Raw genomic sequence first — 230,686 nt, 5'->3', positions numbered from 1 at the left:
ACGGGGCATTCGACACGGCCGATGACTATCGCGTGCCGGTCGACGTCTACTACCAGCGTGACTATGACCGGTCGATCGAGCAGGGGGACTACACCGTGTTCACTCGCGGCTACTTGCATCCGGGGTGGTACAAGATCCGCGCGACGCTGCTGGATGAATCCGGCCAGACGACGGTTTTGGATGAAACCTTCCAGATCGCCCCGATGTCACTGCGTCACGGCGTGTCCGTCGTCGACATGAATTTCCAGCCCGGGCAGGTCCAGCCCGCCGCGGACCGCGAGGACATTCGATGGACGTTCAGCAACCCGGTCGATCCGACCACGCTGACGGTGGACACGGTGCGGGTGCGATACTCGCAAGACGCGCACTTTTTCGATTCCCAGGATCTCATTCTGCAGGATGCCGACGGCAGCATCGAATGGGATGCGGCGACGCTGACCGCCATCTTTCAGCCCGCCACACCTCTGGACGAGGGCTTTTATCTGGTCGAACTGGACGGGCAGGCTGAGGGGATTCGCGATTCACGAGGCAACCTTCTGGACGGTGAGTATTTGGATTCCAATATCAACGGCACGACGGTCTGGTCGGTCTATGCGGACCGGGCTTCCGGGGATGGCCGTCGCGGTGGGGACTATCGCGCGGCGTTCGGCATCGATCGCAGCCAGCCGAGCCCGCTGACGCTATCGTTCGATCGAGAATCGATTTCCGAGTCCGGCGGAACGGCGACCCTGCGGATCACGCGCGAGGACGCCGATGGCGAACTGCGGATCTCGTTGAGCAACAGCGATCCGAGTTCATTGAACGTGCAAACCTCGGTCATCATTCCGGACGGCAAAATGTCTTCCGATCCGATCACGATCTCCGCAATCGACGACCCATTTGTCGATGGAACCCAAACAGTCACCCTGGTCGCAGCCGCCCAGCTGTACTCCATGACGCGGGGATTTGTCCGCTACGAGGGAGTTCGATCGCTTGACGTCACCGATGCGGAGCAACTGAGCGTCACGTTTGCCGATCCCGCAATTTCGGAATCGGGCGGGACCAGCACGTTGACGGTGACGCGCACCGATCCGCGCGGGAATCTGGTCGTCGCGTTGAATAGCGATCAGCCAGAACAGTTCCAGTTGCCAATCATCGTCACCCTTTTCGACGGACAGCTGAGCTCGGTTCCGGTGGCGTTCCAAGCGATCGATGACGATCAACTCGAGGGGCCCGTGACGGTGCAGGTCACCGCAAGCGGGTCGGGGTACCAGCCCGGAACGTCCACGATCGAGATCCTCGATCATGAACCGTTGGAACTGCTGCTGGCTGATGCGACGATTTCGGAGTTCGGTGGCGAGACATCGCTGGTCGTCCGACGAACCGATCCGCGGGGTGATTTGGTCGTGGACTTGGCCGTCGCAGGCGCCGATCGGATCGGCGTGCCGACCTCGTTGACGATTGTGGATGGTGCGCTCGAGTCGGCGCCAGTGCCGATTGCAGCGATCGACGATCTATCGGTCAACGCCGCCGAGACGATTGAAGTGACGGCGTCCGCCGCCGGCTACCTGACGGCAACCGATTCGCTGGTTGTCGCGGATGTCTTGGTTTTGCATCCCGAGGATGCCGGATGGGATCTTGATGCGACCTGGCAATTCACCGGCGTGATCGTTCGGTTGGACACGCTGGTGTGGCAGTACACCCGTCAGGGCCAAGATCGACAGGCGGCACATCCCAACGGTTACTCCAACCCGATCAATCGATACGACGTCAACGCCAGCGGGCAGGTGTCCGCAATTGACGCGCTGGTGGTGATCAATGAGCTGGCGCGGCGTGCTTTCAGCGATGATGATCCTGAGTCGCAGGGCACGATCCGGCCCTTGGATCAGGTGGTCCTGGAGTCATTCCAGTTCTTTGATGTGACCGGCGATGACCGGATCACGGCGTTGGACGCATTGCAGGTCATCAATGAAATCGCGCGTCGCATCGAGTCATCGCGTGGGTCGGCGGAATCCGTCATCGACTCGAACACGCTGTTTCTTTCGGACTTCCTGGCAAAGCCGACCTCATCTTCGTCACAGAATGATCCGCCACCGATCGTGTTCCCACGAGTCGTGCACGACGAGAACGAAGCAACGTGGCGGCCGCCGATGCCAGCGGCGCGTTCGGAATCAGATCGCACGTCCGCGATATTAAATTCGGAGGTTGCACTGACCGATTCGGATGCCGGGCAGGCAGATTTGGACGATGCGTCGGCGGACCGGGTCCAGGCCATCGATGAAATCCTGACGGACGGATTGGTAGGGACGGCCTGGTAACGAGCTGAACACGGCGGGAGATCAACCGTGCTCATCTTGCCGCGTTTGTCGCCTGATCAAAGACAGGGTTGTGGCGCGGGTTGGTTTTGGCGTGAGCTGGGGACCGGCTTACAATGCGACGCAAGCAGCGTGAGCGAACGTTCGGCGTCGCCTGCTTTGATCCGACTTTTCTTCTCGTCCCACCGCGGGGATTCCATGTCCGATGCAACCGTTCCCGAATCTCGCGCCTATCGTCACGTCCAATGCGACAATGAAACGGTGGTCAGCGGTCAGCCCTTTGAACTTGTCTCCAATCCCATGTCAAGCATCACCCAGACCTGGTGCTCGGACTGCAACGGGTACTTCCCCATCTCGGACTACCAATGGTCCGATACCGGCGAAAACCTCTCCGACTACTTCGCCCGACACACCCAGAGTGCGACGGACATGCAGCGGTTCCTGTGTTCAAAAAAGTTCATGGTGATTCTGTGGATCATCGGGTTCTTGCTCTCAGCGCTGGGGGCAACCGTTCTGTTTGCCGACCAGGCGCTGTGGGTCAAGATCGTCTTCATCCCGCTGACCGGCTTGATCGGAGTCCTGATTGCGTCGGCGGTCTTCATTTCCGGGTTTGCCAACCCGATCACGCGCAAGGTCTGCGGCGTCGAAGACACGAGAACGCTGACGTGACTTCACGGGCGCCGATGACAACGGATGTCATCGCACGGGCGGCCTCGTGGAGGCATTGTTGAGACGGCGTCCGGGGACCGCTATAGTGATCGCGACCGACGTTGCGAGAGTTTCGCAAACTGGTCACGCGATCGGGACATCGGTCTTTCTTGCACAACGCACGATCACTGGGGGCATGGGGCAATGAATGGCAGTGGGCACGGCATGCTGGCGCGCAGCATGATGGGACAACGGGTGGGGCAACCGGCGATGGGACACGTCATTGGACGTTGGCTCATCCTCTTGGGTGCGATTGGCGCATTCGCATTCACGCCGCAGGCCAACGGTGGCGTGATCTACTTTGAAGACTTTTCGTTGCAGGATGGCAAAGGCGCCATCGGTCCATTTCCGACGCTGGATGTGTCCGGCGTGGATTGGACCATCGACATTTCCGCCGCCACCCTGGGCGCGGCAACCGATTGGTTTCAAGTCGTCGATGGACGCTTCGATGTCCGTGACGTTGACGGGCGCTCCAGTTGGCTGAGTCCGCTGATCGATCTGAGCGGCGTCGCCGGACCGGTGGAACTGTCGTTGTGGGCGGGAGAAGACGGGGATCTGGAAACGTCCGACTTTCTGGACGTGCTGTATTCGATCGACGGCGGTCCGTTCGTGCTGATCGAGAACTGGCAAGGTGCTGGGGCGGCCGGGGCGTTACTGCAGGGCCACACGTTGATCGGCGATCGCGCGATCGGCGGCGCCACCGATGATGCGGACTGGGGCGCGACCTTGGTCACCCAGTCGGTCTTTGCCGCCAACTCGCTTCGCATCCGTGTCGATGTGGATACCAATGCCAACACCGAACGCATTCGATTCGACGACGTGACCGTCCGCGCACCGACAGTTCCCGAGCCGGTGACAGTTCCAGAACCGGCGACACTGGCCAGTTTCCTCGCCATCGCGGTGGTGGCAGGCGGTTTGCGGCGGACGCGTCGCCGCGGCGAGCGTTGACAGCAAGAGCTTTCCGCCGCGGGTCGCTGCGTCGGTAGCCGTCCCGGGGTCGCCGATCTTCGAACCCGTAGTCGAGAAGGACCTGGCCCAGGAGAGACCTGGGCTGGGGAGAAACTGGCCCGAAAAGCCGTTCAGCGCAGCGCTGGGCAGTGCTCGGCAGCGAGGGCCCTGTCGGGACACGCGGCCTGGCCGGCTACAGCACGCGTTCGGCCACCAGCCGTTTCCGGTAGGGTCCGGAGTTATCGATGTGCCATTCGTGGGTGCCGCGATCCTTGTGTCGCATCAGCTCCAGCGTGATCCGGATCCGATAGGGATCCTTCGAGCGGTCAGCCGCCAGAACCACATCGGCTAATTGGCGACCGTAGTGGTAATAAACGTGGACGGGGCGATCCAAAATCCACTCGTGATCGGGACTGTAACCATTGACCAGCTCCATCACCGATTCGAGGTGCGACGGTTCCCCACCCAGTCCATTTCTCTCGTTCTCCTCCATCATCCGATCACGTGCCGCAAGGTCCTCCGCAAAGCGCTCTTCCAAGTTCATCGTGCGGTCGTAGCGGTTGATGTAATTCTTCAGCAGTTCGGAGGTGTAGGCTTGGTTTCCGGCGCTGGCAACCTTCACGAACTCACGGGCGAATTGTTCGGCCTGGGTGCCCAGGGTGTATTGCTTGAAGGCCGACCGGGCGAATCCCCAGGATCCAAACAAGACCGCCAGAAAGATGCCGATTCTGGCAGCCGTCGTCCCCACCGGAACCAACCGAGACTCGGTGCGCCGCAACGCGAACACGCCGAACAGCACCGCGGCGATCGCGCAGCCGATCATTGGCAGGGCGACAATCGAGAATCCGCTGATCAGGCCCAGGAGAAGTGAAATGAATCCGGAGACGCGTAGGGGGGCGTCGTCGGTCTCGGGTTCGAAGCCCGCTTCGGCACTCATCACGGCCCCGAGAGAGCGGGGGAGGTTCGTCTCAGTCGTCATCAGATTCGAAAGGGGATAATCATCAACAAGGGGAAGAAGATATCGTGGCAGCACGGCCGCCCGCCCGATGGGGCGCAGATCCAGCACACAGTCGCTACGACGCGCGGTCGACTCCGGTTTGCCTTTGGCCGTCAGATTGCCCGAAAATCTACGCAATTCCGGACGGACAGCAGCACCTTGAGGTCGCCGCGCTCGCCAGAGCGTGGAATACGCCGCAGTGCACGAGCCGCGTTGGCCTCAGGCTATTCCTAAAAATGAGTAGCGACGCTCGCCAGAGCGTGGCTTTCCGCCGCGATCGGGTTTTATGTGTTTTCAGACAGGGCCGAGCCGCGGGTTTCTCGCATCACCCGGTGGTTGGCGTCTTGCCGCTCATTGCGCCCTGCAAATCACGGTGTTTTTGATTCGAAGAGCCGCTGTCCGGCTAGGCCGCCTGGCGGGCCGCGCCGATTTTTTGCGATGGGTCGGCCGATTCCAGCAGTTCCAGCACCCTCTGGGCGGCTCGGCGGCTGGCGCCCGGACGGGCATAACGCTGACACAATTGCTCCAGACGCTGCTGTTTTTCCGCCAGCACCTCACCGTCACCGATCATTTGGTCGACGACACGGACCAGAAAATCGACGGCCGGGTTGGGGCTCCCGACCGAAACCATCTCCGGGAACGCCCGCTGGTCGCGAGGACGCTCCAGATCGGACGGGTCCATCAGGTTCGGCAGCGTCATGCTGTCGACTTTGACCACGCAATTGCCGAACGCGTACAAGAACCGGCCGACGCGGTAGAGCACGGCCGCGGGAGTGTTTCGGGCCATCAATTCCAAACTGACCGAACCGCTGACCATCATGGCGCACGCAGCCGATTCGATGATTTCGCTGGTCGCTCCGACGTAGAAATCGACAGGCAGGTCTGGTCCCGAGTTCAGCAGCGATTCACGGCACTCCTGGAGGTGTTTCTCGCGGTAGGCTGCCACGGCGAAGCGGACGTCGGGATGACGCTCGGCCAGTCGCCGGATGGCTTGCAGCATGATGGGCCAGTTTCGATGGACTTCGTGCGTTCTGGATCCAGGCAATACTGCAACGGTCCTGCCGCCGGTTCCGGCCGACGCATTCAACGCGTCCAACGTGGGTCGGTCGAGCTCGGTTTCGGCGACCGCGTCAAAAAACGGATGCCCGACGTACGTGCACCGCAGCCCATGGTCGGAGAAAAACGTTTGCTCGATCGGCAGAACGGTCAGCACGTGGTCCACGGTCGCTTTCATCTTTTTGATCCGCCATCCACCCCAGGCCCAAAGTTGCGGGGGACAGTAGTAATACACGGGGATGCCGAATTTTTTTGCCCGTTTGGCGATGTGCCAGTTGAACCCCGGGAAGTCGACCAGCACGACGGCTTCGATTTGACCGGAGGCGAAAACGGCTTCGGCCTGGTCGGCAAAGCGAAAGAACTGGCGCAGTTTGGGCAGAACTTCCAGCAGCCCCACGACGGCGTGACTGGTCAGATCCAAGTCCACGTCGCATCCGGACGCCGCCATCCGGGGACCGCCGAAACCGCGGAGACGCAATGACGGGTCCGCAAGCCTGAGGGCGTCGATCAATCGGGCGGCGTGCTGGTCGCCGCTGGGTTCGCCGACCGAGAAGAAAATGGTTTTGCTCATAGCCCGTGATTAGGCAGATCCCCTCGCGGCGTCAAGGGAAACGCACCGCCGGCGGCTTCGCGTGGTTGTCGGGCGGAGCCCGGAAGACAGTGGGTTCCAAGGCGGGAGCCTTGGAACCAGAAGGGACGGAGGATTATGCGCAAGCGCGGTGAGGATGGTCCCTCGTTCCCGGGCTCCTGCCCTGGAACGCCCTGGGTGCTGGCTCCGCCGGCGGCTTCGCGTGGTTGTCGGGCGGAGCCCGGAAGACAGTGGGTTCCAAGGCGGGAGCCTTGGAACCAGAAGGGACGGTGGAACCTTGGCACCAGGAGGCGTGCGGGCCGATTTGTTTTACAATAGCCCAAATTATCCATTTTCTCTGAGACCGTTCGATGGCCCGATCATTCTCGCTGTTGCTGTTTCTGGTGCTTGTCACGATCGGCCCTGGTCCGTTGTCGGCGGGCGACGACCCGCCGGACATCATTCTGATCATGGCGGACGACGTGGGCATCGAGGGGTTGGGATGCTACGGCGGCCAGTCCTACCGCACGCCCAACCTGGACCAGATGGCTGCCGATGGGGTGCGATTCACCCATGCCTACTCGCAACCGTTGTGCACGCCCACCCGCATCGAATTGATGACCGGGAAAGACAACCATCGCAATTGGCAGTCGTTTGGCATACTGGATCCCGGCCAGCGGACGTTCGCCCACGCGATGTCCGACGCCGGTTACGTGACCGGCATCTTCGGCAAATGGCAGCTGCATTCCTACGACCCACCGGAATTCGCCGGCGGATCGGCGCGACGGGGGACCGGCATGCATCCGAAAGATGCCGGTTTCGATCAATACGCGTTGTTCCACGCGTTGCACACCGAAGACAAGGGGTCTCGTTACGCCAACCCGACCATGTTGGAAGGCACGGCCGGTGCGCCGGGGACGTTGCAGATTTATCACGACCGCTACGGAGAAGACGTGTGGGTCGAAAAGATCTTGCAGTTCTTGGACACCCACAGCGACCGGCCGCGTTTCGTCTACTATCCGATGGCGCTTCCGCACTGGCCGTTTCAGCCGACGCCCAAGACAACGGGCTGGGACCCAAGCGTTCCCCAAGAAACGGATCTGAAGTTTGCCGGCGACATGATCGAGTACATGGACGTGGCGGTGGGGAACTTGATGCAAGGGTTGCGGGATCGTGACCTTGCCGCGGGAACCGTCGTGATCTTTTACAGCGATAACGGCACGCACTTGGAAGTCCACTCAATGCTTCGTGACGGCCGCGTCATCCAGGGCGGCAAAGCGATGCCGACTCAAACCGGGATCCATGTTCCGCTGATCGTGCATTGCCCCGACCGATTTCAGCCCGCCGTGGTGGACCGCATCGTCGATCCATCGGACTTCTATCCGACGCTGTTGGATCTGGCCGGTCGTCCCGATCTGGCAAAGCAAGCTTCCCTGGACGGGATCAGCTTTCTGCCACAGCTGCGGGGTGAATCCGGGCCGACGCGTGAGACGGCATTCTTCTGGTACGACCCGCGACCGGGCTGGGACAAAGAACGTTTCGGTCGCCACGTGTTCGCGCTCAATCGGACGCACAAGCTGTTCCGGGACGGTCGGCTGTTTCGATTGACCGACAAACCGTTGGAGGAAATTGCCGTCAGCGCGGCGGACGAGACCGAGGCTGACCGGGCGGCGAGCAAACAACTGCGCGCGGTGATTGACGATGCGATGGAGGGTGTCGAAGAGCCACCCCTGGTCGATGCGTTCGGCAATCCGATCGATCCCTGATCCGTCCAGGCGAAACGTTGGCCGCCCGATCGGGTTAGACTGTTGGGGAAGTTCATGGGTGGCAGCAATTCGAAAGGGGACAGCGATGCGATTGTTTTTCGGCGGATGCGGACTCAAGACCGGGGCCGCGGCGATTGTCCCATTGAGCTTCGTCTTCTGTTTGGCTTGCCTCAGCGGTGCGGCGATCGCGCAGGAACCCGCGGCCGACGATCCAGCGGATGTCTCCGCCGATGCGGACGGCGAGGATTCTCAAATGTCCGACACCGAGGCCCGGTTCCGCAATCTGGTGTGCACGCGGGCCGCCGACTTTGAAGATCCCAGTCAGGCCACCGCGATCGCAATGGTTGCCCGCGGCGGTTATCGCGATCAGCGGTTTGACGAACCGATTCGCGCAGCCATGGGAAACCTCTCCAATGAAAAAGACTGGGACATCGTCAAAGTCCAACTGGCCAATCAATTGCTGCCGTTTTCCACGCTCTCCAATCAGGAGCAGGTGGACCTGGCACTGAGTTGTTACGTTTGCTGTGACGAGCGCTTGCAGGCGTTGAATCAGATCAAACGGGATCGGCAACAGGTGATCCAACGCGATCAATTGCAGTTGCTACGCGAAATGCTGCGGAAGCGATTGCAAGGGATGCCCGATGCCACGACCGAAACGCTCTCCGAGCAACTGGAAGAAAATCCGCAGTCGCTGGCTTTGTTGTCGTTGGTGGAGTTGCAAGGCCTTTCCGGCGAGCAGCTGTTGCCGCACGTCATCGAGGCCGCCGCGTCGAAGGACGCCGAGGTCGCCTCCCAGGCAATGGTTGCGGCGGGCAACCTGATCGATCAGATCAAGGTTCAGCAGCAGTCCCAGCTCGCCCTGGCACAGGAGTCCGCTGCCGGGATCGATGAAAAGATGCTCAAGTACAGCAAACGGATCATTGCGCGGTATGACAAAAACAATGACGGCTCTCTGGTCCGTTCGGAGTGGCAGTCGATGTTGTTGAGTCCAGAAATGGCGGATCAGAACGGCGACGGCTTGCTCACCGCGGTGGAGTATGCCGTCTGGATGCAGGCTCGAAACAAAAGATGAGGCGTGTATTGGGGCGATGACCGCCGCGGCGGAAAGCGACGCTCTGGCGAGCGTCGCGACGCTCTTTCAGACAGAGCCTTTCAGACAGAGCCTCGCTGGACAACGCATTTTGCGTGAGCCGCGTGGCGCTAGCCGCGGATTCTCTCGCATCCACCGGCGGCTAGCGTCTTGCCGCTGATTGCACTGCAAATCACGGTGTTTTTGATGGGAAGTGGTGCTGTCCGGCTGAGCGGTTTGCGATTGCTAGCAACCGTTCGAAAACGTATGACGGCGAGCCGAAAAAACTGGCTTGGTGATTTTTTCGTCTTTTCGCTAAACTCGCAGGGCCGCGCTGCCGAGAGCTGCGATTTCTTGCAGGATTGATCTTCGGCGGCCGGGCAGAAGCTGCGGACGTCGGCGCGTGGGTCGACGTCCGACACGCGTGGTGACCGCCGCGAATCGGGCTATGAGAGCTCAGAGCGGATCGCCGCCTGGAGATGACGACGGAGCGAACACGGAGGGAACCGATGCCGGGCGAATCTTTTCGATTCATCCATGCCAGCGATTTTCATTTGGAAAGACCGCTGGGCGATCTGGATGAGCTGCCGCCGCCGCTTCGTGACAAGCTGGCGTCGGCGCCCCATGATGCCGTGCGAGCCGTCTTCGACGCGGCCCTGTCCAACAACATCGATTTTGTCGTGCTGTCCGGCGATCTGCTTCATCCGCAGGCGGCCGGGCCCTACGGCATGAACTTTCTGCTGGAGCAATTCCAGCGGTTGCACGATGCGGAGACACCGGTGTACTGGGCCGCCGGCGGCGCGGACGATCCGCAGAAGTGGCCGGAAGCCTGCGCGATGCCGCCCAACGTGACGTTGTTCTCCAAAGACCATCCCAGCACGATCGAAGTGTCGCGTGGGGGACGCACGATTTGTCGTGTGGTCGGTCGCAGCACCGACGGACGGGCGTCGCTGCACGTGCCGGGATATCAGAGCGAGGCCAGTGACGAGTTCACCATCGGCATCGGACACGGCGATGCGAATCTGGAAACCCTCTCGGAAGCCCGCTTCGACTTCTGGTGCTTGGGCGGCAAACACAACCGCGAAGAGCTGGAATCGGAAGGTGAAGTTGCAGCGCTCTACAGCGGCACCCCGCAGGGACGTTCGCTTGGGGAGACCGGCCCACACGGCTTCTCGATCGTCGATGTCGACGCGGAATTGAACCTGCGGGTTCATGAAATGCCGACCGACGTGTTCCGCTATTGCCAGGTCCGGCTGGATGCGGCCGACATCGCTGCGGTCGGAACGATTCACAACTTGATGGGCGAGCGGTTGGTGCGTCTGGAGCACGAAGCCGGCGGCCGGAACCTGATCATCGGCTGGGAGATCGTCGCCAGCAACGGCGAATCGCTTTCGGCAATCGGCGATCCGGAAGAGTTGTTGCAGTGGGTTCGACGCGAATACGGACACGGCGCCCCGGCGGCCTGGTCGACCCGGCTGCGGGTTCGTCCGCCGCAGAAGTACCCCAAGTCGTGGCACGAGGAAGACACGATTCTGGGCGATTACTTGCGCGTCGCCGCAGAGCATCGCAAGAAAGATTCCGCCGGCATCAACCTGTTGCCGATGACCGAGGAGCATCCGTCGCTGGCGACCACCGCGACCAGCCTGTTGGCCGAAGTTCCCGAAACACGCCGTCAAGAAACCTTGGACCAGGCGACGCTGATCGGCGTCGAACTGCTACGCGGCGGCAAGCCGCAGTGGGTGCAAACATCATGAAAGTCAAAGACCTGCAAATCGACGGGTTCGGCGTCTGGACCGGGCTGAGCATCGATTCGTTGCCCGATGGGATGACGTTGTTCTACGGACCCAACGAGGCCGGAAAGACGACGGTCATGCAATTCTTGCGTTCGATGCTGTACGGGTTCACGCCGGAGCGTCGCGAAAAGTACCTGCCACCCTTGTACGGCGGCACACCCGGCGGTGCGATTCGCGTGACCGGCCCCGGTGGCGGCTACCAGATCCGTCGCCACGCCCAGATGACCGATTCCAGCGTCACCGGCCAACTGACCGTGACCGGCCAGGACGGACTGGTTCAAGGCCAGCACCGGTTGAGCATGCTGTTGGGTCAGATCGACGAACCAATCTTTACCAACGTGTTCGCCATCGGCATGCGCGAACTTCAAGAACTCAACACGCTCGATGACACCGCCGCGGCGGACGAGTTGTACAAGCTTTCCAGCGGGCTGGATCGGGTGTCCCTGGTGGACGTGATTCGTTCGCTCCGCGAGGGCCGCAAGTCGCTGGTGGGCGGCTCCGCCAAACAGGCTCGCGAGGACGCCGACAAACTGGATTCGCTGCTGCGCCGCCGCGAACAGCTGCGGGATGAAGTTCAAAAGTTGACCGGCCAGAGTCGTCGCTGGAGCGAACTGGCCAGCTTGCGGCAAACCCAACAACAAGAGATCAACGACCTGGGCCAGCGGATTGCCGCGTGGGAGAAAGAGGCGCGGCACGTCGAAGCCGCCGTCAACGTGTTCGACCCCTGGCAGAAACGCCGCAAGTTGCGCGAAGAGATCAAAGCGATCGAGGCGGAGACCCATTTGCCCGATGAAGCGCCGGGGCAACTGGTGCAGATCGAAGCTTTGATCGACGAGCGTCGCAAGAAACTGGACGAGGTCAAGCAGAAGCGCAGAGAGCTGCGCGACAAGGCGGCGCAGCTTCCGGTCAGCCAACGGATGCTGGAGCTGCAGGGCCGGATCGAAGCGGCGACCGAGCAGGCCACGTGGGTCGAAGCGCTCGAAGAGCAGATAGCCAAGGTCGACACGCAAATCGGGAAAGCCCGCGGCCAGCTGGCGACCGACGCTGAACGGCTGGGGCTGAGCGACGAAGATCGTGAGTCCTTGCTGGATGGTGACCTGTCCCAAATGCCCGACCTGTCGCGGCAAACCCTGTCAGCGCTCGCCGGGCCCGCCAAACGCGTCAAGGAGCAGTTGTTCCTGCTCAAACAGGCTCGTGCCGAGGGCTTGGATTACAAGAAGCGGATCGACCAATACGAAGAAGAACTCGGTGAAGTCTTGCAGCGGACGCGTTCGGCGGACTTGCAGCAGGCGATCCGCGAAGAGAACGAACATCTGGCCTCGCTGCGCCGGCGGATGCAGTTGGGTGAGCACATCGAAAAGATCAAGCGGCACTACCGATCGTTGGAAAACGAATCGGTCGACCTGTCGACCGCCGAAGTTTTGCCGCTGGATCGATTGTTGCTGATGGGGCTGCCGTTCGTGGTCGGCGGCTGCTGTCTGATCGTGGCTTTCTCGCACCTGCTGGGATTGACCTGGTTCCTGGCCGGTGAACCGACACCGACCGCGGGCATGTTGTGGCTGTTCTTTGGCGCGATGTCGCTTGCCGTGTACTTCTTGAGCAAGCAGAACGGCCAGCGATCCACGGCCCAGGACCGGGAGGATTGTGATCGCCAGATCGACACGTTGCGGAGACAAATCCGAGAGCTGGAAGCCGAACGCGATGAAGTGGATTCGGACCTTCCAGGCAGCAGCCAGCCGATCGAGTTTCGCGTGCGGCAGGCCGAACTGCTGTTGGCGGATCTGGAGGCGACCATGCCATCCTACCACGCCCACGCGGCGGCCAAGCAGTCTTATGAAGCGGCCCGGGCCAAAGCGGTCAAGGCCGCTGAGCAGCTCAAGGCGGCCCGGCGGGAATGGACCTCGACGTTGAAGAAACTTGGGCTGGCCGATTCGATGTCGCCGCGAAGCGTGCGCAAGCTGAGCGAAGGCTACGAAACGGTGCAAAGCAGCCTGCGTCGTCTGGAAGAATTGCAAGCCGAGAAAGATCAGCGGGTCCGCGAACGACAAGGGCTGGCCAAGCGAATCGAATCGCTGTACCTGGAATCTTTGGAAGTCAACGAAGACGATCGCAAAGCCCAGCGACAAGCCGAGACAGCGACATCCGAAAAACGCTCCGACCGCGATCCGAGTCGGCCGCCTGCTTCCGCTCAAAACGAAGCTTCCGAGGCGCCGTCGCCGCGACGCGTCAGCCGTGTCGGACCGTTGGAGCAACTCAATCACTTGCAGGAAGAGTTGGCACGCCAGCAACACTGGATCAAACGTCGCCGCGATCTGAAAGAGCAGGATGCGCAGCTCAAGCGTCAGCACGCCGCTCACGCCCGTGCCATCGAACGCGGCGAACAACAGCGTCGCACGCTGTGGGCCAAGTGTGGCGTCGCCACCGCCGAGCAGTTCTACGAGATGGTCGACAGCAAGGCGAGTTTGGTGGAGTTGCGTGAGCAGTGGGAGGCGGTCGACAAACAGATCCGATCGATGATCTCCGGCAACCTGTCCTACGACGACGTTGCTGAACCGATCGAAGGCAGCAGCCAATCCGCTTTGGAAAAGCGGTGGGATCTGCTGACCACGCGCGTCGCCGAAACGCAGGAACGCATCGCAACGCTGCGAACCCAGCAGGGAGAATTGGCCGCCGACATGAAGCACCTGGCGGAAGACAACCGGTTGATGGTCGCCCAGCTGGAACTCGGTTGTGTCAATCGCAAGATCGACGGCGTTGCCCAACGCTGGCAGATTCTGGCGACCGCCAGTTGCCTGGTCGAAGAGGTGTGCGGCAAATTCGAACGCGAACGACAGCCGGAAACACTCCGCGAAGCGTCGTCCTTCCTGGGCCGTCTGACCGATGGCAAGTACACGCGGATCTGGACGCCGCTGGGAACCAACCAGCTGAAGATCGATAGCGCCGATGGAAAGGACCTGCCTTTGGAAGTGCTTAGCCGGGGAACGCGGGAGGCGGTGTTCATCGCGCTGCGGCTGTCTCTGGCCGCCGCGTATGCCCGCCGAGGCGTGATGCTGCCGCTGGTGCTGGACGACGTCCTGGTGAACTTCGACGGCGACCGTGCCCTGCACGCCGCCGACACCCTCCGGATGTTTGCAGAACTCGGTCACCAGGTTTTGATGTTCACCTGCCATGACCACATCGTGGAGATCTTCCATTCGATCGGCGTCGAGGTCCGTCAGCTTCCGGCCCAGGGCAAACCGGGGCGGGCAACGGTCCTGCTGCCCGAAGAGGTCGAGGACATTGTGTACGAGGAACCCGAGCCGATCGTCGAGGAACCCGAATACGAGGAAGAGCTGGTCGTGGAAGAACCGCTGCCGGAGGAACCTGGACCGGAACCGGAGCCCGAGTTGGAACTCGAGCCGGAACCCGAACCGGAGCCGGTTCAGCCGCCACCGCCCAAGGTCGTCGTCGTCGAAAAGACGCGTCCCGCTCCGCCGCCACGCACCGTGGTGAAAACGGTGTACGTGCCCCGAGAGCCGGAGCCCCCGCGCGAGCCACCGGAACCGGAACCGTCGCAGGGACGTCCTCAACCGGCGATCGGTTGGGCCTGGTTCGAAAGGGAGCCGGCTGACGGGAAAATCAGCACCGAGGAGCGCGCGGCCAAAACTTTGAACGCCGCTCATCGAGCCATCAACGACGAATGGTTTGATGACCAGGCGGATCCCGAGGACATCCCCGAGGAGATCTGGAACCGCAACAACGCCTGGTGGGACGGTAGCCGGGTCACCACCTGATGCCGCGATTCGCCCCCTCGTTCCCGGGGTCCCGCCCGGGAACGCGCTGAACGCTGGCTCCGTCAGCTCTGCTGATCGTTCGCCGGCGGAGCCGGCAAGACAGTCGGTTCCAAGGCGGGAGCCTTGGAACCAGGGCAAACTATCGCACCGGATCCAATCCCAGCGCGCGGCGCAGCAAACCGATCTGGCCCGCGTGGATGTGTTCGTGCAGCGGACAGAACAGGATCGCGCCCAACTTGATCGGGTAGGCCGCGTACGGCATGTCGACCGGTTCCAGCAAGACGTCGGGCGCGAGTGATTCCAGCTCCGAGAGTCCCGTCTCCAGCACCTGGGTCAGCCGATCCCGCAATTCCGCCGGCGTTGGTTGTCCGGCGGGATCAGCCTTCGGCTCGGATGACCGCCCGTAAGCTTTGCGGAACCGCCCCGGAATCAGGTCCAGGTCTTCCGGGCGACGGCCACGGATGCGAAACATCAGCAGCCCATATTGGGCGACAGCTAGGTGGCCGACCTGCCAGGCGATATGCGTCGGCAGGCCCTCCGGAATCGTGAACCACGATGCTTCGGGAGTGGCGTCGAGCAGCTGCAACGTGTACTGGCGGGCGAATCGGATTTGCTCGATGGCAGCCGACAAGATTTCGGTGGCGGCCGCCGGTGTCGGCAGGGTCGGTGTCGGAGAGGAATCATTCATGACGCCGATGATACCAGAGCCCGGGAAGAGGAAAACGCGTCCAACGCGGATCCAACTCGCAGCCGGCCAAGTCGCTACCGTCGACAGACGGTGGCGGTGACGCAAACTCCACGCCCGGGCTTGTCCCGTATCCCTGGCAAGGATCGCGATCGCGAAGTGATGCGGGCCAATAAATCAGTTAGCCGGCCGCCCGCTTTTCGGCGGAGCGTCGCGGCTTGCGGGCCGGCTTGGCCACCACGTGGATCTCCGGGATCACCGTTCGCCCGCCGTGAAAGGTGCGCCGGCCGTCGATGGTGTGGTCAAACACGAACACGCCATCGGTCGCCCCGGCCCGGGGTGAGACGCGGAGGATTGCCGGGTGGCCGCACTGGCAGCAACGGACCCGCAGCCCGTGGCTGTCCAGCATCTCGTGGATCGACTGGGCCAGGGCGCGATTGGCTTCCAGCGATCCCAGCGAACGGCCGGTCATCTGGCCCAGCTGGGCCTGGATCGCCAGCCGGATTTCACGCTGCAAACGGCTCATCTGCCGTTGCAAATCGCCGAGCAGATCGGCGGCGAGGGCGGCGTCGGTTTCGCCGGGGGACGTTTCGCTGGAGGACTCAGTCATTTCTGTAGACAATCATATACAAACTGTATAAACTGTCGAGCCGAATCGGGGAAAACCCTCGGAGTCGCCTCCGCGGCAGTCCCGCAGCGGCAGGCGGCGTCGGCCCGATCGGCGCCTGCTTGGTGGCCGGCCCAGCGGACTGCTCGGTGGCCCATTGAAACGCTCGGTAGCCCAGTGGCCGATTCCGGTTTGTCCCTCCGGTGCTGCTTGCAGGTCAACGTGGAAACGTAATTCGCTTTTCAGTACTGTCGCGTTTGCCGTTGTTTGTTCCCCCTCTTTTCCGTGCTCGCCACAGCTGATCCATGTCGGTCAACCAACAAACCGTCGAAGAAACCAAGGCGCAGATCCGCGGCCTGGTCAATGAGATTGCCTCGTTGGCAAAAAGCGGAGCCACCGCGGAGGAGTTTTATCCCGAGCTGCTTTCCCGGATCATCACCGCGTTGGCCGCCGCCGGCGGAGCGATCTGGCTGCTCGACGACGACAAGCACCTCAAGCTGCAGTACCAGATCAATGCCGAGCCGTCGATTCTGGCCGATGACACCGACGACTCGGTGCGTCACTCCCGCTTGATCAGCCGCGCGGCCAATGCCGGCCAATCACTGTTGGTGCCTCCCTACAGCGGAACCAGCGACGGCGAATCGGGTGGCAACCCGACGCGTTACCTGTTGGTGCTCGGGGCCCTGGCCCACGACGGGCACAAGGACGGGTTGATCGAAATCTTTCAACGCCCGGACACGGCGCCGGAGACGCAGCGTGGTTACCTGCGGTTTCTGGAGCAGATGTGTTCGCTGGCCGCCGAGTGGCTGCGGAGCCAAAAGCTTCGATCGTTGGGCGATCGACAAACACTTTGGCAGCAGGCGGACTCGTTCGCCCGAGCGGCGCATGAGTCATTGGACTTGAAGGAGACCGCCTACGTGGTGGCCAACGAGGGACGCCGCCTGATCGGTTGCGACCGCGTCAGCGTGGCGATCAAGAAGGGACGCAAGTGCAAGGTCGAAGCGATCAGTGGCCAGGACACGATCGAAAATCGTTCCAACATCGTCACCGCGCTCAACCGGTTGGCCACCCGCGTGGTCGCGGCGGGGGAACCGTTGTGGCACGACGGGGCGACCGAAGATTTGCCGCCGCAGATCGAAGAAGCGCTGGAAGATTACGTCGACCAATCCTACGGCCGGAACATCGCCGTCCTGCCGTTGCGCGAGCCGCAACGGAAACTGGGGGGCGAGGAAGAGGGCGCCGCCGGCGAAATCGATCGCGATGACGCCCACCGCGGCGAGGTCATTGGGGCGTTGATCGTCGAGCAGATCGAGACCGACATCCCCCAGGAGATCTTTCGGCAGCGCTGCGACCTGGTCTATGAGCACGGCACGCGGGCCATCGCCAACTCCCAATCGCACAGCAACCTGTTCCTGATGCCGCTGTGGCGTCTGCTGGGCCGGGCCACCTGGATCCTCAGAGCCCGAACGTTGCCCAAGACGTTGGCCGTGGTGGGGCTGATCGCCGCCGTCATCGCGGGCCTGACGTTCATCAAAAAGGACTTCAATCTGTCGGCCGAAGGAACCTTGGAGCCGACGGTCCGGCGCCAAATCTTCGCAGCCATTGACGGTGAAGTGATCGACGTCCTGGTGCAACGAAACAGCAAGGTCACGGCCGGTCAGGAGCTGGTCCGGCTGCGGAATCCCGACATCGCCATCCAGTTGGAAGAGTTGGAAGGGCAATTGCGCAGCGCACTGGCCGAATTGCGGAAGGTCAAAGCGCAGCAGTACGGGCAACTGGAACCGGCCGACCGGACCGCGTTGCAGGGCCAGGAATTCGAGTTGGAAACCAAAATCGAATCGCTTCGTAAGAAATTGGCACTGCAGCGGGAACGCGAGTCGCAATTGATCATTCGTTCGCCGATCGACGGCGTGGTCACGACCTGGGACGTGGAGGACACCCTTCGCAGTCGGCCGATCATGACCGGCCAGGTGTTGCTGGAAGTCGCGGACTTGAGCAAGCCCTACTCGCTGAAGCTGGAGCTGCCCGAAAAACGCGAGGGGCACCTGGACCATTACGTCAAGGAGCGCGGCGGCGACGACGACCTTCGCGTGACCTACATCCTGGCGACCGATCCGACGATGGATGCCTTGGAAGCGGCATTGCCGGTCACCAGCATTTCGAATCGGGCGGAGTCCCACGAGGAGCACGGGGCGGTGATCGAAATGGAAGCTTTGCCGAGCCAGACGCCGCTGCGGGACCTGTCGCCCAGCCCCGGTGCCTCGGTGATCGCCAACATCCACTGCGGCCGCGCGGCCAGCGGTTTCGTGTTCTTCCACGAAATCTATGAATGGCTTTGCAAGTTCTTCTTCTGACCGCGGCGTCGTCTTGGCGCCGGCTTCCACGGCACGACTGCTTTCCACGCACAACCGTTTTTCTCCCATCCGGACTGATCGATCTGATGTTTCAACGAAACGCCTTTCTCTACGGCGCCTGCTGCGGAACGCTGTGCGCCCTGTTGACCATGGTGGCGCCCGCGATCGCCCAGACGCGTTTGCCGCAATCGGACGACGGGATCCTGGTCGAGAACTGCATGGTTCGATACATCAACAAGACCAAGGTCCCGGCCGAATCGCAGGGCAAGTTGACTGAGCTGATGGTCGAAGAAGGGATGGCGATCAAGGCCGGTGACGTGATCGCCGTGGTCGACGACAAACCCGCGCGGCTGGCCCTGGACGTCAAGAAGGCCGAGGAACTGGAGGCCAAGCTGAATGCCCAGAATGACGTCAACAAGCGGGACGCGGTCAACAGCGAACGGATCGCCGCGGCCGAGGCGCAAACCTACAAGGAGCTGCACGAGAAAGGCGCCACGCCCTACCTGGAAATGAAAAAGAAGCAGTTGGAAGCCGAGCGGGCGCAGTTGCGAATCGAGTTGGCCGACCTGAACGAAGACACGGCGTTGGCCGTGTACATGGGCAAGCAGGCGGCGTCAAAGATGGCCGAATACGACATCGAGATGCGAACCATCCGGGCCGAATTTGATGCGTTTGTCGAAAAACGCATCGCGCAGCTGGGCGAGTGGGTCCAACCGGGCAGCCCGATCGTCGAACTGGTTCAAATGGACCGCATCCGCGTGGAAGGGTTCATTGACGCGATCAATTATGCCGGTCAGGTCCGCAAGGGGTCGCCGGTGGTCGTCACCGTGATCGTCGGCGGGACGCGCGACAATCCGGTCACCAAACGCTTTGAAACCACCATCGACTATGTCAGCACCGAGCTGGATTTGAAACATCGTCATCGGATCTGGGTCAGCATCCCCAACGAACCCGTGGGCGACGGCTGGTTGATCAAGCCGGGGATGGAAGCTTCGATGCGGATCTTGCCCGGTGACGCCCGGCCGGACGGGTTGTTCTAGCCGCAGCCCGGTTCGCAACGCCGGCCGCCTCAACCGGCCGACCGCTTCGTAAGTCGCCAACTGTGACTCAATCATGCCGACTGCGTCGGTAACGCTGACCGCTCCTCTTCCGCCCTTCGATCCCGCGATCCATGACCACACTCGCCGAATCCCTCGTTAGCAGCTCTTCCAGGCCGCTGACGGTGCGCACGCGACCGGACCTGGTTGCCAGCCGGCACCGCTATCAGGGAACCGGTTACTGGGTGGTCAAGGAGCCGGTGGGGTTGCAGTACTTTCGTTTTCACGACGAAGAGTACTTCATCTTGAACATGCTGGACGGACACGTCAGCTTGCAGCAGATCAAGGACGGTTTTGAACAGCGATTCGCGCCGCAGAAAATCACCTTCGGCGACCTGCAGCAGTTCATCGGGATGTTGCACCGCAGCGGGCTGGTGATCAGCAATTCACCGGGGCAGGGAAAGGCCTTGCGCTACCGGGGTCGAAAGAAGAAGACCAAGGAGACGATGGGCAAGCTGGCCAACGTGTTCGCGTTGCGTTTCCGTGGTTTCGATCCCGAACGGATTCTCAACGCGATCCTGCCCTGGTTCGGCTGGGTGTTCACCGTCCCGGCGTTGATCTTCTTTCTGGCCCTGATGGGTGCCGCCTCGCTGTTGTTGGCGACCCAGTACGAGACCGTTTACTCACGGCTGCCGACGTTCCAACAGTTTTTCGCCGCCGACCGCTGGCTGATTCTGGCGGCGACGATGGCGATCGTGAAGGTGTTGCACGAGTTCGGCCATGGGCTCAGCTGCAAGAAGTTCGGCGGGGAATGTCACGAGATCGGCTTCATGCTGCTGGTCTTCACGCCGTGTTTGTACTGCAACGTGTCCGATTCCTGGATGTTGCCCAACAAATGGAAACGTGTCTGGATTGGTGCCGGCGGGATTTACGTCGAAATGATTCTGGCGTCGATCGCGGCGTTCGTGTGGTTCTTTACCGAGAACGGTTCGACGTTGAACGATCTGTGTTTGAACATGATGTTTTTGAACGTCGTCAGCACCGTGCTGGTCAACGGCAACCCGCTGCTGCGGTTCGACGGTTACTACATCCTGATGGACATCCTGGAGATTCCGAACCTTCGCCAGAAGAGCACCGAAGTGCTGAAGCGCTGGTTCCAAAAGACCTGCCTGGGTCTGGAATTGCAGGACGACCCGTTTTTGCCGACGCGTGGGCGGTTGTGGTTCGCGTTGTTCACGGTGGCCAGCGTGATCTATCGCTGGGTCGTCGTGTTTTCAATTTGCTGGTTCGTGATCAAGGTGCTTGAGCCCTACGGGTTGGAAGTCATCGGTCGGATGGTCGCGATCATCGGTTTCGCCGGGTTGGTGGCTCAACCGGTGATCCAAACGTGGAAGTTCTGTCGAACTCCTGGGAGACTTTCAAAAGTGAAACGATTCAATGTGGCGGTCAGCTTGTCGATCGTGGCCGCGGTGCTCGCGGCGGTCTGCTACATCCCGCTGCCGCACCACGTCGACTGCGCCTTTGAGATCAGGCCGTCCGAGTCGGGTCGGGTGTACGCCGGTTCCGCCGGCCAGATCGTTCGAACCGTCCGCCCGGGCCAAGTGGTCCAGGCCGGAGATGTCCTGGCGGAGTTGAAGAACCCCGATCTGGAATTGCGAATGGCCGATCTGGAAATCGAAGAAACGGTTGCCCAGACGCAGTACGAGAATCTGCAGAATCGCGTGTTCGGTGACCGGGCGTTGGCCGGCCAGCTGGAAACGCAGCTCGAGATCCTGGAGTCGGTCCGCGAGTTGAAGAGGAAGACGCAGGCCGAGATCGATCGGCTGACGATCCGCGCCCCGATCGCCGGAGTGGTGATCCCGCCGCCGCGTCGCGCTGAAGAAGAGACGCCTCAGGGGCAACTTCCGTCCTGGAGCGGATCCCCTCTGGACCCGCAAAATCGTGGGGCGATGTTGACGTCGGATGACTTGATTTGCGAAATCGGAAACGCCGAGGACTACGAAGCGGTCTTGGCAATCGATCAGGGCGACGTCCAACTGGTCCGCGAAGGCCAGTCCGTCGACATGAAATTGGACTCCCGCCGGCTGGAAACTTTTTCCGGAATGATCAGCGAGAAATCACGCGAGCCTTTGCGGATGACGTCCACCTCCATGGCCAGTCAGACGGGCAGCGATTTGCAAACCGAGATTGACCCCGCGACCGGACAGGTCAAACCTCGCAGCGTTACCTACCAGGCCCGCGTCCCACTCGAGATCCAGTCGGCCGACCTGCCGATGCGTCCCGGTTACCGCGGAAGCGCCAAGGTGCATGTCGATAAGAAATCGCTGGGGCAACGGCTGTGGCGCGTGATCGCGCAAACGTTCAATTTTGAGTTCTGAAACGACCCGCCCTTCAAGCGGACCCCGACTGCGGACCGCGACGCCCTTGTCGTCCCCCTTCCCCAAAAACCACCGACCTAGTCCTGGACAACAACAACCTGACAACTCACCGCGACGCCTGAATTTACCCTGGGGATCGGTTTTCGCCCCGACGGGTGGCCGTTAGATTGAACGGCGCCCCGGCGGAGAATTCGGTCCCCCCACCCAAGTCCCTTTTGTTTTTGCGCGGTCCTGCAAACTACGCAGCTTCGATCGCACCCCCAACCCCTTGTGGAGATATCTCTTCGATGGCTGATGAATCCAAGAAACCTGAAGCAGCAGCGCCGCCGGCCGAACAAGCCCAAACGCAGTCGCAGCCGGTCCAAGTCCAAGTCAATGACGACAACACGCTGGCGACCTATGCAAACTTTTGCCGCGTGACGGGATCTCCCGAAGAGCTGATCGTCGATTTCGGTCTGAACCCGCAGCCGATCGGCGTCCCGAAGGATCCGATCGAAGTCAAGCAGCGCATCATCGTCAACTTTTACACCGCCAAGCGTTTGCTGGCCGCGTTGCAGATGTCGATCGCGCGTCACGAAGCCGTTTTCGGTGTGTTGGAAACGGACATCAACAAACGCGTCCGGCCCGGTCTGGGGCAACAGCAGCAGGCCGCCAAGCCGGCCGCCGCCGAAAAGAAATAGCGTTTCGGCAGCTGTCCGGCGCCGCTGTGGGAAGTTGCTGGGGGAATCGTCCCCGGGCAGCACGGCCACGGCACTGACGACCCGTCCCCGGCACCCCATGCCGGCGGCCAATCACTCAGAACCGCGTGTCGATTTGCAGGCACGCGGTTTTTTGTTTTCAGCCGTGGAGGACCTCCGCGGGGATGCCATGGTTGGCGTCACGTTTTCAGTTCATTGAATCTTACGGAAGACCCCAGGCAATGCAGTATCCCTTGCAACTTCGCTTCAAACTGCTGACCTTGGGCCAGCGGATCACCGTGAACGATGCCGGTGACAACCTGGTCATGTTCATCAGCCAGAAGTTGTTCAAATTGCGTGAAAAGGTCGAGATCTTTGGCGACCATTCGCGGAGTGAATTGTTGTTTCGCATCGAAGCCGATCGGGTGATCGATTTCTCGGCGAACTATCACTTTTCCGACGCGGAAGGAAATGTCTGGGGCGCGGTTCGTCGCAAAGGAATGAAATCCCTGTGGGCGGCCCACTACGAGGTGATGCAGGATGGCCAGGTCGACATGACCATCCGTGAAGAGAGTCCGGTCAAAAAGCTGATCGAGAGCGTCCTGGGGGAGATCCCGCTGGTCGGACTGGCCGCGATCTACTTGCTCAATCCCAGCTACATCGTCAGCCGGCCCGACGGCACGCCGCTGCTGCGACTGACCAAGCACCCGGCGGTTTTTGAGGGGAAATTCAGCCTGCAAAAACTGGCCGAGATGCCCGAGGACGATGAACTGCGGTCGCTGCTGGCTCTGCTAATGCTTGTATTGCTGGAACGTGGACGCGGCTGACGGATCCTTGCGGGGGGGCTGTTTTACCTCTTTCACGACCTTGCTGATCCGGGATAATGGGAAAACTTTGGCGGGCCTGTCATCCCGATGGCGATTGCCTGCCCGGAAGGACTTCGGATTCGGCCGCAAGCCAGCCGGCTCCGCTTCCACCATTCTTCCTGCCCCCCACTAAGATTCCTGGAGTATCTGATTTATGTCTCGACTCATGATGCCACTGACCGTGTTCGGTCTCCTGCTCGGTTTTGCCGTTTCGGCTTCGGCTGCAACGACCGAAGGCCTGGAACAGGGCGATCCGATCGGTGCGTTTTACGTCACCAAGGTTGCTGGCGCCGAAGACGACGGCGTGGAACAGGGTGAACAGCTTTGTTATCGCTGCAAGTACGGATCGCGACCGATGGTGATGGTCTTCGCCAGAGACACCGGCGACAACGTCCAGAAATTGGTAAAGGAAATCGACTCGGCCGTCACGGCCAATCAGGAAGCCGAATTGAAGGGCTTGCTGACCCTGCTGGGCGATGACGCTGCCAAGCTGAAGGAATCCGCGGCCAAGGTTGCCAAGACCAGCAACGCCAAGAACGTTCCGGTCGTGGTCGCCAAAGACAACGTCACCGGTCCGGCCAGCTACAAGATCAACGAGAAGGCGGCCGTCACCGTTGTGGTTGCCAACGACAGCCAAGTGGTTGCCACGCACAAGTTTGACACCGCCGACAGCGTCGACGTCGCCGCAATCATGGGCGAAGTCAAAAAGATGCTCAAATAGTTGCGAGTCGCCGATTGCGTGCAGCTGTTAGCAAGCGCGATCGGTGTTGCTTGACAACGAACACCGCATTCGACCACGGCCGTCCTCGCCGGACGGCCGTGGCTTGAATGCCTTCTTCCGAAGAAGCTGGCCGGATCTGTTCGGTCGCATCTTTCTTCCTGGCGTTTCCCTTGCGGGGCGATGCCTTCACGCCGGCTTGCCATGGATTTTCATCGCAAGGCCGAAATCTTTGTTGCTGTCGGATCTCTTCTTTCGACGCGTCAATCGATTCGAGTGGTGGCGGTGTTTGACGGCCAGCATCACAGCCGTCCAGCGGTCAACTTGGCGAAATGGCTTGGGTCGACTGTGGCGTTGATCCGCGCCCAGAGCACGTCCGACCGGAACCGATTTCATCCGCCCGACGATCGTGGCTGGGACTCACCGGTTTGCGGTTTCCAGGGTTCGCGGCGTTCGTCATGCTTGGATCATGAACTGGATCCTTCTGAGCGTCATTTCCGCAGTGTTGCTAGGTGTTTATGACGCGTCGAAGAAGTGGTCCGTTCGCGACAACGCGGTTCCGGTGGTGTTGCTGATCAGCGTGGTGATCGGTGCGGCGCTGTATCTTCCGCTGATCGTCTGGTCGCACCTCGCACCCCACAGCGTGCCGCTGCGGTCATTTGCTGTCGCGCCGTTGTCTTGGGATCGACACGCGTTGATCATGGCAAAAAGTGTTTTGGTGGGGGCATCGTGGACGTTCGCTTTTTCAGCGCTGAAGCACTTGCCGCTTTCAATTGCGGCGCCCATTCGCGCGACCAGTCCGTTCTGGACGATTCTGATTGCGATCGTTTTCTTTCAGGAACGACCGTCCCCGCTGCAATGGTTCGGGATGGCGATCGTACTGTTCGGGTTCTGGCAGTTCACCCTGGTGGGCCGTCGCGAGGGCATCCGTTTTGCCAGTGACCGCGCGGTGTTCCTGATGGTTGCGGCGACGCTGTTGGGTGCTTGCAGTTCGATCTACGACAAGTGGTTGCTGCAATACGCGGGCTTCGCGCCGGTGACGATGCAGGCTTGGTTCACCGTGTACCTGGTCCCGGTGATGATGCCGTTGGCCTTCCGCTGGTATCGCCAGGAGAGGGAACACATTCCGTTCCGGTGGCGGTGGAGCATCGCGGTGATCAGCCCCTTGTTGATCACCGCGGACTGGTTCTATTTCGTGGCCCTTTCGGATCCCCAGGCGATGATTTCCATTGTTTCGGTGCTCCGCCGTTGCAGCGTGGTGATTGCCTTGGTCTTCGGGGCTCGGGCCCTCAGCGAGGCCAATTTCCGGGCCAAGGCGGTTTGCGTCGCCGTGATTCTCGTGGGCGTGCTACTGTTGACTTGGCACGGGTGACGCACGCCGGAGGCCGTTTGGAGCGGCGTTTGGTATGGTTTTCAGGGTTGTGCGGCCGACGTATGCTGGAGCGATTGTCCGGTAACGACTTTTCGCCGCGAATCCTCTTCAACCGGTTTTGAGCAAGGCGGGTGGCAGGACGCCGCCACCATCGTCCCATGAGCGAGTTTCTGCTTTATTACAAGCGGCCGGACCCCACCACATGGGTCTATCTGTCATCGTTCCTGACGATCGGTTTGTTCTTTGTGTTTCACCGGTTTTGGAGCGTCCGCAATCTGGACATCGTCCTGTTGATCCTGCTGGCACCCGGACTGTTGATGGTGCACGAGGGTCGGCGACGCCACCTCCGCGAGGTGGAGTTTGGCGAGATCGCCATCCGCGAAAAGGCGCGGCAAGAAAACGACTCCGGGTCCGAGCTGCCGCCACTTTCTGAAACCTCTTCGCAGCGGAAATCCTCCCGGCGGACGTTGCCTCGCCCGGAGTTCGACACCACGGCGATGTTGGTCCGCACCTATCCGGTTCAAGAGCAGGATGCCGCGACGGTTGACACGGTCGAGTCCGAGTCGCCCGCGGACCAGCCCGGGGACAAGCCCGCAGACCAGCCCGAGGACGCTGCCAAGCAAACGGAATCCCCACCGACGGAAACCCCGACAGCGGACTCGCCGGCGGAAACGACCGAAGCGTTGTCGATCCAGGAAGAAACCAATGTGCCATTGGTCACGACGCCCGATGCGCTGGACGAACGGTTGGAAGCGACCGCGGAAGATCCGGACCCAGATGCCACCGACGCCGAACTGTCCGCAAAGCAGTTGCAACGTAGCGGCTTCATCCTGCTGTTTGCGGTCGAATTCGCGATCCTGATCCGGTTGTTGATCGATCCGCTGATGGTCCGCCGACCACTGTTGGATCCGAATCTGACGGTGGGCGGTTTGTATTTCATCAGCATTTCGCTGTTCATCTTCATGATGGCCAACGTGGCCACCAGCACGCCCCGGATGAAGGTCTGGCAAGGGCCACAACTTGGTCCCGGGTACGCGTTGATGCACCGCTTGCCGACGATCACGACGCGCCCGGTCAGTACAGCGTTGGCCGGCGAGGAGCCGGCCACTGAAGATGAGTTGGACTTGAGCAGTCGGAGCTGGACCATGCTGGCTCGGATTCTGGCGATCACCGCCCACCTGGCGATCGTGGTGGGCGTGGTGCTGATCGGCAACCGCCACTTTGGAAATGTCCGTGCCGGCGTCGGCTGCGCCACGCTGTATTTGATGCTTCCCTACACGGCCCAGATGACCGGCCGCGTCGACCATGCGCTGCCCGCTGCGCTGCTGCTGTGGGCGGTGTTGAACTACCGGCGTCCGTTGATCGCCGGGATTTTTCTGGGGCTGGCGGCCGGCCTGGTGTACTACCCGCTGTTCCTGTTGCCGCTGTGGTGCAGTTTCTATTGGCAGCGTGGCGTGCGGAGGTTCGCCGTCGGCGTCTTGGCGACGTTATCGATCTTGATGATTTTGTTGACCGTCGGCGGTACCGATTCGTTCGTCGATCATCTCCGCCGCATGTTCGGCCTGTTCGTTCCCACGATGGAACCGCGTGGCATTTGGGGGTTGGGATGGGACCCGCGGTGGCGGCTTCCGGTGATCGTCGCATTCGGGATCCTCAGTTCCCTGTTCGCCGCATGGCCCTCGCCGAAGAATCTGGGCACCCTGATCGGGTGCTCGGCCGCGGTGATGGTCGCGGCCCAGTTCTGGCACGGCTATGGCGGCGGCTTGTACATCGCCTGGTTTTTGCCCCTGCTGTTGTTGACGATCTTTCGTCCAAACCTGCAGGACCGCGTGGCGCTGAAGGTCGTTGACCGCGGAGCGGCCGGCCCGGCGCTGGCGTCGGACTCGGTCAGCGATCTGCAAGCGATTTGACGATTGTCCGAAAACCGTCCGGGCGTGTTCGCCGGTCGGCTTCATCTGACTTCTCAAAACCGTTAAAAGACCCTTGGGAACGCCGACTTTGGCAAAGGCCGGTCGCCGCTGTTTAAATGGGGCACGGCTTCGTCGGCTCCGACGCCGTGGAGTGTCGCGGTCGGGACGTTGCGTTGAGTAACCAGAAGAGATGTGACCTGGCATGGACGATGACCAATCAAGCAAGACCCGTGGGAACGCCGCCGAAAGCCGGTATCGGGATTTGTTGCAGGCCTCCGAGCAGCGTTTGCTGCGGCTTCGTCAGACCGACGGCCGTTACGCGATGGTCCGCTTGGTCTTGTTTGCAGCCGCCTTGGTGCTGCTGTCCTTCGCGTTTTTCGCTTCGCCAGGAGTGTGGGTTTGGGTGATCGGCTGGTCATTCCTGGCGGGTTTCATTCTGGCGGCGATCCTGAACGAACCCGTCCGCGACTCGATGGAGCGTGAGGCCCGCGACAACCAGGTCACCGAGCGCTTGCTGGCTCGGATGAATCGTGATTGGGAGGCATTGGATTGGAAGGTCGCGAGAAAACAATTGGCAACGGTCCGCTTCAGTGAGCATCAGAAGGACGTCGCCGATGACTTGGATCTACTGGGCAAGACGTCGCTGTACCAGTTTGTTTCGATGGCCGGGACGACGATCGGCGCGCGGACCCTGGCGGACTGGTTGGCGGGTGCGGCCGAGGCATCGGTTGCCCGGGAACGCGCCGCGGCGATTCGCAAGTTGGCCCCCCGGCACGAGCAGCGTCACCGTTTTTACTCGCTTGCCGATCACGTCGGCCGGGGAACCGGCGACCCCGACCAGTTCGTTCGTTGGGCCGGCGAGGATTCCTGGTTACAACAACACCGGTGGATGTTGACCTGGGCAAAGATCTCGGCGGTTCTGGCTGCAATCCTGATCGCTCTGCTGGTCGGATCGCGGATCGGACTGACGCCCACATCGGTCGCCCGGCTGGCGCTGTTGGCCGGTGCCGTGCTGGTCGCAGTCAACGTGGTGATCACCACGGTCATGCTGGGTCCGGTCCATCAGATTTTTTCCATTGCGATGGCCAGTCGTGATTCGGTCCGCGAATACCGGGAGCTGTTTTCAGCCGCCCAGTGGCTGTCTGACGATATCGAGGAGCGTGATCTTCACGGATCGCCGGGTGCCTCGGAATCGACGGCCCGCCTGGACCATCTTCAACAAGTGTTGCTGCACGATCCGGAGCGATCGGCGCGAACCGGCATGAACGCGCTGCAACGCGTCGCCGCGATGGGATCGATGCGGAGTTCCGCCGCCACGTTCTTGCTGTACGTCCCGCTGCAGATCTTCGGACTTTGGGACGTTCGCGTCTTGGAAAAACTGGAAGCCTGGCAGCGAACGTACGGAAGCGCGGTGCCGGGCTGGTTCGACGCGTTCGGCGAATTGGAGGCCCTGATGTCGCTGGCGGCGCTGCGGGATGAAAACCCTGATTGGGTCTTTCCGGATTGGGTGCCGCAGGGAGAACCGGCCGTGTTCCAATCCGTTGGGCTGGGTCACCCATTGATCCGCGATACGTCTCGCGTGTGCAATGACGTTCAGATCGGACCGCCCGGAACGGTGTTACTGGTCACCGGTAGCAACATGTCGGGGAAGAGTACGATGCTGCGCAGTGTGGGGCTGAACGTCGCGCTCGCCGGTGCCGGGGCTCCGGTGTGCGCGCGGCGGCTGTCGATGCCGTCAACCGAACTGGCAACCAGCATCCGGGTGCGCGACAACCTGGCCGAAGGCGTCTCGTTCTACATGGCGGAGCTGCATCGGTTGAAAGGTGTCGTGGACCACGCCCGCGAGCTGTCGGCCAGGCCCGATCGCGTGTCCCTGTTTCTGCTGGATGAAATCCTGCAAGGAACCAACTCGCGTGAGCGGCAAATCGCGGTGACCCAGGTGCTGCAGCACTTAATTGAATGCGAAGCCATCGGTGCGATCAGCACGCACGACTTGGAACTTGCCGACGAGCCGGCGTTGATGAAGTTGGCGCACACGGTGCATTTTCGAGAAACGATCGAGCCGGATCCGGACGGAAATGATCAGATGACGTTCGACTACCAGATGCGTTCGGGAGTGTCACCGACAACCAACGCGTTGCGGTTGTTGGAGATCGTGGGTTTGGGCCGTGCAACGGAGAAAGAATCATCGTGACCGCGGACGCATTGTTACTGGTCGATCTGCAGCAGGACTTCATGCCCGGCGGTGCCTTGGCGGTCCCCGGAGGCGACCAAGTCGTGCCGGTCGCCAACGCCAAGATGAAGGCGGCCAAGCACGTCGTGGCGACGCGGGACTGGCATCCGCCCGGTCACGGCAGCTTTGCCAGTGCTCATCCGGGATTGAGCATCGGCGACACATTCCAGCTGTCGGGTCTCGACCAGGTCGCCTGGCCGGATCATTGCGTGCAGGGAACGGCGGGGGCTGAGTTCTGTGCGGGCCTGGACCGATCCAGGATCGACAAAATCGTCGACAAGGGAACCGATCCGAAGGTCGACAGCTACAGCGCGTTTTTCGACAACGGGGGGCAGAATCCGACGGGGTTGGACGCCCACCTGAAAGCCATCGGCGCACGGTCGCTGGAGGTGATCGGACTGGCAACCGACTATTGCGTGCTGTTCACCGTTTTGGATGCGCGGCGGCTGGGCTACGCCGTCAGAGTTGATTTGGCGGGTTGTCGCGGTGTGGAATTGAATCCGGGCGATGCCGAACGGGCCGTCGAACAAATGCGACGAGCGGCGGCGACGGTGGTTCAATAGCCGCGGTACGCTCACACCAGGCCCAGAGACAGCTTCTTTCCGCCCAGCAGGTGGAAGTGCAGATGCGGAACCTCTTGGCCACCGTCTTCACCGCAGTTGACGACCAACTTGTAGCCGTTGACCAGACCTTCTTGGGCGGCCAGTTGGGACGCCACCCAAACACAGCGTCCGACGATCGACTGGTCGTCTTCGGAAAGCTCCTGCAGGGAAGGGATCTCTTTCTTCGGGATGACCAGGATGTGCACCGGGGCTTTGGGTTGGATGTCGCGGAATGCCAGGCACAAGTCGTCTTCGTAAACGATGTCGGCGGGAACTTCGCGGTCGATGATTTTCTTGAAGATGCTGGTCATCGTGGCAGGTCGGTCGAAGGTGCTTTGGAATCTGCCAACCAGTGATTGACGTCGGCGGCGTCGGGTCGGCTGGGCTCGCGAAACTTGCTGATTCGGCCCGAGGGTTCATCGTAAAGCAGCATCGTCGCCGCGGACAGATCGGTAGCGGCCGGCGAGTCAATCAGCATCGAGGAGTCGGAGGCGTTCAAGCGTCCGAGCACGCGAAGTTCCATGTCGTGTTGCGATTGCCGGGGAAGCCAGCGGTTGAAGATTTCGGCGCTGCTGCACACCAGCAGGGCAAACACGTTGGCGGGAGGACCGTCTTTGAGCACTTCGCGAATCGCTTGGCCTCCCGACATGCTGCCCGGAGTCGCATCGAGTGAAAAGTTGAACGCGTCTTCGTGGCGGAAGTCGCGAAAGCGGTCCAGCGGATCGATCACGATCACGATCGGGGCCACGTTTTCCGCCTCGTCACCGCGTTCCTTCACCAGTTCGGCCAGCCGCGACATCTCCGGTTCGCTCTCACGCGGTTTGATCGGTCGGACGTTCAGCCCCGCTGCGCGCATCCAGGGCAGCATCGACTGAGATTCACTGGGGCGATTGCCGTCAAAGTAAATGAATTCGGTTTCGGGATTGGATTTCGCGAACCCCGACAGGATCGAAGACAGCACGCCCGCGCGGGCTTCGACCGGCGGAATCAACAACACGTTGCGTCCGGCGGTTCGGGAAAGCCGGAGGGAAACGGGTGGTCCGATCTCCACGGATTCTCCCAGCAGCCCTCGCAGTTCCTCGGTGGAACCGGCTTCGTCGTTGACGACCGCGCCCGCCAATGCGGGGGTCCAGCGGCAGGGGCGATTGCCTTCAAAAATCACCGGAGGCGGCAACGTGTCGGTGAATGATCGGTCCCGCTGGCTGATCGTTTCCAGCAAGGATTGGTGCGGTTCCGATCCCAGCCAGGCGACCTGGAACGGCTGGTTGCCTTCGACCAGTCCGCCGGCATCGTTGTAGATCGCTTCGCCGGGACGCGAGATCAGTCGCGCCGCGGTGTTGTCGTCCGACAGGATCAAAGCCGCATCGGATTCGCTGCACTGCATCGCAATCCGAACGGCCATCTGCCCCAACGTCGCCCGCGGAAGCGAGTACGCCCCGGCCAAGGATTGACTGCTGAGGATGGCGTGAATCCCAAAGGAACGTCCCTGACGGACCAGACGATCCAACAGCATCGAACAATCCGCGGCCACGCGGTCGTCCCGGACGAACAATTCCTGGAACTCGTCGATGACCAGCACGATGCGGGGCATTGCTTCTCCGCTCAACCGCCGGTACTCGTCCAGCTCCTGGGCGGAAACCGACCGAAACCGTTCGCCGCGCTGTTGCAGTTCCTCGTCCAGCCGTTGCAACACGCTGCGGCCGAATTCGCGTTCGCTCTCGATCCCCACCACCCGCGCATGTGGCAGGCCGCCGTCGGCGTACGCCTTGAACTCAACGCCTTTCTTGAAGTCCAACAAGTAGAACTGCAAGTGATCCGGGCGGTAGCGATAAGCGCCCGACGTGATGATTGAATGCAGCAGCGTGCTTTTGCCGGACCCCGTCTTGCCGGCGATCAGCACGTGCTGGCGGACGCCTTCGCCCAGTTGCAGCGACAGGGTCCGGTTGCCGCCCTGGCTGCCGATCGGGATCTTGATCTCCTGGTCGGTCGTTCCGCGACCGCCCTCGGGATCCAGAATCGATTGCAGCGGAATCTCCACCCGCGCCGCTTCGGTGGCGGCGACGCCGATCTTGCGGACCAGGTCGGTTCGGAGGTCGATCGGGACGTTCGGGGCCGGCCGGAACGCGTACTCCCGCAGCCCCTCCGATTCCAAGGTCCACTGCCCCTGGGCATCGATTGACAGCTGCAACAGCCGGGGATCGTTGGGAACCGGCAGGTCGCTCGGCCAGTTCTGGTCGCGACGACAGACCATCAAAACAAACACGCCGCAACGGATCCCGCTTTCGATCAGGGCTTTGAGGTGTTTGTAACCGTCCCGGGTCAGGCCTTCGGGCAGACCGACCAATGCGACTGCGCGATAGGGTTCCGCCATCGACCCGGCCAAACGGTTGTAATCCTCAACCCGCTGGAACTGGTCGCGAAGACTTGCCTGCAGAACGTCTTCGGCGTGTTGGGCGATTTCACCAAGTCGCGTTTCGATCTGGTCTTCGGTGGTCCAGACCCGATGGCTGACCAGCGACGGATCGTGGTCGGCCAGTGACATGAACGGGGTGAAGTTTTGCCCGCGGCCAACCGGATCGATCAGCGTCAATTTGGCTCGACCCCCCGCGGTCCCGGTCAACATCCGCCACAGGACCTGATGCACCAATTCGGTGGCCTGGTCCATCTGTTCCAGCGGGGCGTGAATGATCAATCCGCTGTGCAAGCGACGGTGCAACGCGATCGGAAGCTCTCCGGGGACCTCCTCGGCCGCGAACAACGGTGCGACTTCCACCGCATGATCATCCTTCAGCTTCGTCACGACGCTGTCGCTGGTCGAAACGCTTTGCTTGGTAGCCAACGCACCTTCCAGATGGGTTTGGACGCACAAGGTTCCCAGCGGAAGGAAGTCCAGGTTGGTTTGATCGCACTGCGGCTGAACCGCCACGGTCTGCCAGTCGGGAAACCTTTGGTGCGTGGTCTGGCAGGCCGACGCGATCCGCCTCAGCCCGCGGGAGACGCCGTCGCGCATCCGCCCGGTCACGTGCTGCAATTCTTCGTGGCGGCGGTGGGCGTTACTTTCGCGTTGTCGGTGCAGCGACTGATCGGTGTCCGACAATTCGCTGGTGATTGCCGCGGCGACCTGTTCGGCCCGCTCGTGCATTTCGGCGTGAAGTTGACCCTGCTTGGCCCGAAAGTCCACTGCCAGCTGATTCAAGCGTTGATCCAATTCGTTGCGGGCTGCTTCCTCTTCGGCCGCCAGCTTGTTTTCCAGTTCACGCAACTGTTCTTCCCGCCATCGATCGGCGGCTTGCAAATGAGTGTCACGGCGGTCGGCCAATTCGGCCGCGGATGCGGCGGCGTGGTCCCCCGCGATTTTTCGGCCGATCGCAGCGGTCTCTTCAGCCGCTTGCCCGATCCGTTCGATCAACGGATACAGCCGGCGCGTCTGGCGGCGGAGCGGAATCAGGAGCGAAGCGTAGATGGCGAATCCGATCACGCCGGCGACGACCACCCCGGCGATCATGTACACCCAAAAAGCCTCCGGGCGAACGATGAAGACGCCGACGCACCACAGCGTCACCAGCGCGGCGACGCCACCGGGAAGGTAAAACGAGTCGACGAATTTCGCGGCCGCACCGGTCTGCAGTTCGCGGATGTGCGATCGGCACCTGTGGGACAAGCGTCCGATCGTCTCCACGGTCTCACGAACCGATTGTGGCGGCGGTTCGGTCATGTCCTCTTCGGGAGACTCTGGCGGAGGGACGTTGGGCAATCCGTCCAAGCGACGCACGGTCAGATCGCGGGTCCAGGCCAGGTCTTCCGACAGCGGAACCAACGCCGCAGCGATTCCTTCGAGCTCTCGCTTCTTCTGCTTTCCCGGTTCGTCCTTGTGAGATTCGTATTGATGAATCACCGCTTGGCGACGTGCTTCCACTTTCCGTTCCACGGCCACCTTTCCTTCAGCCAGCCGCTTTCGAAACTGCGCCGCCAAACGATTCAGGTCCATTCGAGTCCGAACGGTCTGCTCTTCGTACTGCGCGATCAGTTTCTCTTCCGCGGCATCCCATTGGCTGAGCATGTCGCGGCGGCGTCGTCGGCAGTCGTCGGTGACGCTGCTGCGGTTGTTCAGCAGCGAAAGTTCCTCCTGTTCACGCTCCGCGGCGTGCCGATTGATCAGCGCCTGGCGTTCCTGTTCGCAACTTTGATAGCGAGCAATCACAGCATCGATCAGTCGGCGTTCTCGCGGCGGCGAAAACAATCCGACGGGAGCAACCGCAGAATCTTTCATGGTGCAGGTCGGTGGTGGGAAGAGGAGCAAAGTTGCGACGGCCCGATGCCGGGCTCCAGCCGCTCCGCCACCTGCGGTTTGCCTGGTCCCGGGCCAAGGACCGACTAGGCATTGCGAGACCCATCCGACCCTCGCGAAGGTTGCCCCAGCCGATTGGCTTCGCTGGATCCGCGGGCAATCGCAGGAACCCACCCGATCACTGGCGGTCGGCCGCTGAGGAGGCCGATGCCCATCCGGGCGATCGTGCGGGTTCGATTGCGCGTGTCGCCGGTACGACCGTCGCATTTTCCGGGGGGCGAGACGCCTCCCTGCGGTGCCATGGGAACTCGGAAAGACTTCGTCAGTCCACCCTAGTATAGCTCGCGGTCGTCTCGCCCGGTGTCCGCGACGGCGATCTGAGATTGGCGAAGCGTTTCGGTCAGTTCGGCCAGAGCGCTGGCGAACCGGCTCAAGCTGGGACCGAGCGAAGCGAGATGCCGTTGTTCGAACCGCCGGGCACGGTCGTCGCGCCAGTCTTCTTTGGTCTCTTGCCAGACCCGCGCAAAATCGGTGAACTCACGTCGAAAGCGATTCTGCGCGTCGGTCAACGGCGCCAGGTTCAGCGGTTCCAACGCCATCAGCTGGTGGCCCTGGCATGGCGGGCCAGAGTTTCCTGGTACTTCCGCTTTCCCTCTTCAACCGTTTTGCGAATCGCTTTGGTGCTCTCCTCGCTTTCCTTGCGCAGCTCGGCAATCATTTCCAAGGATTCGATCTGGAAACTGCTGATGGCATCGACCAGCTTCTGTACCGATTCCGGATTGATGGTGCTTCCGTAACCGGCACGGAGGGCGGCACGCTCCAGTTCGCGTCCGAGGTCCGCGACGTCTTCCAAGCCCTTGTTGACGCCGTCCTTCATCGCTTCGGTCGCCTGCGTGACTTCGTGCAGGCCGTGCTGGCTCTGGTAGACGGTGCCCAGAATCGTGAACACGTGCTCGTTGGTCGTGAAGAAGGTCACCGCCCGGCGGTACACACGCTCCTTGACGTCGTGCGTTTGCTTCAACTTGGTGATCAACGTCTCCCCGACGTCGTACCCGATTTCCAGGTTCTCGGCGATGTCCTTGAGCAATTGGTACGTTTCGTCTTCTTTTTCAAAGGCATGCCGCGCCTCGTCGCGGGCTAGCTCCAATTGACTCTTGCCGCCTTCATCGGTCCCGGTGTAGTTGTCCAACGCAGTTTGCGAATCGGCAAGATTCTTCTTGGCGGCCTCCAAAGTCGGAGCGTGCTCGTCCAACAGTTCCCGCGACAAGACTTCCGCCTCCTTGAGGGCAAACCGAAAGTCGATGTAGGCGTCCATGATGGTTTCTTCGCTTCGGAGCGCCTGCTTGGTGTCCTTGGCGACGTCCCCGTAGATCTCCACGATCTTTTCGAAGCGATCGTTGGGAGTGCCGCGGCGCATTTTCATCCACCAGTTGGACAGTTTCTCGGTGCCGCTGATCTTGCCGTCGTCCAGCTGGGCGATCAGCCGCTTGCTGTCCTCGCGCACGGAGTCAAACTGCTGGGCGATGTCCAGGTAACGGTTGCCGACTTCGATGCTTTCGACGTTCTCCCGGACCAGGGCGTTGAACGCACCCATATGCTGGATGACATCGGCGATCGCCAAGACCTTCGCTTCATCGATGTGCTTGACGCTTTCCAACAACGAGATCAGTTCCTGGGGCGCGGCGTCCTTGCTATCGACTCCGAACTTTTTCAGGACGTCGACGGCGCTATCAAGGTACTTGCGCATCTTGCTCGTATCGCGTTCCTGAACTCGGGTGGACGGCGGTGCAGTCGCTTGAGCTTGCTCGGACATGGTTTTCCAAGTCTCCGACGGAGTGGTTCGGCAAATAGATAGTAGAGGCACGCTACGAGCGCGGCGGCCAGGGCTCGTTTCTGTGTACCAAGGTAGCGCACCCGGCAGGCCGACGCAATCAATCCCAAGTACAGGCCAGATCTGCGCCCCAATCGTAGGACGGTTGGGCCATTGAATCATCGGATCCTGGCCAGGGAAAGGGGCCCGTTCCCCTGTCGATCGGGGCGCGAACGGTCACACGAATCCCCGGTCGACGTGGTTCAAGGCTTTCGGCCCGGGATGCCTTGGGGCGGACGCGTCGGTCGCCCGGAGATCTTGGCCGTTCGGCACGGGCTTATTCAGCCGTTCGGCACTGGGTTATTCGTCCGGAACCGGTATCCTAATGTCGGTGAATGCCGTCGGCCCGAGCACGCGCGGGCAAACCGTCCAGCCGCCCGAACCCGTTTTGGTACGTCGCGAGATTGCAGATGAGTCAAGCACAAGCCCGAGCGCCCCGTCCCGATCTCCGCTCGGAACTCACGCTGGAAGAGACCCTGCGGGTCATGGACGTTGCCCGCGAAATGCGCGAGCAGCGACAGGCAGCCGAAGAGATGTTTCACCGCGACGATATGCGCAAAGCGCTGCGTGACAAGCTGATGCGGACCGCGCGGTTGTCCGGTGACAGTGTCACCGAGCAGGAAATCGATGCGGCAATCGATCAGTACATGGAGACGCGATACACGTACGAGGATCCCAAGGCGGGCTTCAAAAACTTTATGGCCCACTGTTGGGTGTGGCGCGATCGGATCCTGTTTTCCCTGGCAGGTCTGGCCGCCACCGCCGGCGGGCTGTGGTATTTCTTTGGCTGACCGGTGTCAACCGAACGAGCGTCCGAAAGAGCGCACGGACGTGGATGCCCGTCGACGCACCGGCGGATCCCGACGTCGTCGATTCCCAACTTCTCGATCACTGAGTAACTGCAGATGACCATTTCCGGACCGATGATGCACCGTCAATTGATGGACGGATACAAGGGCGTTCAGGAACGGTTGGAGCACCAACGCGTGAGCATGCAGTCGATCGACTCGCAACGCGGTGAACTGGATGACGACCGGAGCGATGCGCTGGTTGATTTGGCGGAACACTACCTGCCGGAACTGACGCGGGAGGCGATCCAGAACTCCTGGATCGAAGTTCGCAGCGAGGTCTCGCGGATCTTGATGCGCAAAGCCGATCACCAGCGTCGCGTCGGTCAGAACCTGGCCGATGCCAGCGATCAACGGAGCTTGCAGGAGGACCGGCTGTTTGAGCTGAACGAATCCCTGGACAAGGCGGACCGGCATCAACAGGAGTTGGCCAAGCAGGTCGAGTCCCGGTTGGCTGCCGACGACGCGTTCTCCACGTTGTCCACGCAAGCCGCCGCGGCCGAAGTGGCGCTGGAGCGAGCCGAGGCGAATTTGAGCGAGATCGAGCAGGACGCCGCAAGGAAGCTGCCGTCCTACAAGGACAGTGCGTTGTTCCAGTATCTGAAGGACCGCCAGTTCGGCACCTCGGAATACGAAAAACGCGGGTTCACGCGGCGAATGGATCGCTGGTTGGCCAAGTTCATCGACTACCGCAAGGCCAAGCAGGGGTATGACTTTCTGATCAAAACTCCCGAGCAGATGCGGAAGATCATCGCGGAGGATCGGTCCGCGCTGGATACCGTGATGACCGAATTGGAGCAACGCCGCGACGAGGTGGCCGACGAAGTCGGCTTGACGAAGGCCATCGCCGAAGTCGAGAAACTCAACCAACGGCATGGCGAGCAGATGGTCCAGCTGGAGAGTCTCCGGCAGCAATGTGAAACGCTGCAGGGAGAGTTGAACGATCTGCAGGACACGCGCGGATCCTACTACCGAGAGGCGGTCAATGCCTTTCGAAACATGTTGTCGCAATTCGATTCGCGCGACTTGGCGTCACGGGCCCGGCGGACGCCAACCTTGACGGACGATCAAATCGTCGCCCGCATTGTCGGCGTCCAGGAGCAGCTGGCCCACTTGGACCAGGACACGCGGCGGCAACATCAGGAGCTGCAGCAATTGCAAGGCTGCCTGGACGCGGTGGGTCGCTTGATCCAGCGGTTCCGCGCGGCGCGATTTGACGGAAGCCGTTCAACGTTTCTTCCCACCGTTGACGTGGTCACGGAGCTGCAGCGTGCCGAAACCGAACGCGACGTGGAGATGCTTTGGGATCGTTTGCGACAGGCGCAACGTTGGGGACCCACCCTCGGCGAACAAATGACGCAGGTGGCGACCCATCCGGTGACGCAGGTGTTGATCAGCGCGATGGCGCAGGCCGCGGGCGCCGCGATGAGCGAACAGGCGCGGCGGGCCGGACGGCGCCGCTACCCCGGCAGCCGTCGCTATCGCAACGCGCCCTGGTTCACCGACAGCAGCGGAAGCAATTCGGGCCGGATGCGGTGGTGAGCGGAGGAAAAGGGGACGGGGGTCAATAGCCGGAACGGCCCTCCGGGTGCTTTGCACTATTGACCCCCGTCCCCTTTTCCGGTCCGGATTGAAAGTGACGCTGTCCCGCTAGCCGATCGCTTGTTGCAAATCGTTGCGGAGGTCTTCAAAGGATTCCAGCCCGACCGACAATCGGATCAAGCCGTCGGTGATCCCGAACCGGGCCCGATCTTCCGCATCGTAGCTGGCGTGCGACATCGTCGCCGGTTGTTCGATCAACGATTCGACCGCGCCCAGGCTGACAGCCAAGTGGAACAGCTTGGTCGATTCGCACACCCGAGCCGTCTCTTCGATCGACGCATCCAACTCGAAGGTCACCATCGCGCCAAAACCGCCCTGCAGCGTTTGTTTGGCAAGCTCGTGTTGCGGGTGCGAAGGCAGTCCGGGGTACAGCACCGTGCGGACCCGGGGATGTTGCTGCAGCCAGCGGGCAATCTCCAACGCGGTGGCCGATTGTTCGCGCACCCGTAACTGCAACGTCTTCAGGCCGCGACTGACCAGGAAGCAGCTCATGGGATCCAGCACGGCGCCGGTTGCGTTCTGGATGTAGTACAGCGAATCAAACAACGATTCATCGGCGACGGCCAGGGTCCCACCCAGGCAATCACTGTGGCCGCCAAGGTATTTGGTGGCCGAGTGCATCACGATGTCGATGCCGTGTTCCAGCGGGCGGATCAGCGCCGGTGTGCCGAACGTGTTGTCGACTCCGGTCCAGATGCCGTGTCGACGGGCGATCGCCGAAATGGCACGCAGGTCGGGGATCGACAGCCGCGGGTTGCCGATGGTTTCCGCCCAGATCAGTCGCGTCGCCGGGGTGATGGCGGCTTCCACCGCCGCCGGATCGGCCATGTCGACCAGCGTCACCTCGATCCCGCTGCGGTTGCAAATCTTGTGCAGCAAACGGTAAGCGCCGCCATACAGGTCGCAACCGGCGATGATGTGATCGCCTTTTCCAAGCAGCATGGTGACGCAATGGATGGCGGCCATCCCGCTGGCGAATGCCAGGGCCCCGGTTCCCGATTCCAGTGAGGCGAGCGTCTGCTGCAGACGGGTCCGCGTGGGATTGCCGCTGCGCGAGTAATCGAATTCGCCCCACTCGCCCGCACCCGGTTGGCGGTAGGTGCTGGCCAGGTGGATCGGTGGAACGACCGCGCCGGTCAACGGATCGATCTCATTGCCGACGTGGATGGCACGCGTACGAAAAGAATACGGCGGGGGCGCCGCGTCGCCCTGAGGGACGTCCGTTTCGTCGCTCATACCGACAGAGCCTGATCCAAATCCGCGATCAGGTCGTCGCCGTTTTCGATGCCGCAGGACATCCGAATCATGTTGTCTTCGATTCCGAATCGTTGACGGTCTTCGGGGCTGCAATGGTAGTAACTCATCACCAGCGGTTGCTCGATCAGCGATTCGACACCGCCCAGGCTGGGCGCGATCCGCGGGATGCGTGCGGCGTCGACGACGCGTGCCGTCTGCTTCCAGTCGGCGTCGCGAAGCGTGAACGTGATCAAGCCGCCAAAGCCGCGCATCTGCGCCGCGGCGATCTCGTGCGTGGGATGGCTTTCCAGACCGGGGTAGTACACGCGTTGGACGCGGGGATGGGCTTCCAGGAATCGGGCAACGCGAAGTCCATTTTCATTTTGGCGTTGCATCCGCAATTCGAACGTCTTCAGGCCCCGTTCCAACAAGTACAGGTTGTGCGGCGTGCTGATGTTGCCCAGGATGCCCCGCATCTTGCGGATCGGTTCCAACTGTTCGGCCGATCCGCACAGGACACCCGCCAGCAGGTCGTTGTGCCCGCCAAGGTACTTGGTGGCCGAGTGCAGGACGTAGTCGATCCCGTAGTCGGTCGGGTTCATGTTGATGGGCGTTGCCAACGTGGCATCAATCAGTGTTTCGACTTCATTGGCTTTGCCGATCGCGGCAAACTTTTCCAGGTCGATGACCGACAGGTGTGGATTGGTGGGCGATTCACTGACCAACAGCTTGGTACGCTCGTTGATCGCAGATTCCATCGCGTCGTAATCGCCGGTGGTGACCTGCCGGGTCACCACGCCAAATCGCGACAAGTGCTTGGCACAGAATTCACGGCTGCGGTGGTAACACTGGTCAAAGAAGACGATTTCGTCACCGGACGACAACTTGGTCATCAACAGCCCGACGATTGCCGCCATCCCACTGCCGTACAGGATTGCCTGCTCGCAGTTCTCCAGCGCAGCGATCTTGGCCTCGACACTCTTTTCGTTCGGGTTGCCGTAACGACCGTATTCTTCACGCAGGTCCTGGCCTTCGACAAACCGCAACACGTCGTCGGTCGATTCGAAGGTGAAGGTGGCCGCCGTGTAGATCGGCGTCGTGATGCTGCCGGAATCCTTCTGACGTGCCTCGCCGGCGTGGACACATTGGGTCGAACGGCCGGTCGGTCGGCGGTCCCCCGCAGCGGGCGGTTGGGCCGAGGACGCGGACTGCGGATCCGCGGGAGGGAACGAATCTGGCAAAGAAACCGAATCTGAATCTGCGGAAAACGAAGACGACTGCGAGGTCGATGGTCGCGAAGATGCGGGGGCCGACGACGTGTCGTCGCCCGAATGGTGCTTTGTTTGCATGGCTCTTTAGCAGAAAGGCTGCAAGTGGCCGTAAATCCCATGAATGCATTTCTGGTCGCCGTGATCGGCGGCAAAAATGCCACTGCCCACAGGGTAGCCGGCCGTTGTAGAATCGACAAGCGAAAACACGGTCGCAGCGTCCTGTGTCGTCTCCGCCCGACCCACCCAACGGCATGATCGATCCATCTCCCCAAGTGAAACACGGTGTCCGCCGTCGCGATCGGACGCCGACGTTGATTTTCTGCCTGTTGGGGATTTTCGCCTTCGGCAACGCGAACGCCGCAGCTCAGCCGCCAGCCCAGCCAGACGACCAAGCAGCTGCGGGTGCCCCTCAAACCGCACCCGCGGCCGCCGAATCGAATCCGTCCGCATCCGGGCCCGCGGAGGCTGCAACGCAGGCGGAACAAGCGTCTGCCGCTCAGCTGCAATCTCGTGCGCAGCGGTTGATCGAATCGCTCGGCGGGAAGCGGTTCGCCGAACGCGAGCGGGCATCTGAGCAACTGTACCAGTTGGGCTTCCGCACCTTGCCGATGCTGCGCGAGGCGCTCCAGCGAACGGACGATCAGGAACAATCGGCGCGTCTGTCACGGTTGATCACGACGCTCCGCGAAGTTGACTTGGAAGCCCGAATCGAGTCATTTCTGCGCGGCGAAGATGCGGAGCTTGAGAATTGGCCGGCCCTCCGCAAATGGTTCGGAGATTCGCCGCGGGTCCGCGAAATCTTTGTCGAGCTGTACCGTGAGCATCCGCAGTTGGTCGAGTCGTTGGGCGGCACGCCGCAGGAACTGATGCTGGCGATGGCGGAGGTGAAGTCCAACCTGGTCGACAAAGGCGTCGGTCGGCAGATTCCTCCCGGGAAGGTGGATCTGATTGCGTTGTTGCTTCCGATGACCGACCCCAACTTTCCCGCCTACGGTGAGTACGACCGGATCGTGGTGTCGCTGATGCAGCTGTACACCGCGAAGGAGTTTCTTCGCGACCGCGTCCTGGGCGACTCGTTTCGCAAGCTGGTTTCCGCTTGGATGTTGAAAAGCCACCTCAGCAGCCGGGAGGGTGTCCTGCGTTTGGCGTTGGAATGGGAATTGGACATCGCGATGCGTCTGGCGCGGGAAACCCTGGCAGCCAATCCTGATCCAGAATTACTTGCCCGCTGCCTGCAAACGATTGCCCGGCTGGGGGCTCCCGCGGACGCCGCACTCGTTGCCCGATACCTGGACGATGGTCGCGTCGTGGTCCAGAAACGGTTCCTGGGGCAGGCCGGCGGGGACATTGAGGTCGGCGACGTCGCGGCCGCGACGATCGCCCGTTTGATGTCCGTCCCCGTGACCGAAATTGGATTCGCGGTGCCGGCCGAACACGACATCTTCGGGATCATCTACGAGGAACTGATGATTCCGATGCCCGACGGCGACACGCCCGCCGGTGAAAAGCAGCTCCAGCAGGCTCGCCGAGACATTCACGAGGCCGCTCGCAAGCTGGTTCCGGATGCGGCCAAAGTCGAACCGCAGAAGAGCTAGGGCGGGCAATCGGCGACCCGGGGCTTGAACGTCCAGGCGTTTGAATGCCCTGCTGAATGTCCTGCGAATCCCCTGCGTCGGATACTTCCGACGACGAAGGCGGTGCGTCGGCGCCGTGCAGGGTCGACAAGACTTTCACGGTGCTCGAAACTGGCGGCGTCGCATCGGTCGGCCGCGTTTTCCCGCGGCTGGCTCGCAATTCGGCCCGCACCACTGGGCCCGCACCACTGGCCGATTGCAGGCTTCTGTGTTCCCACCCCGATTCCGGTTGCCATCTCGTGTCCATCCAACAATCTCTCGCCCCGTTGTTGGGGAAACAGGCCGATCCGGTCGCGGCCGGGTATCACTTGCGCGAACTGGCCGCGGGCGATGCCCCCGCCGCGGTCGCGATCCTGGCCCAGCTGGCCGACGATCCGGCGACATTGCAGGAATCCGATCCGGCGATCATCGGCGCGCTGCTGCGCGTCGTTCACGACTTGCTCATCAAGGACCGGGCCGAGCAGACCGATTCGATGCTCGGTAGCCTGGAACCCGACGTGATCGACCAGATCGACCGTTCGCTGCCGGCGGAGGTTTCCAACCGGCACCTGCTGTTGCACTTGCTGTCGCTGCAACGGACGGACAAGGCGCTGCGCGTGTTGGTGCAGATCTTGAACGATCGGCCCCCGACCGATTGGATGGACGCCGGACTGGTGCTCAGCCCGCTGATGCAACACGACGACTGGTCGGTCGATGCGGTCTTTCCAGAAGTCCTGAAAAGTCTTTCCGAGCCGGCGCTGGCCGCATCGTTGTTGGATTTGGCCAACTACCTGGTGCGCAGCGGGCGCGTCCAGTCACATCCTGCCGCCGGAATGTTGGACGGTCTGAACGAACTGCTGGGCGAGGTGTCGCGGCGGCTGGCTTTCTTTGAAGAGAACCCGCGCGCGTTCGGTGATGACGTGCCAACGGTCCAGAAACGGCTGGGCGAAGCGGTTGCCCTGGCGGTCTCGCTGTGTGATGCCGTGGCCTTGATCGGTGACGAGTCCTCGATCGCAAAATTGAATCAAACCGTCGCGCTGCGGCACCGTCGCGTGCAATGTGAAGCGGCCGGCGCGCTGGCGAAGCTGGGTGACGAAGAAGGCCGAAAACGGCTGGTCGAGTTGTCCGAGGATCCGGCGGCGCGGTTGCGTGCGATCGCCTATGCCGACGAATTGGGGTTTGGTGATGAGATCGATCCGCAGCAGCGAACCGACCAGGCGACGGCCGAAGCCGAAATGGCCCTGTGGCTCAGCCAGCCGCATCAAATGGGCGTCCCGCCGACCAGCGTCGAAGTGGTCGAGTCGCGGCGGATGTTGTGGCCCAGCTTCGACAGCCCGGTCGACGTGACGTTGGTCCGGTTCGAATACAACCTCGGGGACCGCTGTTACAGCAACATTGGTATGACTGGACCGGCGACGTACACCATGAGCTGTGACCTGGCCGACATGCCGGTCGAGGACATCTTTGCCATCTATGCCGGCTGGCACGCCGATCACCCCGACATCTTCACGGTGGCCGCGGACAGTTTCAACGAAGCCCAGATCCGAGTGATGGAAGGTTTTCAGCAACACCTGCAGCATCTCGGCTACGAGGATATCCGGCCCGCGATGTTGGGGCTGTTCCTGGACGAGCGGGCCGGGATGTTCACGGCCAGCCGCGAGGGCACCGAATGCGTCGTGGCGACGGACGGTTTGGAAACGATCGACCACGCGATTGCCGGTCGAAACCGACCCCTGGGCCCGGCCGATCTGTTCAATCTGTACAAGGGCCGAAAGATGTTGCGGACGTTCAATTCGTGACGGTGGCGCGGGATCTGGCGGTTTTTCGGATGGGATTGATAGCAACGGCCGAGCGCGGTGATTAGTCTGCGGCGGCACGGGGGTGCTCGTTGTCGGCCCCCTTTCGATCGACGTCGAAGGGATGGAAGAAATGATCCGCTGCTTGCTGGTTTGCTTGGCGATCCTGGGGGCTACCACGGGCGCGTCCGCCGGCGTCTTGACGTTCGATGCGGTCACGCCGAACAACTTCAATCCGACGCCGCTGGGCGACGGGTTTTCCAACTTCAATGCAAACGTGTCCGGCGTGTCCGGTGTTTTTCCCGGAACGTTCGACCAGGGTTCGGTTTTTGGGACTGCCTTCTCGCCGGAGCACGTGCTGATGAACAACGTCGGTGGTGCCGGCGTGATCACGCGTTCGACGCCGTTCCATTTTTACGGTGCCTACTTTCACGCCGACAACCGGCCGCCGACCGCAGACACCCCGGTTCTTTTTGCCGGCTACGATGCCAGCAACACGCAGGTATTCACGAAGTCGATCACGTTGGCCGCCGGCGGCGGCTGGCAATTCGTGAGTTTTGTTGGCAGGGGATCCGGACGTTTACCTGGGACCCGCAGGGCACTAAGGACAGGTCGGCGGTGGGCGTTGACAACTTCACCTACAACGTTCCCGAACCGTCGTCGCTGGCCGTTTTTCTGCCGCTGGTCGTGGCCGCTGCCGTACGCCGTGCCTCGCGGCGCAGGCAGGTGTCGCCCCGCCGCTGGAGCTGACTCCTGCGTAAGGCGCCGCGAAGGCGGGCGGGCCCCGGCTCCTGGCGTCCGGCTCCTCGTTTCCCGCCGTCTACCCCGGCCCGGGTGTCCGCTGCCAACAGCTGAATCGAGCCTGCTTTCTGGGCACCGCGAGACATCGCACTTGACCGTCTCGCGCTGGCCGCCTATCGTCTATCGTAGATTTACGATAAAAGGTCCGTTGGAAGCGTCGCGTGTCAAAGCGGTTGTCGAAACAGAATTGCGATGGGGCACCGGCGAAGCTCAAGCCGGACGCGGCCGCGGACGAACTGGCCAAGCTGGCTTGGGCGATTGCTCATCCAGCGCGGGTGCAAATCGTCCGCTTGCTGATTGGGCGTGACGCGTGCATGTGTGGCGAGATCGTCAGCTGTTTGCCGCTGGCGCAGTCGACGGTGTCTCAGCACCTGAAGATTCTGAAAGAGTCGGGATTGATCCAGGGTGAAGTGGACGGACCGAAGGTGTGCTACTGCATCAACGCCCCCAAATTGGCCAGGCTGAAGCAGTTGGTCGAGCAGTTGTGAAGTTTTTTTTGGTTTAGTTAATCGTTTATCGGCGATAGACGTTTTTAGCCACGGGAGACGCAGATGAGTCACGTTGAAGTTTTTGATCGCGCGATGTGTTGCAGCACGGGCGTTTGTGGACCGCAAGTCGATCCGACGCTCCCCAGGTTCGCCGCCGATTTGGAGTGGTTGAAAGCACAAGGCCACTCGGTGGATCGATTCAATCTGGCCCAGGACCCGGCCCGGTTCGCGGCCAATCCGGTGGTTCAGAAGATGCTCAGTGAAGACGGTGTGGATTGCCTGCCGTTGATTCTTGTTGACGGTCGGATTGTCAGTCGCTCCGATTATCCCGCCCGCGCCAACCTCGCCCTGTGGACCACGACTCCCGTGTCGCCCAAGTCCGCATTGCCGATGGCCGAGGGTGGGTGTTGCGGCGGTTCGGGCTGCTGCTGATCGTTTCGCGGGGAAATTGACATGAAATTGATCGCGACACCAACTCGCTATCTGTTGTTCACCGGCAAGGGTGGAGTTGGAAAGACCTCGATGGCCTGTGCCGCTGCGGTCTCGCTGGCTGACCGCGGCAGGCGTGTGTTATTGGTTTCCACCGATCCCGCTTCCAACTTGGACGAAGTGCTCGCCACACCGTTGTCCAACCGGCCGACGGCGATCACTTCGGTTGAGAACCTGTGGGCGATGAACATCGATCCGGAACAGGCGGCGCGTGACTATCGCGAACGGATGGTGGCGCCGTACCGGCACGTGCTACCGGAAGCGGCGGTGCAGAGCATGGAGGAGCAGTTCTCCGGCTCTTGCACGCTGGAGATTGCCGCCTTTGATGAATTCGCGAAGCTGCTTGGCGATTCGTCCGCGACGGGTGAATTTGATCACATCGTGTTCGATACTGCACCGACGGGGCACACCTTGCGGCTGCTGACCTTGCCTTCGGCGTGGTCGGGCTTCATGGAGAACAATACGTCGGGAACTTCGTGTCTGGGGCCGCTCGCGGCGCTGGAAACGCAGCAAGCGGTCTATCGGTCGGCGGTGCAGGCGCTCGCTGACCCCAAACAAACCACCATGGTCTTGGTCACTCGCCCCGAATCCACCGCGCTAAGAGAAGCCGACCGGACGGGCGGCGAGTTGCGAGCGTTGGGAATCGAGAATCAACACTTGTTGATCAATGGCGTCTTCGCCCCCCGCGGGGCATCCGATCCGATCGCGGTTGCGATGCAGGAACGTTGCGATTGCTCGCTCGCCCAACTGCCCGAAAGCTTGTCGCGGTTGCCCAAGAGCACGGTTTCCTTGGTTGCAAACGGACTGGTCGGGGTCGATTCGCTCCGGCAAATTGCAAGCGACGAAGCGTGTTCTCGATCTGCAGAGTTTCGCAACGTCGATGATTCCGGACCCGTCGCCGGATCCCTTCCCATGACCGATTTGGTCGCTGAGTTGGGTGAACAAAGCCACGGTGTCATCCTGACGATGGGCAAGGGAGGCGTGGGGAAAACTTCCGTGGCGGCTGCAGTCGCGGTGGCCCTGGCCGAGCAAGGAAGAAAAGTGAATCTGTCGACGACGGATCCAGCCGCTCACCTGCAGGCGGCCATGGCGTCCGATCAACTGCCAGGGCTGACGGTCGGCCGCATCGATCCCGCCGAAGTCACCGCCGTCTACCGTGACGAGGTGATGCGTACGGCGGGGGCAGGCCTGGATGCCCAGGGAAAGGCGTTGCTGGAAGAAGACCTGCGTTCGCCGTGCACCGAAGAAATTGCGGTGTTTCGTGCATTCGCGGACGCCGTTGCGAAGGGTGAGGACGGTTTTGTGGTGCTGGACACTGCACCGACTGGCCACACGATTCTGTTGCTCGATGCGGCGTTGGCTTACCACCGCGAAGTGGCTCGGCAGAGCAGTCAGGTTTCCGAATGCGTGAAAGAACTTTTGCCTCGCCTGCGCGATTCGAAATTCACCAAGGTGCTCGTGGTAACGCTCGCCGAATCCACGCCGGTGCATGAGGCAGCGAAGTTGCAGGAAGATCTGCGCCGCGCCGGGATCGAGCCCTATGCTTGGATCATCAACCAATCACTCACTCCGTTGGAAATTCATGATCCGGTCCTCGTTGGACGAAGATCCGGGGAACGGGGCTTTATCGACGAAGTCATCACGACGCATTCCAAGCGAACCGTTGTCCTTCCCTGGCAGGTACATCCGCCGTCAGGTCTGGACGGGTTACGCGAACTGATCGCAGGACCGTTGCATGCATCCAAAACGGAAAGCACCGATGAACGAATCACAATCGACTGAGTTGTTCCAAGGGATCGCTCGGTTTCTCGATGAACGGAAGCTGGAGTTTGATCAGATCACGGCGGCTCGCCAAGAAGCATTGTCGCAGTTGGCGCGTTACGTCGGCGATAGCTTGGCGACGATCGGAACCGCGAAGTTGACCTTCATCTGCACGCACAACTCACGCCGCAGCCATCTGGCGCAGGTGTGGGCCAAGGTCGCTGCCGATGCTTGCGGCCTGACCGGCGTCCAAACTTTTTCCGGAGGGACGGAAGCGACCGCGATGAATCCTCGCGTGGTGGATTCGCTTTGTCGTAGCGGGTTTCAGATCCAGGCGGACAATCCTCGGTCGGACAACCCGACGTACCTGGTTCGGTATTCGGACGCAGCCCCACCGCTGCGTTGTTTCTCCAAAGTCCATGACCAGCCGCCCAATCCGACGTCGGGTTACGCAGCCGTCATGACGTGTTCGGACGCGGACCAGGCCTGTCCGGTTGTGGCTGGCTGCGACCTGCGATCACCGATCCGCTACGAAGACCCCAAAGTGGCCGACGGCTCCCCGGCGGAAGCCGACACCTACGACGCACGGTCACGCCAAATCGCCCGCGAGATGTTCTTTCTGATGCATGAAGTCGAATGCTTGGACTGATTGTCACTGTTGTCGTTGGTTTGATTGACCCGGGGTTGCATGACTGTCGCGACGGCGACATCCACGCATAGCCCTCGCGATCGATCTTGATCCCGCGGGGGCGTCTCAATCAAACGCCGAAGGCGAACATCCCGGCCTGTGATTGATTCGATGGCCCGTCCCCTGGTCTGCAGCAAACTCTGGTCTGCAGCAAACTCTGGTCTGCAGCGAACTCTGGTCTGCAGCGAACTCCCGGTCGGATCGGGTAGAATTCATTGCGTTCCCGTCGCGAAAAGGTCGCTGCCGATGCTTCTGTTGCTGTTGTTGATCATCGCGTTTCTGGCGCTCTCGGGACTGATGGCAGCTGTCGACGCGGCCGTTCTGAGTGTCACCCGTCCCGAAATCGACGTGCTTGTTCGTGATGGGAGGTGGGGCGCACGGCGCCTCAGTCGCGTCAAGCGTGAAATCGTCAAATCGGTCGTGGTGATCGTCATCCTGACGAACACGATCAACGTCCTTGGTCCGATTCTCGTCAGTCAGGAAGCGTACAGTCTCTACGGGGCAAAAAGCGTGGCCGCAATCACGGTCGTCTTGACGTTTGGAACCATTGTTTTTTCCGAGATCATCCCCAAGGCCCTCGGTGCGCACTACGCGCCACGGATCGCCCGCCTCGCGGCTCCGGGGATACTGGCCGGGCGATACCTGATGTATCCACTGGTGATCGTCTTCGCGTGGTTGTCCGAACAGTTCACCCGTGGGACACGGCCGATTGGCACCGAGGGACAAATTCGGTCGCTCGTCCGAATCGGTCATCGTGCGGGCTACATCGAAAGCGACGAGGGCAACCTGATTCATCGCGCATTCATTTTGAATGACAAGACGGCGGGCGAAATCATGACCCCACTCCGCCTCGTCAAAGCCCTCGGCGCCGACTACACCATCAAGCAGGCCGCCGCCGAAATCGGCCGCAGTGAGTATTCGAGGTACCCGGTTTTTGGCCAATCGACCGACGATATTCAAGGAATTGCACTGAGTCGCGATGTGTTCAAGGCGATGATCGATCAATCAACCGATCGGCTTTCAGCGATCGCCAGAGAGGCTGTGATCGTTGATGCTCAAACCAAATCCGATGAACTTTTAAGCGAGTTTCGAGACAAGCGTTTCCACCTGGCCGTCGTTCGCGATCTCGACCGAACGGTCGGCGTGGTCACACTGGAAGACGTGTTAGAAGAACTGGTCGGCGAGATCGAAGATGAAAAAGATCTGGGCGGCCGAGGCCGTGTCGACCGGTAGCCAAGACGCCGGCCAGGAAGATTTTCGCCATGAACGGCAATAGGCCAGGCAGGACTTGAACCCGCGACAAAACGATTATGAGTCGTCTGCTCTAACCAACTGAGCTACTGGCCCTCGTGTTGGCCACATTGTACCGATGGCTGCTTGAATTCCCACTCCCTGCCCGCACGTGATCGGGTGACACGGCCGGCACCGGTCGCTTCCGGCGACTTGCGGCCCGACGTCGATCCAATTTCGACACGTTCACGAAGCCGTGGGCCGATCGAACGTGGTCCACCGGATCGGCTGTCGAATGCAGGATCGGCCCACACAGCAGTCAACGTAATCGCCTCGGTACACGGTTCGCTTTCACATGGCTCAGTGAGTCCGCCGAACGACCAAACTTGGAGAGATGCGTCAGAAGGATTCGGGCCGTTGGCGGCGTCGGACGGGCATCCAACATAGGTCATCAGTTTCATATCGATGACGTCGTCGATGCCACACAGCAGAACACTCATCACCCCCACGCCGTAGGTTCTCATCGCGATCGGCTCCGTCTTGTTGCAGAGTCTTGCAATGAGACGTTTTGCGATGAAACGGCAGTGTGTTCAGCCGGCAGCGTCGTTGCAGATTGAAAGAGAAGCCGGCGTAGCGGATCGCACGAGGGGCAGACGCAACAACCCGCCGCACCGGCTTCGAACCATCCTAGGACCGCACGGGAAAGAAAAAAGCGGGGCAGGTGTTCACGCCCTTGCTCGGGTCGGTGACGGCCGCCCACAACGAGCGGGTCGGGCTCGTCTGAGATTGTGTCGCGCTTTGGCAGGGCGGAGCCGCGTTGAGGTAGCGACGCTCGCCAGAGCGTGGAAGAAGCTAGATGGCCACCGCTTGGCGACGGTAGCGACATCGGCTTTGTGATTGCCAAGCATTCCGGGACAAGGTGGCGGCGTTCAGCGAGTCGGCGTGACGGCGATCCGGCGTCAGGGGTCTCGGCGCACGATCAGGTAGATGATTCCGACCATCGCGACCAGCGGTGCTATGACCACCGTTTGTGTCGGAGCCAGGGAGAGCATCACGAACAGGGTTCCCATCCAGCAACCCACGAACGTCCAGGTCACGTCCGTCGTCTTTTGCGGCGACCCGCGATCCTCCCTGGCGTCTTGGGGTGGCTGGTAGGGGTTGGGTGACGTCATCAACGTTTGAGTGAGTTTGCGTTGCCGGCACGTCCGTGAAACCGTGGCCGCTCACAGGTGGCCAGTCATCATCAATGCCAACACGACCACGTGTCCCAATGCGATTGCAACGCAAAACACCAAGGGAATGGCCAGGACCAGACGTCCGGCGTTCGTGCCCGCGGGCAAGGGACGCAAATTCGAATCGCGATGCGGCTCGCGCGGCGGCTGGAACGGATTGGGACGGATCATCCGAACCAGTAGAGCAGAACGCCGCCCCCTGCGTGGCTGCAAAAAAGCTATGACGCGTGGTGCTTTGCTAGCGACCGACCGGCATCAAATCGCCCGTGCGGGCGATTCGGGCGTTGGTTTGCTGCTCGGGGAACGTTAGATTGCGGACATGTCTGTTACCGCGAAAGAATTACCGACCATTCGGCAGTTGCCGCCCAACCTGATCAACCAGATTGCCGCCGGCGAAGTCATCGAACGGCCCGCTTCGGTGGTCAAGGAGTTGCTGGAAAACAGCGTCGACGCCGGGGCCAGGCGGATCGAGGTGTCGATCGGTGGCGGCGGCACGGAGTTGATTCGGATCAGCGACGACGGCTGTGGCATGACCGCCGAGCAGTTGCCGTTGGCGCTGGCCAGTCACGCGACCAGCAAGTTGCCGACCGACGAGTCGTTGTTCCATGTCCAGACGCTGGGATTCCGCGGCGAGGCGTTGGCTTCGATCGGAAGCGTTTCGCAAATGACGATTCGCAGCCGCACCGAAGCCGACGAGTCGGGAAGCGAATTGGTGGTTCGCGGCGGCGTGATCGATCCGCCCTCGCCCTGCGGTTGTCCGGTCGGCACGGTGATGGAGGTTCGGAACCTGTTTTTCAACACACCGGTGCGTCAGCGGTTTTTAAAGACCGCACAAACCGAAAAGGGGCACATCGTCGAAGCATTCACGCGGATCGCGCTGGCCAATTCACACATCCACTTCGTGCTCAACAACAACGGCAAGCCGCTGTACGATCTGCCGGTCACGCAGCGGTGGAGCGACCGGATCGCGGCATTCTTTGGGGATGAGATCGCGGAGTCGCTGATTCGGATTGACAGCGATGACTCGCAAATCGGCGTCCAAGGCTACGTGTGTGACCCCGCGGTCAGCCGCGGCAACGCCCGGATGCAGTACCTGTTTCTCAACGGACGTCACATCCGAGACCGGTCGTTGCAGCACGCCCTGGGCGAGGCCTACCGCGGGCTGTTGATGGTCGGGCGCCACCCGGTGTGTTTTCTGCGGATGTCGATGCCGCCGGAAATGATCGACGTGAACGTGCACCCGACCAAACTGGAAGTGCGGTTCACCGACGGCGGCCGCGTCTACAGTCGGTTGTTGCAAACGTTGCGACACCATTTCCTGACGACCGACATGACGCATCGCGTCGGGCCGCCGGCGGCCAACGAAGAAAACGCCGCAGTCGATCACCCCGCCGCGTCCCCCGCCCAGCAGTCTCACCGACAATCGGTGATCCAGTGGGCACGCAGCGGCCAAGACGCCTCGGACGTGTTCCTTTCACCCCATGCTGGATCAACGGATTTGGCCGGTACGGCCGGCCCGCCGCAGCCGCAGGCAAATTCGGGTCAGCCGAATCCGGCACAGGGGCTCCGCCCGGACGGATCGGTTCCCGAATTTCGTCCGTATCCGTCCGCGGCGTTCCCACCGGCGGCGGACCGTTCCCTTTCCGCCGGCACCGCGCCGGCCGATGCAGCGGCCGGCGAGCCAGACGCCGACGTCGCACCCTGGGATGCTTCTCCCCAAACAGCGGACAGCGGGCCGAGCGTCTGCTATTTGGGGTTCCAAGTTCACAACCGCTACCTGGTCACGCAGGACGAACAGGGCATGGTCGTGATCGACCAGCACGCCCTGCACGAACGCGTCCTTTACGAGCGGGTGAAGAACAAAGTCCTGGAGAGCGGCCAAGCGCTGGAATCACAACGTTTGCTGGTTCCCGAGCCGGTGTCGATGACGCCGTCGGAGCGGACCGCGGTGCTGGACCATCGCGAGACCCTGGCCAAGATCGGCATGGAGGTGGAAGACTTTGGCGGCGAGACCGTGGTGATTCAGTCCTACCCCGCGATGCTTCGCAACACCCCGCCGGCGGAGATGCTGCGAACGCTGATGGAATCGGTGCTCGGAGGCGGGAAGCAGCCTGAGCCGATCGAGCTGTTGAATCATTTGCTCTCGACGATCGCTTGCAAGGCGGCCGTCAAGGCCGGCGATCCGTTGCGCCCGGCGGAGATCCAGGCATTGTTGGAACAGCGTGAGTTGTACAACGACACGCACCATTGTCCGCACGGCCGGCCGACCGCGTTATTCTTCAGCCGTGACGAATTGGACCGGATGTTCGGCCGCTTGGGCCCGCGCGCCCGATCGGGAAAGTAGCCGCATCGGCAGGGCAGCTTGATCGCCCAAGCCGCAGGGCCCGCGGGGGCCGAGTAAACTGTCGGGCACCGTTTCTGATCTCGAGTCGCCGATCGGGCCGCCGACGGATTGACGTGAATCGTGCGGTGGGCGATCGTTTCGCCGGTACGACGTTCGCCAGGCCATCGTTTTTCTCCGCCCATGCATTCGCCTTTCAACAAGATCCGTCGCGGCGCCACGGCGTTGGCCTCGATCGTGGTGTTGGCAACGCTGGGCTACCATTTCATCGGCCAGTACGAATGGGTCGAAGCGCTGTGGATGGTCGTGATCACCGTGTCGACCGTCGGCTACGGGGAACACAGCGCCCAGAACTGGTCGACCCAACTGCTGTCGATTGCTGTCATCCTGCTGGGAGGCACCGCGGCGGCGTACACATTCACCGGCATGATCCAGATCATGCTGCAGGGCGAGCTCGATCGCGCTTTCGGACGACGACGGATGGAAAAAGAACTTTCAAAACTGACCAATCACACGATCGTGTGCGGGTTTGGCAAGACCGGACCGATCCTGGCGAAGGACCTGGCCGAACAGCGATGCAAGTTCGTCATCATCGAACTGGATCCGGCCAACTACCAGCAAGCGCTGGATCTGGGCTACCTGGCGGTCAACGCCGACGCGACCGACGAAGACACGTTGAAGCAGGCGGGGATCTGCGACGCCAATTGCATCGTCGTCGCGTTGCCGACCGACGCCGAAAACGTCTTCATCACCCTGTCGGCGCGCAACCTCTGTCCGGCGATCCGGATCGTGGCCCAGGCCGAACAGGAAAGCAGTTCCAGGAAACTGCGTCAGGCCGGAGCGAATGAAGTCGTGATGGCGCACCAGATGGTTGCCGAATACATGTCGCGTCTGGTCACCCGTCCCACCGCGGCGCAATTTTTCTATTCGCTGACCCAGCCGGAGTTCAAAGACCTGATGTTGGATGAGTTGTACATCCCGCCGGGCAGCGATTTGCTGGACCAATCGATCGCCCAGTTGCGGATCCGGGACCAACACCAATTGCTGGTCGTGGCGGTCAAAGGCGGCGACGACACGTTGGATTTCAATCCGGCCGGCGATCGCGTGTTTCAGGGCGGCGAGACGATGTTGGTGATGGGAAAGCAACGTGACGTCGTCGCCTTTCAAAAACGCTATCAACTGATCGAAAGCGGGTACGCGGCGACTCGCTGAGCCGCCAAAAGTTTCGGAGTGGATTAGACGGCGCGAACGATGACCCGTGCGCCTTGCTTGGCGATCACTTTAACTTGCGTGCCGCCGGGAACGAAATCGCCTTCGGTCACGACGTCGACCAGATAATCATCGACGGTCATCTTTCCGCTCGGTCGGAGCGGCCCGGAAGTGGTTCCCTGATCACCAACCGACACGCGTTGCCATCCGGGAAGCATGGCCTCCGCCTCGGGGGACATCGAGTCGGCCATCGCCGAGTGGGCGTCACCGGCCGTGGCCAATTGGGGCTTCAACGTCAGGCGGCTCAGTCCCGGGATGTCGCCGATGTAATTCGCCAATATCAAGAGGGCGACCAGGAAGGCGGTGAACGCGCCAAGAACGGTCAGGATGTCCCAACCCAGGCTGGCCATCTCTTCGGCATTGCCCGGAATCATGAACCGCCGCGACGCCATCACCAGCGAACCGAGCATCAACACCAGACCGCCAACACCCGCCACTCCGGTGCCGGGAATCACGAACACTTCCAGGGCCATGAACAGGACTCCCAGAATGAACAGAGTCACCTCCAACCAGCCCGACGTGCCTCCCAAAAACCGGCTCCAGAAGAACAGCCCAAAGCAGAGGATCGAGGTCAGTCCGCCAATCCCCATCCCCGGGGCGCTCAATTCGATCACCAGCGCGACCAATCCGATGACCAGCAACAGAAAGGTCACGATGCCGGAATTGAGAATCACGATGGCGGTGTCGACACCGGTCCGGTGCATCACTCGAATGGGTTCTTTGACGTTCAGCGCGTCCGCCAGGTCCGACTCGTTCTGGACGGTTTGATCGGCCATTCCCAGCTCCACCGCCCGAGCGCCGTTGACGGTAAAAAACATCTCCTTTCCCGCTTCCCGTATCGGCTTCCCTCGTTCCCAGTCGTCGGTGTTATCCATCGAGGCCCATTCTTTGTCGCTGATGTACCGGACCGCGCCGTCTGATTTGTGGACGGCACGAAAGACCACCATGTCCTTGTCGGTCATCTTTTCGGCCAGCGCGATCGGGCGTCCGGTGGCTCGGGCGGTGTCGCGTACCTTCTGCGCCAACACACTTCGGCTTTTGGCTTCGGTGTACCGAAACGCACCGTCGGCACCCATCACGATTTCACCGGCGTCCCCCATCCGCGCCCCCGGCAGCATCACGATTTTGTCGCACGCCAGCGCAATCAAAGCGGCGCCGCTGATGGCATCCTTTTGAATGAACGCCACCGTCTCGACGTCGCGGGCGTCCAGGATCATGTCCATCAGCTCCAGCGTCACGTAGACCAATCCACCGGGGCTGTGGATGTCCAGGATGATCACGTCCGCATCGGAATCGACGGCATCGGCGAATTTCCGCTTGAGCAGTTCGCCGCTGAGCGGATTGATGTCTTCGTGCAGCGGGATCATGACCGCCGTCCGTTTGGCAGCGGCCGGCCGTGGTGGCACCGGGTCCGTCGGAGGATCCGATTCGATCCCGGCAGCCGGTTCTTCCGGTGGCGGCTGCGCCGGGAGCGACGGGGCGAGGAAGCCGAAGATCGCCAACAGCAGCACGGCCCACCGGGCGGTCAGGGAATATCGTTGCGGCGCGGACAGCGGACCGGACATGGCCGTTTCAACCAGTCTTGGGGACGAACGGAAGGACACCTCCCATTGTAGGCTCCAATCCGCGGCAAAGGAGTCGCATCAAATGGTGCCGGGTGGGGATCGACCGCGGACAAACGGCCGGGCCGTTGGCCCTCGGTGGGATTGGGATTTTGGTTTCCCAGCCCTCCCTGCGGTCGGGCTGGGCTGGGTAAACGGCTGGGCCTTCGGCCCGGATGGTGCTCTGTCCCCGGCGGTTCGTCCCCGGCGGTTATTGCCCGGCGCCCGCCGGTTCGGATTCCAACGGTTCCAAATTCAACTCGGGAACGGAGTCGGCCTCGGCCGGCTCGGATTCGCCCGTCGGTTGGGGCTGTGATTCCATTTCCTCCAGCTCTTCCAGTTCCGCCGAAACCCCGCCGAACTGCTCGGGTACTTCCAGGTCGTATTCGGTTCCGTCGTCCAATTGCAGCACCGCCGAGGTTTTGTTCGTCTTCTGATCGGTGCGTAGCACAATCTTTCCGCTGCCCTTCTCGCCGGTCACGTCAAAGACCATCGTGGTGACGCCCTGGTTGTCCGAGGACTGTTGGATGGCGTCGCCGAAATTGGTGTCGCTGCTGGTGATTTGGCCGATGTGCTCCTGGATCACCGGGTCGTCCTGGAATTCTCCCACGGCGGCGTTGGCGATGAATCCTGAGAATTCGCTGGACATGTAGTAGACGACGCCGCAGCAGATGACCGAGCTGAGCAGGAACAGTCCGCCCAGGATTCCCAGCACCCACAGCCAGGTGTTGCTGCTCTTCTTGGGTTGCTCGCCGTAACGCTGCGGTTCGTCAAAAGGATTGTTGGGTGCTTGTGACATCGCGATCAGGGAGCTCTTGAGGACAAGGTGGTGGAATGGAAACCACGTTCACGGCCGCGGCGTGTGAAGCGGGTGTCCGACTGCTACATTAGACCGCCTCGGCATGCCGCGCGAAAGTGCGGGCGGGTCGCCGTTCTCCCCCGATCGCTGGACATTTGATGATGATCGCTCGAGGCATTTCCGTTCGTTCTGCCGCGACTGGGTTCGCCGGTTCGCGGTTTACCGTTCAGCGATTGACCGGGCCCCTTTTCCATGGCGTCCTTCGTACCGTCGTTGGTCTGGCGCTGCTGCTGCCGTCCTTGGTGGTTTTCGCTGAAGCGCCGGAAGGGCAACCGCAGGCCACGGCGACAGAGCCGGCCAACTTTCTGGATCCGGGAGACGCGTCGCCGCCGACGATCGCCGGGCGGACGTTGGAAGATTGGGGCAATCTGCTGGAGAGTGACAACCGCACCGCGCGGTTGCGCGCGATCCGATCGGTCGGCTACTTCGGAGCTCCGGCGGCGGAGACGCTCCATCAGGCGCTGGAGCATTCCGACCCCGCGGTACGCTACCTGGCGGCAACGCATTTGGGACGCATCGGTGGAGATCCGTTGGCGGACGCGACCGAATCGCTGACCCGATTGGCCAAGCCTGACAAGCCCGACGATCAACCGCTTTCCGTTCGGATGGCGGCCGCGTATGCCCTGTGTGCCCAGGGCCAGACCGAGGACAACCTGCCAATCCTGATCGACGCCTTGTCGTATCCCGAACGGGGAACCGCGTGCACCGCGGCGGACTTGATGGGCCGTCTTGGCGCCCGTGCCTCCGCGGCCATCGAAACGTTGGAGAAGGTACGGGCGGAAAACAAACCGGGGGTCAAAGGCGGCGATTATCACCTGGGCGGAGCCGCACTGAACGCTTTGCGGAAAATCCGCGGCGAGGGCTGAGTCGACGCCGGCGTTTGCAATCGGTTTTTGGATTGATTCGTTTTACTTTGGTGGGCTGGTGGTTTCATGATGTTGCTCATTCGTTGGCCGTTGACGTTGTTCGCAGGCCCTTCGCTGGCGGCGCTGTGGTTGGTCTGTCTGTGTCACACCGTAGCGGTCGCCGGTGATCGCCCCAACATCGTGTGGATCAGTTGCGAAGACATCTCGCCCAACCTCGGTTGCTATGGAGACCCGCACGCGATCACACCCAATCTGGATCGCTTGGCCAGCCAGGGAGTGCGATTCGACAACGCGTTTACCCCGGCCGGCGTGTGCGCCGTCGTGCGGAGCAGCGTGATCACCGGCATGTACGCTCCGGCGATCGGATCGCAACACATGCGCAGCCACATCATCCCGCCGCCGGAGGTGAGGGCATTTCCAGAGTACCTGCGCGCGGCCGGCTACTTTTGCACCAACCGCAGCAAGACCGACTACCAGTTCGATCCGGTTCCGAGCATCTGGGATCGCCAGGGAAATGATCACAACGATTGGCGGGACCGGCGCGAACCGGATCAACCATTCTTTTCAGTCATCAATTTCACGATCTCCCACGAGAGCCAGATTCGGCACTCGCAGCAAAAACACGACGCCGTCATCGAATCGATCGGCCAGGCCAACGCGCGCGATCCCGATCAAGTGGCCGACACGCTGCCGGCCTACCTGCCCGACACACCGGCGGCGCGAAAGAATTGGGCCTGGTACCACGACAACATCACGCGGATGGACCAGATGGCGGGCGAGGTTCTGGAACGTCTTGAGCAAGACGGTCTGGCCGACAACACGCTGGTCGTTTTCTGGAGTGACCACGGGATGGGAATGCCGCGGGGCAAACGTTGGATCTACGACAGCGGAACGCACATTCCGATGATCATGCGTTGGCCGGACCACTTGAAGTCCGGGAGCGTGCGTCGTGACCTGACGTCGACCGTCGATCTGGCGGCCACGATGTTGGCGGTTGCCGGTGTCAGCGTTCCCAAATACCTGCAGGGCCGAGTGTTGATCGGCGAGAAGAAGCAACCCGAGCCTTCGTACCTGTACTTTCACCGTGACCGGATGGATGAAGTCTACGAACTGCAACGCGGCTGCCGCGATCGCCGTTGGAAGTACATTCGCAATTACATGCCCGAACGGACCTACGCCCAACGCATTGATTACATGGATGAAATGCCGGCGATGAAGGACTGGCGTCGGTTGGCGGCCGAGGGCGGTTTGGTCGGCGGTCAAGCGAACTGGTTTGCCGAAACCAAGCCGGCCGAAGAACTGTACGACACGGAAAACGATCCCTGGGAGCTGAAGAATTTGGCCGCGCGGCCGCAGTACCGTGACCGTCTGGCCCGGATGCGCCAGGCGCTGGAGTCCTGGCAGGATGAAATCGGAGACACCGGGATGATCCCCGAGCCGGTGTTGATGGGAGAGATGAAACCCGGTGGGGAGATCCCTCAAACCAAGCCACCGACCCAGACGACCGTCGGCGGCAACGTGTTCCTGGAAAGCATGACCGAAGGGTCGGCGGTGGTTTACCGAACGCGTGGCGAGGATGGCAAATGGGGCGACTGGATGTTGTTCTCCGAAACCCTGGAACTGCCGGGCGGGTTGCAATTGGAAGCCAAGGCCTGCCGGATCGGCTATCGCACCAGCCCGGTCGTGACGTTGACCGTTGACGAGGACCGTTGATCTTCCCCGGCCGGCAGTCACCGTCACCGTCCCGGGGGCGTTCCTTCGTTCGGGGCGATGCCCCTTGGCCGTGATTCGTAAAAAGTTGTCGCCCGCCCGCCGGTCGCGGCCGGCCGGCGCTCAAGTCGTCACGGCGACTTCCCAACGTCCGCCGCCAGCGTGCCAGGACAAGGTTTTGGGAAACGAGTAATTGGTCAACGTGACGCGTCGTCACGTTGACAGCTCGCAACGGGAAATCAAGGACCGCTACCAGCGGACGGGCCAGGCGGACGCGTGGTGCCAGCGGTGTAGCCCGTTTGCCGATGGAGCGGCCTACTGCCCGCGTTGCCGCAAATCCTTCAGGGGGCAGGGGTGACGAGTTGTCACTTTCGTGGTAGAAAATTTTAAGTATTGTATCCGTTGCAGATCGATCCGATCTGACAGCGGGGCAGTCGGAGAGCACATGGAGCAAGGCTCTCGCGGTACTCCGCCGCATGGTCGGAGTCGGTAGTTGCTCAGAGGCGGTTGGTTCTACACTTGCAACTGGGCTGAAAGGGTGACGATTCGGTTTGACGATTCGCTACGGCGTTCCGCACAAGCCGGCAACTCACTTCGGACGCGTTAGGTAGACGTTGTTGTTACACGGAGGCACGCCGCACTTGAAACGACGCGTGTCTTCAAGGGTCCACTCTTATGATTCACCTAGGGGGAATCTGATTTATGACCAAGTGCAAGTTGGAATACATCTGGTTGGATGGTTATCAACCCACGCAAAGCTTGCGAAGTAAGACCAAGGTCGTCAAAGACTTCAGCGGGAACGTCGAAGATGCGCCGATGTGGTCGTTTGACGGTTCGTCTACCGAACAGGCTCCCGGTGGAGCTTCGGACTGCCTGCTCAAGCCCGTCTTCGTTTGCCCCGATCCGGGTCGCAGCGGCACCAGCTTCCTGGTGATGTGCGAAGTGCTGAACGCCGACGGAACCCCGCACCGCACCAACGGCCGGGCCACCATCGATGATGACGATGATGATTTCTGGTTCGGCTTCGAGCAGGAGTACACCCTCTGGGATCTGGTCACCGACAAGCCGCTCGGCTTCCCGGAAAAGGGATACCCGGGTCCGCAAGGTCCGTACTACTGCAGCGTCGGTACCGGCAAAGCGGTCGGTCGCGAGATCGTCGAAGAGCACCTGGAACTGTGCCTGGAGGCTGGCTTGAACGTCGAAGGCATCAACGCCGAAGTGATGATGGGTCAGTGGGAGTATCAGATCTTCGCCAAGGGCGCCCAACAAGCCGGCGACCAGATCTGGGTTGCCCGTTACCTGTTGGAGCGCATCGCGGAAGCTCATGGTGTCGGCGTCAACCTGCACTGCAAGCCGGTCAAAGGTGACTGGAACGGCAGCGGCATGCACGCGAACTTCTCCAACGAGTTGCTTCGTACGTGCGGCAGCCAGGAAGTGTACGAAACCATCTGCCAGGCGTTCGAGCCGCGGATCAAGGAACACATCGACGTTTACGGTGCCGACAACGACCAGCGTCTGACCGGTCTGCACGAAACCCAGTCGATCGACAAGTTCAGCTACGGCGTGTCGGACCGTGGTGCTTCGATCCGGATTCCGATCGGAACGGTCGAGAACGGATGGAAAGGTTGGTTGGAAGACCGTCGGCCGGCTTCCAACGCCGACCCCTACATGGTGGCCAGCGCCATCATCGCAACGGTCAAGAGCGCCGCGGTTCCCGTCTAAGACGAACCGCCAGCACGGACGCCGCGCACCCGTCGCGGCGTCCGAGTCGCCTTCAGCGATCGACATTCGAAACAGCCCGGCAGCGAGCATTCGCTGCCGGGTTTTTTGTTTGCCATCAGCCGCCCTCGCCGGTTCCGATCGCCATTGAGTTCGATCCCGACGGATACAAATTCTCCGGATACAATGGTTCGCTGCTGCTGCAACATTTCCCGCCTGACCGAGACTCCCTCCCTCCTGTTCGGATTGACCTTCATGCATCCGTTATCCCGACGCTTTTCGGGCGATCGCCGTGCCACGATGTGGACTTCCCTCCGCCACACCACCGTGCGGATCGTCTTCTCGCTGATCGTCCTTTGGACGGTGCCCCTTCCGTCGGTCGTCGCCGCGCCGGCCGTGTCGCTGGGCGATGGCGATCGCGTGGTCCTGATCGGCGACGGGCTGATCGAGCAGGAGCAGTACTTCGGTTGGGTCGAAGTGATGATGACCACCGCCTTTCCCTCGGCCGACGTGACATTTCGGAACTTGGGTTGGAATGCGGACACGCCGGCGGGGCAGTCCCGATTCGGGCTCAGTCTGGTGCAGGCTGGTCGCGAAGAGCCCGACGAAGGATGGCGCCAACTGCAGCGTCAAATCGAGCTGACCCGGCCGACCGTGGCGGTGTTCGGCTACGGGATGGCCAACGCCTTGGAGATCGCGGCCCAGGCGCCCGAGCAGCGTGCCGCAGGGCTCCAAACGTTTGAGGCGAACTTCCAACGATTGATCGACGCCACCCGCGGCATCTCCCCCGACTGTCGCTTTGTGTTCCTTTCACCGATCCGTCCGGTCGGGGACGCCTTGGTTTCCCAGAACGTCATCGATCAGGTCACCGGCATCGTGTCCGGGCTGAGTGAACGGGCCGGCGGGGTTTTCGTCGACCTGAGACAAGTGGCAACCGAGCCTGAACTGCGAAAGGATCCGATCCATTTGAACGCGGCAGGCTATCGAGCGCTTGCGACGGCGATCGAAGAGCAAGCGGGATTGAAGGATGGCCGTTGGCAAGACGATGACCAAACCGAGCCGCTGCGACAGGCGATTTTGGAAAAGAACCGGTTGTGGTTCCACCGTTCGCGGCCGGCCAACATGGCCTACGTGTTCGGCTTTCGAAAGCATGAACAGGGCCAGAACGCTGCTGAGATTCCACAGTTCGATGCGTTGATCGTCAAGCAGGAGCAACGCATCGCGTCGCTTCGTGGATTGGATCCCAGCGAAGTCCCTTCGCCCCAACCACGTCTGGAATCCAAGTTCGCCGAATTCACGCCGCAAACGACACCAGAGTTCGTCGTCGGTGACGGGCTGGAGGTGACGCTGTGGGCGGAGAATCCGCTGTTGAACAAGCCCATCCACATGAACTTTGATGCCCAGGGACGGTTGTGGGTTGCCAGCAGTGAAGCCTACCCGATGATCGAAGTCGGCCAGGGATTGCCCGATAAGGTGCTGGTGTTGGAAGACAGCGACGGCGACGGCACCGCCGATCAATCCACGGTGTTTGCCGATTCGCTGCTGATTCCAACGGGGATCGCCCCCGGGGACGGCGGTGTGTATGTCGCTCAAAGCACGGACCTGCTGTTTCTGCAAGACACCGACGGGGACGGACAAGCCGACCGCCGCGAGCGGGTTCTTAGCGGGTTTGGCACCGAGGACACGCACCACAACTTGCACACGCTGGTGTTCGGGCCCGACGGGCGGCTGTACATGAACCAGTCGGTTTACACCCGCACCGATACCGAAACGCCGCACGGGGTGGTTCGATTGAAAGCCGGTGGCGGTTTTCGTTTCGATACCCAAAGCAAACACATGGAGGTGTTTTTCCGAGGATTGTGGAACCCGTGGGGACATCAGTTCGATGCGCTGGGGAACTCTTTCATGACCGACGGTGCGGGATTCGAAGGCATTGCATACGTGTTTCCAGGTGCGACGTTCAATCCCACCCCGGGGGCGCGTCGGACACTCGATTTGATCAGCCCGGGAAGCTATCCGAAGTTTTGCGGAGCCGAGATCATTCGCTCCGAGAGCTTTCCCGAAGCCTGGCAAGGGTCGTTCGTCACCTGTGATTTTCGCGCCAATCGCGTGACTCGGTTCTCATTGCAAGAATCCGGGTCGGGCTTCGTTGCCTCGCAAGAAGATGATCTGCTGCGAACGAGCGAGAGCACGTTTCGGCCGATCGATGTCAAACTCGGTCCCGACGGCGCGTTGTACATCGCCGACTGGTCCAACCCGATCATCAATCACGGCGAAGTCGATTTTCGGGACCCCCGTCGAGACCGCTGGCACGGTCGGATCTGGCGCGTGACCACAAAGGGGCGTCCCTCGCAACGGCCGCTTGATCTGACCAAGCAGTCGACCGATGAACTGTTCGCGCATCTGATTTCCGATGACCGCTATCGGATCGCCCACGCCCGCCGCCTTCTGATCGAACGGAGCGAACAGACCGCGGCCCGTCTGTCGGACCTTTGGAGCCTGTGCGAAACACCTCAGCAACACATCCAGGCTTTGCGGTTATCCGCCGCAGTGGGTGCGTCCCAGAACGACTGGCTGGACCAGTTGCTCTCCGGCGATGACGGTAACGCGCGGGCCGCGGCCACGCGCGTTTTGGCGCACTGGAGCAACCCCGGTGATCCGAGCGCGACCATTGATCGCGCCGCAGCGATGATGCGTCTGGAAAAGCTGGTCGTTGATGACAATCCTCGCACGCGTTTAGAAGCGGTTCGGGCGTTTGCCACGCTGGGAGGTCTGGATGCCGCCAGGCAATCACTTCAGGCCCTGAATCGACCGCTGGATCGTTTCATCGAGCACGCCCTGTTCCTAATGGTCGATCAAAACGCGGATGCGTTGATCGCCAACCTTCAGGATCCCGTCTGGGGTGAAGCCAATCAGCGCAAGCCACTGGAATTTGTTTTGTTGTCCGTCCAGCCGGAGAAGGCCAAGCAGTTTCTGGGGCAGTATCTTGCCGAACATGAGATCTCCCGCGACGGAAGTGGGCCGTGGATTGAGTTGATCGCCAAGGCCGGTGGCCCCGAGGAGTTGGCGGTGCTGTACCGACAAACCTTTGCAGGAAACTTCGACCCGCAGACAACCGTTCGCGCCCTGCAAGCGATGGCCGAAGCGGCCACGGCACGCCGGGTGCGCCCCGACGTTGCGGGGAAACCGGGTGAAGACCTCAAACCGTTGCTCTCCAGCGACGATCCACGGCAACGGGCCGCCGCGGTTCAACTGTGCGGCGCCTGGAAAGTCCGCTGGTTGGTTCCGCAGTTGGCGGAAATCGCCGGCACCGCCTCCAACGACACGGACATTCGAACCAAGGCGATTGCGTCGCTGCGTGCTTGCGGCGGAGACGCGGCGATTGAACATCTGACGCGTCTGGCAACCACGGCCGACAGCCGCGACATTCAGGTGGCTGCGGTCGAAGCTCTGGCGGCGGCCGATCCCGGCCGTGCGGTGCAACCCTTCTATCACGTTCTCGCGGATGTCGAATCCGAACAACAGGCGTTGACGTTGTGGCGTGCCATGTTGTCCGCCAAGAACGGTGAATCATTGTTGATCGACGGCTTGCCCGGCGACGCAGTCACCCAGGTTGCCGCCCGGGCCGGGGTTCGCGCCGCACGAGAAGGTGGACGCGACGCACCTGCGCTTGTGGAAGCGTTGATGCCGAAGACCGGATTGACCATGACCGCCGCGGAATGGACACCCGAGCGAGCTCTGGAGCTCCGCCAGTTGGTGACCGCCAAAGGCGACGCCGAACGCGGCGAGCTGGTGTATCGCAGGACCCAACTGCAATGCGTGACCTGTCACGCGATCGGAGGTGTTGGCGGAAAGGTTGGCCCGGACATGACCAGTTTGGGTGCCAGCGCGCCGATCGATTACATCATCGAATCCCTGTTCGATCCGAATGCGAAGATCAAAGAGAATTATCACTCCGTGGTGGTTTTGACCGAATCGGGACAGGTGTTCTCGGGAATCGAATCCGGCAGCACGGACACGGAAATCGTGCTTCGTGATGCCTCCAACCAATTGGTTCGGATTCCCGAGGCCGATGTGTTGGAGGTCAAGCAGGGCCAGTCACTGATGCCAGCCGCCTTGCTGGATCGCATTTCCCAACAAGACCAACTGGACCTGATTCGTTTCCTGACGCAATTGGGTAAACCCGGACCGTATGATGCCAGTCGCCAGAACGTGGCCCGCGTGTTGGAGGTCCTGGCCGGGACGCACCGGATCGAACAGCAGGGCAACCAGGCGATCATTTCCGGCGAGCGGACCGAAGGCTGGAAACCGCTGCAGGCACGCGTTAGCGGTAAGATCGACCGCGAAACACTCCGTCAGTTGACTGCTCAGCCGCGCAACATCGCCTTGGTCAATCTTTACCTCCGGACCAAGATCCAGGCCGGTTCCGAGACGCAGGCCACGTTCGACGTGGACAACCTGCAGCGAGGAACGCTGTGGATCGATGGCAAGGAAGTCGGTTCGATCGGAGAACCGGTTCCGGTGCCCGCGGGAGAACACACGCTGTTGCTGCAGATCGACGCCCGCGACCTGCCAGAGTCAATCGCCATTCGAAGTGACGACGTGACGTTCACCAGCAAGTGAGCGAGAAGGGGGAAAAGGGGACGGGGGTCAATAGCCGGAACGGCCCTCCGGGTGCTTTGCACTATTGACCCCCGTCCCCTTTTCCCCCCGTGGGAACCGGCGGCTCATGGCGCTAGCCGTTCAACCAGCCATCGGTTGTCTTCGCCGCGCCGGTAACGCAGGCGGTCGTGCAAGCGTTTTTCGCGCCCTTGCCAGAACTCAACCTGCAGCGGCGTCACGCCGTAGCCGCCCCACTGTTCGGGACAGGGGATGTCCCCATCGGCGTACTTCTTTGTGAGCTCTTGCAGCCGGGTTTCCAACACCTTTCGGGATTCGATCACGGTTGATTGGTCGCTGACCAATGCCCCCAGCTGGCTTTCGCGTGGACGCGTGCGAAAGTATCGCACCGACTGCTCTCGCGGAGCCGGTTCGGCGATGCCTTCCACGCGCACTTGACGTTGATTGTGTTGCCACAGAAAGCACAACGCGACGTGCGCGTTGTCTGCGATTTGGCGGCCCTTGTCCGAGGCGTAGTTGGTGTAAAACCAGAATTTGCCTTTGTCCAAACCCTTCAGCAGCACGATTCGGCTGGACACCCGGCCGTCCGGTTCGGTGGTGGAGAGCGTCATCGCGTTGACCTCGACCCAATCCGGCAAATCTCCTTCCATCGCCTGCTGCAGCCACGTTTGAAACTGAACCATTGGGTCCGGATCGATGTCTGTTTCATTCAGGCTGCCCAGCTTGTAGCTGCGGCGCATTTCATAAAGGCTCATCGCGGATCGGCTGGTTTGACGTGATAGGGGACAGGATCCATGGTCGCCGCGTGGCAGGGCGGCGAGGGGGGGGTGGAAACGAGTTGCCGGCCGAGCTCGCTTAGTCACCGGATCAATGATCCCGGTTTCCCCACAGCGCGTCCAGTCCGTGGCGTGGCGCCGCCGATTGCGCCCCCGGATCGGCCTTCCTCCAAGGAGGATAAGCTCTTGTCTTCGCTTCGTTTACGTCGATCACGAGCCGTGGAATCTGGCGGGCCGCTCCCAGGGACCTGCTCCCAGGGATTGGCACACCGGTTGCATTTCTACCCTGCCATTGTGAACGAGTTTCGTCGACTGCCAAGTTGGCATCGTTAGGAGTGTACGCAGGCAAATGATGCAGGATCTTCATCCGACCGGACCGAACGACTCGATGGCGGGCAAGCTGCTCGTCGCCTCCACGCTAGTGGATGACCCCGTCCTCCACCGAGCGGTGTGTTTGATTGTTCATCACGACGCCGACCAAGTCTTCGGGGTTCTCCTGAACCGTCCCATGGTCCCACATCCGGCCCTGGCCAAAATGATCTCCCAGCAGGACGCCGACACCAATCCGCAGGGCAGGTCGGGTTCACGGCTTTCGCCGTCCGAGACGACGCAGCCGGGCGAGGTTCCCGGAACGGACATCCAGCCGCCGGTTTCGGCGGGCACCGATGGGGCGATCGACAACCCGGTTGCGTCGGCCTCACAGACACTCGGAACGATTCACTTCGGCGGCCCTCTCTCAGGCCCAGTCGTGGCGATTCACAACGCCAGCGAATTCGCTGAAGCCGAAGCCGGGCAGGGGGTCTACGTCGCGGCACAGCGTGACCTGTTGGAGAATCTGGTCAAGCGGAAACCCAGCTCCTTCCGCCTGATCGTGGGGCACCTCGGCTGGTCCACCGAGCAATTGAAGGCGGAATGCGATGCCGGTTTGTGGCATGTGCTGGACGCCACTGGCGACGACATCTTGATCGGAGACCAACAATTGTGGCCCTCGGTCATTCGACGCGCGACCGACCGTTCGGTGGCCGCCTGGCTGGGGCTGAAGCAAACCCCAGTGTCAGCGGAATGGAACTGACGTCCAGTCCGTGAATTCGAAGTCCGTCAAATCGAATCTGCCGTAGGTCAGGCTGTGCCTGACGCCGGGGCTGGTCCACCCAAGGCATGGCCGGAATTTCGGCTATCGGAATCAGCGTTTGATGGTAACTTGCGGTATCCAACCCACTCGCCGCATTTTCCTTTCACGATCAAGCACGCTTCGGTGACTGAATCACAGAGTCCACCCCCGGGCCCACCCCCGGAAGACGAACGTCCGAAGAAGTTTCGGATCACGCGCAAACGATTGGGGGTGATCCGGTTCGTCGATCCCAACGGGGAGTACGGATTCATCGACGCCGAGGATTTTCGGGACGACGTTTTCTTTCACCGATCGGTCTGGCAGACCGGCGGGGCCGGTCCCGGTGGCCCGCTTTCTTCTCAAACGGGGCCCGGCGGAGCACCAGGTCCCAATCGGGGCCATCGAGGTGGACCGCCTCCGGGGGCAAACAAGTTGGTGCCGGAAGAGCTGGTCAAACGCGTGGTCGAATTCGAGATCGACGACGAGTTGTTCGAAGGGGAACAGAAGCTTCGGGCGACCATCGTCCGTCCCACCCGTCGACCGATGGGGCGAAAGCTGTCCGGGCGCGACGCCACGTTCCAGATCATCACGCACCATCCCAAGGCGCGGCGCAAGCGACCGGACTGGCGAAAGTAACGGGCGAAACCGGCCGAGCGGGGTGGCTCAGCCTTGCGAGGCGTCTTGCGTTTCCGGCTGATCCTCTTCCTCCGCAGGCAGTTTGCCTCCGTTATCCCGTGCCGCGTTGACATCGGCTTCCAGGTCGCGGATCACCGCCGGGTTGATCTGCTTGCCCAGCATTTCTCGGGTGACCTTGAACATGTCATCGACTTTCCGTCGCTGGTTGACGTTGCGGTTGCCAATCGCTTTCAAAAAGTCACCCTGCTTCTTCCCCATGTCGTTGGCCAACTGTTCGTTGGTCGGTTGCTCGCGCAAAGCGTTCAGCAAGTCTTCGGCTTCTTTCATTTTGCCTTCGCGGAGACGCAGTCGGATTCGGGCGGCCAGCAGTTTGCGGATGGCGACCAGGTCGACGATCGCGTTCTGGACGCCGCGGATGTACGCCTCGGCCTGCAATCGCATATCGTCACCGCTCAGGTCGGCGACTTCCATCTCGGTCAGGCCGGGAACCATGGGGAGCCGGGCCAGGACGGCGCCCCCGTTCTTCACGTACAGCAGGCGGAGCGGGTTGTCGGTCTTTTGGATTGCCAGCCGCCCGTTCCAGTCGGTCCGGCCGACGAAGGTCATCGACTTGCTATTGAGCTCCCGTTCGTACAATTCGTATCCGATCAGCGGTTCGTCCTCCCGCCCCTTGGCGTGCAGACGAAGCAGGGTGGAGTCGTCTTGCGGGTGCAGCAGCATCGCCATCTTGAACGTGCGTTTATTCTTGCGACCTTGCAGACCACCCGGACGGCCCGAGTAATAATCCATCTTGATGTCGCGCCCGTCCTTTTCGGTTGCGATCAGGTAGGCCCACTCGATCGGCCCGATGGAAATCGGGTTTCCCTCGCGATTGTTCTTTCGAATCATCGGCATCAGCGCGCTGCCGACGGGGACCGCGGCCGGTGATTCCGGATCCAAGATCAAGTTGGCGGCACGGACCATTCCGGTGGCCGTGTCCTGACCCGCATCGTCGATCCGCACCATCGGCGCGAACGCCTCGGTGACGGTGTAGCCGATCACCGACGCCAGATCGTGCGGTCCCGAATACGGCGTGGTTACCGGAGCGCCGAAGTATCGCATCAACGTCTCCAACTCGGCGACGGTGACGGACGGTCTGCGGGTCGGGCTGGTGCTCGGACCATCCACGCGAACCACAAAGATCTTGTCGTACTCTTCAACCGCCGTCTCAACCAATTCGGTAATCGGCAGGGTCAGAATTTTGGCCCCGGGCTTTTCGAAGGTGGATGCCTTGCCGCGGGTCACGAGCATTGCTTCGGTGGAAGGGTCGTTCCAGGTTTTGGCCAACGCCAGCGCGTCGCCGTCAAACGTCTTCAAGACCGAGGCGGCACCGCCAAGCGACGGGTCGCCAAATGCTTCCGCCCGTCGCAACACGTCGTTGCGCGTGCCGCTGGTGACGGGCACGGCTTGTACATAACGGGGCAGCGATTTGACGGTTTGGATTCGGATGGCATCCTCGTGATCGCGTTTGACGGCAATCACCGGATCGGAAGCCGCGATCTGGTCGTAGGTCAGATCGTCCATGGATCGGAAGGCGGCCGTCTGGACCGATGCCGGCGCATCGGTGATGGTCGTTCGCCAGATCGAGTTGAAATCCCGATCCAGGTATTCGGCCAGGGAGTGATGAACGGTTTGCGCGTTGATGCGGGCATCGCGGGAAGCGATCCAGATCAAGACGCGATAGGGCGAGTAATCCCAAGGCTGTCCCGTCTGCAGTTCTTCTTCGTCCTCCTCGGACTCTTCGGGAGCATCGGTCGGATCGGAAGCGGTCGAATCGGACGCAGCGGATGCGACATCCGCTGCCGAAAGACTTGGCAGCGAAAACAGCGATGCCAGCGCGAGCACTACCGCGACAACGCATAGCCAGCGGCTCGGTCGTAGGTCAGTCAAAATCCAATCTCCAGTTTCCCGCGTTCTGGTAGAGCGACACGATTCGGCTGCCCAGCCCGGTCAGGTTGCGGCGGTAAGCATAAGAGTCCACCATTTGCCACAGCGGCAACACCGGCAATTCGTGGTGCGAGATCGCGTGCAGGTCCAACAATCGGTCGCGGACTTCGCGCCAATTGCGTGCTTCTTCCAGCCGTCGCAAGCCCAATCCGATCAGCTGATCCTCGCTTTTGGCCAGCCCGCGGGGGCCCAGCAGGCGTCGTGCATCGATGATGGGTTCCCAGATGGCTGCCGAGACGTAGACGATGTCCGCCGTGTCCGGTTCGGGGAACGAGCGTCCCACGGGCAGTTGAACCAATTCGACCTCCAAACCGATCAGCTGCCACTGGCTGCGAATGGCCTCGCAGGCGACGCGTGACAGGTTGTCGGCGGGAAAGGCCAGTCGGATCGGACGCAGTTTCGGCGCCGGTTCCTTTTTCTTCTCGGCGGCGGTCGTTTTCAGCGTCTTGCTCAATTCGACCAACAACTGCGCCAGGCTGGGTTCAAACCGTCGCGGCAGGATGCTGGGGTCATAGGCATAGCCGAGCGGATCGTTCAGATCCATTCCGGCGGGGAAGGGCCCCGACAGGACTTTGCAGCCGGGCGATTCCAGGTTCTCCAGCAATTCACCCTTCAGGATGTCTTCGCGGTCGATTCCATACAGCAGCGCCCGACGAAAATTCTTGTCCGCCAGAAACTCGTGGTCCGAACAGGGCACAAGCATGTGAATCGTCGGCAACGGATACTCGACGACTTTCACGTCACGTCGCGACTTCAACCGCAACGCGTCGGCGGGGAACAGTTGATCGAGCACGTCGATTTCGCCCTGCAGCAGTTTGGAGACCGCTTCGGACCCGGAGTCGCATCGGATTTCAACGATTTCTCTTGGCTTGCCGCTGTCGGAATTCGCCTGCCGGGCCTGGTCGGTCAGCACAAACCTGGATTCGGCATCTTCGACCGATCCGATCCGATAGTCGCCGGTCGGGCCGTCTTCCTCGCCGCCGAACCAACTGGCGTCGACCTTCAGTTGCAACAAGCAGGTTGGCAGCACGTGCGGCCGACGCAGCACGCACTCGACGCGTCGCGGTCCGTCGATGCCGATGCCGATGACCGCTGCGGCCCAAGGGGAAAAGTAGGTTTCCGATTCCGGGTCGGCACGCATCGCCAGTTGATCGGCCAGGTAGTCGACTTGGATCTCGCTCAGCGGCGTTTGCAGCTTTTCCAGTTCCAAGTTCAATTCCAACACTTGGCGGTCGGGAGTCGTCTGGGTGGATCCGAACAGGAACTCGTATTCACCCCCTTCCGGAGCCGCTCCCTGAATTTCAAACAGTGTCCGATACAACAGTCGGCCGGCACGCCGTGCGGCCCAGTTGTCCATCCGCACCGGGTCGTAAACCCGGGCACTTTGCAGCACGCCGACGTTGACCAGGGGATAGACCTGGTCAATCTTTTGGATCAGTTCCTTGCCGCCGCTGATGTCCGGTTTCAGGTACAGGCTTTCGCGGGCCAGCTTGCGGGCGACCCTATAGTCCTTCTGCCTGGCGGCTTCGATCGCTTCCTGGCGTTTCTCCTGGGCCATCTTCAGGAACTCGCCGTCCCACTTGCCGATGGCGTCCAGGTTGAAGTTGCCGTAATCCTGTTTGAGCCGCGCCAGCAACTGTTGCGCGGTATCCAGCTGGCCTTCATCGACCAGCGACTGCATCACGGCGCCGGTGGTCAGGCTGATGGCCTTGAGCACCTGGGACTGTTTGAAGTCGGGAGCGAAACGGTGCAGTTCTTCCAGCATCGCCAGCGACTCGGCGCGTTCGCGGTTGTTGGCCCGTTGGATTGCGTTCCGCCACAAGAAATTGGCCCGCAGTTCGTCCAGCCCTTTGCGCCGCGGGTAGTCCCGGATCAGGATCGACAGGAACGGATAGGCGCCGGTGAAGTCGTCGGCCGCGATGCGTTCGGCGGTTTCCCGCTCCAGCCGTTTCTCCCAGAAATCGATCCGATCGATGTCGCCCCACTTGGCGACAAACTCGTCGGTCTCGAACCCCAGGATGGAAAATCGAAGCGTGCCTTTTCGATCGCTGGGGATCTCGCGGATCGGCAACAGCCGCACTTTGGCCCAGCCGCCGCCGGAGGCTTCGGTGAAATAGATGATGTCGTGCGGTTCCTCCTGCAGCAGTCCCAGTCCCGGGTCTTCCGGTTCTCCGGATTCGGCGTAGGTCAACAACTGCGCGTGCGCCACGGCGGCCAGCGGCCCGAAGACGCCGGCGACCAGTCCGACGGCGAACACGGCACAAGCGACAATCCGGCCAAACGCGCGGCATCGCGTTGCTGGGGGGGCCGGCGGCGCGGAGGTGGGCGTCGTCGTTTGTTCGCGATTCTGTCGGTGAATCATTCGCCTTCGACCTCGCTGGGAATCGGGATCACGTACACCACGCCTTCGGCCCCGGGGACCAGCAGGCGATCCTTCAACACCATCGGTGTAGCCGACAGCGGCTGGCCCAGTTCGGTCTTGCCCTTGAGTTCTCCCGTCGAGGCGTCGACGACGATGACCCAACCGGAATCCGATGCCAGGATCAGAGACCCGTCGTGAATCAACGGGTCGCCGACGGGCAGGCCTTTGGGAACGGGAATGGAGTACGTCAGCTTGCCGTCGCCGGGAGCAATTCCACGCAAAACGTGGTCGTCGGTCAGGACCAATCCCTGCTGCCCGGCTGCCGCCGGCCCCCAGATCACTCGGCCATCCATCTGGGTTTGGAACTTCTGCTTCAAATCGATCAGGTCGTGACCGACGATCGAATCGGCGGCAGGTCCGCTGACCGCGGCCATCAACACGTTGCCGACGCCGGCGATGGTGCCCAGGGTGGGTTGCGGCAATTCCGCTTCGGCAAGCTCTTTCATCTGGTCGCCAACCCGCAACCGGTACAGCCATTTGCGGCTGTCGGTCAGGACCACCTGTCCCGGGTCATCCGGCACACGCACCACGTTGGACCACCAGACCTCGCCGACCGGGTCGCTGACCGGTTGGAAAGGGCTGCCCAATTGGGACCCGGTGAGGTAATTCATCACGACGGCCCGACCGGTGTTGAGCGGGAGAAACAAGCCGCCGCCGGCAACCAGTCCTGGCCCGGACGGTTTGCCCGACAGCAGGTTCAAACTGACCAGCCGCAGTTTTTCGGTGTTGCGTGTCGGGTCATAGATCGCGACCTGCTGTCCACCTTCGCCGCTGGCTTTATTGATCAGCACGCTCCGCTGTTCATCAATCGCCAGCGGGTTCTCGAACCGCATGATCACTCCGGAGCCGCCGCGATTTTCCAACGGGGCCCGGGTGGCACCGGTTTGCAACGCCTGGGCGTCCAATTCGTACAGGGCCGCCTGACTGGTCAGGGCGTGCACGCCGGCGTCGGTCTGTTTGACCATCACGACGGGGGCGCCGATGTCGTTGCGCCACAGTTCTTCGCCGGTCTTCGGATCGACGGCGGAGACGCGCAAACCACTGGTGCCGCGAAGCTGGCGGGCGTGCACCAATGCCTCACCGATGGCCAAGGGTTGGCCGATGAACGTGTCCCCTTCGTGTTGGAACCAATCCGGGACGACACGGCCGCGGTTGACCTGCAACTCGTATCGTCCGATTCGCGAACCGGTGGTCCACATCTGGCTGCGTCCCACCGCCATCTGGGTCAGGGTCGGAGCCGAGTAAGACGCCAACTGTTTAGCCACCACGGAAACCTTTTCCGTTTCCGACGTGACTTCGACATCGAAGACCGCGATCTCTCCCAGGTCGGTTAACACGATCAGCCGCCGTTGCTGGGCGACGATCGGCGAAACGACGACGTTGCCCGACATGCGGATCGGGTCTTGGGCTTTGCGGACGTTCCGGCCGTCCGGATCGACCCCCAGGATGTGGACCAGGCAGTAATCGGGGCCTTTGTTTTCAACGACAAACAGGTGCTCCAGCATCGGGATCGGAGGCACCACGATCGTGCCGGCGGCGTGGCCGGTGTAAAAGCTTTCGATGCTGCTGCCGTCACGGCTGTTGAGCACGTACAGGTTGCTGTGATCCCCGGGGATGTAGGCGATGCTGTTGCGGCGATCCACGCCCGGTCCGACTTCCAACGACTGCGGGATCTGTTTGGCCCAGCGGGCGTCGCCGGTCGTCGCGTCCAGGCTGACCAACCGGCCCGATTCGGTCGCCACGTAAATCTCGTCATCCTCCACGACCGGTTGATTGAACGGTTCGCCGATCTTCACCCGCCAGTCGACGTCGCCGGAGCGGCCGTCGCAACGCTCCACCGACAACGCGGAGGATTCGCTCAGCAGGACGGCGGTCCCGTCATCCAGGCGGACCGGGCTGTGGTCTTGGGTGTAACCGACATAGCGACGCCACAGCAGGGTTCCGTCTTCGCCGTTGAGGGCCAGCACCGATCCTTTGGAACGGATGAAAATGACTTCGTCACGCAAGTCCGGAACGCGTTCGCCTTCCCGTGCGTTGAGCACGATCAGTTTCAGTTCCGATTCCTTCCCCGCCGGAATCTGCTCCGGCAGTTCGGCCGACGACTCGACCAGTTCCTGTTGAATTTCGCTGGCCCGCTTGATCAACTTTGCCAGCCGTTCGTTATCGGCCAGTTCGGGGAAATCTCGCAACAATTCGAAGCGGACGTCGTAAGCCTGTTTGGTGCTTTTGGCGTCCAGCAATTTGGTCATCTGATCGACCGCGGCGTCCAGACGCTCGTTGCGGTTGATGTCGCGTTGGACGCGGCCCCGCGCCTCCTCGATTTCCTTCATTCGTCCCGACAGGGTCGTGCGCATCGCGCCGGTCATGTACATCGGATTTTCGGTCAACTGGATTTGCTCCTCCAGCTTCTCAAGCAGTTCGCGTTTGGCGGCGGTTTCCGATTTCTCCGACGCTTCGTTGGCGATGTTTTCGGCGATGTCGACCAGCAACGCCGCCAGGTTGCCACGCTCCTCGTTGAGCCCCTCCTCGTTCTCGATCTCCGGCAGTTTTTCCTTCGCCAGTTGCAACGCGTAAGTCGGATCCGACATGCCTTCGGCCCGATACAGTTCGGTCATTGTCACGCGAGTTCGCGCCAGGGAACTGTGTTCGTTGCTGTCTCCGAACGCGTCCAGGAATTCCAAGTAGCGTTCCTGCGCACCGGTGTAGTTCTGCTGGTCGTAGAGCTCGTTGGCCATCTTGATGCGGTCGTCGGCGTTGCCTCTGGAGAGCAAGAAATACAGCCCGGCGCCCGACAGGACCAAGAAACCGATGATCCCCAGAAAGCCGTAAACCTTGAACGAATCCCACTGGCTTTTGGTCGGCTCGGGTTTGGTACGTCGGGCCCGCGGCCGGTCGCTTCCCAGTCCAGCGTCCTCGCCCAAGGCCATGCCCGCGGCTTGGGAACCGTTGTCGGCGGTGCCGACCGGTTCGGCCATCGGGGCGGAATCGAAAGGGCCCCCGAACGGATCGGATTCCGCGTCGACCGGAACGGCTTCCACCTCCAGTGGTTCGGCCGAAGAATCGTCCAACAGCCCCAGGTCATCTTCGACGATCTCCGCCGCCGCGATCGTCGATTCGTCGGCGTACTCGCTGCTGCGCAACTCCCCGATCAATTTGGTGGCTTGAAACCGGGTCAGCTGACCGTTGTCGACAAGCAATTTCGCAACGGCTTCCGGCGTGACGCGGGCGCCACCCTGTTGGAGTTGTTCTCGGAGGGCCTCGATGATTTCCTGGTCCAACAACCCACGTCGTTCCAGGCGATCGATTAATTCGTTAGCAAGCATCGTTGATATGAAAAGGGTTGGCTGTCAGTAGATCGTTGGGTTCGCGTGCCGTCGGCCGAATGGTTTCGAAAACCGGCCGGGACGCAATCGGTTGCAGCGGGAGGAACCGGAATCGGATCGGACGCGGCGCTACTGCCCGTCGTCGATATTCCGGTGATTCCCGCGGTGGTTTTTCACTTGTCCCTAGTCGAATTCCTCAACCTGGGTCACCTGGGTTTCGGCGTATCCGGCGATGGTGCCCGCATCCATTGCGTCGACCAGGTATTGCAGTTTGCATTGTTCGTGGACCTTGATCACCAGCCGCATCCCGCTGCTACCTTCGATGGCGCGTTTGAGGGCGGTGATCAAGTTCTGTTTTCCGGGGGTTTCCTGTTCCCAATCCGGCGCCAGCACCAGAAAGGAGCCGAATTCGTCGACTTGGACTTCGACCATTTCCAGGTCTTCCTCTTCTTCCTCGACGACGGTCGTGCTGGGGGCGTCGGTCTGTTGCCTTGGCATCTCGATCGACTTTTGCAGGCTGAACGCGGCGGTGACCATGAAGAAGATCAACAGCAGGAAGGTGACGTCGACCATCGGCGTCATGTCCAATTCCTCTTCATCCCGCTTGCTGCGTTGCAGCACTGGTTCGTCGTCTTCCCAGTCGTCCCCGCCGGGAACGATTGAGGCCGCGTCAGGTTGCGGCCCCGGCTCGGCTGCGGTGGAGGGCGGCAGTCCGCCGGGGGCGGGCACCGCGGGCGATTCGGCAATCGATTCGCCGATCTCCGGTGCGGAAGTGGTGTGGTCGGCGGCGGATGTTTCGCGTTGGATCCGTTTGGCCTTCGACCGCGATTTTTCGGGCAACGGGGGCGGCGATTGTTCGATCTCACGCTCCGGCACGTGCACCGCGGTATCGCATTCAGGGCAACGAAAGCGTCGGCCGGCCAACGATTCGTTGACCTTGTTGATCGCGCCGCATTGCGGACAGGTGACGGGGATGGACATGCGCTGGATGAAAAGGGGTGGCTCGGGAACGGTCAGATCAATTCAGGGGTCAAGGTCGACAGCTCGGTTCGTTCGAAGCCGGCCAGGGCGGCGGCATCGACGGCGTCGACCAGCCGCTGCAAACGGGCCCGGGGATCAACGGCGATCTGCAATTCAATTTGTTCGCGGTATTCGGATTTCAAGTGCTTCAAATGCTTGATCAGGTCCTGCTTTCCGCTCAGCGCTCGTTGCCAGTCGACAGCGGCCAAAAAGAACGTGCCGTCCGGATCGACCGTCAATCTGGCCACCCGGGAAGCATCGTTCTGTACGGCGCGACCGGTCGAATCGTTTTCCCGGGCAGGGAACTCCAGCCCTTTGCCGGGGGCAAAGGACGCGGTGATCATGAAAAAAATCAGGATCAACAACGTGACATCGACCAGGGGCGTCATCTCCGACGGCGACGTTTCTAAACGCTTCACTGTTCTTTGACGGCGATGTAGGTCGAATCGATGTCTTCAAACGCGTCCCCGATGATTTTCTGCACTCGGGTCACCTCGGCCACCCGGACGTCCGCATCTCCCATGATCATCACGTGGTTTTTTTCCTGCCCCAACGTGCTTTTAAGTTCTTCGGCGATGTATTCGATCAGCTCGGAAGTCTGTGTTTCTTCATCGCTGCTGAATTCGGTGCCGTCGATGCGTTTGAGCGTGACTTTGTCACCGCCGGCTGGCTCGATGAACACGACGGCGGATTCCTTGGCGCTGATGGCGATGCCGTTGGTGGCCTCGGGGATTTCACCCATTTGCGTCGGATCCATCTTCGAACAGACGACGAAAAAGATCAGCAACAGAAACGTGATGTCGATCATCGGCGTGATGTCCATCTCGTCATCATCGCGCTTCTTCCGCGGCAACTCAAAGTCGTCCTCGGCTTCGTCGACGTCGTCTAAAATCACATCGCTCATGGCGTTTACCGGCCTCCGGCACGGCTCAGACCGGCTTTGAACGCGTCAAAGAAACGGGCCAGGCCGGACCCGACCAAATCTTCCATCTTGGCGATCCGAATGTTGACGTTCGCGACCAGGATCATCAGCGGGATGGCGATGGCCAGCCCGCTGGCGGTCGTGACCAGGGCGACGCGGATGTCACCGGCCAACTTGCTCGGTTCGACCGACTCCGCGGTGGCCAGCGTTTGGAAGGCCCCCATCATCCCGAAAACCGTTCCGAACAGTCCGATCATCGGCGCGCTCTTGATCACCGTGCTGACCCAGCTGAGCCGGTATTCCAGGTCGCTGAGCACGTCGCGCTGGAACCGGTCCATCATCATCTTTCGGGCCCGCTGGTAACCCAGTTGGCGATTGCTGACGGCCAATTCGATCATTTGGGGCACCGCGCGCGGGTCGCCTTCACAGTAGTCCAGCGTGCCCTCGAAATCGCCGGCGGCGAGCATCTGTTCCACGTCGTCCATGAACTGGTCCTGCTCTTCTTCCGTTTTGAACCGCTTTTGGCCCACGCGGTTCCAAACCACGACGATGCAATACAACCCCCACAGCGCGACCGCGGCCAGGGCCAGGTAGGTCGCATCGGCGATCATGTTGAAAAGCGAGTACGCAAGAATCATTGACATTCGTGTCCTTCCAGAAGGGGTTGCTGTGTGAGGAGGGCGGGGGGCATCCGCGGGGATCAGCGTCCCTTGCGGTAACGCTGGCTGACGATCGAAAACTCATAGCCGCTGCCGCCTGATTTACTTTCGAAGACGGTTTTGGCGATGTCATGAGGAAACTTCTTTCCGTTGGCTTCGGCGTATTCCTTTTCCATCGCCGCCAACCGGTTTTCCAGGTCCGGGGGAATGAACCGGATCACGTTGCGGCCCGAATACTCGATTCCCGCCGCCGCCAGCAGCTGGCGATCGAACTGCAGCAGCGGGTTGGAGAGTTTCCAGGAAAAGTACAGACGCTTTTCGGTTTCGGGTGTGTTGTTGACGTTTTTGGTCGGGCTGGTGGCCAAGTTCGACGCCGTTTCGATCACGTTCTTGCCACCGCCGAAGGCGGCCAGTTCGATGTTGTAAAAGTCCAGCTGTTGGGCGTAATCCTTCTTGCCCTTGGCGTTGAACGTCAGCTCCCACCGTTCCCAGCGACCGATGATGTCGTCGCCCTCGCCTTCGGGGCCCGGCGGTCGGCTGTCGCCCTTGCCGGTCCCGGAGGTGGACGCGGTGGCGTTGCTGTCGGTGGCCGTCAGAGACGCCGCGACGGTGCTGACCGCATCGGTGACCGCCTCGATGGTGTCGGCCAACGTCGGTTCCATCAACTCCTCGACTTCCTCCGCACCCGGCGGTTCAAAGTCGCGTTCGAAGCCTTCGGGGTTTTCGCCGCGGCCGGCGGGATTCTCAATGATCGGTTTGAGCGGTTGCGGTTTCGGTTCGCCGCTGAGCAGCCAGACGACGAACATCATGAACACGAACGCGCCCAGGAACAGGATCAACGCCAAGAACAGCGACGTGACCGCATCGAACCGGCTGACGCGCAGCTTCTCGCGCACCTGATCACGCTCCTGCTGAACGCTGTCGCGCTGTTCGGCCCGAGTCTCTTGTTCAATTTCGGTCGCCATCGATCAGGAATCTCCGTCCAGGAACACGTAGCCGGGCCGCATCGTCTTGTACCACTGTCGCCATTCGCGTTGCGCCTTGCGCAGTTCGGTGTTGTCCGGTTCGTCGGGCATCCCGAAGCCCTCAAACTTGCGGCTGATGAAACGCAGTCCGTCGCGGGCGTACTGACGAACGCTGTCGTCGGGGTCACTGAGGGCGAAGATCAAGGCGGGCACCACGCGGAGGTCATCGCTCATGCCGAGCAGTTTTGCCGACACCCGTCGGGCCTGCCAGGACTTGCTGCCGCGAACCAGTCGTTCCAGGCGATCCAGCTGCGCCGAACGGGCGACCGGATCGGTTGGCAGCGTCGCGTTCTCGGCCAACGCTTTGCCGTCCAGCTTGTCCGCGTCGTCGCTTTCGAGCAACGCCAACATGTCGGTGACGGCCTTGGCCGGCGCCTGGGTGGTCGCTTTGCCGCCGACGAGCTGACTTTTTGAAACGTCAGCGCCGAAACCCTGACCGCCGATCGTCGTGGCACTGGCGCCGGTTCCCAGAGCCTTCTGCGTGCTTCGGATCAAGAACAGGACGGCAAAGGCGGTGCTTACCGCGGGTGAGGTGTAGGAGTTGGCCGACCAGCCGCCGTCGTTGTCCTGCAACTTCTTCAACTCGCTGACCGTGTCGTTGTACCAGGCCGGACTGGCGTTGACCGCGCTTCCCTCGGCGATCTCCAAAAAGCTTTCGTAACGCTCCAGGGTGTAAATCAGATAGAACCAAAACTCTAGGCTGCCGCCATACTTCAGTGGCGTATTGGCTCGCCACTGGTCCATGTACTTGACCGCCTTGAGCATGCGGTCCTTGGGCACCTTGACCTGCTTCCGTTGGCTGGCGTTGGGGTCTTCCTTGTAAAGTTTGACCGCTTTGGGCAACCCGACGATGCCGGGGTCCACGTCCAGGGTGGTGTTGCCCCAGGCTCCCAACGCATCGCCGGCAATCAGCACGCTGCTGCCCCCGGCCAGAGCCATCGAATGATCGGTTCGCTGTTGGTCGATTAGCGCACCGCGAGTCGGGATTTCACCCTTGTACGGCCAGGGGCCGTCCTTGTCCTGAACCATTAACAACCATTCGATTGTTCGGACAATGTTGTTGTACTGCAGCTTGAAGCCGGCCCGGTCCAGCGTCCAGGTGGCCAAGATCGCGTACTGGGTTTGCGAAACATCGCCCTCCTGTTCCCCATGGTAGCCCCAGCCACCGTGGGGCATTTGGTGACCCTCGAAGTAGCGCTGGAAAGTTGCCAATTCGGAACGAAATCGATCCGGGCTGATCTCGCACAGCAGCAAGACCGAAACGGCCGCCTCGTAATTCACCTTGTGGGTGGGGTTGGATTCGACCGTCGCGGCGAACATTTTGGCCTCGGCGATCCCCCGTTTGACGACCTCGTTGGATTCGTCGTGCTCGACTTTGAAGTGGGCGTAGGCGCACAGCACCGTTTCGCCGGGGTTTTGGATTTTCTGCTGTTCCAAGAATCGCAATCCGCGATCGACCATTTGGATCACCACCGGGTCGTCCGGGGTGTAGGCGTCCAGCCGGCCGGCGGTCAACAAACAGGCCGCCACGACCATCCAGCACGACAAACCACGCGAACGCGGTTGCCGGCGACCCACCGCCACGCCGGACGGACGTCCGCTTGCGGTGCCGGGCCAGCACGGAGTGCTTCGGCGCGGGGTTCTCGGACGCTGCGTTTCTTGGCCCGGGACGAATTGAAAAGGCGTGTTTTGTTTCATCGTGGATCTGGTGCCGGAGGCTGCGATGGCGAACCGATTGACGAGGAGCGGCATCATACCCTAGGATCCCAAAAGTTCGAATGAACCTTCCATCAACGGAAGTGGGTGATCACAATATCGCCCCAGAATGACGCGGCACGTCGAGACTGATTCTCACGTGCGATCGTCTATCTACCACCTGGTCAGGTAGCTCAGTTGGTAGAGCACGGCCCTGAAAAGGCCGGTGTCGCCGGTTCGAGCCCGGCCCTGACCACTCTTCTCTTTCGTTCGGTGTTCTCGATTCGTTCGGGAGTCTGAATGTGTTTTCGGAGCGGCGTTTGCCAGCGGTGCCACGGTTCGCACCCGGTCGCCGGCAGGTTCGCCATCGCCTGCGGGCTGTTTTCTCCGATTTCGAGCGATTTGCCCACCGGCCGATCCGCGTGCGCCGACAAGGCACTCGTACTTATACGTCGTTTCCCTGGCGATCGACCGAACAGAAACTGGCGATTTTTTCGCCACATCGGGCGAATTCTTGTCACGCCAGGCCGATTCCACCGCTTGGCACGATCGGTCCCCGGACGGTCCCCGATCGATCGCCCGGGGGCAGATTTGGAAGCGGCCCGTGGCGGCGGTGGGTGCGATCGGCCGGGTATCGGCCTGGCGGAAGTCTGCCTGGTCGAGGTTCCCCGGCCGGGGGCAGAAGTTGCCCGGCGAGCATCGGTTGGTGTCCTGAACCGGCTGTTCGTCTGTTTCTGCCAAGCGGAACACACTAGGCTATCGGCCGCGAGTCCGATTTTGTCTGCAGGTTCTTGCCGGTCGTGGTGCCTGGTGCTGCCCCGCGGAGGGGCACGGGTTGACCACGATGGGGTTGACCCGATGGGGTCGACCGACAGGGTGCCGGCCGACGCGGTGCGGACGGATGCAACGTCGTTCGGAGCCGGGTGCGAACCGGTTGCGGACGCCGATCCGGGGCACCGTGTTCGCGGAATCGCTCGCAACTTCAGGCGGATTTGAACGGAGCCATCGGATCAGTCGCAACGGCGTCGCCGACCGGCGGCCGATCGACTGACCGATCCCCTGTCCCAGTCCTCGATCCAGAGTCCGGAAGACGTGGAAAATTCATCTGACGACCGCCCGGTTGGCGACGCTGCCGGCGAGCCTTATCGACCCCCCGAATCGCCATCGGCACCCCAGTCGACATCTCAGCCGGCGTCCGATCCGGCATCGTCCGGCGGTGAGCAGTGGGGGACGCGAATCGGGGTGATCCTGGCGGTGGCGGGATCCGCCGTGGGGCTGGGCAACTTCCTGCGGTTTCCCGGACAAGCGGCGCAGAACGGCGGGGGGGCGTTCTTGTTGCCCTACTTCATCTCGCTATTGGTTCTGGGGATTCCGCTTTGTTGGGCGGAATGGACGATGGGACGGTTCGGCGGCATGCGCGGGTTCAATTCAGCGCCCGGGATCTTCAGCGTGGTCTGCCGAACGCCCAAGGCCCGCTACCTGGCGGTCCCGGCACTTTTGATCCCGCTGGTCATCTACATGTATTACGTGGTGATCGAAGCCTGGTGTCTGGCCTACGCGTGCTCCTACGCGACCGGGGCCCTGATGCAGGGAAGTGACCCCGATGCGTACACGTCGTTCTTCGGCAATTTCGTCGGCATCGATCAAGATGGGGCGGCATTTAGCGGCGGCACGTCGCTGATGTACTTCGTCCTGTTCACCTTCGCCGTCAACTTCGTACTGATCTATCGCGGGGTGGCCCGAGGGATCGAGGTGTTTTGTAAGTTCGCCATTCCGCTGATGGTGGTCTGTGCCCTGTGCGTGCTGGTGCGGGTGTTGACGCTGCCCTGGGAGAAGGTCGAGGCCGGATTGGGGTTCATGTGGAATCCAGACTTTGCCGCCCTGGCGAACGCGGAAACCTGGCTGGCCGCCTCGGGGCAGATCTTCTTTTCGCTCTCAGTTGGCTTCGGCGTGATCATCAATTACTCCAGTTACTTAAAGAAGAAGGACGATGTCGTGCTCAGCGGGCTGACCGCTTGCAGCATGAACGAATTCTTCGAAGTCTGTCTGGGCGGGCTGATCACGCTGCCCGCCGCCTTCATCTTTTTGGGGACGGCCGTCGGTTCGCAGGGAACGTTCGGCTTGGGCTTCAACGCTTTGCCCAACGTGTTCGCCCAAATGCCGGCGGGGCAATTCTTCGGCTTCCTGTGGTTCTTCATGTTGTTTCTGGCGGCGATCACCAGCAGCCTTTCCATGTTGCAGCCGGTGATCGCGTTCTTCGAAGAAGGATTCGGGTTGCAACGCAGCGCATCGGTCTCGGTGTTGGGAATCATCGCGTTGGCCGGCAGCGGATTCGTGATGTATTTTTCCGCCGAATTGAAAGCGCTCGACACGTTTGACTTCTGGGTCGGGACCTTTCTGATCTTCGTGTTGGCCATGATCCAGGCCGTGATGTACGGCTGGGTGTTCGGGATTGAACGCGGGGCGAAGTACTCGGCCGACGGTTCGCACCTGGGCATTCCTACGTTCGTCCAGTACATGCTGAAGTTCCTGGTGCCGCTGTACCTGGGGGTCATCTTTATCTTCTTTGTCATGGACAACGTGCTGGACCAAACCGATCCGGAGACCGGTGAGGTGACGCCCGGTTACCTGTCCAAGATTGCCAACGATCCGGTCACCTACATGTCGCTGCTGTTCATCGGCGGAACGATCGTGTTCCTGACCGTCCTCGTTCACGTCGCGGGAACCCGCTGGATCCGACAGGGCCGGTTCGATGAACCCGGCGATGTGGGACCGGAAGTTTCCTAGTTTCACTTCTTCGTCATCACTTTTCGGGAACCCCGTCATGGAACCTGCTGGATGGATCGTCATGATCGCGTCGGTCGGCTCGGTCATCTCGCTGCTGAGCTTCTGCTTGTACCGCGTGTTGACGTTGCCTCCGGTCCCGGATGAAGACGAGCCGCAATGAAACGGGTTTGCATCATCAACGTCGTGGGCCTGACCCCGCGGCTGTTGGCACATGCCCCGGCCATTCGGTCATTGGCCGGCAACCCGTCGCCGGAATCGGCTGAAAGCGGCAATGATACGTTTCAGCCTTGGACCAGCCCGTTGCCCGCGGTCACGTGCACCTCCCAGGCAACGATGTTGACGGGTTTGGCGCCGCGCGACCACGGCATTGTTGGCAACGGCTGGTACTACCGCGAAACCCAGGAAATCCGTTTCTGGCAACAGGCCCGCTCGCTGATCAACGGCAAGACGTTCTACGATGATTACGAGACCGCCAAGATGTTCTGGTGGTTCAACCAGTCGTCATCGGCACGCTACAGTTGCACCCCAAAGCCGCATTACGGCTGTGACGGCAGCAAGGTCTTTGACGTGCTGGACCACACCGGCTGCGACCTGACGAAGCGTCTGGGGCCGTTTCCCTTTTTCACGTTCTGGGGACCGCGCGCCGGGCTGGATTGCAGCCAATGGATCTCCGAAGCGACCGCCGTCGTGCTGCGCGAGAAACGGCCCCAGGTCACCCTCGCCTACCTGCCGCACCTGGACTATGACTTTCAACGTTTTCCCAGTCATGATCCGGCCCGCGTCGCGGAAGTCGACCAGTGCGTGCAAACCATTCTGAACGCGGCTGACCAGATTGATGCGCAGACGGTGATCGTGTCTGAGTACGGCCTGGTTCCGGTCAACCGTCACGTCCATCCCAATCGCGTTCTGCGAGACAACGGTTTGCTTTCCGTTCGCAAAGGTCCGTTCGGCGAAATCCTGATGCCAGGCGAATGTCGCGCGTTCGCGGTGTCCGATCACCAGTTGGCGCACCTCCATCTTTCCGATCCCAATTTGAAAGGATCGGTGCGCAGCATCCTGGAATCCACGCCGGGTGTCGGGGGCGTTTTCGAGCCGGAGGATTTGGAACTGGATCATCCCCGGGCCGGTGATCTGATCGCGCTGGCCGACCCGGATTGCTGGTTCACGTACTACTACTGGAACGATCCCGCCGACGCACCCGATTTTGCCCGCACCGTCGACATCCATCGCAAGCCGGGATACGACCCCTGCGAGTTGTTTCTGACCAGCCGCGGACGGGCAATGTTCCGCTTGGCGCAAAAGAAGCTGGGCTTCCGCTACAAGATGGACGTGGTTCCGTTGGATCCCGCGCTGGTTCGTGGAAGCCACGGTCTGCATCCCGATCCGATCGACGGTCCGTTGGTCATCGGACCCGCCACGACCGGCGGGGTGCCCACCGACATGCGCGACTTCCCCGAGTACATCCGATCGTTGTTGCGCTGACCTGAGGTTGGGGATCGCCGATGCGCTGCGAGGCGAAGATCGGGCCGTTGCAGCGCGACGTGGATCATTCCGGCCGGCTCGATTCCGGTTTTGCTGCCGGTTCGTCGCGATCCGACGAAGCCCCGCGGCGGTCATCCAGGCGGCGCGCCTTGCCTTCAAATCGTGGCAGCGTTCCCTGAGCGACCGGTTGCACGTTGACCCGCAACGCCAAGCGTTGTTGGAATCGGTCACGCAACGTTTCACAGCCCGCCGGCGACAGTTCCGCTTCGATGGCCAACGCGTCCATCGCACCCCGCTTGGTGACAATCATGCGAAACTCGGCGGTGGGGTCGACGCTGCGGACGATCGATTCGACGCTGCTGGGAAACACGTTCACGCCGCGGACGACCATCATGTCGTCGCTGCGTCCGAGAACGCCGCCATCGAGATAGAGGAATCGACACGCATGCCGGTGTTCGCGGAAACCCCGGACGATGTCGCCGGTGCGGTAGCGGATCGCCGGGCCTCCGAATCGGCCCAGACCGGTCAAAACCAATTCGGCTTCCTCGCCGTCGGCGGCCGGAACCCCGTTCGGTGTGTCGTCGTCAAACCGCAACCGTTCGGCGATGAATTCGGTTTCAATCACGTGCAAGCCCCGACGATCCGCGCTGCCGAATCCCCAGGCCCCCAGTTCGCTAGCGCCGCTGTGGTCGATCACCCGGGCGTCCCAACCGTCTTCGATCCGCTGACGAATTTCGGGCACGCTGCCGCCGGGCTCACCCGCCACGATCAACCGGGTGACGGCGGTCGCGCGTAAATCCAGCCCGAGTTCGCTTGCCACCGCGATCAGGTGCAGGGCGTAGGTGGGCGTGCAACACAGGGCGGTGCAATGCTGGTCGGCGATCATCTGCAACCGGGCCTCGCTGGACAGGCCTCCGCCAGGAATCACCATCGCCCCGCGACGCACCGCCGCGTCGTTGGCAGTCCAAAAGCCGATGAACGGTCCAAACGAGAACGCCATCATGACCACGTCCTCGGGTGTCACTTCGGCCGCGTGCAGGACGTGCTCCCAACAATCCAGCCACCACTGCCAATCGTCGGGAGTGTCATAGACCGGCATCGGATGCCCACTGGTCCCGCTGGTCTGGTGATAGCGCACATAGGACGAACGCGGCAGCGCGAACACCCGTCCCGGCAAGCCGGGCTGGTCCGGAACCAGATCGGATTTGCGGAGCAACGGGATTTCCGAAAGTTGGTCCAGGGATTCCAGGGGCAACCGCACGTTTGCCAGTCGCGGTTGATAGAAGGCATTCTCCCCGGCCACGGCCAACAATTGATTGAGCCGATCCAGCTGAATGCGCCGCACCGCTTCGTGATCGAGTTGCCACTGGTGTTGAATCAATTCGGAAGTCGGTCCATTCATGTTCAGAGGGGGCAGAACCGCGGGATCGGAGGGAGTCGGGATGGCGGGGGTGAGCAGATCGGTGTGGCCACACAGTCTAGCAGTCTGCTGAATCTTCCGTCGCCGCCGTGTCGCCCAAATCGGGTTGGCCAGGCGGCGCCACAAAGGCGGCAATTCCCGCTTGGAATGCGGATGGTGCGCGAACCCATTTTTGATTGTGAAGGAGCAATTAAGAAGGTGTGAGAAACCCGCTTTGCCATTGTCGATCAGCAGTCCAACAACGACCGTTTCCGATATAAGACACCGGTCATTCGCTTTCTAAATTCGGTTTCCAGGTTGGATCCATGAAATCCGCATCGTTGCGACCTTCCCCGTCGCGAGTTGGCTTCACGCTGATCGAACTGTTGGTCGTGGTTGCGATCATCGGATTGCTCGCGTCGATGCTGTTGCCCGCGATGGGCAAGGCCCGCGAGGCAGCCCGTTCGGCCGCCTGCCAAGCCAATTTACGCAACTTCGGAACGATGTTGATCGCCCGCAGCACGCAGGTGCCCGACACGTCGTTGTGCAGCGGCAGCTTCGATTTCAAACGCGACGGAGTGCCGACCGAAGTGGGCTGGGTGGCCGACCTGGTCCGTCAGGGCGCCGTGATGAGTGAAATGCGTTGTCCAAGCAACAGCGCCATGACCAGCAAGGCGATCGAAGAGCTGGTCAGTGCACCGCTGACCGATTTCACCACGACCGCTTGCGTCGATCGCTTGGGAACCGCGCCGTATACCGATGAAACCGGCACCCAGGTGATGAACGTCGCGCGGAAAATCGTTGCTTCCGGAGCGACCGCCAAGTCCGCCGCCCGGGCCGAACTGGTCGCGAAAAAGGTCTTGGGCAATGGCTACAACACCAACTACGCGGCTTCGTGGTTTCTGCTGCGGACGGAATTCAATCTGAATGACAACGGTAATCCGGCGGCGGTGACCGGCGCCTGCACCAGCACGGATCGGCGGGGCACGAATCTGACCATCGGGCCGTTGAAAATGCAATTCCTGGACGGCGCGAAGACGCCCGCCAGTACCGTGCCGATGCTGTGCGATGCGACTCCCAGCGGCTACCTGAGTGCGAGTGTCGGGCCGTTTCCCGCGGGCACCCTGTACGCGACCCCGATCGTTGGCGGTCCGATCGGAAACGTGATCAACATCGACACGACCGGTGACGGCAATCCGGACTCACCGAGCCCTTACTACCTGCAAACACCGGACTTCCCCGCGGGCACGCCGCGAACGGGCGTCACGGGCTGGCTGAAGCAGTGGAATTTTTATACCCGCCAGGATTACCGCGGGATCATGCCCTTGCACGCCGGTGTGGCCAACTGCTTGATGGCCGACGGGTCGGTACAACAGCTGTACGACTCCAACGGGGACCAGTACATCAACAACGGGTTCGACGTGCCCACCGGACCCGGGCGGTTGTTGTGGACCAGCAACAAGCAGGAAATCGATTCGCTGAAGCTGGCCAGTTTCCACTCGTTGAAGTCCAAAGGACCGCAACTGTAGAGACCACGCCCCAGCGAACATTGGGCGGCTCCGTCTCAGTCAACCAATTTCAAGCAGCCCTTTTCAGGCAGCCAGCGATTCCGATTCGCCCTCGCGGATCGCGACGATCGTGATCCCGTGCTGCCGCGCCAAACGAAGCGTCTCGTCACGTTCCACCAGGATCGTCATCTCCGCTTCGACGACGATTGCGGTGCCACCGTTTTCTGCCACCCGAGAAATTGTCTGGGGGCCGATCGTGGGAACGTCGAATCGCATGTCCTGGTTGGGCTTGGCGACCTTGACCAACGTCCAGCCGCCGCGCGGGCACAGCCGGCCGGTCCGGGCGATGCATTGATCGGTCCCTTCGACCGCTTCGACGGCCAACACGGTGCCGTCTTTGATCGTGATCGACTGACCGATATCCATTCCGCCCATTTGTTTGGCAACTTGCCAGCCGACTTGGGCATCCCGCGTCTGTTTGGCACTGAGCGGTTTGCCGGTCAAACATCCCTGGTTCACGAGCAACTCCGGGGCAAAATCGGTAGCGGGGCAAATGGTCAAGGAGCGATTGGCGTACGTGCGGGTGACGGCCAGCAGCAATTGGTCGTCGCGTGAATCGGGATTCCGGCCCAACAGGCAGGGACCGAACGTTCGAATCGCCGTCAGGTCGGGGCAGTGTTTGATCCACACGCTGCCTTGAAACAACAGGTCGGCTTTGAACAGCTTGCCGGCCATGGTGACCTGACGCACGCCGCGGCTGCGAAAGTACCGCAGGTGGGCACCGATCTTTCCAACACCCGACCATTTGACGTGATCACAGATCGACTCCAGATCCCGACTGGCGTGGTCGGTGATTGCGATGCAGCAAACGTGGCGTCCGCTGGCAACGATGTGTTCCGCCACTTCGACCGGGAAACTGCCCCAACCGGCGATCAAGCCGATCGGCCGACTGTCGTGATTGCCGTGCCGGCCGGTCACTCCGGCCAACCAGTCCCGGATCAACTGTCGCCCGTAACCACCCCGTCGCATCAAGCCGCCCGTTGCTTGGAGGTGTCGGTGTCAGCGTCCGGTTGACCGTTTGCTCCGTCGACGGTTTCCGCCGGATCGCTGTTCAGGCGTTGCTCGAGAACGGCCAATTGCTTGCGAAGCGTCTTGAGTTCACGTCGCATCTCGGGGAGTTTGCGTTGCAGGGCAAAGATTTGCATTTGGTCCCGTTGCGGCATCGCGGGCGATCCCAAATACACCTGGTCGCCGTCGCAATCATCCATCACGCCCGCTTGAGCACCGACGATTGCGTGGTCGCCCAACGTGATGTGATCTTTCAGTCCGACCTGGCCGGCCAGCACGACGTAGTCGCCCGTGCGGCAGGATCCTGCAATTCCCACTTGGCTGCAAATCAGGTTGTGGCGTCCGATTTGGCAGTTGTGTGCGATCATCACCTGGTTGTCGATCTTGGTCCCTTCACCGATTTGGGTCGGTCCGTAGGAGCCGCGATCGATCGTGACGCAGGCACCGATCTCCACGTCCGATTCGATCCGCACGTAGCCCAATTGGGCCTTGGGAACGTGGCGACCCTGCTCCTGTCGGTAGCCAAAGCCGTTCGCTCCGATGACGGTGCCCGCATGCACCACCACGCGGTCGGCAAGTTGGGTGTATTCGTAAAGTGTCACGCCGGCATGCAACACGCAGTCGTCGCCGATGACGCAACCGGGCATGATCACAACGCCAGGCATGATCAGGCTGCGGTGCCCAATCTTGACTCCTTTGCCGATGGTCGCCGACGGATGAATCCGGGCCGAGGCAGCGACGTCGGCCCCCGGCGCGATGCCTGTCGGCGGCAGCGTCAGTTCGATGGGAGGGCGGAAATGCTTCACGGCGGTGGCCAGGGCCTGATGCGGATCTTCGACCAGAATCTGCGCCCGATCCAGGGATTCGATTTCCCCGGTCACGATCACCGCCAGGGCTTCGGTGCCCTCCATCTCCTCGCGTCGCTGAGGCTCCAGGATCATCGTCACCTCGTCCGCAGCCGCCTGTCCGGGCGGATTGGCTCCGCGGCAGATCAACGTCGGATCGCCCTTGAGCGTCCCGCCGAGCAGACGGGCTAATTCATCGAGTCGGATTTCCACGGCGATTCCTTTCGCTGGATGGATGCCGCGTCCGGGCCCTCCGGACACTTCCAACCCCCGATATAGTCGCCCGGGTCGGCTTCTGGCAAGAGAGTTCGCGGGCGATCCTGGTTTGACCTCAAAGCGGTGACGCAATGTGAAATTGGGAAGCCTTGAAGTGTCGTCAATCTGTCGGGCTCGAACCCCCCGCGGGCGCCAGGAAATCAACGTAACCACTTTTTGGGGAATGGTTTAGGAAATCATTCAGCGGGCGATGGCACGACAGATGCAACCACCGGCTACGGTCGCAGCTTGCGGGATGGGCCGCGCCCCCGACAGCGGCGCCCGCGACGAAACCCTCGCCTTCGATCCGCCAACTGGAGCCCCCGAAATGAATCGTCCTTGGAATCTGATGCTGCTGTCACTCGGCGTCATCCTTTCAGCCGCTGTCTTGGCCGAGCCCGCCGCGGCGCGGCACGAATCGCCGCTGGAACGTGCCGCCGACTGCTATCGCGAGACCGTACGCGACTTCGAGCGACACGTGTTGCGGGCGCGGTACATCGAACGCACGGACGAGCGTCTGGTCGACGACTTGGAAGACAGCACCAGCCGCCTGCGAAGTGCGACCCGAAATCTGCGCCGTCTGGACCGATTGTTCGAAAGTTACGTGATCACCCAGCGGTTGCACTATCGCGTCCAGTCGACGCTGTTCGAACAGGGGCTGTATCCGCCGGATCGCGACTTGGTCGAGTGCTGGTCGCGAGTGGCCCGCACCTTCGGACACCTGGAAACGGAGATGCGTTGTTTTCAAGACTTGTTGCACGGACATGAGTCTCCCGTGCATGGGGGCGGAGGTTACCAGCCGGTTCCGGTGCCCGTTCCGACTTACGTGCCGGTGGTTCCGCACTACGGCGCCGATTCGATCGGTCCCCGCGGCGCCACACCGACCTTTCTGCCGGAATCGTTTGGACCACGACCTGCTTTGCAGCCCCGTTCGGCCCGGCCGGCGTTGCAACAACGGGCTCCGCGCCCGGCACTGGTTGGCGCCCTGTTGCAGCGTCGCCTGGATTGAGTCGTCTTGTTGAATCAGCCGGCGGAAACGGTTGGCCGGGGCCGGGCGATGACGCGGTGGAAGTGCAGTTGAACTTCGCGATCGACAACGCGGCGGACCCCTTCGACCAGGCATCCCGGTTCGTTGTCGCGTTCGCCCCGGGCGATGATCTGCTTTAGCGGGGTTCCGGGGTCGACGCAAAAGGTTTGTTGGTTGATCGTTTGATTGCCGGCGTCCAGTTCCGGGATGATGAAATGGCAGGTGGCACCGTAGGTCAGCATCCGGGCGGCAAAGGCGTCGTGGTACGGGCGGAACCCGGGAAAACCCGGTAGCAGCCCGTGGTGCAGGTTGATGATCCTGCCGCCGGCGAACTGCCAGCAGGTGCTGGCCGGCAGCACGCGCATGTAGCGTGCCAGGACCACATAGTCGACGTCGTAGTGATCCAGCAGTCGCACCATTTCTGCATCATCGACGGCGCCCGTTTCGTCCCCGATGCAGTGAAACGGCACGTCAAATTGGTCGGCCAGGGGGGCCAGCTTGCGACGGTTGGACAGGACAACCGCCGCGTCGGCCGCCAGAAACCCTTCGTGGGCCGCTTTCAGGACCGCCCGTGGGGTGTGTTCGACGAACGTGCAGCAAACGGCCAACTTGGGCACCTGCCGCCGATCACCGCTCCAAACCCGGATCGCCAGTCCCGTGTGATCGCCGATCTGCTGCATCGCCGACTGCAGGCGTTCAAAATGGCCCGTGTCGATCGAAATCCGACACAGCATGGCGAACAACTGTTCTTCGTCGTGGTCGTACATCTGGATTTCAGCGATCCGGGCGCCCTGGCCGGTGACGTAGTGAATGATCGGATCGGCTAATCCGACATTGTCCGGCCCGAGGGCGGTGATGACGACTTCCATTAAACTGCTCCAGGTGATATCCACTTCGACCGCCCCGCATTCTTTCCGCAGTCCATCGGCGATGTTCCCGTGAATGCTCCAACGCTACCGATTCGTTTAAAACGCGATCAAGTGCCAAAAGGCGAAAATTTGTGCGATCATTGCACCGCGAAGTGCTGTCACTACTTCGCGTTGCCGATCGATGCGCCCGGGTCCCGCAAGGACTTTGACTACATCCGCTGGTACCTGTTGCACGATGCCGCCACCGTGTTCGTGGAGGATCAAAGCTGGTACCTGCTGGTCCACACCACCTGCAAGCATCTCCGCGAGGACCATCGGTGCGGGATTTATCACAGCCGGCCACAGATCTGTCGGGATTACACGACCGACGAATGTGAGTTCGACGACGACTGGTGCTACGAGCAGTATTTCGAGACTCCCGAACAGATCGACGAGTACGCCGACGCGTTGTACGGGCCCCAGTTTCCTGCGGCAGACGTGTCGGCCCGGGACGCGTTGCGAGGCCCGCGTCCCGGCGGGCTTCCCGTGCTGTAGCGGCGCGACGACTTTCGATCCACCGAACCACCAATTTTATGAGCTTGATCAAACCACGGACGCTAAGCGGATTTCGCGATTACCTGCCCTCGGTGATGATTCCCCGGGAGCGTTTGATGGAAACGGCGCGCGGGGTCTTTCGGTCCTTCGGGTTCGCGCCCATCGACACGCCGACGCTGGAGTACCTCGAGATCCTGACGGGAAAGGGAAGCGACGAGACCGACCGGCAGATCTATCGTTTTGAAGACAACGGCGGTCGATCGGTTGGAATGCGATTTGATTTGACGGTGCCGCTGGCTCGTTTTGCCGCTCAGCACATCAGCGAATTGGGGACGCCGTTCAAGCGGTACCACATCGCACCGGTGTGGCGCGGCGAGCGGCCGCAGGCGGGGCGCTATCGTGAGTTCGTTCAGTGCGACTTCGATACGATCGGCACCGAAAGCGTGATGGCCGACATCGAGGTGGTGGCGGTCATCAACCGGCTGTTGGAGTCGATCGGATTCGATGCGTTTCAGATCAGCATCAACAACCGTGCGGTTCTGACGGAGCTGCTACGGCACTTGGACTTGGCCGACAAGTCGGTCGCCGTGCTCCGATCATTGGACAAGCTGGCCAAGATCGGACGCGAACGCGTCGCGTCCGAAATGTGCGAAACGGCGGACATCACGCCAGGCCAAGCCGACAACGTGTTGCGTTTGGCGGAGCTGAGCGGTGATGCCGAATCGGTCCTGGACGCGCTGCCCGGGATCACCGGTGGTGGCGAGGAGGCGATCGGGGCGATCAACCGCTTGAGCGACGTGTACCGCGGTGCGCTGGCCGCCGAAGTTCCGCCGCATCGGATCAAGGTGGATGTGTCGATCGCCCGTGGGCTCGACTACTACACCGGGATGATCTTTGAAACCACGCTGAACGATTTGCCGTCGATCGGCAGCGTTTGCAGCGGGGGCCGCTACGACAATCTGGCCGGCTTGTACACCAAGCAGCATCTTCCCGGCATTGGCGCCTCGCTGGGATTGGATCGCTTGCTGGCGGCGATGGAACAGTTGGAATTGTTGCCCGACGCGGCCACGCCCGCGCCCGTGTTCATCGCTTACTTTGATCCGCAGCACCGCGACGACTACTTGCGGCTTTCGGCCCGATTGCGGGCGTCGGGAATCGCCAACGAGGTCTACACCGATGCCAAAAAACTGGGTGTCCAACTGAAATACGCCGACGCGCACGGGTTTCGAATCGCCGTCATCGCCGGCGGAAACGAATGGGCCGCCGGGAACGTGCAAGTCAAGACGCTGGCGACGAAGGAATCGGCCGAAATCCCGTATTCCCACGACCAATCGGGGGAGTTGGTTTCCTGTTTGGAAAGGATTCTGGCAAGCGACCTATAATGGGCACGGCAGGCCGGTCGCTGCGGGCGGGCGATCCTTCGCGGTGGTCGCTGCCGATCGGAATGGAGAATGCTGTTCGCAGGCAGATGATTCGACACTCCGCCTGTCCGACTGACTGATCGTCCCCACCGATTCCGGGAATCCATGTCCAATTCCGTCGCCACCCGACCGATCGCCCCCTCGGCACCGCCCACGCGGTCGGCTTCCGCGGCGACAGCCGACCAGCTGATTGAGCAGCGGATCGAGGAGGCTCGCCGCGCGCTGTGGTGGGCCGAGCTGATTCGCACCGGATTGAAGATCGTGATCGCCAGCATGCTGGCCCTGCTGGCCTGGTTGGTCATCGATCAGTGGATCTATTCCCCGGGATCGGCGGTGCGCGCGTTGTGCTTTGCCGCCTTTGCGGCGGGGCTGGTGTGGGCTTTGGTGACCAAGATGGTGCCCGTGTTTCGCTCGAATGTCACCCGCGAGTACGCCGCTTGGGCGTTGGAACAGGATCACGCGGATTTTCATGAGCAACTGACCAGCTACGTGACGCTCAAAGGTGACGCCAGCACGCGCGGCTTGCGTGCCAGGATCGTGCACGTGATCGGATCTCACACCGCCCGGTTGCTGAAAACCCATGACGCGTTACCCGCAGAAGCGACCGGGACCTTCAAGTGGTGGATCGCTTCCGCTTGTGTGTTGGCGTTGTTGGCGGCCTATGCGGTGGCAAGCCCGAAAAGTTCTTGGACCTCGGCGCGGCGACTGATGGCCCCGCTGGCGTCAATCGAACCGGTGCGACGCGTCGAGATCCGGGACGTGTCACCTGGCAATGCCGACGCGCTGGCCGGTCGCGCCGTGGAGATCGCCGCGACGGTCGCCGGTTTGCGCGAGGACGAGGCGGTGTGGTGCCGCTGGGCTGCCGACGGAGCAGCGCGAGAAACCGAGTTGACCGTGGATGCCGATTCGGCCGTCTCCGGAAAGCTCCGCTTTCAAGGTGAAATCGCGATTGATCATACGGTGTCCGGCAGGGTGCGATACACGATTGAAGCGGGTGACGCGGTTGCCGGGCCATTTGAATTGGCGGTCGAGGATGTTCCGGTGGTTGCGATCGAGCAATTGCGATACGAGCCGCCCGCCTACACCGGTCAAAATCCACGAACCACCAGCAGTCCGGCCATCACGGCGATCGATGGTACCAAGGTCCGGATCACGGCCAAGACCAACCGCCCGGTCGAACGTGCCGAGCTGCAGTTCAATCCGAAATTGCTGGGCCAGTCGGTGCGGGCCACCGGCGGAAAGACGCCCTTTCAGATCGCCGATGACGGTGTGACATTGACCGCCGACGTCGTCCTGCGTTCGGCCCGGGGCAATGCGGCGACGGTACAGCCGGAAAGCTATCGAGTTCGTGTTTGGAACGACAAACAGCAATCCAACCCGGATCCCATCGTTTATCCCATCAAGGTGATTTCCGATCTGCCGCCCGAGATTGCGATCGTCGTGCCCAAACAGTCGCCGGTCGAAGTCCCCGTCAACGCGCAGCAGATCATCGAAGTTCACGCCATGGACGCGGACTTCGAATTGCAGCGGGTTACTCTGCGGATCGAACGCGGCCTGGACACGCTGGATTCCCCCGTCATCTGGTCGCGGGATCAAGAACAAGACGGCCGAGGCAACCAGGTTTCTGAATACCGCTTTCGGCCCGAACAATATGGGTTGCGGCCAGGCGACGTCGTTCGCGTTGCGGCGTCCGCGGTCGATAACCGGGCGATTCCCGACGACGCCCGCGTCGAACCCAACGTGACGGAGACCGATCCGGTGGAGATTCGGATCATCGATTCTGATTCCAACCTGCCGCAGGATCCGGCCGGCAACGACGGGTTGTCGCGCCCCGACGATTCTCCCGCCAGCGATGTGACGTCGGATCAACCGCAGCAGTCCGGCGGAGAGGGCCAGTCCGGCGGAGAGGGCCAGTCCGGCGGAGAGGGCCAATCGGGAGGTGAAGGCCAGTCCGGAGGTGAAGGCCAGTCCGGAGGTGAAGGCCAGTCCGGAGGTGAAGGCCAGTCCGAAGGTGAAGGCCAGTCCGGTGGCGAAGGTTCAACTGGCAGCGAAGGTTCCGCTGGCGGCGATGAGGGCCAATCGGGCGGCGAGGGCTCGGCTGGAGGCGAAGGGCAATCCGGCGGTGAAGGTTCGACCGCGGGAGATTCATCCGGTGGAGGCTCCGGGTCGGAGCCCTCCGAAAGTCCGGCTGCCGGCTCCACCGAGGGTTCCGATTCCGGAAGCGACGGGTCTGGCGAGAAATCGGGGAGTTCGGCGACGGATCCCAGCGAGAGTGCCGGATCCGGCGGCGGGGCCGGGCAAGACAATTCCTCCGGTGATCGGATGTCCGACCGGACGACGGCGGAGAACCGCTCGGACGATTCCGCCGCAACGGAAACGCAGCAGGGGCGATCCGAAGGAGGACCCGCGGGTCAACCCGATGACGGTGCACGCGGCGACGGCACCGGTCAGAACAACACCGGTCAGAACAACACCGGGCAGAACAACACCGGGCAGAACAACACCGGTCAGCAAGAGGGCGGGCAGCAAGACGGTTCGTCGCCGAAACACGATGGCGAAGCCTTTGAACGGATCAAGGAATACTTGGAAGAGAAGCAACGTCAAAGTGAGCCCGGCGGAGAAAGCGGTTCGAACGATCCGTCGATGCCACAGGATGGGGGCAACCGGTCGACCAATGATTCCGGAAACCCGGCCGATGCATCCGAGGATGGTGCGACCAACCCGCAACCGGAAACCGGTGGGGATTCGGGCCGGCAGGAAGGACCCGAACGTCAACGCGGTGACCGTTCCGACTCCGGGAGTTCGCCGACCGAAACTTCCCGCACCGATTCTGCCACCGATGAAGGGACGGAGTCGACGGGAAACCCCGAGCAATCGTCTGCGGATCGGGAGCAGACCGGCACGTCGGCGGATGCCGATTCGGGCAAGGGCGGGGATCCTCAAGCGTCGGAAACCGCTTCGCCCAACGACTCCGGAACGGGCCAGGATCCAACGCAAGGTCAGGATCCAACGCAGGGTCAGGACGCCGGCGACGCCCAGGATCCTTCCAACGATGGTAGCCAGCGGCCAAATGATTCGGACCGTTCCGCTTCCGGCGCGGAATCCGCAAGCGACAACCAACCCAGCGGCGCAGGCGAGGATCAATCTGACTCCGGGGCAGGCGATTCTCAGCCCTCGGATTCCCAGTCCTCGGGTTCGCAGTCCTCGGGCGACCGCCCTTCCGGCGATCCGTCGTCCGCCGAGCCGGGGACCGAACAGGGATCCGAGCAGCCCGGTGACGGTTCCTCGTCAACGTCGCAGCCTGCCAGCACGGGACAGGACGGTGGCTCTCGCAATCCGTCGAGCAATCCCGACGGGTCTCCCGGCGCTTCGGCTGCCGGTGACGGAAGCGGCAGCGGTGACTCGTTGCCCGGCAGCGACGATGCTCCGCCACCTCCGCCGCCGGACTTGGAGTACACCAAGCAGGCAACGGACATGGTCTTGGATTACCTGGACGAGACACGCGACCAGGTCGATCAGGATTTGCTGGAAGATTTGAATTGGACCGAACAAGACCTGCAGCGTTTTCGCGAACGCTGGGAACGGGTTCGCCAGTTGGAGCAGGCGCCGGCGGAGGCGGATTCCAATGACGACTTGCGCGAAGCGTTGCAGAGCTTGGGGTTGCAGCCCAAGGAGGCGCCGATGGGCAGCCAGCGGGACGCGGCCGATTCGCTTCGCGAGCTTCGCGATTCCGGCAACCGGCGAAAAGCGCCTCCGGCCTACCGGGACGCTTTCGACGCCTTTCGTCGCCGCAAGTGACCAGCAACGAACTGGCCAGAGCCACTTTGGGTGAGCCGCGCGGCGCTAGCCGCGGGTTTTCTCGCCTCAATCGGCGGCTAGCGCCTTGCCGCTCATCACACTGCAAATCGCGGTGTTTTGACTGAAAGTGACGCTGTCAGCGAGTCATCCAGGTCGTGGCGGTGAGATGCTGGTCGCCTTACAGGAACCCGCCTTCGGTGGCGGTGAACTCCGCGAACACGGGCAGATGGCTGCTGATCGTTTCGGCTTGACCGATGCTCAAGTTGTAATGCCGAAGAAAGTCGACCGGGCCGCCGCGACCAAGGTACTCCGAGGTCCGCTGTCGATCGACCAGGATGTTGCACGTTTGGTGCCTGCCGAAAATGTCGGTCGGAGCGCTGCGAACCGCCGCCGTGACGGAGGACCCCAGGATACGCGGAATCATGTAGGAGTCGTCCGCCTGAAACAGGCCCGTCATCACCACGTCATCTTCGCCCCGACCATCCAGCCGTACCGAGGAGAAGATGCCGGGAAGGAGCGCTACTTCCGCCGCCGCTCGAGCAAGGTTGACTCGGACGTTGACCACCGAGAAGGTCCAGGCGCTGTCGACGGGGATTCCGGCCACGCGGAACCAGGCGACCATCGGATCGAACGTCATCTTTTGATGGGGATCCGCGATGGTGTAGGTCTGCGAGCGATCCACGTGCAAACGTTGAACATCGAACAGGATCGCCAACTGTTCGGTTTGGGCTTCGGGACCGGTCGGAGCACCCATCACGAAATCGTAACTGCGTCCTCCTTCGTTGACCGCATCGACCAAACGCGGAATGAGGTCTCGTTCGGCGGCCGTGATCTGTTGCAGCGAGATCAAATCGAACTGTCGGATCAACCTCACCAGGTTGCTGCGGCAGGCATCGTTTGCCAGTTTGCTGGGACCGAATCCGCTGAGCGCCCAGGACGCCACGCGGAGATTCCCCGCGCGACCGCGGCCGGCAGCGACGGTGGATGTCGAGGTGTCGTCCGGGTCGCTTTGGCCGGCGGTGCGAAAGACTGCGGGTCGGCTGCCGGCTTCGGTTGACGAAAAACCGGTCCCTGAGAACGGGCTCTGATGGAATCCCGTTCCGAAGTCCGAGCCTCGGTCGGCAAACAGCCGGTCCTCCGCCACGCTCTCGCCGCTCGGCGGATCGCCGGGGGCCGGCGCTCGGCGTTGAATCACCAGTTGATCCAAGCCGTCAACCTGATAATGGCTGGCGAAGTAGATTCCACCGCCGATCAGGATGACCACGGTGAGCAAGGTGAACAGCGGGCGAGAGCGTCCAGGTTCGTCCATCGTCTCGTTGGAGAAGTGTGCTGACGTTTCCCGGCGACGAGCGGGGCGGACATCGTTGCGAGAACGGTGATGGGTAGCGCATCACGGGAACCCACCGCCACTTCTCTGTCATCGGTCGGCGGTCAGGATCGGTCGACCGAAACCGGTCCCGTGGCAAGCGCGCTGGCATCGACCCGTCGCACCGCCGCCACGACCGGAGTGATGCGCAGGTCCGTTTCAACCGGAACCGTTCACGTTGCCGGCGTGATTGTCGGTGTTTGCCCAACGCTGAACGTCGCGGCAGGGAAGATCGCGACGTCGGGTCAGGCGAGCCGCTTCAGGATGGGGAATTCCAGCGTGAACTTTGTGCCTCGGCCGACCTCACTCTGGACACTGATCCGACCTCCGTGGGCTTCGATGATTTTGCGGGCGGTGGGCAGACCCAACCCGCTGCCGCCATCCTTGGTGGTGTAGAAGGGTTCAAACATGTGCAGGATGGTGTTGTTGTCCACACCGCGGCCGGTGTCGATCAAATCGAGTGCCACGCTGGTCTGGGTGGTGTAGGTCCGCGCCAGGATCTGGCCACCCGGTTCGGTCGCTTCGAGTGCGTTCTTGACCAGATTCATCAAGGCCGCCTGCAAAGAGTCACTGTGCAGCGCGATCGACGGCAGGTTGTTGTCCAGATAGCGTTTGATTTCGATGTTGCGCTTGTTGGCTTCGGCGGTGTAGGCGCGCAGCACCGTATCGATCTGGTCGTTCAGCGACCCGGAGACGAGGTCGATGTCGCGCAACCTGGCGTACCGCAGGAAGTCGCGCAACAGACCTTGCATCCGTTCACATTGTTGGCGAACGATGTCGACCCGGTCGAGTGAACGCCGGCTTTCTTCGGAGTCCATCTCCGACAGATCCTCGCTCAGCAGGTCGATGTTCATGTGAATCACCGACAACGGGTTTTTGATCTCGTGTGCGAGGGAGCCGGCCAATTCGGCCAGTTCTTCGTAGCGTTCACGCAAGGTGTCCAGCTGGGTGGCGTCGTCGTGGGCGGTCATGGGCGAAGCGGACGTCGGATTCGTGCTTTGGCACGGCAATCGAGATGCGGATCGAAAGGAAGCGACGGGTTTGACCGATTGTAGCCGGCCGGGTGCGGGTTTCGCAGGGACAAGCGATTCGGGGGCAGAAAAGGGCTACAATCAGCCCCATGGCCGACAGCAATGAAAATCCCCTTCCACTGAATCCCTACGCGCCGACGGAGTTGTCCGAGGAGGCTGTCGATTTTGAACGTGCGGGACGATCCGTCGTGTCCGTCACGGAGGTCTACTGGGCGACGGTCCGCGCCGTGGCGCTCGCCGGCGGAACATTCGGTCTGGTTTTGGTGGGCCTGATGGTGGGAGTGTCATTGGTCAGCTTGGCGTCCTCGCGAGGCGGTTCGGGACCCGTTGGAATGACGATGCTGTTTCTGGTTTTGGGCCCGGTGATCGGTTTCATCTGGGCCGGGCTGTTCGCCCTGTTCGTCGTCGGATTGTTGATTGCCGTTTTTCGCTACCGAGCCCAAGGTTACGGGTGGACGCCCGAGTCGGTGAGGTGGTTGGGCGTCTGTTCCGGCCTGGTGACAGGATGGGTGTCCGCGTTCGCGATGGGGGCGTTCAGCATCACCGGCGCGATGTTCGGATTGGTCCCCGCCCTTTTCGGCCTGGTCGCGACGCCGCTCTGGATGCGATCGTTCCTGGGCAGGGTGCGGAGCCGAATCGCGAAAAGCGTTTAGCGGCTCAGCGACGCACGGCTTTGCATCTCGCTGGAAAGGCACGAGATTGCTGCGTCGCTGGTACCCCCAACGTTCGGCGAACCGCTGACCGACTCGTTGTCTCGTGACACCCGTCAGAACCGATACGATCCGTTTGAGCAACACGATGCCGCCGTTCGTTGGCACTGCTGACCAGATCGGATGATCCGGTGAGCGTGATTCGGGGGCCGATTGCGGGCGTTTGGCCCGTCCCGGCTGTCATCGGTCCAGCCTTGGCGTAGGCTTATCCGACACATCGGCGGACCGGTCGCGAATTCCTAAAAAGTGCGACGGAAAGGGGCATGATGCCGATGAAAGAAAAGTTGGATTCGGTGGCGGGAAGGACTCACCGGGTCACCGTGTGGGTTGTTCATTCCCCGTGATTCTCGTTTTGGAAAGTCTTCGTCACCCATGCCGTTGATGCCCTGGGAAGCCTGGTTAACGCTTGCCGCCGCGGTCGGATTGCTGGTCAGTCTGGCGTTCCGCGTTGCGGCGACGGATCTGCTTGCGGTCGCCTTTCTGGCGATGCTGGTGGTTGTCGGTGATTTGACCAGTCACGCGCTGCTGCCCACGCCCGCCGAAGCGGTTTCGGGTTTTGGGAACACGGGGCTGTTGACGATCGGGTTTCTGTTCGCCGTGGTCGCCGGTTTGGAAATGACGGGAGGGACCCGACTGGCGACCGGTTGGTTTTTGGACCGCGCGCGTTCGTTTCGCGACGCTCAGGTGCGGATCCTGCTTCCCGTGGCGATGATCAGCGGCTTTTTAAACAACACGCCCGTCGTGGTTGCCCTGATTCCGATCGTCGACGACGTTTGCAAACGCATTGGAGCCAGCGCCAGTCGGCTGCTGTTGCCGCTTTCCTACGCCGCGATTCTGGGCGGAATGTGCACGGTGATGGGGACCAGCACCAACCTGATCGTTCGCGACGAGTACCTTGCCAAGCACGACGGAACATTGGGCTTTTTCGCACCCGCGATCGTGGGCGTTCCGGCGACGGTGTTGGGTGTGGCGTACATGGTGTTGTTTTCGTCAAAGCTGATTCCGGCCCGGCGGCCCGCGGTCAGCGCCAGTGACGATCCGAAAAAGTACACCGTGGAAATGCAGGTCGATCCGGCCGGTCCGTTGGTGGGAAAGTCGATTGAGGATGCGGGGCTGCGGGCGTTGCCCGGTTTGTACATCGCGGAGATTCAGCGAGGCCAGCAGGTGATTGCCGCCAAGCCCGCCGAACGTTTGCGGGGGGATGACGCGCTGATCCTGGTCGGTGCGCTGGACACGGTCGTCGACCTGCGAAAGATCCGCGGCTTGCTGACGCCAGACGATCAGGGGCGCAAGCTGGAGATACCGGCCTGGCGGAGGACGCTGGTTGAGGCCGTGGTCAGTCCACGATGTTCGCTGTTGGGTAAGACCATTCGCGAGGGACGCTTTCGAAGCAATTACAACGCGGCGGTGGTCGCGGTGGCGCGGGGGGACCGCCGGCTGGAGGGCAAGATCGGCGATGTCGAACTGGAATCGGGCGACGTCCTGCTGTTGGAGGCGTCTCCGTCGTTTCTGCACCGCGCCCGCGAGCTACGGGACTTTTACCTGGTCAGCCGGGTGGGAACGGATTCGGTGCGGCGTCACGATCGCGCCTGGGTAGCCATCGCCGTGATGTTGTGGATGGTGGTGGTCGCGGCGGCGGGAGTGATGTCGATCCTGTCGGCTTCGATGGCGGCGGCCATGGCGATGATTTTGTTTCGCTGCTGCACGACCAATGAAGCCCGCCGGGCGGTGGATTGGCGGGTCTTGATCGTGATCGGTGCGGCGATCGGCATTGGGAACGCGATGGAGAAAAGCGGTGCCGCGGCGGCTCTGGCGAGCGCCTTGGTCGGTCTGGCCAACAATGATCCGATTGTCACGCTGGCCCTGATCTTTCTGGCAACCATGTTGTGCACCGAACTGATCACCAACAACGCCGCCGCGCTGCTGATGCTGACCGTTGCGATGGAAGCGGCAGGCAAGTTGGGCATCGACGAAAAGTCATTCGTGATTGCGGTGATGGTGGCAGCGTCCGCCAGTTTTCTCACGCCGTTCGGATACCAGACCAACTTGATGGTCTACACGGTCGGTGGGTATCGCGTCGGGGATTACCTGCGGTTCGGGTTGCCGCTCTCGTTGATCGTGTTTGCCACCGCCATGGTGATCATCCCTTGGGCACTGATGTAGTTCTGCACCCCCGAAAGCCATGTCGTTGATTCAGATTCAATCGTCATCGTCGTCGCGATTGCCCATTCGGCGGTCACCGTCGGCCGCGATGGACGTCAGGCTTTGGCTGAGATCGATTCCCAACTCGTCGGCCAGTTGGACGCACAGCGCGACGGGGCTGCGTCCGTCCGTGTCATCGGCCTCCTGCAGTCGGTTGCGGACATGGATCTTGTCCAGTGATTCCGGCAGCACTTCGAGTGCCTTTTCGTACCACAGGACGGCCCGGTCCTGAGCACCCTGACCGTAGGCTCCCGCGGCACGTTCACTGAGTTCCCACCAGGCATCTCCGATGGCAACCTGATCCGAAGCACGGCGGGCACCACGCAGGTCCATGCGGGCCACTTCCGCGAGGTCGCCTCCATCGGCTGCCGCGATCAGCGGCAGCCCGGTTTGCCAGTCGCCCTTGATGAAACACAAGAAGCGGCCGAATGCCGCACCGGCGGCGACGTTGTCCGGGTTGACCCGGTAAGCCTCCAAATCATCCACGGATTGTTCGTACTCACGGTTGGCGGCGCCGAGTTGGCTGCGCAGCCGCAGCAGCAACCGGGGAACCTTTTCGTCGCGGGACATTCCGGTGTAGCGGTGGGCAATCCTGGCGATGGCACTGGCCCGCATGAATTCATTTTCGCGGATCCCGGCGTAGATCACGGGAATCGACCGCTGCAACAGTTTGTCGGCTTTGACCGACGTGCTGTCCCGACTGGCGGTGGCTTCACCGTATTCCTGGATCCATTTCAGGTTTTCGCGAAACGAGTTGACTTCGAAGCGGGCGACACGTTGATCGATCGCCTGGATCAGCACGCGGGCATCACCGGCGTCCACGGCCAACCGCAGCGCGGCACGCTGCAGGGCGAAGGCACCGGCCGGGTCGGAATCCATGTCGGCGGACTTTTTCAGAAACTCGGCCGCCAGTTTCGCTTTGTCTTCCTCGCTGTCGGCATCCTGCAGGTCCTGCAAGAAGATGCCGCGCAGTTTGTCTTGGGCCGCGGTCAAGGCGATCGGTGACGGCATCGGCTCGCGTTCAATTTGTTGCTCTTCGATGCCAGGTGGCACCTCCACGCCGGCCAACAGCGCCGATTCGGGATCTTGCTCGTCGCCCAATTGATCCGGCAGCGAAGCTTGGATGACCGGGTCAGCTTCCGCTTCTTGGACCGCGATCGGCCGGTGAATGTCGCTCGCCTGCATGGCATCACTGAGGTTGTAACTCATCGCCCGGAACAACTGCTGGTCCGAAAGCCCCGACTCCAACAGAACCGGGAAACCACTTGCCCACAGGGCAAAGGTGCCGTCCGAACGGAGCCCGCCCAGGTAGGGGCTCATCTGCATCGGGTTCTGCGGATCAAAATCTTTCGGTTCGGTCCAATTGACCGCGAACTGATCGTTGACCTCCACCAGCATGATCGTGTTGGCCGCCCCGTCGTCGATCATCGAAGGTCGAATGGCGCGGTTCTCGCCGAAAATGAATGCCGAGTCGATCGGGAGCAGGTAATTGGTCTTGGTGTCGAAACGCTCCGGCGAGACATATTCGTCGGGAATGAATTGCAACAGGTCCTTGTTGGGCGGCATGTTCCAGGCCCGCGTTTTGTCGAATCGCTTGTACAGCGATTCGTACCCCAGGTAGGGAAGCAATTCCACGCGCCAGGAAAGCGTCGGCACGTTGCCGGCGGTGGTCTGGTAGGCACGCGGGTAGTGACCGTTTTGCTGCAGGTACGTGAGGATCGCCTCGTTGATTTTCAACAGATTGTCATAGGACCGCTTTCGGCGTTCCGGATCACTGAGCGGCTCTTCGGGCTGCCGCTCGTCAATCGGGGGGATGCCGATCTCTTCCACGACCTCAGGGGCGGCCGGTTCCGGGACCACGGGCGCTTCGGCCGGTGTTGACTTTGCGGCCGTTTGGGTGACCTGCTGCGAGGACGCGACCTGCTCCGGCGGGGCCGCCGCCGTTTCCGCCGGCGCCGCCGCGGCGGGTTCTTCGGCGGAGGATTCGTCCGGTTCGGACGTGTCACCGCGATCACGCATGGCGTGCTTCATGAACAGGTCTTGGCGGCTTTCACCGCAACCGGTCGCCAGCGACAGCAACCCGAACAAGGACAAACAGGCGGCCAGCCGTGCGACGCGATACCGGAGAGATTTCATACAACGGAACATCAAGCGAAGGGTGGTTGGTTTGATGGTGCTATTGATTTGCAATGACATGTTTCATCCACCCGTGCGTGCGGGCGCCACCGCCGCAACACCAGGTATGATCGATTCTCAATGAGTCGTTCTCGCGTTTGAAATCGGCGACGATCTTGCTCAAACGCCCCCGCAGTTCCTCCATCCGTTTGACCACGGGGGCATAGTCGGATGCGGGATCGGACAGCAGCGCCGGATTTCGTTTCAACTGATCCGCTTCGCCATGCGTCTTCTTGGTTGCGCGACTGAGCAAACGCGTGAAATCATCGCCGCCGGATTCAAAGGACCAGAACCAGCACGATTCGGCCGAGACGATCAGAGTGGTCGTCGTTTCCGCGCCGCAATCGATGACGGCAACGGCGGGAAGTTCGTTGGGAGCCTCGCGGTCCTGTTCTTGATCGACATCGGGCCGAAATTCGTCTTCGAATTCGACCGTGGAAAAGTTCAGCAAGGCGATGGGAGTCGCCTGCAACCCGTCGACCTTCAGGCCCGCCTGTTCCAAATTGTCCAAGTACCGACTGACGAAGGTCTTCTTGGCGGCGGAGACAAATGCGGGCCGACCCAGGATGGTCGTGTCTTCATCGGGCATTTCGGCGATCCACCGCACGTCAGCCACCTCGTCCAGCGGCAGCGGGATTCTGGATTCGACTTCCTTTTGAAACAGCAGCTTCGCCTGTTTGTCGACGACCGGCGGCAACTGCACAAATCGAGAAACCAATTCGCGTGCCGGAAAGCTGACCCACACGGGGGCGTCTTCAACGTCTTTCTCCTCCAAAAACGCTTCGACGGCCGAACGAATCGTTTGGTCCGCGGTCGCTTCATCAACGACTCGCGTGATCGGTCGCTCAAACACTTCCAGGTGCGAGTCCGCCACGAAGGGTTTGCCGTCGGCACCGGTCTGCAATCGCACCGCACGCAGCCCCTGAGAGCCGATGTCGACACCCCAGGCGACGGTCGATTTCTTGCGTCCCAAACGGGTGAGCAGTCCTTTCTTGGGTTTGAAGTCATCGCCGATGCGACCCCGACCCAATCCTTGCAACGCGAGTCCGATCGCAACGTTCAATTGGCCGGGCGCGGATCGAAACGCCGCATCATCCTTTCGGTCCACGCAGGACGGAAACGCGAGGAAGCCCAGCGGTCCGCCCAACCAGCTTCGGCGAGCCGCCTGCCAGGGGACGTAAATGTCACGCGTCGAGGCGCGCGGTTGCTTGATCAGTTTGCCGATGCGTTGCATCGTCGACGCGGCTTCGCTGTCGGCGGGTGCCTCTTCGGACCACTTCTTGGCGATTCGTCCCAGCGTGGGAGTGACAAACGGCTCCCCGGAGAACTGGGTGCTGAGCCAAGCCAGCCGGTCCACCGTTTTGCGAAGTTGTTCGAAGTCTTCTCCGCGAGCCCCCGTCGGAACGGCGTCCAGCATTCGTCGGGCGGCACTGTAGCGGTGGCCGTCTCGAAGCTTGGCGGTCTTACTCAGCAGCTTCTGGCCCACCTTGGCCGCCAAACGGTTGTAAGTCGCGTTGTCCGGTTGCAATTCCACCAAGTGGTCGAGTAGTCCTCCGGCGGATTCCCAATCGCGTTTCTCGATCGCCGATTGCAGTTGCTTTTCACCGGAGACAACTTGTTCGACCAACGTTTGCGATTGTTCCAGAATCTCGCACGCCCGCTCGGTCAGCAGCTTTCGCGGAAGCGGCGATAACAACTCAATGACGCGGCCGGGGTTGCCTTCTCGGTGCGCCTGTTCGGCTTGCTCGATCGTCGTGCCGGCATTGGAAACTTCCTGCGACGCAATCGATTTGATTTTCTCTCGCGCCAGCTTGGCGTTGGAAATCAGGTCGCTGTATCGATAGTCTTTCTGGCCGATGACCAAGGCCAGTAGGGACTCCGCGCGGTCGAAGTCTCGCTCCTTCGCCGCGGCAATGGCGTCGGCCAGATTGGCTTCGAAACGTTGACGCGTCTTCTTCAATTCTACGGCGAGGTCGCGTCCACAGTTGCCGCAGAATGCCTGCGACAGCAGCACCGGTTTGGTGCATCCGCCGCAGGGCTCGTACAGCGTGTGGCCACACTTGGCACAGAACTGGCCAGCCGGCGGATTCGATTGTCCGCAGGCGCCGCAGGAGATCGCCGCAGCGGATGGAGAAGTCGGAAGGGCGTCGACTTGGGAAGGATTGGTCATGGAGACTTGTCGAATGAATTGCAAATCAGATTCGGGATGGCCGGCAGCGATGTGAATTCACTGTGGCCGGTTTGACTGCTTGGCGGCCCCCGCGACGACGCCGTACAGCGGCAGCCAGTTGGAGTACGAGGGGAAATCCGGGTCGCCGACCTGCACGAAGCCTCGCTTCTGATCCAAATTGAATTGGGTGTCCGGGCAATCGGGCGGAACGGTGACCCGCAAGCGATAGACGCCTTCGGTCTGCAGCGGCTCCAATGCGGCCTGCAGGACGCCGGGCTCCACGTCCAGCACCGCGAGCTTGCGCTGGTGATCGGCGCGAGATCGCACGGTGACGAAGAAGTCGTGTTGCTTTCCACTCTCCAGCGTGCCGATGTCCAGACCATAGCGGCTATCGATGTTCGGCCCGTAAAAGCCGACCGGCGGACGGACGCGACCCGAAAAATCGACCAGGTGTCGCGCCGGTGGTTGCCCCGCGGATTTCGCCGCGATTTCGAACGTCAACTGCCCCGTGAAGGCGCCGTAGTCTTTCGCTTCGGCCGAGAGCGTGACGCGCTGAGCGGATGTTGCCTGTTTGCCGTTCAATTCGTCCAGCGTCAGGTCGACGGGATCTGCTGACCATTGGATCCGGAGCTGGTCGCTGCGAATGTCCAGCAATTCGAAGCTCTCCCACTGCTGGCTGTAAACCAAGAACTGAACTTCCGCCGGCTTGCCCAGGTCGGTGCTCCCGAAATCAAACCCGTCGGGCAAAACCAGCGAGCTTGTCAGCTGCCCCCGAGTTTGCAGGTTGAGCCTTGGTCGCTGCGGATCGTTGCTCAGGACGGTGACGGTCGCGGTTTGCGGTTCGTACAGGCCTTCACGGCGTTCGGCATCGTCCGGCCGCGCCGTGTAGCGGACCAGGCAGCGCGTTTCTTGACCGGGCGATAATGTCGTGGACTCCAGTTCCGCGTCCAGGCATTCGCAACTGGTTTCGCCAAGCTGAAGCGTCAGTTCGGCGTCGCCGTCGTTACGGATCTCAAACGCATGGGAGTAAGTCTGTCCGGTGTCGACCCAGCCGAAATCACGAAAGGGGTTTGCGACCGACGCGATCGCTTTGGGCTGGCCTGCGATCGCCTCCCGCACGGCGGCCGCGCGGTCGAGTTCCGCAACCTTTTGTTCGTATTCTTCTCGCCGGTTGTCGGGCACACCCCAGGGCTTGTAATTGACCGTTTGAGAGAGAGCCAGGGCGATCGACGCGAAGCCCAGAATGAAAAGACCGAAAACCAGGAGACGCCTTGTGAAGGGATTCATATCAACGAATGGACGACGGCAAAAAGTGACCAAAATTCAACGCGAGAAACCCCCGCGGCCGCAAACGAGCCGCAGGGGTCCTCGATATCGATGTCGAAACAACGTTCGCGTGATCAGTTCTCTTCGAACTGACCCTTGAACGAAGATTCGTCCAGGAAGATTCCGCTGAACATTTCAGCCGGTTGCATCTCGACGGTGCTGTCGGAGTAACCAACGCCCGAGTAGTCAGCCAAATTGTCCGGAAGCGGGAAGCCGGGGTTGAAGTACCCGTCGCCGTTTTCGTCGTAGAACAATTGCACCGATCCGTCACCCATCAGGATGTTGGCGGCGCCGGAGTGGATGGCGAACCAGTCACGGGTGTCTTGCAGGTACGTTCCACCCGGATCACCGGCAGCAAGAACCGAAGAAGCGACGGGCGCTGCACAGTTGATCGTCGACGGTTGGCCGCGTTCGCAGTTGATTTCGGCAACCATCGAAACGCCGGCGTCCAACAGGACCAAGCGGTTGTTCGACGTGTTCAGGTAGGCCGGTCCGTCGTTGAACGCTTCGGCCAGCAGCATCCCGCGGGGGAGCTCTTCCTTGGTGTTCGGGACGTCAGCACCCAGGATGGCTTCGTCCACATCGCCGGGGCCCGCGTCGCCGAGCAACGGGATGTTGCTCGATGCGATGCGGCTGCGGTCGACCAGCGAGCCCAGCAGCGGGCCGGTCGTGTCTTGACGCTCTTTGAACTTTCCGCCAGCCGACGAGGTGATGTTGCCGTTGGTGGCGTCAAAGTCGACGATCGGAGCCACGCGGACCAGGAAGTATCCGGCTGCGTAGTTGGTCATGTAACCTTGGTCGACGTAGAACGCACCGACGTATTCCGGTCGGGTGTTGTAAACGACGTTGCTCTGGTTGTTGGTCCAGGGGAACGTGCCCGCAGCACCAGCGCTGTCGATCAGGACGGCACCCGCGCCTTCACGCATCCGAGCCAGCGTGTTGCCGGCTGACGGACCGATCGTTGCGGCGTTGCCCGAAGTCGAGATTCCGAGCAAGTCGTTCAGCTTCTCGAGTGCCTTCGAGGGGTTGCTCGGGCACAGCATGTCGCCGGGAACGGCGGCTCCGCTGTTGACAAGGTCGGCGACCCAACCGTAGCTGTCCATGTCACCATCACGCTCGAAGTCGGACGCTCCGGTGCACAGGCGGCCCAGCGGGTCACGCTCTTCCAGCGTGTACATGCCGATGCCGAACTGACGCAAGTTGCTCGAGCACTGCGTCCGTCGTGCGGCTTCGCGAGCCTTCGTCAGAGCCGGCAACGCCAAAGCGGCCAGCAGAGAAATGATGGCGATAACCACCAGGAGTTCAATCAGGGTGAAACCTGACTTTCGCATACGCGACATTTCAAATTCCTTGTTGGGATTGAGTCGGAGGAAAAACTCGATCCTGCCGACATCGGGAAAACGTTCGAGATGTGTGGTCAGTGGGTTCGCGACGGCGAGCGATGGTTTGCTCGTTGCGAAACTCATTTGCCTGCGCCTGCTGGCCACCTTCTCCCTCAACAACTCCAAAAAATTCACATGGTGCACGTCGGCACCGATGCTCTTTCGGTGGAATCCGGCACCGCGCCGGAGACCACTCCGTTTCAGGAGCTCACGCGTGACGGAAGGCCGCGATCATTCGCGGCGACACCCGTCGCAACGCTCGCATTGAATCGAATGGTCACGAAGCCTTGATGCAGCGAAGATGTGGTGTCTGTGAATTTGGATTCGTTCGACAGACCGCTCGGAATGACACCGAAAACGTCTTGCTGAGCATTCGCCTCGTGGACTCGATTGCTTCAACAGGCGTCATTCAATCGGCCGTTCGCTGATCCGCAATCGCAAACGAGCGTGTTCTGTTCAGTCTTCATGCTTCCTTCGCAAACGCGCCCGGCTCGGCTTCATGTTGCCCGGTGAAACGTCGTCGCTGACGCGTCGGCCGTGGCGATCTGCACGGAACGTGAACCTGGGCTTCATGAAATCTTTGCAAACCAGAATCGTTGCAAACCAAGCCCTGCGGTTCGCGCCGGTCAGCGGCGGGGCGGGAAGAGTCGGCCCGGAAAAGAAGTGGGCGGATTCCGTCGATCGCGGAACCCGCCCAGGCGGTTTGAAATGTTGCGTGAACCGGACGCCGGCGGGCCCGCCGAAAGCGGCGCCCCAAACGCGGCGTTGTGCCAGGTCGGCAGGCTTCGCGGTTACAGGCTTCGCACGCGGATGTTCTTGAATTCGGTCCACATCGGTTTGCCGGCATGCAATTGCAAGCCGATCACGCCGTCGGTCAGCGCCTTGGTGGGGTGCTTGTCGGTGAAGTCCAAGACCAGTCGGCCGTTGAGGTAATGTCGGATGTGGTTGCCTTTGGCAACGATCACGATGTCGTTCCAATCGTCGACTTTCATCAAGTCCTTGAACTCTTCTTGATTGATCAAGGGCTCGCCAATCACCTGCTTACCGTCTTCGGTCCACACGGCTTTCTCGCCCACCATGCAGATACGACCTCGCGTTCCTTTCTCGTCGTAAATGAAACACGGGACGTTCGGAAAGTTTTCTTCGTTGCGAATCTCGTGCTGGTAGCCACGCAAGACCCAATCGTTGGTGGCCCGCTTGCCCTCGGTGACACGTTGCGACCGGTATTGAACTCCGGAGTTGTTGGTGGCGTTGCAGCGGAACGACAGTCGAAGTTCGAAATCATCGACGGGGTCCTTCCAGATCAGGAAGGTGTTGCCTTTGGCGGCTTGATCGGGCGTCGTTTCGCCGTGGATGACCCCGTCGCGTACCGACCACAGACGCGGGTCTCCATCCCAGCCGTCCAAATTCTCGCCGTTGAACAGCACCTCCATCCCGTCCTGTTCTGGCGGCGCGGTTTGGACGGGTTCTTCGGCAACGGCGGGAAAGGCCAGCAGTGAAAACAGGGCCAAGGTCAAATATCGACGCATCGGGGGGCTCCGGGGGGAGGGGATGGAGGGTGGCAAGCCAAGAGATTTCTGGGCGGCAGTATGACTGCGCGGGCCGGCCGATTCCAGAGTCCGTGCCGGTTGAGGGGGATGGCTGACCCGCATCCAACCTCCGGCAATCCAAACGCAGCCTCTCACGATTGGGGCGGAACCGCTACAATCGACGCTTCTGCATCCACCCACCGGCCCGTGGCAGGCAATCCCGCCCGCGCCCGGTGTTCCGAATTGTCTGAGAGAGTCTGAGAGTCTGCGATGAGCGATCCGTCCGTCACCGGCGTTGTCCATTTGATCGAAGAAACAAAAACGTATGGCAGCAAAGGGTTTCGAAAACGCCTGGTGGTGTTGGAGCAGGACAAAGGCAGCTTCACCAATTTCGTGCCGGTGGAATTCACGCGTGACATGTGCGACACCGTGGATGAACTCAATGAGGGCGACGAGGTTGAGGTCACCTACCGCCTGAACGGCCGCCGATGGCAGAAAGACGCCAACAGCGAAGTGCGGTTCTTTGTGAACGTCGAGGCGATGTCGTTCAAGATCACCGGCAACGCCAACCCGGCCGACGCGATGAGCGAGCGGGTGACCGACGCCAACGAAGCCTTCAGCGAAGCGGGAGAGGAAGACGCGCCGTTCTGACGCTTCGCAGGAGCTGCCGTCGCCAGACGGCCGAAAGCCCCGGTGCGCGTGACCACGGTTCGAGTCCGACGTGCGAGAGTGGGGCGACGGATGACATTCACCGCCCGATCTTGCTGTGCGTGACGACGCGAACGGCCCACCAACCGATTCGCCGCCTCAAATCGCTTCGCTGCCGCGCTCGCCGGTGCGGATCCGGATGCAATCGTCCATCGGCAGCACGAAAATCTTTCCGTCGCCGATTTCTCCGGCGTCGCCGCTGCGACCTCCCGCCAAAATCGCTTCGATGGTCGGCCGCACGAACTCTTCGTTGACGGCGATCTGCAGCTGGACCTTGCGGAGCAGATTGACGCTGAATTCGGTGCCGCGGTAGGTCCCCGTCTGGCCTTTTTGACGGCCGAAACCCTGGCAGTCCAGGACGGTCAATCGATGGACATCCACTTCGGTCAGTGCTTCCTTGACCGCTTCGAGTTTGGAGGGCTGGATGATGGCGATGATCAGTTTCACGTTGGCAAAATCCGAAAACGACTGCGGCTTCTTCTGGTCCGCATAGACTACCCCAGACGCCAGAAGCAAACAAAGCCGGTACCCGGGACGGGCACCGACTTTGATGTCTTTCAGAAAACCGACCGCGGTGAGGGAACCGATCCGAACCGTGTCACCCGTTCGACGGGCCGCAGCGATCATGTGAGAAAGCCCTAACTCGGACGAGCGAGGCGGACACTCATCCGAGCAGGGCACCTTCTGGCCCAGGCAAGAGCCGAGAAGTTCTCACATGGATCATTCGACGACTCCGTCCGTCGAAGCTTGGTTTCGCGGCCGGCACACACCATGCCGGGCCGCGAAGGTTGGTTCGGTTGTCCTGCCGCCAACCGGGACGAGCCCGATTGGCGACAGGACAGCGGTAGGTAGATCAAGTCGATCGCTGGATGACGAGCCCCGCCGAGCTCGTCGCGATCCGCAGTTAGTTGACAGCACCCCCGGCCAACGCGTCGGACGGGTAGGCTTGCATGCCGTGCTCGGAAACATCCAATCCGGCTTGCTCTTCTTCGGGTGACACCCGCAGCATGCCCATGGCCTTCAGAGCGAAGAACACGACTGCCATGGTGATGAACGCCCAGGCACAGATGATCACGGTCGCGATCGCTTGGACGCCGATGAAGGCACCCACGCTTTCGACGCCGTCCGGCAGATCGCCGAAGATGCCCGTGGCCAGACCACCCCACACGCCGCACAGGCCGTGCACCGGCCAGGCACCGACGGGGTCATCGATTTTCAACTTGTCCAACATGACGATGCCGAGCACCACCAGGGCACCACCGACGCCGCCGATCACGATCGATTCCCATTCCGCGACGCGGTCGCAGTTGGCTGTGATCGCAACCAGACCGCCCAGGACGCCGTTGAGCGCCATGGTCAAGTCGGGCTTGCTGAACAGGGCCCAGCCGACGATCAGAGCGATGATGGCTCCCGACGCAGCTGCAATCGTGGTCGTCAGGGCGATGTAGGTCGTCGCTTCCGCATTGGCGGCACCGGCGTAGGTCAGTTGGCTGCCGGGGTTAAACCCGTACCATCCCACCCACAGGATGAAGACTCCAAGGGCCGCGAAAGCAATGTTGTGTCCGGGAAGCGGCACGCTCTTTCCGTCGGCGGTGTACCTGCCGATCCGCGGCCCCAAGGCGATCGCACCGGCCAGGCCCGCAAAGCCGCCCACCGCGTGAACCACCACGGAACCGGCAAAGTCCTGGAATCCCATGGCGTCCAGGAATCCGCCGCCCCACTTCCAAGCACCGCTGATCGGATAGATCAAGCCGGTCAGGATGGCGCTGTAGACCAGGTAGGCACCGAATTTCATTCGGCCGGCAACCGCACCCGAGACGATCGTGGCGGCGGTGGCGGCGAAAGCGACCTGGAACAGGAAGTCAGCCGAGGCACTGTAATCGCCCAGCTCGCCGTCGGTCGCGTCCCGCGTCACGAATGCTTTGGGCGTTCCCAGGTAACCGTCGATCAGCCAACCGTCGCCCGGATACATCAGGGCAAAACCGATCAGCAGGAACAGCAGCACGCCGACCGAGATGTCCATAACATTCTTGGCGAGAATGTTGACGGTGTTCTTGGCCGAGTTCAGGCCGACTTCGACCATCGCAAATCCGGCCTGCATGAAGATCACGAGGACCGCGCAGATGAACATGAACAGGGTGTTGATCGTGTAGGCATTCTCCGATGCGCTGTACACATCCCCTTCTTGGGCGAAGGCTTCAGGGCAGCCTGCCCCAAGGCCGATGCCCGCAATGGCGAGCAGTGCGAGTGGCACACGCCACTTACGAAGTTGAGACATACTTTCTTCTCTCGTGTGGTAGAACGGAATGACGTCCCGCCGACCCCTCAACAATCGGGGCGGCGATAATCCAACGCCCGAATCATCCGATCCGGACGCGGTCGGGTAGCCATGCATCAATCCATCCGGCCTCGCATGGCACCTCTCCAAGCAAACAGTTCCTATCCGCTTCCTACCTACTCCTGCCCGGGCCATCCATCGTTAGGTTGAGTGGGTATTCGAGGAATCAGATCGTCCGCTCGATCGGGAGTGCGGAGAGGCACACCGCGGACCAATGACCCGGTTGCAGCGGTTTGCCGGCGTGTAACTGCAAGCGAGATCGAGGTTTAGAAAAAAGAAAAAAGATTGGTTGCGGATCCGGCGTTGAGTTCGCCCGCCGGAATCTCGGATTTTTGCCTAAATGGTTTGCATCGGTGTGCGCGCTGTTTAGGCAACGCGGTCGTGCTTGCGAGATGCCGAGGGTCCATCGGCTCCCACGAGGGGTTTTCCGGATTTAAGGTTGCCCGGCTAGGACGCGAACCTGCCTGCGATCCGGGCACTCGTCAGGGCGAAACGGGGCTCAAGGGAGCGATGGAGGACCCAAGCGGGGCCTATTGGGGGCATTCGCTGCATCGACCGCCCAAACCGGCCGCGGAAACGAAAAAAGCCGCGTCCACCGATGGGGTGAACGCGGCCTTCGCGGGAATCGCTATCGCGACGTTTGTCGTCTGCCCGCCCCGATCCGCCCCGGCCTGATCCGGTCGCGGGCGGCGGGCTTGAACTGGGGGGAAACCGTCTAGAACAGGAAGATGGTGTCGATGCCGAAGGTGGTTTGGTCGTCACCTTTCTCCAGTCCGGCCGAGCCGTCGTCGTCCCAATCCCAACGGATTTCGGGGCGGACGAGCACGTTGGCGTGCGGCTTGACGTTCACACCCAAGGTCAGGGCGTAGATGTCGGTTTCATCGCCGTAGTTGGTGTAGACGCCTTCCTGGTTGTACCACTCGAAGCGACCTCCCATCGCCAGGCAATCGTTCAGCGAGTAGATCAGGTATTGGTTGATGTCGAACGTGTTGCGAACGCCATCGTTGAACTGGTCCTGGGTGTCCAGGTAGTCCGTTTGGAAGATGTACTGAAGCTTCTCGGTGACCGAGACGTCGGCCACGATCGAGTGCATGTAGCCTCGCTCGTGCGTCCCGCCGGTGACGTCGGAGAATCGGCCGGCGACCGTGGCGTAGATCAGGTTGACGTCTTCGCAGACCGACAGCGAGATTCCGCCCAGGAAGGCGTCGCCGTTGTCTTCAAAGCCGCTGTCCCAGCCCAAGACGTATCCGCCGTAGACCTCAATGTCTTCCGAAACGGCCAGCGTTGCCAGGGCACCGGTGTGGGTGAAGGGCTCGCTGTTGTACATCGTGTAGGCGTGGCTGTAGAAGAAGTTGTCGGGGGCGCTCACGACTTCCCATCCGATGATGGTGTAAAAGTGACCGACCTTGACCGACAGGTCTCCGTAACCGGCTTCCATGTACACCTGTGGCAGGGCGTTGCCGTAGTCGGGCCCGTTGTCCCAGTCTTCGTCCCAGTGACCGTTCGGGATGCCGAACGCCTGGGTGTCCTGGCTGTCGGTACCGTAGATGTAGTCGATCCGACCGCCGACATCGAAGCCGTTGGACGTGTCGATGGATTTCTCCGCCCACAGCCAAGCCTGCTGCAGTTGGAGGTCGTCGGCGCGGCTGTTGAACAGCGGCAGCGCGTTGTTGAAGTAACCCATTTGGATCCAGCCGCCGGCCGAGTAGCCGCAGTTTTCGCCGAACAGGGCGAAGGGCTCGCCCAAGTCGCAATCGCCCAGACAGCATCCGCCCAGCAGGTCCTTGCCGAGCAGGCTGCCGCCCAGCAGCCCGCATCCGCTGCCACAGCCACCGTCGCAACCGCCGTCACACGTCGGGTCGCTGCACTCATAGGGCATTTCGGCGCCGCAGGTGATCTCTCCATAGTCGGCCGTGTCGCAGCCGGTCACTTCACAGTCGCAGGGCGTTTCGCACCCGCAGCCGACCTCACCGAAGTGGCCGACCTGGGCAACTTGCGGCGCGGCGTCGCTGGAGGCTTGGTAGATCGCGTGGGCGTTCTCCTGGGCCACTGCGGTGGTGCCGAAACACAGCAACGCCAAGGTGCTGAATAAAAGTTTTCGTTTCATGGGTCTCCCTAAGCGTCCCGGCGGGACGTTCCTTCTCGGTTGTGCTGAGCATGATCGGTCGACGGCTCGCCAAGCCAAAGGGCTTCGGCGATGCGGCGTCGTGCGATTCGGACTGGGTGATCGCCCGCCTGGCGAGGCACCGATCGTGAACCGCTACACCAACGTTCAACCCATGTATCGGGAGGGCATCTGAACGAAATTGAGCTTTACGGATTTTCGCGTTTTGCCTGTTTTTCCTGTCTTAACACCGGGTGTTAAGCGGTGCCGGTCGCGGGGAGTCTGCTGCACGAAAAAAGCCGGCCACCACTCCGCAAGCAGAGTGATGGCCGGCCATTCGGTCGAACTTCGTTTTCGAACGATTCGTTCCTAGAACAGGAAGATCGTGTCGACGGCGAACGTCGTTTGATCTTCGCCGTCTTCCAATCCCGCGACTTGGTCGTCATCCCAGTCCCAGCGGACTTCCGGACGCACGATCACGTTGGCGTGGGGCTTGTAGTTGACACCCAGCGTCAGGGCGTAGATGTCGGTTTCGTTGGCGCTGTAAACGCCTTCCTGGTTGTACCACTCGAAGCGTCCGCCGGCTGCCCAGCAATCGTTGAACGAGTAGATCAGGTACTGGTTGATGTCGAAGGTGTTCCGCACGGTGTCACCCACTGCATCTTCCGTGTCCAGGAAGTCGGTTTGGAAGATGTACTGCAGGTTGTCGCTGACAGCCAGGTCAGCAACGATCGACTGCATGTAACCCTTCTCGACACCGTTGAAGCGGGCTTCCCCGAAGCGGCCGGCAACGGTTGCGTAGGTCACGGTCAACGCGTCGCTCAGGCCGACCGACAGACCACCGATGAAGTTGTCACCGTTGTCGTCAAAACCGCTGTCCCAACCTTCGGTCCAACCACCGTAGACCGTCACGTTGTCGCTGACGTTGTACGTTGCCAGGATACCCGTGTGGGTAAACGGCTCGCTGTTGTACATCGTGTAGGCGTGGCTGTAGAAGAAGTTGTCGGGGGCGGTCACGACTTCCCATCCGATGATGGTGTAGAAGTGTCCGGCTTTGACCGACAGGTCTCCGTATCCAGCTTCCAGGTACAACTGCGGCATGGCACGGCCGTAGTTTCCGCCGTTGTCCCAACCGTTGTCCCAACCGCGGGGGTCGGTGCCGAACGCTTGGGTGTCCTGCGAGTCGGTACCATACATGTAGTCAACGCGACCACCGATGTCGAAGCCGCAAGAGGTATCGATCGCCCGTTCGGCGTAGATCCACGCTTGGTTCAGTTGGCCGTGGTCGTAGCTGTTGAACAGGCTGTTCGCTTTGCTGACATAGCCGTATTGCAACCAACCTCCGACGCTGATGCCGCAGTCGTCCAGGCAGCAACCGTCGAACAACGACCATTGCTCGCCCAGGCAGCAGTCGCCGCACAGGCCGTCCAGGCATCCACCCAGGCCGCATCCGCAGCCCGAGTCACATCCGCCGTCGCATCCGCCGCCCAGGCAATCGCCCAGGCCGCATCCGCCGGCGTCGCAGTTGTCGGCGCATGCGTCTGCACAGGCGTCGACGGGCTCGCATCCGCAGACCGGCTCGCCGCAATCGCAAGCGGCCGCGCAGTGCGAAACCAATTCAATCGTATCGTTAGCGCTGGCGGTCATGCTGCTCGTGTAGGACGCGCAGGCAATCGCAGCCAGCATGGCAATCTTGCTAAGCTTCATCGCTTCAAATTCTCCCGAATTCCATTTTCTGGGTTCAAAAAGGCAGGGCAACAACGAATCACGCCCGCGACCAAAACGCGCGGGCCGTTGAGACCCCGATTGGTCGGGCCAGCACAGAACCGAAAAGCCCGTCCGGTCCGTTACCCGCTGCAGTCGCAGGCGGGAGGAACAAACCGGAAAGCGCTCGGCTCGGCAGTTGGCCTTCTGACGCGTCGCCTCTGTCGTCAGGGTGGGTTATCGGGATGCGTTGCCGGCAATCGCGGCTCAATTCGAGTGATTTCACCAGGCTCCACCCGCCAACAGTCCACGTGGACCAGATGTTCCGTGACACCGGATGGGGCTGACTTTGCCGGTTGTTGCGTGGTGCGGACATGCAGCGATGATTCACGCCGCGGCAACCGTTAAAACTGGACCGCCCCGCAGGGCGGTACCTAAATTGGCGTCTTTGCGGCAAACTTGCTAATTGTTTTGAATCTTGAACGTTTGAGCGAGAAATCAACGATGGCCTTCTGGCGATCCAAAAAGCAATCCGCTGCCCCGAAAGAAGCCCAGGATGCGGCTCAGCGGCAGCCCGATTCCCCCCCACCGCCCGCGGCGGAAACCCAGCCGCAGGCTGCTCCAGAAACCCAGCCGGAGGCTGCTCCAGAAACCCAGCCGCAGGCTGCGCCGAGAACTCAGCCGGCGGCCGATTCCGCATCCGCTCAGCCGGCCGCAGCCCCCAAGGGTGGGTTGCTCAACCGGTTTCGTGGCGGACTGGAGAAGACCCGCCGGACCCTGAACACCGATATCCGCGACCTGTTCAAGGGCGAAGGTCGGCTGGTCGACGAAGCGTTCCTGGACGAGTTGTTTTCCAAGCTGATCCGGACCGACATGGGCGCCGGACCTGCCGAGGAGCTTCGCGATGACGTGGCCAAGCGGTTCCGGGGACGCAAGGTTCAATTGGACGAAGTGATCGATTCGATCACCGAGCAGACGCGTGCGATGCTCAAGCAGGACGCCGCACCGTTGGCCCTGTCCGGATCGCCCAGCGTGATCCTGGTCGTCGGAGTCAACGGCAGCGGGAAAACGACGTCCATCGGCAAGCTGGCCCATTTCCTGACCGCCGCCGGCAACCAGGTCGTGCTGGGTGCCGGGGACACGTTCCGCGCCGCGGCGGTGGAGCAGCTGACGATCTGGTCCCAGCGGATCGGTTGCGACATCGTCACCGGCAAGCAGGGGGCCGACCCCGCCAGCGTCGCGTTCCAGACGGTCGATCGCGCCATTCAAACCGGCGCCGATGTGGCCATCATCGACACCGCCGGGCGATTGCAGACGCAAGGAAAGTTGATGCAGGAGCTGGACAAGATCCGCCGCGTGGTCGGCAAGAAGATCGACGGGGCGCCCCACGAAGTCTTGCTGGTGCTCGACGCGACGGCTGGGCAGAACGCGCTCAGCCAGGCGAAAGGCTTCAGCGAGGTGGCCGGGTGCACCGGCATCATCTTGGCCAAATTGGACGGTTCGGCCCGGGGCGGTGTGATTCTGCCGATCCGTCGGCAGTTCAAGTTGCCGGTCAAGTTCGTCGGGCTGGGCGAAGGCATCGAAGACATCGCCCAGTTTGATGCCGACAGCTTTGCCAAGGCGTTGTTTTCTGATTGACGCGGGCCGGACCGGCATCGGTCCACCGCAAGCCCGCCTCCATCCCGCGCGTCCGGTGTTGACGCAACGGTTCACCTGTTTGTCTGCCTCACGTTTCGCCGCCGCCGATGTTGCACCTGCAATCCGAATCGACCGATCGATGGCTCGCCCAAGTCGACCAGAATCTGGCCGACGTCTTGATCGACCACGCCCATTGCGAGCGGAAGGCCGCGTCCACCGCGATGAACTTGATGAATTCCTACACGGACAATCGAGCGCTGTGCGTCGAAATGACTCGGATCATCCAGGAGGAACTGGAGCACTACCATCTGGTGTTGGACGTGCTCGATCAACGCGGCATCCCCTTTCGCCGGTTGGCCAGCGGCCACTACGGAAGAGAACTCAATGCCCTGGTGCGTCCCTCGGAGCCGGAGCGGGCGATCGACCGACTGCTGGTCGCGTCGTTGATCGAAGCGCGGAGCTGCGAACGCTTTCGCCGGCTCGCCGAACACGTGCGGGATCGGGATCCCGGGCTGGCAGATTTTTACGCCGGTCTGTTTGAATCCGAAGCCCGACACCACACCACCTACGTCAAGCTGGCGGAGCAGTATGCCGAGCGGGACGTTGTCGTCGCGCGGCTGGACCAACTGTCGCGCGACGAGGCGGACATCATTGCCAAGGGAAGCGAGCTGGCTCGGATGCACAGCTAGCCGGAATTGTTTCACGCACCGGAACGATCGGATCCGCCGACATCACCGTCGATGGGATCAGCGGATGTCGCTTTGCCCGTGTTTCACGCTTCGGTCACGCGGTCGATCGCTGCTGGTTGCCGGACGCCGTTCCGCGATGGGCCTTGCCGAGTGACCATGGTCGTCGCTGCCCGGCCCGCCTAATCTTGACCGTGCAGCGGATGGCTGCACGTGCCCGAGACCCGGCCAGGCGGATGCCACCGGGCGGATGGGCTTGGGACCGGTGGGACCGGTTCTCGCTGCATTGGAATGACTCCGACGACGTTGGCAACGATCCTTGGAGTGTGTTCATCATGGCAATTCTGAATCTACATTGGCGGTCGACGACGTTTGCGTTTTTGATGATCACGGCCTGCGGTTGGAGCGGGCCGTCCGCCATGGCGGAAACGCCCCGCATCCAATTCGATTTACCGTCGGTTGCCCCGGCGTTCGAATCGACCTGCGGAAACGGCGGCCGCGAAGTGTCGTTTGATTTGGTGCTCTCTTCGTTGGTCGTCGATTTGCGAGAGGGGTCTCCGAGAGAGCGACCACCGATCGATCACCTGCTGGTGCGGTGTCGTCTTCGCGATCGACTTCCGATCGTCGACTTTGCGCCCAGGACTGAGCTGCAATCGGATTTCGCCAGCCCGATCGCCATCAGCAACAAGCAAGAAAAGAACAAAGCGTTTCAGATGGGGATCGACGCGGTTTATCCGCCGCTGGGCGGCGGCCACCTGGGGGCCGATGAAAAGAAAACCCACTCCGACTCCACCCAGTTCGAACGCCAGCCTCCGATGCAAGCGGTGGTGGCCTCCGGAACGACCGATCGTGGCCGCGGGGTGTACTTCAAACTTCGCTGGACCTCCCAGCAAGTGCTCGAAGGCCAAAAGCATTTCCGCCTGACGGTTGCCGTGCCGCCCTCGTGGCGGGGCGGGCTGGTTGACGTCAGCGTGGTCGCGCACGGACGCGAACAGCCGCTGTTTGGCGCGGCCAAGCTGAAGCCGATTGCCGGCGCGGATTTTGTCGTCGCCTTGCACCAGGAACACGATGCCGAGGCGGCCGCAATCGCGGTGAAGCTGGCGCAACTTGACCGCACGCTGGCCGAATACGCGCGGGGCCGTGCGGGATCGAACTCGAACGCGTTTGCCCAATTCTTCCAACGTGTCCTGATGCCAGAGGACCAAGCCGGCTTGGGCAAGAATTGGTACCGACGTATCACGCACGACCAGGCCGATCCCTACCTGGACGAACAGATCCGCTCGTTGCCGATGCCCGTCCGGGTGGCCGTTCTGGACTACGACCAGGCCAGTCGAGAGCTGCAGCAACTGAACCAGGCCGAATCGTCCTGAGCCCTAAGTCCACCCGAGTTTCTGAGTCCCGATGGAGACCAGGCGCGATGCAGACACGCTGGGCAGCGCCAATTTGCGTGAGCCGCTTGGGCCTGGCCACGGTTTTTTGCACTTCAACGGGCGGCCAGCGCCTTGCCGCTCATTGCACCGCAAATCACGGTGATTTTGATTGAAAGTGGCGCTGTCCAAGCTTGTCACGAACCGCTTGTCGCGAACAGAGGATTCGTTGCGAGCAAAGACAGGTTGATGCATCCAGCGGAGGCGACCTCCTGCGGGCAGGACCCATCGACGTTAGAATCGGGAGGACCGAGCCGACCTGTCCTCCGTGCCGTTGCCAGGTGGCTTCGCTCTCTGTCCGCTTTCCCTCGCGATTAGTCCCCTTTGTCATGTCTGAAGCGGAGTCCCACGAACTCGACCGCGAAGTCGACGCATCGATGCGGATGTTTGAAAAATCCCAGGTCGGTCCCTCGGCGGCCCTCACGCCGATTCAGCCCTCTCGGGTGCTGTTGGTGCTGGACGGTTCCGACCAGGATGAAACCGGGATTCAGACCGCCGCCACCCTTCGGGAACGATTCAACGTGGAAACGCTGTTGTTGGACGCTCGCGAAGCCCATCGGGTTGGCGAGGACGGTTTGCAACACGACCCGGCAATCCTGGATGACTTGACCACACCGGTCGTCAACCGCGTTTCCGGATCCCGCCCAATCGAACGTGCCGACGGCGACGCCTACGAAGCCATCCTGATCGCGTTGGCAACGCACGCCGTGGATTTGTTGGTCGTGCCGTGTCCGTTCGGCCGCGATTTCGAGAAGGTCGGCACGGGCAGTGCCGGGACCGTGATCGACGTGCTGCTATCTCGCTGTCCCTGTCCGATGTTGGTGGTCCGACGTAGCGACCAGCCGTTGGGTGCGTGCACCCACTTGGTATCGGTCGTCGTGGGTGCGGAATGCGATGTCGAAAACAAGGCCGCGGCCTGGGCCTTTGGACTTTCGGATGAATCCGCGACGGTCACCCTGAATCTGGTCGTCGAAAAGGAGCAGTACGAGAACATCCGATCGATTGTCGAAGCGCTTTCACCGGACGCAAAACTGGATTCGGCATCCTTCGCCGAAGCGATGACCAAGACACACCAAACGTTGCACGGGACGATGGCGAAGACCGCTTCGGAATTGGGCAAGACATATCACCTGCGGCCGCAGGCTGGCGAGGTCGCACCGCCGAACCCGTTGCAGAATCGCGACAAGATGCTGGTGGTTTTGCCGTTGGAGGTGGATGACCGGTACGGTCAAGGGTTCGTTCAGGATAGAATTCGCCGCAGCCCGCACCCGGTGCTGGTGGTGCCCAGCCACGTGCCGGAATGAGCCCGCATCGATTGGAATCACGGAAGCACGTGTCCCGACGGTCGCATCGACGGCCCCACCGCGATCCATCCGCCCTCCCCAGCTGACCGAGTCCCACCATGACGCCCGCGAACGTGAGCCTGCTGAACGCCCTCGTCTTGATCGTGGTCGGACTGGCAGGCTATGTGACCTCCGAGACGCCTTCCAAAACCGCGTTCATTCCGGTGGTGTTCGGTGGCATTCTGTTGATCTTGAATCCCGGGGTCCGCAAGAAGAACAAGACCGTCGCGCACGTGGCGGTCCTGGCCACGCTCTTGATTTTGCTTGGCCTGATCATGCCGCTCAAAGGTGCGATCGGCCGCGGCGATGGAGCCGCGATCGCCCGTGTCAGCTTGATGCTGCTGACGACCCTGGTGGCGATGGTCGTGTTCGTGCGAAGCTTCATCCAAGCTCGCCGGGAGAAAACGTCCGCCGATCCGCCGCCGAACGCCGATTGAGCCAAACGGCGATTGAGCCCGAACACCGATTCAGCCCGCGGGACGCCGGGCCCGTGCACGCCGACGCCTTTGCGAATCCGATGCCGCTCCGCCAGGATTCGGCGGGCGGCACTGCGTGGCTGATCCGCGCGTCTGAGATCCGCGCGGCTGATCCGCGTGAGAGCTTGCCGTCGAAGCCTACCGCCACGTCGAAGTGGGCGGGGCGGTGGCGATGCCCACGCCGCTGACACCAGGCGTCAGCGGAGATCCGAGGTGTCCCGCCGGAATCAACACATTGGTCGCCATCCCGCTTTGGTTCGAATTTCGCATCGGCGGTTCGCTCGCGGTGTGTCCCTGAGTTTGATTCAGGGAGGCGATCGGAGTGCCCGATTCCAGCGGTTGCAGGCGGGCGGCCACGGACGAATCGATGGACGATCCGGTGCTGGGGTGCGGCATCACGCGTGCGATCGGTTCATAGTCGACGTGTTGCTGGCTTTCGTAGCGAACCACGTTGTGCGGCACTTCGACCGTCCGCTTTTCGGGCACCCAACGCGTTTGCGTCGTGGTGCGATTGACGACTTCGCTACGTGCTTCCCAGTGGGTTTCCGGGATTTGCTGGTACGACACGGTGGGCTGGCGAAACAGGTTCCAGCGCCCTTCCACTTGGGGGCGCCATTTCATCGAGGTGACAGGGATGTAGGATGTGCGGAATTCCGGTTTGGTTTCGACCACGGTCTCCGGTCGGTACACCGTTTGTTCCTGACGCTCGATCCGTTGATCGACGACGGGACGTTGCACGTTGCGGAGGATCTTGCGATAGACGATCCCCGTGGCGGGGTCGGTGTGCAGATCCGCGGAGGCGTTTTGGGCATGGGCCGAGCCCGTGGCGGCCGAACCGGCTGCAAGCAAAAAGCACAGTGCCGATGCCCGAACCGTTTGCAGTTTGTAGACGTTCATAATCATGCTCCCCGCCGACGACAGTCCTTTACGGCGTGATGGTTCCGTCTGAAAAGAAGATGAGAGTCCCGACGCGTCCTGATCGGCACCCGTCTCTGTTCCAGCATCGGTCATCCAACCGGACGACTCGAACAATACATCGCAGCTGCCGAAAAATATGATTGACCCCACCATCCTCCGTCTGATTCAGTGCCCCCTCGATGGGCAGGCCCTGCAGCTGGCGTCTCCCGTGGTGATCACGACTCTCAACCAGTTGATTGCCACGAAAAGCTTGCGCGATCGGACCGATCAGCTGGTCACCGACTCCTTGGACGCCGGATTGATCACCCAAGACGGTGCTCGTTTGTATCCCATTCGAGGCGGGATTCCGACGCTGGTGGTCGACGGTGCCATCGAGCTTTCGGGGGTCGAAACGCTCCAGTCAGCCAACGTCGCACCTGCTAAGTCCGACGACGAAACCTGATCGCCAGCCGGGTGCGATCGGTCGGGGGCGGTTCAGTCGTTGGCCACGCACCAGGTGCGCACGGCCTGCTCGAAACAACGGATGCCACGCCGCAACTGATCCAACGAGATCCATTCGTCGGTGGTGTGCGCCTGGTGGATACTGCCCGGACCAAACACGATGCGTCGCCGAAGTTCGGTGAGGACGCCGCCATCGGTGGCGTAGCACACGGTGCGCGCCGTGGTGCCGGCCAGACCGACCAACTGCTTCACGTCTCCGTCGGACGGATCGGTCCACAATGGATCACAGCCGTCGATGGGGTGAAAAGACAGGCCCAATCTCTCCGCCTCTTGTTGGGCTTCCGCAACCAAATCCGAACCGCTGATTCCGGGCATCGTTCGCAAGCTGACCCAGGCGTCACTGTGTTCCGGCGTGATGTTGATCACGTTGCTGTGATCGCTGACGCCAAAGTTGTACGACAACGTTGGCGGATCAAACCGCGTGTCTTGCAGATCGATGGAGCTGCGGGTGCGGTGGCACTGTTCCAGCAGATGATTCAACATCGGCACCATCCGTTCGTTCGCATTCAGCCCGTCGTCGTAGGCGCTGTGGCCCGCGCGGCCGCGGCTGCGAATGCGGAAGCCACAAATGCCTTTGTGCGCATACACGACGTCCAATTCCGTCGGTTCGCCGATCAGGCAAATCGGTTGGGCTTGAACCAATTCGCGATACGCGGGGCAATGCCGCGCGACATGCTTCGCCCCCTCAAATCCGATCTCTTCATCCGCCGTGCAGACGATCCAGATGGGTGCGACTTGTTGCGACGGATTGATTCGGGCAACGGCGGTCAGCATCGCGGCCAGGGAGCCCTTCATGTCGCAGGCGCCACGTCCGTAAACTCGATCGTCGCGCACGACGGGCTGGAATGCCGCGGGATTTCCCGGAGTGGCTGGTGTCGCAACGATCGACGCAGTCCATGCAGCGTCGTTCGATGCCAGGGGAGCCGGTCCGGTCCACTCGTCGGCTGGCACCACGTCGGTGTGGCAGAAATAGGCCAGCCCTCCGGTCGCAGTTACCGAATCAAGGTCAGGGTCATCGCCTGCGGAAGGATTCACGGCCGGTGGCGTCGTCATCGGCGGTGAATCCATCGCCGGGTGGCGAACGGCGACCAGATTGCACTTGCTGATGCCCCGGCCGTCTGTGTAGCCGGTTCGAGACACCGAGAAGCCCAATCCGGTCAGCTGCCGGGCGACCCAATCGGTGATCGCTTCATTGCTGGTGGAACTGACCGACGGAAACGCAATCAATTGGTTCAGCGTCGCAATTGCCGACTGAAGCGAGCCGTCGGCTGAATGGTCGTCCATGTTGTCCGGTGTCTACTGCGAGAAAATGTCTCTTGCGACCTGCTGAAGTATCTCCGTGTCGACGGTCTCAAGTTTTCCGTCGACGGTGGTGAGCATCTGGAAGGCATCGTCGCGATACTCTTCCGGCGTATCGGAACGAACCAGGCGATAGAGTGCCCGGCCCGCGATTGTATCGGGCTGATCAAGGGACACGGAGAAATCGGCGATGACTTCCGACATTCGCGGCGGCATCTCATCGATCATGTACGTCTTGCTCTTGCGGTCGTATTGGATCGAAAGGGATTGCTCGGTGACTTCTGTGACGATCACTGGGAAATCCTCAGCCAAATCAAACGTGTTGCCCGTGGTCAGTGTCTGCAATCCACGTTGAACGGCACCGCGATAGTACAAAGCCAAGTCGGCGATATCGTAAAGAGCTCGAGCATGTTTGGCTTGTTCGGCCGTCAGGTCTCGTTTTTCCAAAGATTCCGCCGCAGCTTTCATGCGCGACCAATCGGCTTCCCGAATCAGTTGCTCGACCGCCGCAATGGCCTGCTGGTTCGCTTGCACTTCGGCCGGGGCCGGCTGTGAGGAATCCGGCATGGAGGGTTCCGGTTGCGTACCGGTAACCATTCCGGCGGCCCCGTCCGGATCGGTCATCGGAGCATCGTTCATCATCGACGGATCCGAATCGGGAACCGTCGGCTGAAACGTTTGGGGAAGGTTGTTCTCGCCAGTCGAATCGTTTTGGCCGTCGCCCGGCATCGGGAACATCGACAAATCATTGGAATCGGGTGAGTTGGCATTCGGACCGTCCGTTGAGTTTTGCAACGGATCGACGGCGGATAACCCGCTGCCCTCGGCTGGCCGTTCTTCGGGATCGGCCATTCCGGTCGTCGGAGCGTCATTCAAAATGCCGTCCGACAGTGGCTTGGTCGGCGTCGTCGCGGCCACCTCGCGGTCGCGCACCGGCGGAGGATCGGCGACGACGATGCCACGGCCGCTGCGACCGCCTTCGCCGTTGAGCGCAAATTGGCCGCCTTGGCTCTGGTACCAGAACAGGCCGACCACGGCTCCCAGCATCGCCAGGACAAAGAAGCCGAACAGAAACATTCCGGACTTCTTCTTGCGCCGACTTCGGGCGACGGTCCGTCGCGGCGCCGACCAGCTGGGGACGTTGGCGGAACCCTGATGAGCCGCCGGCGCCGGGGCGGCCTGGGACGAAACGCCAGTTGATGGAGCAGTCGTGGACGGCGTCACGCTCGGGGGCGTGCCCAGCGGCGGAGTCCCCAACACGGCGGCGACCGAGCGTTGGGGCGCTTGCGACGTGGAATCGGCGGACGGCTTCGGCGCCGATCGAGCCAGCGGGTTGGTCGGAGGCAGGATCCCGGCCAACGGATCTTCGGGTTCGCCCGGTGCGGGGGGGCTGCCCGCAGACGTCTCGGCAACGATTCCGAACCGCGCGTCCAGTTCGCGCTTTCGTTGGGGATCTTCCAGCAACTTTCGCGAAGCTTCAGCCAGTTTTGCGGCCCGCTTCCAGAGCTCCGGCTGACATTCCGACCGGGCTGCTTTTAAACGCTGGTAGACTATTTGAATCGCTGCGTTGATCTTCGCGGAATCGGATTCGCCCGCTGACAGCCCAAACACCTGGTAGGGATGCGGTCTGCCGACGTCGTCGGGAATCGGAAGCAGGTCGGAGAGTTTGTTGACAGACATCTTGATGGAACGGTGCGCCTCGACGGATGGCCGATTGGGGGCCACCGTCATTCTAGCCCACCGCAACCCGTTTGGCATTTTCGCCACGCCAAGTCGAACAAGCCGCGGCAAACCAGTCCGGGAAGCAGCACATGCTCGACTCTCAAGAACCCCGAAATGGCGGCAGCGTCGCCGCCGGTCAGCACGATTTGCGGAACTCGTCCGGATGCGTCCGTTTTGACACTCGTGCGGGCATAGTCGACGGCCAGACGCTCAATTCCGCCGCAAATGCCGGCCATCACCCCGCGCCGGATCGCTTGTTGGGTGTTCTTGCCGGGCCCAAGAACATCGATGTTGGGCTGTACATCGATGTTGGGCTGCCGGTCGGCGGCGACGTGGGAACCGCCTTCGATCGAGCTGCCGAACGAGCTGCCGAACGTCGGTTCGATGCCTTCGGTGCCATTTGCCAAGGCGGCAAGCTGCAGTCGGATGCCCGGCAGGATGGCCCCCCCATGAAACGTGCTCGCATCGGAGGGGCCGCCCGAAACCCAATCGATGGTCACGGCCGAACCGGCATCGACGATGACCAGCGGACGCGGAAAGCGCAGCGACGCCGCGTAGGCTCCAATCAATCGATCGATGCCCACGCGATCGGGGAAATCGACCTCGATCTCCATCGGAATCGCCCGATGGTCAATCGCGTGCCATTGAAAGCTGGCGAATTGCTCAGCCACGCAACGCTGCAACGGTTGGCTGGCCGCGCGGTTGACGGTGGACACCCACCAGGTGATATCATCGCCCGCGACATGCTGTCGGACCCAGCGGCAGACACCCGTCGTCCAATCACTTTGATCCAGCGAGATGGTTCGCAGCCGTTGGCCGGGCCCGCCGGAGAACGCCGTGATGTCGTCGACCTCTGGCTTCGGCGGCTCCTGTCCGATCGCGATCTTGGCAGCCGAGTTGCCGACATCGACGGCGACAATCGTGTGCTTCCCACTCACGGCTTTCGCCGCCCGTCGCTTTGAGAAGAGGCGTCTGGCGGGAGCGATTCGGCTTCAAAGTCTTTGGCCTGCATCTCGTTGGACAGTTGCGCCGTCGGGCCGGCAAGGTGCGGCGGCGTCTTGCGTTTTTTGCCTCGCTCGGGCGCCGGTGTTTCGCGAAGCTCCGGCACGGCTTCGCCCGCATCGATCAACGCTTGTCGGCGTTCATCCACCTGATCCATGATCGCTTCTTTCAGCTCGTCCAGACCCTGGCCGGTCATGGAGCTGATCAGGTAAACCGGTCGGTTGGTTTCCTGGTGAAGCCGTTCGGCAACCTGCGTTGCCGCGGGCAGTTCGCACTTGGTCACCACAATGATCTCATCGCGATCGGCAAGCTGTTGATCGTACTGGGCCAGTTCGCTGCGGATCGCCAGGTAGTTGGCTACCGGCTCGGTCTGATCGGTCGGCTCGGGTTCGACCAGATGCACCAGCAGGCCGGCGCGTTCGATGTGTCGCAAGAATTCGTGGCCCAACCCGACGCCGTCGCTCGCCCCTTCAATCAGTCCCGGAATGTCGGCCAGTACGAACGATCGTTGCATGTCCAGATCGACGATTCCCAGGTTGGGGTGCTTGGTCGTGAAAGGATAATCGGCGATCTCCGGACGGGCGCTGGTGATCCGGCTGAGCAGGGTGCTCTTGCCGGCGTTCGGTTTACCGACCAGTCCCACGTCAGCGATCGATTTCAATTCCAGGATCACGGAGCGTGATTCGCCGTCTTCGCCGCGGGTGTGCTCGCGCGGTGCCTGGTTGGTGCTGGATTTGAAGTGGGCGTTGCCTTTGCCGCCCTTGCCGCCGCGGGCAACGACAAATGACTCGCCGTGTGACTTCAGGTCCTTGATCACGAACCCCTGTTCGGCGTCGATCACCGTGGTCCCGGGAGGAACGTACAGTACCTGGTCATTGCCCTTGCGACCATGCCGCATCGATCCCTGACCGGGTTGCCCCTTGGGCGCGTGAAAGAACCTGCGGTTAGCGTAGGCGGCCAGCGAATTAACGCCCAGCTTGGCTTCCAGGATCAAGCTGCCGCCGTGCCCCCCGTCGCCACCATCGGGGCCACCCCGGGGCACGTACTTTTCGCGGCGCATGCTGAAACAACCGTCGCCTCCGCGGCCGGCGTGAAGTTCGATTTGGACGCGGTCAACAAACATCGCAAACGGTTCAATGGCAAAAGGACGTTGACACCGGTGCCGGTGAAAAGCGAGACATCAGGACAGCCGTTGCAACAGCCGGCGGAACGCAAGGCGGTCTGGCGACCAAAGGGGGACCTTGGCACGCGGGGGACCTGCACGCGGTCGCCCGACCGGTCGGGGCACCCGAAGCGAATCGGCCATCCCCCCACGGCAAATCGGTCCAGCTCGGCAAACCAGCCGGCCGGGAACGGCTCACTCTATCATGACCGGGCCGCGGGTCGCAGTGACCCCACAGCGCATTTCAACGATTTCGAAGTGATGCTGGAGGTGGCCGGCCGCCAGCCACGCCAAGGTCCGAACCGTGGCTCGGTTCCCGGCCACGGTTCCGGTAGCGTCCCAGGCATGCGGCGTCAGACGTGTCAGCAGGGCCACGTTCGCTTTTCGCAACTCACCGAGTTCGGCCACCAGATGCGAGAAGTTGCCCAGCCCGAAACGGCTGTCCGCCGAAACGTTTTCGTCCCAGGCCGGCAGATCGGGGCCGCTGCCATCGGCCAGGCACATCATCCGATAGCCGTACATCCGCTCGGCGTTGGCGACATGTTCGAAGACCTGTCGGACGGTCCAGCGATAGGGCGCGTGAACCCGGTCGACCTGCTCGGTGCTCAGGCTGCTAGCCAGTTCGCAGATCCAGAACAATTGACCTCGCAGAACTTCCACCGCGCAGCTGCCTTCCACGCGTCCGATCAGTTCGCCGTGATAGGGCAGTTCAAATTCGCTTGGATCGGGGCGTCGGCTGGCAACGTGATTCATCGGCGGTCACTTGCGGGAGAACAGGTTGGTCGGGTGGGAGGATCAGGGCCAAGCCGGGCCGTCGGCGTCAGCATACTCAGTGCGGCGATGGGACGTCCGAGCTCGGTTCCCGGGGAACCTTGTCAGCCTGGGCGTGTTCAGGCGAGCGACCGCAGGGTCTGCGCGGTTGCGACAATGGAATCCAGGTCGATCGTGTGCGGTCCCTCAAAGGAATGGAATTCGGCGTCGATCCCAGCGGCGCCCAACAAGTCACGCAAGCGTTCGGCCGAAGAGTAGGGCAGGATGGGATCGATTGTCCCATGTGACTGGTAGACGCGGGTGTGTTCCAATCGCTTCAGCGCCGCCGTCCATTTCGCTTGGCAGATGACGGTTCCGGAAAACTGCATCAAGTAATCCGGCGCCGGAATCTCACCGCGGAGCGCCGTATCCATCGTCAGCATCGCACCTTGCGAGAAACCACCGATGGCCAGCGGCGTTTTGGCTTCCCGGCCGCCCGACGTTTCGGACATTTCTCCCAGGGCAGCGTTGATCAGTTCCGTCAACGCCTCGCGGGCCTGATCGATGCCCGGCGGCGTTTCCTGGTGAAGTTGGTCGAATCGTCGCGCCTGCACTGCCTCCATCAGTCGGGCCATGTTCAGTGGCCACCAGGCGCGGCCATCCGGCATTCCCAATTCGGCCAATGAATGCGGCGCGATGGGGCACACGAAGCGGAATCGGGATGCGGCATCACCGAGCAGTTGCACCCATTCAGCCACGATCCCCATCATGTCGGTGCCGGGGGCCCCGTATCCGTGACACAGCACCACCAGACCTCGACCGGACCCGGCTCGGGCCGAGCCCTCATCGGCGGGGTCAATCACATAGCTGTCCAGAGACCCGTAACGGACTTTTCGGGGATGGATCATGGAAGGTCGATTCAAGGATGGGGCGCGGTAAGGGGCGACAGTCTAACGGCGATACCGCGTTCGCAGTAGAACCGCCAGAACGGCGGTCCCGGTGGCGACATCGGTCGGTAGGTCGCTGCCGCGCGAACCTTCGTCCGTCCGACGTCGACGGTCGGCCGACAGAAAGACGGTCCGCCATCAACGAGCAACGCCGCCCGTTTCGGAGAACGAGCGGCGTTGCGAATCATGTCAGAGGCGTTTGGATCACGTTACGCGAACGGGTCGTACTCGCCGGGAACCGGAACCGGGTACTTTCCATCGGGACCGGGGACGACCGGGGGAGGCGTTTGCAACGTGTACTCGTCGATTCCGGGCGACAGGTTCTTTCCGTTCTCCATCAATTCGTCCCAGCGAATGACCTTGCCGCTGTAGCAGGCTTCGCGACCCAGGATCGCGGTGAACGTCGAAAGCGCGCCGTATTCGCCTTCGTTGTAGATCTCGCCCCGCATCAGGGCTTCGATCAGGTCGTGTTGCTCCTGCTGGTGGCCTTGCTGGCGTTTGGACCGGTCAAAGCTCCATTCGGAGTCGTTGGCGTTGATCCGGGCGCCGGAGACATCAGCGGTGCCCTTGGTGCCGTGGGCGTATTCGGCGACCTGGTTCCAACCACCCTTCAAGTGACGACCCTGGCTGTACATCTTGCTGCCGTCGGCGAAGGTGTACTCACAGAACGTGTGGTCGAAGATCTGGCTCTTGGTGGCGTCCCCGTCAAGCCGCTGGCCGCGTCCACCCATGCCGTTGCACTCGACCGGGTATTCGCCCTTGAGCCAGCAACCGACGTCCAGGTTGTGGATGTGTTGTTCACAGATCTGGTCACCGGAAAGCCAGTTGAAGTGGTACCAGTTGTTGCACTGGAAGCCCATTTCGGTCTGGTCGGGAGTGCGGTTTCGGTACCAGATGCCGCCGCCGTTCCAATACACCCGCAACGTGATCAAATCGCCGATGGCCCCGTCATGAATGCGGCCGACCGTTTCCAGGTACTGTGCTTCGTGGCGCCGTTGCAGACCGATGCCGACCATCAGGTTTTTCTGTTTCGACTCTTCGACACTTTTCAGCACGCGACGCACGCCGGGAGCATCCGATGCCACGGGCTTTTCCATGAAGATGTGCTTGCCAGCGTTGACCGCCGCTTCGAATTGTTGCGGCTTGAACCCGGGCGGAGTCGCGATGATGACCAGGTCACAGTCGACATCCATGATCTTCTTGTAAGCGTCCAAGCCGACAAACTTGCGATCGGCCGGCACATCCACCTTGCCTTCGTTACGACGCGACAGGTTTTGGATCGCGGAAGACGCCTTGCCGTCAAACGCGTCGGCAACCGCGACCAGTTTGGTGTTGCCCTTGGTGTTGAAAATGTTTTGCGAAGCGCCTTGTCCCCGGCCTCCACAGCCGATCAGGGCGAACTTGATTTCATCGTCGCCTGCCGCGTGGGCGGTGCGGGCGATCGTGCTGGTCAGCGTCGCACCGGCCGCTGCTGCGGTCGTGGATTTCAGAAAATTACGTCGGCTTGGATGGTTTTCCATCGGAAAGATCCTTTCGGCAGTCTCGTCCCGGCCGGAGGCGATCGAACCATTTCGATCACAGTCCGCCGAGCGGTGGGGAAGTAGAATTGGTGGGCTAAAACAAAACCGGTCGCTATTGTAGAGCGAAACGCGCCCGTTTTGACTTCTTACGGCGTGTTTTCCGGGAAGGTTTTTGCCATCGCCCCAGTTTAACAGACGAATTCTTCGCCCAGGTCGGGGCTGAACTCATCGGTATGCCGTCATGACTGACTTGAATCCGGACGACAAGTTTTCTCCAAACGGTTCGTTGCCTGTCGATTCGGGTGACGTCCCCGTCCCCGCGTTTCGGTGCGTGGTGTATGTCTCGCGCGAGGGGGCGCAGTTCAAAGGCCGGGTGGCCAATCTTCCCGGCATCGAAGCGACCGGCAACGACCAACGTGAATTGCTCGGCCGCATCGTGCCGCAGTTCAAATCGGCGGTTTCACAATCGCTCGCTGACGGCAATCAACCCGCGTGGATCGACCCGCCGATGGAAAAGCTGCCGTCGGAACAAAAACTTTTTTTGCCAGTCCACCTGTAGCCCGTCCATCTGTAGCCTGTGCATCTCTGCAACGCGTTGCAGGTTGGGTGCGCCGCGACCCGCTCGACATCACAAATTCGATGTAGCCGCCGTCGCCAGACGGCGGGAACGTTGAAAATGCGACGCTCTGGTGAGCGTGGCTACGTTCGAGTTTCGGCCAGAGCCCTGCTGACGCCCGCTCAACGCAGCCGAATGGCCAGGCAAACTTCGCAACGGTTGCGAGCCAATTGACGGACCTGGACGTCGATCGGATGCCACTGCTGGATCCGATCGATCCACTCGGGAATCTTTTCGGCGGCGGAATAGTCGCCCAATTTCATCGTCAACAGCATGCCTTTCACACTGCAATCTCGGTGGCTGACGATGTGGTGGATGGTCGTGAGGGTCTTTTCCGGTTTGACGTTCGAATCGGCCAGCAGCCATTGAACCCCGCGGAATTCTTTGCGGGGCAGGTCGCCGGCCCGCGCACGGAGATGTTTGAATCGAGGGTGCTGGGCAATTCGCGGGTCCATCTCGGCAGGATCGATGCCGATCACACGCAATCCCAACTCCAACAACCGCCCACAGGCTCCGCCCGGGGCGCTGCCGATTTCCGCGGCCAGATCCCCGGGTGCCATTTCGAAGCCGCTCCAGGTGATCGCTTCGGCCGCCTTGTAGTAGGCCCGCGAGATCGGTTCGTGCAACGGATCGATCGGCTGCACGCCGCCCGGCCAACGCGTCGCCCAGGTCGACGCTTCGTGCCAGCCGACGAACCAGTCCGATGGGTCGACCAACACGACATCCAGGATTCGTTGACCCGGCTCGGCGATGCGATTCGGGCCATCACTGCGCAGCCATTGACCGGCCAACGCTTGATCAATTTGATCGGCGACCAGTTTGGAGACTTCATCGATACCGGGTTCGAAATCGAATTTCCCGATCGGGACTCGATCGCGCGGCCAAACATGAAGCTGATCGAACGGGACCACCGCTGGGAATCGTTCTGCCAGCAGGTCTTTGAGCCCCTGGACCTGTTCTGCTGCGTCGGCGTTTTTCAGATGGCCCAGCGAGTGCGAGGCGGTGCGGATGAAAACTCCCGAAGGCAGTTTGGCGGGGCCGTCATGCTTTGCCGTCACGAAGCCCGGTCGTGAGAACGCCAGCCGCCAACCTTGGTCGGCAATCGACGTTTTCACCACGCCTTCGGCGCCGTGGGCGCAGCACAGCATCGCGAACGTGGGGTCGGGGAACGCCGAGGGATCGGCAGCATCGTTCATGCGATTGATCTTCAAGCAAGGGGCGAATCGGAACGCGCGATTTGAATAGGAGTGGCGAATCGATTCCCGACGCGTTCAGCGGTCGGTGGCGTCCGGTTTGGCTGACGCGGGGACGGCGCCGGCCGAGGAGTGCTGCGATTCGGCAGCTGTCTGCCGCCAGGCACGCAGCCGGGGCGCGATGCCCGGAATCAACTTGGCCGCGTTTTCGTGGTAGAGCTTGCGCAGCACTTCCGGCGGCAGATCGACGCCGTAGATTTGCCACAAGCCCTGCGGCGGCGGAACCTTCTCGCTGTAGGGGAACGATTCGTCACGGGTTTCAAAGAACCGCCAATAGAGTCGCAGACGTGTTTCGGGCCAAGGCCCGTCGGTGCCGAACAACAAACGGTCCTGGTAACGGATCAAAAAGTCACGCGCCGTGAACGGTTGGCGTCCCAGTTCGCCGATTCTTGATGCCGGCTCGATCCACAGATTGGGATACTCATCCAGCCACCGGCCAACGGTCTCCAGGTCTTCGGCGCTGTTAGCAATGTGCGCGCCGATGAATCGGGTCTTCGGATGCTTGGCGATGACACGATTTCGGGCGGCCAGCAACTCCTCGCGTGACGGAAACTCGTCGCCATAGAAGCTCCAGTCGGGATGACGGCTGAGCTCTTCCCAACGTTCGTTGGTTTCATCGATCGGTTCAAAGAAGGCGGCCGGGTCGGCGGTGTGAATGATGACCGGCAGCCCCAATTCACCGCACTTTTCCCAAATGGGGTCCCACCGCGGGTCGTCAATCTTGATCAGGGTGCCGTCGGGGTTTCGGTATCCCAGCCCGAAGCGCTTGAACAGTTTCAACCCGCTGATCCCGCGTTTGGCCGCCCGCTCCAGAGCTTCGGCCGTCCGCTGGGCAAAACCTTCGCGGTGACACGGCCACAACGCCGGTTCGTCCATCGGTGCGTTGCCGCGCCAATTGACGTTGGCAAACACCGCGAAGCGGTCGCGGTGGCGGGACCACAGGTACTCCATGTGGTGGTCCAGCTGGTCACCCAGCTTGCCGTCCAGCGAGACGCACACGGCAATGTTGTTGCGATCCATCAGTTGCACGAAATCGTCCAATGCCTGCTCACTGTCCCGCATTCGATAATGCAGATGGGTGTGGACATCCACCACGGGCATCGCCGCCGCTTGTCGCGGGTGTTCGGCGACGACCAGTTGTGACTTGGGGCGAAAGTTTCTCAGCAGCAACTCGCGGCCGTCGCGACCGTTTAGCAATTCCAACTGTTCCGGGGTCGGCGGGGGGACGTTGCCCGAGCCCGTCGCCGAGGTAGGTTCCGTCGTCGAGGGCGGTTCCGACGAGGACTGTTCCGACGAGGACTGTTCCGACGAGGACTGTTCCGACGAGGACTGTTCCGACGAGGACTGTTCCGACGAGGTCGACGGGGGCGGCTGGGCCGGTAAGACTTGGGCCGAGGCAGCCGCCACCACCGTGATGAACGCCAGCCGGCGAATCCCGGTCAAGCTCCATCGGGTGCACCGGTCGCGGTGCCCGCGTGGCGGTACAATTTGGAACAGAGAGCCGCGGATCGAGGCGATCCGTAACATGATGCCATCAAGCATTGGGACCAATACGAGCAGTGCGTCGCGAACACGAGCAATGCGTAGCGAGTTAGGACGACGGAGTGAACAACGAGGATCTGACGCAGCAGCAAACCGAAAACGCTCAGTCGACCAGCAAAAAGCTGTCGATGCAAGCGACCACGCCGCCTGCCGATGTTCCCGGGTACCGCCTGGAACGATTCCTCGGTAGCGGTGCTTTCGGTCAAGTTTGGGTCGGCCGCGACTTGAACACCGGCCGTCCGGTTGCCGTGAAGTTTTTCCTGCACCGCGGCGGGGTCAACTGGTCGCTCCTGAGCCACGAAGTCAAGAATCTGGTCCAACTGTCGGCCGACCGGCACGTGGTCCAGGTGCTGGAAGTCGGATGGGATGCCGACACACCGTTTTACGTGATGGAACTGGTCACCGGTGGTTCGCTGGAGGAAATGTTGGAGCGCCGCGGGGCCCTGCCGATCGACGAGGCGGTCGATCTGTTCCGCCGCATCTGCGTGGGACTCAACCACAGCCACAGCAAGGGGGTGCTGCATTGCGATCTGAAGCCGGCCAACATCCTGTTGGGAGAGGACAACGAGCCTCGCCTGGCCGACTTTGGGCAAAGCCGGATGACACACGATCAGACGCCGGCGCTGGGGACGCTGTTCTACATGGCCCCCGAACAGGCCGATCTGGGATCCACCCCGTCCAGCGGATGGGACGTGTACGCCGCCGGAGCCATCTTGTACCGCATGTTGACCGGCGGACCGCCCTATCGCGACGATTCCATTGTCGAACAGTTGGACACGGCCGGATCGTTGCCCAAGCGATTGGAACGATATCGCGAGTCCATTCAGAGCGCTATGCCGCCCTCGCGGCACACGCAGCGTTCGGGCGTCGATCGCCCGCTGTCTCGCATCGTCAGCCGTTGCCTTGCCGCCGACCCTGCCGATCGGTTCACCAACGTCCAGGAGATACTGCAACAGCTCGATCGCCGCGCCGAAGCGAGGGCCCGACGCCCGTTGGTGGTGCTGGGCATTCTCGGGCCGCTGTTGCTGTTGTTGGCCACCGGGGTCTTCGCCAAACGCACGATCGACCAGGCCAGCGCCAGCACGATGCAGGCGCTGCGGACCGAAGCGTTCAGCAGCAATCAGTTGGCCGCCAAGTTTGCCGCGCGGACCTTGGAACACGAACTGGAACGTTACTTTCGGCTGTGCCGTGATGAGATGGGTCGGCAAGCGTTCCGCGAACGTCTCCGTGCCGCCTTGGAAGATGACGGCGTGCGTCGCGATCTGAAAATGATCGCCGACCAGGGGAACAGCTTGCTGGCCGGGAACATGACGCAGACCCGGGATCGCTTGCTGGACCGTCCGGCCAGGAAAGCACTGGACCGTTACTTGGAAACCTCGCTGGCAAAGTATGTCAACGCACCGCCGGGGTCGCGGACGCCGCAGTTGGCCACGATGTTTGTGACCGACGCATCGGGCACGATCATGGGCATCGCCTACGACGACCCGGTTCCTCGAAGCCAGAACAGTGCCGGCCGCAATTTTGCCTACCGGACGTACTATCACGGGGGCAAAAACGACTTGCCCCGTGACACGCCGATGGCATCAATCGAGCCGCTGAAGGAAATGCACCTTTCTTCGGCGTTCCAGTCCACCGCCACGGGGCTGTGGAAGGTCGCCATCAGCGCTCCGATTCATCTGGGCGAGGATACCTCGGGCCCACCCGATGCCGTGTTCGTCGCGACCATCAACCTGGGTGATTTCGAACTGTTGCAGGGAGATTCGGGATCCAATCAGGTCGCGGTGCTGGTGGAAGCCCGCGAAGGACCGATGCGTGGGACCGTGTTGCAGCACCCGTACATGGATCAGCGATTGCTGGACGGTCGCGCCTACGCGGGCGAGAAATACCAGGTGGATCAGGATCTGCTTCGCGAACTGCTCTCCGGCGGCGACGTTGACTACCGTGATCCGGTCGCCATTGCCGAGGGTGCGGAGGCTTACCAGGGGGACTGGATTGCCGCCATGCAGCCGGTCGATGTTCCGCGCGAGGTCGAAGTGCGGATGTCGGGTGACGATGACATCGAAGCGGAGCGTCCCTGGGCGCTTTCGGGAAACCAGGCCGACCTGATGGTGCTGGTGCAATACCGTCTGAGCAAGGTGTTCGCCCCCGTCGGCGCCATGCGGGCCAGCCTGCTTTGGGAAGGGGCCGCGGCGCTCGCTTCGATCCTGCTGGTCAGCGGCACCCTGTGGTTCTTCGTGCGACGCAACGGGGAAGACCGTCGGCGTCGATCGCGACACCCAGTCCCACTCTCTGGTGGCGCAATCGGTGGAGCGCCCGGCGGTGGACCGGACGACACGACCGAGCCGCTGGCCGGTGGTCCCAGGCACCGAGGCGCGTCGGGCGACCGGTCGAATCCGCCACCGCCCGCGACCAATCGCGCGGCGGCAACGCCGCGCCGACCCTCCAGCGGGATGACCGAAACACTTCACTCGGGTGACCCGGCTGAGAAGCCCACCGATGGGGCCGAATCGGATCGCTGAGCATCGCCTCGGATCGCTGAGCATCGCCTGGATTCCGTGAACACCGTCACGGTGCGTGGACGCGACGATTAGCTCACGACGGATCGCCGCCCCGTGGGTTGCCCGCAAAAGCGTGAAAGAAAACGCAAAGCAGCCACCATCTGGCGACGGAGGCTGCCTTGATTCACGTCATTGAACCGAGTTGGTCAGCGGATTGTCGCTTCCGCGTCGATCATCGATAGCCCTTTCATTCGGGCTTTTTGTTGCTAAAACGCTGTTTGTCGTCTCGCTTGCTGAGCCCCGCGCGGTCCATCAGCGAGCTGCGCATCAATTCGTCCATGTACTCGTCATCTGCCGGCGGAGGTCCGTAGGCGCCCAGGGTTTGCGGGTCGTATTCGACCAGGTACTCGTGCCGCGCGATGGCCAGCTTGCACTTGGGGTCCAATCGCTTGCGAATCACCGGTCGCCCGTCCACCTTGATCCCGTTCCGGCTGTTCAGGTCACGGATGAACCAGTAGCCGTGTTCGAGCGAGAGCCGGCAGTGCTGGCCGGAGACGTTGGAGAATTTCAGCTGGATGTCGGATTCGGCGCGACGGCCGACCAATAAACGGTCTTTCATCAAAGGAATCGGATCGCCGCCGCCGGTGGGCGTCAGCTGGCCGTAGGGACCGGCGAAGTCCAGGTCTTCGTCGTCGTCGTAATAATTCACCGTTGTCCTCGTGGGAGATGGTGCAAAGGTTCACTTGCTTGGATTAGCCTTCCCAGTATCAATCCCCCCCATTATTCCCGCAACAATCTTTCGTGACAAATCCGGAATCTGACGATCGTCTCGCCTGGAAAGGCGAAGGATTGCCCTTCAATGCCTTCGGGGCGTCGCTGCGACGGCGATTCGGAGGGCGGATCCAGCGGGTCAGCATCGACGCAGGGTTCACTTGCCCCAACGTCGACGGAGCCGTGGCTCGCGGAGGCTGCAATTTTTGCGACAACCGCTCGTTCAGCCCGTCCCGCCGGGTGCGTTTAAAACGTGTCAGCGAGCAGTTGACCGCGGGGATCGAGAGTGTCCGTCGACGCTACAAGCAGGTCGCGGGCTTTTTGGCCTATTTCCAACCAGCGACCAACACCTACGCCCCGGTCGACCAGCTGGAAGAAGTCTTTCGCCTGGCACTGGCCCAACACCCGGAAATCGTGGGGCTGGCGATCGGAACCCGGCCCGACTGCGTTCCCGACAGCGTGCTGGAGTTGCTCGAAGCGTTGGCGCAGGACCACGACGTTTCGCTGGAATTCGGCATGCAGACGATGCACCAGCCCGGGTTGGATTGGATGAACCGGGCGCACACGCACGAGCACATGATCAATGCGATCGACCGCAGCCGGGGACGTGGGTTCGAATGTTGCGCGCACATCATTCTGGGGATCCCCGGTGAAACCCATGCGATGATGATGCAGACGGCCGACGAGGTGGCTCGGTTGGGATTCGATGCGATCAAACTGCACAACCTGTACGCCGTCGAGGGCACACCGATGGCTCGCGACGTTCACAGCGGTGCGGTCACCATGATGGGCCAGCGAGAGTACGTCCGCACCGTGGTCGACTTCCTGCAACGTCTTCCACCGACGATGGTCGTCGAACGGATCAGCGGTGATGCGCCGCCAAAGTACTTGATCGCTCCCCAATGGTGCCTGAAAAAATCCGTCCTGAAACGCGAGATCGAACAAGAGTTTGCTGACCGCGAAACCTGTCAGGGATCGGACTACCGCGGAACGTTGCCCACCGTCGATGACCGGCCCAGGCCGATCGACAATACGCCGGCGACCATCCGAGCCCAGATCGATGTTCGCGGGCGTCTGCCGGTATTGAAAATCGAGGGTCACACCGTTTAAGTGGCCCACCGTCCGACCACGCTGATCGGGAATGGCCAACGGTTGCCTGCGGCCTCCTGGGGATGGCGGACGAACAAACGAACGTCATCGCGCGAGAACCGGCTGAGATCCAAATCGCCCAGCATTCGCCACTCGCGTTCCGCCGTCCAGTCGAACGTGGTTCCCCGAGCTTGAAATCGGTACTGGTCCGATGGGGCCAGCGTCGCTCGTTCGCCCTGGTCTCCGTAGAGGACCGGCCGAAGTCCCGCCCGCCGGGCGGCGCTCGTCCGAATTGCGACGCCGTAGGGCTCGTAATCCCAGCGATGAAGGTGCGGACGGTAGCGGCGATCTGATAGCAAGGATGCCAGGGAACGTTCGGAGAAGCAGACCACGGGCCAACGTCGATTGGTGGCCAGCGCACATCCGACCAACCGGCGCACGCGGGCGATACGCCGCAATGAATCCAGTGGCGATCCCGCCAAGCAGCCCGAATCATCTCGATCGGCCAGCAGCAGACTGTCGCGATGTTGCTGTTCGCTCTGGCCGGGCCAAGGGCCTTGCCGGCCGCGTGTGCAATGCACAAGCCATCGCCCGTCCGTGCACGCCCAATCCGGATCAACGATCGCAGGCGACACGGAGTCAACAGCCGTCGGTGTGTCGTCGATCTCGCCCCCGACGTCGGCTGGACGGTTGTCCGTGAGGGGCGAGCGCGTGTTCGAGAGGTACCAACCGATGGCGCCGCGCCGCATCAGTTCTCGCGCGGCAACCTGCGCGCGTGATGCCACGTTCGGCGAGTGGATGGCCACGCGGGTGGTCGCCGGTGGGCCATGCTTCAATCTTCTCCGCAACGACGCGTCGATATTGCCACCGGGTCGGGCAAGGACGCAATCCACGCGATCGCCCAGCGCCGCCACGACGGCGTCTCGACCGATCGGCCGATGCATGCGAACAAACACTTTGGCCGAATCCGTGTCCCGATCGTCGATCCGTTCGTCCGCCGCCAATACCTGGACACCAATGGAGGGCACGGCGAACAGTTCCGCGGCCCGATCGGCCCAGGACTCCACCGCCGATCCCGCCGCGATCAAAATCACGTGGCCGCAGTGTCTCGCCTGCAGCACCGACCGGCTGATGTACCGACAAACCTCCGCGTGCAATGAGACCGATTTACCTAGATGACTGGACGTGATCGCCACCCAGGTGCGATTCTCCAACGCGGCCGCCAACGGATTCCCAAACAGTTCGACGTCAAATTCAAATGCTGGCAATGCGTGTCGGTTGCATAACCGAACCGCGTGCCCCATCGCAGCGACCGAGTTTTCGTCCATCAAAATCTGCCCCCCAAGCAATGCAGCTGCCGTCGACAGACGGGGTTGAGCTGCATTTTTCACGCTCAGTTGAGCGCCGCCACCTCAAAGCGGCGCTGTCCAGTTAAGCTACACGAACCGTTTCATGCGGCTCCCCGCTTCGGCACCGCTCCGCCCCGATCGCACCTCCCCCACCTCCGATTGGATCGCCATGATCTCGCCACGCTTCGGTCGTCTCGCTCTTGCTCCCCTCCTGATCATGCTGGTCGGGTCGGTCGGATCCGCCGCACCTCCCAACGTCATCTTTTTTATAGCGGATGACGTCAGCTGGAACGACTTCGGCTGCTACGGTAATCAAGCTGCCCGGACACCCAACATCGATCGTTTGGCGGAAAACGGTATTCGTTTCGACCAGGCCTACCTGACGGCCAGCAGTTGCAGCCCGTCACGAAGCAGCATCATCACGGGTCGCTATCCGCACAACAACGGCAAGGCGGCCGAACTGCACCAGCCGATTTCGGTGCACTTGCCGTGGTTTCCTGAACGATTACGCCAAGCCGGCTACTACACCGCCCTGTCTGGCAAGCATCACATGACGTCGACTGAGCCGGGTGAAGGCCAGTCCGGTCGCCCCACGGCATTTGATCACGTCGATGCCGGACGCGTGAAAGGGAATTCCGGAGGCTCGGCAAACTGGTTGCAGGTGACGCAGCAGCGTCCCAAGGATCAACCGTTCTTCTTTTGGTTCGCCTCCTACGACGCCCACCGCGGATGGGACGGCGACGGGCAATGGAACGAACAGGCGTACGGTCCGATCCATCGTCCCGCCGATGTGGTCGTGCCGCCGTTCCTGTCGGATGACCCGCAGACACGCGAGGATCTGGCGTCGTACTACAACGAAGTCACGCGATTTGATTACCACATCGGAGTGGTCGTCGAGGAACTTCGTCGCCAGGGCGTTTTGGATCAAACGTTGCTGTTCGTCCTGGCGGACAACGGTCGTCCTTTTCCGCGCGCCAAAACACGCCTGCATGACTCCGGCATGAAGACGGCCCTGGTTGCCCATTGGCCCGACGGCATCGCTTGGACGGGAGCCAGCGACCAGCTGGTCAGCGTGATTGATTTGGCGCCGACGGTCCTGTCGGTGGCCGGCTGCGAGATCCCGGAAACCTTCCAGGGCGTCTCGATGGTTCCGCTGCTGAAAGATCCCCAGGCGTCGATTCGTCGCTATGCGTTTTCGGAACACAACTGGCACGACTACGAAGCGTTCGGTCGCGGCGTCCGTGACGGGCGGTTTCTGCTGGTCTTCAACCAGCGAGTCAGTCTGCCCTGGCAGGGGCCTGCCGACTCGGTTCGCAGTCCATCCCACCAAAGGCTGCGAGCATTGCAACAGAGTGGCAAATTGACTGCTGCCCAAGCCGACGTGTTTCTGGCCCCGCGTCCCGCGGTGGCCTTGTATGACACGCAAAACGATCCGAACCAATTGGTGAATCTGGCCGGAAGCGAACCTTTTGCCGAAGTCGAAGAGCGACTGGTCGGCGTGTTGGAACGTTGGATGGAGGAAACGGGCGATAGCGTTCCGGACAAGTTGTCGCCCGACACCTTCGATCGCCAGACGGGCGAGCGGCTTCCCAAACGGTCGATCGATGCCGAGGGTGCGATGACGCCCGGTGAAGACCGCGGCGCCGACCAGATCAACGCTCCCGGGCCACGTTAGTCGCCCTTCCATTCTGGCTTCGCAGCCTTCACCCTCCCTCCGGGAGGGTCGCGGAGGAGCTCGCGACGACGCGGGGAGGGGACGTCCGGCGCTTTTGATTTCAGCCGGTTCTTGACGACACCCTCCCCAAAGGCTCGTGCCTCGCCTTTGACCCTCCCGGAGGGAGGGTGAATTTCAGAAAAACAAGTCTTTTCCTGGCTCGGAAGCTGCACGACCTTCTCGCGGGAGCCGGCGGGGCCGACGGCTATTTCAGGATCATGTCATCGACGGTCATGCCGCCGGGGATCATCGGCAAAACGTGCTCTTGGTAAGGCACTTCGACGTCCAACAGGTAGGGACCGGGGTGCTCGATCATTTCGCGGATCGCACCCTCCAGGTCGCCTTTCTTCTTGACCGTTGCGGCGCCGCATCCGTAGCCCTTGGCGATCTGGACGAAGTCCGGATAGCGTTCACTGGCATACGCAAACCGTTCGGCCTGACTGGCGCCGGCGGCCTCGCTGTGTCGGATCGGCCCCAGGTACGTGTGGGCACGGTTGCGATCCATGAAACGGTCTTCCCATTGCACCACCATTCCCAGGTGCTGGTTGTTCAGCAAGAAAACCTTGACCGGCAATTCTTCGCAGAAGCAGGTGGCCAGTTCCTGGATGTTCATTTGGAAACTGCCGTCGCCATCGATGTCGATCACCAGGGAGTTGGGCAGGGCCGCCTGCACGCCCATTGCGGCCGGCAAGCCAAAGCCCATCGTGCCCAGGCCGCTGCTGCTGTGCCAGGTGCGGGGCCGGCGGAACTTGTAGAACTGTGCCGCCCACATCTGGTGCTGGCCCACGCCCACGGTGATTTGGGCGTCCATGTCGGCCGTGATGTCGCTGAGCGTCTTGATGGCGTGCTGCTGCAAGATGCCATCAAAATCCTGGTCGTACTGGAAGGGATACTTCTTCTTCAGCTCCCGGCAGTGCTCGCGCCACGGATCGATGTCCGTTCGCGAAACCATTTTGTTCAGCTCGGTCAGCACTTGCTTGACGTCGCCGCGGACGGGGATGTGCGCTTCCTTGTTCTTGTTCAGTTCGGATCCGTCGATGTCCACGTGAATGATCTTGGCGTCCTTGGCAAACGCTTCCACCTTGCCAGTCACGCGATCATCAAAACGCACGCCCAAGGCGATCAGCAGGTCGCAGTCCCGGACGGCGTAGTTGGCGTACGCGGCACCGTGCATGCCCAGCCAGTCCATGGAATTATCGTCGTCGGGCGAGACGGCACCGATGCCCATGATGGTGGTCACCGTGGGGATACCGGTCTTGCTGATGAACTCACGCAGCTCTTCGCTGGCGTTGCCCAGGATGATTCCGCCGCCGGCATAAATCACCGGGCGACGGGCCAGTTTGATGGCCGCCCCGATTTGGCGGATGGTTTCGCTGGGGACGGCCGGCGGAGCGGACTCGTAGCCGGGAAGCTGCATCGGGGGATCCAGATCGACATTGGTGGTGTCGCTCAGCTGCACGTCCTTGGGCATGTCGATCAACACCGGTCCCGGGCGTCCCGAGCTGGCGATGTGGAACGCCTCTTTCATCACCCGTGGCAGGTCACGAATGTGGGTGACCAGGTAGTGGTGTTTGGTGATTCCGCGGCAGATCTCCGCCATCGGCGTTTCTTGAAAAGCGTCCGAGCCGATCGCTTTGGTGGGAACCTGGGCGGTGATGCACAGCATCGGGATGCTGTCCAGCTTCGCGTCGGCGATGGCAGTGACCAGGTTGGTCGCACCCGGACCGCTGGTCGCCATCACCACGCCGACCCGCCCGGTTGCCCGCGCGTATCCCTGAGCGGCAAACGCTCCACCCTGCTCGTGTCGCGGCAAGATGGTCCGGATCGAATCGCCGAAACGGGTCAGCGCCTGGTGGAGGGGCATGCTGGCACCACCGGGGTACGCAAACAGGACATCAACCCCGTGATCTACCAGTGATTTGACAAGGATGTCGGCTCCGGTCATCACGCGATTTTCAGTGTTTGCAGCTTTTGCGGTGCTCATGGGTGGGAAACAGCTAGGACAAAATGAAACGGGGAAACATCGAAAGAAGGTCTTCGGCCGCATGCGGAATCCGCCCTGCCCGATCCGCCCTGCTCATGGGGGGGCGAAAAAACTGGCGTTTACGCAGCCGACGGAACTTCCGAATCTAACCGCTAACGTAAGTGTGGGTCGAAACTTAGGCAATGGATAAAACGTGCCGCGAAAATGACTACTTGGTTCAATTTGGCAGCAATTGCCGCCGCAGGTGCCACGGGGTCGCTGTGCCGCTATGGCGTGACGCTGGCGGCGGCGGCCATTCCGGGGGGATCCAGCCTCTGGGGAACCACGTTGGTGAACATCCTGGGTTGTGCGATCTTCGGCGTTTTGGCCTCCATCGGTGACTTCGAATCCGCCGCCGCCGAGCGTTTCGCGTTGGCATTGCGTGTCGGTTTTGTGGGCTCGTTCACCACGTTCTCCGCATTCGCAGGCGAATCGGCGATGTTGGCCGGGCAGGCCCGTTGGGGCGCGTCATCGATCTACCTGTTGAGCAACCTGGTCCTCGGCTGGCTGGCATTGCTGGTCGCCTCCGAACTCGTCAAGGCATGGATGCAAGGATGACAGATCAAATGATTCCGGGTTCGCGTTGTTGGCAGATCGCCGTGGTCTGCGCGACGATTTGTGGGGCGTGCGCGCTGCCGGGCAGCGGAATTTGGGCCCAGGTGTCGGTCGCACCGGGAGTGCCGCTGGTGTCTCCGACCACCGGAAACGCGACGAATCCCTCGCCGCTGCGACCGCTGCCCACCATGGGGGCCACCGGCATGCGGCCGTTGGTCCCCAGCCAAGGTGCCACGCCAGCGGCGCTGGTCAGTCCACCGTACTGCGACAGTGACAATTTGCGTGAATCGGCCACGCTGCGGGCGATCCGATTCTGGGATCGCGACTTGGGGATCGCCGTGGGCGATCACGGATGCATCCTGGTGACCCGTGACGGCGGATTGACCTGGGCACGATCTGAAAGCGGTCTGGAGTGCCGATTGGATGACGCGATCTGCGTCGACCGGGAGCACTTCGTCGCCATCGGCGGCGGCTATGACCCCGTCACAGGGATCAGTCGCGGCGCGGTCGTCGTCAGCGCCGATGGTGGTCGAACCTGGCACCGCGCCGGCGATTCCGACTTGCCGCGATTGTGGACCATTGATGAAGGTCGCGGCGAAGCGGCCGCCGGCGGGAACGAGCCCGGCAACGCGTCGCAGATTCAAGAGCCAGGAGTCCAGACTCGAGAGCCAGGAGTCCAGATTCGAGAGCCGGGGGTGCTGTACGCCTACGGAAACCGTGACCCCGTGACCGGTGCGGTCTGTTTTCAATCCTCCGACCGTGGCAGAACCTGGCAGACGGTTTCCGGTGGCGAATCCCTGTCGGATCCCGCACCGACCGAGAAGCGGCTGGATGCTCAACGGGCGGCGGCTTGGTCGAAAGTCACCGGGGTGCCGGTGGCCCTCCGGACTTCTTGTCGTTTGGACGCACAAACGCTGCTGTGCGCCGGCGATCACGGCGTGGTGGTCCGTTCGGAGGATGCCGGAAAGACCTGGCGCGTGGTGCGTGGCCCGGAGTCAAAGACCGCGGTGCTGTTCGTCTCGGGGGACGTTGCCAACGTCCCTTGGTCGCTGATCGGACGCGAGTCCTTGGAGGGACGCTTGCGCACGGCGGTCCTGGTCGGTCGCTCGGAAGCGTGGGCCGGCGATATGCCGCTGGGTACCGTCGGGGATCCGTTGCAGCTGGCCGCCGCCGCCGCGATGAAATTGGGCGCCGCTTCGCTGGACGCGTATCCGGCACCGGGTTCGGACGACTGCGACGGTGTGCTTCGGCAATGGATCCAGGTCAACCATCCGGCGGTCTTGGTCATCGATGCTCGTTTGCCCCAGCCGTTGCGGACCGCGCTGCTGCAGCATGCGGTGGCCGGCGGGACCGCCAAGGTGATTGAGTATTCCTTTACGAGTCCCGGCGAGACGATGCTTCACCACGGCGCGCTGTTGGCTGAAAGCGGTGTGCTGGCCGGAGACTTTGATGCGGATGCCCAGCTGGCGGTTTGGTCCGCTTCCGCCGGCCGCCGTAGCCGCGGAATCGAGGGCGAGGTGAATCTCAGCACACGCTACGGTTCGGAAGGTCGGCGGTCGCGGCCGGGGCTGTGCGATGGCGTCCGTCTGGACAGCGGGCACCGACTTCCGCCGCGAAGCACGAAGGCCACGCGGCGCCGATTGCAGATCGTCCAGGGACGGTTGAAACAACAAACGGTCATCGCCCAACTGCTGGACCACCGCATCTCCGAGCAACGATTTGTCGACGCCCTGGCGTTGTGTCTGGACCAGACCAGCCGTGACGACCAGTTTCGCACCGCCTGGGAAATCAGCGGGCGGGTCTCCGCGGCGAGATCGCAAACTGCGGCGTGGGAGGAACTGGCACAACGATTCCCTGGATCGTCCGCATCGGGTTTGGCCAAACTGTACGCGGACGCGCGGGCCAGCAGCAGCGAGTGGAGGCGGACACCCGAGTTGGGTGTGGGGCAGCGTCAGACTGTGGAGCGATTGCAGCAAGAACATCCGGTAGCCGCTCAAATCAACACCGAGCGTTCCAGCGGTTCCAGCATCGACGCCGATGCCGAGTTGTCACCGGCCGGCGGCGGGCATGCCGCCATCGTGTCCCCGTTTCAGTCTCCCCTCGCCTCGCCGGACCAGCCGTCATCCTCGGGCGTGGTCCAGGCTTCCGCCGCGATGCCGATGGTTGCCAAGCCGCTGAAAGGATTTCAGCCCCGCTGGCGAACCGAACCGGAGGAACGGGCGCTCGACTTGGCGTGGCAGATGCATCCGGTGAACCTGTGGGTCGCCGATGCGATCGCGCGTCACGAGCTATCCCAGCAGTCGCCCGAAGGAGAAACGTCCACCGGTCTGTCGGCCGATCTCCGCCGAGTGGCGCAGCGTCCGTCCCGATGGTCGGCGTTGCTGCGTGCGACGTCTCCGCAAGTCGCTGTTGCCGCCCGCACTTTGCAGCCACCGCGTCTTGACGGCGTCCTGGATGATCCCTGCTGGCGGCCGCGCTCGGCAGCCGCAGCCGTGACGCGTGCTTCAACGCCCGTCACCGTCCAGGTGGCCTACGATGATCGATTCGTTTACCTGGCCCTGGTCGTCTCCGCTTCCACGTTTACCGCACCGGACGCCGCTTCGCCGGACGTTGGCCGCCGCGACGCCGACTTGATTTCCGCCGACCGAATGTCGATCGGTGTCGATCTGGATCGTGACTTGTTGACAGCTTATCAGTTGGAATTCACCCGAGACGGGCGGACGCGAGACAGCCTGGATGGGCACCTCCATTGGAACCCGACTTGGTACGTCGCCACCGAACGCCGCGGCGATCAGGTGATCACGGAATTGGCCGTCGAACAAGACAACGTCGGGCTGGCGATCGCGGCGGGCAGTCAATGGCTGATCGAAGCCGGCGTCATTCCGGCCGATCTCCAGCAACGATCCATCCGTTTGCCCGATCCGATGACCCGCGTGCGGATCGATTTCCGTTGACCACCCGCTGACGACGGTCGCGACATCCGGCCAGTGGTTGGTCCGCTTCATATTTCAAAGTCGCACGTGGTGCAGTTGGTGCGCTGAATCAAAGGTCCGTCGCGAAGGCGATGACCGCGTGGTTGGGATGCAACCGGAAGTCGGATTGCGATTCCGACGGACGAGAATCCAGCACGATCTGTCCGGCCAACGGGACTTCGATGCCGTCACTTGACGTTGGGTTTCCGCACAACCGCACCGCCACCACCAGGCTCTGTCCGGCGTGCGCGTAACGCAGCACGTACAGGTCGCGTTCGGCATCGCTTTGCACCTGCAGGTTGACGTCGCGGAGCAGCCCGCTTTGGCGATGCGTTTTCCGCAGATCGATCAAGTCACGGTACCATTGCCAGGTCACGCGGTTGCCGTCGCCGCGTTCGCCGATCTTGGCGGCGTGAAATGCCGACGGGTCGGTCGGAAGCACGCCCGCGTCCCAATCGTGTTGCGGGTATTCACGGCGACGACCCTGGACCACGGCGTCACGCAAATCCGCGTCACCGAAGTCGACAAAGAACCGGAAGGGGTTGTCGCTGGCGAATTCTTCGCCCATGAACACCATCGGGATTGCCGGCGTCATCATCAGCAGGGCGGCTGCGGCGCGATGCGTTTCGTGCGACGCCAGTTGGTGCAATCGGATGCCCAACGGATGGTTGCCGATGAAGTCATGGTTTTGGATCGAGTACACCAAGTCGTGCGTGGTGACTCGCTTGGTAAGTTCTTTCCGAACCCGCGACCGTCGCAACGTGCCCTCGAACACGTACCCGTGACGCAGCACCTGAGCCAAGTCCGTTTTGGGGCGATAGTCGCGGTCGGTCAACTGTTCGTCGGGCCGCAGCGTTGCGAACACGCTGTGCAGGAAATCGTCGCACCACATCGCATCGAATCCGATTCCGCCGCGGTTGCGGGGCACCGTCATTTCAGGATCGTAGACGTTCGATTCGGCGATCAGGATTGCCCGGGATTGGTCTTCGCGATTACGCCGCGCAACGGCGTCACTCATTTCGGCGGCAATGTGCGGGTCGCGTAAATCGGTCATGCAGTGGATGGCGTCGACTCGCAAACCGTCCAGGTGATATTCCCGCAGCCAATGGATCGCGTTGGCGATGAAGAACTGTCGGACGATGTCTCCATGCTCCAAGTCATCAAAATTGGGGGCGTCGCCCCAGACCGTGTGGTGCCGGTCTGAAAGGTACGGACCGAATTCATTCAGGTAATTGCCTTCCGGACCCAAGTGGTTGTAGACCACGTCCAAGAAAACGGCCAAGCCTGCTGCGTGGGCCGCATCGACCAGTTGGCGGAAATCGTCCGGCGTCCCGTAGGCGTTCGACGGGGCAAACAAGGCGACTCCGTCGTAGCCCCAATTCCACCGACCGGCGCAGGCGGCGATCGGCATCAATTCGATCGCCGTCACCCCCAGGTCTTTCAATTCCTGCAGCCGGTCGATGGTGGAAAGGTACGTGCCGCCTTGCGTGAAGGTACCGACGTGTAATTCGTAAATGATCAGGTCGTCACGATCGGGTGTCTGCCATTCTCGGTCGGTCCAGGGGAACGCCGGATCGATCACTTCACTGGGCCCGTGCACGCCTTCCGGCTGAAACCGCGAGGCGGGGTCGGGGCGCTGCGGCCCATCGTCCAACCGGTAAAAATAGCGGGCACCCGGCCCAACTCCGTCGATCGTTCCCGTATGGATCCCGTTGTCCGCCGCGGTCAGCTCAAATCCTTCCGGCCCGCCGATCACGTTGACCCGAACTTGCTTGGCCCAGGGTGCCCAGACGGAGAATCGCGTTGCGCCGGTTCCGGTCGGGATCGAGCCAAATGTGAGGGGCGATTCGACGTTCGGTTCGGTTGAAATGTCAGTCATGATCCACTTCGTCTGCGGGACGGTCAGGGTGCCTGGGCCGTGTTACGATGGGCTGCCCCGCGTGTGGCCGGATCTCCGTGCGCCGATCGCGCCGTTTCGATCACCAGCCGTGCGGACAACAGGGCCCCTGACAATGTATGGAACAAACCGATGGCTCGGAATCGTGCTGCTGTCGATCGCGGCTTGGATGCCCGTCCGAGACTCAGCCGACCAACACACGGTCACTCAGGATGTCGGCACTCAGCATGCGGAATCGCCATCTGGGGAGGAAACCACCATTCGCATCGCGACCTTCAATGTTTCTCTGTACGGCGAATCGGCCGGAGAAATCCGGCATCGACTCCAGTCATCCGATGATTCCCAGGCCCGGCGGATTGCCAAGATTGTGCAAACGGTTCGCCCCGATATCCTGCTGGTCAACGAACTGGACTACGAAGAAGGCGGGGCGCCGGCGCGGCTGCTGGCGGAAAACTATTTCGCCGTCGGCCAGCTTCGGGCCTCCGGCGGAGGATCGCTGGAACCGATCGTGTACCCGTACTGGTACAGCGCACCGAGCAATACCGGGCTCGATTCCCAATTGGATCTGGATGGCGACGGGCAATCCGGAGCGGGCGGGGACGCGTGGGGGTTTGGAGACTATCCGGGGCAATACGCCATGGCCGTGTTCAGCCGCTACCCCTTGGAACAATCAAAGATTCGCACCTTTCAGCAGTTGCTCTGGAAGGATTTGCCGCAGCCCAAGCGTCCGATGCGTCCCGCCACGGGCACGCCGTTTCATCCCGATCCGATTTGGTCCCGGTTGCGTTTGAGTAGCAAGAATCACCTGGACGTTCCGATTCAAATCGGTGAGCGCGTGTTGCACTTGCTGGCCAGTCATCCCACGCCGCCCGTGTTCGACGGCCCCGAAGATCGCAACGGGTGTCGCAACCATGACGAGATCGCGTTTTGGAGCCACTACCTGGATGCACGGTCGGGCGATCGGTCGTGGTTGCGGGATGACTTGGGAGGTGTCGGCGGATTGGCACCATCGTCGGAGTTCGTCATCGCGGGAGACCTGAATGCGGACCCGGCCCGCGGCGGCGGGCAAACGGAAGCAATTGTGAATCTGCTTGCCGATCCGCTCGTCCAAGATCCGCGTCCGCAACGCCGGGCGAATGTGGACGCAAGCAAAGTACCTGGAGGTTCCATCAACGATTCGCAAGCCGACGCCGGAGAACACGCTGACGCCACCGCGGATTTCGGTCGCAACGGCCTTATGCGCGTCGACTACGTGTTGCCCTCTCGCGGGTTGCAAGTCGTCGACAGCGGCGTCTTCTGGCCAAGCGAGCCAGATCCCCGGAGCGACTGGTTGCGGGCGACCGATCATCGGTTGGTTTGGATCGAGGTTCGATAGCGGCATGCGCAAACGTGTCCTCTTGATGGCCAGTTCCATGCGGGGCGGCGGCAGCGAACGGCAAGTCCTGTTGTTGGCTCGGCATTTGGATCGTGAGCGGTTTCAGCCGCACCTGTATCTGTCCGACGCGGTAGGCGATTTCTTGGACCAGGTTCCCCACGACGTTCCCATCCACGGCTATGACGCGGCGTCCCAGGCCCCGGCCGTGTATGTTCCCGGTCGTGCTTTGCGTCGACAAGCAAAGTACTTGCGGCAAGTGATCCGCGATGCCGCCATCGACGTGGTTTACGACCGCACGTTTCACATGACGTTGTTGGCCGGATCGCTGGCGGGCAACGTTCGGCGTGTGTCCACCATCGTCAGTCCACCGGATCTGGCGTTGCCGATGGTCGAATCACGGTTCGTGGAAATCAAACGCAGACGTCTGGCGGCAGCCTATCGCCGGTCCGACCAAGTCGTCGCGGTCAGCGCCCAGGCGGCGCAGTCGGCCGAAAGCTATTACGGGCTGCCGGAGGGAAGCGTGGCGATCGTTCGCAATCCGGTCGATGTCGATGGCCTGCGCGATGCGGCCGAAGCGGCCACCACCCCCAACGGCGATCGGACGCTGCTGGTGTGCGTCGGGCGGATGACCGCGGAGAAAGGGCATCGGGATCTGATCGCGGCGTTACCGGCCGTGCTGCGAGCCTGGCCCCACGACCGGCCGCCGTTGCAATTGCGTCTGATCGGCGATGGCCCGCTCCGCGGCGAGATCCTCCGGCAGGTCGAATCGTTGCGGTTGTCGAATCATGTGCGGAGCGTCGGTGCCGTCGCCGGTGCGGCCGCGGAAATCGCTTCGGCCGACGCGTTGATTCTGCCTTCACGATTTGAAGGCATGCCGAACGTGGTTTTGGAAGCGATGGCGTTGGGGACGGCGGTGATTGCGACGCGGGCGGGCGGGGCGGTCGAATTGCAACGCGATCGCGCCACCGCGTTTTGGGCTTCGCCGGGCGACACCGATTCCATCGCTGACGCGATCTTGCGGTTCGCTCGACAACCGGAGCTGGCCGAGCAACACCGCCTCGCCGCCAAGGATCTGATCCGCCAAGAACACGACTTGCGCGACGTGGTGCGGCGGATCGAAGACCTGTTGGATCCTCGTTGAGAACCACGCTCTCGGGTTTCATCCTCCCGCCAGGCCCGCCAGGAGGTCGTGCAGCTTGTATTTCACCCTCCATTCCAAGGAGGGTCGAGCGCAGCGAGGGGAGGTTTGCGTCGCCTCTCGCTGGAGCGGATTGCGGTCGCCGCGTCGCGACTGGAGTCAAGCAGGGTCCAGCAGCAGCTTGCCAGACTTCTCACACGGACTCACGAATCTCCTAGACATTCTTCCAGGATCGATCGTGGGCGCTTTCCAGGACGGCGTCGCAGACTTTCTGGGTCTCAAGCGCCGTGCGGAAACTCGGTTCGATCGGAGTTCCCGTTTCCAGGGACTTGAGGAAGTCGGCGACCTGGTGGATGAAGGTGTGTTCGTACCCGATGTTCAGACCCGGTACCCACCAGTGCCCCATGTAGGGTTGGTCGCCGTCGCTGACATGCACGCTTCGCCATCCGCGAACGATGGAGTCGTCGCTGTGGTCGAAATACTCCAGGCGGTGCAGATCGTGCAGGTCCCAGCGGATCGAAGCGTGTTCGCCGTTGATCTCCAACGTGTACAGCGCCTTGTGGCCGCGGGCGTAGCGGGTCGATTCGAACAACCCCAGCGATCCGTTGTCGAAGTGGCAATGGAAGGCGCAAGCGTCGTCAATCTTGACCGGCTGCTTTTCGCCGGTTTCCGCGTGCGTGCGTTCTTTGACGAACGTTTCGGTGACCGCCGACACATCGGTGATGCCGCCATTGAGCCACAGTGCGGTGTCGATGCAGTGGGCCAGCAGGTCGCCGGTCACGCCGCTGCCGGCCGCTTCGGCGTCCAGTCGCCACGTCGCGGCGCCACCCTGCGGGACATCGGCATTGATCGTCCAGTCCTGCAGGAAGTTGGCGCGGTAATGAAAGATCTTGCCCAAGCGACCTTCGTCAATCAACTGTTTGGCCAACGTGACCGCCGGGACGCGTCGGTAGTTGTACCAGACCATGTTGGCCACGCCGGCTTTCTCCACGGCCTGGCACATCTCTTCGCCATCGGACGTGTTCATCGACAGCGGCTTTTCGCACAACACCATCTTGCCGGCTTCCGCGGCCGCGATGGAAATCTCTTTGTGCAAGTTGTTCGGCGTGCACACATCGATCGCGTCGATGTCGTCGCGTTTGAGCAGCTCCTTCCAATCGGTCTCCACCGATTCGTAGCCCCACTGGTCCGCGAACGCTTGAGCCTTGTCTTTGTTGCGGGCGCAAACGGCTTTCAAGACGGGTTTGTATTCCAAGTCAAAAAAATGATTGGCCTGGCAGTAACCGTTGCTGTGCGTGCGGCCCATGAAGCCGTAGCCGACCATGCCGATGTTCAGAGGTTTCATTGTGCTTGTCTGGGAAATGGTGCTTGTCTGGGAAGAAAGATGGAGGTGCGTTCGTTGGACGGTCCCGCCATGGGGCGGTGCTAAATCTCAACCGCCGTGGGCGGCGTCGACTTTGATCATCGTGTCCAAAATCGTGTTCCACGTCTTGGGATCTTCCAACGTGGCATTGGGGAACATGCAGCCGTCCCAGCAGATGTGCTTGATGCCACGCTGCTCGGCGTCTTTGAGCCAGTAACCGGCGCACTTGACGATATCCAGTTTTCCGTTGGGATCGTCGGCCGGGCAGTGCTTGCCGGTCTTGTCGTGCGAACCGGCCCCGTGCACCTCACCGTCGTTTTGGGCCACGTGAAAGTCGATCGTCCAGGGTCGCAGCTTATCGGTCATCTTTTCGTAGGCCGCGTAGAACTCGTCCTCCGTGTAGCCGTCTTTCAGCAGGGCGTGCTCGGGCGCGTTGTAACCCATCAGGTACAGGTAGGTGTGCGCCAGGTCGGCCTGGAAGCCCAGCGTTTCCGGCATCCCGACGGCCTCCAGCAGATCCAGCATGTCCTTCCAGCTGTGCATGCCCGCCCAGCAAATCTCCCCTTCCGCTGCCAATCGTTCGCCGTGATCGGCCGCAATTTTCGCCGCTTCGCGAAACGTCTCGGCAATCTTCTTGGTGTTGGCCTGAGGATCTTCGCGCCACTTCTCCACTCCGAACTCGGCGCTGTCGATGCGAATCACGCCGTACTTGCGGACGCCGTGTTCGTTGAAGATGCCCGCCACGCGACAAGCCATTTTGACGGCCGACAGGAACTTGTCGGTCTGTTCCTTGTCGCCCATGGCGGAATCACCAATGGTTCCCGGCCAGACCGGCGCCACCAGGGATCCGACGTTGAAGCCCTTCGATTGGATCAGGTCGGCGATCGCCTTCAGATCGTCATCGCTGGCTTCGGGGTCGGTGTGGGGCAGAAACAGGAAGTAGTCGATCCCGTCGAACTTACGCCCGTTCACCTCGGCGGCTGCCGTCAGATCGAGCATCTTTTCCAGGCTGATCGGCGGCTCCTGGTCCGGTCCGTCGCCTTTGCCGACAAGGCCCGGCCACATTGCGTTGTGAAGTTTCATCGTGCTTGAACTTTAGGTGAGGGGGAAAAAGAGCGAAGGAAGAAATCGACGGGGCACCGCAGGCCGCCGGCCGATCGGGCGGTGGGTGAAACCCGCCAGCGAGCCCGTCCGTCGGTTTCGCAACCGGAGCGGGCTTTGCCGCCGTGGTCAGTCAGCGACGATCACGAGCCGCCTTTGGGCAGGTTGTCATGCGTGTCGGGGCCAAAGTAGCGAAGTCCGACCAGTGGTTCGGTGCCCAGGTTCTCGATTTCGATTCCCGCGGTGGCCGCGACGTGCGAAATGAAGACTTCGTCGGAAGTGTTTTCGCCGAACCGGATCATCGCCGGGGTTTGCAGATCCAGCGACCCCATTCGTCCCCGGCCCTGGACCGTGATCCAACTGCTCGCGCCGGGGTCCTGCAAGGTGCATTTCGCACCCGGCTCGATCGTCAGCTCTTTGGCGCTGAACAGCTGTTGGCCGTCCACCGTTCCGTAGACGATCCAGCGATCCACGAACCCGTCACCGGATCGATCCTGGTCGACGATCGGCTCCAGATAGTGGCTTTGCTTGAAGTGGGTGTCGACGTTCTTGTCCCAGTCCAACTGGCCGACGATGAAATCCAGGTCCTGGTGTTTGTCTTCGGGCATGTCTTTGACCAGCAGGTCCCAGGGCACGTAGCGACCTTCCACGATCGACTGGTACATGCCGAACACGTCGCTACCCCACTGCGGTTCGTAGGTGCACAGAGATCCGGGCGCGTGCAGCACGCCCGGCGGGATCAACCATCCGGTGCCCCGTTTCAGGCGGTAGGCGCGGCTGAGGTCCAGGATCCCGTTGTCACCTTCGTTCCAATCTTCCAGGCATTTGCGGACCTGCTCCTTGGTCGTTCCCGGTTCCAACCCCATGAACGTGTAGGCAAAGTTGTTGTCGACGTTGTTCAGTTGCGGCGGAAAGTAGTAACTTTCCGGTTTGCCTTCCTGCCCGACCAATGCCGCGTCCTCGAACGATTGGTGCATGTGGTGCGGGATCGGTCCCATGTTGTCAAAGAACTTGCTGTACACGGGCCATCGTTCGTACTTGGAATAGATCGCCTTGCCGACGATGTCGTCGCCGCGCTCGGCAACGGCTTCCTTGAGCAGGAATTTTTTGCCTTCGAACAGGCAGAAACTTTGACCTTCGTGCCAAACGCGACCGTCATTGGCCGCGTCGGTCGTGCTGCCAAACCAGCGTTCGTCGATCCCGCCGCGATCGGCGCCGAATCGGTAGTAATCCCCCGGATGCAATTTGATGCGTCGCCCGGGGTGCAGAAAGGATCGCGGCACCCAAGTCGGCGTCAGCCGCAGCAATCCCCCGCCGGCGTCCAGGGCCGAATCCAGGATCGAGGCAACGGAATCACCCTGAATCAGTCCTTCGTCTAGCTTCACATTGGTCATCGATGGTTCTATGGTTGGGGGGGAATTGATCGGCGGGGCGGTTTGATTGGGGCAGATTCACCGCCCCCATGTTGTATTGACTGGATTCACAGACGACAAGAATACGAAGTCGGCGCGGTTGGATGGCCCGACGGAGTTTGATCGCCAGAGGGACCAAGGTAAATCCATGACGAAAACCATCGTGGCTCGTACGGCCCGCGATCCGCTCGGCCGCGTGCAGTGGGACGACGATTCGCCCCTTTCCGCCGAATTCGAAACCGAGGGGGGGGCCATTCGCACTCGCTTCGGACGGTTCGTCGGTGGTCGCAGCGATGCGACGGAAATCGTTCGTATCGACACCGGTGCCGCCGTGATCCACGTTTTACCGACGCGTGGAATGGCAATTTGGAATATCGAGCGGGACGGCACGCGGTTCGCCTGGCGGTCGCCGGTGGATGGCCCCGTGCACCCTTCCTTCGTTCCGCTCGGCGACGCGGACGGCTTGGGTTGGCTGTCGGGGTTTGATGAATTGCTGGTCCGCTGTGGTCTGGAAAGCAACGGAGCCCCCGAACACGATCCGGCCGGCAATCTGGTCTATCCGCTGCACGGTCGGATCGGAAACCTGCCCGCCGATGGGCTGCAGATCGAATACGACGAGGCTTCCGGGCGATTGGAATTGGTGGGGGATTATCGCGAGAGCCGGCTGTTCTTCACCAACTTTCACCTCCGCAGCCGTGTCCGCGTGACCGCCGGATCGGCCTCCGTCGAAGTTCTTGACGACGTGACGAACGATCGTGGAACCGCGGCGACCATGCAGATGCTTTACCACATCAATCTGGGCGCCCCGGTGCTGGACGACGGTTCGCAACTGCTGGCTCCGATCGAAGAACTGGCGCCCAAGGACGATCGTTCCGCCAGCGAAATCGATGGCTGGAACCAGTGCGGAGGCCCACAGAAAGGCTATGCCGAACGCGTCTACTTTGCCACCTTGCGAGAAGATCGGTCGCACCAAACGACGGTCATGCTTCGCAATGCCGAGGCCAACAAGGGGTTGGCCGTTGAGTATTCCACCAAGACCTTGCCGCGGTTCATTCTTTGGAAGAACACCGCCGATCTCGCCGACGGCTACGTTTGCGGCATGGAACCGGCGACGAACTATCCCAACCAGCGTTCGTTCGAAGAGAACCAGCGGCGTCTGGTGGAATTGCAGCCGGAGGAAACCGTCAGCTTCCGGCTGACGCTGGAGCCCCTGACGGATGCCGAAGCCGTGGAAGCCCAGGCGGCGAAGATTCAAGCGATCGCCGGGGACGCGTCGCCGACCGTCCACCGTCAGCCCAAGGCCGGGTGGTCGGCCAGTTAGCGAGAAAGCCGTGCCGCGGAAGCGCGGTCAGACGCTCGCGAATGAAAGACCGACTTATTTGACGGTCTTTCCCTTGATCCGAAAGATCGCGAAGTGGCTGGCGCCCTTGGGCCCCGCGCCGCCGGGGTAACGGTACTTGTCGGTGTCTAGTTCGAATTTGCCTTCGACGGTCACCGGACGCGTCACAAAGTCCGTCGTGGCACCCGGGACCATCTCCACGACCACGCAGTCGAACAGGGCCGCGCCGGGGCCGAAGCAGCACTCCTGGTTGTCGCGCACCAGCACGAATTGATCGATGTCCGTTTCCTTGTATAGGGTGCTGGGTAGGATGTAGCCGCGCAATTTGACGTTCCGGCCGTCCAGCTTCTTCACGCGCTCGTTCAACATGGATTTGTCAAACGCCTGATCCTTCTGGATGTCGAATTGCAAGTCGTCGAAGTTGATTTCACCTTTGGCAAGTTGGGCTTCCGAGCTGGGCCGCGGCGTGACCTTGGGCCGGTCCTGCGGGTCTTGCGCGGAAAGCTCGGCGGGCACCAGCATGCCGACCAAAAGCACCAGGGCGGTGCAGGCGAAAGTGGCGGCCGATTGGCGAGTCGCTGTGAAAAACTTCATGGGGCGTTGGGTGCGCGAGGTGGGGGCGAATGAACGACGCTGATGCACATGACATGCCAGGTGGCCCGGTTCTCGTCAGGTGGCCGACGGCAGGACGCGGTGGCAACCCGTCGCCGTCGGCGTCGCCGTCCTCATTCGCGTGAAGGGCAAGGCATCGCAGCAACGCGTGGGACTGGTTGTCGCCGACCGACCGGCGGATTCCCGCAGCGGATCTGACGAACCGATGCCTACTTCAGGCTCCTTGCTTTTAGCCGATAGAACACCGGGTTGTCAAAATCAGCCTTGGTGTGCTGCATCCGGTTGACCGAGAACTTGCCGGCCAGTTTTCGCCGTGTCATCCCGCCTTCGACGGTTTGGCCGCCGGTCAACGTGACCTCGATCATCTCGCTGCTGCGAGGCTGGCCCCCGAAACAGCACGTGCCCAGGTCGCCGACCAGCACGAATTGCCGCAGCATCCCGCCTCCGCTGGACGGATGGATGTAACCCTTGATGAACACATCTTTGCCGTCGACGTTGATCGCCGTTTCGGTCGGCCGATCGTTTTGGCCCTCGTACTTGAGCTCATAAAAGGGGACGCGAACATGACCCGGAGGAACTTCCGTCAGGTAGATGTAACTGTGCAGGGCGACACCGCCGGCCAGCAGCGCCGCGTTCGCGATCAGGGCAAACTTGGCCAACGACAGTCCGCTGAACTCGTCGGGATAGCGACGGATCGATCGAATGGCGATCAGGGCGGCGATGATGCCCAGCACGGTCAACGCCAGCACCGATTCGAACGGCGGGATCAGGCCGAACAGGGCCACGGCAAACAGGATCAATGACCAGATCGCACTGCGACTGAGTGCTCGATACGGAAAGTCCACCGCGTCGGCCGACGCGGACATCTGAAGATCGTGGGTCATCTTACGCTTGGCAAACGCAGGGAACGCGAATCAAGGTACCGTCCAATTCAACGTAGCTGAAAACGAACCGAACTCGTCCCACAAAGAACCGCGGCGGCGACGGCCGGAGGTTCGGTCAGTGGACGTTCCGGACGAACCCGGCGTGAAATGCCGGTCGGCCTTGGCTGCGGCGGGCACTGTTCGGGTCGGACGCTATTCAGGCGGCTTCGCTGACGGGATCCCCGCTGGACGCCCCACCGGTCAGCAGCAGGAACTGGCCCAGGATGATGGTCAGCAAAGCCGTTCCCAATACGTAGCCCAGGTTCCAAGGGTTCGTGCCGGCCGAGGCTTTCGCGGCAAATTGGCCGCCCACCGGAACGTCACCCGCCAGTGCGGTCTGGACCGCGACCGGCCCGGTCGACGCCAGCCGGACGGGGCGGTCCGCGGGCAACTCGCGACGGCTGGTTTCGGACGTGTCAGGCGTCTTCTCCCGCACGGGAACGGGGATCGGGAAGAACGTGTTCGCGCGGCGGACGGCATCCGGATCGATCTCTTCCAATTCCTTGATGGCCGTCTTCGCTTCCTCCAGCGGGCAGGCCCGCAGGTAGTTGATGACCGGCACCCGCAGCCAGTTCTTGTCCTTTTCCGCTTCTTTGAACAGGCGGACCAGACGGTCGATCTGGCTCCAATCGTTCCACTTGGCCAAATCGGGAATCACCATGTCGGCCAATTCGCCGCGATCGAGCACCTTGTGCAGCGATTCGACCAACGCACTTCGCGGGATCACGTCGCCTTCGGTCCCATGAAACCGGATCGCCATGATCGCGGCGTAACTCTGCGGGAACGGAGCCCGTTTGTTGGCGATGAACAGTTCGTCGATCAATTCCAGACCGTCCTCGCCGGCAAGCGTCAGGTAGCAAGCGATCAACGCGTCCAGCCCACCGGTCATGCTCTTGGCCGGATGACGCAACATCGCTTCCAGCATCGGCAGGTCTTCCTGGGTTCCGCAGACGCTGAGCATGGTGAAGTAGACCCGTTTGCGGTCCGCACCGATCTCCGGATCCTGCACCCACTGGATCAGCCGGTCGTGGTCCATGTCCGGACCCAGCTTTTGGAACACGCTGTAGGGCGAGGAGGCGAATTCGTCGTAGGCATCACGCGAGATGAAGGCTTCCTCATCTTCCAGGTACTTTTGGTAATACCGCAGCCGGGCGACCGGATCGTCTTCGACTTTGGTGGCTCCGACGATGTAGTCTTCGGCCCGATCGGTGATCGGCAGGCAGGACCATTGCAGGTCCGGAGGATCGACTCCCGAAAGCAGGAACCGGCGTCCGACTTCGACCTTGCCATAGTAAATGGCATCGACCTCTTGCCCGGCTTCGACGAATTCCTGGCCTTTGAGCACCTTCTCGATCTTCATTTTGACGACGCCGGTGGACAGGTTGCGCGTCAATTCACCGTCCAGGCTGGTGGCGATGACGACGGCGTCCATGGTGGCCGACTGCTGCCGGATGGTCTGCTGGACCGATTCGCAGAAGGGGCACGCCGCCGCGGTGCCGGCCAGCATCAGAAGGCCGGCCGCGACCCATGCCGCGACTCCGCCCGATGTGGCCCACGTCAACGCCTTTCGGATCGACGCGGCGCGGACGGCCGGAAGGAGGGACAAGCGATCTGGGCGGGAATTCGACGTCGGTCGCATGCAATTTGGGTGGGTTGGTGGTGCGGGTTGAGCGGATTCGCCTTGAATTATCATAGGTGCTAACTCCCGCGATTGAGAAGTCTGAAACCGGCTCTCTCTGAAATCCCGGCACGATCGACTCAACCCGTCCAGCCAGATTTGCCGATACGACCGAAGATCCGGGCTGTTTGCCCGGGTGGCGACGCAGGATGCGCCCGCAAGTTCCGCGTCGACAGACACTTTTGAACCGACCATCGATCCAGTCACCTCGTGACCGAGCGCCCGGCGCCCGGCGGAGCTGGCCGGCAAAGGGGGAAAGCAGAGATGCTTCGTCAGTTGATCATTGCCGCCGTCCTGGTGGCCTCGGCCGCCGTGGTGGCCGACACCGCGTCGGCCGACCAGCGCGCGTTCGGCCAAGCCTGGGGCGGAAGCGCAAGCACCCGGGATTGGAACCGCTTCTACCACTATCCCTACGTCTACTACCCTCAAAACTTCTGGGGGCAGGAATACTACCGCAGCGCCGATAGCCTGTATCACCGCTATCCACCGGAGATGCGGATTCCGGTGTACAACAAGCAGTGGCACAACTACTACCCCAGCAATCGCCGCTACCATTCCGGCCACCATTTCATGCTGGACGTCTTTTAAGCCGTCCGGCGTCAGATTGGAAAGATCCGACCCGCGGTCCAACCCGAGCGGTCCAATCCGCACGGTCGGTTCCGAGCGGCCCGACTTCCTTGGATCGGTTCGCCGTTGTCCGGATTGCCGTTGTTCGATTCGGCAGGGTCCGGATCGACAGGGTTGACGGCGTTGCACCACCCGCAACACGGGCTCCGCCTCGGAGCGGGACTCGCGTCCAGCATGGCTTCCAGCACCAAACATCGCCCTTTTTCCCGGCTGATCGATCGCTCCACGGCCCCGCTGTGGGTGATTGATCCCGACGGGCGATTGGTGTTTCTCTCCGCCGCGGTCGGTTCGTGGTTGGACGTGTCGCCGGAGTCGTTGGTGGGGCGTCTGTGTGTGGCCGGATCCGCCGTCACGGACGATCCCCTGGATCGTCTGGCGGCATCTCTTTCGCCACCGCCGGGTTTCCAAACACGCGGGACCGCGTCGTTAAGGATCCAGCCGCCAGGCTCAGAATCCGCTTCGCCGCGGCCCGCCGCACTGGACACGCGCTTCGTCCGCTTGGGCAGTGGGGATCAATCGGTCACGGTTGCCATCGGCGGATCGTTTGCCGACCAGCAATCGGACTCGGGCGTCGTCTCGGCCAACGAGTTGCGACAGCAGCTGGACAGTTGGCGCCGCCACCATGAAACCGCATCGCAGTCCGCCTTGGTCGGACGGTCGCGTTCGGCCACGCGGATGCGACGCCAAGTCCAATTGGCCGGATCGGTCCGCGCCCATCTGCTGATCCTGTCTCCGCCGGGATGCTTGGCCGAATCGATTGCCACCGCCGTGCACCACCGTTCGTCGCCCGGCGAACCGCTGGTCACGGTCGACGGGGCGCTGATGGATCCCGAACTGCTGGACGCCAGCCTGTCGGTCGTCACGCACCACTTGCTGGATTCCGGCGACGCCAATGCCACCGCCGTTTTGCGAGGCATCGACGAAACACCGCCGGACGCGCAGCAGCGGCTGGCCTACTGGATCGATCATTTCGACAATCGGCTGCGGCTGATTGCCGTGTCCGGGCCGGCACCAAGAATCACACACGTCGATCCCGAGACCGACGAGGGCGCAGCAGATTTGCTGGCTGCCGATGAACTGCCAGGGGGCGTGGACGTCGCTTTGGCAGATCTGTTGTGCGGTTTTTCAATCAACTTGTATCCGCTGTCGCGTCGCGTTGCGGACATCCCGCTGATCGCCCAGGCAATGTTGGATAAGCGGCGATCGTCGGGCGACGGTTCCGCCGACCGGCTGTCCCGCGCCGCGCTCGACGCGCTGGTCCTGTACCCCTGGCCGGACAATTTACGCGAACTTGACCAGGCGGTTCGCCAGGCGATGCGGGCGTGTCGCGGCGAAGTCGTGCAGCCGGATCATCTGCCGTTGGCCGTCCGTTCGTATCGCCCCAATGAAGGCGTGCCCGTCTCGGCCCAGTCCGTCGACCTGGACGCCACCGTCGCCCGCTTCGAAGCCGATCTGATCCGTAAGACGTTGGACGAAAGCGACGGCAACCGTGCCGAAGCGGCGCGCCGCTTGAACGTGTCTCGGGCGCGATTGCTGCGCAAGATCGAGTCGTTGTTGTCGGACAATTCGCAATGACACATCCGCCGGCCGCCCCGATGCCGCGTCCCAGCGTGGAGCTGCTGGTCTGTGAATCCGGGCACCGCTGGTGCGATACCGCGCGGCGATTTGTGGGGCCGTTTCAACACGCTTTCTTGTCGGCGCCACCGGGCGGTGTTCCCGGCGTTGTCCCCCACACAGGGCCCAGTGAACCCGTGATCGCGGTGCGAGCCGTCGAGCACAGCAAGGTCCGCGCGTCAATCGCCGGACTGCCGCGGGCCGTGATCCTGTGGGAAGTTGGGGGTGACAACGCTGTGCCGGTCGCGTTGACTCTGGCCCAGATCGGAGTGGGGAGGCCCGACCTGATGCAGCTGATCGCGATCGACGCACCTTCACGCCGGATTGGACGACGACTGGCATTGTCGATGATGGAATTGGGGGCGCGAGCGGTCGTCCAAACCCCCGAAGACTTTGCCGACATCGCGCCGCTGATTCGTCGCTACTTTCAGGCGTCGACCGAAGTTCGGCAAACCGTGCGGGCGATCGCCGCGACGTGACGTTCGTCGGTTCCGCAACAGCCGCCAAGCAGGCACAGGTTGGGCAGCAGGTTCATGATCTGACGGTGGGACTCACCCAGCGATTTGGGGTCACCGGTGTCCAACGTTTCCATCTCATCCAGTTCCGCGTGGCTAAGCGTGGATGCATTGCACCGCAGCCCCCGCAGGCGATCGGTCCAGGTACCGCTTTCCCGGAGCGTCGAAACGAAATGTTCCGGATGGGCGCAGTTGATCATGTAAAACGCGGGCGCGGTCTCGGCCTGTTGGTCGACGAAATCGATCGCATCGGGAAGCCGCCGGCCGCTGGGAAGGCGGCCATCGGTTTCGACGGTGAATGAGATCACTGCCGGCAGATCGCAGGCTGCGCAGGCCAGGGCGATGCCCGCCGCCTCCTGCTCATTGGTCAACGTCATCGCCGTCACACGGTCCGCACCGCTTTGGGCAAATGTTTCGATTTGGCTGGCGTGGTACCGCCGGGCCTGTTCGACCGACGTTTGCTGGTCGCGGTAGCCGTCATGGCGGGGACCGACGCAACCGCTGATCAGGACCGGCGATGATTCCGTTTCCCGCTGGCGCCGATACTCGATCAACAGTTCGATCGCTTTCTGGTTCAATCGTCGCAATTCGGGCTCCGGAATCGACAACTTTTCCGCCCAATCCGAACTGGCACGCCACGTGTTGGATTCCAACACGAACCCGCACCGGTGTTGCTGGGCAATTGCGAAGTACCGATCGAAATAGTCAAAGAACCAGGCGTCGAACCGGTCATCGGCCAACAGCGGAAAGGCGGCGAATTGCGGCAGATCCAGCCCTTCGTGGAAGACCAGCGTCGTCTCCAGACCGCCGTCGGTGAGGAAAAACGGCGGCGTGCGGTCGTCGACGGAAGCGTCAGGCGTGGTTGTCATGGTCGATCTTGGGTCTGTCGAGAAATGAAACGCGACGGCGCGGCCGTGCATGGAACTAACTGCCCGGCGGAGGATTGGATCCACCGGTTTTTTCGCTAAATCGAAAAGGTCGACGGATCACAGGGCAGGAACTCTGGGCAAGGTCACAGTGCAGGAACTCTGGGGGAGGTCCGTTCCTGTCGCAATCAGGACACGAAGACCAACGGAGTGTTCGGGCACGAGCTCCAGTCGCGAAGCAACGACAGCCCCCTGCCGTCGGCGCGAGCCGACGGAAACAGCCGCCTAGAAAGGGGGAATTGAGGACTTCTTTTTGCCTGCGTCGGCGCTATCCCAGAAATCTTTGGACCGACGGTGGAAACGGCGGGGTGTGGCGCAGTTATCCGCTTGTGAATCCGATCCGATGCAAAGCCCCCCGATCATTCGAGCGTATCGATGACCAACGTTTCCAACTTCTACCATCGCCGCGTCGCTCCACGCGTCGTTCATCACCTCTGTTCCTGTGCGCAGATCACACGGCAGCGGCAGGAAGTGGTTTCGCAGGCTTTCGGGTTGGTGCTGGAAATCGGTATCGGATCGGGGCTGAATCTTCCGCACTACGATCCCGACAAGGTCGAGCGAGTGATCGGTGTCGATCCGGACGCCAGCATGTTGCAACTCAGCGCGACGCGGCGAGAGTCGACGTCGATCTCCGTGGAAATGATTCAGGCTTCGGCCGCCGAGATGCCGCTGGAAAGCGGCCTGGCCGATTGCGCGATGATCACCTACACGCTCTGCTCGGTCCAAGATCCGCGACGGGTCTTGGCCGAAGTCGCGCGAGTGCTCAAGCCGCAGGGAGTGATTTATCTTTGCGAACACGGCAGGGCGACGGGGCGAATGTCGCGCGGCATGCAGTCGGCGGCTAACGGAGCCTGGAGCCGATTGATGCTGGGCTGCAATCTGAATCGCGATCCGAACGCCTTGGTGTTGCAATCCGGATTCCGTTTCTTGCAACAGGAACGATTCGTCATGCGGCCGTTTCCTCCGATGCTTGGCACGCACTACACCGGTGTGGCGGTGCGTGCCTGAGGATCTTCGCTGGAGAATCGCCGCCGGCGACCGGTCGGTCGACAACCGAGTACACTGGGCGGCATGAAGAATCATTGCTGCCTGCTGTTGTTGTTGCTGTACGCCACGTCCGCGCGAGCGGAGACGCCGCTAGTCTGGTCGGACCTGTTCAACGGAAAAGATTTGACCGGCTGGGTCGACGTGAACACGTCACCGGAAACCTGGTCGGTGCGCGACGGGATCTTGGTCTGCACCGGTCAGCCGATCGGCGTGATGCGGACCGAACGCCAGTACGAGAACTTTGTGTTGCAGGTCGAATGGCGGCACATGGAGCCTGGCGGCAACTCCGGCATCTTCCTGTGGTGCGACGCGGTCCCCTTCGGCAACCGCTTGCCCAAAGGCATGGAAGTGCAAATGCTGGAACTGGATTGGGTCAACCAACACCGGCGGCCGGACGGCTCGCTTCCGCCGATCGCCTATGTGCATGGAGAACTGTTTGGTGCCGGCGGGATGACCGCAACACCGGAGAACCCGCGTGGCACGCGCAGCAAGTCGGTGGAGAATCGCTGCAAGGGCGTCGGTCAGTGGAACAAGTACGTGGTGGTCGCCGTCGACGGCACGGTCAAGCTTTCTGTCAACGGGAAGTTCGTCAACGGAATTCGCGATGCTTCGGTCCGCAAGGGTTACATCTGCCTGGAATCTGAAGGCAAAGAAATTCATTTTCGCAATCTCCGCATCATGGAACTCCCGCCGGGGATGGCGGATGAAAGCAACACCGCGCCCGTTCTGCCCGCCCCTGGTGCCCAGGAAGACACCAACGGCGACCGCAAGGATCTGTCCGAAAACGAGTCGCGACGCTCTGAAAACGAGTAGCGACGCTCGCCAGAGCGTGGTTCTCCGCCGCGATTGCGACGGCAGCGACGGGGTTTTGCGAGTTTTCAGATAGGGCCTCTTTGCGGCCAATCTGGGCATGCCATTGGGGCGTCAGGTTTCGTTCACTCGTCTGGAACTCATCGCAGATTTCATTTACGATTTTTCCCGGGCGATGATGTCACTGCATTCGTAAAACGGTTCGCGACGACGAACCTCCTTCATGCGTTCGACAAAGTTCCGCCAGCAAGTGGCTTACCTGGCGGCACGCTTGATGTACCACCGAGAGGTCTCGGAGTACTACCAGGCAAAATGGAAGGCGGCCCGCCAGCTGGGCCGCGGCTGGATCCGACCCTCGGACCTGCCGTCCAACGCCGAGATCCGGGATCAGGTCCAATGCCTGGCCCGATTACTGGAAGGTCCCGATCACCATCACCAGCGATTGTTGGAGATGCGGTTGCGGGCTCTGTGGTGGATGAACCGATTGGTGGCCTTTCATCCCCGCTTGATCGGCAGCGTGTTGACCGGGCACGTGCGGGAAGGTTCGGACATCGATTTGCACGTCTTTGCCGGCAGTGCATTGCATGTCGCGGCGGCCGTGGACGAAATGGGCGGTGCGTTTGAAATTGAACGCAAACGGATCGTCAAGGACGGACAGGCACGCGAATTCACGCACATCCATCTGCGGGATGAGTTTCCGATCGAGCTGACGGTGTACGCCCCGTCACAGCTGGGACATCGTTTCCGCAGCAGCATCACCGGCAAGCCGATCGAAAAGGCCACCATTGCGGAATTGCAAAAGCGGATCGCAATCGATCATCAGTTGGGCGAACACGAAATCACCGCGCAGCTGGACCAGATCAATACTTGCCCGGATCGCGCCAACGTGTTTTTGTCGCTGCTGTTGCCGTTGGAAAACGTCAAGCAAGATGCACGTTACCACCCCGAAGGCGACGCACTGTTTCATAGCATGCAGGTGTATGCCCTGGCCAAAGACACGCTGCCGTATGACGAAGAGTTCTTGCTGGCGGCATTGTTGCACGATGTCGGTAAAGCGATCGAACCCTCCGACCACGTCCGCGCCGGTCTGGAAGCGCTCGAGGGCTACGTGAGCGAGCGGACCGCCTGGTTGATCGCTCATCACATGCAGGCTCATCAAATGCGCGACGCAACCCTGGGAGCCAGGCGTCGCCGCCGGCTGGCCCAGCACCCCTGGATTGAGGAGCTGCAGGCTCTGTCGCGATGCGATCGTGAGGGCCGCGTCCCGGGCGCTGAAGTCGAAGAGCCCGAACAGGCACTCGACTACATCGAGCAGTTGGAAACGATGTTCGGATAGTTGCCGGTGTCAAGCTTCGCACTTGGCATCACCTTCCGGCGGATTTCATTTCCAGACGCCGCTATCGCGAAGTTGCTCGGTCGCCTTTTCCGCCCAGCCTCGGTTGGCCGCCGGCGACGCCGGGCTGGGGTGCAGGATCCGCGACACCGTCGCGGGAGAATCGATTTCCGCGACCGCACGCTGCAAACAGTTCTCGGCGTACACTCCCACGCCCACCGCGTGTCGCGGTTGCAATACACCCAGCACGGCTTGCAGGTGCGCATCACACGCCGCGTCGAGGGCCGCGCGTTCGGCGATCGGCAGCTTGTCGGGTGTTCGGTTTCGTCCGGATGCCTCCATAAAAACCAACGGACAATAGTTCAACACGAAGTGTCGTTTGAAGAACTGCTTTGCCGTCCGTGAACGCTCCTTGAACAGGCCCCAAAGGCGTCGCCCGCTGACTTCGCTTCTCTGGCAATCGAAACCTTCGATGGGACGTTTGGGATGCTCGTCTGCCGGGTGATCGACCGGGCAGCGAATCTTCAACCAGTCACGAACCGCTTCAATTTCACCGAACGGCACACCGGTCTGGGCCATCCCCCAGGGTCCCGGATTCATTCCCAGAAACACGACCGAGGGCGCATCGCCGACCAGTGACAAGTAGGCCTCATGCGGCTGCCGGGCGTATCGGAGCGGGTTGTAGACGTGCGTGACCGGAGCATCAAATTCAAGTGCTTCGACCGCTTCACATAATTGACGCGAGGCGGCGATCAGACGTTGCGCGTTGGAAGTTTCCATCAATCAGACGGCCAGGTATTCCTCGATTGCCTCGGTCAACACGTCTTCCGAGGGTGTCTGGCCGGTCCAGCGCCGAAACGATTCGGTCAGGATGCCGATTCTTGATTCGTCTCGACCCAGGGCTTCGTAACCGAGGGCTCGGATCCGATCCAGATTGTTGGGCGGGTTCGCAAAGTCCACGACCAGCGTTCCTTCGCTGGCGGTCGGCCAGGTGCTGACATCAACCGGTTCGGTGATCGCGATCAGATTGGCTTTCTCGATCGATTCCGCCGAGGCCCATGCGATCGGCGAGACCGATTGTTCCGACGCGAGTCCGGCCGGGAAACTCTCATCCGGAGTTCCGATCCACAGCAGCCGACCAATCTCCCGTTCCAGGTTTTGGAAATGTTGGCTGATGGCCTGCTTGAGCCACGTCGCCAGCACGTCTTCGGATTGCCATCCGGATCCGGACCGGGAAGCACGATAATAAAGGTCCGGTCGACTTTCCGCGCCGTCGGACCGACCGGTCAGGTTGCGATCCAGCAACAGGCCCCGAAAGCCCAGCACGTCGGCGCCGTCGATGGCCTGCTCGATCCGTTCCGGTGAGACGTCGCACGAGAGCACACGCCAGGACAGATCCAGCGCCGCGAAGGCGCGTTCGAAGGCGAACTGGGCGGGATTGCCAGCGATGGGATGGCCCAGGACCAAGACAACCGGCTCGGTGATGCCGTCCATGACAATTCAGTGACGGTTGAAGGGAACGTCTGGCAAATTCCGAACGCGGTCACGGTGGCGACCTGCGACCCCACAGACGGTTGCAGCCCGAACGGATGCTGTGGAAACGCGCCGGGACAAATCCCAGACGCCCATGGCGGTTCGGATGCTGCCGCCGCAGCGGAGGTCCGCGACCACTTCGGAAGACAGTGCCCTGCAGTGTGACCTGCGACGGGCGCGATTGGCAAGTGGAGCAAACTTGCCGTCCGAGTCTCACCGCGCCTTTCGTCCCCGCTGCGGCGCTCGAAGTCACGGTCGCTAGGCGATGATTTCCTTGACCACGTTGCCGGACACGTCGGTCAGTCGAAAGTCGCGGCCGGCGTATCGGTAGGTCAAACGGGTGTGGTCCAACCCCAGCAGGTGCAGCACCGTGGCATGCCAGTCGTGGATGTGGCAGGGGTTCTCCACCGCTTCGAATCCGTGTTCATCGGTCGCGCCGTAGCTGAATCCACCTCGGACGCCGCCGCCGGCCATCCACAGCGTGTACCCCTTGTTGTTGTGGTTGCGGCCGTCGCCGTTTTGTGCCGAAGGTGTCCGTCCAAATTCACCACCCCAGATGACCAGCGTGTCCTTGAGCATGTCGCGGCGGCGAAGGTCCTGCAGCAGTCCCGCGATCGGCCGGTCGCAAGCGTCCGCGCGGGCCTGGTGGTCCGCCGTCAGGCGGGCGTGTTGGTCCCAATTGCCATGAGTGATCTCAATGAAGCGGACGCCGGCTTCGGCGAACCGCCGTGCCAACAGGCACTGTCGGCCGAAGGTCTGCGTGGGACCGTCGTCCGCACCGTACAACGTTTTGGTTGCCTGGTCCTCCTTTGAAAGATCCATCAATTCGGGCATCGCATCTTGCATCCGAAACGCCAATTCGTAGGACTGGATCACGCCTTCGACATGAGCCGCGTCGCCGTCGGGGCGCTGTTGCCCGTTTAACTGCTGAATCAAATCCAGTTGCCTTCGCTGCTGAGCAACGGTCAGGTTCGGGTGACGGATGTCCGGAACGGAATCCTGTCCGGTATCGGTTGCCCGGAACAGGGCTGGTCCCGATCGACCACCGGCCCCGCCGACCTTCGTGCCTCCGTAGATGGCCGGAAGAAAACCGCTGCTGTAATTGCGTGAGCTGCCGGCCGGAGGACTGAGCGAGACAAAGCCTGGGAGGGACTCGTTTTCGCTTCCCAAACCGTACAGCAGCCAGGCCCCAATCGACGGGCGTACGAATTGCGCCGTCCCCGTATGCATTTGCGTCATGGCACCCGGATGCACCGGTTGGTCGCAATGCATCGAGCGAATCAAGCACAGGTCATCGGCGGCTTCCGCGACGTTGGGAAACAGGTCGGAAATCCAAAGCCCGCTTTCGCCGCGTTGGCGAAACTCCCACGGCGACTTCAACAGGTTTCCACCGTACTTGCCGCGTTTGCCGTGATCGGCGATCAACGCCGGCTTGTAGTCAAAGGAATCGACATGGGATGGGCCACCCTGCATGCACAGAAAAATGACGCGTTTCGCTTTGGCTGGAAAATGCGGCGTCTTTGGCGACAGCGGATTCGCGGCTTTTTCGCCGGTTCCGGCCGCCAACGCGTTCTGGCACGCGGCCAGATCTGCCAAAGCCAACCAACCGAATCCCGCGGAGGACCAACGTAGCAAGTCACGTCGAGAATGCATCTTCGTCCCTTCAGTACAGATAACGGAATTCGGCAGCAGCAAACAACGACTGGCAGAACGCGGCAAGCGTTTGTGCTTCATCCAGTCCGGATTGCCGCAGGTAGGCTCGCGAGGCGGCGGCCTCGCCCGCGGAGGGTCCGCGGCCATAGGCCAACTGAAACGCGTGTTCGATGCGTTCGTCCACGCCATCACTTTCGGCGGCAAGCCGTTCGGCGAACGCTTCGCTGCAGCGCAATGTCAGCGGGTTATTCAAAAGGAACAGCGCCTGGTTGGATGTGTTGGAGGCCTCACGCACTCCGGTGATCAAATTTGGATCCGCGAAATCGAAGACTTCCAGTGATCGTGGAACAAAATCGCGAACCACCGGCAGGTACACGCTGCGGTAATCGGCATCAACACGGTCCAGGGACATGTCCTGTCGCTCGGGAACGGGGGCGTCGCGGAGCGGACTCATTGGGTTGCGCCGCGAGAAGTCGGGGCGGCCACCGCCGCGGCGCATCCGCTGCATCTGCTCACGGCGACTGGCCAATGCTCGCTCGAAAGAACGGCGCGCCGCTTCGCGGGGATCTTCCAAGGTTCCGGCGCGGACACGCAGGTAGCCTGCATCGGCGACCACGGAGGCCTGGGGAGGCTCGGTTTGCAGGCTGCCGGCGACCGCCAGCATCGCGTCACGAATCGCTTCCGCGTTCAGACGCTTGACGTTGCTCCGCCACAGCAGGCGATTGTCGGGATCCAGCTGGTGATTGGCCCGGTCGAACGTGGATGCCATCCGGTAGGCACGGGTGGTCATCAGTTGTCGTACCATCGTTTTGACGGACCAGCCCGAATTCACAAACTCGATCGCCAGATGATCCAACAATTCGGGATGCGAAGGCGCCGCTCCGGTCATGCCGAAGTCCTCCGTGGTCGGCACCAGGCCCTGGCCGAACACGTGGTGCCAGATTCGGTTGACCATCACCCGCGCTGCCAGCGGATTCTGGTCGCTGCCGATCCAGCGGGCCAATTCCAGTCGGCCGCTGGAGTCGGATGGAATCGTCAACGCGCTGGCGAAAACCTTGGGAAGTCCCCGCGGGACGCGTTGGGCGCGCTGGTCGATTTCACCGCGGACCAGCAACGGTACGTCGGCAACCGTCTGACGGTCCTGGACGCCCATGCAATAGCTGCGCGGGACGCCTTCCTGGTCGACGACACTGAGCTTTGCCGACAGCGATGCCAGTTCATTTGATAGTCGGATCCGCATTTGAGCCGACGACGCGCCGGCCCGGGTTTGAAGTCCCCCGCGACGAAGTTCGGAAAGTTGATCCAGTCTGCTTTGAACCTGCCGGTGCAGATCGGATAGTTCGTCCGGCGTGTACGAGCGGCCGATCGGATGGGCGTCCGGTTGGGGCAACAGCAGTAGACTGCTGGTTTGACGGATTTGCGGTCCGCCAAACGATCCGTACTGCGAAGGCGGATTGCCGAAGAATGTTTTGGTGCTTTGGAAAATGCCGGCCAACGCGTAGTAATCCGATTGCCGAATCGGATCGAACTTGTGGTCGTGGCAGCGGGCACACGCGACCGACGTGCCCAGAAACACCCGCGTGGTCACGTCAATCTGTTCATCAGCCAAATCGGATAAGAATTGCGCCGCACTTTGTTCATTCACGTTCTTCGTGCCGACCGCAAGGAACGACGTCGCGATCAGCTGACGTGACCACTCCGCGTCATCACGCGCGGGAAGCAAGTCGCCGGCCAATTGTTCTTGGACGAACTGGTCGTAGGGCTTGTCGTCATTGAAGGCGTCGATGACGTAGTCGCGATACCGATAGGCGTTCGGGTAGGTCATGTTGACTTCGCGGCCCGTCGACTCTGCATACCGCACGACGTCCAACCAGTGACGTCCCCAGTGCTCGCCGAACTGTGACGCGTCCAGCAACCGATCGACGACTTCCGCGACCGCGGCCTCAGGATCCTTTCCGAACGCCGATACGAACGCGGCGGTTTGCGATGGCGACGGAGGCAGACCGACCAGATCGAAGTACAACCGTCGCACCAGAGTTTCTGCCGAAGCGTCGTCCGCCGGCCGGATGCCCGCCTTGATCAGGTCGACCAACACGTAGTCATCGATCGGCGACAGAGACCAGTCCTTTGAAAGGCCGCTCGCGGTCGGGGTTGCGACTTGGGGGGCGATCCGCTGCGGCGGTTGGTATGCCCAGAACGTTGCCTTTGCCCGGGCGATCGTCTGATCGTCGATCGTCACTTGCGGTTGCTCGATCGGTGCGGAAACACGCGGATCGGCTGCGCCGTCCAAGATCCAGCGGCGGAAGTCTGCGATTTCGGTATCGTCCAGCTTGCTCCGCGGCGGCATCACCATGTCGGTATGGGTGATCGCGCCGAACAGCAAACTGGACTCCAGGTCCCCAGGAACAACCGCCGGTCCGCTGTCGCCGCCGTTGCGGAGGGCTGTCCGGCTATCCAACCGCAGTCCCCCCTTGGATTGGCCGGACTGCTGGCTGTGGCATCCGTAGCATTCACGGATCAAAACTGGCCGGATCTTGGTCTCAAAAAACGCGAGTTGCTCGCGGGTCGGCTGAGTCGATTCCTGGAGTACTTCGGCGAGCCCCTGACCCATGGCGACGTTCGTGCCGCTATCGGGCAAGCCGCTCGTGAGCCACAGCGTGGCGAAGACCATTGCTCCCAGGCCGCACGGGATGTTTTGACGGACCGTCACCGTAGGCCTCCAGGAGGGGAGAAAGGAGTGTTTCAAGATGCAGAGCAGCATCCAGTCAAACACCCGGCCGCGGTCAAGGTTTCGCCGCGAGCCCCCGCCGGCCGGAGCGATCCCAGTCATGGCGGGCTGGGCTGGGCAAACGCCGGGCCTTCGGCGCGCTGGAATGCTCTGTCCGGTGCTCAGTCCCCGGTGGCTTAGCGCGCTTGCCGGTGGATCAACTCCATCAGTTCCTTGGTCGGGTGCTCCAGGGTCACCACGCGGTCGGCCGCGGGATTGTTCGGATCGCGGACGATGATGATGACTTCCTGGCCGGGTGCGGCCGATGAAACGGCCGGGGCTTGATGTCCCGCGGGGCGAACGGCGGACGCCGCGGCCGGCCCCGGTTGGGCTGGCGCGACAGGTTGATCAAAGCTTGCAGGTGCGATCGCGACGCGCGGATCGCTCGTCGCCGGTTGCGCGGCGATGTTCGCGGCGGGGCCACCGGGGACACCCTGGTACAGGTGGGAAAGCTGGACGCGATCAAGTTGCCACTGAATGCTTCCCGGACCGGTGTAGATGCCGACGTCGCCGTCGTAATCGGCTGCGTTGCAGACTCCGATCAGCTTCCCGGAATGATCAAACAGTCCACCGCCGCTGCGACCGTCGATCGGTGCGCCGGCGATTTCAATGTTGGAAGCTTTGATGTGTTGATTGTACTTGTTGACGCCCGTGATCCGGGTGTCGCGCCGCGAGGGATCGTCGCCGCGGTCGCAGCCGAAGCTAAACACGGACTGCCCGTTTTCAGGCTTCTGACTGGAGGGCAAGATCGCAACCGGTGTGATGTCGAATCCGGGCCGGATGACGACCAGTGCGATGTCGCGGTCCTCCGCGTCGTAGTCGACCACTTTGCCGGGAACGGTTTTGACATTGCCGCCGACGAACAGGTCCACCTCGACGTTCGATTCCAGTTTGGTTTCGCGGAACAGGTGGCCACAGGTCAGCACGAGCGCTTCGTCGCCGTGCCGGTCGATGATCGTTCCGGTTCCGACGCCAAACCCGTGACCGTCGTGCACACGCAAACGTACCGTTGCCGCTTGCGCCCGTTCAACCGATTCGGCCAGCGACAGACTGGGCATCGGCTCGCCGTGCGAGGGTGCGATCTGGTCGGTCGCCGCGCGGTGGGATGCCGGTGGGATGGCGGAGTGGGGAGGAACCAATCGCGTTTGCGGGGCATTCAACGAGGTATCGCCCGGAAAATTTGCCCCCGTGCGGACCAGCGGTCCGGTGGGACTGATCGCCAACGCCGTTCGCAGTTCTTGTTCAGACTGGATGCCCACCAGGCGTGTCAGTTCGCGGCCACCGGAGAGCACCACGAAGGTGGGGGTTTGACGAATCCCGTAACGTCGGGCGAATTCGGTTTCGCGATTGACGTCCACTTCGCGGATCGGAACCCCGTTGGCGGCCAACCGGTCCAACACCGGTTGCATCGCTTGGCACGGGCCGCAATGAGCCGAGGAAAAGGCCAACAGCATCGCTCCCGCGGCGGACGCGGTGCCGCTGCACAACGCCGCGAGGGACAGGACCAGTGCGAAGACGAGCTTGGCGCCGGGTCGGAGACTGGCAGCGCCGTCCCCCCCACGCGTGAACATTTGCGTTTCCAAAGTGTCTCTCCCTAGACTTCTGTGTCAGCCGATCCTTCGGCGTCATGCGATCGCGTTCCGGTCACGATGGCGTCGATGACTCTCTGAAAAGCCCCGCATCGGCGACAAGCCCAAAGCGAACCTGTTCGGCGGGAAACCCTGTGAAACATGCGGGATTACGTGTTTCACGTCGGCCGTTACAATCCGCCCCCCGGGGACCAAGGGTCCGCCCGCACGTTTTTGTCGACTAGCCGCCACCGAGATTCTCGTTCAACCGCTCATGACGCGACGCATTCTTGTCACCAGCGCCCTGCCGTACGCGAACGGTCCGATCCACATCGGGCACTTGGTGGAGTACATCCAGACCGACATTTGGGTCCGGTTCCAGAAACTGATCGGCAATCGTTGTGTCTACATCTGCGCCGACGACACCCACGGCACCGCGATCATGATTCGCGCGCGAAAGGAGAATCGCAGCGAAGAAGATCTGATCGCCGACATGAGTGGTCAGCACCAGCGTGATTTCTCCGGGTTCCACGTGCAGTTCGATCACTACGGCAGCACGCACAGCGAAGCCAACCGCGAGCAGTGTCATTTCGTTTGGAGCGCTCTGCGCAAGGCGGACCTGGTCGTCGAACGATCGGTCGACCAGCTTTACGATCCCGAGGTCGGGACTTTCCTGGCTGACCGTTTCGTCCGTGGCACCTGCCCGGTGTGCGGGCGGGAAGACCAGCCGGGGGACAACTGCGTCTGCGGTGCGACCTACACGCCGATCGAATTGATCAACCCCAAAAGCACACTCAGCGGTGCCACCCCCGAGGTCCGTTCGGCGGTCCACCTGTTCGTCCAACTGGAGAAGTTGCGGTCCCTGTTGAGTGAATGGATCGACAGCAGTGACGCGCTGCAAAAAGAAACCGCCAACTACCTCAAGGGCTACTTCCTGGCGGCGGACAAGGAGCTGAAGGATTGGGACATCAGCCGCCCGGGTCCCTATTTCGGCTTCGAGATCCCCGATTCGCCGGGCAACTACTGGTACGTCTGGTTCGACGCGCCGATCGGTTACATCGGCAGCACCGCCCAATGGTGCCAGGCCCACGGCGAATCCTTGGACGATTGGTGGCGTTCTCCCGAAACGGAAATTCACCACTTCATCGGCAAGGACATCACGTACTTCCACACCTTGTTCTGGCCGGGCATGTTGCACACCGCCGGGTTCCAACTGCCGACCAAAGTGCACATTCACGGTTTTCTGAATGTGGGCGGCGAAAAGATGAGCAAATCGACCGGAACCTTGATCTCCGCCGAAACGTATCTCAAGCACGCCGATCCAGATCTGTTGCGTTACTTTTATGCATCCAAGCTGACTCCGCGCGTGGAGGATCTGGATCTGGGAATCGACGAATTTGTTGAAAAGGTCAACAGTGACTTGGTCGGCAAAGTCGTCAACCTGGCCAGCCGGGTCGGAAAGTTTGCCGGCTTGACGGGGCTGTCGACCGAATACCCCGATGATGGCGGTCTGTTTGAGCGCGCCGCCGAGGCCGGTGATGCAATTGCGGCCGCCTACGAAGCGACCGACTACAGCCGCGCGACCCGGTTGATCATGGAGTTGGCCGATGCGGCCAATCCCTACGTCGAGCATGCCAAGCCGTGGGAGATGAAAAAAGATCCTCAGCGGTTGGACGAACTGCGCGACGTGGTCACGGTCGCGTTGAACCTGTTTCGACAACTGGCGATCTATCTGGCCCCGGTGCTGCCGTCGTTGGCCGACAAGTGTGCCGCCTTGCTTGGCGACCCGCTGACGTCCTGGGACCAGAGCAAGTCACCGTTGCTGGGAACACCGGTGCAAAAATTCAAACGCATGATGGAACGACTTCAACCCGAGGATATTCAAAAGATGATCGAGGAAAGTAAACAGGCCGCCGATGCCGACGCCGCCGCGGAGGCTTTGCCCAGCTTCAACGACAGCGACCAGCCGCTGAAGGATGAACCGTTGGCGGAAGAGATCACCATCGAAGACTTTGCCAAGGTCGACCTGCGGGTGGCCCGCGTGGTCGCCGCCGAGCAAGTTCCGGAAGCCAACAAGCTATTGAAACTGACGCTCAGCCTGGGCGGCGAGGAACGGCGGCAAGTGTTCGCCGGGATCAAGGCAGCGTACGAACCGGAGCAACTGGTCGGCCGCCTGGTCGTGATGGTTGCCAACCTGAAGCCCCGAAAAATGCGATTCGGGCTCAGCGAGGGCATGGTCACCGCCGCCGGTCCGGGCGGGGCGGAGGTTTTCATTCTGGGGATCGACGAGGGAGCTCAGCCCGGACAACGCGTGCACTGAGCTGACCCAGGCAATCAGCCACCACCATGGATCGTGACGTTCCCGACGAACCGACGCCCGGCGAGATCCATCGCGTCGGGTTCTTTCAACAGTCGCTGCACTCCTTGCGAGGCCGCGTCCTTGATCGGTTCGTGCTGCGTCCGTCGCGGCATCATTTGCCGTTTGAACCCAAACGCCGCGAACTGATTCCGATCGGCGAGAAAACGATGGAGTGCTTTGTGCAGGACGTCTTTCCGGGCAGCGAGACGTCGGCCCAGGACGCGACATCGGAGGAACCTCCGGGCTTGGTGGTGCTGAAGTTTCCCGGAACCGCCGGACGCGGTGAGCGGTCCACCGAAGCGCCGGCCCACTACCTCCCCGAGGTGCGGTCGCAGGTCTGGACGTGGAATCCGCCCGGGTACGGCAGCAGTCGCGGTCGCGCTTCGTTGCGGATCCTTCCGCAACATGCGCAGCAGTTCTATCAACACGTCCGCGAACGATTCGATGCGACCACCAGAATCTGGCTGGTGGGCAATTCGCTCGGCTGCGCCACCGCCGTGGCCCTCGCGTCGCTGAGTCATGTGGAGATCGACGGATTGATCTTGAGGAACCCGCCGCCGTTGGTGGAGACGGTCAAACGCGTTTCGCGGCGCTATCCGCTGGGCCACCTCACCGACCCGATCGCCGAAAGTCTGCCCGACGAGATGAACCTGTTGCGGACGGCATCGCGGGTCCGCACTCGCACGGTGATGCTGCAATCCGAATTGGATCGGCTGGTCCCGGCGGAATTGCAGATGCAAGTTTATCACGCACTCCCGCCGGAGAAGCGGTTGGTCATCCTGCGCGGGCTGGATCACGACGGGGTCGTGCCCGAAGACCAGGAAGACGAGGTCGCCGCCGCGGTCCGCTGGCTGTGGGAATCACAGCGGTAGTGCCGGGTCCGTGACGACGCGGAGCGTCGTCAGGGTTCCAATCCGACTGGGAGACTCGGACCGCAACAGGTGATTGACCTTTCACGGGAGATGCACCCGTCGGTCAGGCTGCACATCACGCCTCTGCTTGCAATTGACTATTTCAGTTCGTCGATCGCGTACAAAAGATCGATGTTGTGCAACCGTCCCTTGGAACGCCGGACCATGTTGATGATCTGGGCCCGGTGGTGGGTACCGTGAAGCGGCAGTTGCAGAACCGATTCGCCGATGCGAAAGGACGTCGGCAGGCCGTTGGGCGCCACCGTCACCACCTTCATGGCGGCATCTTCGTCAACGGTGGCCAAGAATCGTTTTCGCTTTCGACTCAGTTTCTTCCACTGGGATTGGATTTCTTGCAACGGCATTTCCTCCGCCGAACGTGGAAAGTCGTTGGAATCTCCCGACCAGTTGTCGATCCACCATTGTTCCGCATCCAGCAGGTGTCGCAGGCACTTGCGGATGGTGCCTGATCCCATCGAAAAATCCTGATCCAGCGCGGCCACGTCGACGGTGTCGCACATGTCGAAGACCTCATTCATCGCCCAATCATGGTACGCGTACAGACGCTGAACCAGGGCCGCATCGTACTGGGGGTCGCGCGACTTGATTGTGCCGACCGACAGACCGAATTGCTGCAACTGTTTGACCGCGGCGGGATCCTGATCGACCGTCGATGCGGCGAGCCGATAGAAAATGTAGTCCAGCCCGGCGGGGACGGTGCGTCCAAACTTTTTCAGGAAATGCAGAGCCTGGGCACGATGGTGCACCCCATGATTGGCCACGTGGAGCAGCAAATCGTATAGCGAATGCGTGTGCTCGTTCTTCTTGCTGTCCTGGTAAGTGATCGTTTCGGACCAGCGGGCCGGACGGTTCAGCTCGATCAAAGACCGACGTTGCGCCGCCACTTCGTCCAATCCGTCTTGAATCTCATCCAGACGAATGCTTTCCGGATCGGTCGGGAACGGACGCCAAGGAATTCCTGTCCAACGGTCCATCCAGACGTCTTCGGCGGCCAGGATGTGGAACAACGTGGCGCGCAGCGAGCCTCTGCCGATCGGCATCTCCTGGTCCAATTGCGAAGCGGTCAGGCCTTCGCAGAGCGACAACACCTTGGAGTTCGCCCACTCGTTGTAGGCGTACAGATCATCCAGCATTTCGTAGTCGGACATGGTGCAAGGTTCCTGGAGGAGTCGCGCGTTTTCGGCGTCGGGACGATCGCGTTGCCAGGACGCATCGGCAGATCGCGTCCCATTGAGGTGCCGTGCCGCTGACCGCTCCAGCTTGACAACGACGTGCCGGGTTGAACACCCGAGATCGATTCTTCGCCCCGAACCGGTCGTTTCCGCCCGATCACTCGCAGCCATCGCGGATTTCGCCGGCTGTCCCCTGCCGCCGCGGGGGCCCTCCGATCAGTCTTATTTCGGCAGGTTGATGATGCCGCTGGCGTGGTCGCCGTTCTTGATCAGCCGCATCAGACGTTGGCTGGGAGTGTCCCACGTGGGCAGCTTCTTCAGCCGGGCAATCGCCTGCGAGTCCCCCCCACGGGCAAACTCGTCCAGCGCCGCTTCGTATTCGCCGATCAGGATGGCCGTCACATCGTTGGCGTTGCCGGCCAGTGGCGGTAGCAGCTCGTGAATTTCGAAGGCGGCTTCAAATCCGGCCGGTCGAACCCTGGCCAGCCGCCGGCAACGAATGGCGTCACCGGACGGGACATCACTTGCCTGCTGCAGCAGCTTGCGGGTGGAAGTGTCGATGATGATTTCGGCACCAAACATTTTGGTCATCGATTCAAGCCGGCTGGCCAAATTCACCACCGGCCCGAATGCGGTGACTTTCACCTGGTCGGTCGTGCCGATCCGGCCGGCCACCGCCGGACCGTGCGCGATGCCAATTCCGCAGCGAAATCCCAGATCCGATTGATGATACTCCGACCGAATGGCAAGCGCCGCGTCGGTCGCCCGCCTGGCCGTGTCCGCCTGGGCCAGCGGCCAGCCCCAGAAACCCATCGCTGCGTCGCCATGAAAGTCACCGATCACGCCGTCGTATCCCAGAATGTGTTTGGTCATCACGCCCAGGGCGTCGCTGACATCCGACAGCAACTGCAGCAGTTGTCCGGCATCACGTTCGCTGCGTCGGGAAAACCCGCGCAGGTCACAAAACATCACGGTCAAATCCGATTCGCGCGGTTCCAGAACTTTATCGGTATCGCCGCTGGAGAGTGCTTTCAGCACAACCGGGGCAAAGAAGTTTCGCATCGCGGCCTGACGTCGCTGCAACTGTCGGCTTTGCTGCAGGCTGGCGACGGTGGTCCCCACCAGTTCGGCAAACTTGACGTCATCCTGCAACTGCTCTGAGACGTCACCCGGTTGAAGTCGGGCGTTGGGAAGTTCCGGCAATTGTCCGGTGATGTAGATCGCCCAGCCGCGACAGGCCTCGGTTCGCAGCGGGACGCAAAACGCCCAATCGACATCCTCGCGCGCCGTGAACGCGGCGCCGGCCGGCGCCGCGCCGCCGGTTGACCACACGTTCAGAACACTTTCCCGCTTTTCGATCGCCCGCCGCACCAACCGCCGGCTGATCGAAGCGCCGCGGAGTGCGTCACCCCGATGGTCGTAGTGCAACACCTGGATGTCCGCGGCCGGTTGTTGATCCAACGGCGCGGCGGAAACGATGGCCACCGAAGCGGCCGCCGGAGTCGACTGCAGCAGCACGCTGGTCACCCGCACCAGCAGTTCTTGCTCACTGTCGCTGCTGGCGATCAGATCCGGCAAACGCGTCAGCACGTCGATCCGCGAATTGACGTCGCGGAAATGCCGCCGACGCAGGGCGACGTGATCAAACACGCTTTCGGTGACGTCGACTCCTTCACCTTCGACGGCATCGCCGAACGGTGCACGTCCAGCGCTGCCCACGCGTCCGGCCAGGGTGAACGTTGTGTTCCCGATCACGAAGTGTTCGCCGGGCACCAGGGTGAATCGCGAGGTGTGTTGTCCGCGGTAGAACACGGGATTCCGCGCGGTGCGAACCACGTTCACCTCCACACGCTCGTTGGGGTGAGCACGCAACCGGACGTGCGCCCGCGAGATCATCCCGTCCCATGGAACGTTCCAATCCGCGTCGCTTCGTCCGATGACGATATCATGCCGCGTCGTCGGCTCCGGCATTTCACGGCGCCAACGGTGATAGTTTTGCGGTCCTTGAGCAATCAGATCCGGCATGTCGCAAAGTCTATCCTCTTCCGGGGCGTTGCGGCCTTCGCTCGCCGATTCAGGTTCTTTCCCAGCAGGCGGCGGTGTGGCCCGGTTCGCCGGCCGCAACGGGTTCGTGCGGCGGCCGATCGTGTCGACATTTTTCGACCGCGATGGGGCAACGGTCGACGAAGGAACAACCGACATACTGGCGATCCGGCGTGGGGACTTCGCCTTCCAAGCGGATACGCTGGCGGGTGGCCGCTAACACCGGGTCGGGAACCGGGACGGCCGACAGCAGTGCTTCGGTGTATGGGTGAGTCGGGTGCGCGTACACCGATGCCGCGTCACCGATTTCCGCCAGCCGGCCCAGGTACATCACTCCGACCCGAGTGGCGATGTGCCGGACGACGCTCAAATCATGCGCGATGAACAGATACGAAAGGCCCAGCTTTTGTTGCAGGTCCATCAGCAGATTGACGATCTGCGCCTGGATGGAAACATCCAGGGCACTGACCGGTTCGTCACAAAGAATCAATTCGGGCTGGACCGCCAAAGCCCGCGCGATCCCGATGCGCTGACGTTGGCCGCCGCTGAACTCATGCGGGTAGCGATTCAGAAATCGCGGGTTCAGCCCCACCAGGTCCATCAGACGCAGCACCTCCAACTTGCGATCTTTCCCCGACGCCAGACGGTGCACGGCCAAAGGTTCGCCGATGATGCTGCCGACCGTCATTCGCGGATTCAGGGATGCGAAGGGATCTTGAAAAACCATTTGCACGACGCGTCGGTGCGGCATCATCTCGCGGTCACTAAGTCCGGCGATTTCGACGCCGCGCAAACGGACGCTGCCGCTGGTCGGGTGAACCAGGTTGATGATCGCCCGGGCCGTGGTGGATTTGCCGCAACCGGATTCGCCGACCAGGGCCAAGGTTTCGCCTTGAGCGATTTGGAACGACAGTCCGTCAACGGCTCGGATCACGCCATGTTCTGGACGCAGCATCGAACCACGGCTGAAGGGGAAGTGGACGCACAGGTCGCGAACCGACAGCAGCGGGGTGTTGGTGCTCGTGTCATCCATTCGCATTCTCCTCCGCCACCCAGCAGGCGGCCTCGCGGCGGTCACCCACCGATGCCAGGGGTGGTTCTTCCCGGGCGCAGCGATCGATGGCCAACGGGCAGCGGCTGCGGAAGGAACAGCCCTCAGGCAGATTCCCCAGGTCCGGTGGTTGGCCCGGGATGGCCCGCAGCGTCGTTTGGACTTGATCAAACCGGGGCAGGGACTGCAGCAGCCCCTGGGTGTAAGGGTGTTGTGGGGAGGCGAACAACGGCCCCGCATCGGACTTCTCGACCACCTTGCCGGCGTACATCACCAGCACACGGTGACAGGTTTCCGCGACGACGCCCAGGTCGTGCGTGATCAGGATGATGCTGGTGCCGCGGCGTTCCTGCAGTTCACGCAACAGATCCAGAATCTGCGCCTGGATGGTCACGTCCAACGCGGTGGTGGGTTCGTCGGCGATCAGCAGGTCGGGTTCGCACGACAACGCCATTGCGATCATCACGCGTTGCCGCATCCCGCCGCTGAACTGGTGAGGGTAATCGCGCAACCGTCGGGACGCTCCGCTGATGCCGACCAGCTCCAACATCTCGGCCGCCTTCTCGTTGGCTTGCCGGCGGCTGAGCCCCAGGTGCAGCCGGGTCATTTCGGTCAGCTGCTGTCCGACCGTCATCAGCGGATTCAATGCCGTCATCGGATCCTGAAAGATCATCGCGATCCGTCGACCTCGGATCGATTGCATTTGCAAAGGACTGAGCTTCAGCAGGTCCTTGCCGTCGTACATCACGCTGCCCCCGTCGACCCGTCCCGGCGGGCTGGGGACCAATCCCATCAACGCCAGGTTGGTGACGCTCTTTCCGCTGCCGCTTTCCCCGACCAGCCCGACCGTCTCTCCGGGATAGATGTCAAACGACACCCCGCGGACGGCTCGAACTCGCGAGTCATCGGTCTTGAAGCTGACCTGCAGGTCGTTCACCTGCAGCAAGGGCTCGCCGTGCCGAGACGGTGCGGCGTCGGGCTGGGAAAGGGATTCAGGCATGGTGTTCAGTCTCGATTCTTCATCCGTGGGTCGAGCGCGTCTCGAATGCCGTCGCCAAGGAAGTTCAGTGCAAATAGGGTTGCGGCCAACGATCCGCCGGGAAAGACCACCACCCACCAGTAGACGTCAATGATCGACAAGGCCTCCACGCCGTCGTTCAGCAACAGCCCCCAGGACACGTCCGGCGGGGCGACGCCCAAGCCCAGGAACGACAGGAAGGCTTCGAACAGCATCACGCTGGGGATCGTCAACGTCAGGTAAACGATCACGACACCGAGCACGTTGGGCACCAAGTGTCGAAACACGATCCGGGCAGGCGAAGCACCCACCGTTCTTGCAGCCTCAATGAACTGCTCGGTCCGCAGCGACAGCACTTGGCCACGCACCACGCGCGACATCGTCAGCCAGTAGATCGCCCCGATGACGATGTAAAAAATCGTGATCTGGTCGATGCCCATCGCGTCCAGTCTTGCCTTGACCGAGTCCTCGCCCAGAAACGTGACCAGGAAGATCACGACAAAAATGAAAGGGATCGAATAAAGCATGTCGACGATCCGCATCATGACCGAGTCCACGGTCCCGCCGAAGTATCCCGCGATCGCGCCGTAACTGACACCGATGATCAAACTGACCAGCGTCGCGACGATTCCGACGATCAACGATACCCGTGCCCCCCAAAACACCCGGGCCAACAAATCACGACCCAACTTGTCGGTTCCGAACAGGCTGGGAATGGCGTAATCGCCGAACAGCCGGACTCGCAGCTGACACATCCACCAGGAAAGCGGGCCGAGCTCGTTCCACATCTGGTTGAACGGATGTTCGACGTTGATCCGGGCGTCAATGGTTTGCTGCAGTTCCTGGCGCCGCTCGGGATCTTCGGTCGACAAACGTTCGGCTTCCAGTTCGGCGATCGACGCTCGAAACTTTTCCAGCTCTCCGGTCAGCGTTCCGCCTTCGAATTTCAAACCCGGTCGGCTGCCCATCACGACCGTGTCCAGATTGGGTGCCAAAAACCGTCGGTTGTTCAGGTCCTTGTCGATCGGGCTCTGCAGCGGAAGCAGCGGCGTGAGAAACGCCAACAAGCCCAGCAGCAACAGGCACACCAGGGAGATCATCGCGGTGCGATTGCGTTTCAGGCGATTCCAGGCGTCCTGCCACAGGGACACCCCGCGGATCTCGCGCGATTCGCGAAGGATCCGCTCCAGCGTTTCCTGTTTCAGCGTTTCGTCGTGGGTGTCTTCGGTCATCACTGCAGCTTCACCCGGGGATCGATGATGGCGTACGAGATGTCGACCAGGGTGTTCATGACGAACAACAGCACCGTGTAGGTCAGCACCATGCCCATGGCCAGCGTGTAGTCACGCTGGGTCGCCGCATTGATGAAGTGGCTGCCCAGTCCCGGCAAAGCGAAGATCTTTTCCAGCACCAACGATCCCGTCAGGACGCGGGCCACCGCCGGCCCCAGGTAGGAGACGACCGGCAACATCGCCCCCGGCAAGACGTGCCGCAGGATGACGGTGCGCTTGGGCAGCCCCTTGGCAAACGCCGTCCTGACGTGATCCTTGCTGAGTGTTTCCAGCATCCCGGCACGGCTGAGTCGTGCGATGTAGGCGGCCACCGGAAGTCCCAGGCAGAACGCTGGCAAGGCAATCTGTTGCAGAGTTCCCCAGCCGCCGGCCGGAAAGATCTGGATGGTGAACACGAACAGCAGGATGGCCAGGCTGGCCAACACGAAATTCGGGATGGCGATCCCCAGCACCGCGGCGGCCATCAGCGCCACGTCCGCCGGAGAACGTCGATACACCGCGGAGATCACACCGGCGGTCACGCCCAGGATGATGGCGAAGACCAAGGCAAAGATGGCCAGCGTGGCGGAAACGGGAAACCCTTCGGCCAGCACCTGGTTGACGCTGTAGTCCTCCAGACCCATGCACCAACCCAAATCAAAGTCGGTCACGATTCCGCCGAGGTAGTCGAAGTATTGCTGGATCGGTGGGGCGTCCAGGTTGTAACGGGCCTTCAACTGGCGTTCGATCGCCGGCGGCACGTTCCGCTCTCCGCTGAACGGATTGCCGGGAACCGCCCGCATCAGGACGAAGCTGACCGTGTACACGGCCAGCAGCGTCAGAATCATCCAGATGAAGCGTTTGAACAGGTAGCTCAACAAGTCACGCATCCGCGTTCACTCCTTTGACTCCGGCGACGGTTTGGATCGGTATCGCAAGACTTGCAGGGGGTGCAGGTCCTGGGCGGACGGGGCGAAGCCTTCGATGTTCTGCTTGGCCATCTCCGCGGAGGTGTAAAAGTAGATCGGGATGATCGGCAACTCGGTCACCAGAATCGATTCCGCTTGCCGCAACAGGTCCATGCGTGTGGCAGGGTCCAGTTCCTTGGCGGCCGCTTCGATCAGCCGGTCGTACTCCGGGTTGCTCCAATTGGTGTTGCTTTGCGGATTGCCGGTCACCCACAGGTCCAAGAAGGTGTTCGGATCCGGGTAGTCGCCGACCCATCCGTAACGCGCCATCTGGTACTGCTCCATTTGGACGGTTTCGATGAAACTGCCCCACTCCATGTTCTTCAGTTCCAGCTTGATGTTCAGATTGTTCTGCAGCTGCTGCTGAATCACTTCGGCGATCGGCCGATGGGTCTCGCTGGTGTTGTACATCAACGACAGTTTGGGGAACCCGCGTCCGCCCGGGAAACCGGCTTCGGCCAACAGCTCCTGCGCTCGTTGGACGTTTTCCGGCATGCCCTGGGGCGACTTGTAACCGGCGATGCCCGGCGGCACGACGGTGTAGGCCGGTTGTTGTCCGGCCTTGGTGACTTCTTCGACAATCTGGCGGCGGTCAAGGGCCAGGCTGAGCGCCTGACGAACGCGAACGTCATCCAGCGGTGGTACCGCAGTGTTCAGCTTGTAGAAGTAGATCGACAGTTTTGGCGCGCTGTGAAAGTCGTCGCGTTTCTTGAGCTCTTGCAGAACCGCGGTCGGCAGATCGGTCACCCATTGGATCTGCCCGGTTTCGTACATGTTCAACGCCGTGTTCTGGCTTTCCAGAGAGATGAAGTCGATCGTTTCCATCCCGACTTGATCCGCTTTGTAATAAAGCGGGTTCTTTTCGACGCGGACGCGGTCACGAAGCCGACGAAAAGCCAGCTGGTAGGGACCGTTGGAAACGATGTTCTCCGCCTTGGTCCACAGCGGAGCTCCGTACGTTTCGATGCACTGACGATTGACCGCAAACAGCGGGTAGTAGGCGACCAGGTTCAAGAAGTACGGCACGGAGTTCTCCAGACGCACGACGAACGTTCGTTCGTCCACCGCTTCGGCGCCGCCCAGTTTTCCGAACGCCACCATCACCCCGTGGGTTCGTTCCACGGCCTCATCCGCGGCGGCAATCGCCGGCGATGCCGCGAACCGTTGCGGCGAAGCCGGGGCTTCCCAGTCGATCGATCCGTCGGCCTGTTCCGGCACGACGTCAACGACATAGACCCATTGCTCCTGCCAATCCAGTTCGGCCGATTCCTGTGCTTCGTCGCTGCTACCTTCCGGCAGTTCCGGACGGGGCGGTTTGACGATCTCGCGCAGCGTGCCGTATCGCATCGTGCCGCGCGGGAAGTGTTGGATGTTGGCATCGCTGCTGGGGGTTTCGCCGGGACGATCCCAAAGCTCCACTTCCACGTGGTCGCCAACGTTGACGATCGAATTGTGGTATTCCTCCGCGTAGGCGACTTCGCTGATCAGATAGCCGTACTCGCACGCGGTCGCCGGATGCAACATGCGCTGCCAGGACCACGCGAAGTCGTTGGCCGTGACCGGCGATCCGTCGGTCCAGAAGATGTTGTCGCGAAGGTGAAAGGTGTAGGTCTTGCCGTCCTCGCTGACCTCATAGGATTCAGCCATCGCCGGTTGGGGCGTGAGTGGTTGGAGCCCGGTTTCCGGATCCGGTGGACCGTCCGGCAACATCCGCAACAGCCCCTCGAAGAGTTCAAAGATGATCCGGCTTTCCGGCTGGCCGGTGGCGCGGTGGGGGTCAAGTGTCCGGGGGTCGGTGCCGTTTTGCAGCGCAAATTCCGCCGGCGGAATGTGGTCCATTCGGGCCGCCCAAATGACCGCAAAGACGGTCAACAGGGCAGCGAACACAACAAAGCCGCGGCGTATTTCCGGGGGCACGTCGACGGTCTCCGATTGGTTGGGGTAGCGGATCGGCTTGTGGAAAGTCTACCGATTCAGGCGAGTTCGCCGCGAGGGTAGTCCCGCGACCAATCGACCCACCCCGGTTCGGCGGCGCGGCCATGCCAATCTCGCTCGCCGCCGACAAAAGCCGATTCACGGGGGTCGGTCGGCCGATCGCCAATCGATGTGGCGGGGGGTGCGGTGATCAAAGCGGTGGCCAGCAACGGTGTCGGCGAGTAAGGTAATGCATCCCGCCGCAGCATTGCCCCGCCTCCCTTTGCAAGTTTCATCGAGGTCCGTTGATGGGACGTTCTTTCCGTTTCCTGGATTCGGTTTCCCGGCTCTCTTTTTTCTTGGTCATGGCGTTGTGGATCAGCCACGCCAACGGTGTCCAAGCCGACGATGGCACTGCTGGCGTTGGCACGGTGAACGTTGGCACGGTGGATCCCGCCGCCGCACCAGTTGATTACAACCGCGACGTCCAGCCGATTCTGGCCGATCAGTGCTTCGCATGTCACGGAACCGACAGCAACACCCGCGAAGCCGGATTGCGGTTGGACCAGTCGGAGAGCGCGCGGGAAATGAACGCCATCGTTCCGGGCGATCCGGATGCCAGCGAGTTGGTCGCTCGAATTACGACCGATGATCCGGACATGTTCATGCCGCCCGCGAAAACCAACAAGCAGTTGAGCGAGGCGCAAAAGGACGTTTTGATCCGATGGATCCAACAGGGCGCCAAGTACCAAGAACACTGGTCGCTGATTCCTCCGACGATTCGCCCACCGCGGCGGGCGGCCGACGCCGATTGGCGAAAGAATGAAATCGACGACTACGTGGCGGCGAAACTGGACGAGTTGGAGTTGAAGCCCACCAAGGAGGCGTCGCCCGATCGGCTGTTTCGGCGGCTGCACCTGGACATCACCGGTCTGCCACCGTCGCCCGCCGATGCGGCGGCCTTCCGACGCGAGTATGCCCGCGACGGGGACGCGGCGTACGACCAATGGATCGATCGTCTGATGGCACGCCCCGCCTGGGGTGAACACCGCGGTCGGTACTGGTTGGATGCGGCCCGTTACGGTGACACGCACGGGCTGCACTTTGACAACTATCGTGAGATGTGGCCGTACCGGGATTGGGTGATCCGGGCCTTCAACCGCAACCAACCGTTCGACCAATTCATTGTCGAACAGATTGCCGGTGACTTGCTGGCCGATCCGACCGAGTCGCAGTTGATCGCGACCGGATTCCAGCGTTGCAACATCACCACCAATGAAGGTGGAACGATCGATGAAGAGAATTTGGCTTTGTACGCGGCCGACCGCGTGCAAACGTTCGGGTGGGTGTTCCTGGGACTGACGACCAACTGCGCCCAATGTCACGATCACAAATTCGATCCGATCACCACGAAAGACTATTACTCCCTTGCGGCCTTCTTTCGGAACACGACTCAGGGAGCCAAGGATGGCAATGTGAAAGATGGGCGCGGCCCGACCCTGGTGGTGCCGTCGGCGGAGGATCGTGCTCGCTGGGAGGCACTGCCGAATGAAATCGCGGCCGCGGAAGCCGCGATCAATCAGCACAAAGTGGATTCGCAGCCGGCGATCGATGCGTGGGCGAACGCACTGAATGCCGACGATCTGCTGGCAACGCTGCCGGTGGAGGGACTGGTCGCCGGTTTGCCGATGAACGAGGGCAGCGGGCAGGATTTGCGCTCAACCGGTGACCTGAATGCGACCCTGCACGTCACCCAGCCGTTGGGCTGGCGGGCTGCTGGTGGTCATCCCGTCGCGCCGGTTGTGCAGAAGGACCAAGCCATCGAACTGGGGCCGTTGGGGAAAGTGGATGTTCCCGAACCGTTTTCGCTGGCGGCTTGGATCAATGTTCCCAAAACCGGTGAGGGCGGAATCATCGCCAAGATGGACGTCGACTCGTCGTACCGCGGTTGGGATCTCTATCGGCAGGGCAATTCCCTGGCGGTTCACCTGATCGACGCTTGGCCGGACAACGCCTTGAAAGTCGCCACCCGCGACGCCGTGCTGCGACCGGGACAGTGGCAACATGTGTCGGTGACCTACGACGGTTCCGGGACCATCGGCGGAATCAAGTTGTACCTCGACGGGACAGAGCAGCCGCTGAAGACGGAGAAGGAGACGCTGCGTCCCGGTGCCAACGCCGTCACGGATGTGCCGTTGCGGCTGGGGGCCCGCAGCACCGGCGGTGTGATGGATGGATTGTCGGTGCATGACTTTCGGTTTTACCGCCGGCCACTGGACTCGCGGGACGTTGCCCGCCTGGCCCGTGCCGAGTCGGTTCGGCAAGTCCTTGAACGGTCTCAGGAACCTGAACGGTCTGAGGAACCTGAACGGTCTGAGGAACCTGAACGGTCTGAGGAACTCGAGCAGTCCGGCGAATCCGACACCTGGTCCAAAGCCGATCGGGCGGTGCTGCAGGAGTACTACTTTGCCGTTGTCGATGACACGTATCCCGATCTGGTTGCCAAGGTCCAGAGTTTGACGGCCGAGCGAACGGCCATCGAAAGTCGCAGCCCGGTGACCCACATCCAGCGGGAAAAGGAAGATTCGCCCGCCATGGCCCATATCCTGATGCGTGGCCAGTACGACCAGAAGGGAGACCAGGTCGCCGCCGCGACGCCGGCGGCCTTGCACCCGATGGATCCCGGTGAACCGAACAACCGCTTGGGCCTGGCTCACTGGCTGGTCGACCGCGACAATCCGTTGACGGCCCGCGTGACCGTGAATCGTTTTTGGCAGCAGGTTTTCGGACGCGGAATCGTTCCGACCAGCGAAGACTTTGGGGTGACCGGCACACCGCCGAGCCACCCCGACTTGTTGGACTACTTGGCGGTGGACTTTCAAGAACACGGCTGGGATGTCAAACGTCTGTTCAAACAAATCTTTCGAAGTGCGACCTATCGTCAGGCGGCCGTCGCAACAGAACAGAAACTTGAACGTGATCGTGACAACGCCTTCCTGTCGCGTGGTCCGCGATTCCGAATGGACGCGGAAATGATTCGTGATGCCGCGCTGGCGTACAGCGGTCTGTTGTCCAGCCGGATGTTTGGCCCCGGCGTCAAGCCGTACCAGCCTTCGGACATCTGGAACATCGTCGGGCTTCCCGGCAGTGACACGCGGAACTACGTTCCGGATTCGGGCGAAGGACTCTACCGCAGAACCGTGTACAGTTTTTGGAAGCGGATGGCCCCGCCGCCGAACATGGAAGCGCTCAATGCGCCCAGTCGGGAGGTGTGTGTCGTGCGGCGCGAGCGGACGAACACTCCGCTGCAAGCGCTGGTCACCCTGAACGATCCCCAATTCGTCGAAGCGGCTCGGTGTCTGGCGCAGCTGGTTCTCTCCGAAGCGAAAAGTGATCCCCAAGATCGATTGCAAATGGTCACCGATCGCGTTCTCTGCCGTCCGGTTGAGGATCAAGAACGCGAGATCCTGCTGCAGTCGCTGAGCGAATTTCTGGCGTACTATCGCAGCCATCCCGCCGACGCCGCTGAGCTGGTCGACGTGGGAGAAAGTGAGACCGATTCATCCATTCCGGCGGAGGAGCTGGCCGCTTGGACGTTGGTCTGCAACCAAGTCATGAATCTGGATGAGGTCGTTTGCAAATGAGTGGGTTCCATTCCAAGCTCGGCTCGGCATCGGGCTTTGACCCGTTGTTTTCGCGTCGACAGTTTTTTACGCGCGGACGCAATTTGCTGGGCGGCGCCGCCCTGGCATCGCTGCTGGGGCCGGCATTGAACGGCGGGTCCGCGTTCGCCGCCGACGGTTCGCCGGTGGATGGGCCGATCGGTCCCCACTTCGCACCGCGTGCCAAACGCGTGATCTACCTGCACATGGTCGGCGGACCGTCACAGATGGACCTGTTCGACTACAAACCGAAGATGAAGGACTGGTACGACAAGGACCTTCCCGAATCGGTGCGCAACGGCCAGCGTCTGACCACGATGACCAGCGGACAGTCGCGGTTCCCGATTTCGCCGACCAAGTATCCGTTTGCGCAATTCGGCGAGTGCGGCATGTGGATGAACAAGGAACTGCTGCCGAATCTTTCCAAGAAGGCGGATGAAATCTGCTGGATGCGGTCCTTGCACACCGAAGCGATCAACCACGAGCCGGCGATTGCGGCCATGCAGACCGGGAACCAGGTCACCGGCCGGCCCTGTCTAGGATCCTGGGCGTCCTACGGACTGGGGTCGATGAACGAAAACCTTCCGGCTTTCGTGGTCCTGGTTGCGATCCCCAGCAATCGAGAGCAAGAACAGGCGATTTCGGCGCGTCTGTGGAGTGCCGGCTACCTGCCGGGCGAACACGCGGGGGTCTCCTTCCGCAGTTCTGGCGATCCGATCCTGTTCATCAACAATCCCCCCGGCGTGCCTGACGACTTGCGGCGGTTGTCGATCGAGCGATTGAATCAAGTCAATGAGTTGGGCTACCAGCGTCTTGGCGATCCTGAGACACAAACTCGGATTCGGCAGTATGAGATGGCGTTCAAGATGCAAGCCAGCGTGCCCGAGTTGACTGACCTGAACAGTGAACCGCAGCACACGTTCGAGCTGTACGGCGAAGAAGCAAAGAAGCCGGGTTCGTTTGCCAACACCGCTCTGATGGCCCGCCGATTGGCCGAACGTGGCGTCCGCTTCATTCAGGTCTACCACAACAATTGGGACCATCACAGCAATGTTGCCGGACGCATGCCCAGCCAGTGCCAGGATGTCGATCGACCCTGCTACGCGCTGTTGGAAGATCTCAAGCAACGCGGAATGCTGGACGACACGCTGGTGATCTGGGGAGGCGAGTTTGGGCGCACCATCTACACCCAAGGCAAGCTGTCACCGGAAAACTACGGACGCGATCACCACCCCCGATGCTTCACGATGTGGATGGCCGGGGGCGGCGCCAAGGGCGGGGCGATCTACGGCGAAACCGATGACTTCAGCTACAACATTGTCAAAGATCCGATCCACATCCACGATTTCCACGCGACGGTTTTGAAACTGCTCGGGTTTGATCACGAGCGATTCACCTACAAGTTCCAAGGCTTGGACCAGCGTCTGACGGGCGTCGAGCCGGCGCACGCGATCGAAGATTTGATCGCGTGAACGAACCGCCGGAATTGGCATCGCCTTTCGGTTTTCGGGCGCGCCTGATTTTCGCGGCACCGCGTCATTCGGCCAATTCGTATCGGGAATCGGTCTCCCGAGCTTCTTCGCGCAACTGCTGGTGGAATTCCTTCAACCGCTGGTGATAGTCGCGGTAGCCGGGAAAGAATGCGGGCTGATTGCGACGATTCCAACTTTCAAACGATCGCTGCAGCCGCTGGACCGTCTGCGGATCGGATCCGGAGAGGTCTCGTGATTCTTCCAGGTCGCCGGTCAAGTCATACAGTTCGTGATCGCCGTCAAGCATCACCAACTTGTGGTCGCCGCGGCGCACGGCAAGCTTCCGGTCTCCCGCCGTCCGCCAAAACAAGGCATCGTGCGGCGGTGCTGATTCGCTGTCCAGCACAAACGGCATCAAGTTGACGCCGTCGGTGGAGGATTCGCTGGGTGCCCCCGCCAGGTCCAACGCCGTCTGGGCAAGATCGATCGACAGCACCGGTGACGAAAAGACCGTCCCCGCCGGCAGCGTTCCGGGCATGCACATGACGAACGGCACGTGGATTCCGCCTTCGTAGACGTCTCCCTTCTGCCCCCGCAAGGGACCATTGTCCGATGCGTTGGCGTGCTCGGGGCCTCCGTTATCACTCAGGAACATCACCAGCGTGTTTTCCGTCTCGCCCCGGTCTCGCAGTGCCGCGAGCAGACGACCGATTTGCTGGTCCATCACCGACACCATCGCGGCGTAGATTCTGCGTTTCCGATTCTTGATCGAATCGAACTTCGCGATCTCCTCCTCGGGCGCCTGCAGCGGCCCATGTGGAGCGTTGTAGGCGACATACAAGAAGTAGGGGCGTTCATCGGCCGATTGCAGGAACCCGAGCGCCTTGTCGGTCAGCACTTCGGTCAGGTAGCCGTCAAATGCTGCCGGTTTCCCGTTGTCGTCCAGCGCCGCTTTGTAGTTCTCGTGAAGTTGCACCGTGGTGTCGACTTGAAAGTAGTCGTGTCCGCCGCCCAGGAATCCGTAGAAGAAATCAAATCCGCGTCGAAGCGGATGAAAAGGAGCGGCGGCGCCGAGGTGCCATTTGCCGACCATTCCGGTTCGATATCCCGCCTGGCTGAGACGCTTGGCGACCGTCGGCTGATCGGTCGGCAATCCCATCAGTTGATTGTGCGGATCGAATGCGACGTTGTTCACGTAACCGAATCGGTGCTGGTACTTCGCCGTCATCAATCCGGCTCGCATGGGGCTGCAAAACGGATGGGAGGAATATCCGTTGGCGAAGCGCACTCCGTCTCGTGCCAGCGAGTCAATGTTGGGAGTCGGGATGTCGGCGCAACCGTTGAACCCGACGTCACCGTAGCCAAGGTCATCGGCCAGGATCAGCACGATGTTGGGCCGCTGCGGGGATTCGGCCTGAACCGCGATCCGGGCTAGGCTCGGCAGAAAGAGAATCGCAATCGTCCAAGCAGTGACATGAGAAAACCGCAACCGCAGCGAACGCGGGATCAACGGGAGGCCGCCGGTGGATTCAACACCTCGCGACGATTTGGCAAGAAACGGAATCATGTGAGTCTCCTGGTGTGGCACGCACACGCGTCGCGTGGCGGGATCGATTTTGGTTCCCCAGCCCTGCCGGGCTGCATGCGTCGCGAGGGAATGCCACCGACACGGCCTTGGGGGCGAATGTTTTCGCCAGACGGAAAACGCTTGGCAGAGTCCAACGATTGTGACGGGTTCCCGGTCCCGATTTCAATGCGGTCCCCGAGGCAGACGAAACGCGTCGTCGCGATTCGACCTCAGTCCCGAATCGACCTCAGTCCCGAAGCGGCCTCAGTCCCGAAGCGGCCTCAGTCCCGAAGTGGCCTCAGTCCCGAAGCGGCCTCGGTCCCGATTACGACTTCAGTCCCGAAGGGACGGCAGACCCTTGCCGGCGGGCTCGCCCGCCGGATCTCGGCATCCTCCTCTCTCCCCAGTCCCGGAGGGACGACAGCCCCTAGCTGGAAATCGAACTGTTTGAGCCCGCGTCGACGGCTTGCGTTTGCCGTGACGGCATCAAGATCAAAATGATCAGTCCGAGCAGGCCCAGGACACCGAGGGCTCCCAACGACTTCGAATACCCTTTGGCCTCGGCGTAACGCATGCTCGCCCAGACGATCAGCAGCGTTCCGGACAGGAGCATGGCCCCGAGCATGATGGGGTCCGTTTCAATGAACGCAATCAGTTGGAAGGTGACCCCGCCGCCGATGCCTAAGTTGATGTCGCGATGCGTCTTCGGGGCGATTGTCACGGCCGTGTGGTTGATTGCGGCCGCAAACAAACTGACGCCAATCGAAGTCATCAGCACGCCCACGACCAGAAACAACACGATCCGACTGTCGTCGCGAACGTTGATCGAGTGTCGCGACGGATCGCTCAGAAAAGCAAACAGCAGCCCCACGCTGGTCAGCGCCAGTCCAACGCTCGCCACCAACAGCACGGTTCGATATTTCCAGGACTTGTTCATCGCTCGGTTGGGCTCCACGGATCCACATCGACTCACAACGGGGCAGTCGAAACCGTCGTTGCGAAATCCTGATCGGGGAGGGCATCGCCTTTGACGACCGCCCGTCCGGTCCAATTGTTGGCGCTCGGGCGGCCCGCAATGGAGCGTGTCGAGACCGGTGGCGATGACGGCAAAACGGTCGAAAAAAACGAGGTTTTCGTTTTCTGCGCCGATATTCAGGCAACAGCATCTGTCCGAAAAGGCAATCTCGCTGTGTTGCTACCAGCTCAGCGTTGCTACCAGCTCAGCGTTGCTACCAGCTCAGTGCGTTAACGAAAGCAGATAAGCGAGCAAGTCGCGCGCCTGGTTCTCATCGAACGTTTCGTGAAAGTTGGCGGGCATCGGCGAGGTCCGGACGGACTTTTGTTCGACGATCTGATCGCTGGGGATGTTGATTTCCTTGCCGGTCTGATCAACGACGACCAACTGGGCCCCGTCAGTGCGTTTGACCAGGCCGCTGACCACACTGCCTTCGTCCGTCAGCACGATGCTGGCTCGAAAGGCCGCGTCGATGTTTCGGTTCGGGATCATCACGTCTTCGATCACGCGGTCCAGACCGCGATTGCCCACGCCGTCCAGGTTCGGTCCCACCGCCGTGCCTTGTCCGGCGACCTGGTGGCATACCGCACAGTGCTTGGTGAACAGTTGCTGACCGGCCGACACCTCGCCCGGTTGGCCCAGGTAAGACGCCTTGCGCTGCGCCATCACCGCGATCAGCGCCTGATTTTCGTCTGGCAAGTCTTCCACCAGGCGATTCAATCGCTGCCGCTGCGGATCCGACGCCAGGCTTTCCAGACGACCGCGCAAGCTCGGGTCCGTCAGCAATCGTGGGGAAGCTTTCCCGGCTTCGACCAGGCCCAACAGTAATTCCAACCCCTCCCGGTCGGAGCCAAGCTTTGCGGCGATCCGAAGCTGTTCGGCAGCGGTCGCCCGCTTCATGACCTCGCCCAGCGGATCTGGGTCGGCGTCGTGCGATCCGTCCAGCAAGACGCCGATCAGGGACCGGGTTAGCGGTGGGTCGACTGCGGCAACCGACAAGGATTCCGCGACGGCGGAGAGCCGGGAACTGGAGTTCAAAGCGACCCAGGCTTCGGCCATCGCGGTCGCCGTTTCCCGGCCCAGTCGGCCGTCGGAAAGCAGCTGCGCGGTCGGTCGGCGAAGCGATTCCAGACGGAAGTCGGCGATCAGCCCCGCGGCGTGGCGACGGTCTTCCGACTGGCGGCTGGGGTTCAGTCCGGGCACCGAGAATCGTCCCACGGCCAGCCACGCGTATGCTCCCGCGGTGTCGCCATCGATCAGTTCGACGAACACGTCGCGCCCGGCGTCTTGACCCGTCTGCCAGTGAATCGGTTGTGCGGTGTCTTGCCGTGGCGGACTCCACTCCTTCAAAACCGACCGGGTGGCGGCGTCGCGGATCACGACCTTGTTCTGATTCTGAATCGGTTTGCCCGGAACCCCGTCGTGACCGGCGATGAAAAAACTGAATTGATCCGGTAGCGAAAACACGTCGCTTCGATAGATGCCAGTCAGCGACTCTCCGTTCGGGAAACTGCTGTGCAGCTTGGAGCCCTGTTGGCCATCGGACGAGTTCCGTTTCGTCGACAGCACCCAGGGGTTGCCGCGGTTGGGAGTCGAGGGGTGGGGCAGTGGGGTCCAACCGATCTGCGGCGTGCTGTCCGGCAGCGTGTCGTCGCCGGGCGGCAGGCCGAGGTAGCTTCGCGCCAGGCTGGCAGCCCATTGTTGGATGACCGGAGGAACTTCCGCGCCGCGACCACGCAATCCGTCACGCACCGATCGAAGCAAGGTTTGTTGGAATGCCTTGTCTTCGGAGAACCGCTGCTGAGCCATCTCCGCAATGGATCGCAAATGTTCCGAAGATGCGTAGCGAGCCGCGAACGACAGGTAGGTTGACAACTTCTCCGGCGGCAAATCACCTAGCGCTGATAGGTGGGCAGCCAAGTACTCGCCGGCAAAATCGGTTCGGATGCCCAGGCATAAATCCACGATCAACGCGACGTTCTGGGGTGGGAGCGTCTGCGTGACGGCTTGGAATCGGTCACGGTCTTGCAGCTGGTCGCGAAGCGACATGCGAATCGCATGTTTCAGATGAACATCCTGGTCCGGTACTTCAGGAAAAACGCGAATCAACGCTTCGGCCGCGGGAACCGAAGCGTGCTGGGCCGCCGCCATCGCTGCGGCACGTTGAACGCGGGGGTCGGAGTCGCTGATCGCCTCGGTCAAACGCTCTCGCAGCGCCGGGCTTAACGAATCGGTAGCACCGATCACTTGAATCGCATGCGAGCGGACTCGAGCGTTTGCCGAATCGGCCGCTGACAGGATCTCCCGCTCGCCGGCCGCGCCCAATCGATGCAAAACCCACAAGGCGTGCACCAGAACATTTGGGTTGTTTGTATTCTCCAGCGTCTGGCGAACGGGGGTGACCGCCTGGTCGCCGAAATGATCGGACAATCGATCGGTGGCCAGCATCCGCTCGGTCAAGTTCTCTGACGCCAAAAGAGACAGGGCGTCGTCGAGCGACAGTTCGGCGTGCGATCGATTTGACGGTTTCTCTGTCGAGGGCCGATTGAGTGAGACGTCGCGACGTTCCGCTCCGCCGTTGAACACGATTCGCCAAATGCGGCCGCGAAAGCGATCACGTCCGGGGTGGTCCAGGTCAACTTCATAGTGACCAATGATCCGGTTGTAGAAATCCGCGACGTACATCGCACCGTCCGGACCGATCTGTAAATCGACAGGGCGGAACCAGGAGTCACCCGAGATCAAAAAATCGGGCTCCTCACGCGCTTGAACGCTGGATCCGATGTGTTGAATGCTGTTTCGGTTGATACGGCTGGTCATCACGTTGCCGCCGAACGCGTTGCCGCGATAGACATCGGGGAACACGTTGTCGTGATACAGCGCGATGCCGCCGATGGCCGTGCTGCCGTGCAAATGGTCCATCACATTGGGAACGAATCCCAAGCCATCGTGGGGCTTGCCGAAGCCTTCGTAGACGCCGCCGCGAAGTAGCAGGCTGATCGGTTTGGTGTGGCAATCGGCCGTGAACAGGTCGCCGGCGGGATCCATCGCCATCCCGAACGGATTGACCTGGCCGTCGGTGAAGTGTTCGATTCGTGAACCGTCCAGGCGGACACGAAATGTATTGCCCGAATGCATCGTCACCTGGTGGCCGTCCCGTCCGGCCACGGTCGATTGGTTGTTGAATCCGTGGCAGGCGTAAAGCCAACCGTCCAGCCCGCGGGTGAAACCGTTGCACATCCCGTGCGTGTCACGGCTGTAGTCGAAGGGCCCGTACAACACTTCCCGCTGGTCGCACACGTCGTCACCGTCGGTGTCACGCAGGTACCAGAGGTTGGGGATGCTGTAGCAGATCACGCCGTCGCCATACGGATAAAGTCCGATCGGAATGTTCAGCCCGTCGGCGAAGGTGGTGATCTTGTCCGCACGGCCGTCGCCGTCGGTATCCTCCAAGATCTTGATCGTGTCGTGACCTTCGCCTTCCGGGGCCGGGTGCGGGTACTCGACGCTGCTGGTCACCCACAGTCGTCCTCGCGTGTCGAAGGCCAGGTTCATCGGTTTACCGATGTCCGGCTCCGCGGCAACCAACTGTGCTTCAAAACCTGGCGGAAGGACGAATGTCGCGAGTTCCTCCGCCGGTGTCAGCGGTTCGGTCGATCGAATAAAGCTTTTGAAATCGTCGTTTCCCGGCGTGTGCCCAGCGAGTTGCCCCGGTTGCGGCGCGGGTTCTTCGGTTCCGCGATTGAGCAGCAAAAAGGTTCCCAGCTTATTCCCCACGACGATGTCCGGGTGCCCGTTTCCGTCCACGTCCGTCGTGGTCAGTTGCGTGCCAACCCCGACACGGGGATCTATCAGGTGGGGTTGGAAATCCACGCCCAGTCGGGTTCGAGCGGTGCGAAGCCAGTACAACACCGGAAGCTCCGTTGCACCGGGATCGTTGCCTCCGTGCGCCCAAAACCGCTTGCCCGTGACGATGTCTTTGACGCCGTCCCCATCGATGTCCGCCAGCGCAACGGCATGCATTTGGGAAATCGCCAAGCCATAGGGGTTGTCGGAGGGACTGGCTCCCAAGATCGTGTGTCGCACAAATGCAAAATCGTCGTCATCACCACGACGCTCGAACCAACACAGACCGTAGCCGTGGGCGTTTTGAACTGACAACACATCGTTGTCACCATCGCCGTCAAAGTCGTAAGCGTACAACTGCGATCCGCCGGATTCGGCAAACGCCACGGGATGAAACTGGAACAATGCGTCGGCCCGTTCGCCCTGTTCCCACCAGCCGTCTTTCTCCAACAGATCCTGTTTCCCGTCGCCGTTCACATCGCCGACACCCAGGCCGTGAGTGAAGCGTCCGTAGCCGCGGTTGTCGGTGACCGGCGTGAACTGCCACGGAGCGCTCGCGTCAGAACGATCCGGGGATGCGTAGCCGTAACTGCCCTGATGGATGCAAACCAATTCCTTGAATCCGTCCCCGGTCAGGTCGACAAACGTGGGGGATTCGTTGTCGACGCTCTTCAAAGCCAGGTGGTGTTTCCAGGGTGACCGGGCATCTTCGGGGCCCGGGTTCTCGTACCAGACGCCGGAACCTCCCGGGATCGGGACGGAGAGGATATCAACGTGGCCGTCGCCGTTGAAATCGTCGGTGAAGCTGAAGAAGTGGTCGGAGTAGCCTTTGATCGAATACTCCTTCACCGGAGCGTAAGCCGATCGAGTTCGAAACTCCGGGCCCCGGTACCAGTAAGGACCGGAGACGATGTCGGTGAATCCGTCACCGTCCAGATCTGCGGCGTCGGCGCCTTCGCTGTGAAATGCTTCGCTGAGGACGAGTCGTTCAAACCGCGATTCCGGCGTGGGTTCGCCGGAGTTCGCGATCGGGTGCGAAAACAAGACCGACACCAAAACCAGCAAAAGGGATTTTGATTTCATTCGTGTCCGGCGGGGCGGGGGGAGGTGGCCAGCGAAATGTCATTCACTGACGATGTCTGGCCGGCGGGAGGCAGGAGAGCAGGAGCATGGGACCGAAGCGCCGTTCGTCGCGACCGAGTGCTCCGTCGCGATCAAAACGCCCCTGGTCCCATCGCATCAAGATAGACGAACTTGCCGCCGGTTCAAACAGTGCGAACCGACCGTCAGGGTGATGCCAGCACCACGCGGCAAGTTTCGCCGGCCGAGACCGTTTCGTCGCGGGACAAAATCAAAAAGGCGTTTTTGGCAGGTTCCCAGCCCGATCGGCTGAAAACCCGGTCGATCCACCCGGATTCACTTTGCAGATTGGCGGTCAACCATCGTTGTCCTTCGTGACTCTTGCCGCTGCCTGTCGCATGTTCTTTGATTGCCCGTCGCAACGGTTCATCCACTCTTCCAAAGATTTTGTCGACCTGGATTTGGACCTTACCGGTCGGAACGCGGATCGTGCGAGGTTGCTTTACATCGTCAATTTGGTCGACGATGTAAAGTTCGACGGATTCGTCCCGTTGCAAGTCGGAAAAGAATTCCGACTGTTCGCCGAAGTCCACCGTGTCGACCTCGAACTGCTCCAGCAGCGCGACTCCCTCCGCCGTGAACCAGAGGCGCTTGGATGACGATTGACCCGATCGGTCGAATCTCCAATCCCATTCCAATTCTGAGCCGTCCGTCTGTTCAAACGTTCGCGTCGCCTCAACGTTCAGCGTCGACGCGATTTCGGAGATTCCGTGACCAAGTCTTGGATAAGACTGTGACGACTCTTCCGCGTCGGGCTCCGGAGTGTATTCCTCCGACCAGGCCCCTCCGCCCCTGGATTCTCGGATCACACCGAAAGGCAGTTCGGAGAATGCCTCCGCACGAAGTTTTGATTGGAGGACCATGTCACTGAACTGGTCAGGGTCCGGCGCGGTGATGTTCCATTCCTTCGCCTGTCCGACTTCCAAGACGCGGTCTGCGATGTAGGCGGCCCAGCCATTCGATCGGAGTTGGATGTCGTAGGTGCCGTAGGGCATCGACCGACGAATGGCGACTCCGGAACCGTCGCTCGTGCCGGTCGCTTGAGCGAGTGGTCCGTCGTTGAAATCGGATTTCAGCGTCACCTCAAACCCGGACAGCGGTTTCCCGGACTGAGATCGGATTCGGATTGTTACGAGCGATTGTCCTGTCGTGTCCGATGAATAACCTTCCAGTTTGGATTCCAGGCGAGCAATGCCTTCCCGAATCTCACGCTGGCCGGACTCAAGCTTTTCGAGTCGACTTTCCAGGGCTTCAATCAGCGTCGCGTCATGCGATTGCTTCGTTTTTGCGTTGTCCGCAATCTCACGGTTAGTGCCCGTCTGGGCGGAGACCGTGATCGAACTGCCCACCATGACGGCCACCGCGGTGAACCAACGGGCTTGGGCGATCAGCGAGGCGAGCACGTTTTTTGGGGGAAACAACATCATCGCAGCTGCAACGGGTTGGAAGGGATGGAGCGTCCGACTCGGTGATCGACGCAGCGGAACCGAGTCAGCTGGCTCCCCTTCCAGGCAAGTCGCATGCCGCGACGAACGCAGATTCGGCTGAGATCCATCACGCGGAGAGAAATCGGGCCCAGATTGCCTTGCACCACAGCAGGCTCCCGTGGCCGAGCCGCACGAGCTGGACAGCGCTGCGTTTAGGTAGCCGCGCTCGCCAGAGCGTGGGATTTGCAACCGCGCCACCGCCTGGCGACGGTAGCTACATCCATTTTGCGCTGCGAGCCATTACGGCCGGATCAGCCGTAAGAATTGCCGCGCGGTGGTTTGGGGGACCGACAGCACTTGTCTTGCCGTGGGAAGATCGGTGCCGGCCGGAGAAGGAGCCGGCGTCAGTTCACCGGCGGAAGTCATTGGCGAGGTGATGGCATCGACGGCCGAATGATCCGCCGTCCAGTGTTCCATTGCACGCTCGTAGCGGTTGAGCGCCATTTGCTCCATCCGGTCGGCGGTTTGCAGCAGGTTCGGATTCCCGTTCCGATCGGCGATGTCGCGAAGTTGCTGCGCGACGTCCAACTGGTGGTTCAACTTGCGATCTTCGTTGGCGAGGTGTCGCGAGAACGAATCGTCCATGGTGCCGAGCGAACTGGGACGCTCGTCCAGCGACGGCTCCCGGAACGATTCTGGTGCCTGGAAAGTTTGAAAAGCGTTCTCGGCCGGAGGCGTCACCGGCTGCTGCAGCGGATCGTCCGTCAACGGGTTGTCGATTCCCATCTGGCTGAGTCGTTGATCGTAGTGATCATAGGCACGCTGTTCCATGCGGTCGGCGGTGCTAAGCAGATTGGCGTTCCCGTTTCGTTCAGCATTCTGTCGCAGGTGGTCGGCGACTTGCAGCCGATGATTCAGCTTGCGGTCCTCGTTTGCTTGTCGAACCAATTCCGAATGGGCCAACTCCGATTGGGATAGCGAACCGCCAGTGTCCGGGGGCGTTCCGCCAAGCTTGTTCGGCTTGTTTCCGGGGGACGTTGGGGACGTCGGACGGTGGGTCGGGACGTGGTCGGATTTCGCCGCCGACATTGGGGCACGCTGAGTAACGTTGCCGCGGCTGACCGGACCGGTAGAGTGTTTCGGTTTGGCCGTTCGGCCCACCGAACCTCGACCGCCAGAAGAGCGGCCTTTGCCGCCCTTGCCACCTTTCGCCAGTGACGGGGAGACGAGGGCTGTGCAGAGCGCAACGGAAAGACAGATTCGCAGCAACATCGCCGGCATGGTATCGCTCCAGCCCCCCGGCGGTGGTGAACTTCCAAGATCAGGGAAACGATCAGCGATTCCCTTAGAGCGAAAACTACGTCACAAACCGGCGATGTCAAACCGATCGCGGGCGGTCCGCTATGGTTTCTTCCCATCACTCAGGATCACGAACACTTCACGAGGATTGATGCGGGTAACGTTCAATTCCACTGGGATGCCTTTCAAACTGTCTTCGGTCTGCAACCGAATCGGAACTCCTTCGCGAGGATTTTTGATCTCCAGCGACACGGCGATCTTGCTGACGTCAAGCAGTTCAAAGCCCTGTTCACTTCCGGACAACGTCACTTCCGCAGAGCTCTCTTTCGGATCGTTGACGACCCAACGTTCGGGAAGGTTGCGATACTCGATCGGAACAACCAACGTCCGCTGAACGGTCGTGGTTTGGTAGGCGAACAGGAACCAACAAACACTGGCTAGAAACAGTGCCAGGGCTTTGGTGGGCAAATCTTGCCAGCCGGTGCGTCCGGAATCGCCGTTTTCGCCGTGAGCGTCCAGGTGCGTCTTCAACCGCGCAGGCAGATCAGCGGAATCGATTACCTGGATGGAACCCTTCTCAGCCAAACTGACCGTTCCACGCTCTTCGGAGACAACCACCACCAGGGCGTCGCATCGTTCCGCCAGTCCCAGCGCGGCCGTGTGCCGGGTCCCGCCGCCGTGAACCTTCGCGACATCGATCGAGAGTGGCAAGTGCGCACCCAGCTGAGCGACACGGCCATCCTGGATCAGGACCGCGCCGTCGTGTCCCGGTGACTTGGGATGAAAAATGCTCAACAACAACGGCACACTGATTTCGCCGTTGACCGGAATCCCGCCACGCAGATGGCGATCGAGAGGCTGTCGCGCCGGAAAGACCAGTAACGCACCGATCCGGTCTTCGGCAAGCTTTTCGATCGAATCACAAAGCGAAGTGACGTTCGTGTCCGCCGTCGTCAGTTGTCGTTTCCGGCGTCGCCAGCGATAGGAAGCCAGACGTTCAACGCCTTGCCGGATGTCTTGTTGAAAAACCACGATGAATGCCAGGGCGGCACCGAGGAATCCGACTTGGAAGACCCGCGTGGTCAAGTACATCCCCAGGTAGCTGGCAACGACGTAGAGCAACAGAAATCCCAGCAGCGAAATGCCGATGGCTCGCGACGCCCGTTGCCGAAACCAAGAGAGCGCGATGTAGAGGACCAGGCTGACGACCGCGATGTCCAACAGGTCCGCCAACCGAATCTGCTGCGTCAAGTTTTGGAGAAAGTGCTCCACCGCGTGGGTTCCTGGAAGAAGACGAGTCGCGAATCCGGCTACCGCTGCGTCTCGCCCACGATCAGTCGTTCGCCCCAACAGCGGAACGTTGTCAGGGAATTCGCAGGTCGCAGGGGCAGGGAAGAGGGGGAATTGGGGGAACCGCCATTGTTCGCGCAGCGAACGTTAGCGGCTACGGGCTGCGAGCGAATCGACAGGCTCTTTTCCAGATTGGCCGTCAAACGGCGAGCCGCGTAGCATTCATGGGTGCGAACCATGGCTCAGGGCTGGAAAAGCTTGCAATTCCGAGCTCGGATCCGTCGCTGCCAAGCGTGGATCACGTCTCGTGCCGGATCGGTTGATCCAAGTTCCCGAGTCCGTTGCAACGTCCTCGATCGGTCGAAGCGTGCTGGGGCGGTTTTTTGGCCGATGCGGGGCCGGTCTCGCTCGTTTGGGGGCACGGGGGTCCGGCGATCCATTGTCGTTCCGCGTTTTCCTCGCCGCGTTTGACGTTTTCCCCGATGCCCGGCGGACACCGGAAAGATTGCGAGAGAATCGCCGCGACAAACCCGTCGCCCCGGACACTCGGTCGGCATAGATTACTTCGAGTCTTGTTTCCCCCGGATCCTTCGACATTTTGCGTCACGGAACACGGCATGTCCGCAATTCCTCCCGACGAGCTTGGAACGCTGTCGGATTCCCGCACCGATCCTTCCGTTCCCTTCCGGTTGCTGGCCGATTCCGTGGAGCAATTGGTGTGGATGACGCTTCCTGACGGTCAACTGGACTATGCCAATCGTGCTTGGGTCGAGCACACCGGGCTGGCGGCGATCCGAAAAGATCGCGGTGCGTGGAAGGACGCGATTCATCCGGAAGATCGTCCCGCCTTCGATGCGGCCTGGCAGCGTGCGACGGAGCACAACGAGTCCTGGGAGATGACGTTGCGATTGCGCCATCGCGACGGCGGCCAGGACTGGTTCGTGGTTCGGATGCAGCCGATTGCCGATCGTGCCGGACGGACCGTTTGCTGGTTCGGCATCTGTGCGGAGAATCGAACGGCGCCCGAGCAGGAGAACACGATCAATCGGGTGGATCCTACGGCAGCCCCGACCGGCCAACACAATGAGGCCATCGTTTCATCGCAGGAACAAAGTGGTAGCGTCGCTGCGCAGGAACATCACGCCACCGAGGTGGAGACGCTGCGCGATTTGCACTCGTTGAGTCACCGCTTGAAGCAGTCCAGCGATCTGAAATCCGTCGCCCGAGAAACTTTGGAAACACTGATCAAAATGCTTGGGGCCGACATGGGCAGTTTGCAGTACTACGATTCCGAAGCGAAAGGCTTGCGGTACCTGGCCCACCAAGGATTTGATTCCGCGACGTTCGATGAGCAGCAAGTGATTCGAGCCGGAGAGCACTGGTTGTGTAGCCGGGCGTTGGAGAGTTACCAGCGCGTGATTGTGGAAGATTTTCAGCAGGACCTCCATGCGTTTGCCCACCGGCCGACCGCGGAAAGGTTGGGGTATCGCGCCGCGCAGAGCACGCCATTGATTGCACGCAGCGGCAAGGTTGTAGGTATGGTGACCACCTGTTTTCGTGAACCGCGGCCGCTGCGAAAACGCGAACTGCGATTGATCGATTTGGCCGTCCAGCGAATCGCTTACCTGATGGAGTGGACCACCGCTTCGGATCGGTTGCGAGACAGCGAACAGCGGTTTCACACGTTGGCGGACAACATGAGCCAACTGGCCTGGATGGCTGACGAGAACGGTTGGATCTTCTGGTACAACCAGCGTTGGTACGACTACACCGGCACGACGTTGGAGCAGATGCGGGGTTGGGGATGGAAACAGGTGCATCATCCGGAGCACGTTGACGCGGTCGTCAGAAAAATCCGGCGATGCTTTCAAACGGGCGAGAACTGGGAAGACACGTTTCCGCTGCGCGGCAAAGACGGCTTGTATCGATGGTTCCTCTCTCGCGCCGTTCCGATCCGTGACGAAGACGGGCGCGTCATTCGATGGTTCGGGACCAACACGGACGTCACGGAATTGCGTCGTATCGAAAGGGAGCTGCGTCGCGCCCGCGAGGCGGCCGAGCAGGCAAACCGGGCCAAGAGTGACTTTTTGGCCAACATGAGCCATGAGATCCGGTCTCCCATGACCGCCATCCTCGGCTACATCGATTTGCTGACCATCACCTCGGACGCTGATCGGGAGATGGTGGAAACGATCCGCCGCAACAGTCAGTTCCTGCTGGAGTTGATCAACGATATTCTGGATTTGTCCAAAATCGAAGCCGGAAAGCTGGAACTGGATTCCGTCGAGTTCCATCCTCGGACCCTGGTCGAGGACGTGGTCTCGTTGATGCAGGTTCGGGCCGCCGAGCATCAGTTGAAACTGGGGGCCCGGTTTGACGGGCCGATTCCGAATCGAATTCAGGGAGACCCGGTTCGCATCCGACAGATCCTGATCAATCTGGTCGGAAATGCGATCAAGTTCACGGACGTGGGCGAGGTTGGCATCGCGGTCAGCTTTGACGGCGAAGAATCGCAACTGCGGTTCGACGTTCACGACACCGGCATCGGGATGCGTCCCGACCAGCTGGAGCGTCTGTTTCAACCGTTCGAGCAGGCCGACAGCTCGATCACGCGCCAATTTGGCGGCAGCGGGTTGGGGCTGGCGATCAGTCAACGTCTGGCCGAGTTGCTTGGTGCCCGAATCACGGTCACCAGTGAGCTTGGCAAGGGCAGCCAATTCTCATTGATCATTCCGCTTGGCAACGGCGCGGTGATGGAATTGGTCAGCGGTCCGCCTGCCGACGCGCCCAGGCAGAGCGATGACCTGGACGCTGAGGTCCAGGCTGGACGGCAACCTGATCAACCTGCCGACCCGTTGGACCGTGGACGTCAAAGCCAATGGCGGTCGGAGGTCGATCCAACGCTGCCGTTGAACGCACGCGTGCTGGTCGTTGACGATCGCCGCGACATCCGGTTCCTGGTGCAACACGTGTTGCGCAACGCCGGGGCGGAGACGGTGCTCTGTGAAGACGGCGCCCAGGCCGTCGCGACGGTGGAGCAAAGCCTGGCCGATGGTCAGCCGTTCGATCTGGTGGTCATGGACATGCAGATGCCCATCGTGGACGGGATCACCGCGGTGGGGATCCTTCGTGATCAAGGCTACGACCGACCGGTGATCGCCTTGACCGCCAATGCCATGAATGCCGACCGCGAAAAGTGCCTGCAGTCCGGATTCACGGACTACCTCAGCAAGCCGATCGACGTGCGCCAATTGCTGGCAGTGTTGCATCGGCACGTGGCGGCCGACGGGGATCAGCGGTGAATCCGTCTTCCGATTGACCCGGTGGCTAAGCCACGCTACCATTGCCGCCGCGGGCATCACGGTCTGCCAGGCTTTGTCGAAAACCGTGTCACGACGCTCACCAGGGCGTGGCGGTCCGTCGTGTGCCGACGGCCGATACGGGGTTTTGTAGCCGGGCCGGCCACGCCCCCCGCATCCTGGCATGGCAGTTCCTCGGTCCCAGCGGAAAGCAGCGTGATGACGGGTCGCATTCAGCGAGATCCGGTGTACCAGCAGTTGAACGAACTGCTGCGCAGCACGCTCGCGGCCGAATACGGCTGCGGAGACCGTTTTCTGACCGAACGGGAGATCAGCCAGCGGTACGAGGTCAGCCGCGCCACGGCCAACAAGGCGTTGGCCAGCCTGGTCTCGGAAGGCGTTCTGGAGTTTCGCCGCGGCATCGGGACCTTCGTGCGTCGCGACCTGATTGATCACGACGTGCGGTCCCTGGTCAGCTTTACCGAAAAGGCACGCGCTGCCGGAAAGAAGCCGACAACCCAACTACTGACATTCAAAACGATTGACGCCGCGAACCTCGATCCGGCAATCAAGGTGGCCCTTCAGGTTCCGGACGATGGGGATCTTTGGGAGCTGGAGCGGGTTCGATTCGCCGATCAGGTTCCGGTCATTTTCGAACATCGATTCGTCGTGCGGTCGCTCTGTTCGCGGCTGACCCGGGCGCAGGCATCGTCATCGCTGTACCGTGCCTGGACCAATAGGCACCGGTTGGAAATTGAGGGTGCCGATGCCGTCATCCGTGCCATCCTGCCGACGCCACGCGAGGCGGAATGCCTGCACGTCTCTCCCGCAACACCCGTGCTGGAGGTGGTTGCCGTTGGCACCGTTGCACCCGCGCGACCCCTGTGGTGGGAACGCACACTCTATCGCGGCGATCAGTACGAATTCCACAGCCGACTGGGCCCGATTCGTTCCGCCACGCCGGCACGGGGCAAGCTTCGTTCACCCTGATTGGGACGCCCGCGGATCGCGGCGTCCGGTTTTTCCGAGTCAACTTTTCGAGGTTTCAGAAATGGACTGTCAATACACCGACCTTTCCAAGATGATCGATCATTCCTTGCTCAATCCGACGTTGACGGTCCAGGATTTGGAGTCGGGGATCGAACTTGCCAAAGCGTTCGACGTGGCCAGCGTTTGCATCATGCCCTATTACTTGAAGCAGTGCGCGGAAGCTTTGGCCGATACCACGGTCAAGGCTTCGACGACAATCGGGTTTCCACATGGTGGCCACACCACCGCGGTCAAACAGGCCGAGGCAAAGCAGGCGATCGCCGACGGGTGTCAGGAGTTGGACATGGTGGTCAACATTTCCAAAACACTGAGCGGTGATTGGGACTACGTCCGACGCGACATCAAAGCCGTGATCGACGTCGCCCACGACGCAGGCCAAAAGGTCAAGGTGATCTTCGAAAACTGCTACCTGGATGACGCTCAAAAGATTCGCTTGTGCGAAATCTGCACCGAGCTGGACGCGGATTGGGTCAAGACATCCACCGGATATGGGACCGGCGGGGCAACCCACGAAGACTTGAAGCTGATGCGGGAACATGCCGGAGAGCAGGTTCAAGTGAAGGCTGCCGGTGGCGTGCGCGACCTGGACGGTCTGCTGGCGGTCCGTGAATTGGGCGTGACGCGTTGCGGTGCCAGTCGGACCAAGGACATTTTGGATGAAGCTCGGCGGCGCCTGAAGCTGGATCCGATTTCCGCGACCGCCAGCGGCGCCTCGTCGTACTGACGGCGGTGCGGCTCGGCCGGTGGGCTGTGTCGCATCCGGTCGGGAGATGTTGAAGGCCGAATGCGAACCCAACGGTCCGCCCCGTTCGCTCAGCTTGATCGCTGCTGCGGGGCGACGTCCACGCGCCGGCCGGTACGAACGGATTCGTAGATGGCATCGATCACAAGCTGATCGCGAAGGCCTTCTTCACCGGCCACCTTCGAACGCTTGTCTTCCTGAATCGCTTTAGCAAACGCATCCATCTCTTTGGCAAACTGATCGATCTCGGGGGCTTCGATGGGGCGGTCGCCCGCGAATCCCTTGATCCCGCCGTAGCTGTACGCCGGGTCCAGACCGAACTGGCCCTTGGTCGCCGTCGCGGTAAATTTGTTGATTCCGCCGAAGCCGTAAGTGGTCGAGCAGCTGGCAACGACACCGCCGGGGAAATCCATGCTCCACAGGATGGTCTCGTCGACTTCGGCAAACTTCACCGGGTCGGTCTTGATCTCACGCGCCAGAACCGAACGCGGCTCTTCGCCCGTCAGATAACGACACGCCTGCAAAGCGTAGATGCCGACATCCATCAGGGCGCCGCCCCCGGCCAGTTCGTGTTCAAGTCGCCAACGTCTCAGGTCACCGACCGGGTAATCGCCGATCGGAAATCCGAAACCGGCTTCGATGTGCCGCAGTTCTCCGAAGGTTTTCTCCCGGGCAAGTCGCATGCACTCCAGGTGATGGGGTTCAAACTGGCAGCGGTAGCCGACGCCCAGGTGCACCTTCGCACCATCGCAGGCGTCGATCATCTGCCGGCATTCCTGCGCGCTCACCGACATCGGTTTTTCGCAATACACGTGCTTGCCGGCCTTGGCGGAACGGACAACGAACTCCTCGTGCATCGCGTTGGGGAGTACCACGTACACGACATCAATGTCGGGATTGTCTGCGATCTGGTCAAAGTTCCGGTAGTTGTAGATGTTCTTGGAATCCAGATCGTACTTCTTCTTCCATTCTTCGGGCTTGGTTTCCGAGCCGGAGACGATGCCGACCAGTCGACACCGATCGGACTTCTCGAACGCCGGGGCCAATTGGTCGGTGCTGAGGCGTCCCAGACCAACCAGAGCGAATCCCAACCGGTCCTTGGTTGACGAACCCTGTGCGAACAGACGCGGACCGAGTTGTGCGGCGGCGGCGAGCGTCGCAGCGGACGAGACGAACTTGCGGCGATTGGGCATGGCTGGGAGTCCTGCTGCGAAACGGGAGGAAACTGCGAAACGGGAGGAAACGATGGATCGATCGGGGCTCGGTCAAGCCGAAGGCGAAACTGCAAATGGTGTTCCACCTGGTGGCGTCCCTGTCCGAATGACCGACCGACGGCGCGGGTCCGGTGGGTTCGGCGCCGGCGACCGATGACTATTCTCAAGGGGCATCGATTGCCCTGTCAAATATGGCCCGGCGGCGGAGCGTGGCGTTTGGACACGTGCGTAAAGGAAGTCGCGTTCAGGCCATAAGTCAGTCGAATGAAACTCGCCGAATGTCAGCCAATGAAAAACGGCACACCGATTTCAACTCGGCATGCCGTCGATAAGAATCACGCCGAACCCGGGTGGGTGTCCGCGTGGTTTCGATTGGAAGTGCGCTGTCCAATTAGTTGGACTTCTTGACGGTGAACTCCGGGTTCCCGATGCCGATCACGCCGGTTGCGACGCGCGCCCCGGCCGCACCGGAGGGCTGGCTGGCCAGATCATCCTTGCCGGCGTGAACCACGAACGCGCGGCCCAAGATAAAGTGCAGCTTCGTCCCGGACGTGACCACGTCCACCTTTGCCACGCCTTCAGCATCGGCGGTGATGTTTCCCAAGTCGCCGGCATGGCTAGTGCTTCCCGGTGCTCCGTGCTGATGTCCGTCCGGATTGAAGTGCCCACCGGTTGCGGTCCCGTCGGTGCCACGTTCATCGCCAAATTGATGGATATGGAATCCGTGTTCACCCGGCGTCAGGTTGCTGATCCGTCCCCGAATCCGCAACTCGTCACCTTTTTGCATCAGCCGTAGCGTTCCTCGAACTTTGTTGCCCTTGGTCGGGGTGATCACGGCAATGCCGAGCGTCGGTAGTTCGCCGGCGCCATGCTCATGGTGCTCATCTTGGGCACGAAGGTTCGTGGATCCCAACATGGCGACGGTCAGAGTTACGACGGCAAACGTCAAGAAGCGGTTCATCGGTAGTTCTCCAGGGGAGGATATTCAGTGGGAAAAGGTCGGGATTGAAAAACGCATTCCTCTCGGCACCCCAGGCGTGGTGGTTCCGGTGCGTTCCTCGGCAAGCCGATCGGGGTTCACAGTCTACTCGATTGGCAAACCGAATAGGGCGGTCACCTGGCTCGCCAGCAAGCGGGAACCTTCGACGTCGTGACGCGGCGGCGTTTCCAGGCGAACCAGGATCCAGCCGGTACACTGTGGGGCGGCCGGCAGGTGGGTGTGCGCCTTTGACCCCGCCCGCGCCGGCTGCCATCGACCATCGGCGCACGCCCAAAGATCCTCTTTTTCTTCCAGGAACTTCACGATGTCCAACGGTCTCCGGCCAGCCATGACGATGCGATGGTTGATCTTGACCGCGGTGCTGTGGCCGGCAGGTGCCCAGGCCCAACCCGCCGCGGACTCTCCAACCGATGCGCTTTCCTTGCATCCACAAAACAATCGGTACTTCTTGTTTCGCGGCAAGCCGACCGTTCTGGTGACATCCGCCGAACACTACGGCGCGCTGCTAAATTCCGAGTTTGACTTCGAAACCTATTTTCAAGAACTGTCGTCACACGGTTTGAATCACACCCGGATCTTCAGTGGTGCCTATCGAGAAGTTCCCGCTTCATTCGGTATCACGCAAAACCCACTTGCGCCCAGCAATCAGGCTTACCTGTGTCCGTGGAAACGAACGGACCGTTCAAATCCGGATGGAAGCCCGACCTTCGACCTTCGCTCGTGGGACGACACGTACTTTCACCGACTGGATGCGTTGATGCGGTCCGCAGGTCGGCACGGCATCGTGGTCGAAATGTGTTTGTTCTGTCCGATGTACAAGCAAGAACTTTGGGACGTCAATCCGATGAACCGTCGCAACAACATCAACGGCGTCGGGGATTGCGGTTTGAAAGAGGTGTACACGGCCCGCGATCCCGCGTTGTTTGATGTCCAATCGGCACTGGCGGAAAAGATGGTTTCGGCACTTGCCCCCTACGACAATGTCTACATCGAAATCTGCAACGAACCGTATTTCGGCGGCGTGACCGACGGCTGGCAGCGAAAAATGATCGAGGTCGTCCGTGCCGCCCAACAGCGAATTTCGTCTCGGCAATTGATCTCAATCAACGTCGCCAACAAGACGAAGCGGATCGAGAATCCCCACCCGGCCGTGTCAATCTTTAACTTTCACTACTGTCATCCGCCCGTCGTGGTGGGGCAGAACGAGCATGTTCGCGGTGTGATCGGTGAAAACGAAACCGGGTTTCGCGGTAGAGCCGATCTGTTGTACCGGACCGAGGGTTGGGATTTTCTGGTGGCCGGTGGTGGGCTCTACAACAACCTGGACTACTCCTTCAGCGCGGAGCATCCGGCCGGCACGCTGGCCAACTACGATTCGCCGGGCGGTGGCAGCCGAGCGTTGCGCAAACAATTGTCGGTTTTGAAGTCAACCTTCGATCGGCTTCCTTTGGTCGACTTACGCCCGCAACCGAAAGACTTTGTTCGGGCCCCAGATCGATTTGTGGCTTCGGCGATCGGCCAGCCCGGACAGGTGTATCTGGTTTACACCCACGTGGTACTCCCCGATCGTATCCAGCAGGAAGCAGCGGACAACTATCGAAGGGAAAACCGCAACGTGCAGTTGCGTATGGGTTTGCCTGCGGGCCGCTATCGGCTGGAGCAAATTGATCCGATCACGGGGGCCAAGTCGGAGCCTTCCGTGATCGATGCGAACCAGCGAGAAATGGAAATCAATTTGTCGCCGTTCCAAACCGATGCGGCTGTGTTGATCCATAGGCAATCCTGAATGCGACAGCGCTATTGTGTTCCGCGTGCGTGGTTCCGCGGTGCACACCCGTCATCACCAATCGAATCCGATCAGCTTTTCGTGATGCTTTTCATCTGTTCCAGAAGCGTGGTTCGCGAGTAACCCAGTTCAGAGAATCGTCGCATCCACTGGTCCAGTTCGAGCGCCGTGGGGGTTCGCCCGATGACTTCACCAAACACCTGGCGGACCCACACCAAGTTATTGTTGCCCGTGCGATCGTAGTATTCTTGGGATCCCATCAGCTCCAACGGCAGGCGGGACAGACGGTACTGCGTATCGGGCACTTGGTGCCAGGCGGCCAATTCCATCGCTGAGGGACGCCTGCCCAGGTAGCGTTCGTAGGCCGCCGTGACCTGTTGGCTGATGTAGTCATAGTTGGCGTAGCCCGCGGTGAACACGCCGCCTTGATTCACGTTGGTGGCTCCGGTGGCGGCGACATACGACGGGGGATCCAGCCGCAGTTGGACCGAACTCGGGTTTCCCTGTGTCAGCACGTAGGCAGGCTGACGGGTTTCGTAGATCAAACGTCCCCCCGAAGTGACCGATGCGCGGACGCGATACGTGTCGCTGGCGACGATGTAGTTGGGGTCGTAATTCAAGTTGAATGGGATCTGGTTGCTCGAGTAGGGCGGAACCCGAAAGCTGATTTCGCCGTTGCGAACGACGTAGTGCGGACGACTTACGTTCTCAAGCTGCACCGAAACGACGGCGTCGCTCGGAAGTCGGCCTCCCGGAACCAGCAGCGTGCCCGCCAGACCGGCTTGGCGGTCGCTCATTTGGGCAACGATCGATCGCAATCGCAAGGACCGACCGTCCTGAATCAACAACTGAACCCGGCCGCCGGAATCGGCGTGATGATTCAGTTCGTCGCCCAACTCAAACACTTTTCCGGCAACAAGGCCGACTCGGTCGGCGTCGACGCTGACGATCGTGTCGCCACGATTGATACCGGCACGCGCAGCCGCCGAGTTGTTCGCGACTTGGTCCACGACCACCCCGGTGTCGGTGTTGGTTCCGCTGATTCCGAGCGTCCATTGTCGGTTGCCGGAGGAGGCGCCCTGCCAATCCGTGTTCCAGCCGCCATTGTTCCACCCGCCGCTGTCCCAGCCGGAGCCCCAACTGCTGCTCGAGGCGACGTAGGGGGTGTTGCTGTTCCACAAATCCTGCGCCCGAGCGGGTGATGAGGAAAGGCTAAGCACAAGGAAGATCGCGATCGAGGCAGCGACCTGCACGTTAACTGAAGTTGGACGGTTCATGGCAACATTTCAACTCGATGGGTGATCCTTTCGGTGGTCTGGCAGCGTTGCCAAACAAACAGATTCAGCGTTCCAGAGAACGGTTCGGCAGCAAATCAAACCGCGCCGCGCGACAGGAACTCGCGCGGCAGGAATCCGCCGCCGCGGACTTGCCGGGGCCGGGCAAAACTCAATTGGGCGTGGGGGCGGGTGCCGCGTTGGGACCCTTAAAATCGACTTTCAGCATTTCGCCGCGGAGGGTCGGCGGGTCGAACGGGAAGAACCCCGCCAGAATCGCCTGCATCTGTCCCGCTTGGCTCAGTGCGTAACGGACGAACTCGCGACTGGCGATACTCTTGGCATCGGTTTGACCGACATCCAGCACAAGCGAGAACGGACGCACCAACGGATAACGGCCCAACAGAATCGCGTGATCCGTGCTGGGGATCTCGGTCGTCTCGTGTCGCAGATGCAGAGCCTTCGCGCCGTGGCTGCCGCATTTCAGCCCGGAAATGGTGATCGCGTAGGGGTTGTTCTCGATTGCCGCGATCAACTTGGCATTGGATGCGAACGTCGCGGCCGCCGGCCGCATGGTTCGGCCGCGGAAGAGGTAGTCGCGAATGAATTCCGCGGTGCCGCTCTCCGGGCCCCGCGCGATCACGGCGACCGGGTGCTTGGCATAACCCGCCGCCACACCAACGCTGTCCCAAGTGATGGTTTGGTCAGGATCGTTCGCGGCGCAAAACAGCTGGTTCATCTGGTCGTACGTGACCGAGTCGATCGGATTCGCCTCATTGACAAAAATCCCCAAGGCTTCTCGGGCGATCATGACGGCCACCGGCTTTTTCAGTCCCCGCTCGCGGAGCTTGTTCAGGTCTTCCTCGGTGACTGGTCGGGAAAGCATGCCCACGCTCGTCGGATTCTTTGCCAGCCGGTCAAAGACGGTTTCAGAGCCCTCGGCGGAAATCACCACCTTGCACTCGGGGTGAAACTTCTTGAAGCCGATCGCCCATCCGTGGGCAAGGGTATCCATACTGGTCGATCCGAAAGCATCGACCTCGGCAGCGACTTCGTTTTTCGGAAGGTAGGGGTCAATTGCTTCGAGCACCGCACGAATTTCTTCGACCGACGCTTCTGCATCCGTCGCCGCGGCCGGCGGAGATTCCGCCAAGGACATGCCGGAAAGGATCAGGCTGGTGAACAGCGGAAACAAGAAACCAAAACGCGCGAACGGGCTCATGGGATTCTCCAGGACAAGTTCTTAAGCCGAAAAAGTAGCAAGTCCTGGAAAATCAGAAAACATCAGTTCTTGGGGAGCCTTTGGGGGTTCAGGGATGTGAGGCGAGTTGGCGACCGGGCGGTCCCCGGGTGTTGGGGCGGGATTTGGGAGGCCGGGCTTTTCGAAGGTGGGACTCGGGCGCCGGCGGAGCCGGCAAGACATCGGGTTCCAAGGTGGGAGCCTTGGAACCAGTGGGAGTTGCTGCAACGGCGGCGACCGCCGAACTCTATTCGTCTTCGGACTTTTCCTTGACCAGGATCAGCGGGTCTTGCTGTTTGATCGTGTACGACGATTCGCGGTCGTTGCCGCGAAACGCAACGGGTGGGTGCGTGACCGGATAGGTCATGGTGAAGCTGCCATCCTTGTGGCTGTTGGTTCCCACGCAGTTGGTTGCATCCACGTCCAGGGGCACCGGAAAACCATACACGCTTTCGTTCGGTACCGGTTGGCCCTCCGGATCCAACAGCTTGCCCGATTTCTTGACCACTTTCACCAAATCGATTGGCTCGAGATGACAGGATGGCGTTTCCGCATCGATCTGGTGATAACCGCCGAATCGGCCTCCCCGCCACAGCCAAAAGTCGATCGACCGATACTGGTTCTCGTAATATTGAGTCACGTCAATGTCCAACGTGCCAGGCAGCACATAGGCTGTGAAGCGGCCGCCATCATCCGTTGTCGCGGTCTGATACCATGCCCATTGGCCGGATCGGTAGCCGGACTTGATTGACACGGAAAGATCATTGGCGGGTTCCCAGCTCTTCTGCACCCGGATCGAGCCCTGGATCTTGATCGGACGAATGGTTTGCAATTCGACGACCGCCTTCTGTTGCGTCACGATCTCCGTCGGGTCCCACTGCAATCGGAATTGGGTCGATTCCGATTCGTCCAGGTAGTTGGCATAACCTTCCATCAGGTGTTCGATTCGGAATTGGCCGTCGGGTGTGACTTCTAAATTGGCCCAGGAGTGTTGCGTGGCCAAGTCGGCATCCGGATGGTCGCCTCCGTAGGCACGTGTGTAGACGACTCCTTTCAATTCAGCCGGATCGTAACTGCCGAGGTTCCTGATGCGTCCTTCGATCGCCCCCGTCGGGCGAAGTTGGATAACGGTTTCATCGTTGGCGAGTTGGCCGCGGATGAATCCGGTCGATTGATTGCCAAAGGCATCCGAAAAGAAGGCGATCCGTTCGACCTCTTTGGGTTCAATGCCCGGCAACGTGACCTGTCCTTTTGCGTCGGTCGTTTGGCTCAGTCGCGTGTCGATCAGTTGTGGCGGAACGTCTCGTGGAATCTTCAGCGGAACGACGCGAACGTTGCTCGCCGGCTGGCCGGAGGGATCGAGCAGCTTCAATCGGATCCCTTCGCGATTGACCGTTAATGTTTTGCTGAGATCATCTTTCCGTTGCCAATTGCCGATGGTTGTCGCCACCGGCGCCCCGTCCGGCGTGATCGCCCACACCGCCAGCCAATCAAGTGTGTCATCGGTGTTGTACCGAAACTCGGCACTCCCCTCTTTGTTCGTGACCGTCTGACCTAATTGGATCGGCGCCTGCCCCGGATTCCCGACGGGGTTGGAACGAGAGGTAAAACTGTCCGATGTGAACAGGTAGACCTGAGCCTCGGCGACCGGTGCACCGTCGGGGTCATTGACAGAGATCTTCAGTACGGCCTCTTTTCCCCTCGGTTCCGGTGACGGGACTCTCAAATCGCGGGAGATCGTTTCATAGATTTTTCTTCCCCCGCCGAGGGTGCAGTTGGTGTCAAGCAGGTTCAACCACCGAAGGTTTTCCAGGGAGTGCAACGCGGGCAATCCGCGATCGTTGACGGGCGTTCCTGCCAGATTGATGGAGCGAAGTTTGGAAAGCTTTGCCAACGACTGGAGTGCCGCATTGGTCATTTGATCGCTCCGTACATCGATGACTCGCAAGTCCTTCAGGTTGACCAGGTGTTCAAAGCCGGCGTCGGTGCAGCGGGTCATCCCCAAACGCAGTTCCTGGAGAGAAGAGATTCGAGCGATCGACCGCAATCCGTCATCGGTCAATTGGTCACCGCGAGCACACAGCACCTGCAAGTCCGCCGCCTCAGCCAGCGCGGCCGCATCCGCATCGGTAAGTTGCGTGTCCCAAAGTCGAAGCTTGTGAAGATTGGGCGCGGCAGCGATCGATCGCAGCGCCGCGGGCGGGACCGATTTCAAGTTCGGGCCGAGGACTTCCAAGGTGGAAACTGAAGAATCCGCAAACGCGCGGAGCGAATCGGCCGTCAAATGTTTCCCACTGAGTCGAACGTCGGTCAGCTTCGGATCGTCACTCAGAACTTCCGCGGCACGGTCGCTGATCCGATCGCTGCCAACGTTCACGCGGCGGACGCTGGGGACTTCTCCAATCAGTTCCAACTGGTCGTCCAGCGCGTTGGCCCAATCCAAATCGCTGGGGGCATCACTGGGTTGTCGGTCCCCCAGCAAGTCGCGGTCGCCCCAAAACGTTCCCCCGTTGATTCGAATCCGTTCCAGCGCCGAGATTGAATTTGGGTAGAGCGGAATGTCGGACAATTCGTACCGCTGGTAGGGACGGGTTTGAAGACGGTACGCCTTGATATCCGCGACAGGAATGCGGAACCGCGTTCGCACGAGCAGCGCCGTGCCGTTTCCGCCTTTCGCGACGAGGTTGAACGCCGCGAAATGGATTTCGCCCTGCTTGTCTTCGGCGACCACGCGGACATCCTGTTGCCGCGTCTCTGGCAAGAAGGCTTCGACGCCGTCGGCTCCCAGTTTTCCGAGCTCGAACTGGACGTCGTTGCCGTCGCCGGGACGGCGAGGCGTCACTGCGACTGTCTCCCACGGCCCATCGGAAATGCTGACATCGACATCGGCTGTCGCATCCAACTTGTCGCGGATCAGACGAATACCAATGGAGTACTCAACCCAGCTCAGCTCGTCGGGTTGGAACGGCGCGCCGCGGTCCTCGGCCTGTTTCTTTAACGCTTCCCAGGACTGACCGTCCGCCTGTTCGGGCAATCGCAGCGTGAACTTCTGCCCCTCGACTTTGCATTGAATCGAGGCGGTCGGTGGGACGCGAGCCGTTAGCACGAGGTGCCGGCTGATCTGATTGGGCTCCAGTGATTTCAGTGGCTTGTCTCCCGGTTTGGCAGCTTTGAGGTCCGGCGCATCGGCAAGAGCTTGCCCTTCGTAGTCCCACCATTGATGCTGATCGAGCGGCGACGCACAAACGCCCACAAGCTGGATGTCGGGCGTCACCGGCTGGTCAGACTTTGGTACCGGAACGGAATCTCCCAGGGCACGTCCCGAGTGCAACATCATTGCCAACAACAGCAGGACGGTTTTGGAGCAAAACTTGGCTTCACCCACGAGGACAGCGGGCCGAAGGTGGCAATCGGACAAATCAAGAAATCGAGTGATCACAAAGTTTCCCGTGGAGAAAACGCGGCGGTGAAAGGTGGGGGAACCTTCCCACGCTAACGTGCCGGATCGGCCGACGCAAACTCACGCGGTCGAGCGAGTTGCAGCCTCTGCACGTTCGGGACCGCGACCGCACCATGCTCTCAGACGTCGCAAAATCTGTCAGAATCTCGTCTTTGCCCGACACGATTTCACCCAGCGTCAGATCATTTCCACGACGTTTTTCAGAGCAGGTCTTCAGGGAGCCGACATGTTGTTATCGAATCGAATCCTGGCGTTTTGGATCCTGGTCGGAATGGTTGTCGGTTCCAGCTCGGCCGCACCGAGTCCGCCCTATGACAATCCGCCAGCGATCGAACCGCCGTACTATCGAGTGCGGTACGAGGCATCGGAGCGTCCGGGGGAATTGATCTTTCCGGTTTCGTACACCGTCTGGATCCCGCCCACGGCGGACACGTTGCGCGGTGTGATCGTGCATCAGCATGGATGTGGCGAAGGATCCTGCAAGTCCGGCCAGACGGGCGCGTTTGATCTGCACTGGCAGGCGCTGGCACGGAAGCATCATTGTGCCCTGCTGGCTCCTGCGTACGAGCAACCCCAGCAGGTGCTGCCGGTGCGCGAATCCGGTCCGGTCGGGAAGCTTGGTCTGGTTGTGTCGATTGGGTCGGTGCCGAACCGCGGAAAAGTTACCTGCGCGTCATCACAGTCCGTTGACGTGCGATTGCAAAAAGGATTCTGATTGATCGAGCCCATTCGGCACCCCCCGGTCAATTCGACATAACAGCTGTCACAGGAATCTTGATTCGATGTTTCCTAACCCGCCCGGACGCTTTGCACAGTCCCGATATCGCTGCCTGACACGTGGGCTTGAGAACTTGGAGAGACGTTGCCTGTTGAGTTTCGACTATGCGTCGATGGTCCAGGTGGCACCGGGCTTGGCGGTGGACCCGGGCGACTACGAGGAAGGCAGCCTGCTGGTCAAATACAAACAAACGGGCATCGGCGCGGTTCGCGTGACCGAATCACTCGGCGCAACCGTCGGCCGCGCGTACACCCAGATCCCCGGTCTGCATCAAGTCAAGTTGCCCTCGGGTGTGAAGGTCGCGGACGTGTTGCCGCGTTTTCGAAACAACCCCAACGTGCTGTACGCCGAACCGGACTTCCGATTGCACACCACGGCGTTGCCGAACGATCCGCGCTACGATGAATTGTGGGGATTGAACAACACGGGCCAGACCGGAGGAACGGTCGATGCGGATTCCGACATTGCCGAAGCATGGGATATTGCGACGGGCAGCAATTTGGTCGTCGCCGTGATCGATACCGGTGTTGACTATCTGCACGAAGATTTGGCCGCAAACATGTGGGTCAACGCCGGCGAGATCCCCGGCGACGGGATCGACAACGACGGCAACGGATTCGTCGACGACATTCACGGATACGACTTTGCCAATGACGATCCGGATCCGATGGACGATCAGGGGCACGGGACCCATGTCGCCGGAACAATCGGTGCGGTCGGTGACAATGGGATCGGCGTGGTGGGCGTCAATTGGGACGTCCAGTTGATGGCGGTCAAGTTTCTCGACGCGACCGGGAACGGGACGACCAGCGACGCGGTCGATGCGATCAACTACGCGGTGGCCAACGGCGCCCAAATCGCCAACGCCAGCTGGGGCGGCAACGAGCCCTTTTCTCAGGCGCTTTATGATGCGATCGCGGGTGGACGCGATGCGGGCCAGATCTTCATCGCCGGCGCCGGAAACGGAAACGCGTTTGGGTTCGGACAGGACAACGACAGCAATCCGTTCTATCCGGCCAGCTACGACCTGGACAACATCATCTCGGTCGCGGCAACCGACCACAACGACGCCCGCGCCACGTTCTCCAACTACGGCATCACCAGCGTCGACTTGGCCGGCCCCGGCGTCTCGATCTTGAGCACGCGTCCGGGCAACAGCTATGAATTGCTCAGCGGGACTTCGATGGCTACCCCCCACGTCGCCGGTGTTGCCTCCCTGGTCTGGCAGCACAACCCGACGTGGACCGCCGATCAGGTGATTGAACAGATCCTCAACAGCGTCGATCCGGTTTCGTCGATGCAAGGAATCACCACCACCGGTGGGCGCTTGAATGCCGCCGCGGCACTCGGCGAACCGGTTCCGCCGCCACCCCCGCCCCCGCCGGCAACCCTGCCGGTCAGTGAAGACTTTGAGGATGCGTTGGCGCAGGATTTCCAGGTCCGCGTTGGCACCTGGGGCGTGACTTCGGGTCGCTATGCGATCACCCCGGTGATGGGAGATCCGTCGGCGAGCGCCGTCAGCACCGTTCGTTTGGAAACTCCGCTGGCGGACGACATGGAGGTGTTTGCGACGGCGAACGCGGCGCCGGAAATCGGGTTCTTCTTCAATTACTTAAGCAACGGCTACATCGTTTTTGATTATCAGGACAACTTCGACTTCAAGTATGCAGGGTTCAACGTCGTCTCCGGTCAATGGGTGATCGGACAGCGTTCCGGCAGCGGCTGGCAAAACCTGGCGACGTTGTCCGATGCCGGAATTGCCGCTTCGACCGACGTGGGGATGCGGCTGACGATCGAGGATGGTCAGTCCGTCACCCTGTACGGGAAAGGGGCACCGGTCCTTTCCCACTCGTTCGCAGAATCGGTTGTCGACGGCCAGGTCGGTGTGGGTGCCCAGAACAGCCAGACGGCTTTTGACAACGTGTACGTCAACACGTTTGTCTCGGCGACCCCGGCGGCTTTGCCAATCCAGGAGGATTTCTCCGACGGCACCGCGGACAACTTCCAGCCGCAGACCCCCGGTTGGTCGGTCAGCGGCGGCGCTTATCAAGTCGATGCGTTCACCGGGGCCAATGCGTTTAGCACGTTGCAGGTTGACGGGGCCCTTCCGGCCGACTTGGAACTTCGGGCGACCGCCAACGTCCACGCACCGTCGGGCTCTCAGTCTTCGAACGCCTTGCTGGTTTTCGACTACCACAACGAGAACGATTTCAAGTTTGTCGCCGCGTATGCCGGCACCGACCAGTGGGTCATCGGCGTTCGCGGCGCGGGCTGGACCACGGTGGCTGAAACTTCGGAAGCGGTGGAGACGAATGTCGACTACGACATGCAGGTCGTGATCGAGGATGGTTCCAGCGTGACGCTGTTGGTCGACGGAGTCGTCAAGGCGACGCACACGTTCGCTGATTCGGTGACCGACGGCGTTCTGGGATTGGGGACGCTGAACGCAAGTGTGCATTTCGACGATTTGGTCGTCCAGGAATACCTGCCGCCCCCGCCACCGCCGCCGGGCAGCCTGCCGATCGTGGAGGACTTTTCGGACGGCCTGGCAGATTACTTCCAGCCACAACTTGGCAACTGGTCCGTCAACAACGGGCAGTACTTTGGCAGCCCCTCCGGCGACGCGTTGAGCACGTTGAACCTTGCCGAAGCGTTACCGTCGGATCTTGATTTCCGTGCCACCGTGGCGGTCCAACAGCCGACCAGCGGTTTGTACCAAAACGCTGTGATGATCTTTGACTATCAGAGCCCGACGAACTTCAAGTTTGCCGGTGCCTACGCCGGCACGGACCAGTGGGTGATTGGTCAGCGGACCAGCCAGTGGGTGACCCTGGCATCCGCCGGTGCGGCCGTTGATGTTGGCGTCGACTACGATCTGCGGCTGGTCATTCAAGCAGGGAACCAAGTCGCGTTGTATGCCAACGGCGCTTTGCAGACCACCTACGCATTCTCCGGTTCGGTGACCGACGGCGCTATCGGATTGGGAACCTGGAATGCCTTGGCGCGGTTCGATGATGTTTCCCTGCAGACGTACGTCGCGCCCCCGCCGCCACCGGCCGCGTCGCTTCCGTTGTCGGAAGATTTCTCCGACGGCGTCGCCGACTTCTTCCAACCGCAAGTGGGTGATTGGCTGGTCAACGCGGGACGCTACCAAGGCAGCCCTTCCGGTGATGCGGTCACAACCTTGAACGTCGCGGAACCGTTACCGACGGAGTTGGAGTTCCGGGCGAGTGTGACGGTCCATCCGCCGGCATACGGTTTCTATCAAAACGGTTTGCTGATTTTCGACTATCAAAGCCCGACCAACTTCAAGTTTGCGGGTGCCTACGCCGGAACGGATCAGTGGGTGATCGGGCATCGGACTTCCCAGTGGATCACCGACGCTTCGGCCGGGGCGTCGATTGACGTGGGGACCGATTACGAGCTCAGCGTGGTGATCGAAGGCGATCATCAGGTGACGCTGTTGGTGGATGGCGTTCCGCAAACCAGCCACACGTTCTCCGATTCGCTGACCGACGGCGATCTCGGGTTCGGGACCTGGAACGCCGTGGCCAGCTATGACGACGTGTCGGTGCAGTCCTACGTCGCTCCGCCGCCGCCGCCACCGCCACCGGCCGGAACGCTTCCCGTCGCCGAGGATTTCTCCGACGGCGTCGCCGATTACTTCCAGCCGCAGGTCGGGGATTGGGCGATCAACGCCGGACGCTATGTGGGGACACCCGCCGGCGATGCCGTCAGCACGCTGGCGCTTGACGCTCCGTTGCCGTCGGATCTGGAATTTCAGGCCACCGTCAACATCCAGCCGCCCAGCGGCGGTTTGTATCAGAACGGTTTGCTGGTCTTTGATTATCAAAGTCCCACCGACTTCAAATTCGCCGGTGCTTATGCCGGCACGAACCAGTGGGTGATCGGTCATCGCACGTCGCAGTGGGTAACGGACGCCTTCGCCGGTTCCACGGTGAATGTCGGCGTTGACTACGACTTGCGGTTGGTAATCGAAGGCGGTAACCAGGTGACGTTGTGGGTCGGTGAGACTCCGCAAGTGACGTACAGCTTCGCGGAATCCGTCACCGACGGCGATATCGGTTTGGGAACGTGGAACGCCGTGGCGAAGTATGACCAAATCGTCGTTCAAGCCTACACGCCGCCGCCTCCACCGCCCGCGGCCGAGTTGCCGGTGCAAGAAGACTATTCCGATGGCCTGGCCGATCTATTCGTTCCTCGCCGTGGAACGTGGACGGTCAGTGGAGGCGAGTATCACGCTTCGCCCAGCGGTGACGCGATCAGCACATTGGAGCCCGGCGGCGCCTTGCCCACCGACCTGGAGTTTCAAGCGACGGCGCGGATTCAGCCGCCGACCTATGGCGTCTACCAAAACGCGGTCGTGATCTTCGACTACCAGAGTCCGACCAACTTCAAATTTGCCGGCGCCTACGCGGGCACCAACGAGTGGGTGATCGGGACTCGGACATCCAGTTGGACTGTGTTGGCTTCCTATGGCGAGACGGTCAATGTCAACGTCGACTACACCCTGCGTCTGGTGATCGACGGCGACCACCAAGCGACTCTATTCGTTGACGGCCTTCCCAAGACGACGCATACCTTCAACGGATCGTTGACCGACGGTTCCGTGGGGCTGGCAACCTGGAACGCGATTGCCCACTTCGACGACGTTTCCCTGCAGGCGACCGGCACGTCCGTTGCCGCATTGACAGTGGGCACGTCCGTTCTGCCGGAAACCAACGCTGATCTCTCCGATCCTTTGTTGTCGCTGCCCGCCGCTTCCTCGCGTCGGTCGTCTGCCGGGATCGGGGCATCACCGTCGGACACGTCGGCCGGCGCCGCGTCACACGGTCGCGGAAATGGCCGACCCGGGTCCCCGCAATCGATTTCTTCGGAATCCCCGCTGGATCAGGTCTTCGCCGAACTGGAGTTCGACCTCATGGGAGACCTGAGCTGACGGAAGACGCTATCGGGCGGAGCCCATCGTGGTTCCGATCGGCGGGACGCGTTCGTCGCCGACGAACGGAATGACGTAGGGGCCTTCGGGAATGACGGCCACCGAACGCTTCCCGTGACGTCGCAGGCTTTGCCGGATCGTCGCATCAATGTCCTCGGTGGGCTCAACGCCGGTCAGCATCCTTTGTTCGGCCGCGAGCGACGAATAAAGATGGATCCGCCCGCGCTGCATGACCTTGGTTTGCATCTGCGACTGCCATTCGTCGGCGTCGGCGAGCGGTTTCCCCGCGAGTGTGGCCAGAAAGTCGGATGGTCCCAGTTGGGTCAATCGTCGTTGCGCATCCATGAACGCGGGTGAACCCACCCCTTCGCTGCACTGGGATGCGATGATCAGGTCCCCGCCGGGACGTAGAATCTCCATCGGGCCCACCATTCCTTTGACCGTCTGGTAGTAGGTCTTATCCAGCGGGTAACCGGCGGCGCTGGTGACGACGGTGTCATACGCGTGCGGGACTTCGACCCGGCAGTACCGTCCGATCACGTTCACCGCTTGCTGGTGACTGGCCGTGATCTCTCCGAAATTGACGAAAGAAAGCTGTCGCTGCTCATCGATCACGGTATTCAAGGCGTAGGCTCCGCCGATCATCCGAACGATTTCCAGTTGTTCCTGATGCAGCGGGTTTTCATCCAGGTTGCAGTTGCGTGCCTCAGGGTCCGACATGAACGCATGGTTGTGAAACGTCTTGATTGTATCGGCGTGCGCCAATCCGGGGGCGATGACTTTGCGGCCGCCGGAGTACCCGGCCATGAAGTGCGGTTCCACGAGCCCGGTTGCGATTCGCAGGTCGGCCTGAGCAAAGCGGCGGTCGATCTTCACCGGGGTTCCGCGGGTCGGCGTCTTGCCCAAGTCCACATGGTCGCTGTCACATGTGGCGTCGTGATTGACGATGGTCGTCTGTTCCAGCACCCACGGGTCCCCGATCAGTTCCGCCAGCTCGGGACCCAAATTGGGTCGGTGCAATCCCGTTGCAACCACGATCGTGATCCGATCCGCGGGCACGCCCGCTTCGCGAAGCGTTTCAATCAGTGGTCGCAAAAACAAATGGTTCGGGACGGGCCGCGTGATGTCGCAAATCGCGATGCAGGCGGAGGAGGCCTGGGCGGCACGTTGTTTCAAAGTCACCGTGGGCACATCCGACGCCGTGACGGGTCGTTTGAAGGCGGCGTGAACCGCGGCCACAGGATCTTCCAGCGTCGGCATCTCCGGTTTGCGGATCAAGTGGACGTCCGCGTCATCCGGAAGCGTGATGGTCAGCTCGCCTCGGCCGTACCGCAAAGAGCACTGCATGAAAGAAACTGGTGGAAGGAGAGTTCAAACGGTGGGCTTGACGTTCCCATTGATCCTGGCGTCCGGTCACGCCTCTGGCAACCCGGAGGAAAAGGGGACGGGGGTGAATAAGGGACGGAAAAGGGGACGGGGGTCAATAGCCGGAACGGCCCTTCGGGTGCTTT

At 61.5% G+C, this 230,686-nt stretch carries 163 protein-coding genes and 2 tRNA genes (1 of these 165 cut by a window edge); 77 read left to right on the top strand and 88 right to left on the bottom strand.

Features of this window, described 5'->3' with window-relative positions:
* The 3 genes from FYK55_RS19375 to FYK55_RS19365 form a co-directional block, all read left to right on the top strand.
* Window positions 1-2,297, top strand: partial view of an FG-GAP-like repeat-containing protein gene (locus FYK55_RS19375; protein WP_235908821.1) — the 3' portion only. It extends 3,568 nt beyond the left edge of the window; only the last 2,297 of its 5,865 coding nucleotides appear in the window; its start codon lies beyond the left edge, outside the window; its stop codon occupies window positions 2,295-2,297.
* Window positions 2,298-2,492: 195 nt separating this feature from the next.
* Window positions 2,493-2,963, top strand: a complete 471-nt coding sequence (locus tag FYK55_RS19370; protein ID WP_150078094.1) for a hypothetical protein — start codon at window positions 2,493-2,495, stop codon at window positions 2,961-2,963.
* Window positions 2,964-3,146: 183 nt separating this feature from the next.
* On the top strand, window positions 3,147-3,950 hold the full coding sequence (locus tag FYK55_RS19365) for a PEP-CTERM sorting domain-containing protein (RefSeq protein ID WP_161604629.1): 804 nt from the start codon (window positions 3,147-3,149) through the stop codon (window positions 3,948-3,950).
* Window positions 3,951-4,143: 193 nt separating this feature from the next.
* Here FYK55_RS19365 and FYK55_RS19360 read toward each other — a convergent pair whose 3' ends face one another.
* Together FYK55_RS19360 and lpxB are read right to left on the bottom strand one after the other, a co-directional pair.
* Entirely contained in the window at window positions 4,144-4,929 is a 786-nt protein-coding gene (locus FYK55_RS19360) for a hypothetical protein (protein ID WP_150078092.1), read from the bottom strand.
* A 421-nt stretch (window positions 4,930-5,350) separates the two neighbouring features.
* A complete protein-coding gene (gene lpxB / locus FYK55_RS19355) occupies window positions 5,351-6,574 on the bottom strand; it encodes a lipid-A-disaccharide synthase (protein WP_150078091.1) in 1,224 nt (407 codons plus the stop codon).
* 368 nt (window positions 6,575-6,942) lie between these two features.
* On the opposite strand from lpxB, the gene FYK55_RS19350 reads away from it, so the two are divergent.
* The 4 genes from FYK55_RS19350 to FYK55_RS19335 all read left to right on the top strand — a co-directional run bounded on the left by FYK55_RS19350 (window position 6,943) and on the right by FYK55_RS19335 (window position 14,972).
* Entirely contained in the window at window positions 6,943-8,337 is a 1,395-nt protein-coding gene (locus tag FYK55_RS19350; protein WP_150078090.1) for a sulfatase-like hydrolase/transferase, read from the top strand.
* A gap of 85 nt (window positions 8,338-8,422) precedes the next feature.
* Complete coding sequence (locus tag FYK55_RS19345; RefSeq protein WP_150078089.1) at window positions 8,423-9,409, top strand: hypothetical protein; 987 nt, start codon at window positions 8,423-8,425, stop codon at window positions 9,407-9,409.
* A 506-nt stretch (window positions 9,410-9,915) separates the two neighbouring features.
* Window positions 9,916-11,160: a metallophosphoesterase family protein gene (locus FYK55_RS19340; protein WP_150078088.1), complete on the top strand. Its 1,245-nt coding sequence runs from the start codon at window positions 9,916-9,918 to the stop codon at window positions 11,158-11,160.
* On the top strand, window positions 11,157-14,972 hold the full coding sequence (locus tag FYK55_RS19335) for an ATP-binding protein (protein ID WP_150078087.1): 3,816 nt from the start codon (window positions 11,157-11,159) through the stop codon (window positions 14,970-14,972). Before FYK55_RS19340 ends, FYK55_RS19335 begins: the two co-directional genes overlap by 4 nt.
* Window positions 14,973-15,111: 139 nt before the next feature.
* Here FYK55_RS19335 and FYK55_RS19330 read toward each other — a convergent pair whose 3' ends face one another.
* Both FYK55_RS19330 and FYK55_RS19325 read right to left on the bottom strand, forming a co-directional pair.
* Window positions 15,112-15,660: a DinB family protein gene (locus FYK55_RS19330; protein WP_150078086.1), complete on the bottom strand. Its 549-nt coding sequence runs from the start codon at window positions 15,658-15,660 to the stop codon at window positions 15,112-15,114.
* Window positions 15,661-15,838: 178 nt separating this feature from the next.
* On the bottom strand, window positions 15,839-16,267 hold the full coding sequence (locus FYK55_RS19325) for a hypothetical protein (RefSeq protein ID WP_150078085.1): 429 nt from the start codon (window positions 16,265-16,267) through the stop codon (window positions 15,839-15,841).
* Between the two features lie 302 nt (window positions 16,268-16,569).
* Between FYK55_RS19325 and FYK55_RS19320 the strand changes: the two genes are divergently transcribed.
* The 10 genes from FYK55_RS19320 (at window position 16,570) to pncA (ending at window position 30,372) form a co-directional block, all read left to right on the top strand.
* Window positions 16,570-18,618, top strand: a complete 2,049-nt coding sequence (locus FYK55_RS19320) for an efflux RND transporter periplasmic adaptor subunit (RefSeq protein WP_150078084.1) — start codon at window positions 16,570-16,572, stop codon at window positions 18,616-18,618.
* 86 nt (window positions 18,619-18,704) lie between these two features.
* The gene (locus FYK55_RS19315; protein ID WP_235908820.1) at window positions 18,705-19,658 is read left to right on the top strand and encodes an efflux RND transporter periplasmic adaptor subunit; all 954 of its coding nucleotides are present in this window, start codon (window positions 18,705-18,707) and stop codon (window positions 19,656-19,658) included.
* 131 nt (window positions 19,659-19,789) lie between these two features.
* On the top strand, window positions 19,790-22,033 hold the full coding sequence (locus FYK55_RS19310; RefSeq protein ID WP_235908819.1) for a hemolysin D: 2,244 nt from the start codon (window positions 19,790-19,792) through the stop codon (window positions 22,031-22,033).
* Window positions 22,034-22,320: 287 nt separating this feature from the next.
* On the top strand, window positions 22,321-22,713 hold the full coding sequence (locus FYK55_RS19305) for a DUF3467 domain-containing protein (RefSeq protein WP_150078083.1): 393 nt from the start codon (window positions 22,321-22,323) through the stop codon (window positions 22,711-22,713).
* A gap of 239 nt (window positions 22,714-22,952) precedes the next feature.
* Window positions 22,953-23,537, top strand: coding sequence for a hypothetical protein (locus tag FYK55_RS19300; protein WP_150078082.1), 585 nt, complete (start codon window positions 22,953-22,955; stop codon window positions 23,535-23,537).
* A 193-nt stretch (window positions 23,538-23,730) separates the two neighbouring features.
* Window positions 23,731-24,297 carry a hypothetical protein gene (locus FYK55_RS19295; RefSeq protein ID WP_150078081.1) on the top strand — a complete coding sequence of 189 codons (567 nt, stop codon included), beginning with the start codon at window positions 23,731-23,733 and terminating at the stop codon, window positions 24,295-24,297.
* Window positions 24,298-24,763: 466 nt separating this feature from the next.
* Window positions 24,764-25,666, top strand: coding sequence for a DMT family transporter (locus FYK55_RS19290; RefSeq protein WP_150078080.1), 903 nt, complete (start codon window positions 24,764-24,766; stop codon window positions 25,664-25,666).
* A 158-nt stretch (window positions 25,667-25,824) separates the two neighbouring features.
* On the top strand, window positions 25,825-27,576 hold the full coding sequence (locus FYK55_RS19285) for a hypothetical protein (protein ID WP_235908818.1): 1,752 nt from the start codon (window positions 25,825-25,827) through the stop codon (window positions 27,574-27,576).
* Window positions 27,577-27,778: 202 nt separating this feature from the next.
* Window positions 27,779-29,770, top strand: coding sequence for a MutS family DNA mismatch repair protein (locus FYK55_RS19280; protein ID WP_150078079.1), 1,992 nt, complete (start codon window positions 27,779-27,781; stop codon window positions 29,768-29,770).
* Entirely contained in the window at window positions 29,767-30,372 is a 606-nt protein-coding gene (gene pncA / locus FYK55_RS19275; RefSeq protein ID WP_235908816.1) for a bifunctional nicotinamidase/pyrazinamidase, read from the top strand. Before FYK55_RS19280 ends, pncA begins: the two co-directional genes overlap by 4 nt.
* 11 nt (window positions 30,373-30,383) lie before the next feature.
* Here pncA and FYK55_RS19270 read toward each other — a convergent pair whose 3' ends face one another.
* From FYK55_RS19270 to FYK55_RS19255, 4 genes are all read right to left on the bottom strand, one after another.
* Window positions 30,384-30,722, bottom strand: coding sequence for a histidine triad nucleotide-binding protein (locus tag FYK55_RS19270; protein ID WP_150078077.1), 339 nt, complete (start codon window positions 30,720-30,722; stop codon window positions 30,384-30,386).
* Window positions 30,719-34,681, bottom strand: coding sequence for an FtsK/SpoIIIE domain-containing protein (locus tag FYK55_RS19265; RefSeq protein ID WP_150078076.1), 3,963 nt, complete (start codon window positions 34,679-34,681; stop codon window positions 30,719-30,721). Before FYK55_RS19265 ends, FYK55_RS19270 begins: the two co-directional genes overlap by 4 nt.
* 350 nt (window positions 34,682-35,031) lie before the next feature.
* On the bottom strand, window positions 35,032-35,298 hold the full coding sequence (locus FYK55_RS19260) for a hypothetical protein (RefSeq protein ID WP_150078075.1): 267 nt from the start codon (window positions 35,296-35,298) through the stop codon (window positions 35,032-35,034).
* Window positions 35,298-36,512, bottom strand: coding sequence for a cell surface protein (locus tag FYK55_RS19255; protein WP_150078074.1), 1,215 nt, complete (start codon window positions 36,510-36,512; stop codon window positions 35,298-35,300). Before FYK55_RS19255 ends, FYK55_RS19260 begins: the two co-directional genes overlap by 1 nt.
* Window positions 36,513-36,979: 467 nt before the next feature.
* Here FYK55_RS19255 and FYK55_RS19250 point away from each other — a divergent pair, with 467 nt between their 5' ends.
* Both FYK55_RS19250 and FYK55_RS19245 read left to right on the top strand, forming a co-directional pair.
* Complete coding sequence (locus FYK55_RS19250) at window positions 36,980-37,360, top strand: DUF6384 family protein (protein ID WP_235908814.1); 381 nt, start codon at window positions 36,980-36,982, stop codon at window positions 37,358-37,360.
* Window positions 37,361-37,474: 114 nt separating this feature from the next.
* Entirely contained in the window at window positions 37,475-38,959 is a 1,485-nt protein-coding gene (locus FYK55_RS19245; protein WP_150078072.1) for a hypothetical protein, read from the top strand.
* 108 nt (window positions 38,960-39,067) lie between these two features.
* Here FYK55_RS19245 and FYK55_RS19240 read toward each other — a convergent pair whose 3' ends face one another.
* Entirely contained in the window at window positions 39,068-40,255 is a 1,188-nt protein-coding gene (locus FYK55_RS19240) for a trans-sulfuration enzyme family protein (protein ID WP_150078071.1), read from the bottom strand.
* Window positions 40,252-41,496 (bottom strand): trans-sulfuration enzyme family protein, encoded by a 1,245-nt coding sequence (locus FYK55_RS19235; protein ID WP_235908812.1) that lies wholly within the window; start codon window positions 41,494-41,496, stop codon window positions 40,252-40,254. Before FYK55_RS19235 ends, FYK55_RS19240 begins: the two co-directional genes overlap by 4 nt.
* Window positions 41,497-41,777: 281 nt before the next feature.
* On the opposite strand from FYK55_RS19235, the gene FYK55_RS19230 reads away from it, so the two are divergent.
* The gene (locus tag FYK55_RS19230) at window positions 41,778-43,121 is read left to right on the top strand and encodes a hypothetical protein (RefSeq protein ID WP_150078069.1); all 1,344 of its coding nucleotides are present in this window, start codon (window positions 41,778-41,780) and stop codon (window positions 43,119-43,121) included.
* A 278-nt stretch (window positions 43,122-43,399) separates the two neighbouring features.
* A complete protein-coding gene (locus tag FYK55_RS19225; RefSeq protein WP_150078068.1) occupies window positions 43,400-44,938 on the top strand; it encodes a HEAT repeat domain-containing protein in 1,539 nt (512 codons plus the stop codon).
* 61 nt (window positions 44,939-44,999) lie between these two features.
* Here the strand turns inward: FYK55_RS19225 and FYK55_RS19220 are convergent, their stop codons facing one another.
* A complete protein-coding gene (locus tag FYK55_RS19220) occupies window positions 45,000-45,347 on the bottom strand; it encodes a hypothetical protein (protein WP_150078067.1) in 348 nt (115 codons plus the stop codon).
* A gap of 550 nt (window positions 45,348-45,897) precedes the next feature.
* On the opposite strand from FYK55_RS19220, the gene FYK55_RS19215 reads away from it, so the two are divergent.
* The 5 genes from FYK55_RS19215 (at window position 45,898) to FYK55_RS19195 (ending at window position 50,395) form a co-directional block, all read left to right on the top strand.
* Entirely contained in the window at window positions 45,898-46,224 is a 327-nt protein-coding gene (locus FYK55_RS19215; RefSeq protein WP_150078066.1) for an ArsR/SmtB family transcription factor, read from the top strand.
* Between the two features lie 63 nt (window positions 46,225-46,287).
* Window positions 46,288-46,656, top strand: a complete 369-nt coding sequence (gene arsD, locus FYK55_RS19210; RefSeq protein ID WP_150078065.1) for an arsenite efflux transporter metallochaperone ArsD — start codon at window positions 46,288-46,290, stop codon at window positions 46,654-46,656.
* A gap of 21 nt (window positions 46,657-46,677) precedes the next feature.
* Window positions 46,678-48,495: an arsenical pump-driving ATPase gene (arsA, locus tag FYK55_RS19205; protein ID WP_150078064.1), complete on the top strand. Its 1,818-nt coding sequence runs from the start codon at window positions 46,678-46,680 to the stop codon at window positions 48,493-48,495.
* Window positions 48,473-49,123: a protein-tyrosine-phosphatase gene (locus FYK55_RS19200; RefSeq protein ID WP_150078063.1), complete on the top strand. Its 651-nt coding sequence runs from the start codon at window positions 48,473-48,475 to the stop codon at window positions 49,121-49,123. Before arsA ends, FYK55_RS19200 begins: the two co-directional genes overlap by 23 nt.
* A gap of 285 nt (window positions 49,124-49,408) precedes the next feature.
* The gene (locus FYK55_RS19195) at window positions 49,409-50,395 is read left to right on the top strand and encodes a CNNM domain-containing protein (RefSeq protein WP_161604628.1); all 987 of its coding nucleotides are present in this window, start codon (window positions 49,409-49,411) and stop codon (window positions 50,393-50,395) included.
* A gap of 40 nt (window positions 50,396-50,435) precedes the next feature.
* On the opposite strand, the gene FYK55_RS19190 is transcribed toward FYK55_RS19195, so the two are convergent.
* The 3 genes from FYK55_RS19190 to FYK55_RS19180 form a co-directional block, all read right to left on the bottom strand.
* Window positions 50,436-50,509, bottom strand: a tRNA-Ile gene (locus FYK55_RS19190).
* 842 nt (window positions 50,510-51,351) lie between these two features.
* Complete coding sequence (locus tag FYK55_RS19185; protein WP_150078061.1) at window positions 51,352-51,564, bottom strand: hypothetical protein; 213 nt, start codon at window positions 51,562-51,564, stop codon at window positions 51,352-51,354.
* A gap of 51 nt (window positions 51,565-51,615) precedes the next feature.
* Window positions 51,616-51,795 (bottom strand): hypothetical protein, encoded by a 180-nt coding sequence (locus FYK55_RS19180; RefSeq protein ID WP_150078060.1) that lies wholly within the window; start codon window positions 51,793-51,795, stop codon window positions 51,616-51,618.
* Window positions 51,796-51,943: 148 nt separating this feature from the next.
* On the opposite strand from FYK55_RS19180, the gene mutL reads away from it, so the two are divergent.
* Window positions 51,944-53,968: a DNA mismatch repair endonuclease MutL gene (gene mutL / locus FYK55_RS19175; protein ID WP_150078059.1), complete on the top strand. Its 2,025-nt coding sequence runs from the start codon at window positions 51,944-51,946 to the stop codon at window positions 53,966-53,968.
* Window positions 53,969-54,148: 180 nt separating this feature from the next.
* Window positions 54,149-55,177 carry a potassium channel family protein gene (locus FYK55_RS19170; protein WP_150078058.1) on the top strand — a complete coding sequence of 343 codons (1,029 nt, stop codon included), beginning with the start codon at window positions 54,149-54,151 and terminating at the stop codon, window positions 55,175-55,177.
* A gap of 23 nt (window positions 55,178-55,200) precedes the next feature.
* On the opposite strand, the gene FYK55_RS19165 is transcribed toward FYK55_RS19170, so the two are convergent.
* Window positions 55,201-56,799 carry an NfeD family protein gene (locus FYK55_RS19165; protein WP_150078057.1) on the bottom strand — a complete coding sequence of 533 codons (1,599 nt, stop codon included), beginning with the start codon at window positions 56,797-56,799 and terminating at the stop codon, window positions 55,201-55,203.
* Window positions 56,800-57,046: 247 nt separating this feature from the next.
* Complete coding sequence (locus FYK55_RS19160; RefSeq protein ID WP_150078056.1) at window positions 57,047-57,634, bottom strand: cytochrome c oxidase assembly factor Coa1 family protein; 588 nt, start codon at window positions 57,632-57,634, stop codon at window positions 57,047-57,049.
* 158 nt (window positions 57,635-57,792) lie between these two features.
* On the opposite strand from FYK55_RS19160, the gene FYK55_RS19155 reads away from it, so the two are divergent.
* The 4 genes from FYK55_RS19155 to FYK55_RS19140 all read left to right on the top strand — a co-directional run bounded on the left by FYK55_RS19155 (window position 57,793) and on the right by FYK55_RS19140 (window position 66,612).
* The gene (locus FYK55_RS19155) at window positions 57,793-58,560 is read left to right on the top strand and encodes a HEAT repeat domain-containing protein (RefSeq protein ID WP_150078055.1); all 768 of its coding nucleotides are present in this window, start codon (window positions 57,793-57,795) and stop codon (window positions 58,558-58,560) included.
* 66 nt (window positions 58,561-58,626) lie between these two features.
* The gene (locus FYK55_RS19150; RefSeq protein ID WP_150078054.1) at window positions 58,627-60,273 is read left to right on the top strand and encodes a sulfatase family protein; all 1,647 of its coding nucleotides are present in this window, start codon (window positions 58,627-58,629) and stop codon (window positions 60,271-60,273) included.
* Between the two features lie 699 nt (window positions 60,274-60,972).
* Entirely contained in the window at window positions 60,973-61,992 is a 1,020-nt protein-coding gene (locus tag FYK55_RS19145; protein ID WP_150078053.1) for a glutamine synthetase beta-grasp domain-containing protein, read from the top strand.
* A gap of 252 nt (window positions 61,993-62,244) precedes the next feature.
* Entirely contained in the window at window positions 62,245-66,612 is a 4,368-nt protein-coding gene (locus FYK55_RS19140; RefSeq protein ID WP_161604627.1) for a PVC-type heme-binding CxxCH protein, read from the top strand.
* A 104-nt stretch (window positions 66,613-66,716) separates the two neighbouring features.
* Here FYK55_RS19140 and pdxH read toward each other — a convergent pair whose 3' ends face one another.
* Window positions 66,717-67,364, bottom strand: coding sequence for a pyridoxamine 5'-phosphate oxidase (gene pdxH, locus FYK55_RS19135; protein ID WP_150078051.1), 648 nt, complete (start codon window positions 67,362-67,364; stop codon window positions 66,717-66,719).
* 370 nt (window positions 67,365-67,734) lie between these two features.
* Here pdxH and FYK55_RS19130 point away from each other — a divergent pair, with 370 nt between their 5' ends.
* Window positions 67,735-68,457, top strand: coding sequence for a YqgE/AlgH family protein (locus FYK55_RS19130; protein WP_150078050.1), 723 nt, complete (start codon window positions 67,735-67,737; stop codon window positions 68,455-68,457).
* A 183-nt stretch (window positions 68,458-68,640) separates the two neighbouring features.
* Window positions 68,641-69,132 carry a cold shock domain-containing protein gene (locus FYK55_RS19125; RefSeq protein WP_150078049.1) on the top strand — a complete coding sequence of 164 codons (492 nt, stop codon included), beginning with the start codon at window positions 68,641-68,643 and terminating at the stop codon, window positions 69,130-69,132.
* Window positions 69,133-69,159: 27 nt separating this feature from the next.
* On the opposite strand, the gene FYK55_RS19120 is transcribed toward FYK55_RS19125, so the two are convergent.
* The 9 genes from FYK55_RS19120 to FYK55_RS19080 all read right to left on the bottom strand — a co-directional run bounded on the left by FYK55_RS19120 (window position 69,160) and on the right by FYK55_RS19080 (window position 82,019).
* A complete protein-coding gene (locus FYK55_RS19120; RefSeq protein WP_150078048.1) occupies window positions 69,160-71,061 on the bottom strand; it encodes a hypothetical protein in 1,902 nt (633 codons plus the stop codon).
* Window positions 71,054-73,480, bottom strand: coding sequence for an ABC transporter substrate-binding protein (locus FYK55_RS19115; RefSeq protein WP_150078047.1), 2,427 nt, complete (start codon window positions 73,478-73,480; stop codon window positions 71,054-71,056). The genes FYK55_RS19120 and FYK55_RS19115 overlap by 8 nt, the downstream gene beginning before the upstream one ends.
* A complete protein-coding gene (locus tag FYK55_RS19110) occupies window positions 73,477-76,863 on the bottom strand; it encodes an outer membrane protein assembly factor BamB family protein (RefSeq protein ID WP_150078046.1) in 3,387 nt (1,128 codons plus the stop codon). Before FYK55_RS19110 ends, FYK55_RS19115 begins: the two co-directional genes overlap by 4 nt.
* Before the next feature lie 183 nt (window positions 76,864-77,046).
* The gene (locus tag FYK55_RS19105) at window positions 77,047-77,844 is read right to left on the bottom strand and encodes a biopolymer transporter ExbD (protein ID WP_150078045.1); all 798 of its coding nucleotides are present in this window, start codon (window positions 77,842-77,844) and stop codon (window positions 77,047-77,049) included.
* Window positions 77,845-77,876: 32 nt separating this feature from the next.
* The gene (locus tag FYK55_RS19100; RefSeq protein WP_150078044.1) at window positions 77,877-78,302 is read right to left on the bottom strand and encodes an ExbD/TolR family protein; all 426 of its coding nucleotides are present in this window, start codon (window positions 78,300-78,302) and stop codon (window positions 77,877-77,879) included.
* Window positions 78,299-78,787: an ExbD/TolR family protein gene (locus FYK55_RS19095; protein WP_150078043.1), complete on the bottom strand. Its 489-nt coding sequence runs from the start codon at window positions 78,785-78,787 to the stop codon at window positions 78,299-78,301. Before FYK55_RS19095 ends, FYK55_RS19100 begins: the two co-directional genes overlap by 4 nt.
* A 5-nt stretch (window positions 78,788-78,792) precedes the next feature.
* Entirely contained in the window at window positions 78,793-79,443 is a 651-nt protein-coding gene (locus tag FYK55_RS19090; RefSeq protein WP_150078175.1) for a MotA/TolQ/ExbB proton channel family protein, read from the bottom strand.
* 62 nt (window positions 79,444-79,505) lie between these two features.
* Entirely contained in the window at window positions 79,506-80,429 is a 924-nt protein-coding gene (locus tag FYK55_RS19085) for a hypothetical protein (protein WP_150078042.1), read from the bottom strand.
* A 3-nt stretch (window positions 80,430-80,432) separates the two neighbouring features.
* Window positions 80,433-82,019 (bottom strand): prenyltransferase/squalene oxidase repeat-containing protein, encoded by a 1,587-nt coding sequence (locus FYK55_RS19080; RefSeq protein ID WP_161604626.1) that lies wholly within the window; start codon window positions 82,017-82,019, stop codon window positions 80,433-80,435.
* A gap of 348 nt (window positions 82,020-82,367) precedes the next feature.
* Here FYK55_RS19080 and FYK55_RS19075 point away from each other — a divergent pair.
* The 4 genes from FYK55_RS19075 (at window position 82,368) to FYK55_RS19065 (ending at window position 86,453) form a co-directional block, all read left to right on the top strand.
* Window positions 82,368-82,440, top strand: a tRNA-Phe gene (locus FYK55_RS19075).
* Window positions 82,441-83,276: 836 nt separating this feature from the next.
* Window positions 83,277-84,971, top strand: a complete 1,695-nt coding sequence (locus tag FYK55_RS19070) for a sodium-dependent transporter (protein WP_150078040.1) — start codon at window positions 83,277-83,279, stop codon at window positions 84,969-84,971.
* A 37-nt stretch (window positions 84,972-85,008) separates the two neighbouring features.
* The gene (locus FYK55_RS29990) at window positions 85,009-85,131 is read left to right on the top strand and encodes a hypothetical protein (RefSeq protein ID WP_261344958.1); all 123 of its coding nucleotides are present in this window, start codon (window positions 85,009-85,011) and stop codon (window positions 85,129-85,131) included.
* A complete protein-coding gene (locus tag FYK55_RS19065) occupies window positions 85,128-86,453 on the top strand; it encodes an alkaline phosphatase family protein (protein WP_150078039.1) in 1,326 nt (441 codons plus the stop codon). Before FYK55_RS29990 ends, FYK55_RS19065 begins: the two co-directional genes overlap by 4 nt.
* A gap of 64 nt (window positions 86,454-86,517) precedes the next feature.
* On the opposite strand, the gene FYK55_RS19060 is transcribed toward FYK55_RS19065, so the two are convergent.
* Window positions 86,518-87,855: a phenylacetate--CoA ligase family protein gene (locus FYK55_RS19060; RefSeq protein WP_150078038.1), complete on the bottom strand. Its 1,338-nt coding sequence runs from the start codon at window positions 87,853-87,855 to the stop codon at window positions 86,518-86,520.
* A gap of 323 nt (window positions 87,856-88,178) precedes the next feature.
* On the opposite strand from FYK55_RS19060, the gene FYK55_RS19055 reads away from it, so the two are divergent.
* Window positions 88,179-89,381 carry a DUF1559 family PulG-like putative transporter gene (locus FYK55_RS19055; RefSeq protein ID WP_150078037.1) on the top strand — a complete coding sequence of 401 codons (1,203 nt, stop codon included), beginning with the start codon at window positions 88,179-88,181 and terminating at the stop codon, window positions 89,379-89,381.
* A 63-nt stretch (window positions 89,382-89,444) separates the two neighbouring features.
* Here FYK55_RS19055 and FYK55_RS19050 read toward each other — a convergent pair whose 3' ends face one another.
* Together FYK55_RS19050 and lpxD are read right to left on the bottom strand one after the other, a co-directional pair.
* Window positions 89,445-90,389, bottom strand: coding sequence for an LpxI family protein (locus FYK55_RS19050; RefSeq protein ID WP_150078036.1), 945 nt, complete (start codon window positions 90,387-90,389; stop codon window positions 89,445-89,447).
* Window positions 90,389-91,486 carry a UDP-3-O-(3-hydroxymyristoyl)glucosamine N-acyltransferase gene (lpxD, locus tag FYK55_RS19045; RefSeq protein ID WP_235908810.1) on the bottom strand — a complete coding sequence of 366 codons (1,098 nt, stop codon included), beginning with the start codon at window positions 91,484-91,486 and terminating at the stop codon, window positions 90,389-90,391. Before lpxD ends, FYK55_RS19050 begins: the two co-directional genes overlap by 1 nt.
* A 370-nt stretch (window positions 91,487-91,856) precedes the next feature.
* Between lpxD and FYK55_RS19040 the strand changes: the two genes are divergently transcribed.
* Window positions 91,857-92,537: a hypothetical protein gene (locus tag FYK55_RS19040; RefSeq protein WP_150078034.1), complete on the top strand. Its 681-nt coding sequence runs from the start codon at window positions 91,857-91,859 to the stop codon at window positions 92,535-92,537.
* A 14-nt stretch (window positions 92,538-92,551) separates the two neighbouring features.
* On the opposite strand, the gene FYK55_RS19035 is transcribed toward FYK55_RS19040, so the two are convergent.
* Window positions 92,552-93,424, bottom strand: coding sequence for a formyltetrahydrofolate deformylase (locus tag FYK55_RS19035; RefSeq protein ID WP_150078033.1), 873 nt, complete (start codon window positions 93,422-93,424; stop codon window positions 92,552-92,554).
* A gap of 69 nt (window positions 93,425-93,493) precedes the next feature.
* Between FYK55_RS19035 and FYK55_RS19030 the strand changes: the two genes are divergently transcribed.
* The 3 genes from FYK55_RS19030 (at window position 93,494) to FYK55_RS19020 (ending at window position 99,177) form a co-directional block, all read left to right on the top strand.
* Entirely contained in the window at window positions 93,494-93,958 is a 465-nt protein-coding gene (locus FYK55_RS19030) for a YkgJ family cysteine cluster protein (protein ID WP_235908809.1), read from the top strand.
* Between the two features lie 44 nt (window positions 93,959-94,002).
* Window positions 94,003-95,340 (top strand): histidine--tRNA ligase, encoded by a 1,338-nt coding sequence (gene hisS / locus FYK55_RS19025; RefSeq protein WP_150078174.1) that lies wholly within the window; start codon window positions 94,003-94,005, stop codon window positions 95,338-95,340.
* Window positions 95,341-95,484: 144 nt separating this feature from the next.
* The gene (locus tag FYK55_RS19020) at window positions 95,485-99,177 is read left to right on the top strand and encodes a circumsporozoite protein- membrane associated protein (RefSeq protein ID WP_150078031.1); all 3,693 of its coding nucleotides are present in this window, start codon (window positions 95,485-95,487) and stop codon (window positions 99,175-99,177) included.
* A 178-nt stretch (window positions 99,178-99,355) separates the two neighbouring features.
* On the opposite strand, the gene FYK55_RS19015 is transcribed toward FYK55_RS19020, so the two are convergent.
* On the bottom strand, window positions 99,356-100,486 hold the full coding sequence (locus FYK55_RS19015; protein WP_150078030.1) for a deoxyribonuclease I: 1,131 nt from the start codon (window positions 100,484-100,486) through the stop codon (window positions 99,356-99,358).
* A gap of 302 nt (window positions 100,487-100,788) precedes the next feature.
* Window positions 100,789-101,514 carry a sensor histidine kinase gene (locus tag FYK55_RS19010; protein ID WP_150078029.1) on the bottom strand — a complete coding sequence of 242 codons (726 nt, stop codon included), beginning with the start codon at window positions 101,512-101,514 and terminating at the stop codon, window positions 100,789-100,791.
* Window positions 101,515-101,663: 149 nt separating this feature from the next.
* Here FYK55_RS19010 and FYK55_RS19005 point away from each other — a divergent pair, with 149 nt between their 5' ends.
* Together FYK55_RS19005 and FYK55_RS19000 are read left to right on the top strand one after the other, a co-directional pair.
* On the top strand, window positions 101,664-102,227 hold the full coding sequence (locus tag FYK55_RS19005) for a hypothetical protein (RefSeq protein ID WP_150078028.1): 564 nt from the start codon (window positions 101,664-101,666) through the stop codon (window positions 102,225-102,227).
* Window positions 102,228-102,665: 438 nt separating this feature from the next.
* Window positions 102,666-104,447 (top strand): SLC13 family permease, encoded by a 1,782-nt coding sequence (locus FYK55_RS19000; RefSeq protein WP_150078173.1) that lies wholly within the window; start codon window positions 102,666-102,668, stop codon window positions 104,445-104,447.
* A gap of 36 nt (window positions 104,448-104,483) precedes the next feature.
* On the opposite strand, the gene FYK55_RS18995 is transcribed toward FYK55_RS19000, so the two are convergent.
* The 5 genes from FYK55_RS18995 to FYK55_RS18970 form a co-directional block, all read right to left on the bottom strand.
* Window positions 104,484-106,682 (bottom strand): DUF1559 family PulG-like putative transporter, encoded by a 2,199-nt coding sequence (locus FYK55_RS18995; protein WP_161604625.1) that lies wholly within the window; start codon window positions 106,680-106,682, stop codon window positions 104,484-104,486.
* On the bottom strand, window positions 106,663-108,831 hold the full coding sequence (gene pilM, locus FYK55_RS18985; RefSeq protein WP_150078026.1) for a pilus assembly protein PilM: 2,169 nt from the start codon (window positions 108,829-108,831) through the stop codon (window positions 106,663-106,665). Before pilM ends, FYK55_RS18995 begins: the two co-directional genes overlap by 20 nt.
* A gap of 57 nt (window positions 108,832-108,888) precedes the next feature.
* Entirely contained in the window at window positions 108,889-110,118 is a 1,230-nt protein-coding gene (locus FYK55_RS18980; protein ID WP_150078025.1) for a DUF1573 domain-containing protein, read from the bottom strand.
* A gap of 113 nt (window positions 110,119-110,231) precedes the next feature.
* On the bottom strand, window positions 110,232-111,497 hold the full coding sequence (locus FYK55_RS18975; RefSeq protein ID WP_150078024.1) for a DUF1559 family PulG-like putative transporter: 1,266 nt from the start codon (window positions 111,495-111,497) through the stop codon (window positions 110,232-110,234).
* An 833-nt stretch (window positions 111,498-112,330) separates the two neighbouring features.
* Entirely contained in the window at window positions 112,331-113,068 is a 738-nt protein-coding gene (locus FYK55_RS18970) for a 3-keto-disaccharide hydrolase (RefSeq protein WP_150078023.1), read from the bottom strand.
* 270 nt (window positions 113,069-113,338) lie between these two features.
* On the opposite strand from FYK55_RS18970, the gene FYK55_RS18965 reads away from it, so the two are divergent.
* On the top strand, window positions 113,339-113,719 hold the full coding sequence (locus FYK55_RS18965; RefSeq protein ID WP_150078022.1) for a DUF3127 domain-containing protein: 381 nt from the start codon (window positions 113,339-113,341) through the stop codon (window positions 113,717-113,719).
* A 156-nt stretch (window positions 113,720-113,875) separates the two neighbouring features.
* Here the strand turns inward: FYK55_RS18965 and FYK55_RS18960 are convergent, their stop codons facing one another.
* The 4 genes from FYK55_RS18960 to FYK55_RS18945 all read right to left on the bottom strand — a co-directional run bounded on the left by FYK55_RS18960 (window position 113,876) and on the right by FYK55_RS18945 (window position 119,925).
* Window positions 113,876-114,223, bottom strand: coding sequence for a P-II family nitrogen regulator (locus FYK55_RS18960; RefSeq protein WP_150078172.1), 348 nt, complete (start codon window positions 114,221-114,223; stop codon window positions 113,876-113,878).
* Window positions 114,224-114,680: 457 nt separating this feature from the next.
* The gene (locus FYK55_RS18955; protein ID WP_150078021.1) at window positions 114,681-116,054 is read right to left on the bottom strand and encodes an ammonium transporter; all 1,374 of its coding nucleotides are present in this window, start codon (window positions 116,052-116,054) and stop codon (window positions 114,681-114,683) included.
* 775 nt (window positions 116,055-116,829) lie between these two features.
* Window positions 116,830-118,221 (bottom strand): porin, encoded by a 1,392-nt coding sequence (locus FYK55_RS18950; RefSeq protein ID WP_390621737.1) that lies wholly within the window; start codon window positions 118,219-118,221, stop codon window positions 116,830-116,832.
* Between the two features lie 366 nt (window positions 118,222-118,587).
* Window positions 118,588-119,925: a porin gene (locus tag FYK55_RS18945; RefSeq protein WP_150078020.1), complete on the bottom strand. Its 1,338-nt coding sequence runs from the start codon at window positions 119,923-119,925 to the stop codon at window positions 118,588-118,590.
* A 501-nt stretch (window positions 119,926-120,426) separates the two neighbouring features.
* Here FYK55_RS18945 and ftsY point away from each other — a divergent pair.
* The 5 genes from ftsY (at window position 120,427) to FYK55_RS18920 (ending at window position 125,453) form a co-directional block, all read left to right on the top strand.
* On the top strand, window positions 120,427-121,560 hold the full coding sequence (ftsY, locus tag FYK55_RS18940; protein WP_150078019.1) for a signal recognition particle-docking protein FtsY: 1,134 nt from the start codon (window positions 120,427-120,429) through the stop codon (window positions 121,558-121,560).
* Between the two features lie 107 nt (window positions 121,561-121,667).
* Window positions 121,668-122,249: a tRNA-(ms[2]io[6]A)-hydroxylase gene (gene miaE / locus FYK55_RS18935; protein ID WP_150078018.1), complete on the top strand. Its 582-nt coding sequence runs from the start codon at window positions 121,668-121,670 to the stop codon at window positions 122,247-122,249.
* Window positions 122,250-122,449: 200 nt separating this feature from the next.
* Window positions 122,450-123,616, top strand: a complete 1,167-nt coding sequence (locus FYK55_RS18930) for a hypothetical protein (protein ID WP_150078017.1) — start codon at window positions 122,450-122,452, stop codon at window positions 123,614-123,616.
* A 440-nt stretch (window positions 123,617-124,056) separates the two neighbouring features.
* On the top strand, window positions 124,057-124,977 hold the full coding sequence (locus tag FYK55_RS18925; RefSeq protein WP_235908808.1) for a universal stress protein: 921 nt from the start codon (window positions 124,057-124,059) through the stop codon (window positions 124,975-124,977).
* 98 nt (window positions 124,978-125,075) lie between these two features.
* Window positions 125,076-125,453 (top strand): hypothetical protein, encoded by a 378-nt coding sequence (locus FYK55_RS18920; protein WP_150078015.1) that lies wholly within the window; start codon window positions 125,076-125,078, stop codon window positions 125,451-125,453.
* Between the two features lie 177 nt (window positions 125,454-125,630).
* On the opposite strand, the gene FYK55_RS18915 is transcribed toward FYK55_RS18920, so the two are convergent.
* The gene (locus FYK55_RS18915; protein WP_150078014.1) at window positions 125,631-126,389 is read right to left on the bottom strand and encodes a hypothetical protein; all 759 of its coding nucleotides are present in this window, start codon (window positions 126,387-126,389) and stop codon (window positions 125,631-125,633) included.
* Window positions 126,390-126,546: 157 nt separating this feature from the next.
* Between FYK55_RS18915 and FYK55_RS18910 the strand changes: the two genes are divergently transcribed.
* Entirely contained in the window at window positions 126,547-126,852 is a 306-nt protein-coding gene (locus FYK55_RS18910; protein ID WP_150078013.1) for a Trm112 family protein, read from the top strand.
* 32 nt (window positions 126,853-126,884) lie between these two features.
* On the opposite strand, the gene FYK55_RS18905 is transcribed toward FYK55_RS18910, so the two are convergent.
* The 7 genes from FYK55_RS18905 to FYK55_RS18875 all read right to left on the bottom strand — a co-directional run bounded on the left by FYK55_RS18905 (window position 126,885) and on the right by FYK55_RS18875 (window position 135,313).
* Entirely contained in the window at window positions 126,885-128,195 is a 1,311-nt protein-coding gene (locus tag FYK55_RS18905; protein WP_150078012.1) for a M20 family metallopeptidase, read from the bottom strand.
* Window positions 128,196-128,207: 12 nt separating this feature from the next.
* Entirely contained in the window at window positions 128,208-129,890 is a 1,683-nt protein-coding gene (locus tag FYK55_RS18900) for a hypothetical protein (protein ID WP_150078011.1), read from the bottom strand.
* Between the two features lie 47 nt (window positions 129,891-129,937).
* Complete coding sequence (locus tag FYK55_RS18895; RefSeq protein ID WP_161604624.1) at window positions 129,938-130,870, bottom strand: type III pantothenate kinase; 933 nt, start codon at window positions 130,868-130,870, stop codon at window positions 129,938-129,940.
* The gene (gene obgE / locus FYK55_RS18890) at window positions 130,867-132,057 is read right to left on the bottom strand and encodes a GTPase ObgE (protein WP_150078009.1); all 1,191 of its coding nucleotides are present in this window, start codon (window positions 132,055-132,057) and stop codon (window positions 130,867-130,869) included. Before obgE ends, FYK55_RS18895 begins: the two co-directional genes overlap by 4 nt.
* A 234-nt stretch (window positions 132,058-132,291) precedes the next feature.
* Window positions 132,292-132,849: a DinB family protein gene (locus tag FYK55_RS18885; RefSeq protein WP_150078008.1), complete on the bottom strand. Its 558-nt coding sequence runs from the start codon at window positions 132,847-132,849 to the stop codon at window positions 132,292-132,294.
* A 137-nt stretch (window positions 132,850-132,986) separates the two neighbouring features.
* A complete protein-coding gene (locus FYK55_RS18880; RefSeq protein WP_150078007.1) occupies window positions 132,987-133,754 on the bottom strand; it encodes an alpha/beta hydrolase in 768 nt (255 codons plus the stop codon).
* 248 nt (window positions 133,755-134,002) lie between these two features.
* A complete protein-coding gene (locus FYK55_RS18875) occupies window positions 134,003-135,313 on the bottom strand; it encodes a Gfo/Idh/MocA family protein (protein ID WP_150078006.1) in 1,311 nt (436 codons plus the stop codon).
* 241 nt (window positions 135,314-135,554) lie between these two features.
* Here FYK55_RS18875 and FYK55_RS18870 point away from each other — a divergent pair, with 241 nt between their 5' ends.
* Window positions 135,555-135,872 (top strand): hypothetical protein, encoded by a 318-nt coding sequence (locus tag FYK55_RS18870; protein ID WP_235908807.1) that lies wholly within the window; start codon window positions 135,555-135,557, stop codon window positions 135,870-135,872.
* Between the two features lie 179 nt (window positions 135,873-136,051).
* On the opposite strand, the gene FYK55_RS18865 is transcribed toward FYK55_RS18870, so the two are convergent.
* Window positions 136,052-137,125 carry an SAM-dependent methyltransferase gene (locus FYK55_RS18865; protein ID WP_150078005.1) on the bottom strand — a complete coding sequence of 358 codons (1,074 nt, stop codon included), beginning with the start codon at window positions 137,123-137,125 and terminating at the stop codon, window positions 136,052-136,054.
* A 75-nt stretch (window positions 137,126-137,200) separates the two neighbouring features.
* Complete coding sequence (locus FYK55_RS18860; RefSeq protein WP_201743746.1) at window positions 137,201-138,709, bottom strand: amidohydrolase family protein; 1,509 nt, start codon at window positions 138,707-138,709, stop codon at window positions 137,201-137,203.
* 77 nt (window positions 138,710-138,786) lie between these two features.
* On the opposite strand from FYK55_RS18860, the gene FYK55_RS18855 reads away from it, so the two are divergent.
* A complete protein-coding gene (locus FYK55_RS18855; RefSeq protein ID WP_235908806.1) occupies window positions 138,787-141,243 on the top strand; it encodes a protein kinase domain-containing protein in 2,457 nt (818 codons plus the stop codon).
* 226 nt (window positions 141,244-141,469) lie between these two features.
* Here the strand turns inward: FYK55_RS18855 and FYK55_RS18850 are convergent, their stop codons facing one another.
* The gene (locus FYK55_RS18850; protein ID WP_235908805.1) at window positions 141,470-141,931 is read right to left on the bottom strand and encodes an FHA domain-containing protein; all 462 of its coding nucleotides are present in this window, start codon (window positions 141,929-141,931) and stop codon (window positions 141,470-141,472) included.
* A 92-nt stretch (window positions 141,932-142,023) separates the two neighbouring features.
* On the opposite strand from FYK55_RS18850, the gene FYK55_RS18845 reads away from it, so the two are divergent.
* A complete protein-coding gene (locus FYK55_RS18845; RefSeq protein ID WP_150078003.1) occupies window positions 142,024-143,103 on the top strand; it encodes a TIGR01212 family radical SAM protein in 1,080 nt (359 codons plus the stop codon).
* Here the strand turns inward: FYK55_RS18845 and FYK55_RS18840 are convergent.
* Window positions 143,100-144,410 carry a hypothetical protein gene (locus tag FYK55_RS18840; RefSeq protein ID WP_150078002.1) on the bottom strand — a complete coding sequence of 437 codons (1,311 nt, stop codon included), beginning with the start codon at window positions 144,408-144,410 and terminating at the stop codon, window positions 143,100-143,102. The two genes, FYK55_RS18845 and FYK55_RS18840, sit on opposite strands and share 4 nt — an antisense overlap.
* Before the next feature lie 124 nt (window positions 144,411-144,534).
* Here FYK55_RS18840 and FYK55_RS18835 point away from each other — a divergent pair, with 124 nt between their 5' ends.
* Window positions 144,535-146,106 carry a sulfatase family protein gene (locus tag FYK55_RS18835; protein ID WP_235908804.1) on the top strand — a complete coding sequence of 524 codons (1,572 nt, stop codon included), beginning with the start codon at window positions 144,535-144,537 and terminating at the stop codon, window positions 146,104-146,106.
* Window positions 146,107-146,350: 244 nt separating this feature from the next.
* Here FYK55_RS18835 and ilvB read toward each other — a convergent pair whose 3' ends face one another.
* A complete protein-coding gene (gene ilvB, locus FYK55_RS18830; protein WP_235908803.1) occupies window positions 146,351-148,129 on the bottom strand; it encodes a biosynthetic-type acetolactate synthase large subunit in 1,779 nt (592 codons plus the stop codon).
* Window positions 148,130-148,333: 204 nt separating this feature from the next.
* Here ilvB and FYK55_RS18825 point away from each other — a divergent pair, with 204 nt between their 5' ends.
* Both FYK55_RS18825 and FYK55_RS18820 read left to right on the top strand, forming a co-directional pair.
* Window positions 148,334-148,726, top strand: coding sequence for a fluoride efflux transporter FluC (locus FYK55_RS18825; RefSeq protein ID WP_150078001.1), 393 nt, complete (start codon window positions 148,334-148,336; stop codon window positions 148,724-148,726).
* The gene (locus FYK55_RS18820) at window positions 148,723-151,677 is read left to right on the top strand and encodes a hypothetical protein (protein ID WP_150078000.1); all 2,955 of its coding nucleotides are present in this window, start codon (window positions 148,723-148,725) and stop codon (window positions 151,675-151,677) included. The genes FYK55_RS18825 and FYK55_RS18820 overlap by 4 nt, the downstream gene beginning before the upstream one ends.
* A gap of 88 nt (window positions 151,678-151,765) precedes the next feature.
* Here the strand turns inward: FYK55_RS18820 and treZ are convergent, their stop codons facing one another.
* Complete coding sequence (treZ, locus tag FYK55_RS18815) at window positions 151,766-153,574, bottom strand: malto-oligosyltrehalose trehalohydrolase (RefSeq protein WP_150077999.1); 1,809 nt, start codon at window positions 153,572-153,574, stop codon at window positions 151,766-151,768.
* Window positions 153,575-153,707: 133 nt separating this feature from the next.
* Here treZ and FYK55_RS18810 point away from each other — a divergent pair, with 133 nt between their 5' ends.
* Window positions 153,708-154,967 carry an endonuclease/exonuclease/phosphatase family protein gene (locus tag FYK55_RS18810; protein WP_235908802.1) on the top strand — a complete coding sequence of 420 codons (1,260 nt, stop codon included), beginning with the start codon at window positions 153,708-153,710 and terminating at the stop codon, window positions 154,965-154,967.
* A 4-nt stretch (window positions 154,968-154,971) separates the two neighbouring features.
* A complete protein-coding gene (locus tag FYK55_RS18805; protein ID WP_235908801.1) occupies window positions 154,972-156,108 on the top strand; it encodes a glycosyltransferase in 1,137 nt (378 codons plus the stop codon).
* 211 nt (window positions 156,109-156,319) lie between these two features.
* Here FYK55_RS18805 and FYK55_RS18800 read toward each other — a convergent pair whose 3' ends face one another.
* The 3 genes from FYK55_RS18800 to FYK55_RS18790 form a co-directional block, all read right to left on the bottom strand.
* On the bottom strand, window positions 156,320-157,450 hold the full coding sequence (locus FYK55_RS18800; RefSeq protein ID WP_150077998.1) for a Gfo/Idh/MocA family protein: 1,131 nt from the start codon (window positions 157,448-157,450) through the stop codon (window positions 156,320-156,322).
* 87 nt (window positions 157,451-157,537) lie between these two features.
* Window positions 157,538-158,551, bottom strand: coding sequence for a sugar phosphate isomerase/epimerase family protein (locus tag FYK55_RS18795; RefSeq protein WP_201743745.1), 1,014 nt, complete (start codon window positions 158,549-158,551; stop codon window positions 157,538-157,540).
* Between the two features lie 161 nt (window positions 158,552-158,712).
* Window positions 158,713-159,963 (bottom strand): hypothetical protein, encoded by a 1,251-nt coding sequence (locus tag FYK55_RS18790; RefSeq protein ID WP_150077997.1) that lies wholly within the window; start codon window positions 159,961-159,963, stop codon window positions 158,713-158,715.
* 166 nt (window positions 159,964-160,129) lie between these two features.
* Here FYK55_RS18790 and FYK55_RS18785 point away from each other — a divergent pair, with 166 nt between their 5' ends.
* On the top strand, window positions 160,130-161,302 hold the full coding sequence (locus FYK55_RS18785) for an aldose 1-epimerase family protein (protein WP_150077996.1): 1,173 nt from the start codon (window positions 160,130-160,132) through the stop codon (window positions 161,300-161,302).
* A gap of 54 nt (window positions 161,303-161,356) precedes the next feature.
* Here FYK55_RS18785 and FYK55_RS18780 read toward each other — a convergent pair whose 3' ends face one another.
* From FYK55_RS18780 to FYK55_RS18770, 3 genes are all read right to left on the bottom strand, one after another.
* Window positions 161,357-161,914, bottom strand: a complete 558-nt coding sequence (locus tag FYK55_RS18780) for a DUF3299 domain-containing protein (protein ID WP_150077995.1) — start codon at window positions 161,912-161,914, stop codon at window positions 161,357-161,359.
* A gap of 227 nt (window positions 161,915-162,141) precedes the next feature.
* Window positions 162,142-162,816, bottom strand: coding sequence for a DUF3299 domain-containing protein (locus FYK55_RS18775; protein ID WP_150077994.1), 675 nt, complete (start codon window positions 162,814-162,816; stop codon window positions 162,142-162,144).
* Between the two features lie 196 nt (window positions 162,817-163,012).
* Window positions 163,013-164,461: a hypothetical protein gene (locus tag FYK55_RS18770; protein WP_201743744.1), complete on the bottom strand. Its 1,449-nt coding sequence runs from the start codon at window positions 164,459-164,461 to the stop codon at window positions 163,013-163,015.
* Between the two features lie 336 nt (window positions 164,462-164,797).
* On the opposite strand from FYK55_RS18770, the gene FYK55_RS18765 reads away from it, so the two are divergent.
* The 3 genes from FYK55_RS18765 to FYK55_RS18755 all read left to right on the top strand — a co-directional run bounded on the left by FYK55_RS18765 (window position 164,798) and on the right by FYK55_RS18755 (window position 167,253).
* The gene (locus FYK55_RS18765) at window positions 164,798-165,121 is read left to right on the top strand and encodes a calmodulin-binding protein (protein WP_150077993.1); all 324 of its coding nucleotides are present in this window, start codon (window positions 164,798-164,800) and stop codon (window positions 165,119-165,121) included.
* Window positions 165,122-165,334: 213 nt separating this feature from the next.
* Entirely contained in the window at window positions 165,335-166,735 is a 1,401-nt protein-coding gene (locus FYK55_RS18760) for a helix-turn-helix domain-containing protein (protein ID WP_150077992.1), read from the top strand.
* Entirely contained in the window at window positions 166,732-167,253 is a 522-nt protein-coding gene (locus FYK55_RS18755; protein WP_150077991.1) for a hypothetical protein, read from the top strand. Before FYK55_RS18760 ends, FYK55_RS18755 begins: the two co-directional genes overlap by 4 nt.
* On the opposite strand, the gene FYK55_RS18750 is transcribed toward FYK55_RS18755, so the two are convergent.
* Window positions 167,202-168,158 carry a homocysteine S-methyltransferase family protein gene (locus FYK55_RS18750; RefSeq protein ID WP_150077990.1) on the bottom strand — a complete coding sequence of 319 codons (957 nt, stop codon included), beginning with the start codon at window positions 168,156-168,158 and terminating at the stop codon, window positions 167,202-167,204. The two genes, FYK55_RS18755 and FYK55_RS18750, sit on opposite strands and share 52 nt — an antisense overlap.
* Window positions 168,159-168,590: 432 nt before the next feature.
* Between FYK55_RS18750 and FYK55_RS18745 the strand changes: the two genes are divergently transcribed.
* From FYK55_RS18745 to FYK55_RS18735, 3 genes are all read left to right on the top strand, one after another.
* Window positions 168,591-169,223: a class I SAM-dependent methyltransferase gene (locus tag FYK55_RS18745; RefSeq protein ID WP_150077989.1), complete on the top strand. Its 633-nt coding sequence runs from the start codon at window positions 168,591-168,593 to the stop codon at window positions 169,221-169,223.
* 63 nt (window positions 169,224-169,286) lie between these two features.
* The gene (locus FYK55_RS18740; protein WP_150077988.1) at window positions 169,287-170,075 is read left to right on the top strand and encodes a 3-keto-disaccharide hydrolase; all 789 of its coding nucleotides are present in this window, start codon (window positions 169,287-169,289) and stop codon (window positions 170,073-170,075) included.
* Between the two features lie 220 nt (window positions 170,076-170,295).
* Window positions 170,296-171,408 (top strand): HD domain-containing protein, encoded by a 1,113-nt coding sequence (locus FYK55_RS18735; RefSeq protein ID WP_150077987.1) that lies wholly within the window; start codon window positions 170,296-170,298, stop codon window positions 171,406-171,408.
* A gap of 45 nt (window positions 171,409-171,453) precedes the next feature.
* Here FYK55_RS18735 and FYK55_RS18730 read toward each other — a convergent pair whose 3' ends face one another.
* The 5 genes from FYK55_RS18730 to FYK55_RS18710 all read right to left on the bottom strand — a co-directional run bounded on the left by FYK55_RS18730 (window position 171,454) and on the right by FYK55_RS18710 (window position 178,929).
* On the bottom strand, window positions 171,454-172,185 hold the full coding sequence (locus tag FYK55_RS18730) for a uracil-DNA glycosylase family protein (RefSeq protein ID WP_150077986.1): 732 nt from the start codon (window positions 172,183-172,185) through the stop codon (window positions 171,454-171,456).
* Window positions 172,186-172,188: 3 nt separating this feature from the next.
* Window positions 172,189-172,899: a hypothetical protein gene (locus FYK55_RS18725; RefSeq protein ID WP_150077985.1), complete on the bottom strand. Its 711-nt coding sequence runs from the start codon at window positions 172,897-172,899 to the stop codon at window positions 172,189-172,191.
* Window positions 172,900-173,196: 297 nt separating this feature from the next.
* The gene (locus tag FYK55_RS18720; protein ID WP_150077984.1) at window positions 173,197-174,591 is read right to left on the bottom strand and encodes a DUF1501 domain-containing protein; all 1,395 of its coding nucleotides are present in this window, start codon (window positions 174,589-174,591) and stop codon (window positions 173,197-173,199) included.
* 10 nt (window positions 174,592-174,601) lie between these two features.
* Complete coding sequence (locus FYK55_RS18715) at window positions 174,602-177,301, bottom strand: PSD1 and planctomycete cytochrome C domain-containing protein (RefSeq protein ID WP_235908800.1); 2,700 nt, start codon at window positions 177,299-177,301, stop codon at window positions 174,602-174,604.
* A 194-nt stretch (window positions 177,302-177,495) separates the two neighbouring features.
* Window positions 177,496-178,929 carry a trypsin-like peptidase domain-containing protein gene (locus FYK55_RS18710; RefSeq protein WP_150078161.1) on the bottom strand — a complete coding sequence of 478 codons (1,434 nt, stop codon included), beginning with the start codon at window positions 178,927-178,929 and terminating at the stop codon, window positions 177,496-177,498.
* Between the two features lie 271 nt (window positions 178,930-179,200).
* Here FYK55_RS18710 and metG point away from each other — a divergent pair, with 271 nt between their 5' ends.
* Both metG and FYK55_RS18700 read left to right on the top strand, forming a co-directional pair.
* Window positions 179,201-181,246, top strand: coding sequence for a methionine--tRNA ligase (metG, locus tag FYK55_RS18705; protein ID WP_150077983.1), 2,046 nt, complete (start codon window positions 179,201-179,203; stop codon window positions 181,244-181,246).
* 26 nt (window positions 181,247-181,272) lie between these two features.
* Window positions 181,273-182,157, top strand: coding sequence for an alpha/beta hydrolase (locus FYK55_RS18700; RefSeq protein WP_150077982.1), 885 nt, complete (start codon window positions 181,273-181,275; stop codon window positions 182,155-182,157).
* 137 nt (window positions 182,158-182,294) lie between these two features.
* Here FYK55_RS18700 and FYK55_RS18695 read toward each other — a convergent pair whose 3' ends face one another.
* The 8 genes from FYK55_RS18695 to FYK55_RS18660 all read right to left on the bottom strand — a co-directional run bounded on the left by FYK55_RS18695 (window position 182,295) and on the right by FYK55_RS18660 (window position 191,950).
* Window positions 182,295-183,365, bottom strand: a complete 1,071-nt coding sequence (locus FYK55_RS18695; protein WP_161604623.1) for a DinB family protein — start codon at window positions 183,363-183,365, stop codon at window positions 182,295-182,297.
* A 246-nt stretch (window positions 183,366-183,611) separates the two neighbouring features.
* On the bottom strand, window positions 183,612-185,414 hold the full coding sequence (locus FYK55_RS18690) for an adenylate/guanylate cyclase domain-containing protein (protein WP_150077980.1): 1,803 nt from the start codon (window positions 185,412-185,414) through the stop codon (window positions 183,612-183,614).
* Between the two features lie 49 nt (window positions 185,415-185,463).
* A complete protein-coding gene (locus FYK55_RS18685) occupies window positions 185,464-186,465 on the bottom strand; it encodes an ABC transporter ATP-binding protein (protein WP_150077979.1) in 1,002 nt (333 codons plus the stop codon).
* Window positions 186,458-187,483, bottom strand: a complete 1,026-nt coding sequence (locus FYK55_RS18680; RefSeq protein WP_150077978.1) for an ABC transporter ATP-binding protein — start codon at window positions 187,481-187,483, stop codon at window positions 186,458-186,460. Before FYK55_RS18680 ends, FYK55_RS18685 begins: the two co-directional genes overlap by 8 nt.
* A gap of 5 nt (window positions 187,484-187,488) precedes the next feature.
* Window positions 187,489-188,733, bottom strand: coding sequence for an ABC transporter permease (locus tag FYK55_RS18675; RefSeq protein ID WP_150077977.1), 1,245 nt, complete (start codon window positions 188,731-188,733; stop codon window positions 187,489-187,491).
* Window positions 188,733-189,662: an ABC transporter permease gene (locus FYK55_RS18670; RefSeq protein ID WP_150077976.1), complete on the bottom strand. Its 930-nt coding sequence runs from the start codon at window positions 189,660-189,662 to the stop codon at window positions 188,733-188,735. Before FYK55_RS18670 ends, FYK55_RS18675 begins: the two co-directional genes overlap by 1 nt.
* Before the next feature lie 6 nt (window positions 189,663-189,668).
* Window positions 189,669-191,657 (bottom strand): peptide ABC transporter substrate-binding protein, encoded by a 1,989-nt coding sequence (locus tag FYK55_RS18665; RefSeq protein WP_235908799.1) that lies wholly within the window; start codon window positions 191,655-191,657, stop codon window positions 189,669-189,671.
* A gap of 56 nt (window positions 191,658-191,713) precedes the next feature.
* Entirely contained in the window at window positions 191,714-191,950 is a 237-nt protein-coding gene (locus FYK55_RS18660; protein ID WP_150077975.1) for a hypothetical protein, read from the bottom strand.
* Window positions 191,951-191,962: 12 nt separating this feature from the next.
* Between FYK55_RS18660 and FYK55_RS18655 the strand changes: the two genes are divergently transcribed.
* Both FYK55_RS18655 and FYK55_RS18650 read left to right on the top strand, forming a co-directional pair.
* Window positions 191,963-195,298: a DUF1553 domain-containing protein gene (locus FYK55_RS18655; RefSeq protein WP_161604622.1), complete on the top strand. Its 3,336-nt coding sequence runs from the start codon at window positions 191,963-191,965 to the stop codon at window positions 195,296-195,298.
* Window positions 195,295-196,788, top strand: coding sequence for a DUF1501 domain-containing protein (locus tag FYK55_RS18650; protein WP_150077974.1), 1,494 nt, complete (start codon window positions 195,295-195,297; stop codon window positions 196,786-196,788). Before FYK55_RS18655 ends, FYK55_RS18650 begins: the two co-directional genes overlap by 4 nt.
* A gap of 64 nt (window positions 196,789-196,852) precedes the next feature.
* Here the strand turns inward: FYK55_RS18650 and FYK55_RS18645 are convergent, their stop codons facing one another.
* The 6 genes from FYK55_RS18645 to FYK55_RS18620 all read right to left on the bottom strand — a co-directional run bounded on the left by FYK55_RS18645 (window position 196,853) and on the right by FYK55_RS18620 (window position 208,354).
* Window positions 196,853-198,355, bottom strand: a complete 1,503-nt coding sequence (locus FYK55_RS18645; RefSeq protein WP_150077973.1) for a sulfatase-like hydrolase/transferase — start codon at window positions 198,353-198,355, stop codon at window positions 196,853-196,855.
* A 427-nt stretch (window positions 198,356-198,782) separates the two neighbouring features.
* Window positions 198,783-199,292 (bottom strand): hypothetical protein, encoded by a 510-nt coding sequence (locus tag FYK55_RS18640; RefSeq protein WP_150077972.1) that lies wholly within the window; start codon window positions 199,290-199,292, stop codon window positions 198,783-198,785.
* Between the two features lie 300 nt (window positions 199,293-199,592).
* The gene (locus tag FYK55_RS18635) at window positions 199,593-204,299 is read right to left on the bottom strand and encodes a PVC-type heme-binding CxxCH protein (RefSeq protein WP_150077971.1); all 4,707 of its coding nucleotides are present in this window, start codon (window positions 204,297-204,299) and stop codon (window positions 199,593-199,595) included.
* Between the two features lie 203 nt (window positions 204,300-204,502).
* On the bottom strand, window positions 204,503-205,783 hold the full coding sequence (locus FYK55_RS18630; RefSeq protein WP_150077970.1) for a carboxypeptidase-like regulatory domain-containing protein: 1,281 nt from the start codon (window positions 205,781-205,783) through the stop codon (window positions 204,503-204,505).
* A gap of 300 nt (window positions 205,784-206,083) precedes the next feature.
* Window positions 206,084-206,731, bottom strand: coding sequence for a hypothetical protein (locus FYK55_RS18625; protein ID WP_161604621.1), 648 nt, complete (start codon window positions 206,729-206,731; stop codon window positions 206,084-206,086).
* A 453-nt stretch (window positions 206,732-207,184) separates the two neighbouring features.
* Window positions 207,185-208,354, bottom strand: coding sequence for a diadenylate cyclase (locus FYK55_RS18620; protein ID WP_150077968.1), 1,170 nt, complete (start codon window positions 208,352-208,354; stop codon window positions 207,185-207,187).
* A 635-nt stretch (window positions 208,355-208,989) separates the two neighbouring features.
* Between FYK55_RS18620 and FYK55_RS18615 the strand changes: the two genes are divergently transcribed.
* The 3 genes from FYK55_RS18615 (at window position 208,990) to deoC (ending at window position 213,445) form a co-directional block, all read left to right on the top strand.
* On the top strand, window positions 208,990-211,674 hold the full coding sequence (locus tag FYK55_RS18615) for a PAS domain-containing protein (RefSeq protein WP_161604620.1): 2,685 nt from the start codon (window positions 208,990-208,992) through the stop codon (window positions 211,672-211,674).
* A 216-nt stretch (window positions 211,675-211,890) separates the two neighbouring features.
* Window positions 211,891-212,661, top strand: a complete 771-nt coding sequence (locus FYK55_RS18610; protein ID WP_150077966.1) for a GntR family transcriptional regulator — start codon at window positions 211,891-211,893, stop codon at window positions 212,659-212,661.
* A 61-nt stretch (window positions 212,662-212,722) separates the two neighbouring features.
* Window positions 212,723-213,445: a deoxyribose-phosphate aldolase gene (deoC, locus tag FYK55_RS18605; protein ID WP_150077965.1), complete on the top strand. Its 723-nt coding sequence runs from the start codon at window positions 212,723-212,725 to the stop codon at window positions 213,443-213,445.
* Between the two features lie 89 nt (window positions 213,446-213,534).
* Here deoC and FYK55_RS18600 read toward each other — a convergent pair whose 3' ends face one another.
* From FYK55_RS18600 to FYK55_RS18590, 3 genes are all read right to left on the bottom strand, one after another.
* Window positions 213,535-214,656 (bottom strand): Gfo/Idh/MocA family protein, encoded by a 1,122-nt coding sequence (locus FYK55_RS18600; protein ID WP_150077964.1) that lies wholly within the window; start codon window positions 214,654-214,656, stop codon window positions 213,535-213,537.
* 412 nt (window positions 214,657-215,068) lie between these two features.
* Window positions 215,069-215,638 carry a superoxide dismutase family protein gene (locus tag FYK55_RS18595; protein WP_235908798.1) on the bottom strand — a complete coding sequence of 190 codons (570 nt, stop codon included), beginning with the start codon at window positions 215,636-215,638 and terminating at the stop codon, window positions 215,069-215,071.
* Window positions 215,639-215,761: 123 nt separating this feature from the next.
* The gene (locus FYK55_RS18590; protein WP_150077963.1) at window positions 215,762-215,980 is read right to left on the bottom strand and encodes a hypothetical protein; all 219 of its coding nucleotides are present in this window, start codon (window positions 215,978-215,980) and stop codon (window positions 215,762-215,764) included.
* A 1-nt stretch (window position 215,981) separates the two neighbouring features.
* On the opposite strand from FYK55_RS18590, the gene FYK55_RS18585 reads away from it, so the two are divergent.
* Entirely contained in the window at window positions 215,982-217,463 is a 1,482-nt protein-coding gene (locus FYK55_RS18585; RefSeq protein WP_150077962.1) for a hypothetical protein, read from the top strand.
* 71 nt (window positions 217,464-217,534) lie between these two features.
* On the opposite strand, the gene FYK55_RS18580 is transcribed toward FYK55_RS18585, so the two are convergent.
* From FYK55_RS18580 to FYK55_RS18570, 3 genes are all read right to left on the bottom strand, one after another.
* Window positions 217,535-218,740 carry a YbaY family lipoprotein gene (locus FYK55_RS18580; protein WP_150077961.1) on the bottom strand — a complete coding sequence of 402 codons (1,206 nt, stop codon included), beginning with the start codon at window positions 218,738-218,740 and terminating at the stop codon, window positions 217,535-217,537.
* A gap of 169 nt (window positions 218,741-218,909) precedes the next feature.
* Window positions 218,910-219,959 carry a substrate-binding domain-containing protein gene (locus FYK55_RS18575; protein WP_150077960.1) on the bottom strand — a complete coding sequence of 350 codons (1,050 nt, stop codon included), beginning with the start codon at window positions 219,957-219,959 and terminating at the stop codon, window positions 218,910-218,912.
* Window positions 219,960-220,224: 265 nt separating this feature from the next.
* Window positions 220,225-223,416, bottom strand: coding sequence for a hypothetical protein (locus FYK55_RS18570; RefSeq protein ID WP_150077959.1), 3,192 nt, complete (start codon window positions 223,414-223,416; stop codon window positions 220,225-220,227).
* A 247-nt stretch (window positions 223,417-223,663) separates the two neighbouring features.
* Between FYK55_RS18570 and FYK55_RS29500 the strand changes: the two genes are divergently transcribed.
* Together FYK55_RS29500 and FYK55_RS18560 are read left to right on the top strand one after the other, a co-directional pair.
* Complete coding sequence (locus tag FYK55_RS29500) at window positions 223,664-224,152, top strand: hypothetical protein (protein ID WP_201743743.1); 489 nt, start codon at window positions 223,664-223,666, stop codon at window positions 224,150-224,152.
* Between the two features lie 67 nt (window positions 224,153-224,219).
* A complete protein-coding gene (locus FYK55_RS18560; RefSeq protein WP_150077958.1) occupies window positions 224,220-229,175 on the top strand; it encodes a S8 family peptidase in 4,956 nt (1,651 codons plus the stop codon).
* Between the two features lie 9 nt (window positions 229,176-229,184).
* On the opposite strand, the gene larA is transcribed toward FYK55_RS18560, so the two are convergent.
* Entirely contained in the window at window positions 229,185-230,522 is a 1,338-nt protein-coding gene (gene larA / locus FYK55_RS18555) for a nickel-dependent lactate racemase (protein ID WP_150077957.1), read from the bottom strand.
* Window positions 230,523-230,686 lie beyond the last annotated feature (164 nt).

Origin of the sequence: Roseiconus nitratireducens, from assembly GCF_008629675.1 — a bacterium.
Taxonomy (GTDB): Bacteria; Planctomycetota; Planctomycetia; order Pirellulales; family Pirellulaceae; genus Stieleria; species Stieleria nitratireducens.
The sequence above is the reverse complement of the archived record's forward strand: the minus strand, read 5'-3'. Positions and strand labels throughout refer to the sequence as shown.

Coding starts and splice junctions, on each gene's coding strand:
- FYK55_RS19370 (WP_150078094.1), top strand. CDS start 2,493: ATGTCCGATGCAACCGTTCCCGAATCTCGCGCCTATCGTCACGTCCAA.
- FYK55_RS19365 (WP_161604629.1), top strand. CDS start 3,147: ATGAATGGCAGTGGGCACGGCATGCTGGCGCGCAGCATGATGGGACAA.
- FYK55_RS19360 (WP_150078092.1), bottom strand. CDS start 4,929: ATGACGACTGAGACGAACCTCCCCCGCTCTCTCGGGGCCGTGATGAGT.
- lpxB (WP_150078091.1), bottom strand. CDS start 6,574: ATGAGCAAAACCATTTTCTTCTCGGTCGGCGAACCCAGCGGCGACCAG.
- FYK55_RS19350 (WP_150078090.1), top strand. CDS start 6,943: ATGGCCCGATCATTCTCGCTGTTGCTGTTTCTGGTGCTTGTCACGATC.
- FYK55_RS19345 (WP_150078089.1), top strand. CDS start 8,423: ATGCGATTGTTTTTCGGCGGATGCGGACTCAAGACCGGGGCCGCGGCG.
- FYK55_RS19340 (WP_150078088.1), top strand. CDS start 9,916: ATGCCGGGCGAATCTTTTCGATTCATCCATGCCAGCGATTTTCATTTG.
- FYK55_RS19335 (WP_150078087.1), top strand. CDS start 11,157: ATGAAAGTCAAAGACCTGCAAATCGACGGGTTCGGCGTCTGGACCGGG.
- FYK55_RS19330 (WP_150078086.1), bottom strand. CDS start 15,660: ATGAATGATTCCTCTCCGACACCGACCCTGCCGACACCGGCGGCCGCC.
- FYK55_RS19325 (WP_150078085.1), bottom strand. CDS start 16,267: ATGACTGAGTCCTCCAGCGAAACGTCCCCCGGCGAAACCGACGCCGCC.
- FYK55_RS19320 (WP_150078084.1), top strand. CDS start 16,570: ATGTCGGTCAACCAACAAACCGTCGAAGAAACCAAGGCGCAGATCCGC.
- FYK55_RS19315 (WP_235908820.1), top strand. CDS start 18,705: ATGTTTCAACGAAACGCCTTTCTCTACGGCGCCTGCTGCGGAACGCTG.
- FYK55_RS19310 (WP_235908819.1), top strand. CDS start 19,790: ATGACCACACTCGCCGAATCCCTCGTTAGCAGCTCTTCCAGGCCGCTG.
- FYK55_RS19305 (WP_150078083.1), top strand. CDS start 22,321: ATGGCTGATGAATCCAAGAAACCTGAAGCAGCAGCGCCGCCGGCCGAA.
- FYK55_RS19300 (WP_150078082.1), top strand. CDS start 22,953: ATGCAGTATCCCTTGCAACTTCGCTTCAAACTGCTGACCTTGGGCCAG.
- FYK55_RS19295 (WP_150078081.1), top strand. CDS start 23,731: ATGTCTCGACTCATGATGCCACTGACCGTGTTCGGTCTCCTGCTCGGT.
- FYK55_RS19290 (WP_150078080.1), top strand. CDS start 24,764: ATGAACTGGATCCTTCTGAGCGTCATTTCCGCAGTGTTGCTAGGTGTT.
- FYK55_RS19285 (WP_235908818.1), top strand. CDS start 25,825: ATGAGCGAGTTTCTGCTTTATTACAAGCGGCCGGACCCCACCACATGG.
- FYK55_RS19280 (WP_150078079.1), top strand. CDS start 27,779: ATGGACGATGACCAATCAAGCAAGACCCGTGGGAACGCCGCCGAAAGC.
- FYK55_RS19270 (WP_150078077.1), bottom strand. CDS start 30,722: ATGACCAGCATCTTCAAGAAAATCATCGACCGCGAAGTTCCCGCCGAC.
- FYK55_RS19265 (WP_150078076.1), bottom strand. CDS start 34,681: ATGAAAGATTCTGCGGTTGCTCCCGTCGGATTGTTTTCGCCGCCGCGA.
- FYK55_RS19260 (WP_150078075.1), bottom strand. CDS start 35,298: ATGGCGTTGGAACCGCTGAACCTGGCGCCGTTGACCGACGCGCAGAAT.
- FYK55_RS19255 (WP_150078074.1), bottom strand. CDS start 36,512: ATGTCCGAGCAAGCTCAAGCGACTGCACCGCCGTCCACCCGAGTTCAG.
- FYK55_RS19250 (WP_235908814.1), top strand. CDS start 36,980: ATGAGTCAAGCACAAGCCCGAGCGCCCCGTCCCGATCTCCGCTCGGAA.
- FYK55_RS19245 (WP_150078072.1), top strand. CDS start 37,475: ATGACCATTTCCGGACCGATGATGCACCGTCAATTGATGGACGGATAC.
- FYK55_RS19240 (WP_150078071.1), bottom strand. CDS start 40,255: ATGAGCGACGAAACGGACGTCCCTCAGGGCGACGCGGCGCCCCCGCCG.
- FYK55_RS19230 (WP_150078069.1), top strand. CDS start 41,778: ATGATCGATCCATCTCCCCAAGTGAAACACGGTGTCCGCCGTCGCGAT.
- FYK55_RS19220 (WP_150078067.1), bottom strand. CDS start 45,347: ATGGAACGGCGTCGAACGCGTGATCACGCCGGCACCACCGACGTTGTT.
- arsD (WP_150078065.1), top strand. CDS start 46,288: ATGAGTCACGTTGAAGTTTTTGATCGCGCGATGTGTTGCAGCACGGGC.
- arsA (WP_150078064.1), top strand. CDS start 46,678: ATGAAATTGATCGCGACACCAACTCGCTATCTGTTGTTCACCGGCAAG.
- FYK55_RS19200 (WP_150078063.1), top strand. CDS start 48,473: ATGAACGAATCACAATCGACTGAGTTGTTCCAAGGGATCGCTCGGTTT.
- FYK55_RS19195 (WP_161604628.1), top strand. CDS start 49,409: ATGCTTCTGTTGCTGTTGTTGATCATCGCGTTTCTGGCGCTCTCGGGA.
- FYK55_RS19185 (WP_150078061.1), bottom strand. CDS start 51,564: ATGACGTCACCCAACCCCTACCAGCCACCCCAAGACGCCAGGGAGGAT.
- FYK55_RS19180 (WP_150078060.1), bottom strand. CDS start 51,795: ATGATCCGTCCCAATCCGTTCCAGCCGCCGCGCGAGCCGCATCGCGAT.
- mutL (WP_150078059.1), top strand. CDS start 51,944: ATGTCTGTTACCGCGAAAGAATTACCGACCATTCGGCAGTTGCCGCCC.
- FYK55_RS19170 (WP_150078058.1), top strand. CDS start 54,149: ATGCATTCGCCTTTCAACAAGATCCGTCGCGGCGCCACGGCGTTGGCC.
- FYK55_RS19165 (WP_150078057.1), bottom strand. CDS start 56,799: ATGTCCGGTCCGCTGTCCGCGCCGCAACGATATTCCCTGACCGCCCGG.
- FYK55_RS19160 (WP_150078056.1), bottom strand. CDS start 57,634: ATGTCACAAGCACCCAACAATCCTTTTGACGAACCGCAGCGTTACGGC.
- FYK55_RS19155 (WP_150078055.1), top strand. CDS start 57,793: ATGATGATCGCTCGAGGCATTTCCGTTCGTTCTGCCGCGACTGGGTTC.
- FYK55_RS19150 (WP_150078054.1), top strand. CDS start 58,627: ATGATGTTGCTCATTCGTTGGCCGTTGACGTTGTTCGCAGGCCCTTCG.
- FYK55_RS19145 (WP_150078053.1), top strand. CDS start 60,973: ATGACCAAGTGCAAGTTGGAATACATCTGGTTGGATGGTTATCAACCC.
- FYK55_RS19140 (WP_161604627.1), top strand. CDS start 62,245: ATGCATCCGTTATCCCGACGCTTTTCGGGCGATCGCCGTGCCACGATG.
- pdxH (WP_150078051.1), bottom strand. CDS start 67,364: ATGAGCCTTTATGAAATGCGCCGCAGCTACAAGCTGGGCAGCCTGAAT.
- FYK55_RS19130 (WP_150078050.1), top strand. CDS start 67,735: ATGATGCAGGATCTTCATCCGACCGGACCGAACGACTCGATGGCGGGC.
- FYK55_RS19115 (WP_150078047.1), bottom strand. CDS start 73,480: ATGATTCACCGACAGAATCGCGAACAAACGACGACGCCCACCTCCGCG.
- FYK55_RS19110 (WP_150078046.1), bottom strand. CDS start 76,863: ATGCTTGCTAACGAATTAATCGATCGCCTGGAACGACGTGGGTTGTTG.
- FYK55_RS19105 (WP_150078045.1), bottom strand. CDS start 77,844: ATGTCCATCCCCGTCACCTGTCCGCAATGCGGCGCGATCAACAAGGTC.
- FYK55_RS19095 (WP_150078043.1), bottom strand. CDS start 78,787: ATGAGCGATGTGATTTTAGACGACGTCGACGAAGCCGAGGACGACTTT.
- FYK55_RS19090 (WP_150078175.1), bottom strand. CDS start 79,443: ATGATTCTTGCGTACTCGCTTTTCAACATGATCGCCGATGCGACCTAC.
- FYK55_RS19085 (WP_150078042.1), bottom strand. CDS start 80,429: ATGGCGACCGAAATTGAACAAGAGACTCGGGCCGAACAGCGCGACAGC.
- FYK55_RS29990 (WP_261344958.1), top strand. CDS start 85,009: ATGGAACCTGCTGGATGGATCGTCATGATCGCGTCGGTCGGCTCGGTC.
- FYK55_RS19065 (WP_150078039.1), top strand. CDS start 85,128: ATGAAACGGGTTTGCATCATCAACGTCGTGGGCCTGACCCCGCGGCTG.
- FYK55_RS19060 (WP_150078038.1), bottom strand. CDS start 87,855: ATGAATGGACCGACTTCCGAATTGATTCAACACCAGTGGCAACTCGAT.
- FYK55_RS19055 (WP_150078037.1), top strand. CDS start 88,179: ATGAAATCCGCATCGTTGCGACCTTCCCCGTCGCGAGTTGGCTTCACG.
- FYK55_RS19050 (WP_150078036.1), bottom strand. CDS start 90,389: ATGCGACGGGGTGGTTACGGGCGACAGTTGATCCGGGACTGGTTGGCC.
- FYK55_RS19040 (WP_150078034.1), top strand. CDS start 91,857: ATGAATCGTCCTTGGAATCTGATGCTGCTGTCACTCGGCGTCATCCTT.
- FYK55_RS19035 (WP_150078033.1), bottom strand. CDS start 93,424: ATGGAAGTCGTCATCACCGCCCTCGGGCCGGACAATGTCGGATTAGCC.
- FYK55_RS19020 (WP_150078031.1), top strand. CDS start 95,485: ATGTCCAATTCCGTCGCCACCCGACCGATCGCCCCCTCGGCACCGCCC.
- FYK55_RS19015 (WP_150078030.1), bottom strand. CDS start 100,486: ATGGACGAACCTGGACGCTCTCGCCCGCTGTTCACCTTGCTCACCGTG.
- FYK55_RS19010 (WP_150078029.1), bottom strand. CDS start 101,514: ATGACCGCCCACGACGACGCCACCCAGCTGGACACCTTGCGTGAACGC.
- FYK55_RS19005 (WP_150078028.1), top strand. CDS start 101,664: ATGGCCGACAGCAATGAAAATCCCCTTCCACTGAATCCCTACGCGCCG.
- FYK55_RS19000 (WP_150078173.1), top strand. CDS start 102,666: ATGCCCTGGGAAGCCTGGTTAACGCTTGCCGCCGCGGTCGGATTGCTG.
- FYK55_RS18995 (WP_161604625.1), bottom strand. CDS start 106,682: ATGTCATTGCAAATCAATAGCACCATCAAACCAACCACCCTTCGCTTG.
- pilM (WP_150078026.1), bottom strand. CDS start 108,831: ATGACCAATCCTTCCCAAGTCGACGCCCTTCCGACTTCTCCATCCGCT.
- FYK55_RS18980 (WP_150078025.1), bottom strand. CDS start 110,118: ATGAATCCCTTCACAAGGCGTCTCCTGGTTTTCGGTCTTTTCATTCTG.
- FYK55_RS18975 (WP_150078024.1), bottom strand. CDS start 111,497: ATGTCGCGTATGCGAAAGTCAGGTTTCACCCTGATTGAACTCCTGGTG.
- FYK55_RS18970 (WP_150078023.1), bottom strand. CDS start 113,068: ATGCGTCGATATTTGACCTTGGCCCTGTTTTCACTGCTGGCCTTTCCC.
- FYK55_RS18965 (WP_150078022.1), top strand. CDS start 113,339: ATGAGCGATCCGTCCGTCACCGGCGTTGTCCATTTGATCGAAGAAACA.
- FYK55_RS18955 (WP_150078021.1), bottom strand. CDS start 116,054: ATGTCTCAACTTCGTAAGTGGCGTGTGCCACTCGCACTGCTCGCCATT.
- FYK55_RS18950 (WP_390621737.1), bottom strand. CDS start 118,221: ATGAAACGAAAACTTTTATTCAGCACCTTGGCGTTGCTGTGTTTCGGC.
- FYK55_RS18945 (WP_150078020.1), bottom strand. CDS start 119,925: ATGAAGCTTAGCAAGATTGCCATGCTGGCTGCGATTGCCTGCGCGTCC.
- ftsY (WP_150078019.1), top strand. CDS start 120,427: ATGGCCTTCTGGCGATCCAAAAAGCAATCCGCTGCCCCGAAAGAAGCC.
- miaE (WP_150078018.1), top strand. CDS start 121,668: ATGTTGCACCTGCAATCCGAATCGACCGATCGATGGCTCGCCCAAGTC.
- FYK55_RS18930 (WP_150078017.1), top strand. CDS start 122,450: ATGGCTGCACGTGCCCGAGACCCGGCCAGGCGGATGCCACCGGGCGGA.
- FYK55_RS18925 (WP_235908808.1), top strand. CDS start 124,057: ATGTTTGAAAAATCCCAGGTCGGTCCCTCGGCGGCCCTCACGCCGATT.
- FYK55_RS18920 (WP_150078015.1), top strand. CDS start 125,076: ATGACGCCCGCGAACGTGAGCCTGCTGAACGCCCTCGTCTTGATCGTG.
- FYK55_RS18915 (WP_150078014.1), bottom strand. CDS start 126,389: ATGAACGTCTACAAACTGCAAACGGTTCGGGCATCGGCACTGTGCTTT.
- FYK55_RS18910 (WP_150078013.1), top strand. CDS start 126,547: ATGATTGACCCCACCATCCTCCGTCTGATTCAGTGCCCCCTCGATGGG.
- FYK55_RS18905 (WP_150078012.1), bottom strand. CDS start 128,195: ATGGACGACCATTCAGCCGACGGCTCGCTTCAGTCGGCAATTGCGACG.
- FYK55_RS18900 (WP_150078011.1), bottom strand. CDS start 129,890: ATGTCTGTCAACAAACTCTCCGACCTGCTTCCGATTCCCGACGACGTC.
- obgE (WP_150078009.1), bottom strand. CDS start 132,057: ATGTTTGTTGACCGCGTCCAAATCGAACTTCACGCCGGCCGCGGAGGC.
- FYK55_RS18885 (WP_150078008.1), bottom strand. CDS start 132,849: ATGAATCACGTTGCCAGCCGACGCCCCGATCCAAGCGAATTTGAACTG.
- FYK55_RS18880 (WP_150078007.1), bottom strand. CDS start 133,754: ATGATCCATCCCCGAAAAGTCCGTTACGGGTCTCTGGACAGCTATGTG.
- FYK55_RS18875 (WP_150078006.1), bottom strand. CDS start 135,313: ATGGAAAACCATCCAAGCCGACGTAATTTTCTGAAATCCACGACCGCA.
- FYK55_RS18870 (WP_235908807.1), top strand. CDS start 135,555: ATGACTGACTTGAATCCGGACGACAAGTTTTCTCCAAACGGTTCGTTG.
- FYK55_RS18865 (WP_150078005.1), bottom strand. CDS start 137,125: ATGAACGATGCTGCCGATCCCTCGGCGTTCCCCGACCCCACGTTCGCG.
- FYK55_RS18860 (WP_201743746.1), bottom strand. CDS start 138,709: ATGTTACGGATCGCCTCGATCCGCGGCTCTCTGTTCCAAATTGTACCG.
- FYK55_RS18840 (WP_150078002.1), bottom strand. CDS start 144,410: ATGGACGAAAACTCGGTCGCTGCGATGGGGCACGCGGTTCGGTTATGC.
- FYK55_RS18835 (WP_235908804.1), top strand. CDS start 144,535: ATGCGGCTCCCCGCTTCGGCACCGCTCCGCCCCGATCGCACCTCCCCC.
- ilvB (WP_235908803.1), bottom strand. CDS start 148,129: ATGAGCACCGCAAAAGCTGCAAACACTGAAAATCGCGTGATGACCGGA.
- FYK55_RS18825 (WP_150078001.1), top strand. CDS start 148,334: ATGACTACTTGGTTCAATTTGGCAGCAATTGCCGCCGCAGGTGCCACG.
- FYK55_RS18820 (WP_150078000.1), top strand. CDS start 148,723: ATGACAGATCAAATGATTCCGGGTTCGCGTTGTTGGCAGATCGCCGTG.
- treZ (WP_150077999.1), bottom strand. CDS start 153,574: ATGACTGACATTTCAACCGAACCGAACGTCGAATCGCCCCTCACATTT.
- FYK55_RS18810 (WP_235908802.1), top strand. CDS start 153,708: ATGTATGGAACAAACCGATGGCTCGGAATCGTGCTGCTGTCGATCGCG.
- FYK55_RS18805 (WP_235908801.1), top strand. CDS start 154,972: ATGCGCAAACGTGTCCTCTTGATGGCCAGTTCCATGCGGGGCGGCGGC.
- FYK55_RS18800 (WP_150077998.1), bottom strand. CDS start 157,450: ATGAAACCTCTGAACATCGGCATGGTCGGCTACGGCTTCATGGGCCGC.
- FYK55_RS18795 (WP_201743745.1), bottom strand. CDS start 158,551: ATGAAACTTCACAACGCAATGTGGCCGGGCCTTGTCGGCAAAGGCGAC.
- FYK55_RS18790 (WP_150077997.1), bottom strand. CDS start 159,963: ATGACCAATGTGAAGCTAGACGAAGGACTGATTCAGGGTGATTCCGTT.
- FYK55_RS18785 (WP_150077996.1), top strand. CDS start 160,130: ATGACGAAAACCATCGTGGCTCGTACGGCCCGCGATCCGCTCGGCCGC.
- FYK55_RS18780 (WP_150077995.1), bottom strand. CDS start 161,914: ATGAAGTTTTTCACAGCGACTCGCCAATCGGCCGCCACTTTCGCCTGC.
- FYK55_RS18775 (WP_150077994.1), bottom strand. CDS start 162,816: ATGACCCACGATCTTCAGATGTCCGCGTCGGCCGACGCGGTGGACTTT.
- FYK55_RS18765 (WP_150077993.1), top strand. CDS start 164,798: ATGCTTCGTCAGTTGATCATTGCCGCCGTCCTGGTGGCCTCGGCCGCC.
- FYK55_RS18760 (WP_150077992.1), top strand. CDS start 165,335: ATGGCTTCCAGCACCAAACATCGCCCTTTTTCCCGGCTGATCGATCGC.
- FYK55_RS18755 (WP_150077991.1), top strand. CDS start 166,732: ATGACACATCCGCCGGCCGCCCCGATGCCGCGTCCCAGCGTGGAGCTG.
- FYK55_RS18750 (WP_150077990.1), bottom strand. CDS start 168,158: ATGACAACCACGCCTGACGCTTCCGTCGACGACCGCACGCCGCCGTTT.
- FYK55_RS18745 (WP_150077989.1), top strand. CDS start 168,591: ATGACCAACGTTTCCAACTTCTACCATCGCCGCGTCGCTCCACGCGTC.
- FYK55_RS18740 (WP_150077988.1), top strand. CDS start 169,287: ATGAAGAATCATTGCTGCCTGCTGTTGTTGTTGCTGTACGCCACGTCC.
- FYK55_RS18735 (WP_150077987.1), top strand. CDS start 170,296: ATGCGTTCGACAAAGTTCCGCCAGCAAGTGGCTTACCTGGCGGCACGC.
- FYK55_RS18730 (WP_150077986.1), bottom strand. CDS start 172,185: ATGGAAACTTCCAACGCGCAACGTCTGATCGCCGCCTCGCGTCAATTA.
- FYK55_RS18725 (WP_150077985.1), bottom strand. CDS start 172,899: ATGGACGGCATCACCGAGCCGGTTGTCTTGGTCCTGGGCCATCCCATC.
- FYK55_RS18720 (WP_150077984.1), bottom strand. CDS start 174,591: ATGCATTCTCGACGTGACTTGCTACGTTGGTCCTCCGCGGGATTCGGT.
- FYK55_RS18710 (WP_150078161.1), bottom strand. CDS start 178,929: ATGTTCACGCGTGGGGGGGACGGCGCTGCCAGTCTCCGACCCGGCGCC.
- metG (WP_150077983.1), top strand. CDS start 179,201: ATGACGCGACGCATTCTTGTCACCAGCGCCCTGCCGTACGCGAACGGT.
- FYK55_RS18700 (WP_150077982.1), top strand. CDS start 181,273: ATGGATCGTGACGTTCCCGACGAACCGACGCCCGGCGAGATCCATCGC.
- FYK55_RS18695 (WP_161604623.1), bottom strand. CDS start 183,365: ATGTCCGACTACGAAATGCTGGATGATCTGTACGCCTACAACGAGTGG.
- FYK55_RS18690 (WP_150077980.1), bottom strand. CDS start 185,414: ATGCCGGATCTGATTGCTCAAGGACCGCAAAACTATCACCGTTGGCGC.
- FYK55_RS18685 (WP_150077979.1), bottom strand. CDS start 186,465: ATGGATGACACGAGCACCAACACCCCGCTGCTGTCGGTTCGCGACCTG.
- FYK55_RS18680 (WP_150077978.1), bottom strand. CDS start 187,483: ATGCCTGAATCCCTTTCCCAGCCCGACGCCGCACCGTCTCGGCACGGC.
- FYK55_RS18675 (WP_150077977.1), bottom strand. CDS start 188,733: ATGACCGAAGACACCCACGACGAAACGCTGAAACAGGAAACGCTGGAG.
- FYK55_RS18670 (WP_150077976.1), bottom strand. CDS start 189,662: ATGCGTGACTTGTTGAGCTACCTGTTCAAACGCTTCATCTGGATGATT.
- FYK55_RS18660 (WP_150077975.1), bottom strand. CDS start 191,950: ATGAAACTTGCAAAGGGAGGCGGGGCAATGCTGCGGCGGGATGCATTA.
- FYK55_RS18655 (WP_161604622.1), top strand. CDS start 191,963: ATGGGACGTTCTTTCCGTTTCCTGGATTCGGTTTCCCGGCTCTCTTTT.
- FYK55_RS18650 (WP_150077974.1), top strand. CDS start 195,295: ATGAGTGGGTTCCATTCCAAGCTCGGCTCGGCATCGGGCTTTGACCCG.
- FYK55_RS18645 (WP_150077973.1), bottom strand. CDS start 198,355: ATGATTCCGTTTCTTGCCAAATCGTCGCGAGGTGTTGAATCCACCGGC.
- FYK55_RS18640 (WP_150077972.1), bottom strand. CDS start 199,292: ATGAACAAGTCCTGGAAATATCGAACCGTGCTGTTGGTGGCGAGCGTT.
- FYK55_RS18635 (WP_150077971.1), bottom strand. CDS start 204,299: ATGAAATCAAAATCCCTTTTGCTGGTTTTGGTGTCGGTCTTGTTTTCG.
- FYK55_RS18630 (WP_150077970.1), bottom strand. CDS start 205,783: ATGATGTTGTTTCCCCCAAAAAACGTGCTCGCCTCGCTGATCGCCCAA.
- FYK55_RS18615 (WP_161604620.1), top strand. CDS start 208,990: ATGTCCGCAATTCCTCCCGACGAGCTTGGAACGCTGTCGGATTCCCGC.
- FYK55_RS18610 (WP_150077966.1), top strand. CDS start 211,891: ATGACGGGTCGCATTCAGCGAGATCCGGTGTACCAGCAGTTGAACGAA.
- deoC (WP_150077965.1), top strand. CDS start 212,723: ATGGACTGTCAATACACCGACCTTTCCAAGATGATCGATCATTCCTTG.
- FYK55_RS18600 (WP_150077964.1), bottom strand. CDS start 214,656: ATGCCCAATCGCCGCAAGTTCGTCTCGTCCGCTGCGACGCTCGCCGCC.
- FYK55_RS18595 (WP_235908798.1), bottom strand. CDS start 215,638: ATGAACCGCTTCTTGACGTTTGCCGTCGTAACTCTGACCGTCGCCATG.
- FYK55_RS18585 (WP_150077962.1), top strand. CDS start 215,982: ATGTCCAACGGTCTCCGGCCAGCCATGACGATGCGATGGTTGATCTTG.
- FYK55_RS18580 (WP_150077961.1), bottom strand. CDS start 218,740: ATGAACCGTCCAACTTCAGTTAACGTGCAGGTCGCTGCCTCGATCGCG.
- FYK55_RS18575 (WP_150077960.1), bottom strand. CDS start 219,959: ATGAGCCCGTTCGCGCGTTTTGGTTTCTTGTTTCCGCTGTTCACCAGC.
- FYK55_RS29500 (WP_201743743.1), top strand. CDS start 223,664: ATGTTGTTATCGAATCGAATCCTGGCGTTTTGGATCCTGGTCGGAATG.
- FYK55_RS18560 (WP_150077958.1), top strand. CDS start 224,220: ATGTTTCCTAACCCGCCCGGACGCTTTGCACAGTCCCGATATCGCTGC.
- larA (WP_150077957.1), bottom strand. CDS start 230,522: ATGCAGTGCTCTTTGCGGTACGGCCGAGGCGAGCTGACCATCACGCTT.